Here is a 230,686-nt window from a genome sequence, read left to right on the forward strand (position 1 = left end):
TGGATCACCTCCAGCGCCTTGGCGTCCGGCTGGGTGAAGTCTTCGCCGGCCACGCCCAGGTCGATATGGCCGTCGGTCAGGGCTTGCGCCGCCCACAGGTAGGTGGCCGCCGAAGCGTCCGGCTCGATCCGGTAGTCACAGGCCTGGTAGCCGGTGGCGGCAACGCGCCAGAGAGTCTCGTCCAGCACTTCGACCTGGGCACCGAAGGCCTGCATGCAGGCGATGGTCAGGTCGACGTAACCACGGGCACCGATGTCCTTGCCGGTCAGTGCCACTTCGATCGGGGCCTCGCCACAGGCCGCCAGCATCAGCAAGGCCGATACGTACTGGCTGGACAAGCCGCCATCGATCTCGAAACGCTTGGCCTGCACGCCGCCACGACCGTTCACGATCACCGGCGGGCAACCGGTCTCGCTGGCTACGTCCAGGCCGCCGCGCTGCAGGGCCTCGAGCAATGGGCCGATCGGACGCTTGCGCATATAGTGGTCGCCATCCAACACCACTCGGCCATTCACCGTAGCCACTGCCGCAGTCAGGAAGCGCACCGCGGTCCCGGCATTACCGAGGAACAGGGGTTGCTCCGGCACGTGCAGCTTGCCGTTGCCGGTGACCACGAAGGTGGTCTCGTCCGGCTCGTCGATCTGCACGCCCATCTGCCGCAGGGCGGTGGACATATGGCGGGTGTCATCGCTTTTCAACGCACCGGACAGGCGGCTGGTGCCCTTGGCCAGGGCGGCGAGCAACAGGGCCCGGTTAGTGATCGACTTCGAACCGGGCGGCGTCACCTTTCCGTTCAGGGACGCGTTCGGCGGGATCACGGTGAGGGTTTGCTGCACAGCCATTCATCAACTCTCCAGGCTCGAAAGATAAGCGCACAAGCTCGTGCACCTCGACAGTCCGCCATGATGCCATTAATGCGCCCGCTGGATCATCCGTTTCCGTCGTCGGCGGCAATGGCTTTCAGGTAGTTGTAAACCGTCGCCCGGGAAATCTCGAAGTATTCGGCGAAATAATCGACGAAATTGCGGATATCCAAGAGCCCGCCGGCCTTGGCCTCAATCAGTGCCAGGCGGATTTCGGCGCGGCCGAAATCGCTTCGGCGCACGCATTGGCGGGCCGAGATGGCTTCGACGATATCGTTGAGCTTTTCCCGCCAGTCGGCATTGAACAAGGCTTGTGGGCGTGGTTGTGGCTTGAGGCCGGCGGCAAATCCGCTGAGCAGCTTCTGCACCTGGGACAGGGCCGTGACATCGAAATTCAGGCACAGCAGGGCGACGATCTCGCCGCTGTCGGCGCGCGCGGCGATGCTGATGGAACGCAACTGGCGATTGTTGGCGCCGTTCTTTTCATAGGGGCCGATGACGTCCGCGCCCTGCTCCAGTTCAGCAAGATCGTCGAGCAACGAGGGATCGCCGACCTTGCGCCGGGAGAAACCGTTGGCGATGTGGGTGATCCGTCCGTTGCGGACATCGTGGACCACCGCTTCAAGGTCGGGAAACAGCAGCGCCGCGAAACCATCGGCGGCGGCGTTCATAAAGGCGATATCGACCATAGGGGAGCCGGGCCATTGAAAATAAGCGGGAATTGTACGCAATGCCCCCTGCAGGAGCGAGCTTGGTGGCGAGGCCCCCGGCGCCTAACGCTCCGCGTTGCGCAGCGACTCGATCGCCAGGCTGGCAATGGCAATGTCATGGGCCGCCAGTCCCGTCAGGTCGGCCACGGTCACATCGTCATCGCTGAAGCGCCCCGGGACCTTGCCCGCCAGCACCTGGCCCAGCGAAACATCCGCTCCGGCCTCCACCAACCCCGCCGCCAAGGCATGGGCCAACTCACCCCGCTCGGCGCACTGATGCCGATCATCGGTCATGATCACCCGGGCCCGGGCCAGGATCGCCGGGTCCAGCTCCTGTTTGCCGAGGCTGTCGGCTCCCAGTGCAACAATATGGGTACCGGGCCGTACCGCCGAAGCCGGGACCAGCGCCTCGGTTGAAGGCGTGCAGGTCATCACCACGTTGCAACGCTCGAACAACAGCTCAACGCTCGGCAACGCCTGGGCGATCAGGCCCTGATGGCTGAGACTGGCCGCCAACCGCGCGGCTTTGTCCGGGCTGCGGCCCCAGATAAACACCCGGTCGACCCCCAGCATCTCGGCGGTCCAGCGCGCCTGGTGCTCGGCCTGATGGCCGCTGCCGACAATGCCCAGCGCCGTGACCCGCGACGGCGCACCGGCCTTGGCCGCCAGCGCGCCGGCGGCAGCGGTCCGCCAACTGGTCAGCCAGCCTTCATCATTGAGCACGGCCAGGGTCGCCCCGGTCCGCGCATCGAAGACCAGCATCAGGCCGTTATTGGTCTCAAGGCCCTTGGCGGCGTTCTCATAGAACCCCATCGCCACCTTGACCACAAACACCTCGCCACCACGGAAATGACCAAACTTGATATGACAGTCCCCCGGCGGATCCTGGAACAGCAACTCACCGCCACGGGGCGCGACGACTTCACCTTCGGCATGGCGGATAAAAGCCTCGCGCACCACCCGCAACATGTCCTTGCGCAGCAGCACGTCGCGCAACTCCCCCAGGCCATGGACCGGCAACGCTATCGGGCTCATGGACGGCGACCGCGCAGGTAGTTGGCAAACACCTCCAGCCCCTCCTCCATATGGGCCCGGCCATAACCGATACGAAAGCGATCCCGGGGCACCGGCCCCAGCGCCGACTCGTAGATGCTCGACGGCAACAGCAGCACGCCAGTGCGCTCCACCAGGTCGGTGGCGAAACGCTCGACCCCTTCGGCCCCGAGGTAACGCGGGTAGGCAATGCAGCCGCCATCAGGGCGATACCACTCGAACAACTCTTCAAACTCACGGAAGAATCCATCCAGCAGCGTGAGGTTTTGGCGCATCAACTGGTGGATCCGCGCCAGGATCGGCTCGCGAGCCTTGAGCGCGATCCGTGCCAGCACTTCACTCGGGCCGGCGTTACAGATCGACAGGTAATGCTTCATGCGCTCCATGCGCGACAGCAACCCACGGTCCTGGCAGGCGATCCAGCCGATGCGCAGCCCCGGCAAGCCATAGGGCTTGGACATCACCGCCAGGGACAGACCACGTTCGTAGACATCGGCCACCGCCGGCAGTTGCCCGCCCTCACCCAGGCCCAGCAAGCGATAGGCCTCGTCGCTGAACAGGTAGATACCGTGCTGGCGGCACAGGTCGACCAGAGCGTCGAAACGCTCGCGTTCAAGGATCTTGCCGGTGGGGTTATGGGGAAAGTTGATGGAGATCAGCCGGGTGTTGGGGCGGATCGCCGCCGCCACCGCGTCGATATCCAGCGTCCAGCCCTGCTCCGGGTCCAGGGCCACGCCCGTGACCTCGCAGAGACTCAAGGGGATGGTTTCCGAGGACTGGTAATTGGGCGTTACCACAATAGCGTGGTCGCCTTTATCCAGCAGCGCATGCATGGCCACATAGAGCCCTTCCTCGGCCCCGGCGAAGCAGAGCAGATCGGCCGGAGCCAGACGCTCGTAGGTTGAAGCGATCACCTCCAGCAACTCGGGCGCGCCAAATGTCTGGGTGTAGCCCAGGGACAGCGTCTCGAAGGCTTCGCGGTCCGACGCATCGGCCAACGCCAGCAACTCCTTGATGGTCAGGCTTTGCGCATCGGATGCGGTCATATGGTAGCGCGCGGAAAACTCCCACTTGGAAAAGTAGGTTTCCAGGCGGAAATCCGGAAGTGTGGCCATGTGATTTTTCCCCAGGTCGATTCAAGTCACGGCCCTTGCGTCAGGACATCAGGCCTTGGAACGAGAATACCCAGAACAATACATATTGTATAATTTTTACAAATTATATAAAAACACATTCTCAAGCCATCACGCTCTTGTGTTCGGACCCACTCAATCTGAGAGGCAGAATCACCAGGGGAATGCCATCCAGATGAAGTCGGCGCTGCAGCAGCAAGGGCGTCTGGTTGTGCAGCCACTCGCTGAAACCCCAGCTGTCCTGCAGGATCAGCTTGTTGCTGAAACAGACGCAGCCCGGGTAATGCCGGGTCGCCTCACCAAGCAGCTTCTGCAACTCGGCGACCGGGTCGGTGCCGTAGCCGATTCGCCGTGTCGCGCTGATACCGGCCTGGGCACAGAAGGCCTCCAACTGATCCATGGACTCGTCGAGCCGGGTCTTGCGCCGTTGCACACCGTCGATCCGCCCCCACACATGCCCCTCCACCTTGACGATGCCGACGAACACCACATTGGCGAAACGGTTCGGGAACAGACGCTGCACCCAAAGCAAGGTATGGATCGCCGCGCCCCAATGTTCGGTGGCCAGGATCACCGCCGTCGGCGCGTCTGGCGTGGGCTCGATGCGGGTGACGGTTGCCAGCACCTGCGCCGGCAGGGTGAACTCGGTATCCATCTGCAGGCGCAGGGTTTCCACCTTGGCGTAGTGGTGCCGGACCAGGGCGCAGCCGCCGATCACCAGCAGGGTCAGGCAAAGGGTCGCCCAACCGCCTTCGAAGAACTTTTCCGTCAGGGTCACCAGCAGGATGCCCGAGGCCACGCAAAAGCCCGTGACCGACACCAGCATCCGTCCGAGCCAAGGCCCTTCGCGGCGATGCTGCCACCAGTGGCGGCACAGCCCGGCTTTGGCCAGGGCCAGGCTGAGAAACACATTGATGCTATAGAGCACCACCAGCAGCCCCAGCGATCCCCTTGATAACAGCAGGATCAGCAGCGCGCAGGCCCCCACGAAAACCACCCCGTTCTGCTTGACCAGGCGGTTCGACAGGTTGCAGAAACGGTGCGGCAGCCAGGAGTCGGCGGCCATGCGGCCGAGCAGCGAGGGGGCGAAGATCAGGATCGAATTGGCCGCCACGAAGACAATCGCACCTTCCAGTGCCAGGGTCAGCAGGAGCAGCCCATGACTGGCACCCGGTGCAATCCCGAGTTGTTCGATAACGGCCTTGAACACCACTGCGTTCAGGGTCTGCCCATAGGTCGGTTGCGCCCCCCAGAGGCTGTACAGAAGAATCATGCCGCCGGCCATGAATGCCAGGGAAAAGCCCACCGAGAGCAAGGCGGTGCGACCGGTCTTGATCCGGGGCTCGGCCAGCAGGTTGACGTTGTTGGCAATCGCTTCGGACCCCGCGTAGGTACTGCCCCCCAGGGAATAAGCCCGCAGGAACAGCGCCACCAGCAAAGGCCAGCCGATATCCCCGGACAAGGCCACGGTATCAGCGGAGCTGCGCACCAGCGTGCCCGTCAGGTCACCGGCTTTCGAGGCAACGCCATAGACGATCAGCCCCACATGCACCAACACAAACCCCAGCGTCAGGGGCAGCAGCAAGCGGATCGAGTCGGCGATGCCGCGCAGATTAAACAGGATCAGCAGCAGCACCAGGCCGACCTCCACCACCAGCTTGTGGCTCTGCCACTCAACCGGCAACAGGCTGAACAACGCATCGGTGCCACTGGACAGGCAAACCGCAATGGTCAGCACATAGTCGACCAGCAAGGCGCAACCGGCCACCAGGCCGAGCCTGGGGCCCAGCAGTTTCGAGACGATCTTGTAGTTGCCGCCGCCCGAAGGAAACAGCTCGACCACCTGACGATAGGCCAGCGACAGGACCCAGACGGTCAGCAGCGTCGCCAGGGCCAGGAACACCCCCAGCTCGGGATGGGCCCCCAGCGCCAGATAAGCTCTTTCCGGGCCATAACTGACCGAAGCCAAACCGCTGGCTCCCAGGCCCGCCCAGGCCAGCAGACCGACCAGCAGCGTATGGGCGCGTGTATCGGGGGCCAATGGATCGCGCGCGGGCCCGATAATCCCCTGTGCCAGCCGTTCCAGTTTGAGCATGAGCGCCGCCTTGAATGCGTTGTTAATAGCCTTGATGTCAGTTAGGACCCCAGGTGTCAATTCGCCAAGTTTCTTTACGGAAAATTGATAGCGCCAACGCCTAAAAAGACACAGGCCTTATCAGACCCGGATAATCCGAAACTTATACTGAAACTGTACCCACCGAGATCGGCCAGACCGATTGAAAGTGCCCACTAACGCTACAGGTATCGAGGACTAACATCATGTTACTCAGCGCACTCCTGTTTGCAGCGATCATCGGCTTTTATCTGTTATGCGGGCTGGTCGTCTACTTTGCCGACAACGTCATCACGCCCTCGAAAGCCCCGGATATAAAGCCCGTGCTGCCGAACCGGCACAGCCGCAACTGATCCTGAAGACGGCTCGCCGACCGATTTCAAGTCACGCAGCGGGCGTGCCCCGTCCGCTGCCCCCACTCAAACACGGCAAGAAGGAATACTCGACATGGCCATTGATCTATTACTGGCGCTGGTGGTTGGCGTAGTGATCTATCTGTTCTACGCCGTTATCAATCCGGAAAAGTTCTGACGGCCTGTTTCTGTTTAATAGCGCACGCCAGAACAGTCCGCTGATTCAGGAGTTAACGCAATGTCACACCTCTGGCTACAAATCATTATTACCTTGATCGCCACCCTGGCACTGAGCCTGGTGGCGGGACGTTATCTGGCCAGGGTGGTGACTGATCAGAAAACCGTGCTCGACCGGGCGCTCGATCCACTGGACAACCTGCTCTACCGGCTGATCGGCAAACAGGCCTGCAGCCAGGCGATGAACTGGAAAAGCTACACCCTGCACATGCTGGCGACCAACCTGGTGATGGCCCTGCTCATCTACCTGGTGCTGATCTTCCAGAATGTCCTGCCGCTCAACCCGCAGCATTTCGCCGGCATGGAACCGATGCAGGCGTTCAACACCGCCATCAGCTTTATCACCAACACCAACTGGCAGAGTTATGGCGGCGAAAGCACCCTGTCCAACTTCAGCCAGATGGCCGCCATCACCTTTCCGATGTTCACCTCGGCGGCGACCGGTTTCGTGGTGGCAATTGCCTTTATCCGTGCCTTGCTGGTCACCGACGGCGGCGCCAATCTGGGCAACTTCTACCGCGACCTGATCCGCTTTATCACCCGGGTGCTGCTGCCCGTGGTGCTGGTGCTGAGCCTGTTCCTGATCTGGCAAGGCGTGCCGCAGACCCTGGATGCCAGCCTGGTGACCGATACCCTGCAAGGCAGCCACCAAACCCTGACCCTGGGCCCGATCGCCGCACAGGAAGCGATTGAAAACCTCGGGACCAACGGCGGCGGCTTCTTCAACGTCAACGCCGCGCACCCGTTCCAGAACCCCAACGCCCTGACCAACTTCGTGCTGATCCTGCTGATGGCCAGCCTGCCCGCCGCCCTGGTGGTGATGTTCGGCCATATGATCAAGAACCACCGTCAGAGCGCGGTGATCTATAGCGTCATGGCCCTGATGCTGGTGGGTTTCCTGCTGCTCTGCGTGATTCCGGAGCAGGCCGGTACGCCGCTGCTGAGCCAGCTGGGTATCGATCCCCATGCCAGCGCCCTGCAGGCCGGCGGCAATATGGAAGGCAAGGAAGTGCGTTTCGGCATCGCCGAAAGCGGACTCTACGCCGCCTACACCACGGCATTCACCACCGGCTCGATCAACTCGATGCACGACAGCTTCACCCCACTGGGCGGTCTCTCGACCCTGGTGCAGATGATGCTGCAATGCGTCTTCGGCGGTAAGGGCGTGGGCTTCCTCAATTTCCTGATCTACGGCCTGGTCGGGATCTTCGTCGCCGGCCTGATGGTCGGGCGCACCCCGGAGTTTCTCGGCAAGAAGATCGAGAAGCGCGAAATCATCCTGGTTTCGCTGGCCATGCTGATTCACCCGCTGGTGATCCTCGCGCCCTCGGCCTGGTCGATGGTGATGCCCTACGGCGTGGCCGCGCTGGGCAATGCCGGGGTGCATGGCTATTCGGAAGTGCTCTATGCCTTCACCTCCGCCGCCGCCAACAACGGCTCGGCCTTTGGCGGCCTGAACGCCAATACGCCCTGGTACAACCTCGCCATCGCCTGCGTGATCGTGATCGGTCGCTACCCCTCGATCATCTTCCTGATGGCGGTAGCCGGCTCACTGGCGGCCAAGCCGACCCTGCAGCCCAACATAGGCACCCTGCGTACCGATACCCCGATGTTCGGCATCTGGTGGCTGGCGACGATCGCTATCGTCGGCGCACTGACCTTCCTGCCGGCGCTGGTCCTGGGACCGATCGCCGAGTTTTTCGCCATGAACAAGCACTTGCTGTTCTAAGGGTGAGGAGACTGAGATGAAAGTTGAAAAAGCATTGCCACTGGCCCCGCTGTCGACCCCGGTTGCGGCCCGCAAGGCGCCGCGCGCGGAGAACCGGCAGGAGCGTCTGCGGCTGATCCTGGTCGAACCGCTGAAAAAGTTCGATCCACGGGTGCAGATCAAGAACCCGGTCATGTTCGTGGTCTGGATCGGCACCCTGGTGACCGCCGCGCTGACGCTCAACCCGCAACTGTTCGGGCCATCGAATGCCACGTCGCTGTACAACGGCGTGGTGACCTTCATCCTGTTTATCACGGTGTGGTTCGCCAACCTCGCCGAAGCCATGGCCGAGGGCCGTGGCAAGGCCAAGGCCGCTTCGTTGCGCCACACCACCACGCAGCTCAATGCCACCCGGCTGCTCTCTGACGGTCGCCAGGAATTGGTGTCCGCTGCATCGTTGCGCAAGGACGACCTGGTCAAGGTCAACCGCGGCGAACTGATTCCCATGGACGGTGAAGTGGTCGAAGGCGCGGCCTATGTCGACGAGTCGATGATCACTGGCGAATCCGCACCGGTGATCAAGGAGTCCGGTTCGGACGTCAACTCCACGGTCACCGGCGGGACCAAGGTGATCTCCGACTCGTTGGTGATCCTGGTCACCGCGTCGCCCGGCAACACCTTTCTCGACCGCATGATCAGCCTGGTGGAAGGCGCCAAACGGCAGAAGACCCCGAACGAGATCGCGCTGACGGTGCTGCTCTCGGTGCTGACCCTGATCTTCGTGATCGTGGTCACCGCCATCGCCCCGGTGGCGAGCTACCTCAACGCACAGATCAACGTCGCCGACCTGGTGGCCCTGATCGTCGCGCTGATCCCTACCACCATCGGCGCCCTGCTCTCGGCCATCGGTATTGCCGGGATCGACCGCACGCTGCGCTTCAATATGCTGGCGATGTCGGGCAAGGCCGTGGAAGCCGCCGGCGACGTCAACACCCTGCTGCTGGACAAGACCGGCACCATCACCATCGGCAATCGCCAGGCCACCGAGCTGCTACCGGTCAAGGGCGTCACCCGCCAGGAGCTGCAACAGGGGGCTTACCTCGCCTCGCTGTTCGACAGTACCCCGGAAGGCAAGTCCACCACCGCCTATGCCAAGAGCCTGGGCGTCCATGAAGAAAGCCGACTGGAAGAAGCCGTCGGCATGGACTTCTCGGCGCAAACCCGCATGAGCGGTTCCGATCTGGCCGACGGGCGCGTGGTGCGCAAGGGCGCGGTGGACTCCCTGGTCAACTACGTCAGGGACAGCTACGGCAGCGAGATTCCCGCCGACCTCGAGCGCCTGGCCCTCGGCGTCAGCCAGCAAGGCGCGACACCCCTGGCGGTGGCCATCGACGGGCGGATCCTCGGCATCATCAACCTGTCCGACGTACTCAAGCCGGGAATCCGCGAGCGGGCCGCGCAACTGCGGGCCATGGGCATCCGCACGGTAATGGTCACCGGCGACAACCCGACCACCGCCAGTGTGATCGCCGCCCAGGCCGGCCTCGACGATTTCGTCGCCCAGGCCACCCCCGAGGACAAGCTCAAGCTGATCCGCAGCGAACAGGCGGCCGGGCACCTGGTGGCCATGACCGGCGACGGCACCAACGACGCCCCGGCCCTGGCCCAGGCGGATGTCGGCCTGGCCATGTACACCGGGACCATGCCGGCCAAGGAGGCGGCGAATATCATCGACCTGGACTCCGACCCGACCAAGCTGCTGGACCTGGTCACCATCGGCAAGCGCATGCTGATCACCCGCGGCGCCCTGACGACCTTTTCCATCGCAAACGACGTGGCCAAGTACTTCGCCATCCTGCCGGCGCTGTTCATGGTCGCCCTGCCGGGCCTGGCGGCGTTGAACCTGATGCACCTGGCCACGCCGCAAAGCGCGATCCTCTCGGCGCTGATCTTCAACGCCCTGATCATTCCGGCGCTGATTCCCCTGGCCCTGCGCGGGGTCAACTTCATGCCCAAGAGCGCGGAAACCATGTTCTATCGCAACTTGCTGGTATACGGCGTCGGCGGGCTGATTGCGCCCTTTATCGGCATCAAGCTGATCGACCTGTGCCTGGCGCCCTTCCTGTAGGAGGATCTGATCATGATCAAGTTCTTGTCACCGGCCCTGCGGGTCACTGCGGTCACCTTCGTACTCTGCGGCATGGCCTACCCCTTCGCCGTCACCGGGATCGGGCAGTTGCTGTTTCCCGCCCAGGCCAATGGCAGCCTGCTGAAAAACCCCGAGGGCCAGGTGATCGGTTCGGCATTGATCGGCCAGCAATGGGATGCCCCACAGTGGTTCCATGGGCGGCCATCGGCCACCACCGACACCGATCCCAAGGACCCGCTGAAAACCGTGCCATCGCCCTATAACGCGGCCAGCTCCTCGGGCTCCAACCTGGGGCCGACCAGCCAGGCCCTGAGCGATCGGCTGACCGCCGACCGGCATGCCCTGGAGCAGTCCCAGCCGGAACTGGCCGGCCAGACCCTGCCCGCCGATATGCTGACCACCTCGGCCTCCGGCCTGGACCCGGACATCAGCCCGGCCAATGCCGCCTTGCAGGCCACCCGCGTGGCACAGCAACGCGGCGCACCGCTGGATAACGTGCTGGCGCTGGTCCAGGCCAATACCCAGGCGCCGGCGCTGGGGGTGTTCGGTGAATCGCGGGTCAATGTGCTGGCCCTGAACCTGGCCTTGCAACGGGACTATCCGAGCCATCAATAAGGCGGGACAATAGGCGGGACTTAACCTGCAATAGCGACACTGCCATGAACGTACAAGCTTCACGCAACGCCCCGTCCCTGTTCTGCCTGCTGGTGCTGGCGATCAGTTTTTCAATGATCGCCGGCTGTTCGGGGAGAGGTTCGCAAACCCCGGTCGGCGGTTACGCCTGCTACGCCAAGGCGGTGCCGACACTGGGGGATGGCGGATTGGCCTGGGGGCCGAACGTGAAAAGCGCCAGCGTCAAAGCGATGGGCAACTGCCAGCGCTACGCCGCTGAATCGGGCGGAACGCCGGCGACCTGCAAGGTCACCCTGACCGGCTGCCGCTAAAAGCACACCGCAACACCTGTAGCTGGCTTGCCGGCGATGAGGCCAGTAAGCCTTGCATCGACCTTACTGACGTCATCGCCGGCAAGCCGGCTCCTACAGGAAACGCGTTCAACCTTGATGGACAGGCGTTAGCCGCGGATACCCGGCGCCATGAACTCGGGACCCACAGGGTCCTTGACGGTATTGAGCAGGATCTGGTCGATCTGCTTCAGTTCATCCGCCGACAGGCTCCAGCCAAAGGCGTCTTCGATGCCCTTCAATTGCTCAGGCTTGCGCGCGCCCCACAAGGCGATGGTCGGCCCCTGGTCGAGCACCCAGCGCAAGGCCAGGGCCAGCACCGACTTGTCATGCCGCTCACGGGCGTAGAGGTCCAGCGCCGCCACGGCCGCCAGGTACTGTTCGAAACGCGGGGCGCGGAATTTTGGATCGACACCACGGATATCATCGCTGCCAAACGCCGTCGCCGCGCTCATGGAACCGGTCAGCAGCCCGCGGCACAGCGAACCATAAGCCAGCACCACCAGCGAATGCTGCTTGGCATAAGGCAGGATATCGTTGTCGATGGCCCGTTCGAACAGGTTGTAGGGCGGCTGCACCGTGGCCAGCGCGGTGTATTCACGGAACTCGTCCATCTGCGCCGGCGAATAGTTACTCACGCCCACCGCCAGGATCTTGCCTTCCTGACGCAGCTTTTCCAGCTCCAGCGCGGTTTCCTGCTGTTCGACCAGAGGGTCGGGCCAGTGGATCTGGTACAGATCGATATAGTCAGTCTGCAAGCGCCGCAGGGAGTCTTCAACTTCCCGACGAATCCGCACGGCCGTGGCGTTACGCCGAACCGAACCGTCATCCCACTGCAAGCCGGCCTTGGTGGCGATAACGGCTTGATCGCGTACGCCCTTCAAGGCCTTGCCGATCAGCTCTTCGGAATGCCCCTTGCCGTAGACCGGCGCGGAATCGATCAGGTTGATACCCCGTTCCAGGGCGTGACGCAGGGTCTGGATCGAGACTTCATCGTCCGCGCCTCCCCACATCCAGCCGCCCATGGACCAGGTGCCGAGGGCAATGCGCGAGACCGGTTTGTCGATACCGGCGATGGCGATGTGTTCGATGCTCATGATGATCTCCAATGGAATCGAAGCATAAAAGGACCATGATTTTAGATCATCCATGGTTGAATAAGGCTCAACACCCCGTTCACCTTCTCTCCTCGTAAAGAACCCATGACATGGCAGCTTTCAACCGCTCCGAACTGGCCGATCTCAATGTGTTCATGGCCATCATCCGCCGCCGCAGCTTTCGCCAGGCCGCCCATGAACTGGGGGTCACCACCTCGGCCCTGAGCCACACCCTGCGCAACCTGGAAACCCGCCTGGGGGTCAAGCTGCTCAACCGCAACAGCCGCTCGGTGGAACCCACGGATGCCGGTGCCCTGCTGGCGCAGAAGCTGGCCGTCGGTTTCGCCACCATCCAGGAAGCCCTCGACGAACTCGACCGTTATCGCCATGCGCCGATCGGCCGGCTGCGCCTCAATGTGCCCCGGGATGCCGCCCGCCTGCTGGTCAGTCCGGTGCTCGGCGAGTTCATGGCGGCCTACCCGCAGATCAACCTGGACCTGAAGGTCGAGGACCGTCTGGTGGACATCGTCGCCGAAGGTTTCGATGCCGGTATCCGCTATGGCGCGACGGTGCCCCAGGACATGATTGCCGTGCCCCTGACTGGCGAGTTGCGCTGGATCATGATTGCCTCCCCCGACTATCTCGCCCGCCGTGGCGTCCCGGAAAAACCCGCCGACCTGCTGGAGCATGCGTGCATTCGGATGCGCCTGGGCGACAACACGGCCTACAAGTGGGAACTGGGCAACGGCGCGCAAATGATCCGCCTGGATGTCCCCGGAGCCCTGACCGCCTCGGATACCCAGGCGGTGATCGACGCGGCGCTGGCCAGTGTCGGGATTGCCTATTGCCTGGAAAAACGCGTCACCCGGGAACTCGAGGACGGCAGCTTGCAGGAGGTGATGCCGGACTGGTCGAGCATGGGCGCCCCGTTCTGCCTCTACTACTCCAGCCAGCGCCAGTCGCAGCCGGGGCTGCGGCAGTTGATGGAGATGATCCGTCGGCACAACCTTCCACTGTAGGACTCGCCCTCGCGGCAACCTGAATACTTTCAGGAGGGGCTTGCACAGCCAATATTATGGTATACCATCATACCACATGATCAACGTGCACCCAGGAGCCCCCTTATGAGTTTCGAAATCCGCAAGATCGTCAGTTATTCCGAACAGACCCTGATCGAAGGCGGCAAGGCCGCGGACAAACCGGTGACCATGATCGGCCTCGCCGTGGTGATGAAAAACCCCTGGCTGGGTCGGGGTTTCGTCGAAGACCTGAAACCGGAAATCCGCGCCCACTGCTCCGACCTCGGCGCCATGATGGTCGAGCGCCTGGTGGCCGCCATCGGCGGTGCCGACAAGATCGAGGCTTACGGCAAGGCCGCGGTAGTCGGCGCCGACGGTGAAATCGAACATGCCTCGGCGGTGATCCACACCCTGCGCTTCGGCAACCACTACCGCGAGGCGGTCCAGGCCAAAAGCTACCTGAGCTTCACCAACAAGCGCGGCGGGCCCGGCACCTCGATCCAGATCCCGATGATGCACAAGGACGACGAAGGCCTGCGCTCGCACTACATCACCCTGGAAATGCGCATCGAAGACGCTCCGCGCGCCGACGAGATCGTCGTCGTGCTCGGTTGCGCCGACGGTGGTCGCCTGCACCCGCGCATCGGCAACCGCTATATCGACCTGGAAGAACTGGCCGCCGAGAAAGCGCGGTAATCAATAAGAAAGGCAGGAGCGCTCCATGATTCGGCTCACCGCTGAACGCACCCCGGCTGGCACCAGTTACCTGGCGACCGGCCAAGGCCAGCCTGTGGTCTTGATCCACGGCGTGGGCCTGAATAAAGAAATGTGGGGCGGCCAGATCGTTGGCCTGGCCACGACGTACCGCGTGATCACCTACGACATGCTCGGCCACGGCGCCAGCCCGCGCCCGGCCAGCGGCACCCCGCTGCTCGGCTATGCCGACCAGTTGCTGGAGCTGCTCGACCATCTGCAATTGCCCCAGGCAAGCGTGATCGGCTTTTCCATGGGCGGGCTGGTAGCACGGGCGTTTGCCTTGCACTACCCGCAACGTCTGCAAGCCCTGGTGGTGCTCAATAGCGTGTTCAATCGCAGCGCCGAACAGCGCGCCGGCGTTATCGCCCGCACCGCCCAGGCCGCCGAGCACGGACCGGACGCCAACGCCGAAGCCGCGCTGTCGCGCTGGTTCAGCCGCGAATACCAGGCGGCCAATCCCGCGCAAATCGCCGCCCTGCGCCAGACGTTGGCGGACAATGACCCACAAGGTTACCTGACCACCTATGAACTGTTCGCCACCCAGGACATGTACCGTGCCGAGGATCTGGGCGGCATTCAGGTGCCGACCCTGATCGCCACCGGTGAGCTGGACCCGGGGTCGACCCCGGAAATGGCCCGCCAATTGGCCGAACGTATTCCCGGCGCCACGGTTGCCGTGCTCGCCGAGCAACGGCATATGATGCCCGTGGAGTCGCCGCGCCTGGTCAACCAGGTGCTGCTGGACTTCCTCGCCAACGCCCACGCCCGACAAAACCAGATAAAGGGGATCGTTGCATGACACTCACCCGCTTCCAGATGTGCATCGACGGTGAATGGGTCGATGCCCTGTCCGGCCAGACCTTCGACAGCCTCGACCCGGCCCTGGCCGAACCCTGGGCACAGTTGCCCGACGCCGGCGAAGCCGATGTCGAGCGCGCGGTCCAGGCCGCGCAAAGGGCTTTCGACAACCCGACCTGGCGTGGCCTCAGTGCCACCGCCCGGGGCAAGCTGCTGCGTCGCCTCGGCGATCTGATCGCGGAAAACAAGGAGCGCCTGGCCCAACTGGAAAGCCGCGACAACGGCAAGCTGATCCGCGAAACCCGCGGCCAGGTCAGCTACCTGCCGGAGTTCTTCCATTACACCGCGGGCCTGGCCGACAAGCTCGAAGGCGGCACCCTGCCGCTGGACAAGCCGGACCTGTTCGCCTACACCGTGCACGAACCCATGGGCGTGGTCGCCGCGATCATCCCCTGGAACAGCCCGCTCTACCTGACCGCGATCAAACTGGCACCGGCCCTCGCGGCGGGCAACACCATCGTGCTCAAACCTTCCGAGCACGCCTCGGCCACCGTCCTGGAACTGGCGCGCCTGGCCCTGGAAGCCGGCATTCCGCCCGGCGTGGTCAATGTCATCACCGGTTACGGCGCAAGCACCGGTGCCGCCCTGACCCGCCACCCTTTGGTGCGCAAGATCGCCTTCACCGGCGGCGCGGCCACCGCCCGCCATGTGGTGCGTAGCAGCGCCGAGAACTTCGCCAAGCTGTCCCTGGAACTGGGCGGCAAGTCGCCGAACATCATCTTTGCCGATGCCGACCTGGACAGCGCGATCAACGGTGCCATTGCCGGGATCTACGCGGCGTCCGGCCAGAGTTGCGTCTCAGGTTCACGGCTGCTGGTCCAGGACGACATCTATGACGAATTCGTCGAGCGCCTGGTGGCACGCGCCCAGCGCATTCGCATCGGCAACCCGCAGGACGACGCCAGCGAGATGGGCCCCATGGCCACCGCGCAGCAACTGGCCGTGGTCGAAGGCCTGGTGGCCGACGCCCTGGCCGAGGGCGCGCGCCTGCGCCTGGGCGGCAAGCGCCCGCCGAACCTGGGTAACGGCTGGTTCTACGAGCCGACCCTGTTCGAGTGCGACCGCAACTCGATGAAGATCATGCAGGAAGAAGTCTTCGGTCCGGTGGCTTCGGTGATCCGTTTCAAGGATGAGGCCGAGGCCCTGGCCATCGCCAACGACTCGCAGTTCGGCCTCGCCGCCGGCATCTGGACCCGCGACCTGGGCCGCGCCCATCGCCTGGCCCGGGACATCCGCTCCGGGATCATCTGGGTCAACACCTACCGCGCGGTCTCGGCCATGGCACCCATCGGCGGTTTCAAGAACAGCGGCTACGGTCGCGAGAGCGGCATCGATTCGGTGCTGGCCTATACCGAGCTGAAAACGGTGTGGATCAACCTCTCGTCAGCCCCCATGCCCGACCCCTTCGTGATGCGCTAGGAGACAAACGAGATGATCGAACCCGGTATCTACAAAGAAGTCATGGGCTCCTTCCCGTCGGGCGTCACGGTGGTCACCACCCTGGACGCCGAGGGGGGCATCGTCGGCATCACCGCCAGTGCCTTCAGCGCCCTGTCCATCGACCCGGCGCTGGTGCTGTTCTGCCCCAACTACGCCTCGGACACCTACCCGATCCTGCGGGACAGCAAGCAGTTCGCGATTCACCTGCTGTCCGCCGACCAGACCGCCGAAGCCTACGCATTCGCCGGCAAAGGCAAGGACAAGGCCAAGGGGATCGCCTGGCACCTGAGCGCCCTGGGCAACCCGCTGCTGGACAAGGCCACCGCCATCATCGAGTGCGAACTGTGGCGCGAATACGACGGTGGCGACCACGCCATCATCGTCGGCGCGGTCAAGAACCTGATCCTGCCCGAGCAAGCAGTGACGCCGATGATCTACCACAAGGGCAAGCTCGGCCCGCTGCCCGCGCTGGCCTGAGGTTTTGCCACGGCGCGAGCCGACGCGGATGAACGGCGCATGATAAGCTTGCCGGTGATTTCGGCCCTCGATCGGCCCCACGAACTTTTAGAGCGGATCCCATGAAACGCCTGCCACTCGACGACAGCTTCAAGGTCAATCGCAACCCCGTTACCCTGCGCGAAATCGTGCTGGACAAGCTGCGAAGCGCCATCATGAACTTCCAACTCATGCCGGGGGACCGCCTGGTCGAGCGCGACCTCTGCGAGCGCCTCGGCGTCAGCCGCACCTCCGTGCGCGAAGCCCTGCGCCACCTCGAGTCCGAAGGCCTGGTGGCGTTCGCCGATGCCAAGGGGCCGAGCGTCGCCATCATCACCCTGGACGATGCGGTCGATATCTACGAGCTGCGCTGTGTGCTGGAGGGCCTGATCGTCCAGCTGTTCACCCTGCGGGCCAAGGCCAAGGACATCAAGGCCCTGGAAAAGGCCCTCGAAGTCAATCGCAAGACCCTCAAGGACGGCGAGCTGCAGCAGGTCATCGATTCGGTGCAGGGTTTCTACGACGTCCTGCTCGAAGGCTCGGGCAACCGTGCCGCGGCCACCCAGTTGCGCCAGTTGCAGGCCCGGATCAGCTACCTGCGGGCCACCTCGGTGTCCCAGGAAAACCGGCGCGGCGCCAGCAACCAGGAAATGGAACGCATCGTCGAGGCCATCAAGAGCGGCGACCCGCTGGCCGCCCACCAGGCCTCGGTCGACCACGTGCGCGCGGCGGCCAAGGTGGCGCTGGAATACCTCAAGCGCAAGCAGGACGAAACCGGCCCGGCCCCCGAGATCACCGCGCCCATCGCCCTCAAAGAACCCCGTATGGGCCGCTGACATGCCCAGCCCGCGCTTCTGCCCGCAGTGCGGCGTCGCCGACCTCGCTCGGCAAGTGCCGCCGGGCGATACCCATGAACGCCTGATGTGCGCGGGCTGCGGCTACATCCACTACGTCAACCCGAAGATCATCGCCGGCTGCATCATCGAGCGCGACGGCAAGTACCTGCTGTGCCAACGGGCGATCCCGCCACGGCCCGGCACCTGGACCCTGCCGGCGGGCTTCATGGAAGGTGGCGAGACCACCGAGCAGGCGGCCCTGCGGGAAGTCTGGGAAGAGAGCGGCGTGCGCGCGGAAATCCTCTCGCCCTACTCGATCTTCAGCGTGCCGCAGATCAGCGAGGTGTACATCATCTTCCGCGCCATCGCGCTGGAGATCACCGGCCAGTTCGGGCCGGAAACCCTGGACTACCAATTCTTCGCGCCCGAGGACATCCCCTGGGACAGCATCTACTACCCGGCGATCCGGCAGATCCTCGAACGCTACATCGAGGAACGCCAGGCCGGGGTCTACGGCATCTACATCGGCAACGACGACAGCGGCAAGATTCACTTTATCCGCTGAGCGCCCTCAGGGCGCCATGCCCTCGACAATGATCACTTCGGCCCGGGCCGCGCCTTCGCGGTGCCCGCGCGCCTCCTGATACTCCGCCGAACGATAGCAGGCCAGCGCCTGGTCGTAGGAGTCGAACTCGATCACCACATTACGCTGTGGCGTTTCCCGCCCCTCCAGGGCCTCGGCGCGCCCGCCCCGTGCCAGCATGCGTCCGCCGTAGCGGGCAAATACCGCTGGGGCGCGGCTTGTGTACTCGGTGTATTGCTCGGGGTCCGTGACATCCACATGGGCAATCCAGTAAGCCTTCATCGATGACCTCATTGCTGGTTGATTTTGTATTATGGTATACCATAAATCACACTTTCAGACAGAGCGAGCGCTGGCATGGCCTTTGACAGTATCCAGGACATCATCGACGACTACCGCCAGGGCAAGATGGTCCTGCTGGTGGATGACGAAGATCGCGAAAACGAAGGCGACCTGCTGATCGCCGCCGACCGTTGCAACGCCCAGGCTATCAGCTTCATGGCCCGCGAGGCACGCGGGCTGATCTGCCTGACCCTGACCGACGAGCATTGCCGGCGCCTGGATCTTACACAGATGGTGCCGAGCAACGGCAGCGCGTTCAGCACCGCCTTTACCGTGTCCATCGAAGCCGCCCACGGCGTGACCACCGGCATTTCCGCCGCCGACCGCGCCCGCACCGTCGAAGCCGCGGTGGCCGCCGATGCCCGCGCCGAAGACCTGGTCCAGCCCGGGCATATCTTCCCCCTGCGGGCCCGGGAAGGCGGCGTGCTGACCCGTGCCGGGCACACCGAGGCCGGTTGCGACCTGGCGCGCCTGGCCGGCTTTACCCCCGCCTCGGTGATCGTCGAAGTGATGAACGATGACGGCAGCATGGCCCGGCGCCCGGACCTGGAAGTATTTGCGCGAAAACATGGCATCCGGATCGGCACCATCGCCGACCTGATCCACTACCGCCTCAGCACCGAACACACGGTGCTGCGGATCGGCGAACGGGAACTGCCGACGGTGCACGGCATGTTTCGCCTGATCACCTTCGAGGACCGCATTGAAGGCGGCGTGCATATGGCCATGGTGATGGGCGATATCCGCCGCGATACGCCGACACTGGTGCGAGTCCACGTCATCGATCCGCTGCGTGACCTGGTCGGCGCCGACTACCACGGGCCGAGCAACTGGACGCTCTGGGCGGCGCTGCAACGGGTCGCCGAGGAAGGCTGCGGCGTCGTCGTGGTGCTGGCCAACCACGAATCGTCCCAGGCGCTGCTGGAGCGCGTACCGCAGTTGACCCGGCCAGCGCGCCAGTACAGCCGTTCGCAATCGCGGATCTATTCGCAGATCGGTACCGGGGCACAGATACTGCAGGACATCGGTGTCGGCCAACTGCGCCACCTGGGGCCGCCGCTCAAATATGCCGGGCTGACCGGCTACGATCTGCAGGTGGTGGAAAGCATCCCCTTCACGCAACCCTGATACCCCGTAAAAAAGCGCCAAGGCCGGATCACCGGTAAGGCAAAGTGCTTGCAGAAAGTTTGGAATACCATAATATGATATTCCGTAGACCGGAGATATTTGCCAAGTGCCCCCGACAGGGAAAGCACCCATAAAAGCCCTTGGCGCGGTCGCCTTAAAAGGCCCCGATGGACCTACTGCTCCCGATAGGCGGGCATCAACAACCCGCTCAAAAACACAACAAATGAGGGCGTGAAAATGGTGTTGAACAAAGGTGCAACCGCGACATTGCTCGCGGGTTTCCTGGCAATCGGCAGTTCCTTCGCCATGGCCGCCGACAGCGTCAACTTCGTCAGTTGGGGCGGCAGCACCCAGGACGCGCAGAAACAGGCCTGGGCCGATCCGTTCAGCAAGGCCAGCGGCATCACCGTGGTCCAGGACGGCCCCACCGACTACGGCAAGCTCAAGGCCATGGTCGAAAGCGGTAACGTGCAGTGGGACGTGGTCGACGTCGAAGCCGACTTCGCCCTGCGCGCCGCCGCCGAAGGCCTGCTCGAGCCGCTGGACTTCAGCCAGATCCAGCGCGACAAGATCGACCCGCGCTTCGTCTCGGACCATGGCGTCGGTTCGTTCTACTTCTCCTTTGTCCTCGGCTACAACCAGGGCAAGCTGGGCGCAGGCAAGCCCCAGGACTGGAGCGCCCTGTTCGACACCAAGACCTACCCGGGCAAACGCGCCCTCTACAAATGGCCGAGCCCCGGCGTGCTGGAGTTGGCCCTGCTGGCCGACGGCGTGCCCTCCGACAAGCTCTACCCGCTGGACCTGGATCGCGCCTTCAAGAAACTCGACACCATCAAGAAAGACATCGTCTGGTGGGGCGGCGGCGCGCAGTCCCAGCAGTTGCTGGCCTCCGGTGAAGCGAGCATCGGCCAGTTCTGGAACGGCCGGATCTACGCCTTGCAGCAGGACGGCGCAGCGGTGGGCGTGAGCTGGAAACAGAACCTGGTCATGGCCGACATCCTGGTCGTCCCCAAAGGCACGAAAAACAAGGCGGCGGCCATGAAGTTCCTGGCCAGTGCCAGCAGCGCCAAGGGCCAGGCCGACTTCTCCAACCTGACCGCCTATGCCCCGGTCAACATCGACAGCGTCGCGCGCCTGGACTCGGTACTGGCACCGAACCTGCCGACTGCCTACGCTAAGGATCAGATCACACTCGACTTCGCATACTGGGCCAAGAACGGTCCGGCCATTGCGACACGGTGGAACGAATGGCTGGTCAAATGAAAATGACGGCCACGCTTTCCCCTGACACCCGTCCGACCGGGAGCGCCCCTGGCGCTGCCGGCCTGGCCAGCAGCAAGGCGGCGGTCATGCAGCAGTCTTCCACGTATGCGCAGCGCTGGCGGGGGGCGGGTAACCTGTTACCCGCCCTGCTGTTCCTCGGCCTGTTTTTCCTCGCACCACTGATCGGCCTGTTGCTGCGTGGCGTCCTGGAGCCCACGCCGGGGCTTGAAAACTACCAGCAACTGTTCGCCAACTCGGCCTACGCCCGGGTCCTGCTCAACACCTTTTCGGTGGCCGGGCTGGTCACGCTGTTCAGCCTGCTGCTGGGCTTTCCCCTGGCCTGGGCGATTACCCTGGTGCCCCGTGGCTGGGGCCGTTGGCTGCTGAATATCGTGCTGCTGTCGATGTGGACCAGCCTGCTGGCCCGGACCTATTCGTGGCTGGTGCTGCTACAGGCTTCCGGGGTGATCAACAAGGCATTGATGGCCATGGGCATTATCGACCAGCCGCTGGAGATGGTGCACAACCTGACCGGCGTGGTGATCGGCATGAGCTACATCATGATCCCGTTCATTGTCCTGCCGTTGCAGGCGACCATGCAGGCCATCGATCCGATGATCCTGCAGGCCGGGGCCATCTGCGGGGCCAGCCCGTGGCGCAACTTCATGCGGGTGTTCCTGCCGCTGTGCCGGCCGGGGCTGTTTTCCGGCGGGCTGATGGTCTTCGTCATGTCCCTGGGTTACTACGTCACCCCGGCCCTGCTGGGCGGCGCGCAGAACATGATGTTGCCGGAGTTCATCATTCAACAGGTGCAGTCGTTCCTCAACTGGGGCCTGGCCAGCGCCGGTGCCGCCCTGCTGGTGCTGATCACCCTGGTGTTGTTCTACTTCTACCTGAAGCTCCAGCCGGAATCCCCGGTCGGCGCCAGTAACGCGAGGTAAGCCGTCATGCTCCTGACTCCCAATGCCATGAGCCGGCGCCTGCGCCTGGGCCTCTACCTCACCACCGGACTGATCGCCCTGTTCCTGCTGCTGCCGATCGTGTTCATCGTGCTGCTGTCGTTCGGCTCCTCCCAATGGCTGGTGTTTCCGCCACCGGGCTGGACGCTGAAATGGTACGGCCAGTTCTTTTCCAACCCGGACTGGATGAACGCCGCCCTGGCCAGTTTGAAGGTGGCGATCCTGACCACCTTCTTCGCGGTCGCTCTCGGCCTGCCGACGGCCTTCGCCCTGGTCCGTGGACGCTTTCCCGGCCGCGAACTGCTCTACGGCCTGTTCACCCTGCCGATGATCGTGCCCCTGGTGATCATCGCCGTGGCGGTGTACGCGCTGTTTCTCAAACTCGGCTACACGGGGACGCTGTTCGCCTTCGTGGTCAGCCACGTCATCGTCGCGCTGCCCTTCACCATCATCTCGATCATCAACTCGCTGAAGCTGTTCGACCAGTCGATCGAGGATGCCGCGGTGATCTGCGGTGCCTCGCGCCTGCAGGCGGTGTTCAAGGTGACCTTCCCGGCGATTCGTCCCGGCATGGTCGCCGGGGCGCTGTTCGCCTTCCTGGTGTCGTGGGATGAAGTGGTGCTGAGCGTGATGATGGCCAGCCCGACCCTGCAGACCTTGCCCGTGAAAATGTGGACCACCCTGCGCCAGGACCTGACCCCGGTGATCGCCGTCGCTTCGACGCTGCTGATCGCCCTGTCGGTGCTGGTGATGGTGATCGCCGCCGCCCTGCGCCGGCGCAATGAACTTCGCGCCTGAGCGCCAAGGAGTAGAACATGAGTGCCGTGATCAAAGACCCCGCGCAACAACCCGACCGCCCCCTGGTCAGCCTGCGCAACCTGAACAAGCACTACGGCGACTTCGCCGCCGTGGACAATATTTCCCTGGATATCCGGGAGGGTGAATTCCTCACCTTCCTCGGCTCCAGTGGCTCGGGCAAAAGCACCACCCTGTCGATGCTGGCCGGTTTCGAGACGCCCAGCAGCGGTGAAATCCTGGTGGGTGGACAGTCCCTGGTCAAGGTGCCGCCGCACAAACGCGATATCGGCATGGTGTTCCAGCGTTACTCGCTGTTTCCCCACCTGTCGGTGCGTGACAACATCGCCTTCCCGCTGACCCTGCGCAAGCTCAGCAGCGAGGAGCGCGAGCGCCGGGTCGACGCCATGCTCAAGCTGGTGCAGCTCGAAACCTTTGCCCATCGCCGCCCCTCCCAGCTCTCCGGCGGCCAGCAACAGCGTGTGGCGATTGCCCGGGCGCTGGTCTACGAACCGCGCATCCTGCTGATGGACGAACCCCTCGGCGCCCTGGACAAGAAGCTGCGCGAAGACCTGCAGGACGAGCTGCGCCAACTGCATCGTCGACTGGGCATCACCATCGTCTACGTGACCCATGACCAGGAGGAAGCCATGCGCCTGTCCCAGCGCATCGCGATCTTCAGTCACGGCAAGATCGTCGGCCTGGGCAGCGGCTACGACCTCTACCAGAACCCGCCGAACGCCTTTGTCGCCTCATTCCTCGGCAACTCGAACTTCCTCAAGCTCAAGGCCCGGGGCAATGCCGCGGGGGATTTCGAGGGACAGACCCTGACGATCCGGCCGACCAGCGGGGTTTCCAGCGAGCAGCCGCTGTTGCTGATGGTGCGCCCGGAGAAAGCCCTGGCCCTGAGCCTCGAACAGGCCGCCGCCGAACCCTTGCCGGCAGGCTGGAACGAGGTCTCGGCCAAGGTCGGCGAAATGCTCTTTCTCGGCGAAAGCCAGACCTGCAGCGTGGTCACCGACGGCGGCACGGCGATGACGGTCAAGGCGCTGTCGGCCACCGGCATGCCGCTCAAGGCCGGCGATCCACTGCGGGTACGCTGGGCCAGCGCGGACGCTTGCGTCTATACCCAATGGAGCGAGGGCGATCTGAACAAAGCAGCCGGCGCCCATTGAATAAAACCCGGGCTCAGGTGTTATATCCGGGTAGCCAGGCACTATCGGCCGTGCAACCCGGAGATCCGAATGAACATCCTGTTATCTGCGACAGCGCTGGCCAGTGCTCTTCTCAGCACGACAACACTGGCGGCGCCCCCGGACTGGCAGTTGGCCAAGGACGAAGACGGCATCCAGGTCTACCTCCGCCACGTCCCGGGCTCGCGCTACCAGAGCTTTCGCGGTGAGACGCGGATCAAGGCCGATGTCGGCACCCTGAGCAACCTCCAGGAAAACCTGCGGGTCGCCTGCAAATGGCTGTATGCCTGCGCCGATATGCGCCTGCTGAAAAATGACGGTGACGACACCTGGGTCTATCTGACCACTGCACTGCCGTGGCCGGCGCAAACCCGTGACATGGTGATCCATGTGCACAGCGAGCGCGCCGACGACGGCAGCCTGACCCGTTATCTGGAGGCGGTACCCGGCTTCGTCCCCCTCGTGCCGGGACAGATCCGTGTCAGCCAGATGAAGGGCACCTGGACCATGCACCCCGAAAGCGACACGCAAACCCGCGTGACCTATGAGCTGCAAGCCGAGCCGGCCGGCGATATCCCCTCCTGGCTGGCCAACCAGTTCGTGGTCGACGCACCGATGGTCAGCCTCAGGACCTTGCGCGTGGTGGCCGAACACCAGGGCATACGCGACGCCGAAACGGCACCGTAGTCAGGCCTGGAGCCGGACCTTGAAGTCCTCGATCCAGGCCCGGACCATGGCCGAATAAGGCGCCTCGGGCCGGGCCATGCGCTTCATTTCACTGAGAATCCGGTCCTGGAGGAAGTACAGGCGCTTGGCGATACTGGCGACCGTGGCCGAGGGCGGCGCCTCGGGATCAGGTAAAAGCTCATCCGCCATAGTCCCCACTTCCAGCGCGAGCATTTCCAGGAACTCCAGCTGGCGCAACAGACGCGTGCGCTCCTGCACCAGGCCCAGCCGGTTCAAACCGTAGACATGAATCGAGACGCTGCCCTTGAGGCTCAGCCCGGCGACCAGTGCTTCCTGGAGATTTCCATCCATGGCCGCATCAGTCATGGCCGGAAGGTCCGCCCCCGTGTGCGGCCTGGGCAGTACCAGGCCGATCAGGTTGTCCCGGTCGATATGAAACCTCAGGTGTTCGTCGGGGTTGTCACGACACGGGTCGAGCAGCAGCGGGTATTCGTCGGCAAAGTCCTGCGCAGCGGACATCGCCCGCCGACCGAGAATAGGGAAGCTGTCCTTCTTGCCGGAAAGCAGCAGGCTGCCCTGGTTGAACCCCTGGCGGTCGTCCCGCAGGGTCAGCAGTTTGGCCGACAACCTGGGGGTGACCTGCTTGCGCTTGCGGTTGCAGTCGATGCAACTGGGCAGCAGATTGTCCCAGTCCATGGCCACCCACCAGTAACCGGGATGGCTGGCGTCCTCGGACACCGCGCCCTTGGGCCGATAGTGCTCGACATCCACCGGCGCGGTGGAGGCAAAGAAGCTCTCGCAATAGGCGCATTTGCCGTGGAACAGCTCATCAAGCTGCTTCTTGACGCTATCGGATTTGTACACTGCAAAAGCCGGTGGGTTGCCAGTCGGTGCGGCGAACCAGGCCTTGAGTTTTTGCAGCTCCTTGGCGGCGGGCGAGTCGGCTCCGGACAGGGCATCCGGCGCCTTGGCAATCGTTCGAATGACCGCACGCATGCTTCAGATGCCCTCCAGGACAGCGAGGATCCGCTTTTTGGATTCCTTACGCAGCTCGCCGAGCTTGAGCGCACTGACCTGTCGGCGGTTCTGCAGGTATTCCACCACCGCTTCCTGTACCAGCCGCTGGACTTCGGTGGCGCCCACCGGCAAGGCGTCGCTGATATCCCGTTCGAAGCGGCTCCAGGCGTGCTGCTGGGCGTCGCTCAGGGGCTGGCCCTGCTCGCGGGCGGCCAGCAGATCGGCGAACATCGCCAGCTCGCGCTCGGTATCCGGCTGGTCGGTGGAGGTGAGGCTGAAAAAGTCCGAGGTCAACAGTTGCTCGATGGTCAGTTGGCTGACGTTGGGCAGGCGGACCACCTGCTCCACCATCACCGGCCAATCACTGTCGGGATTGTCCTCGCTGGCGACCCTCTGCATGACGATCACCTCCCCCTCTCGCATGCCGCGCAGGCACAGGGGGTCGTGGGTGGTGGCGATAAAGGTCACGTTCGGCAAGGCGCTACGCAACGCGCCCATGATCTGGATTTTCCAGCGCGGGTGCAGATGGGCCTCGACCTCGTCGATCAGCACCACCGCCTGGGCGGTTTCCAGGCTCTCGAAGTAAGGGTTGATGCGCCGGTTCATCAGGCCCTGGATGATGTCGCAGACCATGGCCAGCACCGAGCGGTAGCCTGAGGACGCCAGGCTCAATGGGGTTCGGCACAGGGTCCGGCTACCGGCCGTGGCCGTGACGATCAGGCAGCGCTGGTTTTCAACATCACGCTCCATGACTTCGAACTCACCCTCGATGGAGAGGATATCCCGCAGGGCCCGCACCACGCTGTCGAACTCGACCGGTTTGAGGCTCAACAGCCATTTTTCCGGGTTGGACAACAGGGCCGTGGCGTCGAAAAGGTTGATGATCGATTTGCCCGGGCTGTAGCGCCGCACCTGTTTCTGGTATTGGCGGAAGGCACCGTAGGCAAAGACCGGTGGCGCGACGGGTGTGCCTTCGAGCCAGTAGTCGCCACCGGCGATGGTCAATTCCCGCTGACTGTCGTCCTCGAAGGTCAAGGCGACGGTAGCCGAGGTGCATCGGGGCATCTGCCCCGCGCCCAGCAGTTCGGGATCGAGGGGCAAAGCCGCAACGTCGACCGGCAATTGTGCCCGCGCCTCTTCGCTGCAAAGCGCCAGGGCCGTAGCTTCGAGGATGGAGCTTTTGCCGGCGGCGTTTTCACCCAGGATCAGCAGCGCTGGTCGAGCGGGCTTGACGTTCGGAATTGGGGTCTCTTGCGCGGGAGGCATCAGAAGCTCGAGTTGCTCGATCCCTTTGAAGTTTTTCAAGAAAATTGACACAAGCGAGGGAGACGCCAAGAGCGAACTCTGCCTCAATCGGAGTGGATAGAGAGTCCACTCCTGAGAGTACTTATCCAGTCTCATCTCGAGCCCTTCACGCCGAGAGTCGTAACCTTCGCTTCGAGCAATCGTGACGAAGTTTGCCAAAATATCCCCACGTGACAGAGATAAACGTTTCGATTTGACGGGCGCCAGTTCCTGAGCAATTCGACGACATAGCTGGTACCAAAGACCGCCGAACTCTAACTCCGCAAAGTTAAATATCGACAAAGATTCAGGGTCGGCGAGACGCATCATCCGAATCGTATGATTGATCAGCTCATCAAAATACGCTCCAAGCACGCTTCTGCGCCGCTCAATCAACTCGCTCCGATTGAGCTTGAAATGATCAATAGTTGCCTGTGTGCGCAGCTTCGACGCAAATAGCCTCCCAGTGAGGTCAGCATAAGGAAAGGCTTCAACGTTACTTTGCTCACAGGGATCCAGTAAGTCGTGCCGCTCTTGCAACGGAAAGTCGCGCCATAAACCTAGGTTTTCTGCCACATAATTCAGAAGTTGGTGTTTCCTAGGCAATGGCGCGCGCCGCCCTAAAACAGGAAAGTAATCCAGGCGTTCAGGCACACAGCCCTGACAAATCGAATAGATATTCTCCCAAGCATTGCTGAGCCAGATGTAATACAAATGGTCATCTGGTGTTTTCTGTGTGGAGATTGCCCCGGTACTTGGGCGAAATCGGTAAGGAAAGTTGCGGGTCATGCTTTCACAGAACGCACACTTGCCTCGGAAAAGCCGTCCAAGGCTGGTATGAACAGACTCATGATCCAGATTGAGATCAAGTCCCGGGGTGCGAGTCTGCGCTCTCTTCACCGGGTCCATAAGAAAGTAATCTGCCAGCGCTTGCCTGCTGGCAACGGCCTCCCGACTTTGCAAAAAACTCGGCGGTGGCACGGAACCACGATCAAAAAGCTGCATGACTCTCTTCCCTAAGCAGTCAGGGGAAAGCCTGTCGCCCTCCCCCAAAAGCACAGACTCTAAACGGCACCTCGGGAAAAGTGGAGCCGTTTCACACCGGCAGACTGTATCGAGCCAATACACCGGCAAAAAAAGCTCTTGCATGCATTGTATTACGGTATACCATAATACTTAAATCCTACAAAAAGCAGCTCCAGCCACCCGAGGACCGCCCCATGATCGATGCCGCCATCTACAAACAAGTCATGGGCTCGTTCCCGTCCGGAGTCACCGTGATCACCACCCTGGATGACGACGGCCAGGTGGTGGGCCTGACCGCCAGCGCCTTCAGTTCCCTGTCCATGGACCCGGCCCTGGTGCTGTTCTGCCCCAACTACAGCTCCGACTCCTATCCGGTGCTGATCAAAAACAAGCGTTTTGCCATTCATGTGCTGTCCGGCGGCCAGCAAAGCGAGGCCTATGCCTTCGCCCGCAAAGGCAAGGACAAGGCCCAGGGCATCCAGTGGACCTTGAGCGAACTGGGCAACCCGCTATTGCCCAATGCCAGCGCCATCATCGAATGCGAACTGTGGCGCGAGTATGAAGGGGGCGACCACGCGATCATGGTCGGCGCGGTGAAGAACCTGATCGTGCCGCGCCAGGACGCCGGGCCGATGATCTACTGCCACGGCAAGATGGGCACCCTGCCCGTTCTCGCCTGAGCCAGTACAACACTGCACAGGCGGTCCTTGCTTAAGGGCAATAAACAGTATTATGGTATACCAATAAATCAGCAGACAGACCTGCCGGCCAACAACAAAAGACCCGAGGTAAGCGTCATGAAGTTTTCCCTCTTCATCCATATGGAGCGTTGGGACGAAAGTGTCAGCCACCGCCAATTGTTCGAAGACCTCAGCGAACTGACCCTGATGGCCGAGGCCGGCGGCTTCAGCACCGTATGGATCGGCGAACACCACGCCATGGAATACACCATTTCGCCGAGCCCGATGCCGCTGCTGGCGTATCTCGCGGCCAAGACCAGCACCATTCACCTGGGCGCCGGCACCATCATCGCGCCGTTCTGGCATCCGTTGCGGGTCGCCGGGGAATGCGCCCTGCTGGACGTGATCAGCAATGGCCGGATGGAAGTCGGCCTGGCCCGTGGCGCCTATCAGGTGGAGTTCGACCGCATGGCCGGCGGCATGCCCGCCTCCTCGGGTGGCCAGGCACTGCGGGAAATGGTTCCGGTGGTGCGCGCCCTGTGGCAAGGCGACTACGCCCATGACGGCGATATCTGGAAATTCCCCACCTCCACCAGCGTGCCCAAGCCGATCCAGAAGCCCAACCCGCCGATGTGGATCGCCGCCCGCGACCCGGACTCCCACAACTTCGCCGTGGCCAATGGCTGCAACGTGATGGTCACGCCATTGATGAAGGGCGACGAGGAAGTGCTGGACCTGAAGAACAAGTTCCAGGCCGCGCTGGACAACAATCCCGAGGTGCCGCGCCCGCAACTGATGGTGCTGCGCCACACCCACGTGCATGCGGTCGACGATCCCGAAGGCTGGAAAGTCGGGGCCACGGCGATCTCGAAGTTCTATCGGACCTTCGACGCCTGGTTCGGCAACAAGCAGGTGCCGGTCAACGGTTTCCTGGCGCCGAGCCCGGAAGAAAAGTTTGCCGAACGGCCGGAATTCGCCCTGGAGAATATCCGCAAGAACACCATGATCGGCACCCCGCAGGAAGTGATCGAGCGGATCCGCTATTACCAGGAACTGGGGGTCGACGAGTTCAGCTTCTGGTGTGACAACAGTCTGCCCCACGCCGAGAAAAAGAAATCGCTGGAGCTGTTTATCCAACAGGTGGTGCCGGCCTTCCGTTGAGCCTCGCCAGACCGCGGGAGCACCGACCGGTTGCTCCCGCATCGCCGTGACCCGCTCGGGATCATGGCACCTTGCGTTCGAAAATCGCCCCCTCGATCCCCAGCACCTCGCGATTGTCCGAATAGATCCCCACGCCCTTCTCCCACACGGCCTTGATCGAATGGTCGGCACAGCGGATCCGGTAGTTGAGTTCGAACGCCTCCTGCCGCGACAAGGCATATTGCACCGCTCGCCAGACGTAATCGGCATCCTGCGGATGAATCAGGCTGTTGTAGGTGAAGTCATGGTTGTCCACCAGGCGCTGGGCCGGATAGCCGGTCAGTTGCAGGCAGCCGGCACTGACAAACTCCATCGTCCAATCCCGATTGTTGCGTCCGCGATAAATCAGTCCGGGCATGCTGTCCAGCAGGCTCAAGGTGCTGCGTTGACTGGCCTGCAAGGCAATTTCCCGACGCTTGTGCGCGGTGACATCACCGACTGCCAGGCAAAAGCCGTCGGCATTGCGCTTGAGATTGACCTCGAACCAGCGCAACTCCCCCGACGGGTGCACAAAACGCAAGCGCTGACTGAACGCGGTCTCGGGGCGGCGGCGCAACTCGTGGAGCGCCTGCCGCCATAACGGACGGTCCTCCTGGTGCACGTAGTCGATCAGCGGGCGCTGGGCCTGCGGCCGGTCCATCAAGGCGACCCAGGCGCTATTGAAGCGGGCGATCCGCGCATCGTCGCCCAGCTCCAGCAGGGCCACCGGGAAGCGGTCCAGTGCCGTTTCGGCCGGCTCGTTCAACAGCGATTCCAACAGTGATCCACGCTTGTCCATGGCTAATGACGCTCCTCTGGTCGCCCGCTACCGACGTTGTGCACCCACGCCGCCAGTTCCAGGCGTGAGTGCAGGCTCAACTTCTGCAGGAGATTCTTCACGTAGATCTTTACCGTTCCGTCGCTGATCCCCAATTCCCGGGCGATCTGCTTGTTGCTCATGCCGGCGGCAATCAGCGCCAGCGTCTGGCCTTCGCGCTCGGTCAGGCCGCCGGGGTCCGCCCGGTGTGGCGCCGGGGTGGACTCACCCTGCCCGGCCAGCAGCGAGACCAGGGTGTCGTCGAGGACAATCGCGCCCTTGTTGCAGTTGCGCATATAGGCCAGCAACGCATCGGGCTCGGTCTCCTTGAGCACATAACCATTGGCGCCCAGGCGCAGCGCGGCGAGCAACTCGCCACGGTCCATCGACGCGGTCAGCACCACGATCTGGCAGCCGAGGCGCAACTGGCGCAACTCGTCGAGTACCTGCAAACCGCTGAGGCCGGGCATGTGCAGATCCAGCAGGACCTGTTGCGGCGCCAGGCTCAACGCCAGGTTGATACCTTCCCGCCCACTGGCCGCCTGGCCCACCACTTCGAAATCCTCACTGGCGGCGAACAACTGCGCCAGCCCCTTGCGGAACAGCGGATGATCATCGATCAACAATAAGGTCGTGCAGTCCATTGAAACTCCCCTGGGGATCGTCTGGGTGGCGGGAAAGGCCAAGGTGCACGCGCACACCGTGGGGCCGGATCGGTTCGATGGAGAGTCGTGCGCCGATGCTGCTGGCCCGCTCACGAATGATTTCCAGGCCGAAATGGTTGTCTTCGCCACAGGCCTGGCTCAGCCCGATGCCGTCATCCTCCACCGCGACCGAGACCTCGCCCTCCTGGGTCTGGCGCAGTTCGATACGCACGTGCCGCGCATGGGAATGGCGCACCGCGTTGGCCAGGGCCTCGCGGATGATCTGCAGGATCTGCAATTCGGTTTCCGGGTTCAGGGCATCGTCGGCCAGGCGGTTGTCCAGTTCGAAGACAATGATGCAACGCCGGGAAAACTCCGCCACCGAGTCCGCCAGGGCCTGGCGCAGCGAACGCCCGTCCATGGTCAGGCGGGCACTGGTGATCAGCTCGCGGACCTGGCGCTGCAACTGGCTCAGGCCGCTGCGCAGCTCCCCCAGCGACGCATCCGCCTGGGCCGGCTCGCCCATGCGCGACTGCATCAGCCGCGCCTGGAATGACAGATAGCCCAACTGCTGGGCCACCGAGTCATGGAGCTCCCGGGCCAGGGCGCCGTGCTGGGAAGTGGCGTGTTTGCGCTGCTGCTCGCGCTTGTGCCGCAGCAGTTGCACCGTGACCCCGACCGCCCGCGCCGCCTCCTCCAGCAACTGGCGCAAGGTACGGCCGACCGGGCCCGGTGCATCGAGCAACAACAGGCCGCGCTGCGCGCTACCCACCTCCGGCAAGGCACAGAGCAGGCGGTGCGTACCGTGCCGGCGACACGCCGTGCAGGGCTGCGGCAACTCGCTCACCACACCGCCGCGCCAGGGGCAGTTGGCTTCGCCGTGGCACAGGCTGGTCAATTGTTTACGGGCCGGGCCCAGGTCCTCGTCACCGAGTATCAGGTTCAGGCGGTAACCGGGCAGCAGTGCTTCGAAACGGTCCAGCAGCCGTGGCCAGGCACCGTCAGCGTGCATCAGGCACAGCGGCAACTCGGCCAGCAGCCCGCGCACCTGGCGGACTTGCCCGGGGCTCACGCGCTGAAACCAGCGGACCCACCACTGTGGTCGTGTTCGCACTGTCGATGACTCCCCGTCCGGTTGCTCCGCCCTGACCACTGCTGAGCAACTTCCATGCCCCGCCGCCCAATAACGACGGGCTATCTCCAAAGAGGTACTGCTTTTTCCAGATTGAGTGGAAATTCCTTCTGGGAAACTATCTTCCCCAGCAAGAAACAAGTCAGCCAGGAAAATCACCATGATGGATAGACCCAGCGCCGCCCCCGACCGGCTTCACAGCCTCCCCGTCTACCGGGAACCGATGCCCCGCGAGGCGGCACGCCGGCACATCGTCGTCATGCAGTCGACGGCAGCCGGCGCGGCCTTTGTCGAAGGGCTCGACCAGCCGCTGCTGCTGAATGCCCAGGGCAGGGATTTTCCCTTGCAGCTCACTGGCGTGCTGGCGGATGCCAGCGTCGGCTGTCACCTGTACATCCTCGGCGACGAAGCCTTTATCTGGCTGGTCCATGGCCAGGCCCGCAACGCCGGGCTGCACGACGACGAAATCGACATGATCCTCTCGGCCCCCGGCAGCCGCCGGGTCTATTGCGTGCATTGCGGACTGACCCAGGCCGCCGGCGTGGCGGACCGTTTCAACTGCATCGGTTGCCAGGTGCAACTGAGTGTCCGTGCGCACTTTTCCAGACGCCTGGGGGCCTACCTCGGGGTCTGCGACGACGCCGACCGCCCCTACGCCGGAGCCCACCCATGAGCACGCCGTTGCAAGTCAGGGTCAGCGCGGCGCGCCTGCTCACGCCCCTGGTCCGTGAATTCACCCTGGAGCCTTGCACCGGCACCTTGCCGGGCTTCTCTTCGGGCAGCCACGTGCAAGTTCACCTGCCCCTGGGCGAACGGACCCTGCGCAACGCCTACTCGCTGACCGGCGACCCGTCCGATCACCGTCACTACCGTATCGCCGTGCGCCTGCAAGAGACATCGCGAGGCGGCTCGCGCTACCTGCACCAACAGGTCGAAGTCGGCGACACCCTGATCCTCTCGCCGCCAGCCAATCTGTTTGCCCCGCACTCGACCGCGCGACTACACATCCTGATTGCCGGCGGCATCGGCATCACCCCGTTCATGGCCTATCTCGACGCCCTGCAACGGCGGCAGGCGGATGTCGAGTTGCACTACCTCTACCGGCCGGGCCTGACCGATGCCTATCTCGACGAGTTGCAGGAACGCCTGGGGCCGCGCCTGCATCGTTACGCCGCCGGCACACCTTGCGACCTGTCGACGATCCTGCGCGGCCGGCCCCTGGGCAGCCATGTCTACACCTGCGGTCCGCAGCGCCTGCTCGATGCGGTACGGGAAACCGCAAGCCGCCTCGGTTGGCCCGCCAGCCGCGTGCACTGGGAAGCCTTCAGCGCCGCGCAGCCCGGCCGGCCCTTCGAACTGGAACTGGCCCGCAGCGGCCGCCGCCTTCAGGTCAGCGCCGGACAGAGCCTGCTCGAAGCCCTGGAAAGCGTCGGTATCGCGCCACCCAGCCTGTGTCGTGGCGGGGTCTGCGGCCAGTGCATGACCCGCCATCTGCACGGCGAAATCGAACACCGCGACAGCTTCCTGAGCCGTGCCGAACAGGCCGAGTTCCTTATGCCCTGCGTGTCCCGCGGTTGCGGCCCGCGGGTTTTGCTAGATCTCTAGGAGTCGACCATGTCCGTTCAATTCAGCCCACTCCAGACCTACCGGGAGCCCTTCAGCTTCCGCAACAGCCCCAAGGCCATCCAGCGCTTTCCGTTCCCCTTCAGCGAGGACAGTTACCTCTATTCGGTGAATATCGAACCGGCGAACTCGAAGGACCCCGGCTCGATCTACGAACACTGGTTCGATATCGACGAGCACTACCGCTCGGAAATGGCCGAACGCGCCCGGGTCCTGGACCAGGACCCACGCCGCTACCTGGTAATGCCGCATATGCAGGAAGCCGCCTGGGACGCCCTGGAAATGCTGATGGAAAAGCTCGCCGCCGATTATCCGCAGTGGTTCGAACTCGACTGCGACGGCTTGAACTGGCACTGGCGCAACAAGGCCCTGGCGATCGACCAGCGCTTTATCTTCGGCGACGCCACGACCTTGCCGTGCGAACCGCTGGAGTTCATCACCCGCCAGGTCCAGGGCGATTTCGCCCTGCTCGACCAGCGCGACGGCGACCTGTTCATGGACGCCGGCATGGTCACCAGCCCGGCGGACTGGTCGCTGGCCTTCGATGCCGGCATGAGCTTCAAGCAATGGCATTCGCCGGTGCCCATGGCCCACCAGATGGGCATCTTCGAGCGGGCCCTGAAATACCTGCTCAATGTCCCGGTGGGCCAGCCGGTGCGGCGCCTGAACTGGACGCTGACTATCAATCCGCGCCTGGACTCCTCGCCGGAAACCTTCCACGAATGGGGCGCCGACCGCGGCAGTGTCACCGCCGAAAACGCCGGTCGCCTGGTGCACCTGCGGGTCGAACTGCAACTGATGGCGCGCCTGCCCCGCAGCAACGGCCTGATGTTCAGCATCCGCACCTACCTGATCAGCCTCGACGAACTGGTCAGCCAGCCCGGCTGGGGCTGCCGCCTGCACCGCGTGCTGCGCGACCTGCCGGAGCCGATCGCCGACTACAAGGGCATGACCCGCTACCGAGAGACCCTGGTCAAGTGGCTGAGCCGCTGCGACCCCGACGCCTGACCCCTTACCCACTCTTTGACCGACAAGGACCTGCATATGGCTCATTCATGGCGCATTTCCGCACTCGCCGAGCGCCACCGCGCACTCGGCTCGAACCTGGAAGACTGGAACGGCATGGGCACCGCCTGGACCTACGCCAGCGACCTCGCCGATCACCACGAAGCGATCCGCACCCGGGCCGGGCTGATGGACGTGTCCGGGCTGAAAAAAGTCCATTACGTCGGCCCTCACGCCGAGAGCCTGCTGCAATGGGCAACCACCCGGGACATCAGCAAGCTGTATCCGGGCAAATCGGTGTACGCCTCGATGCTCGACGAGGAAGGCAAGTTCGTCGACGACTGCATCGTCTACCGCACCGGCCCCAACGCCTTCATGGTGGTCCATGGTGCCGGCAGCGGCCATGAAATGCTGGTGCGTTCGGCCCAGGGCCGGCAGGTCGCGGTGCTGTTCGACGACGATCTCCACGACCTGTCGCTGCAAGGCCCGCTGGCGGTGGATTTTCTTGCCGAGCACGTGCCCGGCATTCGCCAGCTGCCCTACTTCCACCACCTGCAGACCCGGCTGTTCGAGCGCCCGGTGATGATCTCGCGCACCGGCTATACCGGCGAGCGCGGCTACGAAATCTTCTGCAAGGCCGCCGATGCGCCCTTGCTCTGGGACCAGATCCTGGAACAGGGCGCGAGCCTGGGCATCATTCCCTGCGCCTTTACCGCCCTGGACTGGTTGCGGGTGGAAAGTTCGCTGATGTTCTTTCCCTACGACAACTCGCAGATGTATCCCTTCGCCGACGAGAAGCCCGGCGACACCCTCTGGGAAATGGGCCTGGAGTTCACCGTCTCGCCGGAAAAGCGCGACTTCCGCGGCGCCGAGGAACACCGCCGCCTGCAAGGCCGCGAGCGCTTCAAGATCACTGGCCTGCTGCTGGACGGCGTCCGCGCCGCCGAGGCCGGCGACACCCTCTGGCAAGGCGGCCAACAGGTCGGCGTGGTCACCTGCGGCATGTATTCGCGCTTGAGCAAACGCTCCATGGCCATCGCCCGCATGAACGTCGCCTGCTCCGTGCCCGGTATCGCCCTGCAAGTGCGCGGCAGCCTGGAAACCGGCGCCGTCAGCCACGCGCTGCCCTTCGACGATCCGCAGAAAACCAAACGCACCGCCAAGGGCTGAGCCACCCCGGGAGTTTCCATGGACCATCCAGAGCCACACTACATTCTCAAGATCACCTGCCCGGCCACCTCCGGCATCGTCGCGGCGGTCACCTCCTGCCTGGCCGGGCAGAACTGCTACATCAGCGAGCTGGCGCAGTTCGACGATGAGTTCACCGGGCGTTTCTTCATGCGCGCGGTGTTCCGCTTCAACAAAGGTTCGAGCGCCGACGTCGGCGCACTGCGCGAAGGCCTCGGTGGCCTGGCCGGCGGCTTCGACATGCAGTGGGAGCTGTTCAGCGGCGCCGAACCGACGCGAGTGCTGCTGATGGTCAGCAAGTTCGACCATTGCCTGACCGACCTGCTCTATCGCCACCGCAAGGGCGAGATGGACATGACCATCACCGCCGTGGTCTCCAACCACCTGGACCTGCGGCCGATGGCCGAGCGCGAGGGCATCCGCTTCATCTACCTGCCGATCACCAAGGACACCAAGGCCGGGCAGGAAGCCGAGCTGCTGCGCATCGTCGAGGAAACCCGCACCGACCTGGTGGTGCTTGCCCGCTACATGCAGATCCTCTCCGACGACCTGTGCCGCAAGCTGTCAGGCCGGGCGATCAATATCCACCACTCGTTCCTGCCGGGGTTCAAGGGTGCCAAGCCCTATCACCAGGCCTACGACCGTGGCGTGAAGCTGATCGGCGCCACCGCCCACTACGTCACCAGCGACCTGGACGAGGGCCCGATCATCGAGCAGGAGATCCAGCGGGTCGACCACACCCACCGGCCCGATTCCCTGGTCGCCATCGGCCGCGACACCGAAACCGTCGCGCTTTCCAAGGCCCTGAAATATCACCTGGAACACCGGGTCTTCATCAACCAGGACAAGACAGTGATCTTTCGCTGAGCGCCGACCCCATCATTACGAGGCACGATCATGACTTTACGCGTGGCAATCATCGGCGCCGGCCCTTGCGGCATGGCGCAACTGCGAGCCTTCCAGTCGGCCCGTGACAAAGGCGCCGAGATCCCGGAACTGGTCTGCTACGAAAAGCAGAGCGACTGGGGCGGCATGTGGAACTACACCTGGCGCACCGGCCTGGACGAAAACGGCGAACCGGTGCACGGCAGCATGTACCGCTACCTGTGGTCGAACGGCCCCAAGGAGTGCCTGGAGTTCGCCGACTACACCTTCGAAGAGCATTTCGGCCGACCCATCGGTTCCTACCCGCCGCGGGAAGTGCTCTGGGACTACATCAAGGGCCGCGTGGAAAAAGCCGGGGTGCGCCAGTACATTCGCTTCAACAATGTGGTGCGCCAGGTCAGCTTCGACGCCGACAGCGGCCGCTTCACTGTCCAGGCCCATGACTACAACCAGGATCTTCAGACCGAGGAAAGCTTCGACTACGTGATCAATGCCTGCGGCCACTTCTCCACGCCCAAGGTCCCGTACTTCGAGGGTTTCGAGCAGTTCGCCGGACGCATCCTGCACGCCCATGACTTTCGCGAGGCCCTGGAATTCAAGGGCAAGGACCTGCTGATCGTCGGCAGCAGCTATTCGGCCGAGGACATTGGCTCGCAGTGCTACAAATACGGCGCCCGGAGCATCACCAGTTGCTACCGCAGCGCGCCGATGGGCTACCAATGGCCGGTCAACTGGGAGGAAAAACCGCTGCTGCAACGCCTGGAAAACAACCGCGCCTATTTTGCCGACGGCAGCAGCAAGCACATCGACGCGGTGATCCTCTGCACCGGCTACAAGCATCACTTCCCGTTCCTGCCGGACGAACTCTGCCTCAAGACCGACAATCGCCTGTGGCCGATGAACCTGTACAAGGGCGTGTTCTGGGAGCCCAACCCACGGATGATCTACCTCGGCATGCAGGACCAGTGGTACTCCTTCAACATGTTCGACGCCCAGGCCTGGTATGCCCGCGACGTCATCCTCGGGCGCATCGCCTTGCCGTCTCACGCCGAGATGGTCGCCGACAGCCGGCAATGGCACGCACGCGAGCAGACCCTGGAAACCAACCAGCAGATGTTCGAGTACCAGGGCGCCTATATCCAGCAACTGGTGGACGCCACCGACTACCCCGATTTCGACATCGCAGCGGTCAACGACACCTTCCTGCACTGGAAGCACGACAAGGCCGAAAACATCATGGGTTATCGCGACAAGTCCTACCGTTCGCTGATGACCGGCACCCAGTCGCCGCCCCATCACACACCCTGGCTGCACGCGCTGGACGACTCCATGGCCGCCTACCTCGGCGAACCGCCCACCTCGATCCAGTCGGTTGGCTGACAGGGGAGTCGCAGCATGAACGCACCACGTGTTTCGCATCCCCGGGAGCCCGGGCTGTTTGCCCGGGCGCCGGCGCAGGAACGTTATCGGGTGGCCGCCGGCGGCGTCAGCCTGGTGGCCCTGGAGCCCGGCGACACCTTGCAGGTGATCGACGTCGAAGGCCTGCAATCCTGCGAGCTGCTGGCCCTCGCGGCGAACGGCCACAGCGCCCTGGCACAATGGGCACTGGCCGCCACGCCGGGCGGCGAGTTTATCGCCGGGCAATTGGCTGAGCCGAGCCTGCACAGCCGACGCATTCTCCAGGCCTTGCACAAACGCGGTATCGATCTCCGCTCACTGCCCCGCGCCGCCTCACTCTGGGGCGACGACAGCGCAGCCGGGCACAGCCGCCGCTTTGTCGCCAGTGATCCGCTGCTGGTGCTGGTGGCCGCCCCCGCCAGCCCCCACGCCGTCGACCGGCAATACCGGCCCAGCGAACTTCGCCTGGTGGTCGAGCGGGCCAACCCGTCGCCGCTGTGGCTGCCCGAACTGCCGGAACCCTTGGGCGAACTGGTGGACGAGTTCACCGTGCGCGCCGGCAGCGCCCGCGGCTACACCGTCGCCAAGGGCCAATATATCCAGGTGCTGGATGTCGCCGGCCGGCAATGCTCGGACTTTGTCGCCTTCGACCGCCGGGCGCTGGAGCGCGGTCAGGAACTGGACCTCGACCAGACCGTCACCCGCACCTTGAACGGCAGTGCCTACCCGGCGCCCGGGCTGTTCTCGAAGTTCTTCGACCGGCAGTTTCAGCCCATGCTCGAAGTGGTGCGCGACACCGTGGGCCGTCACGACGCTTTCGCCCTCGCCTGCGCCGCCCGTTATTACGAAAGCCAGGGCTATTTCGGGCACGACAACTGCAGCGACAACCTCAGCCGCGCCCTCGCCCCCCATGGCGTAAAAGCGCGCGCCGGCTGGCCGGCGATCAACTTCTTCTTCAACACCGCGATCGACGCCCACCAGCAGATGACCCTCGACGAACCCTGGTCGCGCCCCGGCGACTATGTACTGCTCAAGGCCATGAACGACCTGGTCTGCGGCAGCTCATCGTGCCCCGACGATATCGACCCGGCCAACGGCTGGAACCCGACCGACATCCATATCCGCGTCTACAGCGAACAGGAGCGTTTTTCCATCGCCATGAGCACTCGAACCACGGCGGACGCCGACCCGATCCTGACCCGTGAATCGGGCTTCCACAGCCGCACCAGCGGCCTGACCGGCAGCTTCACCGACTACCGCAACTGGTGGCTGCCCCTGCGCTACGACGGTTTCGGTGCCATCGACGAATACCTCGGCTGCCGCGAGCGCGTGGCGGTGATGGACCTGACGGCCCTGCGCAAGTTCGAGATCCTCGGCCCGGACGCCGAAGCCCTGTTGCAGTACTGCCTGACCCGCGACGTGCGGCGCCTGGCGGTCGGCCAGGTGGTGTATTCGGCGATGTGCCACGAGCACGGCGGCATGCTCGACGACGGCACCCTGCTGCGCCTGGGGCCGGATAATTTCCGTTGGATCTGCGGCGAGGACTATGCCGGCACCTGGCTGCGGGAACAGGCGGCGAAGCTGGGCATGAAGGTCTGGGTCAAGTCCGCCAGCGAGCAGATCCACAACCTGTCGGTCCAGGGTCCGCTGAGCCGCGAACTGCTCAAGCAGATGGTCTGGACCCCACCGACCCAGCCGGACCTGGAAAGCCTCGGCTGGTTCCGCTTCCTGGTGGGGCGCCTGGACGGCTACGACGGTTGCCCGCTGATGATTTCCCGCACCGGCTACACCGGCGAGCTGGGCTATGAGGTCTGGTGCCAGCCCGAGGACGCCGGGCGGGTCTGGGACCGGATCTGGCAGTTGGGCCAGCCCCTGGGCATCGTCCCCCTGGGCTTGGAAGCCCTGGACATGCTGCGCATCGAAGCCGGGCTGATCTTTGCCGGCTACGAGTTCAGCGACCAGACCGATCCATTTGAAGCCGGGATCGGTTTCAGCGTGCCGCTCAAGAGCAAGACCGACGACTTCATCGGTCGCGACGCGCTGCTGCGGCGCAGCGCCCATCCCAGCCACAAGCTGGTGGGCCTGCAACTGAGCGGCAATGAAGGTGCCCACCATGGCGATGCGGTCTATCGCGGTCGGGCCCGGGTAGGAGTCATCACCAGCGCCTGTCGCTCGCCACTGCTGGGCAGCAATATCGCCCTCTGTCGCGTCGATGTGGCCTGCGCCGAGATTGGCATGGAGCTTGAGGTCGGCAAGGTCGATGGCCTGCAGAAGCGCATCAGCGCCACGGTCACGCCCGCAATCTTCTACGACCCGGACAAGAGCCGGGTGCGCAGTTGATAGGAATAACGAACGGTTACGCCAACTGACTTTGACTGCCCAACGCCCCTCCACTCAGACATGGGAATACAAAGATGGAAGCGACGACGTTCGAGACCGTACCGCCGGCCACCGCCGCGGTCGGCAGCCTGCACCGCAAGATCGATTGGCGCGGCGCCTTCTGGGTCGCCAGCGGCGTGCCCGCGCTGGTGCTGTTCTCCATTGGCGCGATTGCCGCCACCGTGGGCAAACCGGCCTGGATCGTCTGGATCGTGTCGATCCTGTTCGGTTTTATCCAGGCCTTCACCTATGCCGAAATCGCCGGGCTGTTTCCGCACAAGTCCGGCGGCGCCTCGGTCTACGGCGCCATCGCCTGGGTCCGCTACAGCAAGCTGATCGCCCCGGTGTCGGTGTGGTGCAACTGGCTGGCCTGGTCGCCGGTGCTGGCCATCGGTTCGGGACTGGCCGCCGGCTATATCCTCACCGCGCTGTTTCCGGCGGACGCACTGATCAACACCTGGCAGTTCACCCTGCTTGACCTGGGCTGGGTCAAGAGCGGCCTGTCGCTGCGCATCAACGCCACCTTCGGTATTGGCCTGCTGATCCTGCTGGGAGTGTTCGCCGTGCAGCACGGCGGCATCCTGCGTTCGGCGCGACTGACCCTGGTGCTGGGCGCCACTTCGCTGATTCCGCTGCTGCTGGTAGGTGTGGTGCCGCTGCTTACCGGCGACGCGGCGCGGGTCAACTTCCTGCCGTTGTTCCCCCTGGCCCACGACGCCGCCGGACAGGTGATCGACGGGCCCTGGGATATTTCCGGCTGGTCGCTGATGGCCGGCGGCCTGTTCATGGCCGCCTGGTCGACCTACGGCTTCGAGACCGCCGTGTGCTATACACGGGAATTCAAGGACCCCAAGCGCGACACCTTCAAGGCGATCTTCTACGCGGGCCTGCTCTGCATCCTGGTGTTCACCCTGGTGCCGCTGGCTTTCCAGGGCAGCCTCGGGCTCGGTCAACTGGTGACGCCGGCGGTGCTCGATGCCAGCGGCACGGTGGTCACTCCCGCCGTCTACAGCGGCCTGCTGTCGCCGGCGATCTACAGCGGCATGGGCGTCGGCCAGGTCATGGCCGACAGCATCGGCGGCGGCAAGCTGGTGGCCAATATCGTGCTGATCATGCTGATACTGGCCACGCTGCTGGCGATCATGACCTCGATGTCCGGCTCTTCGCGCACCCTGTACCAGGCCTCGGTGGACGGCTGGTTGCCCAGGTACCTGGGGCGGACCAACGAACACGGCGCGCCGACGGCGGCGATGTGGACCGACCTGACGTTCAATATGCTGCTGTTGCTGATGTCCGACTATGTGTTCGTCCTCGCGGCGTCGAATGTCAGCTACATCATCTTCAACTTCCTCAACCTCAACGCCGGCTGGATCCACCGCCTGGACCGCCCGGACTGGGCCCGTCCGTACAAGGCACCGACCCTGTTGCTGGCGGCCGGCGGGGTGCTGAGCTTCGTCAATCTGGCTTGCATGGGAATGGGCGCGGATATCTGGGGCGCCGGTACGCTGTTCACCGGCCTGTTACTGGCGCTGCTGATCATTCCGGTGTTTGTCGTGCGCCATTACTGGCAGGACAAGGGCCGTTTCCCGGAAGCGATGCTGACCGACCTGCATATCCAGGCCGATGCCGGACTCAAGCGCGCGGGTATGCTGCCTTATGTCACACTGCTCGCCGGCGTGCTGGTGGTATATTTCTGCCACCGGCTGGTGGCCTGACCGACCTGAAGAACCCCAATGACCTGGCTGGCGCTACCAGCCGTCCAGGCTGAACCCGATCCCTGTAGGAGCCGGCTTGCTGGCGATGGGGCCAGTGAGCCTTGCATCGCCTGATCGGCCGCTATCGCCAGCAAGCTGGCTCCTACAGGTTTGGCGGTGTCTTCAAGTCCCCCATTGGGGCGAAGGCGCCTGGCCCCACTCTTTTTCCTATCCAGACCATGGTGACGCATTCGATGAATTCTTCCCTTGCACCGGCCCGTGACATCGACGGCAAGGCAATCGCCGCCCAGGTGCTCAATGAAGTCCGCGACGAAGTCGCGAACCTGGCCCGGCAAGCCATCTTCCCCGCACTGGCCGTGGTCCTGGTGGGCGACGACCCGGCCAGCCAAGTCTATGTGCGCAATAAATTGCTGCGCGCCGAAGAAGTCGGCATCCGCTCGCTGGAACATCGCCTGCCCGCAAGCACCGGCCAGGCCGAGCTGCTGCAACTGATTGGCGAACTGAATGCCGATCCGACAGTGAACGGCATCCTGGTGCAACTGCCGTTACCCGCGCATATCGAAGAAAATGCCGTGATCCAGGCCATCGACCCGCTCAAGGATGTCGACGGCTTTCACCGGGAAAACGTCGGCGGCCTGGTTCACGGCGCCGAAGTGCTGACACCCTGCACCCCCAGTGGCTGCATGCGCTTGCTGCAGGAAACCTGCGGCGATCTGAGCGGCAAGCACGCGGTGGTGATCGGTCGTTCGAATATCGTCGGCAAGCCGATGGCGACCTTGCTGTTGCAGGCCGATTGTTCGGTCAGCGTGGTGCACTCGCGCAGTGTCGATGCCCCGGCGTTGTGCCGGCTGGCGGATATTGTGGTGGCCGCTGTCGGGCGCCCACAGTTGATCGATGCCAGTTGGCTCAAGCCGGGCGCGGTGGTGATCGATGTGGGTATCAACCGGATTGAAACCGAGACCGGCAGCCGCCTGGTAGGGGATGTCGACTATGCCAGCGCCCGCCTGGTGGCCAGCGCGATCACCCCGGTACCGGGTGGGGTCGGGCCGATGACCATTGCCTATCTGATGAAGAACACCGTGATTGCCACACAGTTGCAGCAATCCCGATAGACGCTGGCGGTTGTGCTGTCCTCGCAGACGCCATCGCCGGCTTGCCGGCGATGCGATGTCAGCCGTTACACCGTTTCACCGGCCGGCACACCGGGTCCAGGCTCAATGGTTGTAAGCGCGCTCATTGTGCTCGGCCAGGTCCAGCCCCATCTCTTCCACCGACTCATCGGCGCGCAAACCGATCAACACCTTGATAACCTTGAGAATCACCCAACTGACGACAAAGCAGTAGGCCGTGGTCAGCGCCACCCCCTTGATCTGCGCCAGGACCTGCCCGCCCAGGGTCACGCCCTCCACCAGGCCGCCCATCGACGGCACGCAGAACACCCCGGTCAGCACCGCGCCGATCATGCCGCCGATGCCATGCAGTCCGAAGACATCGAGGCTGTCGTCATAGCCGAAGCGTCGTTTCAGCACGGTCACACTCAGGTAGCAGAACACCCCGCACAACAAGCCGATGGCCAGGGCACCGCCGACGCCGACATAGGCGCAGGCCGGGGTGATCCCCACCAAACCGGCCAAGGCACCGCTGGCCAGGCCCAGGGCACTGGGTTTGCCGACCTTGAACCACTCGGTGAACATCCAGCCGAGAATACCGGCACAGGCGCCCAACTGGGTATTGAGCATGACGATGCCCGAGAGCCCGTTGAGACCGCCGCCGGAACCGATATTGAAACCGAACCAGCCGACCCAGAGCATCGCCGCGCCGGCCATGGTCAGGCTCAGGTTGTGCGCCGGCATCGGCTCGTTCTGATAACCCTTGCGTTTGCCGAGGATCAGGCACGCGGCCAGGGCGGCGACGCCGGCGTTGATATGCACGGCGGTGCCGCCGGCAAAATCGAGCACGCCCCAGTTGTGCATCAGGGCCCCGGCCCCACCCCAGACCATATGCGCCACCGGCGCGTAGACCAGGGTGAACCAGACCGCCATGAACAGCAGCGCCGCCGAGAACTTCATGCGCTCGGCAAAGGCCCCGGCAATCAGCGCCGGGGTGATGATGGCGAAGGTCATCTGGAAGGTCACGAACACCCCTTCCGGGATATCCCCCACCAGGCTGTCGGGTTTCATTCCGGCCAGGAAGGCCCGGCTCAGGCCACCGACAAAGCTGTTGAAGGTCACCTGGCCGTCGATCATGCCGGTGGTGTCGACCACCATGCTGTAGCCGTAGATCACCCACAACACGCCGACCAGACCAGCGACACCGAAGCACTGGGTGAACAGCGAGAGCATGTTTTTTGCCCGGACCAGGCCGCCGTAGAACAGCGCCAGACCCGGCAGGCACATGAACAGCACCAGCACCGCCGCGGTGATCATCCAGGCGGTGCTGCCGGTATTGAGGGTCGGGGTGTCGGCTGCTTGAGCCACGGGTGCTATCGCACCGAGGGCCAGCAGCAGTAAAAGGGATTTGCCAGGTAGACGATTGACCATTATTGAAGCTCCTGCAAAAAGAATGGGGATGTCTGGCAGCGAGCAATGTGAGAGTGGACGGGCCTCGGGGCCTCTTCGAATGATGAACGTGCAAATACCGCCGTCCCTGTCAGGGCCCGTCACGGCTGAGCACGCTCTCTGCAGGAGCCAGCTTGCTGGCGATGAGGCCGGTGAGCCTTGCATCGTCTGAGCGGCCGCTATCGCCAGCAAGCTGGCTCCTACAGGTTTTTCGGCGTGTTCAAGATTCCATTGGAGTCTTGGTTCAGTAGCCCGAACCCGGAATCCACGACGTGCCGGCCAGCGGCACCCGGGCCATGGCCGCCGATTCCACGGTCAGGGCCACCAGGTCCTCGGGATCGAGGTTATGCAGGTGCGACTTGCCACAGGCCCGCGCCATGGTCTGCGCCTCCAGCACCAGCACCCGCAGGTAGTTGGCCAGGCGCCGGCCGCCTTCCACCGGATCGAGGCGCTTGGACAGCTCCGGGTCCTGGGTGGTGATCCCCGCCGGGTCACGACCGTTCTGCCAGTCATCGTAAAAGCCGGCCGCCGAGCCGATCTTCTTCAATTCCTCGTCCAGGCGCGGGTGGTTGTCACCCAGGGCAATCAATGCCGCCGTGCCGATCGCCACCGCATCGGCCCCCAGCGCCATGGCCTTGGCCACATCGGCACCGTTGCGAATCCCGCCCGAGACGATCAACTGCACCCTGCGATGCATGCCCATCTCCTGCAACGCCTGGACCGCCTGGGGAATCGCCGGCAGGATCGGAATCCCCACATGTTCGATAAACACTTCCTGGGTCGCCGCCGTGCCGCCCTGCATGCCATCGAGCACAATCACATCGGCCCCGGCCTTGACCGCCAGCTTGACGTCGTAATACGGCCGGCTGGCACCGATCTTCACGTAGATCGGTTTTTCCCAATCGGTGATTTCCCGCAACTCGGCAATCTTGATCGCCAGGTCGTCCGGGCCGGTCCAGTCCGGGTGCCGACAGGCGCTGCGCTGGTCGACGCCGATCGGCAGCGTGCGCATGCCCGCTACGCGCTCGGTGACTTTCATCCCCAGCAGCATGCCGCCACCGCCCGGCTTGGCGCCCTGCCCCAGGACGATCTCGATGGCGTCGGCCTTGCGCAGATCATCCGGGTTCATGCCATAACGCGACGGCAGGTATTGATAGACCAGGTGCTGCGATTGCCCGCGCTCTTCCGGGGTCATGCCGCCGTCACCGGTGGTGGTGCTGGTGCCGGCAATGGTCGCGCCACGGCCGAGGGCTTCCTTGGCATTGGCCGACAGCGCGCCGAAGCTCATGCCGGCGATGGTCACCGGAATCTTCAGGTGGATCGGCTTCTTGGCGAAGCGGTTGCCGAGAATCACATCGGTCCCGCACTTCTCCCGGTAGCCTTCCAGCGGGTAGCGCGAGACGCTGGCACCGAGCAGCAGCAAGTCATCGAAGTGCGGCAGCTTGCGCTTGGTGCCACCACCCCGGATGTCATAGATACCGGTCTCGGCGGCACGCTGGATTTCCTGGATGGTCAGGCGGTCGAAGGTGGCGGATTCACGCAGCACCGGAGTAGCGGCTTTTGGGTTAACAGGGTCGCTCATGGCAGTTCTCCTCGCGCGGATCAGTACGCGGACGCGTTATCGACTTTGAAGTTGTACAACTGACGGGCCGAGCCATAGCGCTTGAAGCTGGCGGGGGACTCGTCGAAACCGGCGCGGTTGAGCAGTTCCTGCAACTCTTCCAGGTGCTCGGCGCGCATCTCTTTCTCGACGCAATCCGACCCCAGGGACTGCACGCTGCCTTTGACATAGATACGGGTTTCGTAGAGCGAATCGCCCAGGGCATCGCCGGCATCGCCACACACCACCAGGCGTCCGGCCTGGCCCATGAAGCAGCTCATATGGCCGATGCTGCCGCCGACCACGATATCAATGCCCTTCATCGAGATCCCGCAACGGGCCCCGGCATCACCCTCGATCACCAGCAGACCGCCATGGGCCGTGGCTCCGGCCGCCTGGGAGGCGCTACCCTTGATCCGGACCATGCCGGACATCATGTTTTCCGCCACACCGACACCGGCATTGCCGTGCACGGTGATGCTCGCCTTCTGGTTCATGCCCGCGCAGTAGTAACCGGCATGGCCCTGGATATCGATGGACACCGCCTGGTTCACCCCCACCGCGAGGTTGTGCTTGCCGTTGGAATGGGTCACCACCCATTCACGGTCCTCTAGCTGATGGACCTGGTCATGCAGCGCCTGGTTGAGGTCGCGGACCGAGGCCGTGGAAAGATCGATGGTTTTCATGCAGGCACTCCTTAAGCTGATTCGCGTTCCCAGAGGTACAGGGTCGCCGGCGTCGGCTCCCAGACCTTGGCGTGTTCGATACCCGGCAGGCTCGACAGGGCCTGGTATTCCGAGGCCATGGCCACGTAGTCGTCGGTTTCGGCGATGATCGCCGGCTTGCACGCCACCGGATCGCGGATCACCGCGAAGCCGTTGCGGGTGCCGATGGCGAAGGTGAAGAAGCCATCGAGGTCGCGCAGTGAATGGTCCAGCGCCTGCTTCAGCGAGTCGCCCTGTTGCAGGCGCCAGGTCAGGTAACCGGCGGCCACTTCGGTGTCGTTGTCGGTCTCGAAATGAATGCCTTCGCGCTTGAGTTCCTGGCGCAGACGGAAGTGGTTGGACAGCGAGCCGTTGTGCACCAGGCACAGGTCCGCGCCAGTGGAGAACGGGTGACTGCCTTCCAGGGTCACCGCGCTTTCGGTGGCCATGCGGGTATGCCCGATAATGTGGCTGCCCTGCATGCCGGCCAGGCCGAAACGCCGGGAAATCTCCAGCGGCAGGCCCATGCCCTTGAGGATTTCGATGCTCTGTCCGGCGCTCATGATCCGCAGCGACGGCGCCAGCTCATTGAGCAGCGCCCGTACCGGAGCTTCAGTGGCCTGGATTTTCAGCACCACGGCACTGGCGTTCTGAAACCAGTCCAGGGAACAGCCCAGGCGCCCTTCCAGCTCGGCCATCAGTGGTTGCCAGTCGAAACCCTCAGTGGTCGCCTGCAAGGTCAGTTTGAGCCAGCCGTCGGCCACTTCATCACCGTAGATGGCAAAGCCGGCGCTGTCCGGGCCACGGTCGGTCATGGCCAGCAACATCGGCTCGAACAACTGGCCGAGCCGGGCTTCCAGCTGCGGATTTTTCAGGTAAAGTCCTACGATCCCACACATATCAAGTCTCCCTCGAAGACACAGGACGCCCGGTTTTCCCCCGACCGCCCGAATGGTTGTTGAAGCGGTCGGTCAGAAGAATTCGGTGTAGCGCTGGATTTCCCAGTCGGAGACATGGCGGCTGTATTCCACCCACTCCATGCGCTTGAGCTTGATGAACTCGCCGACGATTTGCGGGCCCATGACCTCGGCGAACAGCGGGTCGGCTTCGAGGGCGTCGGTGGCTTCCTTGAGCGATTGCGGCAAGGTCTTGATGCCCCGGGCGGCGATCTGCTCCAGGCTCAGGCTGTAGAGGTTTTCGTTGCAGACATGCTCGACTTCCAGTTGCCGGTCGATGCCGTCCAGGCCCGCGGCGATGATCGCGGCGCTGACCAGGTAGGGGTTGCAGCCGGCATCCGGCAGGCGGAATTCGAGGCGTCCGTAAGGCACGCGGACCATCGCCGAGCGGTTGTTGGCGCCGAAGGCGATAAAGGCCGGGGCCCAGGTCGCGCCGGACAGGGAGTTACCCACCACCAGGCGCTTGTAGGAGTTCACCGTCGGCGCGGCGAAGGCACACAGCGCCGGGCCATGGGCGAGCAGGCCGGCGGCGAAGTGATAGGCCAGCTTCGACAGGCCCATGCCGCTCGGGTCGCTGGCGTCATGGAACAGGTTCTTGTTCTCGGCGCTGGCGATCGACAGGTGAAAGTGCATGCCGTTGCCGGCCCGCTTCGGGTCGGGCTTGGGCATGAAGGAGCAGATCATGCCCAGGTCGTTGGCGATCTCGCCGGCAGCCATGCGGAAGAAGGTGAAGCGGTCGGCCGAGGTCAGGGCATCGCTGTAGGTGTAGTTGATCTCGAACTGGCCGTTGGCGTCTTCGTGGTCGATCTGGTAGACCTCGAAATCCACCGCTTGCAGCGACTCGGTCATGTGCTCGAGAAACACCCGGGAGCGCGACAGGCCCTTGTAGTCGTAGCAGGGCTTGTCGAGGTTGTCGCTGGCGTCGACCGCTTGCAGCTTGCCCTCGGCGTCACGGCGGAACAGGCTGAATTCCGGCTCCAGGCCAGTGTTGAGGGTCCAACCCTTGTCCTGCAGGCGCTGGACCTGTTGTTGCAGGACATAGCGGCTGTCATAGGGATGCGGTTGGCCGTCGACATACCCGACACAGACCACGCGGCCATACCCCGGCTGCCAGGGCACCGGCGTCAGGGTCGACAGATCGCCACGGGCCATGAAGTCCGGACCGTGGGGCTCCATGCCCATGCCGCAGATGGCGAAACCGGCAAATCCGGCCCCTTCTTCCGCCACCGTCTTGAGTCCGCACACCGGCACCGATTTGGTTTTTGCCGCGCCATGGATATCGACAAATTGCGCAAGCACGTACTTGATCCCGTGCTTGTCGATAAGGCGCTGGGTTTCTGCTGGCAACATGGGGTCTTCACTCCTCGTGAAAAGGCAAAGCGCTAGGGATGGAGTTGACGCTCTCAACCTTCTTTATTCCGCAGAAGAAAGTTAATTTCTCTTCAGGAATGCAAAGCCCTTGCCAAGTCCCGCCATGCCGAAATGCGACATCAGTGACCGCGCATTTGTGCTGTATATATGGGAAAATTGTTTTCCCTGTGGGAATACACCCCATTGGCGAGCCTCGCAGGTGCTCGCCTTGCACTTTCCTAGTGCGAAACTAATATTATTGAACAGAAACCGTGCAGGTCCCGATGAATATGCCGAACGAGCTCGAACCCCGCCTCAAGCTGGAGCAGTACCTGGGCATGCAGATCAAGCGCCAGCGCCTGGCCCAGGACCTGAAGCTGTCCGATGTGGCGAAGATCGCCGGCATCAGCCAGGGCATGTTGAGCAAGATCGAAAACGCCCAGGTGTCCACCAGCCTCGATACCCTGAGCCGCCTGTGCGACGTGCTCGGGCTGCCGATGTCCAAGCTGTTCAGCCAGTACGACCAGCAAGGTGGCAGTGCCCTGCTGGTCAAGGCCGACCAGGGCATGGAGGTGGTGCGCCGGGGCACGGAGAAAGGCCACACCTACCACCTGCTCAACCATACCCGCGGGCCGAAGAAGAGCTTCGAGGCGTATATGGTCAGCATGGATGACGCCAGCGAGGAGTTTCCGACCTTCTCCCATCCCGGCACCGAGTTCCTGCATCTGCTCGAAGGCGAGCTGATCTACCGCCACGGCAATCAGCTGTACCGCATGGAAGCCGGTGACAGCCTGACCTTCGAAGGCGAAGTGCCCCACGGTCCCGAGCAATTGGTGCAGGTGCCGATCCGCCTGCTGTCGATCATGAACTACGGCAACGGCAACGAATAAACCCGCCCCTCGCGCACGACGGCCAGAAACGCTGTCGTGCCGCCTGATATTTCCCACCAGTTAAAAAACTTTCAGAAACCTCTGGACGTCCCCCGCGCACTTCCCCTATAAAGCCGCTATTGGGAATATTTTATTCCCTATAAGAAAATACGCTTCATCCATGAAGCTGGCTTCACCGTTGTTTTTTATCGCCCTGCGATGAGCTGCCGCCACCCTCCCGAGGACGCGTCATGCAACACGACAAAAACCATTTCATCATCAAGATCAGCTGTCCGGCGGTGTCCGGGATCGTCGCCGCCGTCACCACTTACCTGGCGGACAACGGTTGCTACATCGGGGAGATGGCGCAATTCGACGACGAGTTCAGCGGCAAGTTTTTCATGCGTGCGGTGTTCCGCTTCAACGACGGCCTGCCCGCCGATATCGAGACGCTCAAGGCCGGCTTCGCCGACGTGGCCAAGGCCTTCGACATGGCCTGGGAGCTGCACGATACGCGCCAGCCCATGCGCGTGCTGCTGATGGTCAGCAAGTTCGACCATTGCCTGACCGACCTGCTCTACCGCTACCACAAGAGCGAGATGGACATGACCATCACCGCCATCGTCTCCAATCACCTGGACCTGCGGCCCATGGCCGAGCGCGAAGGCATCCGCTTCATCTACCTGCCGGTGACCCAGGACACCAAGGCCCGCCAGGAAGCCGAGCTGATGACCATCATCGACGACACCCGCACCGACCTGGTGGTCCTGGCGCGCTACATGCAGATCCTCTCAGACGACCTGTGCCGGCAGCTCTCGGGCCGGGCGATCAATATCCACCATTCGTTCCTGCCCGGTTTCAAGGGTGCCAAGCCCTATCACCAGGCTTACCAGCGCGGGGTGAAACTGATTGGCGCCACCGCCCACTACGTCACCAGCGACCTGGACGAAGGTCCGATCATCGAGCAGGAAGTGCAACGGGTCGACCACGTGTACCGCCCCGATGACCTGGTGGCGACCGGTCGCGACACAGAAACCGTGGCCCTGTCCAAGGCGGTCAAGTACCACCTGGAGCACCGGGTTTTCCTCAACCAGGACAGAACGGTGATCTTCCGGTGAACACACCCCGACTGATAGATGGCAAGGCCGCTTCGGCGCGGGTCCTGGAACAGGTGCGTCGTGAAGTCGGCGAGCTGCTCGCCCAGGCAGTGCAACCGGCGCTGGCGGTGATCCTGGTGGGCAGCGACCCGGCCAGCCAGGTCTATGTGCGCAACAAGATCCTGCGCGCCGATGAGGTGGGGATTCGCTCCCAGGAGCATCGCCTGCCCGGCGACACCAGCACCGAGCAGTTGCTGAACCTGATCAAGGGCCTCAACGACGATCCCTCGATCAACGGCATCCTCCTGCAACTCCCGCTGCCGGCGCAGATCGACGAACTGCGGGCCCTGGAAGCCATCGACCCGCGCAAGGACGTGGACGGTTTCCACAGTAAAAACGTCGGCGGCCTGAGCCAGGGCCGCGACGTGCTCGCCCCTTGCACTCCCAGCGGCTGCCTGCACCTGCTGGAACAAACCTGCGGCGATCTGCGCGGCAAGCATGCCGTGGTGGTCGGCCGCTCGAATATCGTCGGCAAACCCATGGCGGCTTTGCTGCTCAAGGCCGATTGCTCGGTCACCGTGCTCCACTCCCGCAGCCGTGATGCCCAGGCGCTGTGCCGCCAGGCCGATATCGTGATTGCCGCCGTCGGCCGCGCCGGCCTGATCGACGCCAGCTGGCTGAAACCGGGAGCGGTGGTGATCGATGTGGGGATCAATCGGATTGATACCGGGAATGGCAGCCGCCTGGTCGGCGATGTCGATTTCGCCAACGCCCTGCCCCAGGTCTCGGCGATTACTCCGGTCCCCGGCGGCGTCGGCCCGATGACCATCGCCTTCCTGATGAAAAACACCGTGATCGCCGCCCGGCAGCAACACCAGGCGCAACGCAACCAATCGGAGGCCGTATGCCATTCAATCTATTGAAATACGGACTGAGCGCCGAATACCCGGTGGACGTCGACCTGCCGCCGCCCTGCGAGCTCAAGCCGTCCTATGACGTGGTGATCATCGGCGCCGGCGGCCATGGCCTGGCCACCGCCTACTACCTGTCACGCTACCACGGCATCAACAATATCGCCGTGCTGGAGAAGGCCTACCTGGGCGGCGGCAACACCGCGCGCAATACCGCGGTGATCCGCTCCAACTACCTCACCAGCGAAGGCGTGCGCTTCTATGCCGAGTCGGTGAAGCTGTTCCAGAACCTCTCCAACGAATTCGACTTCAACATCATGTACTCGGAGCGCGGCCAACTGACCCTGGCCCACACCGATGCGACGGTGCGCTCGTTCCGCCAGCGCGCCGAGGTCAACAAGCACTTCGGCGGCCGCACGGAAATGATCGACCGCCAGCAGATTCGCGAGCTGGTGCCCAGCCTCAATCTCGACCCCGGCCATCTGCCGGTGATCGCCGGGCTCTGGCATATCGACGGCGCCACCGCGCGGCATGACGCGGTGGCCTGGGGCTACGCCAAGCAAGCGGCCAAGCGCGGGGTGGAGATTCATCAGCTCACCGAGGTCCAGGACCTGGTGATCGAGAACGGCCGGATCCGCGCGCTGAAAACCAATCGCGGCACCGTGCAGTGTGGCTGCGTGGTCCAGGCCATCGCCGGGCACAGTTCGCTGTTGATGGCCAAGGCCGGGATCCGTTCGCCGATCCAGACCTTTCCCTTGCAGGCCATGGTGACCCAGCCGTTCAAGCCCTTCCTCGATCCGCTGGTGAGCTCCTCGGCGCTGCATTGCTATGTGCAGCAGACCAGTCGCGGCGAAGTGGTGTTCGGGGGGGGCTCGGACCCCTACCCGCTGTTCAACAGCCGTTCGACCCTGGACCTGAAGGAAAGCCTGCTGGCCCATGCCATCGAGATGTTCCCGTTCCTGGCCAACGCCAAGCTGATGCGCCAGTGGGCCGGGATCACCGACATGACCCCGGACTACAGCCCGATCATGGGCCTGTCGCCGGTGGAAAATTACTACCTGGACGCCGGCTGGGGCACCTGGGGCTTCAAGGCCACGCCGATCTGCGGCAAGACCATGGCCGAGCTGGTTGCCAGCGGCGGCCGGGTGCCGGAGCTGATCAAGCCCTTCGGTCTCGAGCGTTTCAGCACCTTCCAGCAAGTCAACGAAATGGGCGCCACGGCGGCCAGCCACTAATGGAGAGCGGACTGTGAAAATCATCAATTGCCCGCTCAACGGGCCGCGCAATATCAGTGAGTTCACCTACGGCGGCGAGTTCAAGCCGATGCCGGACCCGGGCACCTGCAGCGATGCCGAGTGGGCGGACTATGTCTTCAACAGCGAAAACCGCGCCGGGGTGGTCCGCGAGTGGTGGATGCACACGCCTTCCAGCTACTGGTTCCTGGCCGAGCGCCACACCGTCAGCGACGAGATCATCCGCACCTTCGATGCCAGGGAACTGTTCAGTTCACGGCTCGACTTCAATGCCCCTCAGTCCCGGGAGATCGCCGGATGAACAGTTCCAACCGCCTGCCCGCCCCCATGGGTTTGCTGATCGACCGCGACCAGCCGCTGGACTTCAGCTTTGACGGCAAGGCCTACCAGGGTTTCAAGGGCGACAGCATCGCCAGCGCCCTGCTCGCCAATGGCCGTTTCCTGCTCTCGCGCTCCTTCAAGTACCACCGCCCCCGTGGCCCGCTGACCATGGCCGGCCAGGACGCCAACAGCCTGGTGCAGTTGCCTCGCGAGCCGAATGTGCTGGCCGATGCTTATCCACTGGAAGCCGGCCTTGAGGTCCAGGGGCAGAATTTCAACGGTTCCCTGGATAACGACCGCGATGCCTACCTCGGCAAGTTCTCCAAATTCATGCCGGTGGGCTTCTATTACCGCTCGTTCTACAAGCCCAAGGGCATGTGGAAAGTCTGGGAGCCGATCATTCGCAAGAAAGCCGGCCTGGGCGTGCTCGACCTGAAGTTCCAGCCCGAGTACTACGACAAGGCCTACCTGTTCACCGACCTGGCGGTGATCGGCGCCGGGCCCGCCGGGTTACAGGCGGCCTTGACCGCCGCCAACTGCGGGGCCCAGGTGCTGTTGATCGAACAGCAACCGGTGCTCGGCGGCGCCCTCGCTTACGCGCGTTTCGATATCGCCGGCAGCCGTGCCGAGCACCTGCGCCGGGAACTGCTGGAGGCGGTCCTTGGCCACGCCAATATCCGCGTGCTGAGCGACGCCACCTGTAATGCCTGGTTCACCGACAATTACCTGCCGGTGATCCAGGGCAAGCGGATGTACAAGGTCCGCGCCCGCCAGTGCCTGGTGTGCAGCGGCGCGTTCGACCAGCCGGTGATTTTCCGCAACAACGACCTGCCCGGCGTCATGCTGTGCAGCGCCGCGCAACGCCTGATGAAGCTCTACGCGGTCAAGCCGGGCAAACGCGCGGTGGTGTTGACCGGCAACGATGACGGCTACTACACCGCCCTCGACCTGCACGACCAGGGGGTCGAGGTGGCCGCGCTGGTAGACCTGCGCAATAGCGCCGACCCGGCCCTGTCCCGCGCCCTGGAGCAACGCAAGATCCCCCACCTGACCGGTAGCACGGTCTATGAAGCCCTGCACGAAAAGGGCATGCGCCACGTCAACGGTGTGGAGGTGCGCACCATCAGCGGCCAGGGCCAGGTCAGCGACAGCGGCCTGCGCCTGGACTGCGACCTGCTGTGCATGTCCGCCGGCTATATGCCTGTTTACCAGCTGCTTTGCCAGGCCGGCGGCAAGCTGGCCTACGACGACCAGAAGGCCGAATTCAACCTCAGCGGCCTGCCGGCCAACCTCGCTGTCGCCGGTTCCGCCAATGGCCGTCATGGCCTGGACAACGTTCTCGCCGACGGTGCCAATGCAGGGCTCGACGCGGCCAGGGCCCTGGGGCTGAGCGTCGGCGCCGAGCGGGCGAACTACGCCCGGGAAAACCCGGTGAATTTCGACTGGCCGATTTTCCCGCACCCCAAGGGCAAGGACTTCGTCGACTTCGACGAGGACCTGCAGGTGCGCGATATCATCAACGCGACCAAAATCGGCTACCGCGACGTGCAACTGGTCAAACGTTATTCGACCGTGGGCATGGGACCGTCCCAGGGCCGCCATTCGGCCTTGCCCACCGCACGCCTGGTCGCGGCCTCGACCCAGCGCAATATCAGCGAAACCGGCGTCACCACGGCACGACCGCCGTTTGTCGCGGAAAAGCTGGCCCACGTCGCCGGCCGCGCCTTCGATCCTTACCGGCAGACCCCGATGCACCGCCGTCACTTGGAAGCCGGCGCGAAAATGATGCCCGCCGGCATCTGGCAACGCCCGGCGTTCTACGGCAAGGCCGAAGACCGCGAGCGCTGCATGCAGGAAGAAGCCCGCCACGTACGCAGCAAGGTCGGCCTGATCGACGTCTCGACCCTTGGCGGCCTCGATATCCGTGGACCGGATGCGGCCGAGTTGCTGAACCGGATGTACACCTTCGCCTTTCTCAAGCAACCGGTGGGCCGCTCGCGTTATGCGCTGATGACCAACGAACAGGGCGCGGTAATCGACGACGGCGTCTGCGCGCGTTTCGCCGAGGAGCATTTCTACGTCACCGCCACCACCAGCGGCGTCGACCGCATCTACCAGCAGATGCTCAAGTGGAATGCCCAGTGGCGCCTGGACGTGGACATCGCCAACGTCACCGCCGCCCTTTGCGCGGTCAATGTGGCCGGACCCGATTCGCGCAAGGTCCTGGAACAGCTCTGCCCGGACCTCGACCTGAGCGCCGACGGTTTCCCGTACCTGGCGGTGCGCCAGGGCACGGTCGCGGGGATCAAGGCACGGTTGCTGCGGGTCGGTTTCGTCGGCGAGCTGGGCTATGAAATCCACGTGCCGGCCCGCCATGGCCTGGCGCTCTGGGATGCCCTGGTCAGTGCCGGCCAGGCCCACGACATCCGGCCCTTCGGCGTCGAGACCCAGCGTCTGCTGCGCCTGGAAAAAGGCCACGTGATCATCAGCCAGGACACCGACGGCATGACCCATCCGGCGGAGATCGACATGGGCTGGGCGGTCAGTCGCAGCAAACCGTTCTTCGTCGGTCGGCGCTCGCTGGACATCCTCGAAGCCCAGCCGCTCAAGCGCAAACTGGTGGGTTTCACCCTGCCCAAGGGCAGCCCGCAACCGCTGGAGGGCCATCTGGTGCTCGACGGTGCGGACATCAGCGGCAACGTCACCTCCTGCGAGTATTCCGCAAGCCTTGGCCGAATCATCGGCCTGGCCTATGCCGGGGCACGCCAGAGCGAGCCGGGGCAACAGATTCCGATCCGCGTCGAAGGCGCGATCGTGGTCATGGCCACCGTGGTGAAACTGCCTTTCTTCGATCCCGAAAACCTGCGTCAGGGGCTTTGACTCATGTCCATTTTCGCCACGCATGACCCCATCGTGACTGCCTTGCCAAGCCACACACTGAGCGATTTGACCGACCTGCCGCGGGTCGGCTTTCGCGGCCGCGACAGCGCCCAGGCGCTACAGGCCAGCGGTTTCAGCCTGCCGGATCGACCCAACCGTAGCGTCACCCAGGAAGATGGCAGCCAGGTCATCAGCCTGTCGGCCAGCGAGTACCTGCTGCTGGGCAGTCCCCGGGACCATGGCTTGCGAATCGCCGATGAAGAAGCCCGCTGGGAACTCGACCATCAGGCCAACTACTTGCTACCACGCCAGGACAGCCATGCCTGGCTGCAACTGAGTGGCGAACGGGTGCCCGAGGTGATGGCAAAGATCTGCGGGGTCGACCTGCGTCCGCAGGCCTTCGGGCCGGGGTCGGTGGCGCAGACCTCGGCGGCGCGGATCAACGTCATCGTGATCAATCCCCAGGTAGCCGAGGTCGCGACCTTGCATATCCTCTTCGACCGGGCATCACTCAGCTATTTTCGCGGGGCGTTGCTCGATGCCCTGGCGGAATTCGGGGTGCAGGACTAGCAACAGCCTTCGGCAGAAGGCTGGCGTGAACGGCGGGTGACGCGTTTGACAGCCGGTGGTGGGTACGAACCTAGTTCATGCCACCGGCAAAAGCCCTGCGCCCGGCCTTCATCTCGGTGCGCAATTCGCCGATGAAATTGGCAATCGAACGGATGCTGGTGAAGCCGCTGGTGGATACGCCATTGAGCTGCAGATCCACGCGACCCGAAATCGGATCGAAGATCTTGATCATCAAGGCACCGCTGGCATTCACCGTGCAGGTGCAGGACAGCGGAAGAAAGCCGGATTCAATGATCTGGCAGAGCTCTGCTTCTGGAATCATGCTGTTCATCCTTGATGATCAGTCCGGGTAGTGCTTGACGGGTCCAGCATAGACCGTTTTTTTCAAACGCAAGACTCTGCGCGAGCAGATCGCTCAAGGGACTGTGATGCCTGTCACAGACAGGCCCCCATCCTGCCGCGCCATCCGACGAATTGCACTCCCCCGCGACACATGGCCGATATGGCCTCGCGGCAGCACCTCTCAGCGCTGCTGCGAGGCAAAGCGGCCCTTGCCCGCCTGCTTCGCTTCGTACATTCGACTGTCCGCCTCGCGCAACAGCTGTGTCGCGGATCTCGGATCATCGCGTCGGTACACCGCAATCCCGATACTCACCCCCACCTGCACGGTGGCCGCCCCGATCAGCACCGGCTCATTGATCAGTTGGATCAGTTTTTGCGCCAAATGCTCCGCGTCCTGGGTGCCCCCGAACTGGCCCTCCACCACGGCGGTAAATTCATCGCCCGCCAGCCGGAACACCGCATCCGTCTCCCGCAGGCAGGTCTTCAGCTTCTCGGCCACGACCTGCAGCAACAGGTCGCCGATTTCATGGCCAAAGGTATCGTTCACCGCCTTGAAGCCATCCAGGTCAAGAAACAGCACCCCCAGGGGAACGCCGGTCCGGCGTGCCCTGGCCATTGCGTTGGGCAGGTATTCGAGCAAGGAGCGGCGGTTTGGCAATCCGGTCAGGGTATCGGTCAACGCCTCTTTCTCACGGCGCTCGGCCATGGCCTTGCGTTCGGTAATGTCGTGCAGGAAAACACTGAAAAACCGGTGCCCATCGATTGCGACCGGACTGATCCGCACCTCGACGGGAAAGACCGTGCCGTCACGCCGCAACGCCGATATCTCCAGGCGTTGGCGCAGCGCTTCATCATCACCGGTAGCCAGATACTGCCGCCACGCCGTCAGGCGAGCCTCGCGCATGGCCGTGGGGATGACCAGTTTTTCCAGTGACTGGCCCAGCGCTTCATCACGGGACCAGCCGAAGGTCGTCTCGGCCATGCGGTTCCAGGCCCTTATGGCGCCGGCCTCATCGATACTCACGTAGGCATCGCTGGCGTGCTCCAGCACCGCCGACAGCTCCGCCTCACGCTGCCTGAGCTCGCGATCGGCCTGCAGCCGTTGCAGCATCGTATGGGAGAGCATTTCATTGGCCCGCTGCAACTCCGCGGTACGTTCCTCGACACGCTGCTCCAGCCCGTGCCGCAGCGCCTGCAGGGACGCCTCGGTTTCCTTGCGGCGCTGGATGTTCTGGACCGTCGCGATGTAGTACTCCAGGTCACCGTCCACCGACAGCAGCTTGGCCACATGCAGGTCGACCCAGACCGAGGAGCCGTCCTTGTGCCGGTACCTTTTCTCAAGCTGATAACGATCGATTTCGCCACGGTTCAACTGGCGCAACAGATTCAAGTCACTGTCCAGGTCGTCGGGGTGAGTGATGTCCTGGAAGCTCAGGGTCATGAGTTCGTCGGCGTCGTAACCGACGATGGAACAGAACGCACTGTTGAGGCTGAGGAAGCGCCCGTCGCCCGCGACCGCCGCGATGCCCGTGGGCGCCAGGGCAAAGGCGGTTTTCAGGCGCGCCTCACTGGCCGCAAAGGCCGCCGCGGAGTGGGTGATATGGGAACGGGACAGCAACGCGGCTTCGCGCATCTGGAATTCCCGGCTGACCAGCCCGGCAAAGTCCTCCAGGATCTGCTGCGCCTCATCGGTGAAAACCCGGGCCTTGATATCTATCGCGCAGAGCGTACCCAGCGCATAGCCCTCGATGGAGCGGATCGGCGCGCCCGCATAGAAACGAATATGTGGAGCGCTGGTGACCAGCGGATTGGATGAAAACCGCGGATCATTCAGCGCATCCTGGACCACCATCGTATGCTCTTGCTCGATGGCAATGGTGCAGAAGGAAATATCCCTGGGTGTCTGCCGGATGTCCAACCCGACCCTGGACTTGAACCACTGGCGGTCGCTGTCGATCAGCGAAATCAGCGCAATGGGCATCCCGAGCGTGGCGGACAGCAACCGGGTCAGGCGATCAAAAACCGGCTCTGCCTCGGTGTCGAGCACCTCCAGAGCGCGCAACAGCTTTAAACGTCCAGCTTCGGTATGGGGCAAAATAGACGACCTCTCTCAGCTGACCCACCTGCGTTCTCCCTTCCATGTCGAGAATAGTGCAGCGATTCGCTCTGGGCGTGTGTTGGAGCCGCAGGCCACGGTCAGCACGGCTTGATGCTCACAGCATATGCCATTCTGGGTGGGCTTCAAGAAGGGGATGGTATTAGACTGGGCCGGGCGATGAGTGCGGGGCGCTTGTCAAATGATCAAAGGATGAGCGCAGTGAGCCGTACCAGACATATCAGCCTGATGGCAGACTACAACCAGTGGATGAACGCCAAGGTCTATGCGTCGGCCAAGACTTTGCCCGAAGAAGAGCTGGGCGCCGACAGGAACGCCTTTTTCGGCTCGATTCTCGGGACGTTGAACCATCTGGCGGCCGGGGACAGGGTCTGGCTACAGCGATTCGCCCGGCACCCGGCGCAATACCTGGCCCTGGAGCCGATTCGACAACTGCCCACGCCCGAGCGCCTCGACCAGTTGCTGTTTCCCGGTTTCCAGGAGCTTGCGGTGCATCGGGCATGGCTCGATCAAATCATTGTCGAGTGGTCGGGCTCGGTGACAGAGTCGGACCTGGAGCATCCGCTCCACTACAAAAGCATGAAAGGCGTACCGGCTGACAAGAACTTCTATGGCCTGGTCATGCATTTTTTCAACCACCAGACCCATCATCGTGGGCAAGTGACCACCTTGCTGTCGCAGGCAGGTGTCGATGTCGGGAGTACGGATCTGGTGGGGCTTGTTCCGGACGAATTCCCCACATAATTGACGCCCGCTACCGTCCTGCCTTCCACGAAGGCGACGGGGCGTCCGACTCAGCGGTTCTTCGGCACCCTGCTAGGGCAAAGTGTCGCGCTTGGCGAAGATGCTTGCCATTTGCGCCGCGTTCTCGGTTCCCCAGGTACACAGCGGGACGATCGCATCAGCCAGACTGCGACCGAGCGGGGTCAGTGAGTAGTCCACGCGCGGCGGCACCTCCTTGTAGTCGGTCCTCGTTATGACCCGATCGGCTTCCAGATCCTTCAATTGCTGGATCAGCACCTTGTCGCTGACGCCTTGGGTCAAGCGCTTGAGCTCGCCGTAGCGCTTCGGGCCGCCGCGCAGGAAAAACAGGACCAGCGGTTTCCACTTGCCCGAGATGATACGCAGCGTGGCATTGAGCCCACAGCCGGTGTCGCAGATTTCAGAGGGTGTCGTCATTTTTTTGGGTACTTACCTAAAAGTGCATACTTGTCCTTAGGTTATCAGAACTGCATCCTTGGCCTCAAGCAAGCGGTTCCCTGCTTGCATACACAATGCTTAGGAAGGATGCACGTCATGACCAGACTGAATGGAAAGACCGCGGTAATCACCGGCGGCGCTACCGGCATCGGCCTCGCCGCTGCAAAGCGCTTCATCGAGGAAGGAGCCTTCGTCTTCATCTTCGGCCGCCGGCAGGAAGCGCTCGACGCCGCCGTGGCTGAGCTCGGGCCCAATGCCCGGGCGGTGAAGGGCTCGGTCTCGGATGAGGCTGACCTCGACCGACTCTACGCCGCGGTGAAGGCCGAGCGCGGAACCCTCGACATCGTCTTCGCCAATGCCGGGGCGGGAGGCCAGCTTCGGCTCGGCGAGATCACCGCCAAGCACATTGACGAAACCTTCGACACCAATGTGAAGGGTACGATCTTCACGGTCCAGAAGGCGCTGCCACTGATGGGCCAGGGCGGCTCGATCATCCTGACCGGATCGAGCGCCGGCACCACGGGCGCTCCGGCAATGAGCGCCTACAGCGCGAGCAAGGCGGCAGTGCGCAACCTCGCGCGGTCCTGGGCGGAGGATCTGAAGGGCACCGGTATCCGGGTAAACGTGCTGTCGCCCGGGGCGACTGCGACCGATCTCGCGAAGGAAGCGTTGGGCGAGGAAGGTATGAAGGTTTTCGCCTCGATGACGCCGCTTCTGCGCATGGCCGATCCAGCAGAGATCGGAGCGGCGGCCGCCTTTCTCGCCTCGTCGGACAGCAGCTTCATGACCGCCAGCGAGGTCGCCGTCGACGGCGGCCTGGCCCAACTCTGACGCGCCAGGCCCGGCACGTCATTCGACTATTCGAAGCGCCGTCGGGCGTGGTAAATCCAAGGAGAGTATATGAGTTACGCAATTATCGGCTTCGGCAATATCGGCCAGGCCCTGGCCAAGGCGTTTGCCCGCAGCGGCATCGAAGTATCCGTTGCAAGCACCCGCGACCCGAAAAGCTTTGCATCCGCCGCGGCCGCGATCGGACCGCAGATCATTCCCAAAACACTGGCGGAAGCGGTCAAGGCGGACATCGTCTTTTTGGCCGTCCGTTTTGAGTCGCACCCGGATGTCGCGAAGGCGCTGCCCAATTGGAAGGGCAAGACCATCATCGATGTGACCAATGCCTACGGCGTGTCCCCTGAGGAACTGGGAGGCCAGCCTTCTTCCAGGGTCGTCGCGCAGGCCTTCACGGGTGCAGGACTGGTCAGGGGCTTCAACCATTTGGGCGCTGCCGTCCTTGGCCAGGATCCGGCCGTACAGGGTGGCAGGAGAGTCGTGTTCCTGGCGAGCGACGATGACGGCGCCGCCGAGAAGATCGGTGCGCTTGCGCAACAGCTCGGTTTCTCGCCGATCCAACTGGGCGGCCTTTCGGAAGGTGGATTGCTTGTGCAGGCCCGTGGAAATAGCTGGGGTCACTTGATTTTCAAGGACTTGGTCAAGTTCGACTGACGAGTCGGGATCGCACATTCCGAGGCGATCCTGCCTGGTAAACAAAGGGCCGCTACAACGAGCCTCTCATTCCGTACTCCCAGGGAAGATACATCCCCCATTGCGGACCAGCGCCTTCACCTCTTCGCCCACCTCCCGTGGGCTTTGGCTCAACCGAGCAATGAACTCCTTGCGGTGCCGCACATACGACTTCGAATCGTGTTTCGCGCTCCAAAGGACGATGTTAAGCACGATCGGGATGAGGTCCAGGCCCTTCTCGGTCAGCGTGTAGAAGTCCTTGCGCCCGTCGTCGGGGCTGGGCGCCCTCGAGAGAATGCCTTGCTCCTCAAGAAAGGCGAGGCGGGAAGCCAGGACATTGGTCGCAATTCCCTCTTCCGATTTCCGGAACTCGCCATATGTCTTCTTGCCCACAAAAACGATGTCGCGAATGATCAAGAGCGACCATCGGTCGCCGAAAATCTCCACACCGTAGTTCACTGCGCAATGGGACCGAATGTCTTCTTTACAGGTCGTTTTCATGTCCGGATCTTACATTGCTTGCATGAGGCAAGTAAATTCCAGCATATCACTTGCTTTTAGCAAGCAACATGAGCAGCATGATGTGTACTTCGAGCGCAGGCGCCGGATCGCGCCGACAGGCCATGAATGATCAACCTCATATCAGTAAGGAAACGCCAAATGAAAATCGGTTTTATCGGCGCCGGGCCTGTCGCCCAAACGATCGCCAGACACGCTCTATCGGCAGGTCATCAGGTTGTACTGAGTAACTCGCGCGGGCCTGAGTCGCTCGCTGCCCTTGTGACGGAATTGGGTTCCGGCGCTGCAGCCGGAACGGCAAAAGAGGCTGCGGAGCAGGATCTCATCGTGCTTGCCGTTAAATGGTGGGATGTGCAGTCGGCATTGTTTCCAGTCGGCGACTGGAAGAACCGGATTCTCGTGGATACAACCAACCGCGTTGCCAGTATCGAGCCTTTGATGCTAGGCGACACTAGCGGTCGGACGTCGAGCGAGATCGTCGCCGATCTCGCTCCGGGGGCGAGGGTCGTCAAGGCATTCAACACTCTTCCAATGTCTTGGATCTCGGACTTTTCGTCGTCCAAGCGTAAGACCGTGTTCTTTGTGTCCGGGGACGATTGCGTCGCAAAAAAAACGGTAAGCGACCTTATCGAGGAGATCGGTTTCCACAGTCTTGATCTGGGTTCCCTCGCAGAGGGAGGCCGACTTCAGCAAATCGGTGGAGCGCTTGTGGGAGTCAATCTTACGTTCAATGAAAGGTTTGTTCTTCCTACGGTCGACTGACCGAGGGAACGGGGGCACTGTACAATCGCAGGGTGTTCCTGGTCGTCGCAGCGCCTGACTGTACCCCTCGACTGGATTCCAGTAGAGCGGACCGGATCTCTACGGAAATGGGAAGCAAACTCCGGTTCAGTGACGCAACAATTTGCGCAGCGGCACACCGTCCTTGAGCACGGGAGACTTGATGACGATGTAGCTGAAGTACTTGGAGATGCCGATGTTCTTGTCCAGCAGGCTTTCGATCACCTCCTGGTAATGCTGGATACTGCGGGTCATGAAACGCACCAGGTAATCATAGCCACCGCTGATCAAATGGCATTCGAGCACTTCGTCCACCAGCCGGATATTGGACTCGAATTTGGCAAAGTCTTCGCGCTTGTGGTCGCTCAGGGTGACTTCGGTGAAGACCGTGACCGAATCGGTGATCTTCGCCAGGTTCAGGTGCGCCTTGTAGCTGGAAATGTACCCGGCCGACTCCAGCCGCTTGACCCGTTGCAGGCAGGGGCTGGCCGACAACCCCACCGCATCGGCCAGGCTCACGTTGGTCATGCGCCCATCTTTTTGCAGCTCAACCAAGATGCTGATGTCGATCCGGTCCAGTTTTACTAAACCTTCCATTGCCTACCTCTTGACTGCCGTTTGTAAGACAATCTTCTAGCAAAATCAGCGCCGTAAAGACAGCTGATGCTGCGTCACCAGATCCGCCATGCTGTTGATGCAGTAATTGGCCGCGCAGGGCGACGTTTGTTTTGCCCGGCCACGACAGATCAGGCACACGTCAGTGGTCGCCAGCAGACTGGCCGATGGTCGAGTGACCTGCAGAATGTGCGCCCTTTCAAGCTCGTTGACCTTCAACCATTCGGGATCGAGCAAAGGATCGTCCGCCAATGAAATAAAATCATCGGGCATGATCCCCAACCGCTCACAGAGCAGCCCCCGGTCCTCAGTGTCCCGGTCACCCCGTACCAGCAAGCGATAGAACTTGCGCAGGTACAACATCGCCCCGGGGGCGTCTTCGAACAGTGACCAGTTGGCGACCGAACGGGCAAAGCTCATCCCCTCCTCCCAACTGGCTTTCAGCCCCCAGCGCTCTGCCAGCTGGCGATGAACAAAACACAGCAAGCCACTAAAGCCTAGCTCACCGAACCGAGGATAGAGCGTGCGCACGACCTCGGCGTATTCGGCCAGCACCTGTTCCTTGTTCGGATGACCGCCTCGGCTGTCGAGCAACGGTTGCAATGCCGTCCAGACACCCGAATCCCGATCCACCAGAACCTCGTCGCAATCAATGAGCAGCGTCCGATAGTCAGTCAGCCCCATGGTGTGCAAAGCCTCCGGTGATACATTTCATCCATCCGTGCCCCATAAACGCTCACGAGCGATGCCTGGCGGCACCGCTCCGAGCAGCCACGAGCTCAGTTCAAGACCCGTGCCAATGCGCCTTCCAGAATCTGCAGCGCTTCGTCGACCTGTTCTGGCGTGGTCACCAACGGGGCGAGGAAGCGCAGAACGTTGCGGTAGACACCACATTTTATGACCAGCAAACCGCCGCTCCGGGCCTCATCAATCAACCGCTGGTTCAAGTCAGCGTCCGGAGTACGCGCTTCGTCACCCTTGATCAGCTCGAGCGCCAGCATAAAACCGCTGCCGCGCACATCACCGATTTGCCAGTGACGCGCCTGCAAACGCAACAGCCCCTGGCGCAAACGCTCGCCCAGTGCTTCGCCACGGGCCAGCAACTGTTCTTGCTCAAAGGCGTCGATCACCGCCAGGGCCGCGGCGCAGGACAAGGCGTTGCCGCCGTAGGTGCCACCCAGGCCGCCTGGCAACGGGGCATCCATGATCGCCGCCTTGCCGACCACACCCGATAGCGGCAAGCCACCCGCCAGGCTCTTGGCGACCGTCACCAGATCCGGCTGGATCCCGGCATGCTGGAAACCGAACCATTTGCCGGTACGGCCGAAACCGGTCTGGATTTCATCAAGGATCAACACGATGCCGTGCTTTTCAGTCAGGGCACGCAGCGCCTGAAGAAACTCCACCGGTGCCGAGAGGAATCCGCCGTCCCCCTGCACGGGCTCGATGATGATGGCCGCGACCCGTTCCGCTGCCACCTGAGTGGCCAACAACTCGTCGAGTGCCTTGAGCGCCATATCGCTGCTGACACCGCGGTAGGCATTCGGGTACGGGGTATGGAACACCTCCGGCGCGAACGGTCCGAAGTTCTGCTTGTAAGGCTGGCTCATGCCGGTCAGTGTAGTGCCGAGCAAGGTGCGACCGTGGAAGCCCCCGCGAAAGGCGATAACGGCCGAGCGGTTGGTGTGGGCACGGGCGATCTTGATCGCGTTTTCCACGGCTTCGGCACCCGAGGTGAAGAACGCGGCTTTGTACGCCTCCTGGCCACCGATCATTTCGCACAGGCGTTGGGCCAGATCGAGATAAGGCTGATAGGCAACCACCTGGAAACAGGCGTGGGAGACCTTTTGCAATTGTGCCTGCACGGCCGCGACCACCTTGGGATGATTGTGACCGATATTCAGCACACCGATACCGCCGACGAAGTCCAGGTAGCGCTTGCCGTCCACATCCCACAATTCGGCACCCAGGGCGCGATCGATCACCAAGGGGTGAGCGGTAATCAGGCCGCGTGGCACGAATTGATCGCGCTGACGGAGCAAATGAGGGGTTTTGTCGACTTGGCTATTCATGGCATTTCCCATCGTGAGTCCGGCAACCGGGAGATGGTTGCGATGCTGTTCAGGTTAAGCGTTGCGCGAAACGATCTACGCCGAACTTGGCCCCTGAGAAATTCGGATCGACTGTTTTCACCCTGCCAAACGGCAGATTCCTTCAGCACACCGAATCTGCCGGAGCATCGCCAATAGAACGTCGCGCGACCCGTTTAACCCGGCGCTTTCGACAGATCCTGCGCCGGCATTGCGCGATGATGGAGAACACCTTCCCCCGTTCAGGAAATGCCCATGGCCCTGCTGTATAAAGCTGACCCCGTACGCGGCGAACAGTGGAAAGCGCTGTTTGCCGAACATGCCCCGGATATCGAATGGCGCGCCTGGCCGGACATCGGCGACCCCGCGGACATCGAGTACCTGGCCGCCTGGCAGGCGCCCGACGACCTCGAGGCCTTGCTGCCCAATCTCAAAGTGCTGTTCGCCCTGTCCGCCGGAGTCGATCAACTGGACCTCGGTCGCTTGCCCGTCAGTTTGCCGCTGGTGCGCCTGCTGGATCCGGGCATCACCCGGGGCATGTGCGAATACGCCAGTTTCGCCGTGCTGAGCCTGCACCGGGACATGCTCCGTTATCGCCAGCAACAAACGGCTCGCTGCTGGCAGGCGCACGTGCTGCAACCGGCCCACAGGCGTCGGATCGGTGTCATGGGTCTCGGGACCCAGGCCCGGCAGATTCTGGCGACGTTGCAGCCCCTGGGGTTTGCATTATCGGGATGGGCCCGCAGTGTCCATCAGGTTGAGGGTGTGGCGTGCTATGCCGGCAACGAACAGCTGCCGGCGTTCCTGAGCCGGTGCGATATTTTATTGTGCGTACTGCCGCTGACCGAACAGACCGAGGGCATTCTCGATGGCAAACTATTCGAACAGCTGCCCCAGGGCGCGGCGCTGATCAACATGGGCCGTGGTGGTCATCTGGTGGAAGGTGATCTGCTGGCGGCCCTGGACAGCGGGCAACTCAGCGGCGCGGTCATCGACGTGCTGCAGCAAGAGCCGGCACCAGCGGATCATCCGTTCTGGCACCACCCGAAGATTCTGCTGACCCCACATATCGCGGCCATGACCCAACCGGAAAGTGCGTTCGAGGTGTTGCTGGAGAATATTCGGCGACACCAACGTGCAGAGCCGATGGTCGGTGAGATCGATCGTACCCGGGGTTATTGAATACAGCGAGCATCCACTGTGGAAGCGAGCTTGCTCCCCCCACAGTGGATCGTGGCGTGGGTCAAAGTCGCTCGGCAATCGCTCTGCCCACTTCCTGTGTCGAGCCCTTTCCACCCAGGTCCGGTGTGATCGGCCCGTCGGCGATCACATGTTCGATCGCCTGCACAATCCCGTCATGCGCCGCGCGATAGCGCGCGTCACCGTTACCCAGGAAGTCGAGCATCAGCGCACCGGACCAGATCATCGCAATCGGGTTGGCGATATTCTGCCCATAGATGTCCGGCGCCGAGCCGTGCACCGGCTCGAACAGCGACGGAAAGCGCCGCTCGGGATCGAGGTTGGCCGACGGCGCGATACCGATGGTCCCGGCGCAGGCCGGGCCGAGATCGGAAAGAATGTCGCCGAACAGGTTCGACGCCACCACCACATCAAAACGGTCCGGTTGCAGGACAAAACGTGCGCACAGAATGTCGATGTGCTGCTTGTCCCAAGTGATCTGCGGGTACTTCGCCGCCATCAATGCGGTGCGTTCGTCCCAATACGGCATGCTGATGGAAATCCCGTTGGACTTGGTCGCTGCCGTCAGGCGCTTGCGCGGCCGGGTCTGGGCCAGGTCGAAGGCGAATTTGAGAATCCGGTCCACACCGCGCCGGGTGAACACCGACTCCTGCAACACGAACTCATGCTCGGTGCCTTCGAACATCTTGCCGCCGACCGAGGAGTACTCACCCTCGGTGTTCTCGCGGATCACCACAAAATCGATGTCCCCCGGCTTGCGCCCAGCCAGGGGGCACGGAACTCCGGGGAACAGGCGCACCGGACGGATGTTCACGTACTGGTCGAAGTCGCGACGGAACTTGAGCAGCGAGCCCCACAGGGAAATATGGTCCGGCACCTTGTCCGGCCAACCCACGGCACCGAAATAGATCGCGTCAAAGCCCTTGAGCTGTTCGAACCAGTCGTCGGGCATCATCTGCCCGTGCTCCAGATAATAATCGCAGTGGGCCCAGTCGAGTACTTCGATGCTCAAGTCCAGCTGCCATTTCTTCGCGGCCTGCTCCAGCACACGCAACCCTTCCGGCAGGACTTCCTTGCCGATGCCATCGCCGGCAATCGCGGCGATTCTGAATGTCTTGCTCATCAATCTGCCTCGCAAAATGTCTGTGCCATCGTCGGTCGGGTTACAGCCCGCCCATGTGGAAGGCTTTGACTTCCAGGTATTCGTCGAGGCCGTACTTGCTGCCTTCACGGCCCAGGCCCGACTGTTTGATACCGCCGAACGGGGCGACTTCCATAGAAATGATCCCGGTATTGAGACCGACCATGCCGAACTCCAGCGCCTCGCCGAAACGCCAGGAGCGACGCAGGTCCTGGGTAAAATAATAGGCGCCCAGGCCGTAAGGCGTGGCATTGGCCAGCGCGAGGGCTTCGGCCTCGGAGGTAAAACGCATCAGCGGCGCCACCGGACCGAAGGTTTCTTCGTTGGCCAGCAGCATGCCGGCGTGGGCTTCGCCGAGTACGGTGGGCTGGACAAACTGACTGTCGCCCTCGGGAATGGCGCCGCAGAGCAAACGCGCGCCCTGGCTCAAGGCATCATCGATATGTCGGGCAACTTTGCTCACGGCGGCCGCATTGATCAGCGGTCCGATAGTGACGTCGGCCTCCAGGCCGTTGCCGACCTTGAGCTTGCCCACCTCCTCCACCAGCCGCTGGGCAAATCGCTCGTAAATGCCGTCCTGCACCAGAATGCGATTGGCACAGACGCAGGTCTGGCCGGCGTTGCGAAACTTGCTGAGCATGATGCCGGCCACTGCCTGCTCCAGGTCAGCGTCATCGAACACAACGAACGGTGCATTGCCGCCCAGCTCCAGGCTCAGGCGTTTGATGTGTTCGGCGCTCTGGCGCATCAGCAATCGGCCCACGGCCGTGGAGCCGGTGAAGGAAATCTTCCGCACAGTCGGGTTGGCGGTCAGTTCTTCGCCGATCCCCGCGGGCATGCCGGTCAGCACATTGAATACCCCGGCCGGAATCCCGACCCGCTCGGCCAGCACCGCCAGGGCCAGGGCCGACAGCGGTGTCAGGTCCGAGGGTTTGACGATGATCGGGCAACCCGCCGCCAGCGCGGGTGCGCATTTGCGGGTGATCATCGCGTTGGGGAAGTTCCACGGGGTGATCGCGGCGCAAACACCCACGGGTTGCTTGAGGGTCAGCAGCCGGCGATCGCCGCTGGGGGCCGGCATGGTTTCGCCGTAGACCCGTCGGGCTTCCTCGGCGAACCATTTGACGAAACCGGCGCCGTAGCGAATTTCGCCCTTGGCTTCGTTCAAGGGTTTGCCCTGCTCGCAGGTCATGATCAGTGCCAGGTCATCGAGATTGTCGATCATGGCCTGATACCAACACTCCAGCAGCGCCGCACGCTCGGCCGCCGGGCGTGCGCGCCAGGCCGGCCAGGCCCGTTCCGCCGCCTCGATGGCGCGACGGGTTTCCGTGCCTTGCATCGCCGGCACGCGGGCGAGCAACTGACCGCTGGCCGGGTCGATGACGTCCAGGGTCGCGGCGTTGTCAGCGCCGACCCACTGCCCATCGATATAAGCGAGTTCTGCCAAAAGGCTGGGGTCTTTCAAACGATTCTTGAGCATGGTCGAGGTCCTGATCCGAGACACGCTCCAGTCTAGGGAGGTGCCACGGACGAGGATGCTGAAAGCGCCTTGAGGGCAGTGTCGGATGCTGAAATTTGCGCAGCAACGGTAGATTTGTGGTCTATGGGGAAATCACAGTTTCAGGGAGCCCAGCAGTCCCTCCAGAAACCGCTCCCCGGCCTCCATCTGGCTGATCTCGATAAACTCGTCCGGCTTGTGCGCCTGTTCGATCGATCCAGGCCCACACACCACCACCGGGACATCCAGACGCTGCTTGAACAACCCACCTTCGGTGCCGAAAGAAACTTTGGCGGTACCGGTGTCCGGCGCTGCAAAGTTCTTCAGAAAGCGCACCGCTTCGACACTCGGGTGGGTGTCGAGCCCCGGATAGACATTGAGGGTTTCGATTTCGATGTCCGCGACACTGGACAAGCGCTTGGCCTCGCGCACGATCACTTGCGCACGCTCGCGCATCTGCTCGAGGAACTGATCCAGATCGTCCGCCGGCAGGTTGCGCACTTCAAAGTCGAGGGTACAGAGGTTCGGCACGATGTTCAGCGCCCTGCCGCCGACGATCTGCCCGACATGCACCGTGCTGTAAGGCACATCGTAGTCCGCATCCTGGGCGCCCTGCTCCTGCAATTGCTGCTGGCTTTGACGCAGCGCCGCGATAAAGTCACAGGCCACGTGAATCGCATTGACCGAGCGCGGCGCCAGGGATGAATGAGCCTCCAGGCCCCGGCAGTACGTGCGATAGGAACCCTTGCCCTTGTGGCCCAGCACAAACTGCATCTGGGTCGGCTCGCCGATCAGGCACAGGAAGGGACGTACCGGTGCCAGGTGCAACACGTCCAGCAAACGCCGCACGCCGACGCAACCGGTCTCTTCGTCATGGGACAGGGCCAGTTGCAGCGGTCGGCTCAATGGGCTGTCCGCTGCCTCGAGCATGGTGTCGATGGCCAGGGCGATGAAACCCTTCATGTCGCAGCTACCGCGACCGTAAATCTTCCCGTCCTGCACCGTTGCCTGAAACGCCGGAAAGCTCCAGGCCTGGCCCGCCGCCGGGACCACGTCGGTGTGCCCGGACAGCAGAATCCCCGGTAACGCCCGAGGGCCGGTACTGGCGAACAGGTTGGCCTTTTTGCCCGTTTCATCCTTGACGATCAGCGACTCGATGCCCTTGCTCAGCAACAGGTCGCGGACATACTCGATCAAGGCCATGTTCGACTCCGAAGACACGCTGTCGAAGGCCATCAGGCGTTTGAGAATATCCAGTACACGGGGTTTCATGAGGCCTTGCTCCGTTGCTCGGCTGAAAGGGCGAACCGACGGATGGAGAACGGCTCAATCGAAGTGCTGGTGCTGCCGGTGCTGATCAGTTCGGCCATCACGTCACCGACACCCGGGCCGAGCTGAAAACCGTGACCACAGAAGCCGAAGGCATAGAACAAGCCATCGACGGTGCCGCTCGGGCCCATCACTGGCAGGGAATCGGGCAGGTAACCTTCGATACCGCTCCAGACCCGGATAATGTTCAGATTGCCGACACCCGGCAGCAGACGACGCATCTGCCCGAGTTGGTTGAGAATGCTGCGCGGCTCGACCTGGGCCCGACGGGTCAGCATGTCCGGTTTGCTGCGGTAGCCGCCGCCGATGACGATGTTGCCACGGGGGATCTGGCGGAAATAAATCACTTCCTCGGGAATCTTGGTGTACACCCCGATCACCGTCGGCAAGGCGTAGGGCACCGGCTCGGTGACCGCCATCTGCGGGCCATGGGTGTCCAGCGGCACCGGCTCGCCGAATTGCGCCGAGAGTTTCTGCCCCCAGGCACCGGCGGTAATCAGCAGGCGTTCGGCGTTGAACTGGCGACCATCGGTGGTGGTGATGCGGAACTCGCCGCCAACCTTCTGCACCTCGGCCACTTCAGTCTGTTCCTCGATCCGAGCGCCGATACGCCGTGCCGCCCGGGCAAACGCCGGGGCCGCCAGACGAGGGTTGGCATGGCCGTCGTGGGGTGCATAGGAACCGCCCTTCACGTCCGGCCCCAGGAATGGGAAACGCTGGTGCAGGTCTGCACCGCGATAAATCTCCAGGTCCAGTTGCGCGGCCTCGGGGGCCGCGGCATAGGCCTCGAGCTCGGCGATTTCGTCTTCGCGGTAGCACACCCGCATGTGCCCGCTGGCAATGAACTCGAGGTCGTCGTCAATCAGCTCCGGCAAGCGCTTCCACAACGCCCAGGAACGGTTGGCCAATTCCAGCTGCCCAAGGAAACGCCCCTGCCGCCGGACATTGCCGAAGTTCACGCCGCTGGCGTACTGGCCGATCTGGTCACGCTCCAGCAGGATCACCGTCTGCCCGCGCCGGCGCAGGAAAAACGCTGCGGCCGACCCCATCAGGCCGCCACCGACAATCACCACATCGGCTTTCTGTAGCGTCATGGCGACACCTCCTCGGTGAGCATCGACAGCGGTTTGACCGGCGCCTGACCGCGCTGGCGGCCGACCTGTTGCACGGTGACGCCCGCCGCGGCGGCAATCACCTCGGCCCCGGCCTGGGAGCAGTAACGCCCCTGGCAACGCCCCATGCCGACCCGGCTGAAGGCCTTGGCCCGATTGACTTCACAGGCACCTTTCTCGCTGACCGTGCGTCGCAACTCACCGGCGCTGATCATCTCGCAACGGCAGACAATAGCGGTATCCGGCAAGGCTTTGGCTTGCGCCGAGGGCCAGGGAAACGCCTGAGCCAGACCCAGGCGAAACTGCTCCATCACCGCCAGCGCCTGACGCTGTTCGTCGCGTAATCCGGCATTCACCGGTTTGTGCTGATCCTCCAGCAGCGCCATCGCCACCAGGCGTCCGGCATGTTCGGCGGCATCCGCGCCACGGATTCGCGAACCATCACCGGCGGCATACACGCCGCTCACCGAGGTCCGGCCATCGTCATCGGTAGCCAGCAACCATTGGCTGGAGGCCTCATCGAAGCGCAAGCGACAACCGGCCAGATCGGCCAATTGGGTTTCCGGGCGCAGGTGATACCCCAGGGCGACGGCATCGCACGCCACGTTCAAGGTCGCCCCTGCCGCCGTCCGCACTCGCACACCACTGACCCCGCCGGCGGCGTCACCCAGCACCTGCTTGGGTTGGATACCCAGGTGTACGGGAATCTTCGCCCGGTACAACTGCGCCAACAATTTCATCCCGGTGAACAGCAACCCGGGACGCGCCAGCAGTTTCGGCAAGGCGCCGAGGCGCTTGCCCAGCGGCGAAGTGTCGAGCACCGCCGCTACCTTGGCACCGGCCTTGAGGTATTGGCTGGCGACCAGGTACAGCAACGGCCCGCTGCCCATGAACACCACGCTATGACCGATGGACACCGCCTGGGACTTGAGCGCGATCTGCGCGCCACCCAGGCTGTAGGTCCCCGCCAACTGCCAGCCTTCGATTGGCATCAGGCGATCGGTGGCACCGGTACAAAGGATCAGCGCGTCGTAATCCACGGTCGAGTGCCTGCCCTGGCTGACGCAGCACAGTTGCCCCGGCGTGAGGTTCCACACCAGGGTCTCCGGGCGATAATCGATCGACCCGCGCAAGCGCTCGAAACTCATGTGCAGGTCCCGGGCCTTGGCGGCTTCGGTGCCATACAAGGTGGCGTAGTCGCGGGTGAAACCTTCCGGCTGGCGCCGGTAGATCTGCCCGCCATCGCGACGATTTTCATCGATCAGGATCGGCTTGAGACCAGCAGCCAGCAGGGTTTCGGCGCAACGAACACCGGCCGGCCCGGCGCCGACGATGACTATCCGTGCAGTGGCCATATCGCCTCCGGTTGCGTGGTGAGAATATCCAGCCCTTCACGGACTTCGTTGGAACAGGCACGCAGGCGTTCACCACTGCGGGTCCAGACCCAACAATCCTGGCAAGCGCCCATCAGGCAGAAACCGGCACGGCGCCCCGTATCGAACTCCGACTGGCGCAACGCCGTGCCCTGGGTCAACAGCGCGACCATCAGCGTGTCGCCCTGCAAGGCTTCAATCGGTGCGCCGTCCACCTGCAGTTTGACGGTCGGCCGGCCCTGCTCGGCCAGCCTTACAAAACGCCCCTTCATGCATAGGCTCCCTGGGTCAAGAGATTCAAATCCAGCTGCGTCTTGAGCAGCTCGGCGCTGTCGTGGTGGCAGAGGATTTCACTGCCGCCCTCGATGATCCGACGGCTCGGCGCGGTGTGATTGCACAGGCCGTCCACCCGTACCGGGCAGCGGTTGAGGAAGGTGCACAGCTCCGCCACATTGGCCTTCGCGCCGATGGGCGGCAGTTCGCCGCAGGTGGTACCGCAGCTCTCCAGCCAGCCCTGGCGCAGCTCCGGCACCGAATGGATCAACAGATCGGTGTAAGGATGGAACGGGGCCTGGGCAAATGACTGCCGGGTGCCGGCCTGAACCTTGTGGCCGCTGTACATCACCACGATGTCGTCGCACAGCGCGCGTACGGTGGAAATGTCGTGGCTGATAAACAGGTACGAAACCCCCAGCTCCTGACGCAGGTCGCGCAGCAGTTCGAGAATCGCCGCGCCGACCACGGTATCGAGTGCCGAGGTCACCTCGTCGCACAGGATCAGGTCCGGTTTCGCCGCCAGCGCCCGCGCCAGGTTGACCCGTTGCTTTTGCCCGCCGGAGAGTTCATTCGGACGCCGTTCGGCCATGGTCCGCGGCAGCCGCACCAGGTCCAGCAGTTCGCCGATACGCTCGCGCAATGCGGCGCCCTTGAGGCCGAAATACATCTTCAGCGGGCGGCTCAGAATGGTACCGACGCTGTGCATCGGGTTGAGCGCGGTGTCGGCGTTCTGGAAGACCATCTGAATGCGTCGGAACTGCTCGGGGGTGCGCTCGCCAAGACTCCCCCCCAAGGGCTGGCCAGCGAACGTCAGCCCACCCAGCGCCGGAGTCAGCAGCCCGGCCACCACCCGCGCCAGGGTCGACTTGCCGGAACCCGACTCGCCAATCACACCAATGGCCTGCCCCCGGCGGACCGTCAGGTCGATGTCTTCCAGCACGCGGATCGACGGCATGCCTTGCAGGTTCTTGTTGCCATAGCCGGCGGTCAGTCCCTTGATGGTCAACAAGGGTTCGTCTTCGGCGACACCGCTGGGCGGGCGGATCGTCGTATCAGGCCGCGCCGCCGCCAGCAGGCTGCGGGTGTACTCATGGGCCGGGCCCTTGAGCAGCGGCGCGGTGGCGCTCTGCTCGAAGACCTGGCCACCGTTGAGCACCACAATCTGGTCGGCCATCTGCGCCACGACGGCCAGGTCGTGGGAGACATAGACCGCCGTCGCCCCACGTTCCCGGACCACCCGTTTGAAGGCGCGCAGCACGTCGATCTGGGTGGTCACGTCGAGGGCGGTGGTCGGTTCATCGAGTACCACCAGCAACGGATCGCTGATCAACGCCATCGCCGCCATCACCCGCTGCAATTGCCCGCCCGAGACCTGGTGCGGGTAACGCTGGCCGATGTGCTCCGGGTCCGGCAGCGCCAGGTCGCGGAACAACTCGATGGCCTTGGCTTCGAGCACCGCCCGGCTGCCAAGGCCATGAATCAAGGCGCCCTCCACCACCTGGTCGATCAGCTTCTTCGCCGGGTTGAACGCCGCCGCCGCGCTTTGCGCGATATACGACACCCGGTTGCCACGCAAACCTTGCAGTTCGCGTTCACTCAACGCCAGCATGTCGTGCTCGCCGACCTGCACCACACCGCCCGACAGCCGGCAGCCGCGCCGGGCATACCCGAGCAGCGCCAGGGCGATGGTGGTCTTGCCGGAACCGGACTCACCGATCAACGCCAATACTTCACCTTTTTCCAGGGAGAAGCTCACACCCTTGACGATTTCCACCTCGCCCCGTTCGCCACAGGCAACTACGCGCAGGTCTTCAACTCGAATCAGCTCACTCATTTCAATGGCCTCCCGCACGCCGACTACGTCGGGACGACAGCCTGTCGATAAACAGATTCACTCCAATGGTCAGGGTGCCGATGGCCAGGGCCGGAATCACGATGGCCGGCGCGCCCTGGTTGAGGCCGCCGATATTTTCCCGCACCAGGGAGCCGAGGTCGGCATCCGGTGGCTGCACGCCCAGGCCGAGGAAGCTCATGCCGCTGAGCAGCAACACGATAAAACCGAAGCGCAGCCCCAGGTCGGTCAGCACCGGGTTGAGCATGTTCGGCAGGATTTCCACGCAAGCGATGTACAGCCGGCGCTCACCACGGGTACGGGCCACCTGCACGTACTCCAGCGCCTCGATGTTCACCGCCATGCTGCGGGCGATGCGAAAGGCCCCGGGGCAGAAACTCAGCACGGCGGTGCAGATCAGCAACGTGACCGAGGAGCCGAACGCCGAGACCATGATCAACGCCAGCATCTTGCTCGGGATCGAGATAAAGGCGTCCATCAAGCGACTGATCACCTCGTCCAGCCACTTGGGCGACACCACCGACAGCAACGCGCAACCGGTGCCCAGGCCACTGGCCAATACCGCGGCAATCAACGCCAGGCCGACGGTAAAGCGCGCGCCGACCAGGACACGGCTGAGCATGTCGCGGCCCAGGTAGTCGGTGCCGAACGGGTAAACGGCACTGATGCTGTCAAAAACGTTATCGGAGACCACTTCGCCCACCGGGTGCGGCGCCAGCCAGGGGCCGAAAAGCGCCACCAGCAACCAGATAACGCACATCGCGGCGCCAATCAAACCCAGCCAGGCCGGACCATGAGACACCTTGCCGGCCGCCAGATCGGGGGTACCCGGCGTCGATTTAACAATGAAATGGTTCATTGGTTTCTCAGCCTCGGATTGGACAGAATCGCGCACAGGTCGGCAATCAGCACCAGCCCCAGGTACGCCGTACAAAACAGCATGGTGCAGGCCTGGACCAGCGCCATGTCACGGTTGGTCACGGCATCGACCATCAGGCTGGCGATGCCGGGGTAGTTGAAAATCGTCTCGACAATCACCACCCCGCCCAGCAGATAGGACAGGCTCAGGGCGATGGCATTGGCAATCGGCCCGATGGCATTGGGCAAGGCATGCCGCAGCACGATGCGCATCGGGCTCACACCTTTGAGCCGGGCCATTTCCACATAAGGGCTGTCGAGCTGATCGATCACTGCAGCCCGGGTCATGCGCGCCATTTGCGCGACGATCACGCAGCACAGTGTCATCACCGGCAAAGCGTAAGTGCGCAGGAATTGCAGGGGTGAGGTGATGTCACTGGCATAGGACAGCGCCGACAACCAGCCCAGGTTCACCGCAAAAATCAGCACCGCCAGGGTCGCCACCAGAAACTCCGGCACCGCGACCATCGCCAGGGTGACAAAGCTCAGGAAACTGTCGATGCGCCCACCGCGGCCCATGGCCGAACCGATGCCCAGCACCAGGGCCACCGGCACGGACACCAGCGCCGTGGCGGCCGCCAACATCAAGGTGTTGGGCACCCGACCGGCCATCAAATCGCTGACCGGCATGGCGTTGGAAACGGACAGCCCCAGGTCGCCGCCGAGCAGGCTGATCAACCAGTGCAGGTAACGCAGCACACCCGGCTGATCCAGCCCCAGTTTCAGGCGCAAGGCCGCCACCTGTTCCGGCGTGGCGAACTGCCCCAGAGACTGTTGCGCCGCGTCCCCCGGCAGTACCGCCGTGATGGCGAACACCACCATGGAGACGATCAACAAGGTCACGATCGCGGCGCCCAGACGCCGGCCGATCAGCCACAGTGTGTTGCTATTCATCGCCCTCTCCTCCTGCAATGCAACGCGGGCCAAACCCGGGGCAGCCCATCACGCGTCCAGCCAGACCTGCTCGGCGAACATGTAGCCCATGAAACCGCCCAACGGGTTGCTGCCATAGCCCTTGACGCGCTGGTCGACGGCATCGATGTTGCTGATGAACACCGGGATGCCGATACCGCAGTGGTCATGGGCCAGGGTCTGCATGTCCGCGTACATCTTGCTGCGCTTGGCGTCGTCGGTTTCAGCGCGGGCGAGCATCAGCAACTGGTCGAACTGGTCGTTCTTCCAGCCGGATTCGTTCCACGGCGCGCTCGATTGGAAGAACTGCGAAAACATCACGTCGGCGTTCGGCCGCGGGTTGATGTTGCCGAAGCTCAACGGGTGTTTCATCCAGTGGTTGGACCAGTAGCCGTCGCTGGGCAGACGGTTGACGTCGAGCTTGAGCCCGGCCTGTTTCGCCGACTGCTGCAACAGCACGGCGATGTCCACCGAACCGGTCGCTGCCGGCGAGGCCACCAGGGGCATGCTGATGCTGTCCATTCCGGCCTTTTTCAACAAAAATCTGGCTTTTTCCGGGTCGTAGACGGTCTGCGGCAAATCAGCGTTGTAGTAGCGCGAACCGGGGGCAATCGGATGATCGTTACCCACCACCGCAAAGCCGCGGAACACGGCGGACTTGATCTGCTCGCGGTCCATCAGGTACTTCATCGCCTGGGTGAATTCCGGACTTTTACCGGGCATCTGGTCCTGACGGATGATCAAGTCAGTGTAGTTGCCCGACGGCGCATCCACGACGCGGTGAGTGGTACTGGCCTTGATTCGCGTGGTGGAACGCGGATTGACCTCGTTGATCATGTGCACGTCGCCCGACAGCAGCGCGTTGACCCGCGACGGTTCGTCGGCAATGGCAATGAACTCGATCTCGTCCAGGTAAGGCAGGCCCGGTTTCCAGTAGCCGGTATTGCGCGCCGCAATCGAGCGCACGCCCGGTTTGAACTCCTTGACCTTGAACGGCCCGGTCCCAATGCCTTGATTGAAGTCGGTGGTGCCCTCCGGAACGATCAGCAGGTGTGACACCGCCAGGATCGACGGCAACTCGGCGTTGGGCGCGCTCAGACGGATCTGGACTTCATTGGCGCCGGTGGCCTTGATCTCGGCGAACTGCTCCATCAGCGGCATGACCTTGGAGCCGGTCAACGGATCCTTGTGCCGCGACAGCGAGAACACCACGTCGGCGGCGCTCAGGGTCTTGCCGTTGTGGAACGTCACATCCTTGCGCAGGGTGATGGTCCACAGCGTGGCATCGACGTTGTCGATGCGCTCGGCCAGCTCCAGTTGCGGCACCAGATGGCTGTCGAAACGGGTCAGGCCGTTGTAGAACATATAGTGGCGCGCGTAGTCGGTGGACAGCGCCCCCTTGGCCGGGTCCAGGGTATCGGCGGTGGAACTGGACATGCCGGCGACACGAATCCGTCCGCCCGGCTTGCCTTTGCCGGGGCTCGCGGCGTCATCGGCAAACAGCTTGCCGGCGGCGCTGAACAGGCTGCCGGTGCCTGCGGCGGCCACCCCGGCCACCCCGAGCATCTGCAGGGCGCTGCGGCGTGACATGCCGCGATTGAGGCTTTCGAATACCCTCAGGCTTTCCTGGCCGGAGATCAGTGGGGAGTCGATCTTGTTGTCAGTCATATCAGCTGTACCTGTCGATAATGAGAAGGCCCATGCTCGCGGTTGTCCGGAGCGTCTAGAAACGCAAACGACGGTGACACCACCCTTTCAACTCAATGCAAATAGTCCTGGAGCCGGTAATAAGCGCCCACCAGCGGCAGGAACCAGGGTTTGCCGAAATGCCCGGGAATCGCCGGCCAGTCGAGTTCGCGCCAGGGATTGGCCTCGACCTTGCCGGCCATCACCTCGGCCATCACCTGGCCCATGTGCACCGACATCTGCACCCCATGGCCGCTGTAGCCCATGGAGTGATAAACCCCGCCATGCTGGCCGGCACGGGGCAGCCGGTCGGACGTCATGTCCACCAACCCGCCCCAGCAGTAATCGATCTTCACGTTGGCCAACGACGGAAACATCTGCACCATCGCCGCCCGCAGCACCTTGCCGCTCTTGGCGTCGGAGACGCTGTCGGACATCGCAAACCGCGCACGGCCGCCAAACAGCAGGCGGTTGTCCGGGGTCAGGCGGAAGTAGTTACCGATCATGCGGCTGGTGACATAGGCGCGCCGACCGGGCAGCAACTGGTCGATCAGGGCCCGGGGCAGGACCTCGGTGGCGATCACGAAACTGCCCACAGGTACGATCCGCCGCCGATACCAGCCCAGCCCGCCGTGCTGACAGGCGCCGGTCGCCAGCAGCACTTGCCCGGCGTGCAGCGAACCCTTGGCGGTGTTGACCTGGTAGCCGCCAGCCTGGGCTTTCCAGTCCGTCACCGGCGTGTCCTGATAGATCAACGCACCGTGACGTACGGCGGCCTCGGCCAGACCGACACCGAAGCGCCCGACATGCATCTGCACGCCGTTGCGCTGCAGCAGGCCACCGTGGAACTGGGCCGAGTCGACTTCAGCGCGAATCTGCCCGGCAGACAGCAACTCGACATCGGCATCGACTTCCCGGCGAATCAGCTCGCAGGTCCGGGCCAGGCCCTCGTAGTGCATCGGCTTGGCGGCCAACTTGAGCTTGCCGTTACGCTTGAGGTCGCAGGCGATCTGCTCCTGCTCCACCAGCGAAACCACGCTTTGCACGGCACTCTCGTAGGCTTGGTAATAGGCTCGCGCCCGGTCGGCACCGAGGCTGGCGCTCAGGCCGGCGTAATCCTGGGCGACGCCGGTATTGCACTGCCCCCCATTGCGCCCCGAGGCTTCGCCGATCACCCGCCCGGCTTCCAGCACCACCACACTGGCGCCCTGCAAGGCCAACGCCCGAGCCGCCGCCAGGCCGGTGAAACCGCCACCGATGACGGCCACGTCGACCTGCCCGGGCAATGCGCCGAGCTGTGCACCGGTAAACGCCGGCGCGGTGTCGAGCCAGTAGGATTCACTGCCCATGTCTGATCCGCCTATGCCAAAACCGCCTGTGCCAAAAAAAGTGCCGTTACGACTCAGAGACCGACCAGCGCGGCCAGCCCGCCGATGTCGCTGATCTGCTGGTAGCCGTAGAAGGCATTGCCCGGCACTTCGTGGCCACGGGCGACGAAGGCCTTGTTGCGGATCTTCATGTCGTGGGCCGGCATCAGGTCGTAACGGAAGCTCGACGACACATGCAAGATGTCCTCCGGGCCGCAGTTGAGGTTGTCGAGCATGTACTCGAACGCCGCCAGACGCGGCTTGTAGGCCTGTGCCTGTTCGGCGGTAAAGACTTTGTGAAACGGCGCGCCAAGCTTGTCGACGTTGGACATGATCTGGCTGTCGCTGGCGTTGGAGAAAATCACCAGGGGAATCTTGTCGGCGATTTTCGACAGGCCGGCCGGTACGTCCGGGTGTGGACCCCAGGTCGGCACGGCGTCGTAATACAGCTGGCCTTCGTCTCGGTATTCGATACCCCAACGCTTGCAGGTCCGCGCCAGGGCGGTCTTGAGAATTTCGTCATACGGCATCCAGTCACCCATGACCTGGTCCAGGCGATAGGCCGAGAAGTCCTTGACGAATTGATCCATCTGCTCGGGCACGACACGATCGGCGAACAACTCGCGAGTCATCGTTCCCATGTGGAAATTGGTCAGCGTACCGTAGCAGTCGAACGTAATGAATTTGGGACGAAGAAAGCTCATTGAGTGCGGTCCTGAAGTTCGTTGAGGTCATGGCGTGACAAGCATTCGCTCCGTTTCAGGAGCCGTGATGCAACGCTGCAGCACATCGTCATTACAACACCGTGAAATCAGCAGATGGCGTTAAAAGCGACCTCTGCTCAATACAAACCACCGTTTTAGCACCTCCCCTCAGCAGACTTTGCGGACCGCTCCAGCCTTGGGCAAACCCCGTATTCATGCGCTCTTATGGACCTTTATAACCCTGTAGAGGCTCGATACGCACTGCAGCACCGCAGAACCTGCGCCGGGCCGAACGAAAACGGGCGCTTCCCTGAGGAAGCGCCCGTTGAAGGGTCATTCGAGTGTGTTTGAAGGAGGTGGATCAACCGGCGATATCGATCAGCACACTCTTGAAACGCAAATTGGCCTCGAATGCCTCGCGCCCCAGATCCTTGCCGATACCGGAACGTTTGTAGCCACCGGTCGGCAGGATGTAGTCGTTACTGCGTCCGTAACGATTGACCCATACGGTCCCCGCTTCCAGGCGCCGCACCAGGCGCAAGGCGCGATTGAGATCGGCCGTGTGCACCCCCGCCGCCAGGCCGTAGGTCGCATGGGCCGCCAGGCCCAGCGCCTGCTCTTCGTCGTCGAAGGCCTGCACCGTCAACACCGGGCCAAAGATCTCTTCGCAGACCGCCGGATTCTGGTTGTCCAGGCCGGCCAACAAGGTCGGCTGGTAATAGGCCCCGCCCAGGCCTTCGAAGAGCCCGCCGCCGGTGAGCACTTCGGCGCCGGCCTGACGCGAGCGCTGGACGATGCCATCGATGCGGCTGGCTTGCAGCCGGGAAATGATCGGCGACAGCGTACTCTCGGACGACCAGGTCGGGCCGGGGCGCAGTTCCTCGAAATACGCCTGCAGGTGGGCAATGAACGGTTCCATGATCGAGCGCTGGATCAACAACCGGGAACCGGACACGCACACCTGCCCGGCATTTCCGGTAATGGCCAGGGCCACCGTGCGGGCGGTCTTGGCGATATCCGGCACATCGGCGAAGACCAGTTGCGGGCTCTTGCCACCGAGTTCCAGGGTGACCGGTTTCGGACCGACCAGCGCGCAGGTGGACATGATGCTCGAGCCGGTCGCGGTGGAGCCGGTAAAGGTCACCTTGCCCACCCGTGGGTGACGACACAAGGCATCGCCCGTGATGCGGCCATCGCCCTGGATCACATTGAAAATCCCCGCCGGCATGCCCGCCTGCACCGCCAACTCGGCAAAGCGCAGGCTGGAGAACGGCGTCAATTCCGACGGTTTGAGGACCACGGCATTACCGGCCGCCAATGCCGGGGCGACTTTCCAGGAGGCCATGCTCAACGGAAAATTCCACGGCGCAATGGCGGCAATCACGCCGTAAGGTTCGGCGATCTGCATGCCCAACCGGTCGGTCTGGGTGGCGGCAACCTGGCCACCGTGCTTGTCGGCCAACTCGGCAAAAAAGCGAATGCCCTCGGCGACGTAGGGAATATCCCAGGCGATCACATCCTTATGGGGACGGGTCGAGCCCAGCGCCTCCAGCGGTGCCAGGACGGCAGCGTCAGCTTCGATCAAATCGGCCCAGCGGCGCATGACCCGCGCCCGTTCCCGAGGTGGGCGGCTGGCCCAATCACTGCGCTGAAAAGCCTGCCAGGCAGCGTCGACGGCTTCATCCACCATCTCGGCATCGGCGATCGGCAACTGGGCATAGACCTGGCCATCCGACGGTCGCACAACGTCCAGTCCCGGTTGCGCATCGCGGTATTTACCCGCAATGAAATGAGCGCTGCGCACAGCGATAAGGCGAGGATCGAAGCTATCCATGGAGCACTCCAGAAAAGGGTCGGCGAGTCGTGAATCCAGGGCTCCATCGTAGAAAAAAAGCGCAAGCATTTGCTGCCGACCTTGTACTGCAATTAAGTAGTAAGTGTGGTCTGCCGGCCTTGGGCGCGGGGAATCTGCCGAATGTTCCAGCCCCCCTTGCCAGGCCTTCACGCAGATGGGATACAGGCACCCTCGCGGCGCAAAACCGGCCGCTCGTGCACACGGCCCAACGGAGACTCGCCATGTCCGCCCCGCAACCTGTTGCTTATGTCTATCGCCCGATGACAGCCGCCGATCTGCCCTCGGCCCATGCCTTGTCCGTGCAACTGAAATGGCCCCATCGCCTGGACGACTGGGCCATGTTGCAACGGGTCAGCGACGGTTTCGTGGTCCTGGATGGCGAGCGTCTGGTCGGCACCGCATTCACCTGCCCGCAAGGCGAGTTCGCGACCATCGGCCTGGTGATCGTCAGTGACGACTATCAGGGCCAGGGCATCGGCCGTCGCTTGATGGAAAAGGCCCTCGACGCCTGCCAGTCACGCACCCCGATGCTGAACGCCACCTTGGCCGGCGCGCCGCTTTACAGCAGCCAGGGCTTTATCGAGTTCGGCCGGATTCAGCAGCATCAAGGTCAAGCCCATGCGCCCAGCCCAGAGCCGTTGGCCCAGGGTGAAGTGTGTCGCCCGCTGCACGAGGCCGATCGGACTCGTCAGCTGGCGCTGGCCAACGCAGCCAGCGGGCTGGACCGCAAGACCGTGCTCACGGAGCTACAGGATGTGGTGGAGCATTCGGTGGGCATCGAGCGCAACGGCCAGTTGCATGCTTTCGCCCTGCTGCGCCCATTTGGCCGAGGCCGCTGCATCGGTCCGGTGGTCGCGGAAAATCCCGCACAGGCCAAGCACCTGATCGCCGCGTTACTGGCCCAGGTGCCGGACGCATTCGTACGTATCGATATTCCGACGGACAGTGGCTTGGGCGAGTGGCTGGTATCGGCCGGTCTCAAGCAGGTCGATACCGTGGCGCAAATGGCACGGGGCACACCGCCGCAAGCGGTCAACGGCGTCCGACAGTTTGCCCTTGTCACCCAAGCCATAGGTTGACCCGCGCGCACGAAGCAGAACTCGCTATCCCCCTCAACAGCCCATTAACAGGGAGCGTCACCCGCATGCCTCAACCTACCCTTCTGCTCTTGGCTCGCGCCGATGGCAGCCGTGTCAGCACGCCTTTCAACACGATGCCCTTGAGCACTGCCGACCCCTTCGGGGAACATCGTCAGGTCGCCTACACCGGGGCCGACGGTATCTGCGCGGGGATTGTGAGCACAGGCCAGGCACTGGATATCGATGTTTTTCCGCACACTGAAATGATCGTGATCCACGCCGGCAACGTCGTGCTGCAATCCCGAGGCCAGACGCTGAAACTGGGCATCGGCGCAAGCGCCGTGATCGGCTGCGGTACAGCGCTCCGGCTCCTGGCGCAGCCCGATACTCGCTGGGCATTCTGTGCCGTCATCGACCCCACGGCTGAACCGGCACCAGGACTGACAGCGCTGGACCCACAAGCGCTGCTCTCCCCTTCGGCCGCACCGGAACCCCACATACTGATCGGGCCCACCCCACAGTGCCGCTCAGGTAATGTCTTCGAAGACGCCAGTACTGACCTGCGCGTCGGCGTCTGGGACTCGACACCGTACGAACGCCAGGGTCGAGCGCACAAACTCAATGAACTGATGCACCTGATTGAAGGCAGTGTGACCTTGCAGGGCCCCGAAGGTACGAGCCTGACGGTCAACACCGGTGACACGGTGTTCGTACCGCAAGGTACGCCGTGTGCGTGGAAAAGCACTCGCTACGTGCGCAAGTTCTATGCGGTGAAATAGACCCGGGGCGCAATGTACCCTGTCCGAAGTCCGGGCCTCGGACATGCGAATACCGTATACATGAGAAAAATGGCAGAACGCTATAAAGGTTCTGCTGTCTGGATAAGCGAGTTCAACACCAATTTTATTTCAGAAGCCGGATCGTTATGTCCTTGCAGTATCAAACCTTCCGACAGAGCGGTGAAGGTCCGGGCAAGAGCGGCATGGTCAAGAGGAGGTTTCTTGCCGGCATGGTTGAATATAATGGTAATCAGCTTGCCCAGCGCCTCACTGTTTTCCTGATGCAAATCGTAGTAATGCTTCGAGAACGCCTCATCGCGCAAGGCGATCAGTTGCAGTTCGGCATCAAGAATCGCACAATTGGTATTATTCTTAAGCGTGTCAATATACGCATTCAATCCATGGGCCAGCTCTTCCGATGAATAGCCGGCAGCCAGGGTAGCACTCAACCGATCGATTTCAACTCGCTTGAACCGCTGAGTCAATTGCAGAAGCAAATCCGATTTGCTTGCAAAGTTTGAAAAAAAGGCCCCTTTGGAAAAACCGGCCTCCTCGGAAATAGCGTTGACGCTGGCGGCGTGAAAGCCCTTGCTGATCATAAGATCAGTGGCCGTGTCGAACAACTTGTCTCTGGTTACTTGCTGACTTTCCTCTCGCCCCATTCTCTTTTTCATCACGCCTTCGGCTCCTTTGGCCAAACAAAAAACACCTATTTGTAACTAAATGTAAAGATCACCGCTTACCGCAAAAAACAATGTCAACTATCATATATTACACTCACCCTTTCAATCGTTTTAAATTTAATTTTCAAGGTGGCCCATCTACACACCATGTATCGGGGCAACGAAAAGAGGCCGCAAGATGGCCTGTACCCGCGAGTTTTCGCCGCTATCGCAAACATTGGCGACTCATGAAAACGCCTCGACTCCGATAGCTTCAAGATGCCTTGGTATCCACCTGACACGCTCTCCCTGTCCGATCGAGTCGGTGAGGCTGCCTTGTGACTTTCCTGTACAGAACCCCGTGGAGAAATATTTGCGGGACGCCCTCAAGCCCCTCGATCCGGGCGAATAGCCGTGACCGGCGGAGCGCTTGAGCCCTGGATTGCCGTGTTTCACATCAGATTCAGGTGTCGACCTTGCGGAGCCAAGCAAATACCGCTTGATCTTCAGATACCGTATGGTTTTTAATTGCGCCGTTGACGCCCCCAGCACCCGATCGGAGCATCGAGTCCGGTGGCATCAATCTCAATACAGCAGCAGATGACCCTACAGGAGCTGGATTTTAATGGAATATGCCTTTGTCACAGGTGCTACTGGCCTGCTCGGAAATAATCTGGTTCATGCGCTTTTAAAACGAAATATCAAGGTAAAAGCGCTGGTCCGTTCCGTAGAAAAAGCCAAGAAACAATTCGGCAATCTGCCTGTCGAGTTTGTCCAAGGCGACATGCTCAATATCGACGCCTTCAGCCATGCCCTGCGAGGCTGCGACGCCTTGTTTCATACGGCTGCCTATTTCCGCGACAGTTACAAAGGCGGAAAGCACTGGCAAAAACTGCATGACACCAATGTGACCGGAACCGAGCGCTTATTGCAGGCCGCTTATGCCGCCGGTATTCGTCGTGCCGTTCATACCTCCTCCATTGCCGTGCTGAAGGGCGATAGAGATCAAGTGATCGATGAAACCATGTCTCGCAGTGAACAGGAGGCTGACGATTATTACCTGAGTAAAATACTGTCCGAGCAAAAAGTTCAAGCATTCCTGTCGCAACACCCGGACATGTTTGTCGCCATGGTATTACCCGGCTGGATGTTTGGTCCCGGCGATATAGGCCCCACCTCATCAGGACAGTTCCTGCTCGACTTTGTTGGACAGAAATTGCCGGGGGTGCTCCCTGGAAGCTTTTCCGTTGTCGACGCCAGGGATGTGGCGGAACATCAACTCGCAGCCCTCACACATGGCCGATCCGGAGAGCGCTATCTGGCAGCCGGCAATCACATGGACATGAACAGTATTTTCCAGGTGCTGTCCCGTGTCAGCGGCGTAAAAGCGCCGGAGCGCAAAGTTCCATTGTTCATGCTGCGCTTTATTGCCTTGATGTATGAAGGCTATTATCGGATTACAAAAAAACCGGTACTCATCAGCACCTCCACGGTCAAACTCATGGAGCAAGAGCAAGGGCGTACCCATTTCAGCCATCAGAAAAGCTCAGAAGAGCTGGCGTGCAAGTTTCGCCCCGTCGCTGAAACACTGTTCGATACCCTGGACTGGTATCGTAAAAATAACTACATAGATGCCTGACTGAAACAGTTCATCTGTCACCTGCCTCTGCAGTGCTTTTTGTCTAGTTAAAAATTCAAGGATTGAGAGAGGTTGGTCAATGAAAAATCTTTTATGCAAAGAAGGTTTTCTGCATCGGTTCGTCGGTTTTTCAGAGTCTTTTCCCGACCAGATTGCCATCCGTCATCTGGACGCGGAAGAAGATACCGTCACTTACCGTGGCTTGCGAATCAAGGCTGAAGAGTGCAAGGGTGCCCTCAAGGCCCTGGATGTATTGCCGGGCGATAAAGTAGCGCTGGTTCTACCCAATGGCGTGGAATTCATCGCTTATTATCTGGCGATCATCGGCAGTGGGGCAATTCCGGTCATCCTCAACTACAAACTGACGTCATTCGAAATGACCAGCGTCATCAGCAGCGCCAGGCCGACGCTGGTCGTCACCACCGAAACCCTGTTCGAGCAACATCGCGAGCTATTCCAGCCAGCCTACGGCGTTCGTCACTCCTTGGTGTTGAACGCCGGGAGGGAGCCGTCATCGCCCTTGCCCGACAACGCAACGGCCGACTCTCGACTGCCTCGACACGGCGAGCCCTTGTTACTGCCCGAGGGCAATCCGATAGTCTCGGTACAGTTCACTTACCGGGGTATCGGTAGGCCTCTGGCCGTTTCTCACCGCTACCTTGACCTGACGCAATCGAGCGATGGGCTGCATGAGCAGTTTCATCCTCAAGGCATCGGCTCGGTTCATCTGGTGACGCTGCCGCTGTATGCCATCTTCGGACTGTCCGTGATGATGGTTTTCCCATTAAGCGTGGGCGCCACCCTGCTCATGACCAACACCCTGCTCAACAGGGATCTGGCAGAAGTCCTGTCTGAGCATAAGGTCAGCTTTGCCTGCCTGGTGCCCGACGTCATTCGCTACTTCAATACGCGACTGGCCAAACGCAAAGGCGCGCTTTTGCCAATGCACCCTCAACTGATGATTTATTCGGGTGGCAGCCATCTGCCGGCAGACGAAGCCGAGAAACTGGGCAGGCTGCTGGGATGCAATCCGGTACTACAAGGCTATGGATTGACCGAGAGCATGCCGGTGATTGTCCAAAGCTCGATTGGCAAGGTCCACCGCGGCGCCATGGGACAACCGATCAGCGGTGTGGAACTGCGGGTCGTCGATGCCCAGGGCCGGGATGTCGTACCCGGACGTATTGGCGAACTGCTGATACGCGGCTCGATGGTGATCGACGGCTATAACGACGCAGAGGAGGCCAATGCCCGGTTCTTCCGTGAGGGCTGGTTACACACGGGGGATCTGGTCTGGCGGGACGACGATGGACATGTGTTCTTCTATTGCCAACGCCTGCGAATCTCGAAGATCAAAGCGCAAATGGTCGACCTGACGGAAATCGAGTCCGTCGCCCTGAAGCACCCCGGCGTGGTCCGCGCGAAGGCCTTCATCGTCCCTGACAATAAAGAGGTCAACGTATTGCACCTGTGCGTTGAAGGGCACGGCGACCTGACCCAGAACACTGTCTCCACCCTGCTCGCGCGCGACCTCTCGGGCTTCAAGCTGCCCAGAACCATCGAGATTATCTCTCTCAAGGAAGAGACCCATGCAAGCTGATAGCACACAACCGGTACTGGCCGTTTTCGACTTTGACGGCACATTGACCGACAGGCATACCTTCTGGCGCTACATGCGTTTTATCGTTGGAACCCGATCGTTCTGGCTCCGGATCATTCCCCTGCTGCCCAAAATGCTCAGTGTGATCCTGGGAATCACACCGCTGATGCAAGCCCGACTGGCGTTCATTGCCTGTTACCTGGGCGGCTTGTCAGTCGAGCAAGAGCGCGAGCATGCCAAGTATTTCATTACCGAACAGCTACCGCTCTGGCTCAGGCCCGAGGCCCTGCGCCGATTGCAATGGCATCAATCCATGGGGCATGTCACGGCGCTGGTCAGCAATTCGCCGGAGAACTATCTGATTCCCTGGGGCCAGGCGGCGGGTTTCGATCATGTGTGCGGTACCCGCCTGGCGACTGCAAAGAACAAGCTGACCGGTGGGATATCCGGCACCAACTGTGTTGAGAGAGAAAAAGTCACACGGCTGAAAGGCTGTTTGAGCAACCTTGATGACTTTTACATTTATGCCTACGGAGACTCATCAGGTGACGATGCCCTGCTCGGCATTGCCAACTCTCCCTTCTATAGAAACTGGTACTGACAGATGAACACGCTGAGCACTTTGGCCCCCAAGCACTCCAGGCAACCCGATAACACCCCTACCGTCATGATCGTAGGCGCAGGCCCTATCGGTCTGTCCCTGGCTATCATGCTGAAAAAATGGGGTGTCTCTTTTCGCATTATTGAAAAGAATGCCGGCCCTTCGACCGCAACCAAGGCAATGGCCATTCATTCCAGAACCCTGGAAATCTTTCGGGACCTGGGTGTTGCCGATCAAGTCATCGGTGACGGGTTCACGATCAACCAGTTTTCGGTGCAATCGAACAGCAAACGGGTGCTGAACTACAACTTCTCCTACCTGGATGCGACCTATCCCCTGCTCCTCAGCCTGCCACAACCGCAGACAGAGAAGATCCTGCTTGAACGACTGAACGCGTTGGGGGTAGAGGTCGAGTGGAATACCGAACTGGTCGATATAGAAAACCAGCCAGGATCCGTGCGGATGACACTTCATCATGCACAGGGCAGCGATGAAGCCTTTACCTGTCGCTGGGTGGTCGCGTGCGACGGTGCCCGCAGCAACATCAGAAAACGCCTTGACATGACCTTCGAAGGATCGTCCTACGATCGATTCTTCATGCTCGCCGATGCCGATATCGAGTGGTCTGGAAGCAAGGACGAAGGCGCTTTTTTCCTCGGCGCACAGGACGGTTATGTGGCGGTCGCGCCGATCAGCGCACCATCGCGTTATCGACTGTTCATCGAGATGCCCTACAACCTGCCGCCAGAAGGTGAGCGCCCCTCCCTGAGCCTGGAGAGCTTCCAGCGGTTGTGCGAAGGACGCGGGCAAAAAATGACGCTGTCCAATATTTCATCGACCACCATCGCCTCTTTTCAACACCGCCGCGTGCAGTCGCTGCAGCAAGGCTCAGTGTTCCTGGTGGGCGACTCGGCGCATATCGGCAGCCCGATCGGTGGGCAATGGATGAACCTGGGGGTTTCCGAGGCCTATAACCTGGCGTGGAAGATGGCCTATGTCGATCAGGGCCTGGCGGATCCGACATTGCTGGAGAGCTACAACGAAGAGCGCTACCCGGTAGCCCTGGAAGTCGAGAACACGGCACACCGACTGACCGGACTGATTACCGTCAAGCATCGCGCCCTGGTTTGGCTGCGCGACAATGTCCTGCCACTGCTGAGCAACCGGCGCAAGGTTCAGCGCAAGCTGCCCTCGATGATTTCCGGTCATCAGTACCACTATGGCAAAAGTGATTACATTCAAGAAGCGCTGACGAAAAAGCAGCGCAAGAACTGGGACAAAAAAGGGAAAAAACCCGAATTCCAGACATCCGTGCCTCGTGCAGGTCAACTGGCTCCCGATGTTGAGTTATGGCAACTGCAAGGCCGGTCGCCAAAACACTTGATCGACTTGTTCCACGGGACCTTCACGCTGTTGATTTTCAGCGCGGCCGATCAGTTTTCTCCCCTGTTACCGGGCTATTACTCGCTGGCCGAATCGGTGGAAAAAGACTACCCGGGCATCAAGGCTTATTGCGTTATCGATGCCCTCAATAGCGCTGAGCTGCCTGCCTGGCACTCGACGTTGCTGGACCCCGATTGGCGGCTGCACAAGCGTTACCATGCCAAGGCGGGCACGTTGATGCTGATCCGTCCTGATGGCTACATCGCTTTCCAGGGGGTCGATGCAATAACGCTCTTCACGTATCTGAGCGCAAGATCCGGCCTGCTCAAGGGCGCAAAAAAAACAACATCGTCCATGATCGACGCAGTGGAACTCCAACTTTAAGTCTCTCTATGACTACTGTCAGTTTGGTTAATTGATTCACACCAGGCCCAGCCTTGGGTCATGTTTTTTGATTTCTTGCTTATAGAAATATATACCGACTTTGGTTAGGAGAACCTCATGCGCTTGCAACTCAACGATGTTGTGCAGGAATTTATCGTGTCCAATGGAAAAATAGCACACAGCTATTTCTCGCTCTCAGAAAAAATCATTGATTCACTGTGTGAGTCGAACATAGCAAAAGAATCAATATTGATGCGTGTGCTGGAGCAGGCCGAATCCGTCACCGCACATTACTTCAATGCTCATCAACAAGTTCTCGAGGGCGTTTATGCCCATGGGCTTGAAGCCCCTGTCAATAGAAGCCTTCCGGTGCTGGAACCCCTACAGTCGAACTCGGCCATACTGGCCTCGGCGCCCATTGCCGAACATCCCCCGACACTCAGCTACGGGCAATGGTTGCGCGCCGAAATAAGCTCGGTCACTGGTTTCAACAAGGAACACATCGACTTCGATCAGAGTTTCGAAAGCCTGGGCATCGATTCTCTCGGGCTGGTCGATATTTTCGAGTCCCTGGCCCAGCACTTCCCTGAAAAGAAAGACCTCACCTCATTCCTGTTTGATGCCCCGACCCCAACCGCCCTGTTGGCCCGGCTTGAAGCCAATCCGCAGTCCCCTGCCGTGGATGTCGAAGCCTGGGTATTTGAACAACTGGCTCATATCACCGGTTTTGCGGTTGAGCAGATCGACCGGAAACAGAGCTATGAAAGCCTGGGCCTGGACTCCCTGGTGCAGTTGGACTTCCTGGAGTCGATCGTCGCCTTGTGGCCGTCACTCAAGGCCAACAGTACCGAGTTGGCCAACGCCAAGTTTCCACAGGACACAATCGCCCTGATACAAGCCGCCCTCGCCAGCCCCGAGTCGACCTCGGCAATACCTTGTGAAGTGCAATCACCTGCCACAACGGACGCTCAAGGGCAGATGAGCCATCTGCTTATCGACGCCCTGTCCCCCCTGATCCCGAACACGCCAGAGTCGATCGACATCGAGGCCCCCTTTACACAGTTGGGACTCAACGGTTTTGCCCGGGAAGCACTCTGCCAATCAATGGCGCAACAGTGCTCTGCCAGCGAGTTTGCCGGTGAAGCGCTGATGTCGCGTCGTACGCCGCAGGAAGCCTTGTCGCTTCTGGCAAGACTGAGCTGAAGCACTGAGCCGCTGGAAAAAAGGCATGGAGTCCGGGTGATCGAGCAGATCAGCCCGCATTTGGGTAATCAGGAGATAGGGTATGAGTGGCGCGGTAACAACAGGGGGCGACTTTTGCTTCAGCGCAATGGCGGGCGAGTTTCCAGGGGCGCCGTCAACGGATGCCCTTTGGCACTTGCTCTCTGAAGGGCGGATAGCACCTATCGATTCGATGCCGGCACGCTGGGAGCTGAAGAAAGCGTCAATCTATTCAGACAAGCCCGGAGAAAAGGATCGCACCTATCTGGACAGTGCTTTTTGCCTGACCGATGACGTATCAATCCCCTCTCGTCATGAGGGACGTCAGGTCGCCATCGGCAAAAAAGTCCTCCAGACGCTCCTCACTCAGCTTGCCGGACAGGGCTCCACGCTGATCAAGGAGCGCACAGCCTTGGTGGTCGCGACGTCCTGGAGTGATGAGAGTTACTTCGTCACGGGCATGTCCGGAAAAGCCGATACACCAGGGAGTTCTTCGTCCCGGGGCTATACGCCGGGTGAACAAGTGGCTGAACTGGCGGCGACTTTTGCCTTGGGCGGCCCGGCGCTATCGGTCGATACCGCCTGCAGTTCGTTCCCCTATGCAATCGATATGGCTCAAGCCCTGATCAACAGTGGACAGGCGGATAACGCGATTGTCATGGCATTGAACACCGTGCTGCCACCGGCGCTGTTCCTGGGGTTCTCGCAGTTGACCGCCTTTTCCTCCCGGGCCCGGATGCAGGCGTTCGGCCAGGACGCTGACGGCATTGTGCCAGGCGAATGTGCGGTCGCCTTTCTGGTCGAGCCCGTAGCGCAGGCCCTGATTGCACAGCGCCGCCCCCTGGGCGTCTTGCGGGCATTGGGGCTTTCCGCCGACGGCGCCGAAGGCTCAGTGTTTGCGCCGGGCAAACAGGCCCAGTACACGGCTTACCAACGGGCCTATAACGGTCTTGATCCCCGCGACGTGGACTACATCGAGACCCATGGCACCGGCACACCCTTGGGTGACGCGACAGAGTTGGACTCATTGAACCGCTTCTTCGCCCCCCATCGCACAGGCGGCAAGAAAATAACCATCGGTTCGATCAAGTCCGTCATTGGTCATCCGTTGGCCGCCGCCGGAGGCGCTTCGCTCGCCAAGGCCCTGATGATATTGCGCCATAAAGGTATTCCACCTCAGCCCAACTACCGACCCAGCGCAAAAGTCGGCGAAACCTGCCTGCAGTTGGCCAGCGGGCAGGTACAGCCCCTTGCTGATCGTCAGTCGGCGCTCCGGATAGGCATCTCCAGCTTTGGTTTTGGCGGCGCCAATGCGCATCTGGTGGTGGATGAATATATTCCTGGCAACCGCCCTACCGCTCCCCAGGTCGCCTCCGGCGTGCTGATGCTGGACCTGGCGATTGTCGAGGCTGAAGCGGCGATCGGCAATCACGGCTCATTGCAGTCATTCAAGCAACAGCTCGATCGGCCAGCAGCCCCCTCAGTCATTTTCCCTTATGGGCGCTTCGTTGATTACATCACGACGCCAGCCCAGCCTTTACTGGGAAAATTCCTGGCGCAGGATCGCATCATTGATATCGACGGTTTCGGCATGGGCCCCAAACCACTGGCCCATGTCGATCCGTTCAAGCTGTTGATCACCGATCGCGTCAACCATTTGCTGCGACGCCTGCCGGGTGTGGCCGGCTCCCCCGGCACGGCGATGGTCATGTGCTGCAACATGGGTGGCGAACGCTTCAGTAACGCGTACAGCAGCGCCCACAACTTCTACTCCCGGGCTCAAGGCAAGCCACCGGGCGTGGAGGTAACAGACGTGGCAACCATGCTGCCGAATATGTTGTCCGGCTACCCGGCGCAGATTTTCGACTTCAAGGGTTTCCATCAGACACTGGTTGGCACCCCGGGCCTGTTCTGGCAAACCCTGCTGGCATCGCAGCAATGGTTCAAGGAAGGCATCAACACCCTCTTGCTCGGTGCAGGGCGCTTTATCAGTGGTGAAATCGAGGTCGAACGCGCCCGACACTCAGCGACCCTGCAAGGTGAAGGATTGGGGCTGCTTGCCCTGCGTCCTTATCGACCAGGCTCCAGCGACAAACCTTTGCTGGTGATTCGCGCCGCGGTCCTGGCCCATGCCGCGAAGTCGCTGGAAGAAGCTTGCCAACGGCTGGGTAAGGAACGCAGTCAATACCAGAACATTGAAGTCTGCGAGCTGCAGCCTGATGCGACTCACGCCGGCGGATCACTGCAGGAGATGACCGGTTTCCTGGCTGAAGCCAGTGGCATTGAAACCCTGTTGGCAGTGATGTTGAGTGCATCGTCTCACACGGTGATCGAGGTGCGCGAAGCCGGCAAGGCCGTGATGTGGCTATTTACGGAAAAGCTTCGGGAGTGGAGCCCGGCGGCCGAACCCAGCCCGGCCATCAAGTATCCCTTCACGTTGCGCTTTGCTCACTCGGCCGCCCACGAACTGCAGCAGGTCATCCCACCTGCCCGCCCTGTCAACCTTGCCCGCGAACGGCAACACGATGGCGTCGATGTACTGCAACTCAGTGACATGCTGACCAGCACCCTGCTCTCCGGGTTGCGTGTCAGGGTTCGTGCCATGGAGGGCCTGTTCGCCTTGCACCGTGGTGCTGAAGCCCAGCGCCCGACGCACTGGCAACGCGCCCCGGAAAATATTGTGATCGCCAACGTCCGGCGCAGCCCGCAGTCACTGCACGCCCAGCTCGTGGTGAACGAAGCACACCCTTATTTCTTCGATCACCCTCTTGATCACATCCCCGGCATTTTATTGCTTGAGGGTGTGTTGCAACTGATTGAACTGACCATGCCCCCACTGGGTGGGCGAGTCGCCTATGTCAAAACCCTGAATATCAAGTTCCAGCAGTACGTACAAAAAGAGGGTGTGATCGATCTGCATCTGGAACAAGGCAAAGACCCCCACGTATTCAATGCGAAGGTCATGCAAGCCGGAAAACTGATGTGCACCTGCGTACTCGGGATGGCCTACAGCTCGGCGTTCGAGACAGCGCCCGCCGGCGAGTTCACGGCCACCCGCTGCCGCGACAAGGCCTTGCTGCACAAGGCCAGGGAAGAAAACGTCATCGTCAGTGACATCAGCGGCATCGCCCAGGGCTTGAGCGTGGACACGCTCAAGCTGGCGGACGAGCACTTCTTCCAGGAGGGCGACCCCGACCACTATTCGATGGTGTATTTCCTCGAAGTTGCCCGCCAGTGCTACATGCAGATTGCCCACAGCTATCTGCGGATTCCACTCAACACCCCGATGAACCTGCTGGCCTTGAGTTTCACCCTGGATCGGCCAATCCCCAGGAACAGTCCGTTGTCCTTGGCCCCACAAGCCGGCTTTGACGCGCAGGACCAGCCATTCAAGACCAACCGCGTCTATATCGACCTGTTCAACCGCGGCGAAAAAATCGGCCAAGCCAGTATTACCGCTCAAGTGTTGAGTCGATCAGCGCCCGCTGCCTGAGGCATTGAATTGATCTCAATCTCCACCCCCGACAACCAAGGTGTCGCCGTGAACGATGTGAATGTGCAAGTCCGAGTCAAATCGTCGCCCTCGGAAATATGGAAGATCTGGAGCAATTTTCCAGAAGCCCCGTTATGGGATACCGACGTCAGCCATTGTGAGCTCAATGGTCCGTTCCAACCTGGAACGCGAGGCAAATGCATCCTCAAAAATGGCCTGACCATGCCGCTGAAACTGGAAGCGGTGAAGAAGCATGAAAGCTATCGGAACACGGCAAGGCTGCTTTGGATCGACCTTGAGTTCGATCACCGGATGCACAGGCTTTCCCCGGATGAAACCCAGGTCGTCCATAGCGCGAAGATCTCCGGACGCCTGAGTTTTCTATACCGCGGGCTGCTACGCAAGCTGCTGACCGCGGCCATGACCAGCGCACTGGACAACCTGTGCAGGTTGGCTGAACAACGAGCGAAAGCCAGCAGTCCCCCTGGGCTCGAAAAATCTGGAACGCATTTGCACCCTGTATGAAATATCCCGGGAGAGAGCGTGTTGAACGCTTGCTCCCCAACACGCTGCGCTTACTAATCGATAACGGCACACTTCGGACCGAGCATGAACCTACTAAAAAACACTCAGTATCTTGTGATGGGCGTCATTGGCATGGGCTTTATCGCCCCAGCGTCCAGTTCCGCCGACACGCTCGGCCCCTACATCAGTGCCATGGGCGGCTTGAACTGGGTGGCTCCACAGAACCTTAGCCAGAACCACCTCGACTTTGTCGAGATGGAGTTCAACCAACCGTTACACTCCGGCTACGCCACCGGACTGGCACTGGGCTGGCGATTTCCCGTCGGGCTCCGGCCTGAAGTGGAACTCAGCTACCGCAAAAACACCCTGACCCAGTTCAATCACCGGGTCTACGAAGGCGGCGGGAGCATCAACGGCAAAGGCGAAGAGGAAGCCACCAGCCTGATGGCCAACCTCTGGTATGACGTCTTGAACCTGCCGGCCCCCTTCAGCCGATTCACCCCCTATATTGGCGGCGGCCTGGGCTACACCACCCTTTCGGTCAGTGGCCTGGAAGCCGGTGGCGTCCAGTTCGGCAACACTCATCGCGACACCGTATCGGCCTATCAACTCGGTGCCGGGGTAGGTTACGAGCTCACCGATCAATGGTCCATGTCCCTGGACTATCGATACCTCAAGACTCGTGATGCGCACTTCGGTGACATTCAAGGCCTGCCCCAAGGCGATGTGCACACTGACTACAGCGCCCAGTCACTGATGCTTGGCCTGCATTACTGGTTCTAAGCGATGGTTGGACTGCGGCCCGTGCCTCGGGCCGCAGGTGCACTTGAGTCACTGCACCAGCAGACTCGCTTCAGGCTTTTTTGCGAAGACCTTGCGCGGCAGCAACCACCAGGCCAGTGCCGGTAGCAGGATCAAGGCGCCGAGCATATTCACCAGGAACATGAAGGCCAAAAGGATCCCCATGTCGGCCTGGAACTTGATCGGCGAGAAAGCCCAGGTCGACACCGCCACCGCCAGTGTCATACCGGTCAGCAGTACCACCTTGCCGGTGAACAGCAACGCCTGGTAATAGGCCTGGGCCAAGCTGTCACCGGCTCGCATCCGTGCCAGGATCACGCTCAGGACGTAGAGCGCATAGTCGATGCCGATGCCCACGCCGAGCGCGATCACCGGCAGTGTCGCGACCTTCACCCCCATCCCCAGGGCGACCATCAGCGCCTCGCAAAGAATCGAGGTGAGCATCAGCGGCAGCATCGCGCAGAGGGTGGCACGCCAACTGCGAAAGGTCAGCAGGCATAACAGGCTGACCGCGCCATACACCCAGAACAGCATCTCATGCATGGATTTTTTCACCACGATATTGGTCGCGGCCTCGATCCCGGCGCTGCCGGCGGCGAGCATGAACTTGACCTCCGGCACCGGATGCCCGGCGATAAATTGCTCGCTGGCCTCCACCACCCGGCTCAGGGTATCGGCCTTGTGATCGGCCAGGTAAACGTACAGCGACAGCATCGAACAGCCCTGATTGAACAGCTCCCGCGGTGCCCGGGTCTGTACCGCGCCCAGTGCGCCGTCATTGGGGATCAGCTCATACCATTTGAAATTGCCTTCGTTGTAACCGACCGTGGCGATCTTGCTCAACGCCGCCATCGAGGTGGTCGACTCCACGCCGGGCAGTTGCTCCAACCGCCAGGCCAGCGCATCTACGGCGGACAGGCTGGCATAGCGGGTGCACTGATCTTCCGGCGTCTTGATCATGACCACGAAAATATCCGAGCTGGCCGCATAGTTGCCGGTCATGAACTGCGCATCACGGTTGTAGCGCGAGTCGACGCGCAACTCCGGGGCTCCGGGATCGAGATCGCCGATCTTCAGGTGCAGGCTCACGGCAAAACCGAACGCCGCCAGCAACAGGCCACCGAGCATGGCACCAATGGCCCAGCGCCGTCCGGTGAACCGATCGAGAAAGCGCCACAACGGGTGCTTGATCCGGGCCTGTAGCTCGGCGGTTTCCGAACTCAGGCTGCGTTGCGCCGCCGCCGGGCTGACACCGAAATAGCTGAGCAGGATCGGCAGCAGGATCAGGTTGGTGAAGATCAGCACGGCCACGCCGAGGCTGGCGGTGATCGCCAGGTCCTGGATCACCCGGATATTGATCAGCAGCAACACCGCGAACCCCACGGCATCACAGAGCAACGCAGTCATACCGGCGGCGAACAGTCGGCGGAAGGTATAACGCGCGGCCACCACCCGGTGGGTGCCGCGCCCGACATCCTGCATGATGCCGTTCATCTTCTGCGCGCCATGGCTCATGCCGATGGCAAACACCAGAAACGGCACCAGCGCCGAGTAAGGGTCCAGCTCATAACCGAGGATCGCGAGCAGACCCAGTTGCCAGAGCACCGCCACCAGCGAACAGGTCACCACCACCAGGGTGCTGCGCGCGCAACGGGTGTAGCCATAGAGCACCACCACGGTCACCAATACCGCCACCACGAAGAACAGCAGGACCTGGGTCAGCCCCTCGATCAGATCGCCGGCGATTTTGGTGAAACCGGTGATGTGAATCCGCAGGTCATCGGTCTGGTACTTGCTACGCAGGGCTTCCAGTTGCCGGGAAAAATCGCCGTAGTCCAGGGCTTTGCCGGTCTGCGGATTGATTTCGAGCAAGGGCACGAAAATCACGCTGGACTTGAAGTTGCCGGCCACCAACTGACCGACCTCACCGGAGCGGGCGACGTTGGTTCGCACCTGCTCGATACTGGCGACAGACCCGTCGTAATCGTCAGGGATCACCGTACCGCCATCGAGTCCCTCTTCGGTCACCGCGGTCCAGCGCGTGGTCGGGGTCCATAACGACTTCATGTAGGGCCGGTCGACGCCCGGCAGCAGGTAAAGCTCGTCGTTGAGCCTAGCCAGCGTGTCGAGGTAGTCCTTGGTAAAGATGCTGCCCTGCCCGACCTCCACGGCGATCCGCAACGAGTTGCCCAGGCCACTCAGTTCGCTGCGATTGTTCAGGAAATTGGCGACATAGGGGTGCCCGCCGGGAATGGTTTTCTCATAGCTGGCATTGATGCCGATGCGCGTGGCTTGCCAGCCGAGCACCAGGGTCACCAGCAGGCATAGCAGGATCACCCAGGGCCGGTGGTTGAAGATCGCCCGCTCGGCGAAATTGCCCGAAGCCTGGTCGAAGTCCTCCAGGCGACCAATCACGGTTTGAGTTTTGTCGTCTTTCAAGTCTGACTCCTGTTGCACGGGCCATGGCCCGATAGCGCTACACCGTGAAGTTTCAAGGTTTGCCGGAGGCCTGCGGATCCTGGTCGGCGGCCACGCCGCTCAAGCCGACACTGGCCAGACTGCCGTCGGCCGCCTGTTGCACGGCGGCGACCGTCGCGCCGTTGCGGCTCTGACGTTTGTCAAAACTGCGACCCTGGTCATGGCTGAGCAGGAGCTCCCCGCCCTGGCTGGCCAGCAGCAGACTGCCGTCCTGCAGTTCGATGGCACTCGCCAGCGTTGACTCGACACCGGTGTCCAGGCGTCGCCAACGGGTGCCACGGTCATCCGACCACCAGGCGTTGCCGCGCAAGCCATAGGCAATCAAGGCGCCCCCACGGGTGCCGAGCAGACCGAAAAAGCTGCCTTCATAAGGTGACTTCAAAGGCTGGAAGGAATACCCGGCGTCGCTGGAACGCAACAATAGGCCGCGCTCCCCCACCAGCAGCAGATCGTTGCCCGATGCACGAATGCCGTAGAGGTTCAGGCCTTGTGGATTGTCCACATGCCGCATCCAGGGCTGCCAGCTTCGTCCGCCGTCGTCGGTGCGATAGATCTGGTTGTAGGCACCGACGATGTAGCCATGCAGCCGGTCGCTGAAGTACAGGTCGAGAAACGGTTTGTCCGGTCCGTCGCCCAGTAAATGCCGCGCCTGTTCCAGATTGCCGGCACCACCCGGCTGATCGACATCGCGCTGTGCGCTCTGCACTGCCAACGCGGCGGCAGCCTCGCCATCGAGCTGCTTGTGCCAGGTTTCGCCCCCATCCTCGCTGTGCAGTACCACCCCCAGATGCCCTACCGCCCAACCCTGCTCGGCATCGACGAATTGCACCGCCGTCAGGCTGACGCTGACCGGCACCTTGGCCTGACGCCAACTTTTCCCCGCGTCGTCCGAGAGCAGTACGATGCCGCGTTCACCGACCGCCACCAGACGTTCCCCGGCCCGGGCCAAACCGAGCAATACCGCGCGCGGGGCCTTGGCGGTGGGCAGTGCCGGCTGCTGCAGTGCCGCGAACGTCGCGGCCTGCCCAGCGCCAGACGTACTCGCCAACAGGAACAACGCCAGGGCGCAGGCCCCCCATCGCCGGCCAAAACGCGCAAAGATTCTTTCAAGGTTCATATCTTTATCCTGCTTGGGAAATCACTGGCGACCGCGACGAACCTCTCGCCCGCCACGGTCGCCCATGGTTCAACGCATGTTTTCGTTGGCCATGGCATCCGGCGTGAAGAAGGACGCCGAAGGTTTCGCGACTTTCTGGTACTGAACCGCCAGGTCATTGCTCGATGAGTTGAGGAAGTAGGCACCGGTGTCGAGGTTGTAGCTGCCCCACATGACCTGTGCGGTGAGCGCCGGCAGGTCCGGCGCCAGCAGCGTCAGCGAATACATCTGGCGACCCAGCTTGCCCTGGGCGTCATAACCGTCGGCCATCAGGATCTGCCAGGAGTCCTCGTCGATGTAGTAGGTCCGACGCGGCACCACATGACGCTTGCCGGATTTGAGCGTGGCCTCGACCACCCAGACCCGATGCTTCTCCCAACGCACCAGGTCGGGATTGAGGAAGTTCGGTTTGACCAGCTCATCGCTCTTGGCCAGACCGGCACGGTTATTGTTGTAAGCGACGATCAGTTCTTTCTTGCCCATCAGCTTGAGGTCATAACGATCAGTTGGCCCGAACAGCATGAAGGCTTCGTCGAACAGGCCGACACCGGAGGTGACGAAGTCCGGGGTGTCATAGGCAATATTCGGCGCCCGACGCACCCGGCGCTGACCGACCAGGTATTGCCAGGCCGCACGGTTGGCCGGGTCCAGGTCCCAGTGAGTCATCAGGCCTTCGCCGGCCTTGGACGACGGCAGTTCGGTGAACAGTTTGCCAAGCAGGTATTTGCCGGAGAAATTTTCCGGGCTGCCGTTTTCGATGTAATAGGGAAACTGGTAGGTATACAGCGCCCGGGTGGCCTGGACCTTCTTGCCGCCCGCGGTCATCAGCCAGGTGTCGAACGGAGAACTGATGGTGTCGCCACCCTGCCAGGACAACCGGTAGTTCCACAGGACCTGCGCGCCGTTGTCCGGAATCGGGAACGGGATACCGCCATAGGCGCCGCTGACTTTCTCGCTCTCGACGTCCAGCGTGGCGCGGGTGGCATTCCTCGCGGTGTCGTCGTAGACCCATTGCGGGGCCGCGGCCGAGCGGTGGGTCGGGTACACGTCCAGGCGATAGTCCGGGTATTTCTTCAACAGAATCTTGGTGCCTTCGGCCAGTTCAGCGGCGTACTGCTGCATATTCGAAGCTTTGATCGTGTACAGCGGTTTCTCCCCGGCGAAGGGGTCGGGGCGTTTGTCACCCGGCTTGTATCCCGGCGCGACCTGGGTGTAACCGCCATTCCAGGCCGGAATACTGCCATCGGCGTTGCCGGTGCGTTCGCCGCCCAGGGGCGTCAGTTCGGACTTCAAACGGGCGGCCTGTTCGGGCGACACCGCCGCCTGCGCCAGGCTCATGCCGACAAGGGCCAGGGTCAGGACGCAGGTGTTGAAAAAAGCTTGGTTGCGCATGGCAAATCCACCTTATTAGAATGAGGTTTTCACGTAGAGCGAAATGAAGTCGCGGTCGGCCAGGGATTGTCCGTAGCTGAAGTTGCCGTCCTGGCGCAGCCCGGCTTTCGGGGCGCCGAAGAAGTTCACGTAGTTCAGGCCGACATCCCAGCGCTGCAGATAGGTCGCCTTGAGCCCGACACTCCAGTCGCCGGAGTGGGTGTTGCCGAAGCCCGACTTGTTCACCGCCGAAGAGCGCCCGTCGAGCACCACGCCCATGCCGATCGGCACGGTCAGGTCGATCCCGTCGACAATCTGGAAATACGCCGGCTCCACCAGCACCCGTAGCGCCGTGGCGTCACGGGTCGTATTGGCGTCCAGGGCCGCGGCGTTCTCGGTGATGCTCAGGGTGCGGTTCCAGGCCAGTTCAGCCAGTGCCGAACCGCCGTCCCAGAAGGCCGTCGGCGACAACAGATAGATCGCTGAGAGGTTGGCGTGGGCGGTTTTGCCTCGGGCAAACAACGAGTGGTCACCGCCGTCCGCCAACATGCCTGGGGTGACCACTTGCAGATTGCTCACCAGCGGCGCATTCCAGCGAATCGAGGTTTCACCGGCGAAGTTGAAGGGGCCCTGGGCGGTGGAAAAGCTCATGCCGGCAGTGCGAATATCTTCGGCATAGACCTGACGATAAGTGCTCAGGATCGGCAACCCGGTGGCTGCCGCGGCCGGGCCGTCGAGGTAGGCGTACAGGCCGATCGGGGTTTTGTCGTGATACTGCGCAGCGTAAAAACCCAGCTCCAGCTCGGTCCCGGCCGGTTTGAAGCGGATCTGCATACCACCCTGCCCCGAGTTTTTCGGTTTCAGATCACCTGCGTTCACCGTGTCATTGCCGAACACCTCATGCAGCGAACCGCTGCCGTAGCCGATGGCGTCGGTATCACTCAGGTAGCTACCGGCGCCAGGCAGGTTGGAGCGTTCCCACTCGAACTGGTAGTAGGCCCCCACCGACAGTTGCGGGTTGATCTGCAACTGCCCGGAGATCTGGTTGACCGGACGCAGGATCTCCTTGAACTGGGTCCCCGGCACACTGAGCAACTTGACCACATCGGTCGGGCCCTGGGCATTGGCGATGCCATTGCCGCCGTAGAACAGGCTTTCACCGTAGACCAGGCTGTGCCGCCCCAGGCGCACCACACCCTGGGAGTCTTCACCCAGGTCCCCCCGCAGGAACACGAAGGCGTCGAGGATTTCGGCGTCGCGGCCATTGAGCTTGCGGGTATCGCTGAGGAAATGCGGTTGCTCGCTGCTGTCGGTTTCCTTGTTGTAGACATCGTCGTACCAGGCCGCGCCGCTCACTCGCAGCCCGTAGTTCTTCCGGCTGAGGTCCATTTCGGAAAACAGGTCCAGGCGATTGGAGACCAGGCCCGTGCCGAAGTTTTTATCGCCCTGGCCCTGGATCGAGGGATACAGACCGTTGGCGGTCGGTGCATTGGTCAGGCGGCTGTCCTGCCCCTGCAGGCGCCAGGCCTGGCTGTACTTGATGGTGTTGTCCCAGCGCAGTTTCCAGTCGGAATCACCGAGGTCCAATTGCATGGCCTGCGCCCTTTCAACCATCGCGCCTGTGCTGCATAACGCCAGAAACAGGGCGCAATGCTTAAAACGAAAGCCACCTATTACGTTGTCCATGGACGCTCCTCATTATTTTTATTTTCGGCATGGCTTTGCACGCATGGCGCCAGCCAACACGCTCGGGTAGCGGCTTGCGCCGCTGCTTACAGGTTTGCGTTTCAGATATAGGTGGAGGCCAATCCGCCATCGACCGCCAGGTTGACGCCGTTGATCCAGCGCGACTCGTCGGCACACAGGAAGGCGATCACCGCCGCCACCTCATCGGCATAACCGGGACGCTTCATGCGATGGGCATCGGCCTGGGTCCTGGCCTCGCCGAGCATGCTCACGAAGTCGCCGAGGATGGGGGTGAACACCGGGCCCGGCGCCACGCTGTTCATGCGCACCGAATGTTCGAGAAACCAGGGCTGGGCCTGCAGATAATTCCAGACGATCAAGGCTTCCTTGAAATACTGGTAGCAGGTCTGGTCCGGTACCGGGTGCCCGGCCAGCCAGGCTTGCGCGGCGGCAAAACCCTCGATGCGCGCCAGCTCCTTGTGCAGTTCCAGGCGCAGCGGCCACTCGGCGCCAAGGATCGAGGCGATATTGACGATGCTGCCCCCCGCCGTGATGCGCGGCAGCAGCACGCGGCTCAGGTGGCGCAGGCCGAGGTAGTTGACCCGCGCCAGCAGTTGCGGGTCGGCGGTACCCGGGACTCCGGCGATATTGCACAGGCTATCTATTCGCGCGGGTAGCTGCGGCAACAGCCGGTCGATGCTCTCGGCGCTGCCCAGGTCGCCCTGGACAAAGCCGTCCAGGGTCATGTGCGGAGCCTTCAGATCCACGCCGATCACCTGGGCGCCATGGCTGCGCAGCAGGCTTGCGGTGGCGGCGCCGATACCCGAGGAGACCCCGGTCACTAGCACAATCTTGTTGTCGAGCTTCATGTTGTGTCCTCTTATTGTTTTTGTGTATTCATCTGGCCGACCGCTCGCGTCGACCTGTCTTGCTCAGAACGGGTAGCGCGGCGCGGTGTCCTTGACCGTCACCCATTGCCATTGGGTGTATTCGTCCCAATCGGCCGGACCACCAACGCTGCCGGCATTTCCCGAACTGCCACGCCCGCCGAATGGATTGATGCACTCATCGGCTACCGTCTGGTCGTTGATATGCAGCAGGCCGCAATTGAGTCGCTCGCCCATCGCCATCGCACGCCCGAGCGAAGGCGAGATGATTCCCGCGGACAAGCCGTACTCGGTGCGATTGGCCAATTCGATGGCCTCCTCGTCGTTGGCGAAACTCACCACCGTGGCCACCGGTCCGAAGATCTCCTCGTCGAACGCACGCATGCCCGGACGCACGCCGGTAAGTACCGTGGGTTGGTAGAAAAGCTGGTCAAACTCGCCGCCTGCCTCCAGCCTTGCCCCCGCCGTCAAACTGTCCGTGACGATTTCATGCACCCGTTGCAACTGGCGCTTGTTGATCAAGGGCCCCAGCACCGCCTCGCCACGAGCCGCGTTGCCGACCGTGATCGTCCGGGCTTTCTCGGCCAATCGACGGACCAGTTCTTCAGCGATCGATTCATGAACCAGGATGCGTCCGGTGGCCATGCAGATTTGCCCCTGATGCAACCAGGCGCCCCAGGCGGCATTGCTGGCCGCCAGGTCGAGATCGGCGTCTTCGAGCACGATCAGCGAGTTCTTGCCGCCCAACTCCAGGGCGACTTTCTTCAGATGACGTCCCGCCACCTCCGCGACCTTGCGACCCGCGGCGGTGGAACCGGTGAACGCAATCATCCGCACATGCGGGTCGCGGCACAGCGCCTCACCGGCAACGGCTGTGCCCGGCAACACCTGCAACAGGCCTTTGGGCAGACCGGCTGCCTCGAACAGCCGGGCAATGATGAAGCCACCACTGACCGGAGTCTGCGGATCAGGCTTGAGCACCACGGCGTTGCCGGCCGCCAACGCTGGCGCCACCGAGCGCAGTGAGAGCACCAGGGGGAAGTTGAACGGGGAAATCACCCCGACCACACCGTGGGGCAAGCGGCGGGCATAGGACAAGCGCCCCGCCTCGCTGGGAAGCACCAGGCCATGGGGTTGAGACAGCAGACCCGCCGCCTGATGCAGCAAGACGATCGCCTCCCTGACCTCATGTTCGCCCTTGAACAGACTGCCGCCGCTTTCCCGGGCGATGTACAGCGCCAACTCGGCAAAATGTTGCTGGGCCAGTGCGGCGGCCTTACGAAAGATCTCCGCACGTTCCCGTGGCCCCAATGCCGCCCAGGCCGGCTGCACGCGGGCAGCGCTGAGGCTGGCAAAGGCGATGTCCGCCGCATCCGCCAGCCCGGTCACCGTCAGCACCTCACCGGTGGCCGGCTCATATACGCTATTGCTGCCGCCCAACGGGCGTATCCAGTCGCCGATGAAAATACGCTCACACCACAACTCGTCCTGCAGGAAATCAGAGGGTTCACTTACCGCCATTTCGGCCTCCCGGCTCTTGTGTTTGTCATCGCCCGACACCGCCTTGCTGAAGCGCTGAAGTCGTCTGCGTGGTGAAAGCACTAGAGCAAGGGCCATGCCGATTTCCGCCAGGGCGCCGCTCTTCAAGCCGCGAAGGCTCTGGCTTACGGGTTCGCGCGAAATACCCGCGGACAGGGCGATAGATCCGGCGAGCGCCCGATTCTGCGGCACTTGTCCAAATGATAAAGTTATGTTTAATAACTATTATTGCAGTTGATCATTTCGATCAGTCGACTCGCCCAGGGGCATAACAATGAAAAATCCCCATTCGCTGTTCCCGGATCTCGCGCTGTCGGAGGAACATTTCTCGCCAAGGGGCGACAGTACCCAACTGGCGGAGGGCAACTCACCGACCCTGGCCGAGCTGACCGAATGCCTGTTCTTCTCCCCGGTCGACGGACGCATCTGGCTCAATGATCAGCGCATGCTGCTCTTGCACAGCTCATCCTTCGGCGCACTGCGTCGGGAGATCATCGATCGCCAGGGACTGGAACAGACCCGTGGCCTGTTTACCCGCACCGGCTACCTGTCCGGCGCACGGGATGCCCGACTGATCCGCGAGCGCTGGCCGGACGCCGATGCCGCGGCGATCTTCTCCGCTGGCACACGCCTGCATACCCTTGAAGGCATGACCAAGGTCGAACCCCTGCACTTCAAGTTCGATGCCGACTCCGGTTTCTACGAAGGCGAGTTCCTCTGGCATCATTCCTGCGAAGCCGACGAACATATCGCCGCCTACGGGATCGGCCAGGACCCGGTGTGCTGGACCGAACTGGGCTATGCCATCGGTTATGTCAGTGGGCTGTTCGGGCGCCTGGTGATTTTCCGGGAAATCGAATGCCGGGGCATGGGCCACGAGACCTGCCGCGTGGTCGGCAAGACCGCCGAGCAATGGGGCGATGTCGAACAGGACCTGAGTTATCTCACCGCATCACCGACCCACGCCCCCCTCAGGCAGCACCAGGCCCCGGCACCCGCGCCCCAGGATGACAACGAGCTGTCCGGCGGCCCCAAACCCATTGGCGCCAGCGCGGCCTTCAATGCCGCCACCCTCGCCCTGCAACGCGTGGCGCCAACACCCGCAACGGTGCTGTTCAGTGGTGAGTCAGGGGTTGGCAAGGAGCTGTTTGCCCGTCAGTTGCACCAGTACAGCCCACGCCATCAGGCCGCTTTCGTAGCCCTCAACTGCGCCGCGATCCCGGACAATCTGATCGAGGCGGAGCTGTTCGGCGTCGAACGCGGCGCCTATACCGGCGCAACCCATTCGCGTCCCGGACGCTTCGAACGGGCCCACGGCGGCACCCTGTTCCTCGATGAAATCACCAGCCTCAGCCTGCCCGGGCAAGGCAAGCTACTGCGTGCCTTGCAGGAGCGTGAGATCGAACGCATCGGTGGCGGTCAGCCGATCAAGGTTGATGTGCGAGTGGTGGCGGCGACCAACGTCGACCTGCGCAAAGCGGTAGCGGCTGGCGACTTTCGCGAAGACCTGTTCTACCGCCTGAACGTCTTCCCCATCACCCTGCCGCCGCTGCGTGAGCGACGCGACGATATCCCGTTGCTGATCAATGCGTTCCTGCGGCGCTTCTGCCAGGACTACGGACGCAAGCCTGCCGGGCTGACCATGCGCGCGCTCAAGGCGCTGCTGCGCTACGATTTCCCCGGCAACGTGCGGGAACTGCAGAACCTGGTGGAGCGCGGCCTGATCGCCAGCGAAGATGGCCAAGCCATCGACCTGGTCCACCTGTTTCGCAACGAGCCCATCCCCCAGGAGCTCTACTCCCTGGACAACAATGGCAGCCTGGCGGCCAGCAACCAGAATCCCACCGGCACACAGCCGCGTGCGGCCTTGCTGGAAACCTTGAGCCGGCTGGAGCAGGGTTTCTCCATCGAAGGACTGGAGTCACGCCTGATCGACGAAGCGCTGCAACACAGCGCGGGCAATCTGGCGGCGGCGGCGCGCCTGCTGGGGTTGAGTCGGGCGCAGTTTGCCTATCGCCTGAAGAAGTACCAACAGGCATCGGTCTGACCCAGGCCGCGCCTCTATATTCCACCACCCGAAGTGGCCCCGGTTCGCGCCGGAACCGGCTCATTGAAAACCCCGTGCCAGGCCTGGAGGGCATGTGCGGTTAAGCTTTATTTAATAAAGTATTTTTGCGACAAAGATAATCGATTATCCTGCTGGCTTTCGTACCCGCCTAATTAAAAGGACCTCCCGTGACTGGACTGCGTGAACGCCAGAAAGTCCTACGCCGCCAGGCCATCAGCAAAGCCGCAGTGGAGCTGTTCGAGCGCCAGGGTTTCCAGAACACCACCATCGAACAGATCGCCAACCAGGCCGGGGTCTCGGCGCCCACGGTGTTCAAGTATTTCGGCAACAAGCAGGAAATCATCCTGGAAATCCTGCACGACGCCGACCAGCGCGCCCTCAAGGACACCCGCAGCCAGATCCCCGAAATGGACGATCCGGTCGACACCTTGTGCTACCTGGAACAGCTCTTGACCCGCTACGCCCTGGAAGTGATGCACCCCAGTCTCTGGCGCGAACTGCTGCCGCTGATCCTGTTTGGTGGCGACAATGAACTGCCCGAAGGCTACCGTGCCATGAACGATGCGTTGCGCTCGGAAATCAGTGGCCTGCTCAGGGACCTGCAACAGGCCGGCAAGCTGCGCGGCGACCTCAACGTCGAGACCGCCGCCTTCCTGCTCAATGACTATGCGCACCTTCAACTGCTGCGGCTGGTCAATCAGGAGCCGCCAGACATGGCGTCTCATTCCAGCCAGGTCCGGCGCATCACCGCCCTGCTCTTCCAGGGCATGCACGCCTGAGCCGAGACCCGGCAGCCAGGCTGTTCAGCGATTGGTCTTGATGCTCGTCCAGGTGCGGGTGCGGATCCGCTCCATGGCTGCCGGCATGGGTTGCAGGGCGAACAGCGTTTTACGCGCCTCGTCCGGCACATACATATTGGGGTTGTTACGGATATCGGCATTCACCAAGGCGGTGGCGTCCTTGTTCGGGTTGGGGTAGCCGATCTTGTTGCTGATCCGGGCGATCACATCCGGTCGCAGGATGTAGTTGATGAACGCGTGGGCCTCCTTGGCATCCGGCGCATTGACCGGTACCACCATCACATCCGACCACATGGGCGCACCTTCCTTGGGCAATGCCATCTCGACCTTGACCCCCTTGCCAGCGGCATCGGCCAGTTGCTTGGCCAGCGCTACGCCACCCGACCAGCCCACTGCGACGCAAATATCACCATTGGCCAGATCCATGCCGTAGCGCGACGAGTTGAAGTAGGTGATGTAAGGGCGAATTTTCATCATCGCCGCCTGGGCCTGAGGGTAGTCCTCACGCTTCTGGCTGTTGGGATCGAGGCCCTTGTAGTGCAAGGCGATGGGCACGATCTCGTTGGCCGCATCGAGAAAGCCGACGCCGCAACCGGCCAGTTTGGCGAGGTTCTCTTCCTTGAAGATCATGTCCCAGCTGTTCATCTGCACATTGGCGCCCAGGACCTGCCGCACCTTGTCGACGTTGTAGCCGATCAACGTGGTGCCCCACAGGTAAGGAACCGCGTAGCGATTGCCCGAGTCGCCCACGGCCTCCAGGGATTTCATGAACTCCGGGTCCAGGTGCTGCCAGTTCGGCAGTTGGCTGCGCTCCAGGGGTTCTATGGCACCCGCGGCGATCAGGTGACTCAGGTTGGAACTACTCGGGAAGACCACGTCGTACCCGGAGTTGCCGGTCAGTAGCTTGGACTCCAGGGTCTCGACACTGTCGAACACATCGTAAATCGGGCGGATGCCCGTTTCCTCCTGAAAACTCTTCAGGATCTCAGGCGGCAGGTACTCGATCCAGTTGTAGATCCGGACAGTCCGCTCTTCAGCCAGGCACAAACCACTGGCCGACAACGAAACGACAGCACCCAGCAAGGTGTTACGCAAAAGACGGTTCATGATGAAACACTCCAGCGCGGCCGCAAAGGCTCGCGGCACTTAGTAGCGGTAGGTGAAATACAGTTCCAGCGCGCTGAACTTCTGATCGTCGCCGAACACCTGCCTGGCTGCCGCCAGCGGCTTGACCCAGTTATAGGACAGCGAGGTGGACAGCGATTTCGACGCAGCCCAATCGAGGAAGACGACGCTCTCGTCGGCAAAGCGTCGATCACTGACCGCCGCGCCCATGTAGTTTTTTTCATCCAGCCAGAACTGGTAGTGGATCGCGCCGAGGGTCAGGGCTTCGTTGAGGTGGGTCTTGAGCGAGAACTGTTGAACGTTTTCGTTACTGTTGAACAGCAGGTAGTTGCCGACCACGTCGCCAATCAGCCAGGTGCTCCAATCGACAAAGCCCTTGCTCAAAGGGTCCCAGGCTTTCTGACGGTTATCGGAAAGGTTGTTGTCGCCGGAAAAGCTCGCATAGCGATAGCCGATCACCGGGGTCAGTGGCAAGGTGTTGAAGGCATAATCCGCCTGGCCATACCAGGCATTGGCATCGTAATCCACTCCTTCGCCACTGCCCCGCTCCAGGGCGTATTCGCCATTCAGGGTCAGGTTCGCCACACCCGGGACTTTCGCATTGAGCGCCCTGAGGTTATACACCAGCATCCCGTCACGGCGTCGCGGCAGGGTACTGCCCCTGGGCCCCAGCGCATTGACCCTCATCGCCATGGCCCCCAACGTCACCTGATCGTCGAGGTTGTAATCCAGGTTGACGCCGGTCATGCGGAAGTCCCCCAGATCGTCATCGGTGCGCAAGGTGAAAGCCTGGGCTTTCAGGGAGGCATGGTCCCAGGCCAGGATCGCCGAATCCCTGAAGGCCGTCCTGGGACCCAGCCAGTAGGCGCCGTCCTTTTTCTGGTCGAGGTTACCGTCCATGACGATGAAGCCGGTGCCGATCAGGTAATTCTGGCGACCGGCAGTGAACGTCCACTCGCCACGGCGAAAACCGCCATAGAGTTCTTCTGTCGCCACCTTACCGTCGGAACTGCGGGTGAAACCACCAGCGTCACCATCACCCAAGGTCTTCGCCGCTACCAGAGAGCCGCCGGCCAGCAGGCTGAAATCCGGCTGCACCGCATACTCCAGCTTGACCCCGGGTTTCACGTAGAACTCCTGCCAGTCAATGCTGCTACCGCCGTTCCGGCCGTTACGCATATCAATCCGGCCGCTACCGAAATTGACATTGCGAGTGAAAAGCGTCGCTACGCCGGCGGTGAGATTGACCTCCCCCTTGAGGTCGCCATCCTCGAAGGTGTAGCCCGCCATCGCCGCCTGGGTAGCCAGGGGTAGCCCGACCGCCAATAGCGCGCGTGAAAAACGCATCGTGGGAAACATAGTGAAGCTCCTGTGTGATTTATTGTTGTTACAGGGCAGTTGAGCGGCGGCGCAGTACGCCGCCAAGACCCCTTCGGGTCGGGTGAATCGATTCGCAACGTTGTTGTTTTAAAGCGGTGCTCAACGACTCAGATGGCCGGCGATGGCGCGCAGCATGCGCACGCTGTCGGCATCGAATGGGCCGACGGCATCGGGCAGTGATGACTGCTTGACGATCACCACGCCGGATGGCTTGTCGATGAACAGGTATTGGCCATGAATACCACCGGCCATGAGCGCCTGACTGTGGTCGTTGAAGACGTACCACTGGCTGCGATAGGACGCGCCGGGTGTCCATCTGGAGAACTCGGGGTTCGCGGCGTAGATCGCCGGATCGGAACCGTCGACGATGCACGCGATGGCCTCGCTCGAGAGCAACTGCCGGCCGTCCTGCCGCCCCTCATTGGCCAAAAGGCGGCCGAAACGTGCCATGTCCCGCAGGGTGGCGCTGAAACCGGCCCCCGCCACACCACGGCCCCAGGGGTCGGCCATGAAGTAGCCGTCGCGCTCACAACCCAACTGGCTCCAGATGCCTTGCAGCAACTGGTCGCAGGACTTGCCCGAGGCGCGCTCCATCACCCAGGCCAGGGCTTCGGTGGTGGCGGTCACATAGTGGAAAAAACCACCATGCTCACCGCGCTTTCGCAGGGACGGCAGGTACTGGTAAAGCGACTCGAACTGAGCGTACTGCGGCGGGGTCGGCTGGAAACCGCAGGCGTAGCCATACTGTGAACTCTCGGAATTGGGGTCGTCATAGACCTCGCTGTATTCGATGCCCACGGCCATGTCGAACAGCTGCCGCACGCTGGCATCGGCAAACGCGCCGCCCAGCAGCTCCGGCACGTAATGCACCGCGGGCAATGCCGGGTCGAGGGTGCCCTCGCAGACCAGTTGCTCCCCCAGGGTGCCGATCAGCGACTTGGTAACCGAGAACATGACGTGCCGATCCCGGCGCTGCTGGCCGTTGAAGTACCGCTCGAAGAGCACCGTGTCGCCTTGCATCACCAGGAATGCGTCGGTGTGACTGGCCACAAGGTGATCGATGACGCTGATGCCCAGGCCGCATTCACTGACGAAACTCAGCTCATCCAGCGCCAGTGGCGCCTCCTTCAAGACACCGGTCGTACCTGGGTTGGCCTGCACATCGATGGACGGACGCAGGCGTGCCAGGTTGCGAAACCCCCACTGGTTGAACGGCGGGCTCATCCAGTTGGACCAGGTGACGCGATGTTCCGGTTCGGCCGGAAAACCTTGCATGAGTGACGACGCGACAGGTCCGTCGGCTGAAGACTCATTGGCCTCGACATAAAGACTGGCCAGCAAAGGCAGGTGGTTCTGACTCATGGGGTTGCCCCTGGAAATGACTCTGCGTGAGAGCAGATGCAGGAGAATAATTAACCAAGACTATTTATTTAGTCAATAAAATAATTAATAAGGTTAATTAATGCCTTGGCGCTGTGCGGTTCAGGCGTGCGTCAAACGATCCAGTGGATCCATTGAAAAGTAAAAAGCATTTTTTGTTTGACTTTAATCGCACAAAACAATCCTAATGGATCCACTAAATACAAAAAAAGCTGGGAGAATCGCCATGTATCTCAAGAACACCTGGTACGTCGCCTGTACGCCTGATGAACTCGACAAGCCCCTGGGCCGTCAGATCTGTGGTGAGAAGATGGTTTTTTACCGTGGCCATGAAGGCCAGGTGTCGGCCGTCGAGGACTTCTGCCCCCATCGCGGCGCTCCGCTGTCACTGGGATACGTCGAGAACGGCCAACTGGTGTGCGGTTATCACGGCCTGGTGATGGGTTGCGATGGCAAGACCGTGGAAATGCCGGGGCAGCGGGTCCGGGGATTCCCCTGCAACAAGACCTTCGCCGTGGTCGAGCGCTACGGATTTGTCTGGGTCTGGCCCGGCGATCAGGAGCAGGCCGACGCCGCGCTGATCCCTCATCTGGAATGGGCGATCAGCGACCAGTGGGCCTATGGCGGAGGCCTGTTTCATATCCAGTGCGACTACCGCCTGATGATCGACAACCTGATGGACCTGACCCACGAAACCTACGTGCATGCATCCAGCATCGGCCAGAAGGAAATCGATGAGGTCGCGCCGATCACCACGGTCGAGGGCGACGAGGTGATCACCGCCCGCCACATGGAAAACATCCTGGCACCGCCCTTCTGGCGCATGGCCCTGCGCGGCAACAACCTGGCCGATGATGTGCCGGTTGACCGCTGGCAGATCTGCCGCTTCAGCCCCCCCAGTCATGTGCTGATCGAAGTCGGCGTGGCCCACGCCGGCAAAGGCGGTTATCACGCCGATCCGCAGTTCAAGGCGTCGAGCATCGTCGTCGACTTCATCACCCCGCAAACCGAGACCTCGATCTGGTACTTCTGGGGTATGGCACGCAACTTCAACCCCCGGGACGAAGCCCTGACCGCGAGCATCCGCGAGGGTCAGGGCAAGATTTTCAGCGAAGATCTGGAGATGCTCGAACGCCAGCAACAGAACCTGCTCGACCATCCCCTGCGTAACCTGCTAAAGCTCAATATCGACGCCGGCGGCGTGCAGTCGCGCCGAGTCCTGGAGCGTCTGATCGCCCGGGAACGAGCCCCACAGGAGTCACTGACATGATCGAAGTGCGAGTGGTTTCGCGCCACGACGAAGCCCAGGACATCTGCAGCTACGAGTTGGCCAGTGTCGACGACCAACCACTGCCGGCCTTCAGCGCCGGCGCCCATATCGATGTGCATCTGCCTGGCGGCCTGATCCGACAATACTCCCTGTGCAACCACCCCGAAGAGCGCCATCGTTACCTGATCGGCGTACTCAAGGACCCGGGTTCCCGAGGCGGTTCACGGGCCATGCACGAGCAGATCCGGCCTGGTACGCGCCTGTCGATCAGCGCGCCGCGCAATCTGTTTCCACTGGTCCATGAGGCCAGGCGCAGCCTGCTGTTCGCCGGTGGAATCGGCATTACCCCGCTCCTCTGCATGGCCGAACGCCTGGCACACAGCGGTGCGGATTTCGAACTGCACTACTGCGCCCGTGCGCGGGACCGCGCGGCCTTTATCGAACGGTTGCAACACTCGCCGTTTGCCCACCGGGTGTTCCTGCATTTCGATCAGGAACCCGAGACGGCGCTGGACGCCGCCAAGGTCCTGGCCGCGCCCGAAGACGACGTTCATGTGTATGTGTGTGGCCCCGGTGGCTTTATGCAGCACGTGTTGGATACGGCCAAGGCCTCGGGCTGGCAGGAGCCCTGCCTGCATCGCGAGTACTTCGCCGCCGCGCCCATCGACACTGGCGCCGACGGCAGCTTCTCGATCAGGATCGCCAGCAGCGGCCAAACCTTCGAGGTGCCTGCCGACAAGAGCGTGGTGCAGGTGCTGCAAGACAACGGTATCGAGATCGCCATTTCATGCGAACAAGGTATTTGTGGCACCTGCCTGACTCGGGTTCTGGAGGGCGTGCCGGAACATCGCGACCTGTTCCTCACCGAAGGTGAACAAGCCGCCAACGACCAGTTCACCCCTTGCTGCTCGCGTTCGAAAACGCCACTGCTGGTGCTCGATCTCTAGTTATCAGTCAATCAATCCATTTGCGTCATAAAACGGATACGGCCCGGGATACTCACCAAACACGCCGTTGTGAGTCACCAACGCCTGCTCATGCCAGTGATGCAACAGATACCCCGGCGGTTCCAGGTTGAAATGCGCCGGGGCGGTGGGCTGCAGATCCAGCACGATTTGATGTGAGGTACCGGGGCACACACAAATCAGGCTGCCGCCGAAACGCCGCTGCATCGGCCGATGCAGGTGTCCGCACAACAACCGCTCGACCTGCGGGTGACGGGCAATGAGCCCCTCCAGGGCCATCGCGTTGATGAACGGCTCGCGGTCCATATGGCCAATGCCACTGATAAACGGCGGATGATGCAGAACCAATAGCGTCGGCGCCTCGGGGCGACGGGCCAGTTGTTCATCGAGCCAATGCAACTGACGGTCCTGCAACTGGCCGCCATGGGCGCCGGGTATGCTCGTGTCCAGACCGATAAGGCGTAGCGGATGCTCCTCGACCACCCAATCCAGTGGTTCACCGGCCACTCTCGGCCAGTAGGTGTGATCGGCGAATGCCGCCAACAAATGCTCCCGATTGTCGTGGTTACCGGGCACCAAGTAGAAAGGCATGTGCAGGCGCGCGAGCTCAGGGTGCAGCACGGCATATTCGTCGGGGCGACCGAAGTCCACCAGGTCGCCACTGATTACCACAATATCCGGGCGCGGCCGGCTGGCGTTCAGATGATCGACAGCACGATGCAATGCACCGAGGGTATCGACGACGCCATAGGTCAGTTTCTGACCGGCTTTAAGATGCAGATCGCTGATCTGCGCAACGAGAAATGGACGGTTCAAAAGACTGATCTCTGATCACTGATGCAGGGTGAACAACACTTGTGGTTCGATGGCCAAGGCAAGCATGGCGCCGGCCCCGTAAATCACGCCATCGGTGCTGTCCACCAACAACGGCTGGGGGGCGCCGACATCCACCAGCAGACGGCTTTGCGCCCCCTGGAAAAACTGGCCGACAAGACGTCCACGTAGATGCCCCTGGCAGTCCATCACCCGCAGATGTTCGGGGCGGCAATACACGGTGGCGGGCAGACGGGTGCCGCTCCATGGCAATTCACCGCCACTGACTTTCAAGCCATCGGTCGTGCGCTCGATCACCGAAAAAGCATTGAGGTTGCCCACGAAGCTGGCGACGAAAGCATTGGCTGGCTGCTGGTAGATTTCCCGCGGACTGGCCAATTGCGCGACGCGGCCCTGCTCCATCACCAAAATGCGATTCCCCAACGCCATGGCTTCGCCCTGGTCGTGGGTGACGAACACGGCGGTGATTCCCAGGCTGCGCAACAGCTGATCCAACTCGCTGCGCAAGCGCTCACGCAACTGCGCATCCAGCGCCGCCAAGGGTTCGTCGAGCAGCAACACCCGAGGTCGCGGTGCCAGGGCACGGGCCAGAGCGACCCGCTGGCGCTGACCGCCGGACAGCTCGTGAATACTGCGTTTACCATGCTCATCCAGGCCGACCAGCTCCAGCAGTTCCGCGCAACGCTTGTTGCGTTCGGCGGGCGACATACCGCGAATTTTCAGGCCGTAGCTGATGTTGCCGGCCACATCCAAATTCGGAAACAAGGCGTAGTTCTGGAACACCATGCCCACATTGCGGCGCTCGATGGGCAGGTGCGTGACATCATCGTCGCCCAAAAAAATCCGCCCTGCATCTGGACGTTCCAGACCGGCGATCAGGCGCAGGGTAGTGGTTTTACCGCAGCCGGACGGGCCAAGAACCGCCAGGGTTTCCCCCGCCTCGATGCTCAGGTCCAGGTCATGCACGGCAACGGTGCCATCAGCGAACGCCTTGCGACAACCCTCAAGGCGAATGGTGGTTCCGGTCATCGTTTTTCTCCACGGGAAAGACGGCTGCTGATGGCCTGCAGCGCGATAAGCAGCGGCACGATCATCATCAGAAATATAAGGGTGTAGGCGCTGGCGACTTCCAGCCGGGCCGAGGCATAACTGTCGGCCAAGCCCACCGGCAATGTCTTGGTCATCGGCGTGTGGAGCATCCAGGTCAGGTTGAACTCACCCAACGACAGGGTGACCACCATCAACACCCCGGCGAGAATCCCCGCCCGGCAGTTGGGCAGCACCACACTGAAGAAACGCCGGATCGGCCCCGCGCCCAGGCTCGCCGCCGCCTCTTCCAGGACCGGTAGATGCTGGCGTTGCATCACCGCCATCACCGGACGCACCAGAAACGGCAGGGTGAACAGCACATGACCGACGAGAATGAATAACCAACTGCCGCGAAACCCGCCAAACTGACCATAGGTGAGCAGCAGTGCCAAAGCGCTGGCCAAACCGGGCATCGCCACGGGCAGCACCATCAGCTCCTCGAACGCGCGACTGAAGCGATTGTCCATCCGTACCAGCGCATAAGCCGCCGGCACGCCAACCACACAGACACACAGCGCACAAGCCACGGCCAGTTCCAGGGACAGCCAGACGGTCGGCGAATAAGCCTGCCAGACTTGCACCAGCCAGGCGAATGTGAGGCCGCTGGATATCCCCTGGAAATAATTACGCGTCAACCCGGCCAGCAGTGACATCAGCACCGGGACCAGCATGAAAGCGCAAACCAGCAAGGTAAACAGCAGTTGCCCGACAAACAGCGTTGAGCGCTTCACAAGACCGTCCTCGAAGGTTTGACCAACGTGCGGGCCAGCAACAAAACGATCCAGGTCAGCACGCCCAACACCACCGACAGCGCGGCGGCCAGCGCAAAATTGGCGTAGTTGGTGAACACGTTGTAAATCGCTACCGGCGTTACATTCAGCCGCGTGCCTAGCGTAAACGCCGTGCCGAAGGCGCCCATGGACGTGGCAAAGCAGATCGCCCCGCATGAGACCAGCGCCGGCGCCAAACCAGGCACGATGACATCACAGACCACTCGCCAATGACCCGCGCCCAGTGAATGAGCGGCTTCTTCCAGGCTGCGATCCAGGCTCTCACACGCCGCCATCACGGTGAGAATCACTCGCGGAATCGAGAAGTACAGGTAGCCGACGAACAGCCCTGTCAGCGAATAGGCAAAAATCCAGCGCTCACCCGCCAGCTCAAGACCAAGGCTGGCGAACAGCCCTTGGCGGCCGGCCAGCAGGATGACCAGAAAGCCGACCACCACGCCGGGAAACGCCAGTGGAAAGGTCAACAAGGCGACCAGGGCCGAACGGCCGAAGAAGCGCTGGCGCGAGAGAAACACCCCGCTGACGCCGCCCACCAGCAGCGCCGCGAGGGTCACCACCAGGGCCAGCATGCAGGTCTGCGCCAGACTGCCCAGGTATTGTGCACTGCTCAGCACCTGCCAATAGCCGCTGTCACTGCCATCGCGACTTTGCCCACCCAGCATAATCAGATGCGCCAGTGGCAGTAACCAGAACGCGAACAGCACGGCGGCCGCCGGCGCCAGCGCCCAGGCAGCGGTCGGCCGCAAGCGTGGCACCAAGGTCCAGGCCGAGCGGCCTTCCCGGGCTTTGACTTGCGAAGCCATCACTTACTTGACCTCACTCAGATAACGTGCGGAAAAGACTTCCTGCACCGCCGCCATATGTTCGTAATCGACCACGCCAGCCCGGGCATAATCGCTGTCCGGCAGGAACTGTGCGGCGACATCCGCAGGCATCTTTATCGCTCGCACGGGCCGCAGGTAGGCCTTGGCCCACAACGCCTGGCCTTGATCGGACAGGACGAAATCCAAGACCTTCTCGGCATTGGCCCGATGCGGGGCATTGCCGACCATGCTCATGACGTAAGGCACGCTGATGCTGCCTTCCTTGGGAATCACAAACGCAACGTTGGCATTGTCCTTGTAGCGCGCTCGATAAGCGTTGAAGTCGTAATCGACCAGAATCGGCAACTCACCGGACAACACCCGGGCGTAGGCCGTCTGCTTGGGCACGATGGGTGCGTTTTTCGCCAGTTTCTGGAAGTAATCGATGGCTGGAGCGAAGTTATCCAGGTTGCCGCCCATGGCTTGGTTGATGGCCACCGCCGTCACGTAACCGACGAACGCACTGGATGGATCGAGGTAGCCCACCATGCCTTTGTATTCCGGTTTAAGCAGGTCGTTCCAGCTTTGTGGCACGGGTAGGCCACCCAGCGCATCGACATTGACCATGATGCCCAACGTGCCGGAATGAATCGCAAACCAGTGGCCTTCCGGGTCTTTCAGGCCGGAGGGAATCTCCTCCCAGCCCTTGGGTTTATACATGCCAACCACCCCGGCCTTTTGCGCCTGCAAGCCGAAGGTGACGCCGTAATACACCACGTCAGCCACCGGGGCGGCCTGTTCGGCGACCAATTGCGCCAGTGACTGACCGGAGTTTTTGTTGTCTTGCGGAACCTGCACGCCAGTCGTATCGGCAATCGCCTTCAGTTGGGTGCCCCAGTCCGCCCACTCCGGCGGGCAGTTGTAGCAGATGGCCGTTTGCGCGGCTTGCGCCAGGTTGACCACGCCGCACAGCAGCAAAGCGGCCAGGGTTTTACTGATGCGGATCATCAAATGTCTCCTCGTAGGGCTGAGTACTTTCGCCTGGCCGGATATGACAAGGCAGGCAATGGGAAGCCGGTGCGGCGCCGGCGATCTGCGCCAGCAACTGATCGATCACGGTATAAGCCAGCGTCGCGATGGGTTGAACGACACTGCACAATGTCGGGTGTATCTGGGTGCCCAGGGCGATGCCGTCAAAGCCGATGACCGAGAGCTGCCGAGGTACGTTCCAGCCGTTACGTCGCAGTTGCGCAATCAGGCTGATTGCCAGCAAATCGTTGGAACAGACCAGCGCACTGAGCGCTTGCGGGCCATGTAGGAACGGCTCGATAGCGGCAAAGTCAGCCTGGGTGTGGGCGGGCATTTCGATCACTGGCAAGCGGTCGAGACCGGCCTCACGCATCGCATCGCAATAACCGGCGTAACGCAGGCGAGCGCGGTCGGACTGCAAGGCGGGCCCCGCGACCATGCCGATCCGCCAATGCCCCGCTTCCAGCAGATAACGGGTCGCCAGCGCCATGCCCGCGCGGTTATCCACGGACACGCTGCTGTGGTCAGGATTGCCGGGTTGGTGGTAGGCCAGTACAAAGGGCGTGTCTTCCCTGGCAAGGCTTTGCAGTACCCGGCTCCGATCGGCATCCGTGACCGTCAGGACCAGACCATCGACGCGCTGACGCAACAATTCCTCGACCACCGCGCTTTCACGTTCGCTGCTGTAGTCGGTGGTTGCCAGCAACAGGTTGTAACCGCGTAAGCGCGCAGCGCGCTCCATCGCCTGGAATTGCTCGGCGAACACCGGGTTGAGCAGATTGGGAACCACAACGCCAATCAGTTTGGTGGTTTGCAGACGGAGTTGGCGGCCGAGACGATTGGGCCGAAAACCCAGTTCACGCGCTGCGGCGAATACTTGTTCTCGAGTCGCTGGACGCACCACTTCAGGGGAGGCAAAGGCTCGCGCCGCGGTCGCCCGCGAAACACCGGCCAGTTGTGCAACCTCTTTCAAATCAGTCATTTTTGCTCGCTTGAGATCGATCTCATTGAGAGCGACATTACTCAAGGGACATGGCGTTTTCGCGATCAAAAAATGACAATTGGATGTCAGGCTCCCCTCGCCCACCTCGACTCCGTCCGAGGTCAGTGCTCAGGTGTCCATCAGTGCAGCCGGCAAGGCTGGAATCAGGAGCGGAGAATAACCTTCATCCGCTCTTCGGCCGCCGCCGAGCCGAAGATCTCGGCATAGCGCAACGTGGCGTTGGCGTGCTCGCGCATGATGGCTTCGGCACGCGCGCCCTGGCGGTTGACCAGCGCATCGAACACCGAATGGTGCTGCATGTGCGCATAGTTGAAACGCCGGTACTCGCGAACCATGTCGTCACGGTCAACCGCCAGGGCGGTCACCGAGGCGAAAGGCAAATGGTCGTTGCGCGCCAGGGCGTCGGCGATGGCCGGGTTGTGGCTGCCTTCGACGATCACCTGGTGAAAACGCATGTTGAGATCGTGATAGAGCTCAAGGTCCTCGATGGTCACGAACCCTTTGTCGAACAGTTGATCACCTTGCGACAGGCACTGTTCAAGGCTCGCCCGGGCTTCGTCCGAAAGCCCCCGCTCGGCGGTCTGGCGCGCCGCCAGGCCTTCGAGCACGCCCCGCACTTCGACCGCACCGGCAATATCATCGGGATTGACGGAGCGCACCTGAAACCCGCGCCCGCCAAAACGCACCAACAGGCCTTCCTGCTCCAGCGTGCGGAACGCCATGCGCACCGGCATCCGCGAGACACCGAAAAGCTCCGCCGTGGGGTTTTCCATCAGCCGTTCGCCAGCCGCCAATTCGCCGGAGGCGATCATCTTGCGCAGCGCGACCAGCACCGTTTGACCGGGCTTACTCATCCAGGCAACTTCCAGAAAGGTGGGTTGCCATAGTAACGCAAGGTCTGGGCTGACTGCAGGGCGCTGTTTACGGATCGGGCTGCATACCGGCAAAGGCAGCGATGCCTTGCTTCAGCCTTGATACTCGGGATTTTCGATCAGCAAAGCCATGCCCTGCCCGCCGCCGACACACGCCGCCGCGATGCCATAACGCAGATTGCCCTCGCGCAACTGCCTGGCCAGGCTCAGCACCAGGCGCAAACCACTGGCGGCCAAGGGGTGGCCCAAGGCGATCGAGCCACCCCGTCGGTTGAGTCGGTCGCCATCCAGCCCCAGCAACTGGGCCACGGCCAGTACCTGGGCCGCCTGCGCCTCGTTGATTTCCAGCAAGTCGATATCGGCCAGGGCCAGCCCGCTGCGCTGCAGCAGCAACTGGATCGCCGGCGCTGGCCCTATGCCCATGAATTCCGGCGCCACACCTACCACGGTACTGGCCAGCAAATGGGCCAGCACCGGACGAAAAGCCCAAGACGCTCGCCCCACCAGCGCCGCCGCCGCGCCATCGACCAGCGCGCAACTGTTGCCGGCCGTTTGCACACCGCCGTCATGCACCGAGCGCAAGCGGCTCAAGGCCGTCAGATCGGTAGGCCGCGGATGACTGTCCCGCGTCACCCGCTCCACGCCCCGTGGCAACTGGATACCCCGTGCCTGATAGCCGGCCAGCTCAAAGCGTTCATTGCCCAGCGCCACCAGCTCAGGTGTAAACCAGCCGTCCGCCTGAGCCTGCAGCGCCAGTTGATGACTATCCAGCGCATAACGATCCACCACCTCACGACTCAGGCCATAGCGCTGGGCCAGGTTATCGGCGGTGGCAATCATATCCAGACCCGGCGCCGGGTCATAGAGCGCTTCCCAGAGAAAGTCCTTGAACTCCACGGCGGCACCGAGGCGGAAACCGTCGCGGTGGACATAGGCGGCAATCGGATTGCGCGACATGGATTCAGCCGCCACGCACAGGGCCAACTGCACACCGTCGTCCAACTGCCTGGCGGCCTGGTGCAAGAGCTCGAAGCCGGTGGCGCAGATGCGCTGCACCGCCAGCGCCGGGATCCCTTGCGGCACGCCACTGTAAAGGCCGATATGGCGGGGCAGCAGGTAGGCATCGAAACTGGCCTGGGCCATGGAACCGGCGAGTACGCTGTCCACCGCTGTCGGATCGATAGCGGCGCGGGCCAGCACCTCGCGCCCGACCTTGATCCCCAGGTCGATCGGCGAGACCTGGGCCAAGGCCCCGCCGAGATCGACCCAGGGCGTGCGCAGGGCTTCGAAAATCGCCACATCGCGAAAACTCGAATACTGCCCCACGCTGTTCACGGTTGAGACCCGGCACGCAGGATCGAAGGCTCTTCGCCGCGATACAGCGCTTCGACCTTGGCGGCGCGCCACTGCAACACCGCACGCTGATTGATCGAGCCCTTGTCGGTGATTTCACCGCGATCGATGGAGGCCGGTTCATCGAGCAGCACGATCCATTCCAGGCGGCTGGCATTACCGGTGGCATCGCGGTTGAGCCGTTGCAGCCAGTCGCTGAACCACAGGCGCACAGGCACGCTGGCCAGGACCTCGACATCGCTGGCCTGCGGACTCAAGGCGGCCAGACGTCGACACTCATACAAGCGTGGAAAGACCAGCGCCCCCAGGCACTCGCGATCCGGCGCGGCCACCACCAGGTCCTGGACATAGGGCGAACCTTCGAGCACCGCGCGATTGCGCAAGGGGCCGACACTGACAAAGACCCCGGAAGACAACTTGAAGTCCTCGGCAATCCGCCCGTCGAACATCAGGCCCAGTTCCGGGTCTCGCGGATCCGCGAGCTTGAGGGCATCGCCGGAACAGTAGAAGCCCTGCTCATCGAAGACTTCGGCGGTCTGCTGCGGCGCGCGCCAGTAACCCGGCATGATGTGCGGCCCGCGAAAACGCCCCTCCAACTTGCCATCCACCGGCACCAGGCGCACCTCACAACCAGGCGCCGGCAAGCCGATGTACCCGGCCATGGACAATGGCCCGGTGGTGAAGGTGCAGGACGGCGCCGCCTCGGTCATGCCAAGCCCGGCCATCATGCGAATACGTTCACCACAATGCGCTTCGGCAACCCGGTCCAGGCGGTCCCAGATCCGCTGGGACAATCCGGCGGCGGCGAAAAAGAACAGTTTCATGCGCGAGAAGAAACATTCGCGCAACTCAGCGTCCTGCTCCAGGGCGCTGACCAGTTCCTCCCAGCCCTTGGGCACGGTCAGGTAGGCGGTGGGCGACACGTCCTTGAGGTTGCGCAGTGTTTCGGCAAAGCCCTGGACGGTGGGCTTGCCGTCGTCCAGGTAAAAGGTCCCGCCGTTGTACAGCACGATACCGACATTGTGGCTGCCGCCGAAGGTGTGATTCCACGGCAGCCAGTCCACCAGCACCGGCGGTTCTTCGCCAAACACCGGGAAGGTCTGCAACAGCATCTGCTGGTTGGCGCAGAGCATGCGCTGGGTCGTGACCACCGCCTTGGGCAGCTTGGTGGAACCCGAGGTAAACAGAAACTTGGCGATGCTGTCGGGCCCGGTGGCGGCGAACGCCGCTTCGGCTTCGGCCGCGCCGGGTTGTTGCAGCAAGCTGGCAAAGCGGCTCTGTCGGCGCCCCGGCATCTCGCCACGGACGCTGATCAGTGGCGTCTCGACCGGTAACACGGCGTCTATCGCGCGCTGGAAGGCGGCGACATCACTGACGAACACCAACCCCGGCTGCAACAGATCGCAGACATGCCGCAGCTTGGCGAAATCCTGCGACAACAACGAATAGGCCGGAGAGATCGGGCAATAGGGAATACCGGCGTACATGGCCCCCAGCGCAATCTGCAGATGCTCGATGTCGTTACCCGAAAGGATCGCCAGCGGCCGCTCGGCCGAAAGACCATAACCCAGCAGGCCCTGGGCAATGGCGCGGACGCTGTCGAGCATCTCGGCGTAACTCACCCGCCGCCAGCCACCGCCATCCTGACGCGCCGCGATAAAGGTCTGTTGCGGACGTACCTCGGCCCAATGCACCAGGCGATCGAGCAAACGCCTGGGCAACTCGGCCAGGGGTTCGAGGGAGCGCATGGACAGGATGCCCTGCTCTTCGCTGACCTCGACCGCTGGATGGCCGATGGACACTTGGCGATAACGCGGCGTACTGGCCTCGGTCCGGGGCGCTGGTCTGAATTCTGAACTCATGGGTTTGTCCTCCTCAGATCGGGTAGTGCCGAGGTCCGTTCTGCAACGTCACCCAGCGCAACTGGGTGAAATGCTCGATGGCCGCCCTGCCGCCAAAACTGCCGTAGCCGCTGGACTTGACCCCGCCGAAGGGCATCTGCGCCTCATCGTGCACGGTCGGGCCGTTGATATGACAGATACCCGATTCGACCCGCTGGGCCAAGGCCAGGGCGCGACCGGTGTCACGGCTGAAGATCGCCGCCGACAGGCCGAACTCGGAATCGTTGGCCAGGCGCAGCAGTTCTTCATCGCCATCACCACGCAGCACCACGGCCACCGGACCAAAAGACTCTTCGCGGTACAGGCGCATGGCATCGGTGACACCGTCAAGCAAGGTCGGCTGCAAGATGCTGCCCTCCAATTGACCGCCGGCGAGCAGCGTGGCGCCCTTGTCGAGGGCATCGTCGATCAACAACTTGATGCGCTCGCCGGCACTGGCGTCCACCAGGGAACCGAGTACGCAATCCCCGGCGTCGGGGTTGCCCGCCGGCAAGGTGGCGATCTTCGCCACCAACCGGGCGACAAAGGCATCGGCGACTTTGACATCGACGACCAGGCGCTCGGTGGACATGCAGATCTGCCCCTGGTTGAAGAAGGCGCCGAAGGCCGCGGCCTCCACCGCCGCGTCCAGGTCGGCATCCGCCAGCACCAGAAATGGCGCCTTGCCACCCAGCTCCAGCAACGCCGGCTTGAGATGACGCGCCGACAGTTCGCCGACGATGCACCCGACATGGGTCGATCCGGTGAAATTGACTCGCCGTACCGCCGGGTTGGCGATCAGCCGCTCGACAATCGCGGCGGCATCCCGCGGCGCGTTGCTGATGACGTTGACCACCCCATCACCGAGGCCGGCGTCCTGTAACACCTGGCCAATCAACCGATGCACCGCCGGGCTCAGTTCCGACGCCTTGAGCACCACCGTGTTGCCACAGGCCAATGGCATGGCAATGGCCCGGGTGGCGAGGATCACCGGGGCATTCCAGGGGGCGATGCCCAGTACCACGCCGCACGGTTGGCGCAGGGCCATGGCGAAGCTGCCGGGGACATCGGAGGGAATGACTTCGCCATTGATCTGGGTGGTCATGGACGCGGCTTCACGCAGCATATTGGCCGCCAGATGCACATTGAAGCCATACCAGTTGGCCATGGCGCCGGTCTCGCCGGCCGCCGCGATGAATTCCGCGCTGCGGGCCTGCAACTGCTCCGCCGCTCGTAACAGGCGGGTACGTCGTTCATTGGGAGCCAGGGCCGCCCAGCTCGGGAAGGCCGCCTTGGCCGCAGCCACGGCAGCGTCGGCATCTTCCAGGGTGGCGGCGGCAACCCGCGACACCACCTCACCGGTCACCGGATGACGCCGTTCGAAGGTTCGACCGTCTCGGGCGGGGCACGACTGGCCGCCGATCAGCAGGGGCACGTCCAGCATGGTGATTCCTCTTTATTGTCATTATCGGGAATACGTTCAAGCGGCATGGGCGCGGCGCACAACCGGATGCGCCGGCTGCGCGCCACGTGTTTCAGCGCTTATACGCCTGCAAGCCGGGCTTGATGCTCTTGTCGTCGAGAAACTGCTTCATGCCCTGCTCGCGGCCGCCCTCGGTATCCAGCAGGCGCGACTGATCGAGCTTGGCGTACAGGTAATCCTCGTTCTGCTCCCAGGTCAGTTCGCGGCAGCGCTTGAAACCGTGCTTGGCGGCCCGCAGGACCACCGGGTTTTTCTCCAGCAGGTTGCGCGCCAGCGCCACGGTGACTTCACGCAACTGCGCCAGCGGCACACTTTCGTTGACCAGCCCCATCTCGGCGGCTTTCTGCCCGCCAAAGGTCTTGCCGGTCATGATGTAGTACAACGACTGGCGATGCCCCACCGTATCGGCCATGGCTTTGCTCACCAGGTTGCCCGGCGGGATGCCCCAGTTGATTTCCGAGAGACCGAAGGTCGCCTCGTCGGCGCAGATCGCCAGGTCGCAGGCCACCAGCGGGCTGAAGCCACCACCGAAGCACCAGCCGTTGACCATCGCGATGGTCGGTTTGGTGTACATGCGCAGCAGCTTCCATTGCCATTGTGAGGCTTCGCGGCGGATTTTTTCCTGGAGGATCTCCGGGCCGGCATCCACTTCGCGAAAGTACTCCTTGAGATCCATGCCGGCGGTCCAGGCTTCACCGGCCCCCGTCAGCACCAGCACCCCGGCGGCAGGATCCTGCTCCAGGGTCTCCAGCACATCGACCATTTCCCGGTTCAGGGTCGGGCTCATGGCATTGCGTTTTTCTGGACGATTGAGAATCACCCAGGCAATGCCTTCCTCGATTTCGACCTTGACGGTAGTCCAGCGACCTTCGTAATTGCTCATGGCGGGCTCTCTTGTTCTGGGCTTGAAGATGAGTAAAAACTAAACCTGAAAATTAGTTATGTCAATTAACCATTAACAAAATTAACTTGATTGCTTTTAACCCTGAACATTGTGTGGTGCCTGGACATCTGCAAGAGATCATGGCTATCCCCGAGCAACCACGGCAAACTAGATAGTCTTCTTAACCTCCTGCCTGAGGATCCATCCCGCAATGGCCAAGTCTTCCAAGATTGCCGCCGCCCCCGAGCCCCCTGCCGAGAACGCCGAAACCCAAGCGCCACTGGACTCCGCCCTGGACGACCTGATCGGTTATGCCATGCGTCGGGCGCAGTTGAAGCTGTTCCAGAACCTGATCGAGCGACTCTCGGCCCACGATTTGCGGCCGGCGCAGTTCTCGGCCCTGGCGATCATCGACCAGACGCCCGGGCTGATGCAGGCCGACCTGGCCAAGGCACTGGCCATCGAACCGCCCCAGGTGGTGCCGCTGCTGAACAAACTGGAAAGCCGGGCGCTGGCGGTGCGGGTGCGCTGCAAGCCGGACAAGCGTTCCTACGGGATTTTTCTCAGCAAGGCCGGCGAGACCCTGCTCAAGGAGCTGAAACAGATCGCCACCGAGAGCGATCTGGATTCCACCTCCGCCCTCGACAGTCAGGAGCGCGAAGAACTGCTCAGGCTGCTGAAGAAGGTCTATCAGCAGTAGCCGCTGACGCCGGCACACCTGAGGCACACCCTGGAAACCGCGCCCTACGTCGACTCCAGCGGTTTACCGGCTTAGCGCAGGCAGGCATTCACCGGCGGCACCCGCTGGCGCCAGGGCCGGGCCTGCTCCAGCTGCGCGGCCAGGGCCAGCAAGGTCGCCTCCTCGCCAAAGCGCCCGGCGAAGTGCGCTCCCATGGGCAAGCCTTGCGCACTCCAATGCAATGGCACCGACATTGCCGGCTGCCCGCTGGCATTGAACAGCGCGGTAAACGGTGAGTAGCTGTGGAAGTGCTCGATCAATTCATCAAGGCTCAAGCTGGCGTCCCGCAGATCCAACTCACCAATCGGTACCGGCTCACGGGTCAGGGTCGGGCTGAGGATCAGATCGTAATCTTGCATGAACAGCGCCAATTGCCGGCCAAGGGCATGGATCCACTCGACCGCCGCCGCGTATTGCGCGCCGCTGACCCCACCCTTGTCGCGCAAAATGATGCGCGTACGGATCTCCAGCTCTTCAGGCTGTACAGGGGCACCACGCATCCTCCCCAACAAATCGACGTAGTTTTGCGTGCTGGCACCGATGATAGTGAACACCTGGTCGAGAAACTCGGGCAGCACCACCGGCAACCGAGCTGGCTCCACCCGGTGCCCCAGGGACTCACACAGGCTCGCGGCCTGATGCACCGCCGCCAGACTCTCCATGGAGGTCGGCCAGGGCCCGAGCTGATCCACCAGGGCGATGCGCAATGGCCGTGGCGCCTGCTCGAGGGCCGTCACATAAGGCCGTGCCTGCAACGGCGCGGCATAGGGCGCCCCCTGATCGATTCCGGCCGTGGCATCGAGCAACCCCGCGCTGTCACGCACCGACAAGGTGATGCAGTGGTTGGTCCCCATGCCCGCCCAGCCCTCGCCGATCAGCGGTCCGGAGGGCAGCAAGCCACGGCTGGGCTTGAGCCCGAAGACCCCGCAACAGGACGCCGGCACGCGCAACGAGCCGCCGCCGTCATTGCCATGGGCAAAAGGCACCACCCGTGCCGCCACCAACGCCGCCGCCCCGCCGCTGGAGCCGCCGGCGCTGTGTCGGGTACTCCACGGGTTGCGAGTCGCGCCGAAGCGCGTCGACTCGGTGGAATAGGAGGTACCGAACTCCGGTGCCGTGCTGGTGCCGACAATCAGGCAACCGGCGTGGCGCAGGCGGGTCACCACCTCAGACTCGAAATCGGCACGCGCCGCGCCCAGGGCCAGCGAACCATTGGTCATCGCCGCTCCCCGTACCGGTGCGAACAGGTCCTTGATCAAGGTTGGTACACCGGCAAACAGCCCCTCCCGCCCCCCGGGCTCGAGCGCCGCTTCGCGGGCCTGCTCGTAGAGCCGCTCTGCCACCGCATTGAGCTGGGGCTCGACCCTCTCCAGACGTTCGATCACCGCATCGAGCAGTTCCACCGGCTGCACGTCGCCGCACCTGACCAACGCGGCCAGGCCGCTGGCGTCTTCTTTGTCCAACAGTTGCTGGATATCTTGCATGCTTGATACTCCGACTCTATTTCAAGGACGATGGGGTGGATACGGCGGCGGCATTCGAGCGCTGACACGCCCACGCGGCAATCCCCCAAAGGAACGCGGCAGAGACACTGGCAAGCGCCAGCCATGCGATGGAATGGCGCAAGTCACCGGTAAACACACCCAGGGCAGCCACCACCAGGGGGCTGACGAACTGACCGAAATACAGACAGGCGGTGAAGCCACCCAGCCCCCGGCCACGGGTGCGAGCGCTCAGGGCCTCCATCACCGGCGCCATGACATTGGGCACCAGTAGCCCTGCGCCCAAGCCATGGATCAACACCGCCAACAGCACCTGCTCATAGCTTTGCCCGCGCATCAGCAGCCACAATCCGATCCCCAGCAACAGCAGCAATAACCCGTTGGTACCCGCGATCCCCAGACGCCGACGCAACAGTGGCCACGCCACAGAGCCGACCAGGGTCGCCAGCAGGCTCAGACCGGCGGACAAACCAATCAGGGTGCTCGACGTTACGCCGAGACCGACCAGCAAAATGGGGGTTTGTACCGGCACCACAAAGCACAAAACCATACCGCCGAGGATCAGCAGATAACCCACAACCAGCGGCAGGACCGCCACCCGTTCCGCTCCTTGTGCCTCAACGGACGGCTGAGCATGAACCGGTTCCCAGAGCACCTTGAGCATGGCGGGTACCAAGAGCAGCGGCAGTAGATAAAGAAGGAACGGCAAGCGCCAGGAATGCTCGCCCAAAGCGCCACCCAGGACGTAGAACAGCGCGCCGACCAGGCCGATGGTGACCACCTGGCGATTGATGTAGAGCAGGCGCTCCTCCCCCTGCCAATAGTCGGCGATCAGGGCCGCGCAACAGGTCATCACCGCGGCCTCGGCCACCCCAAACAGCAGGCGTACAGCAACAATCGAGAGCAGATCCCCGAGCAACGCCGGCAGCGCGCCGAGCAAGGCGTAGAGCACGGTGGCGAACACCAGCAGCGCCTTGCGCCCGACCCGATCGGCGAGCCAGCCGGCCAGGGGCGCGCACACGGCAATCGCCAGCGCCGGCCCGGTCACCGCCAACGGCAGCACCACACCGGCCTGGGGATTGAGCGGAGCGAACTCGGCCCCCAGTTTGGGCAGGATCGGCGCGACCATCGCCGCGCCCATGATGGTCAGGCTACTGCCCAGCATCAGCACCAGCCCTTCACGGCCCCCCTTGGCCCGACGCGTGACAGGCGTCGGCAGAGTCGAAGCAGAATGCACATCGGTCATGATCCGGCCCTCAGAAGCTTTGGGAAACGCGCAAGGCGACGGTGTAGCCTTCGGCGCGGTTGCTCGCGCCCTGCTCTTTGTAAACGTGCAGCCAGAACGGCGGCAGTCCCGGCTTGAAGTAACTGAGCGCCGGCCCCACTGCCAGCACCCGGGCACGATTGCCGCGGGTCAAGCCCGGGGCATCGTCATCGGTGAACTGGCGGTAGTAATACCCGCCGATGCCGACTGTCCAGGGGCCGAAGTGTTGACCCACGGCGAACTCATGACGGTACTCCACGCCGTTCTTGTAGTGGGTGGCCGGGTTGCGCGTGTTGACGTCCAGCTCAAAGCTCGACGACACCTCGAAGCCGCTGTCGCTGATGTAGGTGCCGTTGACGATGGGGGAAAACGTCCAGTGATTGAGCCCTGGAGAAACCAGTCGGTTCTTGTCGTAGTCGCCAGTGGGAGTCTGGATCTGCAGCTGAGTGTTGATGAACAGGTTGGGCGACAGGTTCCATTGCAGAATCAGAGGCAGCAACTGCACATCGGCCATACGGAACGGATCGGCCGCCAGCTTCAATGGGCCGCCCGGTGTTGGCACCTCCAGAGAGGCATCCATCTTGAAGAAAGGCACCACCGCGCCAAAGCCGTATTTGGCACCCAACACGCTATAGTCCGTCATGCGCATATAGGCCAGGCCGAGGGACAGCACGTCGAGGGAGAACTTGTTGTCCACCGAGCGCCCCTGGCTGTCTTTCTGCACATGGGCCGAATAAAAGGCGGTGCGCAGGCCCAGGGTACCGAACGGCGTGGCCGGCGGCATCATCCCCGCCCCGAAGTCATAGACCCCCACGGCGGTGGTCGGTGCACCGTTTTCAGTCGCCTGCGCGGTGGCGCACAAACCGAACAGCGCCGAAGTGAGCAAGGTGACGCGGCGAATGCTTGAATTATTCTTGTGGTGATTCATCGAATGCCCCTCCCAATCAAATGGTGTGGGCCATCCTAGTAACGGTCCCGGGAAGCGGGTTATCCGTTTTCAGCACAGTTGATGGCGACGCAAGGTCTGCGATGGCGTCTCGCCGAACAGCGTCCGGTAATCGCTGGCAAAGCGACTCAGGTGCCAGAAGCCCCAACGTGCCGCCACCTCTTGCACCCCGTGCTCATAGGGGCGGTCACCCAGCTCGCGGCGCACCGCGTTGAGGCGCAGTGCCCGCAAGTAGGCCACGGGATTGATACCCAGGGTTTCCTGGAAACAGTACTGGAGTTTGCGCCGGCTGGCGCCGATGTGATTGCACAGGTCGAGGATCGACAGGGGCGCGTCCAGATGTCCCAGCGCATATTCCCGGGCACGATCGACCATGCGCTTGCGCGCCGTCGGATTGAGGGGTGGCGCCTGGTCCGGGGCCACCAGTTCCAGCAACCGCACCATCACCGCGTCGCGGATCCCATGACGAATCGCCTCATAACCCAGCAGGTTGTCGCGCCCCTGATCAGCACACGCCAACTCATCGAACAGCAGCGTCAGCTCGGCTTGCACCGAGGAAGTGCCCAAACGGTAACAACTGGGAAGATCGGTAATTCGAAACCTGCTGTCCTGGCGCTCCAGGACATGCTCCAGGGCCTGGATTTCAACCGCCACGCCCAACAGGTCCAGATGTTCGGGGATGCGCAGGTCAGGCAAATGCTCACCATGAGCCACCAGCAAGCTCTGCTCATGGATCGGATGCCCAGCACAAAACACCGGACCCTGTGAGCTCAGTGGCACGCTGAAGGTGATGGCCCCCGCCCAGGCGCTACCACTCTTGAGCATGGACTGATTGGTGCGGTCGCGCACCAGCTGCATCCAGCCGGCGCGGAATTCGATCAACTCGCCCTCGAAGCGCCCTGGCGTCATTTGGTCGTAACGCACCTGCCAGCCACCCATGTTACGCGCATGCTGATCGATATCATGGGTGTGATATCGCTGAATCGCTGAAGGCATGCTCGAAGTTGCCGTGGTGATTTCCACGGCTGAATTATTATTGTTCATGGACGGTTCCCGTTGAGCACACAAGGCTTACAGGCAGTTGCTCAGGCAAGTTCCATTCCGCGACATCGACCACTGGCGCTATTGTGCCGAAAATGGCTAATGACGACGCTGCAGTACCACTACCTCACGCCTGGGCATCCATCTCCGCCCAAACCGCCTCAGCCAGATGGAAGGTGGCGTTGGCCGCGGGAATGCCGCAATAGATCGCGCTCTGCATCAACACCTCCTTGATCTCGTCGCGGCTCACGCCGTTGTTTTTCGCCGCGCGCAAGTGCAGGCGCAGCTCCCCTTCGCGGTTCATGCCGATCAGCATGGCGATGGTGATCAGGCTGCGGGTGTGCCGTGGCAACCCGGGGCGGGTCCAGATATCGCCCCAGGCATGTCGGGTAATCATCTCCTGGAACTCGCCATTGAACGGCGTCAGATGTTCCAGACTACGATCCACATGGGCATCGCCGAGCACTTCGCGGCGCACTTTCATGCCGGCTTCATAACGTTGCTGTTCGTCCATTGCAGGATCCTTTTCTAAGGTTTGAAAGCGCGATGTTCGGCCAGCGCGCGTTGGACCCAGCGCTGTGACTGCCCCAGGTAATGAGCCGGGTCCAGCAGGCGGTCCAGCGCCTCGGCGGACAGTTGCGCGGTCACTTGCGGTTCGGCGCCGAGCACCTGGCGCAAGTGCTCGCTCTGCTCCACCGCACGGCGGCAGCATTGTTCGATCAGATGATGCGCCGCATCGCGGCCGATACGCTGGGACAAGGCAATGCTCACGGCTTCCGCCAGCACCAGCCCTTTGGTCAACTCCAGATTCTGCAGCATGCGCCCGGCGTCGACTTCCAACCCTGGCACCACCTGCAAGGCCTGTTGCAGCGAGCCGGACACCAGGCAACAGAGCTCCGGCAGGGTTTCCCATTCGGCATGCCACAGGCCGAGGCTGCGCTCATGTTCCTGCGGCATTGCGCTGAACATCGTCGCCACCAGCCCGGGGGCCCGGGTCGCCGCACCGATCATGACTGCCGCGGCGACCGGATTGCGCTTGTGCGGCATGGTCGAGGAGCCGCCCTTGCCCGGCGCGGCCGGCTCGAACACCTCACCCGCCTCAGTCTGCATCAGCAAACTGAGATCGCGTCCGACTTTGCCCAGGCTGCCGGCGATCAGCCCCAGCAGGCTGGCGAATTCCACCAGGCGATCACGCTGGGTATGCCAAGGCTGCTCAGGCAGGTGCAGACTCAACTCATCGGCCAGGGCTTCGGCCACCGTAAAAGCCTGGTCGCCCAAGGCCGCCAGGCTGCCGGAAGCCCCACCGAATTGCAGGCACAGAAAACGCGGTTTGACTTCAGCGAGACGCTGGCGATGGCGAGTGATAGCGCCCAGCCAACCGGCGATCTTCATGCCCAGGGTCACGGGTGTCGCCTGTTGCAGCCAGGTACGCCCGGCCAGCGGGGTGTTCGCGTGGCGCGCGGCCTGCTCGGCGAGCGCATCGGCCAAACGCCCCAGATCACCTTCCAACAGCGCGATGGCTGAACGCAGTTGCAGCACCAGGCCACTGTCCATCACATCCTGACTGGTGGCCCCCATATGCACGTAACGCTCAGCGGTCGGGTTGGCCACGGCAATCTTCCTGCCCAACGCCTTGACCAGCGGAATCGCCGAATTGCCGGCATTACCGATGGCCACGGCCAACGCGTCGACATCGAACAGCTGCGCGCTACAGGCCGCTTCGATATCACCAACGACCTCCTGGGGTATCAACCCTATGCTGGCTTGCGCGCGCGCCAGGGCGGCTTCGAAATCGAGCATGCCTTGCAACCGGCCTTGATCGGAAAAAATCGCCCGCATCGCCGGCTGGGTGAAATAGGCATCGAAAAGTTGATTCGTCGGTCTGTTCAAACCACAGCTCCAGGATTCATGAAAAACAATGAGGCGCTCTCAGGTCGCGTCTGCATGGCTGACCAGCCCCTTGATCACCACCGCGAGGGTCGCCAAGGCCGCCGGCACTACCAGCGCGGTCAGCACCTGTTCGAAGTTCCAACCCAGGCCCAATAACGTCGCCCCGGCCCAGGCCCCGAGGATCGCACCAAAACGACCGATACCGAGCATCCACGACACGCCGGTGGCGCGACCCTGGGTGGGGTAAAAACGCGCGGCCAGCGATGGCATCGCCGATTGCGCGCCGTTGATGCACATGCCGGCCAACAGCACCAAGGCGGCCAATACACTGACATGGCCCAGGCTCTGCCCCACCAGCCAGGCGAAGACGCCGGCCAACAAGTAAGCAATGCCAATGACCTTGTGCGGGTTGAATTTATCCATCGCCCAGCCCACACCCACCGCACTGAGCACACCGCCGAATTGGAACAGCGCGCCGATAAAGGCCGACTGCTCCATGCTCGCGCCGCTGTCACGCATCAGGGTCGGCAACCAACTGGTCAACAGGTAGACGATCACCAAACCCATGAAATAGGTCAGCCACAGCAGCAAGGTACCGGCGCTATAAGCCCCGGAGAAAATCACCTTCAGCACGTTGCGGCTCTGCACCACCGTCTGTTCCGGCACGCTGAAGCCGGTGGCCGCCGCGACCTCCAGCGGCGCAATCGGCGCCAGCACCTGGCGAATCCGCTCCACGCCACGATTGCGCACCACCAGGAAGCGTGCCGACTCCGGTAACCGGAACAACAGCACCACGGCCAGCACCAGGGGCAGGATCCCGCCGAGCATCAGCAGGCTGTGCCAACCCAGCAGCGGAATCAGCTTCGCCGAGACGAACCCACCACAGGCCATGCCCAGATTGAAACCGCAGAACATGCTGGTCACCAGCAACGACTTGAGCCGCTCGGGGGTGTATTCGGAGAGCAGCGTGGTGGCATTGGGCATTGCCGCCCCCAGGCCCAGGCCGGTCAACAGACGCAGGGCCAGGAGTTGGTCGATATTGCTGCTGTAGGCCGACAGTAGACTGAACACGCCAAACAGAAACACCGCCACCACCAGCACCCCCTTGCGCCCGAAACGGTCGGCCAGGGGGCCGGAACCCAGGGCACCGAAGACCATGCCGATCAGCGCGGCACTCATCACCGGCCCCAGGCTGGCGCGATCGATGCCCCAGTCCTGGCTCAAGGCCGGGGCGATAAAGCCCATGGCCGCGGTGTCCAGGCCGTCGAGAAAGACGATCAGGAAACACAGGAGCACCACCCGCCATTGATAGCTGGACAGTGGCTTGGTGTTGATCAACAACTGAACATCAAGCGTGCCCGCCACAGGCACAGGGGCTAATAACGACATACAGACATTTCCTTCTTCTTATTATTATCGGGTCGCTTGCATCGGCAAGCGCCCTGCAACTGCACGCAAGCCACAACCTTAGAAGTCGAAGAACACCGTTTCCGCCTCGCCTTGGACATGAATGTCGAAACGATAGGCCAGCTTGCCGTCGACCGTGCAACGCCTGGCAATCAAGGTTTCACGGCGTTGCGGCTGTTCGATCAGATTCAATACCGGATCGAGCGCATTGGCCTGGGCCTCGTCGTCGAAGTACAGGCGGGTCTGCAAGTGGATATTGATGCCCCGGGCAAACAGCGAAACGTTGATATGGGCCGCCATGGGTACCCCCGCGGCGTTGTTCAACGTGCCGGGCTTGATGGTGTTCAGCGTCCACTCGCCGACATCCGTGGTCGCGGTGCGGCCAAAGCTGTTGAAGGGCTTTTCCAGGTTGTAATCGCTGTCATAGACGCCTTCGTGGTTGGCCTGCCAGAACTCCAGGAACGAATCGCGAATCAGATGGCCATTGCCGTCGTAGACGTGCCCCATCAGCAGAATATGCTCGCCCGGCGCACCGGGTTTGGCCATCTCGTTCCAGATTTCCTGCTCGCGGGGCGGGTTGCCGGCAGCCTCCAGCGCCAGGCCGATATGCACATAAGGCCCGGCGGTTTGCGAAGGGGTTTCAGGCAGAAGTTGAACGGGCATGTGCGTGCCTCCTCAGCGGTTTTCGAAGTGGGTCTTGCGCTGGCCGCGCAGAACGATATCAAAGCGATAAGCCAGGCAATCCATGGGATTGGCCAGGCTCATATCGAGCCTGGCGATCAGGCTCTGCACCGCTTCCGGATTGGCGATCGACTTGACGATCGGGCACATGGGGATAAGCGGATCGCCTTCGAAATACAGCTGGGTGATCAAGCGCGTGGCAATCGACGGGCCGCTGATGGAGAAGTGGATATGCGCCGGACGCCAGTCGTTGGGACCGTTGCGCCACGGGTACGGACCGGGTTTGACCGTGCGGAAACTGTAATGACCGTCACGGTCGGTCAGGGCCCGGCCAACGCCACCGAAATTCGGGTCGATGGGCGCCAGGTAGCTGTCTTTCTTGTGTCGGTAGCGACCACCGGCATTGGCTTGCCACATCTCCACCAGGGTATGCGGGACCGGCTTGCCGTATTGGTCACAGACGCGACCGGCGACGATGATGCGCTCGCCGATGGGCAGGCCGCCCTGGTTGAAGTTCAACAGCAGATCATTATCGTGCACGCCCATCTTCAAATGGGAAAAATCCGGGCCGCTGGTTTCCGACAGGGACTGGGGAATGCTCACCAGGGCCTGGCGCGGGGAACGCAGGATCGAGGTCTTGTAGTCAGGCGTCAGGGCTTTGGGGTGCCAATTGCGGTCACGAATGACGAAGCGGCTGTTGTCCGCATCAGACATGTCGGGCTCCTTATTGTTAGAGGTAAGAGCTGCTTGGATAGCAGTCTGTCCCTCAGTCTCCTTTGATAGTGCCCCCGCCAAAACTGAAAAAACCAACTTCATCCATATCCAAATGGTTATGGATAATGATCCTCGCGATATTCCAGCCCTACTTCGCGCAACACCTCCACACGCCGCCTTCGAGATCTGGCATCCGCTAACGCTGGATGCGGAATTGTTTCGGTGACTGCCCCGTGCCGCGCTTGAAAAAGCGCGAGAAGTAGGCCGGTTCGGAAAAGCCCAGGCTGTCCGACACCTGGTTTATGGTCATGGCGGTGTAGACCAGATCGCGCTTGGCTTCCAGCAGCAGCCGCTGGTTGATCATCTGCAAGGCCGATTGCCCGCAGAGGCGTCGGCACAAGGCATTGAGGTGAGCCGTGCTGATCCCCAGCGTCGCCGCATAGTGTTCGATGGGTAGATGCTCGCGAAAGCGCAGTTCCAGTGTCCGGGTGAACATCTGCAAATGCTCGCGGCCCCGTTCAAGCGGCAAGGCGTCCGGCGGCGTGCGCTCCAGACTGCGGCGACTGAGCCAGATGGACAGCACCGTGATCAACGATTGCAGCATGGGATCACGGCCGGGCTGGTGTTCACCGTATTCCCGGGTGATGGCTGAAAACAGCGTGTCCAGATACGAATGCGCGGAGCCGATCGGGTAACAGGCCGCCGTGGTCAATACCGGACTGTTGAGCGAAGCGCCGAGCTGTTCGGCCAGGGGCTGTGCCAGGCTGAGTACGTGGCCTTGGATATCCTCGGAGAACTTGAAGGTGTGCACGCACAGCGCCGGCACGACTTGCAGCGCAGCGGAATCGATGTGGTGGATCTCGTCTTCGACCTTCAGTGTCGCCTGCCCTGCCTGCACGTAGAGCAACTGCACCAGGTCGCTGTGCCGGTGGGGTTTGATTTCCCAGCCATGCAGTTTGCTGCGCTCGGGGATCGACTCGCAATGGATCAAGTCAGGGGTCGGCCAGGCGCCGGTCTCGCCGTAGAGCTTGAACACCGGAACAGGCACAGCGGATGATTTCGACATCTACCTCCCCTCCGCAACGATCCACGAAAAGTCCATGGAATGCATCGGATATTGCCTTCATATCCGCACTTTAGCCACTAAAAATACAGGAGACAAAAACAACAGTGCCCGACAAGGCCCAACGCCTTCAGCGGTACCAGACAGGACTACCCTCCATGAAAACCCAAGTCGCTATCATCGGCTGCGGCCCCTCCGGCCTTTTGCTCGGTCAACTGCTGCATCGTGCCGGCATCGACAACGTCATCGTCGAACGCAAGAATCCCGAATACATCCTCTCGCGAATTCGCGCCGGCGTGCTGGAACAAGGCATGGTCGATCTGTTGCGCGAAGCCGGTGTCAGCGCGCGCATGGATGCCGAAGGCCTGGTGCATGACGGCTTCGAACTGGCCTTCGACGGACGCTGTGAACGCATCGACCTCAAGGCACTGACCGAGGGCAGAACGGTCATGGTCTACGGTCAGACCGAAGTCACCCGTGACTTGATGGACGCACGCGCCGCCGTGGGCGCAACGACTCTTTACGAGGCCGAGAATGTGCAGCCCCACGGCATGCAGAGCGACAATCCTTACGTGACCTTCGAACATCACGGCGAGACCGTGCGCCTGGACTGCGATTACATTGCCGGCTGCGACGGCTTTCACGGTGTATCCCGACAATCGATACCGGCAGAGACGCTGAAGATTTTTGAACGGGTCTACCCCTTTGGCTGGTTGGGAATCCTGGCCGACACCCCGCCGGTCAGCCATGAACTGATCTACTCCAACCATGAGCGAGGCTTCGCCTTGTGCAGCATGCGCTCGCCGATGCGCACCCGTTATTACGTGCAAGTGGGCGCCGAGGAAAAGGTCGAGGACTGGTCGGACGAACGTTTCTGGGAAGAGCTCAAGCGCCGTTTGCCAAGCGCTATCGCCGAGCAATTGGTCACGGGCCCCTCGATTGAAAAGAGCATCGCGCCGTTGCGCAGCTTTGTCGTCGAGCCCATGCAATATGGTCGACTGTTCCTGCTCGGCGATGCGGCCCATATCGTTCCGCCCACCGGCGCCAAAGGCTTGAACCTGGCGGCGAGCGATGTCAGCACGCTGTACCGGATCCTGCTCAAGGTTTATCGCGAGGGTCGCACCGACTTGCTGGAGAAATACTCGCAAATCTGCCTACGTCGGGTCTGGAAAGCCGAACGCTTCTCCTGGTGGATGACCTCGATCCTCCACCGTTTTCCTGATACCGATACCTTCAGCCAGCGTATCCAGAAGAGCGAACTCGATTACTTCACAGGCTCGGCCGCCGGACGCAAGACGATTGCGGAAAACTATGTCGGGCTGCCCTATGAAGCCATCGAGTAGCGCCAGCGCCTGGGCACCCGGATCAACAGCCCGCTGCGGATTGAGCCACTCCAGGTGCTGCTGACTCGGGTTCTGGCGTAATCGCACGAGCGACATTCCAAACCACGATGGCAGCAACAATGTCAAAAATGGCCAGTACCACGAACAATGGGCTGTAGCCGATTCTTGTCACTAAAACGCCGAACACCAGTGTGAAGGCCGCGGCGCCCAGGTATCCGAACATACCGCCCATGCCCGTCGCCGTGGCCACCTCGTTTTTGCCGAAAGAGTCCGAAGTAATGGCATACAGCGCCCCCGACAAGGTCTGGTGGGCGAAGCCGCCTACACACAGCAACGCAATGGCCGTGTAAGGGCTGTCTACCAGGCCAATGCAGGCCGGACCGATCATGCAGGTACAGCCAAACAGCAACACCAGCTTGCGCGACGTAAACAGCGACACCTTGCAGTAGCGATGAAACAACGGGCTCAGGTAGCCCCCCAGCACACAGCCAATATCGGCTGCCAGGAAGGGCAGCCAGGCGAACATGGCGATCTCCTTGATGTTCATGTGCCGCTCGGTCATCAAGTACAAGGGGATCCAGGCATTGAACGTCTGCCAGGCGGGTTCCGAGAGAATTCGGGCCGAGGCAATCGCGTAGAAATTACGACTGGTGATGATCTTCTTCCAACTGCCTTTTTCCGGGGCGGCATCTTTGAAGTGAGATTCCTGGCCGGCCAGAATGTAATCACGCTCGGCGTCGTTCATATGGAGCTGATCACGCGGGTGCTTGTACAACAAAAGCCAGAGCCCGCTCCAGACGATACCCAGCCCACCGACGATCAGAAATGCCAATTGCCAGCCGCTTTGCAAAATGGCCCACACCACCAGCGGCGGCGCGAGCAGAGCCCCCACGGATGAGCCGATATTGAACCAGCCAATGGCGACCGAGCGTTCTTTGGCTGGAAACCATTCGGTGGTGGCCTTCACCCCGGCAGGCAGACCCGCAGCCTCGGTCAGTCCAAGCACGCCGCGTACAAATGCCAGACTTTGCCAGCCCGTAGCCAGTGCCGCCGAGGCACAGGCCGCCGACCAGGCTATGGCGAAAATGGCAAAGCCCATTTTGGTGCCAATGGCATCGATGATGTACCCGGCCACGGGCTGCATCAGCGCATAGCTGATTTGCCACGCGACCACGATGTGCGAGTACTGCTCGGTGGAAATACTCAACTCGCTCATCAGCGTTGGCGCGGCCACTGACAAGGTGTTGCGGGCTAGATAGTTGACGATCAGACCTGCTGTCACCAGCCCGACCATCCACCAACGGATGCCTTTGATTTTCATCCCTTCACCTTAATTATTTTTAGATTGGAGGTGTACATGCTCCGCGCCTGGCGGCAGGAGTTGTCCTTACTCTTAGGAAGCAAAATCGTCATACGTCATCGTACAACAAATCATTTTATAGCCAGTTCATCTCCGTGCTGTCAATCGGAAAAACAACCGCCTCCATTACAGACCTTACCCGTCCCTATTCAGGCTCCTTAAATACGGCTCTACCCGGTATCGCCATCGCTTGCTTTTCGGTCTATTGACAATAGCGCAGGGATATTTTAATAATCGAAATATGTTGTACGACAACGTATGTCAAAGATAAAAATAAAAAAGGAGATATTGATGACGCTTCCCTCCCCTTACGCCCCTTTCCTCTCGCTGGCATCCAAAGGGCCGTTCGCTCCAAATCACGCGCACCTCCTTGAAAGCGATTTCATGAACCACCTAGCACGCTAGTCAGACACGACTCGACTCCCGTTCAAGTCGCCATGGTGGCCCCATACCGTTTTCCGCTCACAGAAGGCCATTCATGGCGCATGCGGAATGCGTTCGCTTAACAAGGAGCACAACAATAATGACAATCCGTCCTACTCGACTCACCACTACGCTCGCGGCGACAGGCTTGATCCTTGCCCTCCCGCAGACGTGTAGCGCAGAAGGCTTTCTCGACGATTCCCAAGCCGGCCTGAATCTGCGCAACGCTTACTTCAACCGAAACTTCACCAATCCGGCTCATAAGCAGAGCACCGCCGCAGAATGGACACAGAGCTTCATTCTTGATGCGCGCTCAGGCTTCACGCCCGGGACGGTCGGTTTCGGGATGGACGTTCTGGGCCTGTATTCGGTCAAGCTGGACGGGGGAAGAGGTACCGGCGGTACACAGTTGTTGCCACTGGACAACGACGGTGAGCCTGCCAGTAACTTCGGTCGACTGGGCGTGGCCGCGAAGGCGAAGATTTCCAGGACGGAGCTGAAGATCGGCGAATGGATGCCGGTGTTGCCGATCCTGCGCTCGGACGACGGTCGTTCGCTGCCGCAGACCTTTCGCGGCGGCCAGATCACCTCGAAGGAAATCGATGGCCTGACCCTTTACGGGGGGCAGTTCCAGGACAACAGCCCACGCAACGACTCGAGCATGACCGCCATGTCCATGAACGGTAAGCCGGGCATCACCTCCGACCGCTTCAACTTCCAGGGTGGCGAATACAGCTTCAACGACCAGCGCACCCTGATCGGCGTGTGGAATGCCCAGCTCAAGGACATCTACAGCCAGCAGTACATCAATCTGGTGCACAGCCAACTGCTGGGCGACTGGACCCTGGGCGCCAACCTCGGTTTCTTCTACGGCAAGGACGACGGCAGCGCCCGGGCCGGCGAACTGGAGAACAAGACCTGGTCCGGGATGTTCTCGGCCCGGTACGGCGGCAACACCTTCTATCTCGGCTTGCAGAAGCTCACCGGTGACAGCGCCTGGATGCGGGTCAACGGTACCAGCGGCGGTACCCTGGCCAACGACAGCTACAACAACAGTTACGACAACGCCCGGGAGAAATCCTGGCAGTTGCGCCATGACTACAACTTCGTCGCGCTCGGGATACCCGGCCTGACACTGATGAACCGCTATATCAGCGGGGACAATGTCCACGCCGGAGGCCGGGACGATGGCAAAGAGTGGGGACGGGAATCGGAGCTGGCCTACACCATACAAAGCGGAACACTCAAGAATCTCAACGTGAGATGGCGTAACTCGAGCATTCGCAGCAACTTTAATATCAATGGTTTCGATGAAAATCGCCTTTTCATCAGCTACCCGATCTCCCTGCTCTAAAACCGCAGATGCTGAAGCCTTGGCCGCGGACCTGGTGCGGCCGAGGCCATCTTGCCTGCAACCCGCGTTGACAGCCTTGAAAGTGGCTGCCGACAATCAAACACTTTGTACGACAACCCACAATGCAACCATGAATACCTGAGAGTGACCCACCAATGACGACCGAAACGACGGCGCATCAACCCTTTAATCGCCTTCTGTTGACAGGTGCCGCAGGCGGACTCGGCAAGGTACTTCGCCAGCGCCTGCGCCCGTTCACCAGGATTCTGCGCCTCTCCGACATTACTGAAATGGCACCCGCGCTGGACAAGAGTGAAGAGCTTCAGCTCTGTGACCTTGCCGACAAACACGCCGTTGACCAATTGGTCGAAGGCGTGGATGCCATCCTGCATTTTGGCGGCGTTTCGGTGGAGCGCCCCTTCGAAGACATACTCGGCGCCAACATCTGCGGCGTATTCCACATCTATGAAGCAGCACGTCGCCACAATGTAAAACGAGTGATTTTCGCCAGCTCCAATCATGTGATCGGTTTCCACAAACAGGGCCATCGACTGGATGCACACTCCCCGCGTCGCCCCGACAGCTACTACGGTTTGTCCAAGTCGTACGGCGAAGACATGGCCAGCTTCTATTTCGATCGCTACGGCATTGAGACCGTCAGCATCCGTATCGGCTCTTCGTTCAGCGAACCGCAAAACCGCAGAATGATGAGCACCTGGTTAAGTTACGGTGACCTGACCCAATTGATCGAGTGCGCGCTGTATGCACCGAACGTAGGTCATACAGTGGTCTATGGCGTCTCGGACAACCAGAACCTGTGGTGGGACAATTGCCATGCCGCGCATCTGAATTTCAAAGCCCGGGACAGCTCCGAGCCATTCCGCAGCCAGGTCGAGGCTCAACCGATGCCGCCGGCAGATGACCCCAGCCTGGTCTACCAGGGTGGTGCCTTTGTGACGTCAGGCCCCTTCGGCGATGACTGAGGCCGTTTTTTTCCGAAGAGGCCTTGAACAAAAAACGACAGGTGCTACGTCAAAGGATGGTTGGAAAATGTGATTTAACCACTGCCAATTCACTCTTTGCTCGATTTGGGTATCGCTATACGGCTACTGGTCTTGACCTCGCGTAAAGCCAGACTGGACTGGATGGACGCAATACCCACCTGACGCCTGAGCACCTGCTCGATGAAGTCACTGTAGCTATCAAGATCCTCCGCCAACACTTGCAACACATAATCGGCATCGCCGGTGATCTTGTGACAGGACAACACCTCAGGCAATTGCGCAATCACCGCCTCGAAGGCGTCCGGTGCATGATCGGCATGGGTGGAAAAACGAATGTGCACGAACGCCATGATATCCAGCCCGAGCATTCGCCGATCAAGGTTGGCCTGATACCCCTTGATGACCCCGGCCTCCTCCATTCTCTTGCGCCGCCGCCAGCAAGGCGTAAGGCTCAATGACAGCCGCTCACTGAGTTCAGAGTTGGAAATACTGGCGTCCTCCTGCAACAACTCAAGAATCGCCAGGTCGGTCTCATCGAGACTGATGCGCTTGGATATTTTTTTCTGCATGACGCCATTCCTGAGTAGAAACGCCCGAAAAATCTAGAAAACCACGAAAACAAAGCAAAGAAATCGCATCCCAGCCGGAACAGAATATTTGCACTGGCTTAGATTAACGGATGCGCAGAATGTTTACAGTTTTCAGTGATTCCCACCGTTTGCACCACGGCACCGAATTGAAAGACGGCGTGCTCAAGCCGTCGTTCGAACAGCCCCGTCGGGCCGATACCGTCCATAACCGCGTCAAGCAGGTAGGCCTTGGGCAGATCATCGAACCGCGTGCATTTGACCGCACGTGCTACGTCAACGCGCACAGCGAGCGCTATGTCAGCTTTCTGGAAAGTGCCTGGACAGAATGGTGTGCGACCGGACGTACCCACGATGCCCTGCCGCTGGTATGGCCGGTGCGCGACCTGGCCAACGAGCAAGTGCCGAGCTTTATCGACGGCAAGCTTGGTTTCTATGCCATGGACGCTGGCTCCCCCATCACCGCCACCACATGGCAAGCGGTAAAAACCAGCGCTGATATCGCGTTGACCGGACTGGCGCTGATTGATGAAGGCCACGACAGTGCCTTTGCCCTTTGCCGCCCGCCGGGCCATCACGCAGCGCGCGAATACATGGGCGGCTACTGCTATCTGAACAACGCGGCCATTGCCGCACAGCAGGCCATTACCCAAGGCGCCAAACGTGTCGCCGTACTGGACGTCGACTTTCATCATGGCAACGGTACCCAGAACATTTTCTACGGGCGCAGTGATGTCATGTTTGTCTCGCTGCACGGCGAGCCAGCGGTGTCCTATCCGTACTACTCAGGCTTCAGCCACGAAGTCGGCGCGGGTGTGGGCGAGGGTTACAACTTCAACTATCCACTGCCGAAAAACACCACGTGGGAAAGCTACCGCAACGCCCTGCTCCACGCCTGCAAAAAGCTCCAGCAGTTCGCGCCTGAAGTGCTGGTGATTTCACTGGGTGTCGACACGTTCAAGGACGACCCCATCAGCCACTTCCTGCTGGAGAGCGAGGATTTCATCGGTATCGGAGCGCTGATCGCGAGCGTCGGCAGCCCCACCCTGTTCGTGATGGAAGGCGGCTACATGGTCGATGAAATCGGCATCAATGCGGTCAACGTGCTGCACGGTTTCGAGAGCAAACGCAGCTGAGCCATCCCCCGTTCTACAGCCTTTCAATTACTGGATCGGAGAATAAGAGCATGACACTTTTTATAGATGTCGATGATGCTGCACGCCTGTTCACCCAGGTCGGCATCCGCCGGGCCATCCGCGAAATGGCGGGCTACATCGAAGCGGACTACGCACGCTGGGCGCAATTTGATAAATCGCCGCGCACGGCCAACCACTCGGCAGACGGTGTGATCGAACTGATGCCCACCGACGATGGCCAGCAGTATTCGTTCAAATACGTGAATGGCCACCCGGACAACGGCCAAAGGAACTTGCTGACGGTCATGGCCTTCGGTCTTCTGGCTGATGTGCAGAGTGGCTATCCAACCCTGCTCAGCGAACTGACATTGACCACCGCCGTGCGTACCGCGGCAACCTCCGCGCTCGTTGCACAGTCGCTTGCTCGCCCGGGTGCAACCTCGATGGCCATCATCGGCAATGGTGCCCAGAGTGAATTCCAGGCGCTCGCGTTTCATGAAATGTTGGGCATCAACGAAATCCGCATTTTCGATATCGATCGCGACGCTTCACTCAAGTTGAAGTACAACCTGGCGGCGTACCCGGAGATCAAAGTGATTCTGGCCAGCTCTGTGAAGGAAGCGGTCAAGAATGCGGATATCGTCACCACGGTCACCGCCGACAAAGCCTACGCAACGATTCTGACACCCGAGATGATCGAGCCCGGCATGCACATCAATGCTGTCGGCGGTGACTGCCCGGGTAAAACCGAACTGCACGCCGACATCCTGCGCAACGCCCGGGTCATCGTGGAGTTCGAGCCGCAAACACGCATTGAGGGCGACATTCAGCAATTGGAAGCCGACTCCCCAGTGGTCGAGTTTTTCCGGATTGTGCAGGGCGAAGTTCCCGGACGCGAGAACGATACGCAGGTCACTATCTTCGATTCGGTAGGTTTTGCCCTGGAAGACTTTTCATCACTGCGCTACGTGCACGACCTGGCGCGGGAGCATGCCATCGGTGAGCGCATCCATCTGGTACCGACGCCTGCCAACATCAAAAACCTTTACCAACTGCTGGATCCGCAACCGGCAAAAGCCTCGTGTCTGCGCACAGTCAGTTGATCTGTAATGGCCGCCTCCAAGCGACTTTGCGAGGGGGACATTCCCCCTCCAGCCACAGCTGTCATTCGCCTGCATCTCTAACAAGAACGCTCGACACCTACTTTCTGCCAAAACTCAAAAACATAAAATCAAGAGGTTTTGAAATGAAATCGACCCCCTCCGGGCTGCTTGAACAGCCCGCGCTGCAGCGTACGCTCAGTAATCGTCACATCCAGTTAATGGCCATGGGCGGTGCCATCGGTACAGGTCTGTTCATGGGCTCCGGGAAGATCATCGCCCTCTCCGGGACGTCGATCATCCTCATCTACATGATCATCGGTCTGTTCGTTTTTTTCGTCATGCGTGCCATGGGCGAAATGCTCCTTTCCAACTTGAACTTCAAAACCTTTGCGGACTTTGCCGGTGCCTACCTGGGCCCGCGCGCGGCATTCTTCCTCGGCTGGTCGTACTGGCTGAGCTGGAGCGTGGCGGTGATAGGCGATGCCGTTGTGGTCGGTGGATTTTTCCAATATTGGTTCCCCGGGGTACCTGCGTGGATACCCGCCGTGGGGATGCTGGCGACACTGTTCGCGCTAAACGTGCTGACGGTCAGGCTTTTCGGTGAGGTGGAGTTCTGGTTCGCGATCATCAAGATCATTGCCGTCGTGACCTTGATCTGCGTCAGCACCGTGCTGATTGCCACCTCCTTCGTGTCCCCCAGTGGTGTAACCGCTTCCCTGAGTCACCTGGTGGATAAACAGGCGGCCTTCCCCAACGGCTTGTTCGGTTTTTTTGCCGGATTTCAGATGGCCATTTTCTCATTCGCCGGCACCGAGTTGATCGGCACCGCAGCCGCCGAAACCCGATCTCCGGAGCAGACCCTGCCCAAGGCAATCAACTCCATTCCGCTGCGGATCATCCTGTTCTACGTACTGGCACTGACCTGCATTATTGCCGTGACGTCGTGGCAGCAGGTTTCTCCCATCAAGAGCCCTTTTGTCGAACTGTTCCTGGTTGCAGGTTTTCCCGCAGCAGCCGGTATCGTCAACTTTGTGGTACTGACGTCTGCGGCATCATCGGCCAACAGCGGCGTATTCTCATCGAGCCGCATGCTGTTCGGGCTGGCCAACCAGGACAACGCTCCGGGGATTTTCCGGCAACTGTCGAGTAACAGCGTGCCGCTGCTGAGCCTGGCGTTCACCACGCTATTGATGCTGGTGGGGGTGCTGGTGCTGTTCATCGTTCCGGAAGTCATGACCGCCTTCACCATCGTCTCCACCGTGTCGGCGATTCTGGTAATTTTCACGTGGTCGACCATCCTCGCGTCTTATATTGCCTATCGTAAAACTCGTCCTGAACTGCATGCGAAATCGATCTACAAAATGCCTGGCGGCGTGCCTATGGCCTGGCTCTCCCTGGCCTTCCTGAGCTTTGTTCTTTGTCTGCTGGCATTGAGACCAGATACCCGAATTGCCTTGATGGTCATGCCGGGGTGGTTCATATGGTTGGCAATTGCATACCAGTTGACCTGCTCCAGAAAACCCAAACTCGCTGACGGTTCGGCAAATCAATACAGCTGATGTTCAAAACAGACTGAAGGCCAGCCCAACAGCGCCCCGACTTGTTCGGGGCGTTTGTTTTTGTGCGAGTAGCAGAACTCTTCGTCACTGCACTGGGCGCAGTAGTCCGCGGCCAGGGTCATGATGAAAGCCGGCACCTCGCCGAACCAGTCACGCATCTGCGGCTCCATTCGGGCCGTCTGCCAGCCACCGGCGCGGAACGCTACCTGCTCGGCCTGGCCCAGTACCGTGCGGCCCTGTTTCTCGAACTGGGAAGACGCCTACATGACCCGGATGTCTGCATCCAGCAGGTGGGCATGGTCCTCGTTGTGGATGCTGCCGGTGTCGACCAGGATCTCAGCTTGGAGCCACCCCCATACCTCTGGGGCCGGCGCCAGGCGGATGCCGAAGTCGGGGAGCTCGGACAGCTCAAGCAGCGACAATGGAGGGCATGGCCTATCCATGGATCACCTTGAGCTTGAAATAGCGGCGCGTTGCCGGTATTGGTTGGAGTCATTTGGTGCAAGGAGCAGGACAGTGATCACAATTCGAGAGGCAACGATTGAAGACCTTCAAACGCTCCGAGATATCGGCATAGAGACTTACAAAGAGCACTTTTCTGATATCTGGACCGCCGCAGGAATACAGAACTTCCTAAGCGAGGACTTCTCCGTTTGTGAACTGCAGAAATCTATCGGATCACCTGCCAAGCATTGCTGGCTCATTGCACTCAACGAGGAAGACCAGGCCGTAGGCTTTTCGAAGGTCAACTGGTCCAGACCAATCCCAATATCTGATCAGGTTGGAGCCGAGCTTCAGAAAATTTACTTCCTCAAGTCTCAGGCTGGCAAGGGCTACGGAAAGCAGCTTCTCCAGTTCATTCATGACTCTGCACAAAACCACAATGAAGGATTCATATGGCTGGACGTGCTGAAAACCAATTCAAATGCACAGCGCTTCTATGAACACTTCGGATTCAGAGCGCTAGGAGAAATACCTTTCAGTACTGATATGGCCGAAATCGGAATGCTTGTGATGTGTTGTGATTTGACCCGGTAGGCTCGCATCGTTCGCATCCTAAGAAGGTTGCCAGGTTGCCATGGGATTGCTTATTCACCTGGCGGCTCCAACAGCACATCAATCAGTTTTTGCTCTCCTAGCCTAAAGCATTCGCTGCACTTCCATATCAAGGGTGAGCGCGAAACTGGCGACCGGTTCCGTCCGAAAGAACAGTTCGGCGAAGTGATGAGCGCCAAGCTCGACGAAAACAAGGTGGCAGTCAACATGCGAATCCGAACGAAGTGGGAACGCATGCTGGCTTCCCTGTACTTCGGTAACGCCATTCTTGTGATCGACTGCGATCCGGATGAATTCTCCTGCGGGCTCGACGACTGATCAGTCAGCGCCACGTCGGCCTAACAAAAACTTGATGCTGCAAACCCAGGTCGCAGCCGAGTGGTCTTGGATTAGGTCACGACCTGAATGCCCGGCTGGAAATGCTGACGTTGCCCTGGTCCGGAACAGTTGTGCGCGACATAAGGGTATGTCTCCTCGCTCGAACCGGAGGCTACCCCTGACTTTATCCTTAAACCGACTGGGTTCCAGCAGAACTGACCAGAACCAGACGAAACGCCAAAACGAAAAAACCCGCCAGAAGGCAGGTTTTTCAGGGGTTCCAGAGAATTCGTAAGCGCTCTATGGAATGCAAGATGGTGCCCGAAGCCGGAATCGAACCGGCACGCCCTTACGAGCGGGGGATTTTAAGTCCCATGCGTCTACCAGTTTCGCCATTCGGGCGGTAGCGCGGTGAAGCGGTCTACGCAGTGGCTTATTTTCCGAGCCAAAGCCCTTCAAAACCTGCCAGCCAACCTGGTGCCTGCGCGACAAGGGGACGAATATATACATCCCCATCCGGCGAAGCAAGTTTGCCGACGTCAATTCCCCACGCCACACACATTTCGCAACCATCTGATTTTCAAAGAATTGCCCGGCACCTGGCATGCCTCGAACCAGGACGCCCCCTCAAGGCCCCTCCCACCTGGCCAAGTCATTGGATTTCCAAAGGTTATGCATCAAATTGATATCGGGCTGTAATTATTTCATCACAAACGGCCGCCATAATCGGGCACTGCCAAAGGATCTGGCCCCATCCCAAGAAGCCCGCACATGCGGGCTTTTTGCTGTCTGGCGCGAAAGCGCTGGGCCTCCAAGCCCACAAACAAGGCTAAAGCACCCGCCCATCCCAACCAACCGTCACGTTACCCGGCAATTCCTGACGATGCGGCAGCAACCAGGCATCCAGCGTATGCCCGACGTGGGTCAACACGCCCTGCCCTGGCTTTAATTCTTCGATGCACTGCAATGCCAGCGTCAAATCATTGTGATTACGCGGTGCCTGGGGCTGCGGCGGCATCGAACAATCAAGCACCAGCACGTCGAGCGCTTCGCTTTGCAGCCAGGCCGTCGTCGCCGGCGGCAAGCCGACAGTGTCGGTGAGGTAGGCGATGCGCCGCCCCTGCCCTTCGAACAGATAACCCAGGGTCGGTTTTGAGTGTTGCAGTGGCAGCGCCGTAACACTGAGCAAACCGAAATGCCGGGTTTCGAATTCAGCGAAAGGCTGACCGAAATCGAGGATGCCAGGGTGTTTGTAGAGATCGGACAAACCCTCCGGATCCACCGGACCGTGCACAGGAATCATCAACCCATGACCCCAACGCAGATGCAGCAGCCCCTGGGCGTGATCCGCGTGGTAATGGGTCTGGAAAATGCCGTTGAAGCTTCTCGGTGGAAAGCGTTCGGTGAGGTCGGGCAAGCCGCTGTCGATCAGCCAGCGCTGGTCGCCACACTCGATCAGCGCGCTACAGGGCAGACGCCGCAGGCTTGCATCACCGAGGGCCAACTCGCAAGCGACACATTCGCAACCGTAGACCGGCACTTGCCGGGCATCACCGGTGCCGAGCAGGGTCAAGCGCATAGAGTTTCTCCATTAAGGCACGCCAGCAAGCACTCGACTGTGCGCTCCAGCGCTCCAGAGTTGTCGATCAGGCACAACCCTGGCACGGCCTCGGCGATCAGGTCCTCACTGAAGCAGACATTACGCGCCAACCGTTGGTCAATTTCCGCCAGCGATTCACGTCCGCGTGCCAGCAAGCGTTGACGTAACACCGCCTGATCCACGCTCAGCAGCAACACCCACAACTGCGGATAGCGCAAACGCGTTTGCGCCAGATGGCCACGGGAACCATTGACCAGCACGTCCTCCCCCGCCGCCAGCCAATCATCGATATCCCGAGGAATGCCATAGGACAACCCATTGGCGTGCCAGCTCAGGGCAAACTCGCCCTGAGCCTCCAGCACAGCGAACTGCTCCGGGCTCACGCCCTCGGCCGCCTCGCCCCCCGCCTGCGCCGAACGGGTGATCACCCGCCGCGCGATACGGCATCCCTGTTCGGCCAGGCGCACTCGCGCGGCATCCAGCAGGCTGTCCTTGCCCGAACCGGAAGGCCCGATGAGATAGATCAACCTGCCTGCCATCAAAACACCCTGTTCGCTTGTCGCCAGACCTGTTGCACCACCGGCAGTCCATCCCGGCACCTGGCCTGCACCAGATCAGCCCGCAGGCCGATGGCAATTTCGCCGCGATCGCTCAAACCGGCCGCGCGCGCCGGCGCCAGACTGATCATCTTGACCGCTTCGGGCAGATCGCAGTGATTGTCCAGCGCCGCCAGCGAGAACGCGGCTTGCAGCAGGCTCGCCGGGTAGTAGTCGCTGGACAATATATCCAGCAATCCCTTGGCGGCCAGGTCGGCGGCGGCCACATTACCCGAATGGGACCCGCCACGGACCACGTTCGGTGCCCCCATCAACACGCTCATGCCCAGCCGCTGGCAGCCCCGGGCCGCTTCCAGGGTGGTGGGGAATTCGGCGATGGTCATGCCGTAGCGCGCCGACTCCTCGACATGGGCCACGGTCGCATCGTCATGGCTGGCCACCGACAGGCCACGGGCCAGGCAGTGTTCGACGATGGCGGCGCGATAACGATCGCTGTACTCCTTCGAGTTGGCCATTTGCAGGACGATAAAGGCATCCATCGTCTCGTCGTTCAAATGGTACTTGCCCATGTAGTACTCGCGGTACTTGGACTCCAGCACGAACTGACGCTGGCCCGGCGAGTGGTCCATCACCGACACCAGCTGCACCAGCGGGTTTTCCACCAGGTCGCGGAATACGCTCAGGGTGTCCGGGTGGCAGAGTTCACAACGCAGGTGCAGGCGGTGTTCGGCGCGGGTCAGCCCAGCGCCCTCGGCTGAAGCGATAGCCTCCAGCATCGCCGGCAGTTTCTGCATGCGATTGCCCTTGGGATTGACGTCGCCGATGGACACCGCGTCGAACACCGTGGTGATCCCGGCGGCGATGATCTGCGCATCATGGCTGAGCACCGCCGACGTCGACGGCCAGTCCACGCCGGGGCGCGGGGTCATGTGTTTTTCCAGGTTGTCGGTGTGCAACTCCACCAGGCCGGGCAACAGGAAATCACCGTTCAGGTCCTGGGCCTGGGGCAACTGGCTGCGGCCTTCGGCGATATCGACGATCACCCCGTCACGCAGCACCACGGAGCCCTCGATCACACGGTCGGCCAGGACCAGACGGGCATTGCTGAGGATCTGTTCAGCGGGCATGGGCGTATTCCTCTTCGGCAACGGCGGTTGGGGTCATGTCGAGATGACGGTCGGCCACCGCTTCACGGGCGGCATGGTCGTGGAAAATGCCGATCAGCGCGGTACCGCAGGCCTTGGCTTCGTTCATCAGTTCCAACACCACCTGGCGATTGTTGTCGTCCAGGGACGCGGTGGGTTCATCCAGCAACATCAGCGGCCAGGCGACCATAAAGCCCCGGGCGATATTGACCCGCTGCTGCTCGCCACCGGAGAAAGTGCCCGGCGCCAACTGCCAGAGACGCTCGGGGATATTCAGGCGACCGAGCAAGAGTTCGGCACGGGAACGCGCCAGGGCCTTGGACCAGCCACGGGCCAGGGCCGGCTCCATCACCACGTCCAGACAGGCAACACGGGGGATCACCCGCAGGAACTGGCTGACATAGCCGAGGGTCTGCTGGCGTACCTGGAGAATGTCCCGCGGCGCGGCGCCCACCAGCTCCAGCCACTCACCGGCATGCCTCACCCGAATGCTGCCGCCCGCCGGCAGATAGTTACCGTACAAGGTGCGCAACAAGGTACTTTTCCCGGCGCCGGACTGGCCATGCAGCACCAGGCATTCGCCGGCCCGCACACTGAAATCCACCCCGCGCAGCACATTCAGCACCACGCCATTGTGCTGGTGCAGGGTGAAGGTTTTCGAGAGGCCACGGACCTCGATCAAGTTAGTCATCGCACTGGATTCCACTTCACGAACAAGGCTCATGGCTGCAACACCGAAGACACCAGCAGTTGCGAGTAAGGGTGTTGCGGATCGTCGAGGATCTGGTCGGTCAGCCCGGTTTCCACCACATGTGAGCGGCGCATCACCATCAGGCGGTCGGCCAGCAGACGCGCCACCGCCAGGTCGTGGGTGACGATCACCACCGCCAGGTCCAGCTCCCGGACCAGGCCACGCAGCAGGTCGAGCAAACGTGCTTGCACCGAGACGTCGAGGCCGCCAGTGGGTTCGTCCATGAAGACCAGGCGCGGGCTCGATACCAGGTTGCGGGCGATCTGCAGGCGTTGCTGCATGCCGCCGGAAAAGGTCCGGGGCAAATCGTCGATACGCTGCGGGTCGATTTCCACCTGGCTCAGCCAGTCGAGGCCAGCGCTACGCAGCTGCTGATAGTTGCGTACGCCCTGGGCCATCAGCCGCTCACCGATGTTGGCACCGGCCGATACGCCCATGCGCAAACCATCCCGTGGGTTCTGTTCGACAAAGCCCCATTCGGTGCGCAACAAGGTCCGGCGCTCGGCCTCGCTGGCGCTGTACAAGTCCAGCCATTCACCGCCCTTGCCGCGATAACCGATGCTGCCACGCTGGGGCGGCAGGCGCCCGCTCAACAACGAAAGCAAAGTGGATTTTCCCGAGCCGGACTCACCGACAATCCCCAGCACTTCACCGGGATACAGGTCGAAGCTGACACCCTGGCAGCCCTTTTCCAGGCCGTACAACAACGTCAGGTCACGCACTTGCAACAGCGGTTCGGCGGATAGGCTGACCGACTGCTCTTCCATCAGGGACAGGTTCATTGCTTGCTCTCCTGCTGCTCGACCCGTTGGGCGCAGTACCAGGTGTCGGAACAGACAAAACGCTGGGTGCCGGCGTCGTCGATGATCAGTTCGTCGAGGAAGGAGTCGTGGCTGCCGCAGATAGCGCAGCACTCTTCCCACTTCTGCACTTCGAAGGGATGGTCTTCAAAGTCCAGGCTGGTGACGCGGGTGAACGGCGGCACCGCGTACAAACGCTTTTCCCGTCCAGCACCAAACAGCATCAACGCCGGGCTCATATCGAGTTTCGGGTTATCGAATTTGGGAATCGGCGACGGGTCCATCACGTAGCGCTCGTCGACCATCACCGGGTAGGCGTAGCTGGTGGCGATATGGCCGAAGGTGGCGATGTCCTCGTACAACTTCACATGCATGACCCCGTAATCGTTGAGGGCGTGCATGGTCCGGGTCTCGGTTTCCGAAGGCTCGATAAAACGCAACGGCTCGGGGATCGGCACCTGGTAGACCATGATCTGATCGGCTTGCAACGGCGTTTCCGGGATGCGATGACGGGTCTGGATCACCGTGGCGTCAGGGGTGCTTTCAGTGGTGGCAACACCCGCCGTGCGGGCAAAAAATCGCCGAATGGAGACCGCGTTGGTGGTGTCGTCGGCGCCCTGGTCGATCACCTTGAGCACATCCTCGGCCCCCAGGATCGCCGCGGTCAGTTGCATGCCGCCGGTGCCCCAGCCATAGGGCAACGGCATCTCGCGACCACCAAAGGGCACCTGGTAACCGGGAATCGCCACGGCCTTGAGCAAGGCGCGGCGGATCATGCGCTTGGTCTGCTCGTCGAGGTAGGCGAAGTTGTACGCCGGGTCGCGCGCAGGCGCTTGGCTCAGGTCATTCATGGCGTTTCCCCTCGGCCGGTTGGCGCAGTTTGCGGATCAGTTCCAGTTCGGACTGGAAGTCCACGTAGTGAGGCAATTTGAGGTGCGAGACAAAGCCCGCCGCTTCGACGTTGTCGCAATGCATCAGCACGAACTCTTCCTGCTGCGCCGGCGACTGGATCTCTTCGTTGAACTCTTCAGCGCGCAGTGCACGATCCACCAGGGCCATGCCCATGGCCTTGCGCTCGGCATGCCCGAACGCCAGGCCGTAGCCGCGGGTGAACTGCGCCAACTCCGTGGCCGAACCGACGAACTGGTTGACCATCTCGCACTCGGTCACTTCGATACTGCCCAGGCAGATGGGGAAACCCAATTCTTCCGGGTCGATCCACACCTCCACGTCACCGATCCGGATTTCCCCGGCGAACGGGTGGTTGCGGCCGTAACCACGCTGGGTCGAGTACCCCAGGGCCAGCAGGAAACCCTCATCGCCACGGGCCAGGGCCTGCAAGCGCTGGGCACGGCTGGCCGGAAACTCCAGGGGATCACGGGTGATGTCGGCGACGCTTTCGCTGTTGTCGGCCTCGTTCTTGATCAAGCCTTCCTTGGCCAGCAAACCCAGTACCCGTGGGCACGGTTCAAGACGAGCATCAGGCGTGACCCGGGGCCCCGGGTATTCGCCCTCGGCCAATAATGCAAAGTCCAGCAGGCGATGGGTGTAGTCGAAGGTCGGCCCCAGCAGTTGGCCGCCGGGCACATCCTTGAAGGTCGCGGACAAACGCCGGCTGAGGAGCATCTGCGAGGTGTCGATCGGCAGGCTCGGACTGAAGCGCGGCAACGTGGTGCGGTAGGCCCGCAACAGGAAGATCGCTTCCACCAGGTCCCCCGCCGCCTGCTTGATCGCCAGTGCGGCCAGCTCTTCGTCGTACAGCGAGCCTTCGCTCATGACCCGGGCCACGGCCAGGGGCAGTTGCTGGCGGATCTGCTCGACACTCAGCTCAGTGACGGAGGTGTCGCCCCGGCGCTTTTTCGCCAGCAGACGGTGGGCATTGTCGATGGCCTGTTCGCCACCCTTGACGGCTACGTACATCAGGCAAGCTCCTCTGCGATATGGGCGACCCGGGTGCTACGGGGCAAACCGATCAACTGCGGGCCGGCGGCAAACAGCACGTCCAGGCCACGGGGAAAAACCTCACGGCGTTGGCGTTCCAGCCAGAAGCCTGGAGGCAACGGCAGACTGACCCGACGTGTGCTCTCGATGCCCGGGCCGCGCCAGCTCAACTCGCGGCCGGACTCCAGAGCGGGCAACTGGATCAGCAAGGTGCAGGACTGGTCCGGGTAACGATCATTGCCGTGGTCGAAACCGCCCAGGTCCAGCAGATCCGCTTCGCCGAGCAAGGCGAACGCGGCCTCCTCCCGGCGGAGGGTCAACGGACAGCCGCAGTGGAACGCCAGGTTGGCGCGGATCAACGGCGTATCGAAGGCCGGCGCCACCCACAACGGCGTATCCACATCCAGCAGCGCCAGGCACAGCGCATAGGTGGCGGGCGCCAGGCCTTCCAGGCTTGGCGCGGTGGCCAGGGACTGGACCAGACCAGGCTCGGCCAGCGCCTTGAGGGCGGCGCGAAAGCCGCGCTGGGCATCCAGTACCGGGTCGACAAACGCCGGTTGCAACAACTGTGGATTCATCAGTTTTCTCCTCGAACCAGGGTGAAGAACTCCACCTTGGTGGCGGCGGTGTCCGCCTCTTTTTCCGCGCGGCGGGCGGCCTGGGCATCAGCCAGGGGGGTGATCAAGTCGCTAAGCCACAGGCTCCCTTGCGCCCCCTGCAAATGCGCGTCGGCCAAGGCCGCCAGCTCGGCGTGCACCTTGTCGCGACCGGCCAGATAGCTGTAACCGGTACGGCCATCGGCCAGGCGCACCACGCAACGGGTCACGCTCATTTCGCCGACGTTGAACGGCGCACCGTTGCCGCCCATACGGCCACGGACCAGGGTCATGCCGATCTCCGGGGCGCGGATCAACTGGTAATCAACGTCGCGCAAGGCGGCTTCATGGGGGAGCAATTCACTGCGTCGGGCACGGGCAAGCACACCGATCCAGTGCTGACGTTGGGACGGGTTCATCAACGGGTTCTCCATCAGGTGACGACCTGGTACTGAAAGCGATCCGAACGACTGGTGGACTGGGCCAGCTCCACCGGGCGGCCGTCGCGATCGCGGGAAAGGGTAAACACGGTCAGGGCCGGCAAATGCCGGGGCATCATCAACAGCGCGGCTTCGTCGCGGTTGGGCAGACGGGCACCGATCAAGCTCTGGGTCCGCGTCAAAGGCAGGTCCCGCTCACGCAGGTACTGGCGCAGGGAACCGCCGTTGTAGTCCGCCAGCAGCGGCGCATGGCTGGCGCAGTAGCGATGGCGGATCAGGCTCACGGGCTGGTGGTCGAGTTTGCGCAGGGTCTGCAATTCGATCATCGGCGCCATCTCGGCAATGCCCAGTTGTTGCGCTTCGTCGCGACTGGCGTAGCAGTAGCGGCGTTTGAGCAGTATCGCCTCCACCCCGACACCCTGGGCCGACAATGACTGGCTGTAAGAGGTCTCGGCGCCCATCGGGTAGATCAGCGGTCGCTCCAACACCTGGGTGCCCTTGCCCTGCAAGCGCAGCAGGCTGCCTTCGAACACCAGCTCATCGATGGCCCGGCGCAGGGTGTGGCGGTTGACACCGAAGCGTTCGGCCAACTGCACTTCGCCCGGCAGGAAGTCGCCGGCCTGATAACTGCTCAGTTCGCGGCGCAGGATATCGGCCAGTTCGCGGTACACCGGCTCATCTTGTCTAGACAACTGCATCGTTAAAAAAAGCGCCCAGGGGCACCCCTCCGAAATCAGATGAACTGCTTGCGCAGGCGTTGGGAAAAGACATCGATCAGGCTGACAACGACGATGATCACCAGCAGCACCGCGCAGGTCTGGACGAACATGAAGGCACGGATGTTTTCCCAGAGGATCACTCCGATCCCGCCCGCCCCGACCATCCCCACCACCGTCGCCGAGCGCACGTTGGCTTCGAAGCGGTAAAGCGCGTAGGAGACCCACAGCGGCATCACTTGCGGGATCACGCCGTAGATCACTTCCTGCAAGGCGCTGGCACCGGTGGCGCGAACGCCCTCCACCGTGCCCGGATCGATGGCTTCGACCGCTTCGGCGAACAGCTTGGCGAGTACGCCGGTGGTGCTGATCCACAGGGCCAGGACCCCGGCAAACGGACCCAGGCCGACCGCCACCACGAACAACATGGCGAAGACCATTTCGTTGATCGAACGGAACGCATCCATCACCCGGCGCAGCGGCTGGTGGACCCACCACGGCGTGATGTTGTCGGCGCAGAGAATCCCCAGCGGCACCGAACAGACAATCGCCAGCACCGTGCCCCAGAGGGCGATCTGCACGGTGACGATCATCTCCTTGAGGTAGGAGCGCCAGTCATGGAAATCCGGCGGGAAAAAGTCGGCGGCGAAAGTCGCCATGTTTCCCGAATCGCGGTACAGCGCCAGCGGGTTCATCTCGGCGCCGCGCCAGGCCCAGGCCAGCAGGACCAGGAACAAGCCCCAACCGACGTATTGCGGCCAGGTGTGCTTGCCGACAGCTTCAGCGTGCAGCGTGGTCATGATCGACTCTCATCAAGGCAGCTCAGAAAAGGCGCGGCGTGCTAGCGCCGCGCCGAGGATCAACCGGCGTTGGCCGCGGTCTTCTTGTCCAGCTCGGTGAGGCGCTGTTGCAACTTGGCCAGGTCGGCGTCGATAGCCGCCAGTTTCCTGGCCTTGTCGGCCGCCTCCAGGTGGTCGTCGGCGCTGACGATGGTGCGTTGCTTGAACAGTTCCAGTTGGCGGATCGGCAGCAATTGGTCATCGCTGGACACAAGGAACTTGCCCAGTTGCATGCCCTTGAGCACGGCCTTCTCTTCATCGGTGTTGCCGTAGCCGAGGATAAAGTCGCGAATCCTGGCCTTCTCGCTGTCACCCAGGTTCTTGCTCCAGACCATCGGGTCGGCGGGAATCAGCGGCGACTTCCAGATCACCTTGAGCATGGCGGCCTTGTCCGGCTGGGTGACTTCCAGGCGCTCCCAGCTTTCAGTGTTGAAGGTGGCGACATCCAACTGCCCCTTGGCCACGCTCAAGGCATTGACCTCATGGCTGGAGTTGAGCGTGCGCTTGAAGGCGGTGGCCGCGTCGACATGGTTCTTGGCGAACACGTAGTAGCCCGGCACCAGGTAGCCCGAGGTGGAGTTCGGATCACCGTTGCCGAAGGTCAGGTTCTTGGCGTTCTTGAGCATGTCCTCCACGGAATTGATCGGGCTGTTCTTGTTCACGATCAGCACGCTCCAGTAACCGGCCGCGCCGTTGGCGGCGGAGGTCTGGGCGAAGATTTCACCGTTGGAACGGTCCACCGCCTCCATGGCCGCCTTGTTGCCCAGCCAGGCCACGTCGACCTTGTTGAAGCGCATGCCCTGGATCAGGCCGGCATAGTCGGAGGCAAAGGTGGCGTTGATGGTCAGGCCGGTTTTCTTGTGCATGTCATCCAGGAACGGCTGCCAGATGCTCCGCAAGTTTTGCGAAGACTCGGTGGACATGATGCCGAAGTTGATCGCCTTGTCAGCGGCCTGGGCATTGCCCAGCACACCGGCGGCCAACAAGACGGCGGACAGACACACGTGACGGATACGGTTCAACATTGAAGGATTCCTGTGGGTGGAATACTGCCGGGGGAACAAGGGTATTCAGAGGCTCGCCAACACCAGTCGGGGCGTGACTTCGGGGCGGCGGCTCTGGTCGGAAAACATCAGGCTGGTGTCGAGGTCGGCACCGTACAAATCGTTGAGGAACTGGCTGCTGAGATCACTGCCGCGCCCGTCGTAATGAATCCGCCCGCCTTTCAGCGCCACCGCACGGGGGCAATAACGCATGGCGTAATCGACTTGATGCAGGGTGACGACTACGGTCTTGCCGTCGCGGCGGTTGATATCGGCGAGGATTTCCATGACCTTGCGCGCCGACTCCGGATCGAGGGAGGCGATGGGTTCGTCGGCCAGAATCACCTCGGCGCGCTGGGTCAGGGCCCGGGCAATCGCTACACGCTGCTGCTGACCACCGGACAAGGTCGAGGCGCGCTGCGCCGCGAGATCGGCAAGACCGACACGGGCCAGGGACTCCATGGCGAATTGCTTTTCCTCGGCATTGAACAGGCCGAGGCTACCGCGCCAGCGTGGCATGCGGCCCAGACAACCGAGCAGCACGTTGTCGAGCACGCTGAGGCGATTGACCAGGTTGAACTGCTGGAAGATATAACCGATGTCGGCGCGCAAACGCCGTACCTTGCCGTTCAAACGCCCGGACACCTGCACATCCCGCCCGAGCACCTTGACGCTGCCGCCGTTGCTTTTGTCGCAACAGGCCAGGCCCGTGAGGTGACGCAACAAGGTCGACTTGCCGGAGCCGGAAGCACCAATCAGCGCGACCATTTCACCGACCGCGATGGTGAGGTCGAGATCGACCAAGGCGCTCTTTCGCGCAAAGGTCTTGTTCAGATGTTCGACACGGATCGCTGGATGCATGGGCCGCTCTGTCTGGTTGAGCAGCCATCCCTGGCCACGTTTGAGTTCAAACGACTCTAGGCAGGCGGGGTGTCAGGTAGATGACCTGAACAAAACGTGGGAATAAACGTTTGATGAAGGTTTGATGAAAGGTTGAGCGGGGACGCCCGAAGGGCACACGCCAGCTTTAGACGAACGGCCAAGCCGAATGCCCACAGCTCCTTGCACTTGGGCAAACGCGATCTATTGTCTCCCAATATCACTCAAGAAAAACTGAGCCCCCTATTCTGGTCGGCAGTACCGTCCAGTGACAACGACACCTCGGAGTCCGAGTCGATGGAAGAAACCCTCATTCTGGTGGATGAGGATGATTGCGAAACCGGCAGTGCGCACAAACTGTTCATCCATCAACAGGGCCTGCGCCATCGGGCTTTCTCGATCTTCATTTTCGACGAGCAAGGCCGCTTGCTGCTGCAGCAGCGCGCCCTCGGCAAATACCATTCGCAAGGCCTATGGACGAATAGTTGCTGCGGCCATCCACGCCTGGGTGAACAGACCCTCGCCGCCGCGCAACGGCGTTTACTCGAAGAAATGGGCTTGACCTGCCCCCTGAAGAACGTTGCCTCCCTGCTCTATCGGGAGCAGGTTTCGAACGACCTGATCGAGCATGAATTCGATCACCTGTTCGTTGGTACCAGCGACACCCCACCCGTCGCCAATCCCGATGAAGCCCTGGCCTGGGCCTGGTTGCCGCTGTCCGACATTCCGCGGCGCATTGCCGCCGAGCCGGAAAAGTACACGGTCTGGTTTCAAAAGATCTTCGACACCTACACCCTCGCGGGTCTGCGCGCCTGGCAAAAAATCGCTCTCGCGGCATCCTCGACCGGCCACGCCAGGGCCACGCAGTTGTCAGGCCTGCCACCAACGCGGCAATAGCTGCCGGACCTTGGCTTCGGCAAAACGATCGTCGATCAGCATCACCACGCCGCGATCCTGCTCGCTGCGAATCACCCGGCCCGCCGCCTGCACGACTTTCTGCACGCCCGGGTACAGGTAGGTGTAGTCGTACCCCGCGCCGAACAGTACGGCCATACGCTGCTTGATCTGCTCATTGACCGGGTTCAATTGCGGCAACCCAAGGGTCGCGATAAACGCGCCGATCAGTCGCTGACCAGGCAGGTCGATGCCCTCGCCAAAGGCCCCGCCGAGGACCGCGAAGCCAATGCCCTGGCTGTGCTCGGTGAACTGCCCGAGAAAGGCCTGGCGCTGGCTTTCCTCCATGCGTCGCGATTGCAGCCATAGCGGGATCTGTGGATGAGTCTCGGCCAACAGCCGCGCCACCTGCTGCAGATAGTCGAAGCTGCTGAAGAACGCCAGGTAGTTGCCGGGACGCCCGGTGAACTGTTCGGCCAGCAACTCGACAATAGGCGCCAACGAGGCCTGGCGATGGACGTAGCGGGTGGAAATCTGGCTGATGATCCGCAGGTCCAGCTGCTCGCGCTTGAAGGGCGACTCGACATCGATCCACGCGGTGTCCGCCGGCAGGCCCAGCAGGTCGGTGTAGTAGCGCCGGGGACTCAGGGTCGCGGAAAACAGCACGCTGCTGCGGGACGCCGTCAGTCGTGGACGGAGGAAGCCGGCCGGCACCACATTGCGCAGGCACAATTGCGAACTGCGGCGCTGGCCGTTCTCGCGCAGGCTGATGTCGAACAGGTAATGCTCGTCGAACAACTCCCCTACCCGTGAGAACTGCAGCAGCTCGAAATAGAAGCCCTGGAGTTCGCCATCGACACCTTGCGGGTGTTCATTGAGGTAGTCGCCGATGGCCGACACGCACAAGCCAATGGCGTTCAGCAGCTTGGCGGGCGCCTGCCCATAGGCCTGATAAGGGCCGGCCTGCTCCTTGTGCAGGGCGTTCCACTCACGGTTCAAACGCTGGAACGACTTTTTCAAAGCCTCGGGGATGTTGCGTCGGACGCTGCTCAGCACCTGCTGGTCGAGGCTGGCGCTGTACATCTGCCGTCCGCGCTCCACCAGGTTGTGGGCTTCATCCACCAGCGTCGCCACCCGCCACTGGTTGGCCTGGGCCAGGCCGAACAGCAGCGCGCTGAAGTCGAAGTAGTAGTTGTAGTCGGCAACCACCCAATCGCTCCAGCGGGCCATTTCCTGGCTCAGGTAATAGGGGCAGATATCATGGGCCAGGGCGACGCTTCGCAGCGCCTGCTGGTTGAGCAAGGGCACGCCGACCGCGGCCTGTCTCGCTGCGGGCAGCCGGTCGTAAAAGCCTCGGGCCAAGGGGCAGGACTCGCCGTGACAGGCCTTGTCCAGGTGTTCGCAGGCCTTGTCCCGGGCCACCAGCTCCAGCACCCGCAGCGGCAACTCGGGTGAGCGCCCATAGAGGACCTGCGCCGCATCCAGGGCCAACTGACGACCCGGGGTCTTGGCCGTCAGGAAAAACACCTTGTCCAGTTGCTGCGGCGCCAGGGCCTTGAGCATCGGGAACAGCGTGCCGAGGGTCTTGCCGATCCCGGTCGGCGCCTGGGCCATCAGGCAGCGACCGGTGCTGACGGCCTTGTACACCGTCTCGGCCAGGGTTCGTTGGCCGGGGCGAAAAGCGTCGTGGGGAAAGGCCAGGTCCCGGGCTGCCTGGTCGCGGGCCTGGCGATGGCCGGCCTCCTGCTCGGCCCAATGCAGGAAACGTTCGCACTGCTGCACGAAGAACGCCTCAAGCTGCGCGGCGCTCCAGGTTTCCCGCAGCACGGTTTCCTTTTCGCTGACGATATCGAAGTAGACCAATGCCAGGTTCATTTCCGGCAGTTGCAACTGCCGGCAGAGCAGCCAGGCGTAGATCCGAGCCTGGGCCCAGTGCAGTTGGCGATGATTGGCCGGCTGGGCGGCAAGGTCGCCGCGATAGGTCTTGATTTCCTCCAGCAGGTTTTGCCCTGGGTCATAGCCATCCGCCCGGCCCTGGACCTTGAGGTGACGGTAATGCCCTTCCACCGCCAGTTCCGCCTGGTAACCCTCGGCGCGCCGCGAAGCCACGGTGCGATGGCCGAGCATGCCCTCCTGGGCCGTCGGCGACGGCGTGAAGCGCAGGTCCAGGTCGCCGACCTTGGCGGTGAACTCGCACAAGGCGCGCACGGCAACGCGGTAGGTCAAGGTTCCTCCACTGTCCATTGCACATAGCAGACGGCAATCGGCATCTGGTGCTGGCGGCAGAACTCCAGCCAACGCAGCTGGTTGTCCTGCAAGCGGTCACCCGGGCCTTTGACTTCGATCATCCGGTAGCGCTTATCCGCCGGCCAGAACTGGATCAGGTCGGGCATGCCGGCGCGGTTGGCGCGGATATCCAGCAGCAGGCGCTCGAACCAGTGTTGCAGATGTTCGGCGGGCAGGCAGTCGAGGGCCTGCTCCAACAACTCCGGGGTGAGGATATTCCAGAACACAAAGGGTGATTGCAGGCCCCATTTGGCGTTGAAGGTAGAGCGGATGCTGTCCCGGTAGCGACCGTCCTCCAGTTGTCCCAGGCACTCGGCGAACAGCCCGGCACGACGGGCGTGGAAGTCTTCGTCATGCAGGTCCGCCGGACCGCTCTGGAACGGGTGGAAAAAAGCCCCCGGCAGCGGCGCGAAGATCGCCGGCCAGCACAACAGGCCGAACAGCGAATTGACCAGGGTGTTTTCCACGTAGTGCACCGGGGCCTGCGGTTCGTGCAGGTGCCGGGCGACGCCTTCCTCGACGGACAGGGCCGGGTCATTGACCAGTACCAGGTCCAGCCGGGTAATCGCCACCGGCGCTATCGGGGCAATCGCCGGCAGGCCGAGCTTGCGCCGCAGCCGTGGCAGGATACGCAGCAGATGCTGTTGCTCTTCGGCGCTGCGGGGCGCGTCCTGTGCCTGCGACGCCAGGTCCATGGCCGACTGGAACTCGCCCAGGCGTTCGAGCACGCGGATCCGCCGCAAACGTGCCGGCGGGTGGCTGCAGCCGCTATAGATCGCCAGTGCGCCGGGCCAGTCCTGCAAGCGCTCGCTCTGCTGCCCGAGCTGGAACAGCAGTTTGCCCCGACGCCGTTCCAGCCAGGGGTTGTCGGTGTCCAACCGGTTGACGTGCTGGTGTATCAGGCCTGGCTCCTCGCCGGCCTCCAGGGCCTCGCGGGCTGCATGCAGATGCAGGTAGCCATCGAGGTCGGCGCGGCTGCGCAGGCCGCGGGACGACGCTTGGAGTTCGACCTTTTCATAGGTAAAGATGCCCAGGTCCGCCAATACGAATTCGGACCAGTCCTGGTACAGGTTGCCAAAAAACATCAGCCGCAGGCGGTCGCACAGGGGCATCACCTGCAGGCTGTAAAGCGGTTCGGGAATGCTCGGGCACCATCGGGCAAACGACCGGTTCTCGTCGAAGCGCAGGGCCAGTTGCCCATAAAGCTCCGGTTTGTTGGCCCTGGGCTGGGTGATATCGGCCTTGAAACTGCTCAGCACCTCGGCCTTTTGCAGGACCGCGAACAACTGCGCCAGGCTTAGGGGCGCGTCATCACGTACCCAGCCCAGGACCAGCAACGGCCGCGCCGCCTGCTCGGGGTCGCCGATTTCGGCATAGTTCAGCTTGCCGGCGCGAAAGTGCTCGCCCTTGCGCATCACCATTCTTACCAGCAAGGCCCGGGAGGCCTTGGGCAAGCCGGCAAAATCGCGGATAAAGGCCTGCTCCCGAGCGTCCAACAGGTCGGCATAACGCGCGGCCAGCCAGTCGAGCACTTGCTGGAAGTTGTTCAGGTAGTAGAACGGATCGTCGAGGGGCTGGGTTGTCACAGGCGGGAAGGACCACGGTTATCGAATGCTGGTTATGCATACAGATAACAGGCCCTCCCGCCCCTGGCAAATACAAACGGACAAAGGGCGCCTCAGTCGAGCTGTTCCAGGCGCAAGGCATCGGCCAGCACGCCCAGGGCCTGGTCCAGATGACGGTGGGCATTGGCGGTGCTGCACAGACGCAGGTGCTGCTGATGCAAGCCATGCAGGCTGAAGAGTTCGCCGGGGGCGATGACGATCTTCTGCTCCAGCAGTCGCTCGAACACCTTGCGCATGTCCACTGGCCGGGTCGCCTGCGCCCATACCGTCGCGCCCCCCTCTGGCGGCACGAACGCCAGGCTGTCGGCCAGACGTTCGCGTAGCAGACCGCCCATATGCGCCATGCGCTCCTGCAACAAACGACGCAAGGTCGCCAGGTGCTGATCAATCCGACCGCTGCTGTAGAGCCGGGCAATCGCCTTCTGCCGGGTCGGCGACATGCGGAACGAACGCAACAGGAAATGCCGCTGCAACTCCGCCCCCAGGTGCCGGGACAGCAGGTAGCCGAAAGGCGCCTCGGCGCCCATGATCCGCTCGAAGCTGGCGAACACCAGCAGGCGATCAGGGTCCACCAGGTCGCGCATCCGCGGTCCGCCTGGCTCGAAGGCGAACTCGCCATGGCTGTCGTTTTCCAGTAACCAGACGCCGAAATGCTCCAGCAACCGTGCCAGGTGCTCGCGCTGTACCAGGGGCATCAGGCTGCCACGGGGCACACTGAGCCCGGAAGACATCAGCAACAGCTTGACCGGCTGGGTCTGCAGCAAATGCTCCAGGGCCATCAGGTCAAAGCCACCGTCGTCCAGTAGCGGCAACTCGACGATATTGACTCCGCCGGCCTGCAACAGCCGTAGAATCACCCAATCGCAGGGCGACTCCACCAGCACCGTGGCCTGTTTCAGGCTCATAGCGGCCATCAGGGTTTCCAGCACGCTGCGCAGGTCCGCGCCGATATAGACATCGTCGGCATGCCAGTAACGCTGGGCCGAGGTGGTGTAGCGCACGGCCAGGGCGGTGCGCAGCTCCAACTCGCCAAACGGCTGGAACTGTGGCGCCTGCTGGCGCGGGTACTGGCGCACCAGCTCGCGTTCGAGCAACAGCAACGGATTGTCCAGCGACAACAGCAGCGCCGGCTCATCGCTGCTCAGCACCAGGGTACCGGGCCGCCGCGAATGCACATACAGGCGCTCCAGCACATCGGCGCTGCCACTGACAAACGACACCCCGGAGACCGGTAGCGCGTAGTAACCCGACTTGGCGAGCGAGTACACCCGCCCCTCCTTTTCCAGCAGGGAATAGGCGTACTGGATGGTCGAAATCGAAACATTCAGGCGCTCGGCCAACTGACGCAGGGACGGCAACTTGACCCGGGCATCGGTCTCGACTTCGCTGATCAGGCTGACCAGATAACGGTAGACCGCCTGGTAGGCGAAGTCCGAGTGTTTACGCCCCTTGTCAGGTAAGGGTTGAGTCATGTCCTGGGGTACGGACGAATCCGCACCCGGCTTGGGAGTGTCTGAAACTATCAATACCAATCCTTTTTAACGTCCCGACAAGACTTCTTTGAATACTTCACCGTTGTCGGGATTGACGATGTCGATGCGGTACTTGTCCGGGTCGCTGGCGCGAACCCGGGCAATCAGCGAACTGACGCCGGAAAAGTCCACCTGGGCCTTGGTGTAGAGATCACCAAGCAAGGTCGGGGTCAGGCCGCTGACTTCGCTCAGCCATTGCCAGATCTGCTCGGCCCCCCCCTGCCCCGACAGCGCCTTGTGCAAGTCCGGCAGCGCCACCAGCATGCCGGGGTGGCAACTGCGCAGGAACAGCTCGAGCCCATGGCCACGGTTGACGAAGGGCGCGAACAACAAACAGGTCAGTTGCACTTCGCTCAGGCCGAAGGCCTCTTGTGCGTAGGCACAGGCCAGCGCCCGTCGATCGAGGATCTTCTCGTCGCTGTCATAGGCCCCCATGGCCTGCTCCACCAACCGCGCCGGCATGCGCTTGCGGCGCATCATGGCGGCGGCCAGTTGCAGGTACTCGCCGATGCCACCCTCGTAGCTCAAACCCCGCACGTACTGCGCCTGCAGACCACGCATATGGGCCATCAGCAAGGGATTGGCGCAATCGGATTCGCTGAAGTGGAACGCCAGGTCATCGAACTGGAAACCGAGAAACTCGGTCAGCAACGGCCAGCGCTCCTCAAGGTCGCGACCGACCAGGTCATAGACGCTGACCAGCATCGGCGCCGAGGCCCGACTGGAACGACTGATGGCCGGGCCTTCGGGCTCCACCAGGGCCTCGCCATACAGCTCGCGGTAATAATCCAGGCCGAGGTCGTGACAGGTTTTGACCGCCTCGTCGAACTCCAGCGCCCGCCCTCCGGCCCAGGTTCGCTCCGGCGTCTCGGTCGCCCGCAGCAACCAGGTCATGTACTGCTTCTGCTCCCGGGGCGACTCGCCGCTGACCAGGGCATCGACGCCTTTGTCCCAAGCACTGGAGCGCTCGTAGAAATCGGCCATGGACAGATAACAGCCATTGCAGAAGGTCGCGCGCCCGTCACCCGCGGTCAGGTGGCCGCTCATCAGCAGATTGCGACGGTTGATATCGCGATTGAGTTCCGACATCGGCAGGCGATGATTGAACGGCCGGACATGTTTGTTATCCACCATCAACAACTCGACCCGGGGGTCGTCATAGACAAACAAGGCACTGTAACTGCGGTGGATATTGTGCATGACCGTAGCCGTCACACCGGCATGGCGCAACGTGGCGACCCGCAGGTTGAAGGTGGCCGGCGAACGTCCGGCAATACTCAACTGCGCCGCCCGCAAGAACGCCAGCGTATAACTGCTGTCCTTGCCGCCGCCGTGGGCCACCATGACCTTGAATTCGCCAATACGCTCAATACCGCCCGCCGCTACGATCAGACGTTGAATCAACAACTGCAGTGCAATACGTTCAGCGCGCGTAAAGTAACTCATCAGACGCTGCAACACCTGCTGATAAACATAATTCATTGCCTGCTCATGAATGGAGCTCATAGCCTTTATACACCTGGTTTGAGTTCAGTGTCGGGCAAACAGCGCTCGCATTACCGGCAGCGGCCGGATCAGACGGAAGATTGCCTGCCCCATATAATCCTGAATGCGGACAAGCAACACCCGAAGTATTGCACAGGCCTGAAACACCCACGGCAAGAGCTTTCGAGCATGACCGACGTCACGGATTGCCAGTTAGCGTTGGGAGTCTGCGTGCCAATAAAAATATCTTAGGAATATTCTTACAATGACCTACAACTATTAACTACCCGCAAGAATTTAACGACATAAGGAAACCATCTTCGCCCGAGACCCTGAAGACGAGACATCCCACACGTTGCATTCAAAAGAGTTCGACCTGAAACTTCGAAAAACAACGAGACTCCGATACGGCGGCTGGTAGTGAACCATAACTCATTCCTTGAGCTGTAAGTGACGCTTCAATTATCAGCACTTAACCGGCGATTAACAGATACAGAATCCGGCAAAAAACCGGTTCAGTTGATGGTATTTTTCGGCGCGAGTAAACGCCTGGAAAGTTGTTAGTAAATATTTCAAGGCATTAATAAAAAACCCCGTATCGCAGAACGATACGGGGTTATGTCAAACCGCTTCAGTCAGCTCAACTGGGCTCAACTTGCAGCGCGACCCGACCGCGGCACGGGCAACCATCCATGAAACGGTGCGCCTCGACAAACTCGTCGAACGGGAAAGTCCGGATTTCCAGCGGCGGCAACACCCGGTCGGCCGTCAACTGATTGATATCGCGCAAGGCCCTTTGCAGCGCCGCCTGATCCTGGACGATGCCCAGTTCCGGCTTGCCGGTGAAGTTGCCGATGCAGTGGACGAAGAACTGGATATTCTTCTGGAACGCCGCACACGCCGGGAACGGGGTCTGGTTGCCGCCCTGCAGGCCGTAGAGCACCAGGCTGCCACGGGGCGCCAGGACATCGCCGAGCATCGACATCTGTGGGCCACCAAGGCCGTCGAAGACCATGTCGACGCCACGTCCATCGGTGTATTTGTTGACCTGCATCAGCAGGTCCTGCTCTTCGGTGACAATCACCTTGTCGGCACCCAGGGACAACAGGTACTCGCGCTCTTCCGGGATCTTGGTCGCGGCAATCACCTTGGCACCCAGGGCCTTGCCCAGTTGCACGAAGGACGGCCCGGCACAGTGGCTGGCATCGGTGACCAGGGCGAACTGCCCCGGCTTGACCCGCGCCAGGTCCACATAAGCGAAATAGGCGATCAATAGCGGCGTGTAGTGCACGCTGGCCTGGACCGGGGTCAACACATCCGGGTAACGGGTCAGGGCCGAGCGTGGCAGGACGATCTGCTCGCCATAGACCGGGTAATCGTTGGGGCTCTGGGCCGGGAAGCTGGCGACCTTGTCGCCGACGGCCAGGTCATCGACGCCATCGCCGATGGCGGTGACCACACCGGCCATCTCATGACCGATACCGGCCGGCAGGCGGGCCTGGGACGACGCCAGGTTCTGCCGCCAGAGAACGTCATACCAACTGATGCCAATGGCCTCGACACGCACCTGCACTTCGCCCGGCGCAGGCAGAGTGGCCGTATGCTCTTCGCATTTGAGCACCTCGGCCGGGCCAAACTTGTGAAAACGGATCGTGCGGGACATCGCAAACCTCGTCAAATGAACCTCTAATGCCACGAACTCTATCCGGGCTTTTCGTGCAAGACCATCAGTGGCTATTAATAGTCGACATGCCTGTCATTGATTGGCGACCATTGTACACAGTTCAAATTTCCGTGCGAATCAACCACTTTTGCCCGTAAGATTGACCTTCCCCGCCAGTGAATATCCTGTGAAGCGAGCCCGATGAACCGTAACGACTTGCGTCGCGTCGATCTGAACCTGCTGATCGTATTCGAAACCCTGATGCACGAGCGGAGCGTGACCCGGGCCGCCGAAAAGCTGTTCCTCGGCCAGCCGGCCATCAGCGCGGCGTTGTCGCGCCTGCGCAGCCTGTTCGATGACCCGCTGTTCGTGCGCACCGGCCGCAGCATGGAGCCGTCGGCCCGTGCCGTGGAGATCTTCGCCCTGCTCTCCCCGGCCCTGGACTCGATTTCCACCGCGGTCAGCCGCGCCTCGGAGTTCGACCCGGCCACCAGCACCTCGGTGTTTCGCATCGGCCTGTCCGATGACGTCGAGTTCGCCTTGCTGCCGCAGTTGCTCAAGCGCCTGCGCGCCGAGGCGCCCGGCATCGTCCTGGTGATCCGCCGCGTCAACTATCTGCTGATTCCGGCCAAGCTGGGCTCCGGCGAGATTTCCATCGGCGTGTGCTACACCACCGACCTGCCGGCCAACGCCAAGCGCAAGGTGCTACGCCGCAGTTCGCCGAAATTGCTGCGGGCCGACACCATGCCCGGCCCGATGTCGCTGGATGACTTCTGCGCGCGGCCCCATGCCCTGGTGTCGTTCGCCGGCGACTTGAGTGGCTTTATCGATACCGAGCTGGAAAAACTCGGGCGCAAGCGCCACGTGGTGCTCGCGGTGCCGCAGTTCAACGGCCTGAGCACCCTGATCTCCGGCACCGACATCATTGCCACCGTGCCGGACTACACCGCCGATGCGCTGACGGCAGCCGGTGGCGTGCGGGCCGAGAACCCGCCGCTGGACACCCAGACCTTCGAACTGCACATGGCCTGGCGCGGTTCCCAGGACAACGACCCGGGCGAACGCTGGCTGCGCTCGCGGATCCAGATGTTCTGCGGGGATCCGGACAGCCTCTGACGATTGCCCGGATCCCCCGACAACGGGCCGAAGCGCCAATCCAGCACCCTGTCCATCCATCAGGTCATGTTGCCTACAAATGGCAACGCCAGATAAAGCTTGATCACAATGGCATTGGCGATATCGATAAAAAACGCCCCCACCATGGGGACCACCAGAAACGCGATCCGCGACGGGCCGTAACGCTGGGTCACCGCCTGCATGTTGGCAATCGCCGTGGGCGTTGCGCCCAGACCAAAACCGCAATGCCCGGCGGCCATGGCCACGGCATCATAGCTGCGGCCCATCGCCCGGAAGGTGACGAAGATCGCGAACAGCGCCATCAGCACTGCCTGGGCCGTCAGCAGGATAAAGATCGGCAAGGCCAGCGCCGCCAGATCCCACAGTTTCAGCGACATCAGCGCAATGGCCAGGAACAGCGACAGGCTGACATTGCCCAGCACCGATACCTCTCGTTCGAACACCTCGTGCCAACCCAGCACCGACAGGCTATTGCGTAGCAGCACGCCGACAAACAGCACACAGACGAAGGTCGGCAGCTCAAGGGCCGTGCCCTTGATCAGCTCGCTCAGGAAGGTACCGGCCAACAGGCTGATGGCAATCAACGCCAATGTCTCGATAAACGAACCCGGTGTGATCATCCGCTCGCGATTGGGCTGCTCGAAGCCCTTCGGCATGCTCGGTACTTCACCGATCAGTTCCTGGGTCTTTACACGCTTCAGCAGAAACCTGGCCACCGGCCCGCCGATCAGGCCTCCCAGCACCAGGCCGAAAGTCGCCGAGGCCATGGCCAGCTCTGAAGCCGACGCCACGCGATACTGCTCGGTGAACACCGAGCTCCACGCGGCGCCGGTACCGTGACCGCCCGATAAGGTGATGGAACCGGCCAGCAACCCCATCAGCGGATCCAGGCCCAACGCGGCGGCCAGTGACACACCGAGGGCGTTTTGCACCACCAGCAAGCCCACGACCACCAGCAGGAAAATACCCAGTACCCGTCCGCCTTTCTTCAGGCTGCTGAAGTCGGCGCTCAAGCCAATTGTAGCGAAGAAGGCCAGCATCAACGGGACTTGCAGAGAGGTGTCGAAGCTCACTTTAAAATCGGCGAATACCCGCAGGAGCAACAGCACCAGAGCCACCACCAGGCCGCCGGCAACGGGTTCGGGAATGTTGTAGGTGCGCAGGAAACCAACGCGGCGACAGAGTCCGCGACCAAGCAGCAGCACCAGCGAAGCGGCCACCAGTGTGCCGTAGAAGTCGAGTTGAACCATATGGATAATCCTCGGTAATTATTTTTGTCTGACCCTGTTCTGGACAAAGTCGAGCCGCCCCGACAACTCGAATGTCGAGGTTTGAATAGGCGTGTTCGTGTCGTTGATTAACGGAGTCGATAATCAAAGGAGGCGAATGAATGGGTGTCCGAAACGTGGTCCCTGTCTGAAATTGCGATCCTGCAAAGGCTCACGGTATGTTTACCGATCCTGTAGGACAACACCCTGCTAACGTACCGACCCGTCGGTCGGACTTGCCATTTTACTGAACCTTTTTGTAGGCGATGTAGGCATTATTCCCATCAATGATCGGATAATTCTGAATATCCAGATCGATCGCCGCGTAACAGTCCTCCGTTGCAAGGGCCTTTCAAGACGGTAGCGACATTCCCGACATTACCCTGCGCGACAGCGCTGCGCGGGATGACGCCAGAGGGGCTTTTGCATTCCCAGCAACAGTGATTTGTCATTTCCGGAATAGATAGCAACCTAACGGAAAGCGCATGCTAGAGGGCTCGAGTCGGATTGATATCATTCCGAATGATAGTTACCTTCGCTTCATTCGATTCGTGCGCAACCACCCCGCCACAGCATGATCCGCCCATCTCAATAGATTGGCGGACTCCCCCCATGGAACAGTCACTTAAACTTTTGCGCTTCCCTCTGGCTGCCCTGGCGGTCGTGGTGATAAGCGCCTGCGGTAAAGCGCCCGTGGCGGCAGGTGGCGCGATGCCGGCAGCCAAGGTCAGCGTGGCCAAGGTCATCGAGCAGCCCGTCAATGAATGGGACGAGTTCACCGGTCGCCTCGAAGCCCCGGAAACCGTCGAGATCCGTCCGCGCGTCTCTGGGCAGATCGACTCGGTCGCCTTCACCGAAGGCGCCCTGGTGAAGAAAGGCGATCTGCTGTTCCAGATCGACCCACGTCCTTACCAGGCTGAAGTCCATCGCCTCGAAGCCCAATTGCAACAAGCCCGCGCCAGCGCCAGCCGCAGCGCCAACGAGGCCGAGCGCGGCAAGCGCCTGCTGACCAGCAACGCGATTTCCGCCGAACTGGCCGACACCCGCAGCAGCTCCGCCCAGGAATCCAAGGCCGCGGTCGACGCCACCCAGGCGCAGTTGGACCTGGCGAAACTGAACCTGAGTTTCACCCGCGTCACCGCCCCGATCAGCGGCCGCGTCAGCCGTGCCGAAATCACCGCCGGCAACATCGTCACCGCCGATGTCACCCCGCTGACCAGCGTGGTTTCCACCGACAAGGTCTACGCCTACTTCGACGCCGACGAGCGGGTCTACCTCAAGTACACCCAACTCGCGCGCCAGGGCAAACGTGGCCAGACCACCCCGGTCTACCTCGGCCTGTCCAATGAAACCGGCAACCCGCACCAGGGCGTGATGAACTTCGTCGACAACCAGGTCAACCCCAAGACCGGCACCATTCGCGGTCGCGCGGTGTTCGACAACGCCGACGGCGCCTTCACCCCGGGCCTGTATGCACGCCTGAAGCTGGTCGGCAGCGGCACCTACGCCGCCGTGCTGATCAACGACGAAGCCGTGGGTACCGACCTTGGCAAAAAGTTCGTGCTGGTCATGGACGCCGACAAGAAGACCGTTTACCGCTCGGTCGAGCTGGGTCCGAAAATCGAAGGGTTGCGCATCGTGCGCAATGGCCTGAACAAGGACGACACCATCATCGTCAAGGGCCTGCAACGCGTTCGCCCTGGCTCGCCCGTGGATCCGGAAGTGATCCCGATGGCGTCCAAGGAAACCCTCGCGGCCCTGGCCCTACAAAAACAAGCCCTGGAAGCCAGCAACCTGCCCCAGGTCACGCCCGCCAAGAGCGCACCGGCACCGGCTACCAAGCTGGCCGTAGCGACTCCACGCGGTTAAGGGATACACACGATGAATTTTTCCCAGTTCTTCATATCAAGACCGATCTTCGCGGCGGTGCTTTCGCTGCTGATCCTGATCGCGGGTGCCATCTCGCTGTTCCAGTTGCCTATCAGTGAATACCCGGGAGTGGTACCGCCGACCGTGGTCGTGCGTGCCAACTTCCCTGGCGCCAACCCCAAGGTCATCGGTGAAACCGTGGCCGCGCCGCTGGAACAGGCGATCACCGGCGTCGAGAACATGCTCTACATGTCCTCGCAATCCACCGCCGACGGCAAGCTGACCCTGACCATCACCTTCGCCCTGGGTACCGACCTGGACAACGCGCAGGTACAGGTGCAGAACCGTGTGACCCGTACAGAGCCGAAACTTCCGGTGGAAGTGACGCGGATCGGTATCACTGTCGACAAGGCCTCGCCCGACCTGACCATGGTTGTGCACTTGACCTCGCCGGACAAACGCTACGACATGCTCTACCTGTCCAACTACGCCTTGCTCAATATCAAGGACGAGTTGGCGCGCCTCGGCGGCGTGGGTGACGTGCAGTTGTTCGGCATGGGCGACTATTCCCTGCGGGTCTGGCTCGACCCGAACAAGACTGCTTCGCGCAACCTGACCGCCACCGATGTGGTCAACGCCATTCGCGAGCAGAACCGCCAGGTCGCGGCCGGCCAGTTGGGTGCGCCCCCCGCCCCCAACGCCACCAGCTTCCAGCTGTCGGTCAATGCCCAGGGGCGCCTGGTCTCCGAGGAAGAATTCGAGAACATCGTGATTCGAGCCGGCGACGACGGCGAGATCACCCGCCTGAAAGATATCGCCCGGGTCGAGCTCGGCTCCAGCCAGTACGCGCTGCGCTCGTTGCTGGACAACCAGCCGGCGGTGGCGATCCCGATCTTCCAGCGTCCGGGCTCCAACGCCATCGATATCTCCAACGAAGTCCGCGCCAAGATGACCGAGTTGAAGAAGGACTTCCCCGAAGGCATGGACTTCAGCATCGTCTATGACCCGACGATCTTCGTCCGCGGTTCCATCGAAGCGGTGGTTCACACCCTGTTCGAAGCCCTGATCCTCGTGGTCCTGGTGGTGATCCTGTTCCTGCAGACCTGGCGTGCCTCGATCATCCCGCTGGTAGCAGTACCGGTGTCGCTGATCGGTACCTTCGCGGTCATGCACCTGTTCGGCTTCTCGCTCAACGCCCTGTCGCTGTTCGGCCTGGTACTGGCCATCGGTATCGTGGTGGACGACGCCATCGTGGTGGTGGAGAACGTCGAACGAAATATCGGCCTGGGCCTCAACCCGGTGGAAGCCACCAAGCGCGCCATGCGTGAAGTGACCGGTCCGATCGTGGCCACGGCGCTGGTGCTGTGTGCGGTGTTTATCCCGGCGGCCTTCATCTCCGGGCTTACCGGTCAGTTCTACAAGCAGTTCGCCCTGACCATCGCCATCTCCACCGTGATCTCGGCATTCAACTCGCTGACCCTGTCGCCGGCACTGGCTGCCGTGCTGCTCAAAAGTCACGACGCACCGAAGGATGGTTTCTCCAAGGTCCTCGACAAACTGCTGGGCGGCTGGCTGTTCCGTCCGTTCAACCGCTTCTTCGACCGCGCCAGCCATGGTTATGTCGGCACCGTGACCCGCGTGATCCGTGCCAGCGGCATCGCCCTGGTGCTGTACGCCGGCCTGATGGTCCTGACCTGGTTCGGTTTCGCCAGCACCCCGACCGGTTTCGTCCCGGCCCAGGACAAGCAATACCTGGTGGCCTTCGCCCAACTGCCGGACGCGGCGAGCCTGGACCGTACCGAAGACGTGATCAAGCGCATGTCCGACCTGGCCCTGAAACAGCCTGGCGTGGAAAGCGCGGTGGCCTTCCCTGGCCTGTCGATCAACGGTTTCACCAACAGCCCGAACGCCGGTATCGTGTTCGTGACCCTGAAGCCTTTCGACCAGCGCAAGGACCCGAGCCAGTCCGCCGGTGCCATTGCCGGTGCCCTGAACGGCAAGTTCGCCGGGATCCAGGAAGCCTACATGGCGATCTTCCCGCCTCCGCCGGTACAAGGCCTGGGCACCATCGGCGGCTTCCGCCTGCAGATCGAAGACCGTGGCAACCTGGGTTACGACGAGCTGTACAAGGAAACCATGAACATCATCGGCAAGAGCCGAAGCGTGCCGGAACTGGCCGGATTGTTCACCAGCTACACGGTCAACGTGCCGCAGGTCGATGCCGCTATCGATCGGGAAAAGGCCAAGACCCACGGCGTGGCCGTCAGCGACATCTTCGACACCCTGCAGATCTACCTGGGTTCGCTGTATGCCAACGACTTCAACCGCTTCGGTCGCACCTATCAGGTCAACGTCCAGGCCGAACAGCAGTTCCGCCTCGAGTCCGACCAGATCGGCCAGCTGAAAGTGCGTAACAACAAAGGCGAGATGATCCCCCTGGCGACCTTTATCAAGGTCAGCGACACCTCGGGTCCGGACCGCGTCATGCACTACAACGGCTTTATCACCGCGGAAATCAACGGCGCCGCCGCACCGGGCTACAGCTCCGGCCAGGCCCAGCTGGCGGTCGAGAAACTGCTCAAGGACGAACTGCCCAACGGCATGACCTACGAGTGGACCGACCTGACCTACCAGCAGATCCTCTCGGGCAATACCGCGCTGTTCGTGTTCCCGCTCTGCGTACTGCTGGCGTTCCTGGTACTGGCCGCCCAATACGAAAGCTGGAGCCTGCCGCTGGCGGTGATCCTGATCGTACCGATGACCCTGCTGTCGGCGATTACCGGGGTGATTGCTTCCGGTGGCGACAACAACATCTTCACCCAGATCGGCCTGATCGTACTGGTGGGCCTGGCGTGCAAGAACGCGATTCTGATCGTCGAGTTTGCCAAGGATAAACAGCAGGAAGGCCTCGATCCGCTGAGCGCGGTACTGGAAGCCTGCCGCCTGCGTCTGCGGCCGATCCTGATGACTTCCTTCGCCTTCATCATGGGTGTGGTGCCCCTGGTGTTCTCCAGCGGTGCCGGTGCCGAGATGCGTCATGCCATGGGTGTGGCGGTGTTCTCCGGGATGCTCGGGGTGACCTTCTTCGGTCTGCTGCTGACGCCAGTGTTCTACGTATTGATTCGCCGCTTTGTCGAGCGCAGCGATGCTCGCAAAGCCGCCCGGGCCCTCAAGCTGGAGGCGCAACAATGAGCAGTCTGAAGGCCTTTCTACCGAGCCTGCTGGTGCTGGCGCTGGGCGCCTGCACCGTCGGCCCGGACTACAAGACCCCGGCCACGGAGAAGGCGAACATCACCGCCGCCACCGATGGCAGCGCCGGTCAGAAGAACTATGACCGTGCGCACTTCCAGGGTATCTGGTGGCAGCAGTTCGACGATCCGACCCTGAACCAGCTGGTGACCCAGTCACTGGCCGGCAACCGTGAATTGCGCGTGGCCTTCGCCCGCCTGAAAGCGTCGCGGGCGATCCGCGACGATGTCAGCACCGAAACCATGCCGACCATCACCAGCCGTGCCAGCGCCGACCTCGGCAAGGGCCAGGTGCCGGGCACCACCGAGCAGCGGGTCAATAGCGAACGCTATGACCTGGGCCTGGACATGGCCTGGGAAGTCGACCTGTTCGGCCGTATCCGCCGCAACCTGGAAGCCGCCGATGCCGACCAGCAGGTGGCCGAAGCCGACCTCTACCAACTGCAAGTCACCATGATTGCCGAACTGGTGGATGCCTACGGTCAACTGCGTGGCGCGCAACTGCGGGAAAAGATCGCCCTGGCCAACCTGAAGAACCAACAGGAATCCAAGGGCATCACCGAAAGCCTGCGTGACGCCGGTGTCGGCGATCAGCTCGACGTGGTCCGTGCCGACGCCCGCCTCGCGGCGGTCGAAGCCACGGTGCCGCAATTGCAGGCCGAACAGACCCGTGAGCGCAACCGTATCGCGACCTTGCTCGGCGAGCGTCCGGACACTTTGACAGTGGACCTGGGTCCGAAAGACCTGCCGGCGATTTCCAAGGCCCTGGCCATTGGCAATCCGGGCGACCTGCTGCAACGCCGTCCGGATATCGTCAGCGCCGAACGCAAGCTGGCCGCCGCCACCGCGCGGATCGGCGTGGCCAAGGCCGACCTGTTCCCCCGGGTCAGCCTCAGCGGCTTCCTCGGCTTTACCGCCGGGCGCGGTTCGCAGATCGGCTCGCCGGCCGCCAATGCCTGGGCCCTCGGCCCAAGTATTACCTGGCCGGCGTTCAACCTCGGTAGCGTCAGGGCCCGTTTGCGCGGTGCCAACGCCGAGGCCGAAGGCGCCCTGGCCAGCTACGAGCAGCAAGTGTTGCTGGCCCTGGAAGAAACCCAGAACGCCTTCAGCGATTACGGCAAGCGCCAGCAACGGCTGATCTCGCTGATCCGCCAGAGCGAATCGAGCCGTGCCGCCGCCGATCTGGCTGCGATTCGCTACCGCGAAGGCACTGCCGACTTCCTGGTCCTGCTCGATGCCCAGCGCGAACGCCTGGCCGCCGAAGACAGCCAGGCCCAGGCCGAGACCGATCTGTATCGCGGCATCGTGGCGATCTACAAGTCCCTCGGTGGCGGCTACGAGCCACAGACGGTCGCCAGCAGCAACTGATTCAAGACCTCCCGGGGTTGGATGCCCTCCGACCCTTTTTCAGCCCCGCGCCACCTTGGTCGCGGGGCTTTTTTTCGTCCGTGAATAAGCCCTGGCAATAGCGTTGCTGGATATTTCAGCAGCTTCGAATTGCTCTAACGAACTGTCATTTCTGACAGTTACTGGTGGAGTGGGCCCAGGGGTACGGTAAGTGCGCGCACAGATCGTGCGTTCACACTCATCGCAAGGAGAAGCGTTATGAAACGCCCCTCTCGTCTTGTTACTTCACTTGGATTGGTTATCGCGGGTGTCAACCTGGCCACGACGGCCCAGGCTGTCACCTGGACCGACAACATGTACAACGTCACAGTTATGCCGTGGGTGTCACTAACAATCATCTGACGATTGCCAACTCCATTGGAAAGGACTTCGTCCACTACGCCGTTTCAGATCTCAATTCAGGCGGGGCCACTATCCTGCCGTCGTTGTTCACCTCCAGCGCCGGAGTCGCAGGGGCCTGCGCCGCGGGCGAGGTCACGCCGGTAGTCTGGACCGCCACCGGGACAGCGAACAGCCTGCTCCCGCCACTGCTCGGCTCGGTCACCAACTGCAATCCGGCGGACATCAGTGACGCCGCCATTTTTCGCCCGCACACCCATCGACCGGCCCCGAGTGCCTTTGGCCTCGGGGCTTTTTCAAGCAGCGACTTGGCCTTTTCGGGCCATCTCGGGATATGCTCGTCGCCAGGGGCCGAACTGATAGCTATTTGCCCCGAAAGGACTGAAGGTCTAAAGGGGTTGGGCAATGTCACAGTCAGTCTTCCAGTTGTTCCTGACCCAGCGCCTGGCCGCGCTGGCCGGGGCCGATTCGCTGCGGGCCATCCGCGAAGGCCTGCTGTGGCTGCTGCCCTGCCTGCTGGTGTCGACGGCATTCCTGATCCTGTCGGCCTGCGCCCGCCTGGCCGGGCTGCCCGACGACTGGGTGAATTTCCTCGCCGGATTGCACGAGAAGATCAGCGGCATCCTGCCCTTGCTGGTGGCCGCCTCCATCGGCTATATGCTTGCCATCCGCTATCGCCTGCCCCAGGTGCCGGTGGCCTTCCTGTGCCTGGCCCATGTGGAAATCGCCATTTACCTGCTCAGCGACTTTCCCCGGGCCGCGGCCACCCTGGTGCTGTTTATCGCCATCGCCTCGCCGCTGATCAACGTACCGATCATGGCCTGGCTGTACCGACAATCCTGGACACGGCTGGTACGGGAAAACGTGGTCGGCTTCAATGTCCGCGACAGCATCAACGTGGTGCTCCCCGGCCTGATCGCCACCGCCCTGCTGGTCACCGTGCTATCACTGCTGCTGGAGATTCCCCTGGTCGCCCAGATGCAGGTGCCCTTCGACCGCGGGGCACTGGAGCATCCCTACCGCTACGGCGCGCTGATCAGCGCCAGCAACTCGGTCCTGTGGTTCTTCGGCATCCACGGCCTGCACGCCATGCAGCCGGTGTTCAGCGTCCTCGACGAGGCGGTGACTATCAATCAGATCAACCTCGCCGCCGGGGAACCGCACCGCTATATCCTCAACAGCGGCCTGCTGGGCTGTTTCGCCTTTATCGGCGGCTCCGGCGCCTCGCTGTCACTGATCGTCGCCGTGCTGCTGTTTACCCGTGACCGCTCCCTGCGCCTGCTGGCCCTGGCCGCGGTGCCGCTGTCGTTGTTCAACGTCAATGAGATCCTGCTGTTCGGCCTGCCGATCATTCTCAACCCGCGCCTGTTCATCCCCTTTCTGATCACCCCGCTGCTCAACGCGCTGATCGCGGTGGCGGTGACCCAGGCCGGCTGGGTGGCACCGATGGTCACCGGCATGCCGCTGAACTCGCCGGTGCTCCTCAACGCCTACCTGAGCACCAACGGCGACTGGGCCGCGGTGGTCCTGCAATTGGTGCTGCTGGGTATCGGCAGCCTGATCTACGCCCCCTATGTGATTGGCCTGCACCGTCACCAGGACGCCGACAACGGCATCTATATCAAGTCCTTCGACACCACCTTCCGCAGCCTCGAGGAAAAGGGCCGGCTGTTCGAACTCGACCCGGTGGCGGCCTCGTACAAGAACGACGCCCGTCGTGCCCGGGAAGTGGACCGCATCCGCCAGATCAGCGAATACGAGTTTTACCTGGAGTTCCAGCCGCAAATCTCCAAGACCACCGGCCTGTGCACCGGTTGCGAGGCCCTGATGCGCGCCCGCGACAAGGATGGTAACGCCCAGCAGCCCTGGGAGTTCCTCAAGTGGCTAGGCCAGGCCAACCTGATGCCGGATGTCGACCTGTGGGTGGCCTCCCAGGCGTTGGAGCAATATCGGCGTTGGCACAAGGCCGGCTTTGAACTGCCGATGACCATCAACGTGACCGGCGCCACCTTGTGCATGCCGGAGTACGGCGAGCGCCTGCTGGAGATACTCGCCCAGGCCCAGGGCATGATTTCCGTCGAACTGACCGAGGACGCCCTGGTCGGCGATGTCCAGGTGATCAACCGCCTGATCGAGCGCCTGCACGGTTTCGGCGCCAAGCTGTATATCGATGACTTCGGCACCGGTTATTCGGCGTTGAGTTACCTGCACCAGTTCAAGATCGACTGCATCAAGATCGACCGCAGCTTTGTCGTCGCCCACTGCCATCCCGAGGGCGCGCGGGTCTTGAATGGCATGCTGCGGCTGTGTGAAGCCCTGAACCTGGGGATCATTGTCGAAGGCGTGGAAACCCAGGAGCAGTACGATGCCCTGCACTCGTCGACGGAACTGGTGATCCAGGGTTGGTACTTCAGCAAGGCGATCCCCGGCGAGCGCATGGCGGAATTCGTCCACCAGCGCCAGTCATTGACGCGGGAGACCAGCGGCTTGATGCTGCCCGGCTAATGCCGTCATAGAGCCCTTCGATCATCTTGTCGGCCAGGGTGATTGGACAACGGCGGGCAGCGGCGCTTAAGGTGGAGTACCGTCATTTTTCCCAAGCCCCAAGACCCTCGCCATGATCGTCCGCTCCAAGCCGAACCTGATCGCCATCCTGTTTTCCCTCAAGGGCTCGATTGCCAAGCGCATTGCCCTGCGCTGCCTGCTGGTGACCGTGCTGGCCTCGGTCATCGTGCTGGTGGAGACCTGGCATCCGGCCTATTTCTCCAAGGTCAATGCCACGCCCTTCACCTTGCTCGGCTTGTCCTTGTCGATCTTCATGAGCTTTCGCAACAACGCCTGCTATGACCGCTGGTGGGAAGGTCGCAAGCAGCTGGGGCAATTGATCATCGACGTGCGCTCGTTGATTCGCGAAAGCCAGGTGCTCGGCGATGGGCCGCAACGGACCGCGCTGCTGCGCGAGCTCTGCGGTTTTGCCCACGGCCTGATTGCCCGTCTGCGCCTGGAGGACGAACGCCAGGCCATCGAACCCTGGCAACAGGAAACGCCCGCCGCCGGCCATCCGAATGCCACCGACCAGTTGCTGCAACGGATCGGCGCACGTTGCTCCGGGTTCGCGGCACAAGGGCTGATCAGCGAGTACCGCTATACAATCTTCTCGGCGCTGCTGCTCAGCCTCAGCCAGGTCCAGGCCAGTTGCGAGCGGATCAAGCACACGCCACTGCCCTTCCCCTACAACCTGCTGCTGCACCGCACCATCTACCTGTTCTGCATTCTCCTGCCCTTCGCCATGGCCGAACCGCTGGGCTGGCTGACGCCGGTGTTCACCGCCATCGTCAGCTACACCTTCCTCGGCCTGGACGAGATCGGCGACGACCTGGAGGACCCGTTCGGCTTCGATGAAAACGATCTGCCGTGCAATGCGATCCTGCGCAGCGTGGAACGCGAAGTCCTCGCCAGCCTCGGGCACAGCGAACTGCCACCGGTGCTGGAACCGGTGGACTATGTGCTGACCTGAGGCGGGCTGATCGGTGGCGCGGGTTTGACTCCTGAGCGCGGCTGACCGAAGCTGGTACATTCAACGCTCGCCAGCTCACGGACCCTGCATGACGAAGCCTCGCCGCTACCTGCTTACCAGCCTGTCGCTCCTGCTTGCCCTCGGCCTTGTCTGGCACTGGCTGCCCGGCAAGCCGGCGGCGCCCCAGGCCCCGCATATCAATTACGGCCAGGCGCTGAAGCAAGCGCATAACGGCCTGCCCGGCGCGGCGCGGGTGCTCTACCAGCAGCTGGCGCGCAAAGACCTGACGGATGCCCGCCGCGCCGCCCTGCATGCCGAACTGCCCAACTACCCCAGCCCCCAGGCCCTGAAACTGGCCGATGCGGACCTGCAGAACTCCTCGCCGGTGGTTCGCGAAGCGGCGATCCAGAGCATTGTCGGCCTGGTACCCGGGGCCCAGCGCAGCCTGTTGCTCGGTCCGGTGCTGGAAGACCACGAGCAAGCCGTGCGCTTCGCCGCCGCCAACGCCATGCTCGGTTTGTCACCGGACGACCAGGGCTTGTATTACGGCCCGCTGCAACAGGTGGTGGACGAGTACGAACGGACCCTCGCGGCCCAGCCGGAAAGCGCCGAGGCGCAGTTCCAGCTGGCGCGCCTGTATTTGCATGAGGGAGAGCTGGACAAGGCGCAGGCAGCGCTGGAGCATGTCTCGCGGCTGGAACCGGACAACCTCAAGGCGCTGGTGGCCCAGGTCGAATTGCTGGACAAGCGCAACCAGCCGGACCAGGCCCGGCAACTGCTGGCCAAGCAGCTGCAGGTGCAGCCGCAATCGGCCTATCTGCAACATGCCCTGGGGGTCTGGCTATTGCGTCACGGCCAGACCGAACTCGCGGTGCTGGGGTTGGCCAAGGCGGTGGAACTGCAACCGGAGAACGCCGAGTACCGCTACAAGCTGGCCACCACCCTGCATGACCTGCAGCAGGTCGAGGCGGCCCAGCGGCAGTTGGAGGAAATCGTCCAGCGCCAACCGTCGAACCGCAAGGCGCGGGTGCTGCTGATCAGTTACTGGAAGGAAACCGGGCAATTGCAGAACGTGCAGATCCTGCTGGCCCAGTTGGAGCAGCAGAACCCGGATGATCCGGCGTTGCAGCAGGGGTTGTAAGTGCTCGTCCGCGAGACTTTGGCGGGTTCGAGGGCCTCTTCGCGGGCAAGCCCTGCTCCTACAGTATGGCGTCGTTCACCGATTGTGTGTACGGCGCAACGTTGTAGGAGCAGGGCTTGCCCGCGAAGCTTCTGGCTATCTTGCAGCCCCCATCGCCGGCAAGCCGACACCCACAGGGAGAGATCGCGTTCATCCGGCTGAGTCGCGCAATAATTTTGAACCCCGATAAATGCCCAAGGTCCAGTACAAGACCCCTCCTAGGTAACAAGAGGTCTGGACTTGACTACATCACTTGCCCCCATCACTCCCAAGGCAGCGACCGGCATTGAAGGGCTGGACGATATCCTCTGCGGCGGCTTGTCCCGCGGCCATGTCTTTCTCCTCGAAGGAGAACCCGGCACCGGCAAGACCACCGTGGCGCTGCACTTCCTGCTCGCCGGTGCCCAGGCCGGCGAACGCTCGCTGTATATCACGCTCTCGGAAACCGAACGCGAACTGCGCCAGGGCGCCGCGTCCCACGGCTGGGAACTGGACGAGAACATCAGCCTGTTCGAGCTGACCCCGCCGGAAAGCCTCCTCAACGCCGACCATCAGCAAAGCCTGCTGTACTCCTCGGACCTGGAACTGGGCGAAGCCACCAAGCAGATTTTCGAAGTGGTGGAACGGGTCCAGCCGACCCGCGTGGTCCTCGACAGCCTGTCGGAGATTCGCCTGCTGGCCCAGAGCTCGCTGCGCTATCGCCGGCAGATCCTGGCGATCAAGCACTACTTCGTGCGTTATGACGCCACCGTCCTGCTGCTCGACGACCTGACCACCGAATCCCTCGACAAGACCGTGCACAGTGTCGCCCATGGCGTGATCCGCCTGGAGGAACTGACCCCCAACTACGGCGCCGAACGACGCCGCGTGCGGGTGGTGAAGTACCGTGGGCAGAAATACCGTGGCGGTTTCCATGACTTCACCATCATGGGCGACGGCCTGCATGTCTTCCCCCGGCTGGTGGCGGCCGAACACCGTGGCCGTTATGTGCGCCAGCAACTCACCAGCGGCATCGTCGAGATGGACGCACTGCTCGGCGGCGGCATCGAAACCGGCTCCAGCACCCTGATCCTCGGCCCGGCCGGCACCGGTAAATCGCTGATCGCGATGGTCTTCGCCGCCGCGGCGGTGGCCCGCGGCGAGAAAGCCGCGTTATTTATTTTCGATGAAGAGCTCGGCTTGCTGTTCGAACGCATGCGCAATATCGGCATTGATCTCCAGGCCCTGCAAGACACTGGCAACCTGTTGATCGAGCAGGTCGACGCCGCCGAACTGTCGCCCGGTGAGTTCTCCCATCGGGTGCGCCGCTGCGTGGATCAGGGCGGGATCAAGACCGTGGTGATCGACAGCATCAACGGTTACCAGGCCGCGATGCCGGAAGAAAATGCGCTGATCCTGCATATGCACGAGTTGCTGCTCTACCTCAATCGCCAGGGCGCGGCGACCTTTATGACCGTCGCCCAGCACGGGCTGGTGGGCGACATGCAGGCCCCGGTGGACATCACCTACCTGGCGGACACCGTGATCCTGCTGCGTTACTTCGAAGCACTGGGCAAGGTCCGCCGGGCCATCTCCATCATCAAGAAACGCACCGGCGCCCACGAGTCGACGATCCGCGAATACCGCATCAATGCGCGGGGCATCACCATCGGTGCGCCGCTGGAGGCGTTCCAGGGAGTCTTGCGTGGCGTACCGACCTACCTCGGTGAAGGCCCGCCCCTGCTCAAGGAAGAAGGTTTGTGACTACCCCCGACGTGGTCTCCGAACGGGCCATCATCCTCGCTCCGCTGGGGCGCGACAGCCAGATTGCCCTGAGGATTCTCGCCGAGGCCGGTTTTCCCGCGGTAATCGCCCGGGACCTGGCGGCACTCGGCGCCGAGTTGGAACAAGGCGTGGGTTTGATCATCATCGCCGCCGAGGCCCTGCGCGAAGCGGACCTGGGCGCCCTGCAGGCGTACCTGCAACAGCAGCCGGCCTGGTCCGACCTGCCGATCGTGCTGCTGACCCATCACGGCGGCCCGGACCAACCGCCCTCTTCCCGGCTCGGCGCGCTGCTGGGCAATGTGACCTTTCTCGAGCGCCCGTTCCACCCGGTAACCCTGATCAGCCTGGTGACCGCCGCCATTCGCGGACGCCGCCGCCAGTATGAAGCCCGCGACCGGCTGTTCGACCTCAGCCAAAGCGAACTGCGCCTCAAGGACACCCTCGAAACCCTCGAACAACAGGTTGAAGAGCGCACCGCGCAACTGCGTCACAACGAGGAAGCCTTGCGCCAGTCGCAGAAAATGGAAGCCGTCGGCCAACTCACCGGCGGCATCGCCCATGACTTCAACAATATGCTCACCGGCATTATCGGCAGCCTCGAGTTGCTCAAGCGGCGGCTGGCCCGTGGTCGCCTCGAGGACCTCGACAGCCTGATCGACCTCGGCGTGACCTCGGCCAACCGCGCCGCCGGCCTGACCCACCGCCTGCTGGCCTTTTCCCGGCGCCAGTCGCTGGACTCCAAGCCCGTCAATATGAACGAGCTGGTGACCTCCATGGGCGAGCTGCTGAACCGCAGTCTCAATGAAAGCATTCGCCTGGAAATGGCCCTCGGTGAAAACCTGTGGACCGCCGAAGCCGACCCCAACCAGTTGGAAAGCGCCCTGCTCAACCTGGTGCTGAATGCCCGCGACGCCATGCCGGACGGCGGCAACCTGCTGGTCAGGACCTTCAACCAATCGCTGGACCTGGCGTTTACCGAAGCCCAGGCCAACCTCGAGCCCGGCGACTATGTGGTGCTGCAGGTGCGCGACAGCGGCAGCGGCGTACCGCAAAGCATCATCAACCGGGTCTTCGATCCGTTTTTCACCACCAAACCCATCGGCCAGGGCACGGGCCTGGGCCTGTCGATGATCTATGGTTTCAGCAAACAGTCCCGCGGCCATGTGGCCATCGACAGCACCGTCGGCCAGGGCACCACGGTCAGTCTGTACCTGCCGCGCTACCAGGGTGCCCCGGTGGTCCAGGACGAAGCGCTGCACTCCGGCCATGCGCCCCATGCCGAAGACGGTGAAACCGTACTGATCGTCGAGGATGATCCGGCGGTGCGGGTGCTGGTCAGCGAAGTGCTCGGTGAGCTGGGTTACCGTTTTGTCGAGGCCTGCGATGCCAATGGCGCGATACCGATTCTTGACTCCGGCCAGCGCATCGACCTGTTGATCAGTGACGTCGGGCTGCCAGGGATGAACGGCCGGCAACTGGCGGAAATCGGCCGGCAACTGCGGCCCGGACTGAGGATCCTGTTTATCACCGGTTACGCCGAACACGCGGCGGTGCGCGGCGGCTTCCTCGACCCGGGCATGCAAATGATCACCAAGCCCTTCACCTTCGAGCTGCTGACGGCCAAGGTTCGCGAGATGATCAGTGTGTGACGGGGGTCAGGCCAACAGCTTGCGGATCTGCTCCTGGAGGACATCCAGGTCGAACGGCTTGGCCAGGATCGGCGCGCTATGGGCAATGGGACTGTGGGACTCGCGGATTTCCGCCGGGTAACCACTGATGAAGATCACCTTGAGGTCCGGGCGCAGCTTGACCGCGGGCTCGGCGATCTCTACCCCGGAAACACCACCAGGCAAACGAAAATCGGTGATCATCAGGTCCAGGTTGGGTTTGCTCGCCAGGATCGCGAACGCCTGCTCGCCGTTTTCCGCTTGCAGTACCCGATAGCCCTCGCTGGAAAGGTAGGCCGAAAGGACCATCAGGATCGAGGCATCGTCCTCGACGATCAATACGACGTCTTGTGCATCTTCACTCATGGGAAGCCTTTATTCCTGAAATTGCTGCCAATACGACCATCGGCTCAGCCAGAGGTTGCGTCTGATGTCGGCTTTTCCTACAAGGGCAGGCAAACGCAGAACAAGGCCCCCTCGCCAAGGGTACTCTCGACGGTGATGCGACCACCATGGGCCGCGACAATCTGCTCGGAAATAAACAGGCCCAGACCCAAGCCGGCGGCGACATGACTGCCGGACACCCGCTCGAACTGCTGAAAGATCCGCGCCTGGTCATCTTCGCCGATGCCGATGCCGCGGTCACGCACTTCAACCCGGGCCTCGTTCGCCTGGCGGTACACACGCACCTCGATCGGGCTTTTGGCGCCATAGCGCAAGGCGTTGGTCAGCAGGTTGGAGATCACCTGTTCGATGCGGAACTCATCCCACTCGCCCACCAGTGACGCCTCGCCCGAATAGCTGATCGTCGACCCGGCCGCGTCCACCTGCGCAGCGAAGCTCTCCAGCAATTTGCTCACCAGTTGCACCAGGTCCAGGCGTACGGGGCGGATCGACAGCTTGCCAGTGCGAATGCGCGAGACATCGAGCATGTCTTCGATCAGGCGAATCAGGCTCTGGATCTGCCGCTCGTCCCGCGCGACCATGCTGCGCATCTTGTCCAGGCTGAAGGCGTCGGCATTGTCCCGGGCCAGGTGCATCTTGCGCAGTTGGGTCTCCAGGATCAGCCCGTTGAGCGGCGTGCGCACCTCATGGGAGACGATCGACATGAAGTCATCGCGCATGCGCACGGCGTGCTGCAACTCTTCCTGGGTTAGCTGCAGTTGCTGCAACAACAGCCCCTGCTCGCGGCGACTTTGCTCCAGGGCCTCGACTTGCAGCTTCATCGCCTTGCTCTGTCGATAGAGCTCGACAAAGATGCTGACCTTGCTCTTCACCGCATGGGTGTCGAGGGGTTTGTGCAGAAAGTCCACCGCGCCGCTCTCGTAGCCCTTGAAGGCGTAGTTGCGCTCGCGGCCAGCGGCGCTGACAAAGACGATGGGAATATTCTTGGTCTTCTCGGTGCCGCGCATCAACTCGGCCAGTTCGAAACCATTCATGCCCGGCATCTGCACATCGAGAATGGCCATGGCGAATTCGTGCTGAAGCAGCAGCGACAGCGCCTCATCCGCCGAGAGCGCCTTGTAGACAATGCGGTCCTCGCGCCTGATCAGCGCTTCCAGCGCCAGCAGATTCTCCGGCAGATCGTCGACGATCAGCAGTTTGGCCTGGATAGTACTCAGCATGTGATTCGTTCCAGCTCGACAAGCAGGCGGCCGATGCCCTGCAAAGAAAGAAGGTAGTCCGGCTGGTGCAACGCCAACGCGGCTTCGGGCATGGTCGCGACCCGAGCGTCATTCGGGTCTTGCACCACGGTCAAGCCACCCTGGCGTTGGATCTGTACCAGACCCGCGGCGCCATCCTGATTGGCGCCAGTCAAGAGTATGCCCATCAGCCGCGAACCATAAGCGTCCGCCGCCGAAGCAAAGAGATAATCGATCGAGGGCCGGGAGTAATGCACCCGCTCTTCGCGACTGAACGAAAAGCTGCGGTCCTGCTCGATGGACAGGTGGTACCCGGGAGCGGCGAAATACAAAGTACCCGGCACAATGCTTTCCTTGTCGTCCGCCTCTTTCACCGGCAGCGCCAGGCGCCGCCCGAACACTTCGGCCAACTGGCTACGGTGCCCGTCCGGCATGTGCAGGACGGTCACGATCGGCAGGCTGAAACGCGTGGTCAGCGAGCCGAGCACGGTCATCAGGGCCTCGACGCCACCCGCCGAGGCCCCCACCACGACCGCTTCGACCCGCTGGCGGTCGATGCTTTGCAGTAACGGGTCGTTCATGATTTACGGTAGATCCGTTCTTGTTTGACCAACGCCTCGAACCGCTTGCCATAGGCTGAAAAGTCCAGCGTCTCCTTGCTGCCCAGCACCAGGAAGCCCCGATGACACAACGACTCATGGAACAGCCCAAAGGCTCGATCCTGGAGTTTTTTATTGAAATAAATCAATACGTTACGACACGAAATCAGCTGTGTTTCAGAGAATACACTATCCGTCGCCAGGCTGTGGTCGGCAAAGGTCACGTTTTCCCGTAGGGTCTTGTCGAATATCGCGTAGCCGTAGGCCGAGTTGTAGTACTCGGCAAAGTCGCGCTCGCCGCCGGACGCCCGGTAGTTATCGGCGTAGGTGCGCACGTTGTCCAGGGTAAAGATGCCCTGCTTGGCCTTTTCCAGCGAATGGGGGTTGATGTCGGTGGCGTAGATGATCGTGCGTTCGAGCAAACCTTCTTCACGCAGCAGGATCGCCATGGAGTACACCTCCTCACCGGTGCTGCACCCGGCGATCCAGATCTTGATCGATGGATAGGTCTTGAGCAGCGGCACCACCTCCTGGCGAATCGCCAGGAAATGCCCGGGATCGCGAAACATCTCGCTGACCGGAATGGTCAGGTACTGCAGCAACTGCATGAACGCCGCCGGATCGTGCAGCACCCGCTCCTGCAGCGCCGAGATGGTTGCGCAATCGAGCTGGAGCAAGGCATGGTGAACCCGGCGCTTGATCGACGCGCCGGAGTAATCGCGAAAATCGTAGCTGTACTTGAGGTAGATCGCCTCGATCAACAACCGCAACTCGATGTCGGTACTTCGATCCACTAGATCCGTTCCATCTTCGGTAGCCAGACACGGATCAACGAGAACAGTCGATCCAGGTCTATCGGTTTAGCCAGGTAGTCATTGGAGCCGGCCTGCAGGCAGCGCTCCTGGTCATCCTTCATCGCCTTGGCCGTGACCGCAATGATCGGCAGCTTGCGCCAGCGCGGATCCTTGCGGATCTCCAGCGTGGCCTCGTAACCATCCATCTCCGGCATCATCACGTCCATCAACACCAGGTCGATGTCCTCCACTTCGTTGAGTCGCTGAATCGCTTCGCGGCCATTACGGCCGATTTCGACAATCGCGCCCTTGTGTTCCAGCGCGCTGGTCAAGGCGAAGATATTGCGCACATCGTCGTCCACCAGCAGGATCTTGCGCCCTTCGAAGACCTTGTCGCGGCTGCGGGCGGTCTTGAGCATGCGCTGTCTTTCATGGGACAGCTGGGATTCGACTTTGTGCAGAAAGAGTGTCACTTCATCGAGCAGGCGCTCCGGCGAGCGCGCGCCCTTGATGATGATCGAGCGCGAGTACTTGTGCAGCTCGGCCTCTTCGTCGCGGGTCAGGTTGCGCCCGGTATAGACGATCACCGGCGGAAAAGCGCGGATGTCTTCGCTGGCCATGCGCTTGAGCAACTCGTTGCCGAGCATGTCCGGCAGCTTGAGGTCGATAATCATGCAGTCGAAGACCGTATCGCGCAGCAGATCGAGGGCCTCCTGGGCAAACCCCACGGCGGTGATCTCGATATCGTCGTCGCCGATCAGGCGGGCGATGCTGTCGCGTTGCAGGTCATCGTCTTCCACCAGCAGTACGCGCTTGAGCTTCTGGGTCAGCTTGGCTTCCAGGCGCGTGAAGATCTCCTTGAGTTCGTCGCGGGTGGTCGGCTTGAGCGCGTAGCCCATGGCGCCCATGTGCATGGCGGCCTCGACGCGGTCCTCCACGGAAATCACATGCACCGGGATATGCCGGGTCGGTGCCTGTTCCTTGAGGCGCTGCAGCACCGTCAGGCCGGAATGATCCGGCAGGCGCATGTCCAGCAGGATCGCGTCGGGGATGAACTGCGCGGCGAGCTCGAAGCCCTCGTCCGCGCCATGGGCCACCAGGCACTGGTAACCCAGCTCATGGGCCAGGTCGTAGAGAATCTGGGCAAACTTCTGTTCATCTTCGATCACCAGGATACAGCGGCTGCTGAACGGGCCTTTTTCACGGTCATCGGCAAAACGCTGGATCGGCGTTTCCATCACCACCACCGGCGCCAGCTTGCGCGGCGGATCCAGGGACTCCAGCGGTGCCGGCGGCGCTACCACCGGCGCGGGCCCCACGCCATCGTGGCGCTCCACATACCGCTCCGGCATCACCAGGGTAAACACACTGCCCTGGCCGGGCTGGCTGGCCACATTGATGGAGCCGCCGAGCAGCGCCGCCAGGTCGCGGGAAATCGACAGGCCGAGGCCGGTGCCGCCATAACGGCGGTTGGTGGTGCCGTCCGCCTGGCGGAACGCCTCGAAAATGCTCTCATGCTGTTCGGCGGCGATTCCGATGCCGGAGTCGCGGACGGTAAAGGCAATCCCGACACCCGGCTGGCGCGACACGCTCAGGCTGACCCGACCGGTCTCGGTGAACTTGATGGCGTTGGACAGCAGGTTCTTCAACACCTGTTCCAAACGTTGGCGGTCGGTGAACAGCGTCGTCGGCAGATCGCCGCGCAACTCGACCTCGAACCCCAGCTGCTTGTCGCTGGCCAGTGGCTGGAACATGTTGCGCAACCCCTCCACCAGACGTTCGATACTGGTGTTTTCCGGGCGCACCTCCAACTTGCCGGCCTCGACCTTGGAGATATCGAGGATGTCGTTGATCAGATTGAGCAGATCGTTACCGGCGCTGTAGATCGATTCGGCGAACTTGACCTGTTCCGCCGTAAGGTTGTCCTCGGGGTTCTCCGCCAGCAGCTTGGACAGGATCAGCGAACTGTTGAGCGGCGTGCGCAGCTCGTGGGACATGTTGGCGAGGAATTCGGACTTGTACTTGCTCGAGCGTTGCAGCTCCTCGGCGCGTTCCTCGAGTTGGACCTGGGCCAGGTTCAACTGATTGTTCTTGAGGTCCATCGCATCACGCTGCTCGGCCAGGGCCAGGGCCTGCTCGGCCAACTGCTCGTTGGTCTGTTCGAGTTCGCTCTGCTGGCTTTCCAGATGAACCTGGGACTCCTTGAGCACCTGGGACTGTTCTTCCAACTCTTCGTTGGCGGTCTTGAGCTCTTCCTGCTGGACTTGCAACTCTTCGTTGAGTTGTTGGGTCTCGGCCAGCACCTCCTGCAAGCGCTGGCGGTAACGCGCGGCTTCGATGGAGGTGCCGATATTGTCGGCAATCAGTTCCAGCAGCTCGATATCACGGTCGTTCAAGGGCCGCAGGAAACCCAGCTCGATCACCCCGTTGATCCGCTCATCGTTGGTGGTCGGCACCACCAGCACACTGCGCGGCGAGCCGTTGCCCAGGCCCGAACTGACCCTGAAGTAATCCACCGGCACTTCGTCCAGGCGGATCAGGCGGCCCTGGCCCGCGGCCTGGCCAACCAGGCCTTCATCGCTGAAGATCGCCTGCTCCTGCTGCTCCTGCTCACGGGAAAAGCCATAGCTGGCGACACGGGTCAGGCCACCATGCTCTTCGCGCACATACAACGCCGCGACCGCACTGCCCATGTACTGGGCGCAGAATTGCAGGATATTGCGCCCCAGCAATTGGAGAGTCAGTTGGCCGAGCACCTGCTCGGCCAGTTCGGTCTGGCCGCTGCGCAGCCAGGCTTGCTGCTCCAGGCGCTCCGCACTCTTGAGTTGTGACGCGAGGTTTTTTGCATAACTAGCTGAAAGTGCTAATAAATCTCGTCGACCAATAAAGGCCAACAAGGCGCTCAGACCCAGCACAAAAATGAGATAGAGGACGATGCTCCAGATCGTGGTGCGGCTTACGGCATCATTGCGCGCGAGCCGCAGTTGCTGCTCCATGTCGATGGCGTTTTCAAACTCGCTACGGATCTCGTCAACCAGGCGCTTGCCGCGCCCCGACAGGATCGCCCCCTGATAGTCGCCGCCGGAACGCCGCAGTCCGATCATCGCCTGAGCGTATTCGCTCCAGGAGCTCTGCAAGGCTTCGATACGCTTGAAGCGGTCGACCTGCTGCGGATTGTCCGCGACCAGTTCCTGCAAGCCACGCAGGTCGGCAATGATTTTCGGCTTGGCGACTTCATAGGGGTCGAGGAAATGCTCGTCACCGGTGATCAGGAAACCGCGCATGCCGGTTTCCAGATCCACCGAGAGCTTCATCGCCTCGTTGCTGTTATTGATCACCCGGTCAGTATGCTCGACCCACTGGATCACCGACAGCAGGTAGGTGATCAGCGAAACGAAAAAGATCGCGCTGAGAACCCCGACAGCCAAGGGCAGGCTGATGTTGCGGCTCAATAACTTGCGAAAGCTTTGTTCATCCACCGAAGACGACGAATTCATTTCAGGGCCCGGATTAAAGTTATTGATTATCAAGGAGTCTGCCGTATATACGAATAAAAGACCGACTTTTTTCTCACAGCTTAGAATGCAATTTCCCAGGCCGCACTGCCGTGACGTGATGACTCACCTTAGCCTATCATCTTGTACACTTTGTTTTTTTTGTACAAGTGTGGGAACTTGTCCGACCTGGTGGCTTACTGATGCAGAAGGCAGAGCATTTCAGCGGCCTTGATCCACCCTTCACTTTTGGGATACCCCCTTATGCCAGCAGCCACCTCCACCATCCTTGTTGTCGAAGACGATGCCATTGTGCGCATGCTGATCGTCGACGTCCTGGAGGAACTGGAGTTCCATGTCCTGGAGGCCGACGGCAGCGACAAGGCCCTGGATATTCTCAGACAGGCCGATACCCGTATCGACCTGCTGATGACCGATGTCGGACTGCCCGAGATGGATGGCCGCGAGTTGGCCAAGGCCGCCTGCCAGATGCGCCCCGGGCTGCCGGTGCTGTTTGCCAGCGGCTACGCCGAAAGCATCGAGCTGGCGCCCGGCGTGCAGGTGATCGGCAAGCCCTTCTCCATCGATCAGCTGAGACTCAAGATCAAAAGCATTCTATAACTCACTCCAGCCCCGCCATCCCCCCGAGCCTCACCCATGACACAAACCCAGACAACGCCGGTCCTTGCGATTGGCCTCGGCTGCCGCCAGGGCTGCAGCGCTTCGACCCTGCAGGCGTTGCTGGAGCAGTCGTTACAGGCCCATGGAATCGACCTCAAGGCGATCAAGGGGCTGGCGAGCATTGACGGAAAAAAGGCTGAGCCGGGCCTGCTCGAACTCGCGCAGCGCCTGAACCTGCCGCTGGTGTTCTTCAGCGCGACCGAGCTGGCGCCTTACGAACCACGCCTCAGCCATCGTTCCCGCCTGGCCTTCGAGCAGACCGGCTGCCATGGCGTGGCCGAAAGTGCCGCGCTGGCCCTGGCCGAACAGTTGGGGCAAACACGGGCGAACCTGCTGGTTTCACGGCAGAAGAACCCCATGGCGACCTTTGCGCTGGCCTGGACCGGGCAAAACCCTAGATAATCCCCTCCTCCTGCATGAACATCGTTCATGTGAGGCCCTGTGCAGTCCGTCCAGAGAGTGTCATGACCGTCTATTTCATCGGCGCCGGCCCCGGCGACCCGGAACTCATTACCGTCAAGGGCCAACGCCTGATCCGTAGTTGCCCGGTGATCATCTACGCCGGCTCCCTGGTGCCCGAAGCCGTCCTGCAAGGCCACTGCGCCAGCCAGGTGGTCAACAGCGCCGAACTGCACCTGGAACAGATCATCGACCTGATCAAGGCGGCCGATGCCCTGGGCCAGGACGTGGCGCGGGTGCATTCCGGGGATCCGTCGCTCTACGGCGCCATCGGCGAGCAGATCCGTCCCCTGCGCGAACTGGGCATCGCCTATGAAATCGTCCCCGGCGTGACCGCGACCGCCGCCTGCGCGGCCCTGCTCGGTGCCGAGCTGACGCTGCCGGATATTTCCCAAAGCGTGATCCTGACCCGTTATGCCGACAAGACCGCGATGCCGACCGGAGAAGAGTTGGCCAGCCTGGCCCAGCACCGGGCGACCATGGCGATTCACCTGGGGGTCAAGCATCTGGCTAAAATCATCGAGGAGCTGCTGCCGCATTACGGCGCGGACTGCCCGATCGCGGTGATCCATCGCGCCACCTGGCCCGATCAGGACTGGGTTGTGGGGACGCTCGCGGATATTCAGGCCCAGGTCGAGGCCAAGGGCTTTCGTCGCACGGCCCTGATCCTGGTGGGGCGCGTGCTGGGCAGCGACCACTTCAGCGAGTCTTCGCTGTATCGGGCCGGCCATGCCCACCTTTATCGACCGTGATCATTTGGGGGATAACACCATGTCCGAACCGCTGTTCTCCGGCGCCAAGCTGGCCCTGCTCTGCGGCGACGAGCTGCTGACCTATCTGCGTGACATGAAGGACAGCATCCCCTATCCCGGGCATTGGGACTTTGCCGGCGGCGGTCGTGAAGGTGAGGAAACACCGAGCGAATGCGCGCTGCGGGAGCTGGACGAGGAGTTTTCCCTGCGTATCGGGGCTGAGCGCATCGAATGGGCACGGCGTTATCCCAGTGTCACCCAGCCCAATACCCATTCGTGGTTCCTGGTGGGACAACTGAGCCGCAAGGAAATCGAGGCGATCCGGTTTGGCGACGAAGGCCAGTATTGGCGAATGATGTCGATTGTCGAGTATCTGGAGCACCCGTTGGGTGTGCCCTATCTGCAGGAGCGGTTGCGTGATTACCTGGAGAACCGGGTTTCTGGGTCGTAATCATGTGCTGCTCTTGAAGGCCTTTTCGCGGGCAAGCCCTGCTCCTACAGTACATCGTCGTTCACCGATGTTGTGTACGACACAATACTGTAGGAGCAGGGCTTGTCGGATCGCCGCACCGCCGCGAAAAGGCCGGAACAGCCACCACCCATCCCCCATAAAAAAACGATGCTCACGGGCACCGTTTTTTTATCCAACCGAACGCAGCGAACGCCCTGCTACCGAACTCAGTAGTAGGCGTTTTCTTTCTGCGTATGGTCAGTCACATCACGTACGCCCTTGAGCTCGGGAATCCGCTCGAGCAAGGTGCGCTCGATGCCTTCGCGCAAGGTCACGTCGGCCTGGCCGCAGCCCTGGCAACCACCACCGAACTGCAGCACGGCGATGCCGTCTTCAACCACCTCGATCAGGCTGACCTGACCGCCGTGGCTGGCCAGCCCCGGGTTGATTTCGGTTTGCAGGTAGTAGTTGATACGCTCGTTGACCGGGCTGTCGGCATTGACCATCGGCACCTTGGCGTTTGGCGCCTTGATGGTCAACTGGCCGCCCATACGGTCGGTGGCGTAATCGACCACGGCATCATCGAGGAAGGCTTCGCTGAAGGAATCGATCCACGCGGTGAAGCTTTTCAGCCCCAGCGCGGTGTCTTCAGGTTTTTCTTCACCCGGCTTGCAGTAGGCAATGCAGGTTTCGGCGTACTGGGTACCCGGCTGGGTAATGAAAACGCGGATGCCGATCCCCGGGGTGTTCTGCTTCGACAGCAGATCAGCCAGATAATCGTGGGCGGCATCGGTAATGGTTATGGCGCTCATGGAATCTCCTCACAGACTTGCCGCCAGTTTACGCCAATCGAGCCGCCGGACAAAGTCCTAGTATTTTTGTCGGGAAAGCAGGGGTCGCCAACGGATACCCCCCACCAGCAACGCCGAGAAAATCAGCGCGCTGGCGATCCAGCCCGCCGGGCTTGGCCAGGTGCCGAGCAACAGCATCGAACCGACTATGGCAAATACCGGAATCAGCAGAGACAGCGGTGCTACCCGCGACAGCGGATATTCGCGCAACAACAGGTTCCAGCCCCAGTAACACAGGTGCGTGGCGCCATAGACCTGGAACGCCAGGGAGAACAGCAGGCCCGGCCCGACCTGATCCGGCAGCGCGACAAAGGGCGCCGCGCCGTGCTTGAGCCAGGTGAGCAGGAACAGCGGCAGCGGCGCGAACAGACTGGCCCAGACCACGAAGGCGAACACCTCCTTGACCCGGGACAGCTTGATCAGCACATTGCCCAGGCTCCAGGCGACGGCGCTGAGCACGATCAACAGCAACCCGGCGCGGCTCTCGCCCGCCGGGCTGTCGCACAGCACGCAGGCCAGGCCCAGGGCCGCCAGCAGCGCGCCGAGCAGTTGGGCCCCACTCAACGACTCGCGAAACAGCAACACGCCCCAGCCCAGGGTGAAGAAGGCGCTGGTCTGGATCAGCAGCGCCGCCGTTCCGGGGGGAACCCCCAGGCTGATACCAAAGTTGATGAGTCCCCACATGGCGACCCCGAAAATCATCCCGTACGCGGCGATCCACGACATCGCCACCTGTGGCCGGCGAATGAAAAACACCCATGGCAGAGCCGCCAGGGTAAAGCGCAGCGCCGTCAGCAGCAGTGGATCGATGTGGATCAGGCCCAGCTTGGTGATGGGGAAGTTCAAGCCCCATACGGCCGTGACCAGCACGGCGAGCAACAGGTGTTTTTTCTGCATGGCAAACCATCCGGATAGTCAGGAACGGCGATATGACTCGCCGCTACCCGACTACTTTGCCGATGCCCGTACCTGGCCCGCTTGCAATGCAAGGTCAACTTCAATTAAAAATGGGCCATGCCTATTCTCACCACCGACTTTTATCCCAGCACCTCACGCGAGGTGGTCGTCACCCGCCACGACTATGCCGACAACCAGGGATTCGACCACCATAACCACGAACGCGGCCAGTTCGCCTATGCCGCCTGTGGGGTGATCACGGTATTTACCGACCAGGGCGACTGGGTCGTGCCGCCGGGGCGCGCCATCTGGGTTCCGGCCGGACTCCCTCACGCCATGTGCATGCGCGGCCCGGTGACCATGCTCAACGCTTATATTCTGCCGGCCTCCCAGCAACGTCTGGCGCTGGCCGAAGACTGCCAGGTACTGGGGGTTTCCGAGCTGCTGCGGCAGTTGCTCGAGCAGGCGGCGCAGGTCCCGGCCCCGCTCAGCGAGCGCGACGAGTACCTGCTGGGCCTGTTGCTCCACGAAATCGCCAGGATGCCGAAGCTGGCACTGAACGCCCCGCTCCCCAGGGAACCGCGCCTGGCCAGGATCTGCCGCCGCTTGCTCGACCAGCCATCCCTGGAAATCGCTATCGACGAGATGGCTCAAGGCGCTGGCATGAGCCGGCGTACCTTCACCCGGCTGTTCCGCCAGCACACCGGCGTCAGCTTCGTCGAATGGCGCCAACAGGCATGCCTGCTGGCGGCGATCGTCCGCCTGGGCAATGGCGAAGCGGTGACGCGAGTAGCCATGGAACTGGGCTACAGCAGCCCGAGCGCCTTTGCCACGGTATTCCGCCGGGCGCTGGGCGAATCGCCCAGTCGCTATTTCCAGTGACCCCTGCCCTCAAAGGTTCTCGTAGCGGTTCATATCCAGCACCCCGGCATTGACCGGGTCGGTTTCCTGCAGGTAAGTCGTCAAATCATGGAAATACTGCCAGAACTGCGGATGACTGCGACGAATCCCCCAGCGCTGGACGATCTTTTCGAAGCTCGCGGCGTCCTTGGACTGCTCCATGGCATCGACAAACTCAGGCACCTGATCGGCGGGAATATTGAACATGAAATTCGGATAGCTGCTGAGGATCCCGGGATAAATGGTCACGGTGTCCAACCCCGGCTGATAGCGAGAAGCCTCGCCAAGCATAAAGGCCACGTTGCTGTGGGCACGGTTGCGCAACAGGCTGTAGATCTCACGCTTGCCGCTACGGCTTTCAATGCGCAGCATGGTGGCCTCCGGCAGCTGTTCGACGACCTTGAGCCCGGCCGCCGGCCGCGAGGTCAGGCGACTCAGTGACTGCTCGGCCTCCTGCAGCGCCGGGTCGATGTTCGGGCGCGAACAGTACGCGCCGTCACATCGGTTGATCGGGTCCGGATGCGCATTCAGATCGCCGTAACGCACCAGCAGTTGCCTGACGAAGTCGCCCTTCGGATCCTTTTCATCCAGCTTCAGGGCACTCGGCTTGCTGTCGTCGATACGCTCGTAGTCCAGCCACATCTTCAGCTTGCCGCCGTTCTGGTACCAGTCGTCGAGGTACCCATCGCGGGAATTAGCCGGCATCAGGCGCAGGAAATTCTGTTCGGCACCGTTGCGGATCAGATCGAAGTACAGCCGGGTCTGCGCCTGATGGGACACATTGCCAAACACGTCGAAGTTCACCACCAACTGGTAATAGGTCCGCTCCAGCAGCGGGTAGTCGAACAGCCACAGGGTTTGCGGCACCTCGCCGATCAGGCCCTTGCTCACCGTGGCGCTGTCAAAATGGCGGAAAATGCTCAGCAAGGCATTGTCGTTACCGGCCCACAGGCTCGACCAACTCGGGGCCCGGACAGTGGCGTAGGCATCCCTGCGCAAGGCTTCATACTCATTGCGCTTGTCGCGATAGGCCAGCCACAGGCTCAACACACTGCCGACATCGTCATTCTGCCCCGGCGTCGCCAGCAGCGGCGTCGCGGCCCCGCGATAAACCGCATCGGTGATGTACAGATCATGTTCCGGGGCCTGGAAAAACACCCAGAAGTTGTCACGAATCACGTCGGTAGCAATCTGCCCGCGACAGACCGGCCCACGGATAAAGGTGTCGACGAAGTATTCGGCGTTATCGAGCATGAACTGATAACGCGCCGCCACCGGGATCGCCTCGAAGGTTTCGAAGGGGTTGGCCCGCCGCTGCGGGCCGTAGCCCGGCGATGCCGTGACCTGCCAGTTGCCGCTGTAGAACAGGGTCTTGATCCGCGCCATCTTCGCCGCGCTCAGGGCATAGGTGATATGGGTCTTGTACACGATCACGCCCTGCACCGGCCATAACCGGTAATACACCTGGATGCCCGGGTCATCGTTCGGCTGGCGGGTGTTGATCAGTTCGATCGGCTGGCCGCTCGGCGTGCGCGAACGCACCCACTGGAAAAAGTGTCCCGGCTCGCCCCCTTCGAAATAGATGTGCGCCAGGAACCAGTGTTCATAGAGCCAGCGCCCCACCAGGCTTTCCCGGGCTCCCGGAGCGTTGAGCAGGTTTTCCCATTGGGTAATCTGCAACGACTCCCTGGCACTCGGTGCCAGGGCCTGTTCATCCATCGGCGCGCCGGAGGCCAGCCAACGTTGCAAGGTCTGGTACTGCTGATCGGTCAGCCCGGTCACGGCCAGCGGCATGCCCTCTTTCGGGTGGGCATCGGCATAGACCGCGAACTCGCCGGGCATCGGGCACATATTCTCGCGGTTCAGGCCCAGTACGATGTCTTCCGGCAACTTGGCATTGGGCTGCAAGGGCGTACGATGACCCAATTCCAACATGCGCGACATCAGGGCGGCCTGGCTGCCCTGGGCATCCAGCACGGAGTAAAACTGCTTCTGTTGCCATTGGCGCGGGGTATGGGCGTCGATATACAGGCGCGTGGGCTGGGAGGCCTCGCTGCGGTTGCCGTTATATACCGGGATCTTCGACGCGCCGCGCGCCGCGCCCTCGGCGCTGCCCAGGTTGAGTTGGCACGCCGCGTCGTAGCACGCATGGCAAGCCACGCACTTCTCGGCGAAGATCGGTTGAATGTCGCGGGTATAGGAAATCGCCGGAGCCGAGTCTTGCGCCTGGGTGATACTGCTAAGCATCAGCAGTAGGAAAGCGCTGAAAAAACGGTACGGCATGGCTCTGATCCTTGAAGTAAAAACGCGACGATTCTACAGCCTCATTGCGTCTTAAACATGAGTGATATTCATGCAAAACCTTGGAATGCTCTAAAAGCGCACAGGTTTGCTATCATCGCGGCTCTTCTGTATCCGTCCTTTCCAGGTAGTTTCCATGTCCGATCGCAGCGTTCGCCTTCAAGCTCTCCAGAAAGCTCTCAAAGAGCGCATCCTGATTCTCGACGGCGGCATGGGCACCATGATCCAGAGCTACAAGCTCGAGGAGCAGGACTATCGCGGCAAACGTTTCGCCGACTGGCCCAGCGATGTAAAGGGCAACAACGACCTGCTGGTCATCACCCGCCCGGATGTGATCGGCTCGATCGAGAAGGCCTACCTGGATGCCGGCGCGGATATCCTGGAAACCAACACCTTCAACGCCACCCAGGTGTCCCAGGCCGACTATGGCATGGAAGCGCTGGTCTACGAACTGAACGTGGAAGGCGCGCGCCTGGCCCGCAAGGTGGCCGACGCGAAAACCCTGGAGACCCCGGACAAGCCACGTTTCGTCGCCGGCGTGCTCGGCCCGACCAGCCGTACCTGCTCGCTGTCGCCGGACGTGAACAACCCCGGCTACCGCAACGTGACCTTCGATGAACTGGTGGAAAACTACACCGAGGCCACCAAGGGCCTGATCGAAGGCGGCGCCGACCTGATCCTGATCGAGACCATCTTCGACACCCTCAACGCCAAGGCGGCGATCTTCGCCGTGCAAGGCGTGTATGAAGAGCTGGGCTTCGAACTGCCGATCATGATCTCCGGGACCATCACCGATGCCTCCGGCCGCACCCTGTCCGGCCAGACCACCGAAGCCTTCTGGAACTCCGTGGCCCACGCCAAGCCGATCTCGGTGGGCCTGAACTGCGCCCTCGGCGCCAGCGAGTTGCGCCCTTACCTGGAAGAGCTGTCGAACAAGGCCAGCACCCACGTGTCCGCGCACCCCAACGCCGGCCTGCCAAACGAATTCGGCGAGTACGACGAACTGCCGGAAGAGACCGCCAAGGTCATCGAGGAATTCGCCCAGAGCGGTTTCCTGAACATCGTCGGCGGTTGCTGCGGGACCACTCCCGGCCATATCGGCGCCATCGCCAAGGCGGTGGCCGGTTACGCGCCACGCCCCATTCCGGACATCCCAAAGGCCTGCCGCCTGTCCGGCCTGGAGCCGTTCACCATCGATCGCCAGTCGTTGTTCGTCAACGTCGGCGAACGGACCAATATCACCGGTTCCGCCAAGTTCGCCCGGCTGATCCGCGAGGACAACTACACCGAAGCCCTTGAAGTCGCCCTGCAGCAGGTGGAAGCCGGTGCCCAGGTGATCGACATCAACATGGACGAGGGCATGCTCGACTCGAAGAAGGCCATGGTCACCTTCCTCAACCTGATCGCCGGTGAGCCGGATATCTCCCGCGTACCGATCATGATCGACTCCTCCAAGTGGGAAGTGATCGAAGCCGGCCTCAAGTGCATCCAGGGCAAGGGCATCGTCAACTCCATCAGCATGAAGGAAGGGGTCGAGCAGTTCATTCATCACGCCAAACTGTGCAAGCGCTACGGCGCCGCCGTGGTGGTGATGGCCTTCGACGAAGCCGGCCAGGCCGACACCGAAGCGCGCAAGAAGGAAATCTGCAAACGCTCCTACGACATCCTGGTGAATGAAGTCGGCTTCCCACCGGAAGACATCATCTTCGACCCGAACATCTTTGCCGTCGCCACCGGCATCGAGGAACACAACAACTACGCCGTCGATTTCATCAATGCCTGCGCCTATATCCGCGACGAGCTGCCCCACGCACTGACCAGCGGCGGCGTGTCCAACGTATCGTTCTCGTTCCGCGGCAACAACCCGGTACGCGAGGCGATTCACTCGGTGTTCCTGCTGTACGCGATCCGCAACGGCCTGACCATGGGTATCGTCAACGCCGGCCAGCTGGAGATCTACGACCAGATCCCGGCGGAACTGCGTGACGCCGTCGAGGACGTGATCCTCAACCGCACCCCGGAAGGCACCGACGCCCTCCTCGCCATCGCCGACAAGTACAAGGGCGACGGCAGCGTCAAGGAAGCCGAGACCGAAGAGTGGCGTGGCTGGCCCGTCAACAAGCGCCTGGAACATGCGCTGGTCAAGGGCATCACCACCCACATCGTTGAAGACACCGAAGAGTCGCGCCAGTCCTTCAAGCGCCCGATCGAAGTGATCGAAGGCCCGCTGATGTCCGGCATGAACATCGTCGGCGACCTGTTCGGCGCCGGGAAGATGTTCCTGCCCCAGGTAGTGAAGTCCGCCCGGGTGATGAAGCAGGCGGTGGCCCACCTGATCCCGTTCATCGAGCTGGAAAAAGGCGACAAGCCGGAAGCCAAGGGCAAGATCCTCATGGCCACGGTCAAGGGCGACGTCCACGACATCGGCAAGAACATCGTCGGCGTGGTCCTCGGTTGCAACGGCTACGATATCGTCGACCTCGGCGTAATGGTCCCGGCGGAGAAAATCCTCCAGGTGGCCAAGGAGCAGAAGTGCGACATCATCGGCCTGTCCGGGCTGATCACCCCGTCGCTGGATGAAATGGTCCATGTCGCCCGGGAAATGCAGCGCCAGGACTTCCACCTGCCGCTGATGATCGGCGGCGCGACCACCTCCAAGGCCCACACCGCGGTGAAGATCGAACCGCGCTACAGCAACGATGCGGTGGTCTATGTCACCGACGCCTCCCGCGCCGTCGGCGTCGCGACCCAGTTGCTGTCCAAGGAACTCAAGCCCGGCTTCGTCCAGAGGACCCGCGAGGAGTACGTCGAGGTCCGCGAGCGCACCGCCAACCGCAGCGCCCGTACCGAGCGCCTGAGCTACCCGGTGGCCGTCGCCAAGAAGCCGCAGTTCGACTGGAGCACCTACCAGCCGGTCAAACCGACCTTCACCGGCACCAAGGTGCTGGACAATATCGATCTCAGGGTCCTCGCCGAATACATCGACTGGACCCCGTTCTTTATCTCCTGGGACCTGGCCGGCAAATTCCCGCGCATTCTCGAGGATGAAGTGGTCGGCGAAGCCGCAACCGCGCTCTATGCCGATGCCCGGGAAATGCTCGACAAGCTGATCAACGAGAAACTGATCAGCGCCCGCGCGGTGTTCGGCTTCTGGCCGGCCAACCAGGTGCAGGACGATGACCTGGAAGTCTACGGCGCCGATGGCCAGCCACTGGCCAAGCTGCATCACCTGCGCCAGCAGATCATCAAGACCGACGGCAAGCCGAACTTCTCCCTGGCCGACTTCGTCGCGCCGAAAGACAGCGGCCTGACCGACTACGTGGGCGGCTTTATCACCACCGCAGGGATCGGCGCCGAAGAAGTCGCCAAGGCCTATCAGGACAAGGGCGACGACTACAACTCGATCATGGTCAAGGCCCTCGCCGACCGCCTGGCCGAGGCCTGTGCCGAGTGGCTGCACCAACAGGTGCGGAAAAACTACTGGGGTTATGCCAAGGACGAGCAACTGGACAACGACGCGCTGATCAAGGAGCAGTACAGCGGTATTCGTCCGGCGCCCGGCTACCCGGCCTGCCCCGACCACACCGAGAAAGGCACCCTGTTCGCCCTGCTCGACCCGGCGGCCAGCGAAGGCAAGGCCGGCGACAGCGGCGTGTTCCTCACCGAGCACTACGCGATGTTCCCGGCGGCGGCGGTCAGCGGCTGGTATTTCGCCCATCCGCAGGCGCAGTACTTCGCCGTCGGCAAGGTCGACAAGGACCAGGTCGAAAGCTACACCGCGCGCAAGGGCCAGGAGCTGAGTGTCAGTGAGCGCTGGCTGGCACCGAACCTGGGCTACGACAACTAACGGGAGAATTGTCTATGCTCTCCACACACAACCTTGTGTGTGGAGGACTCCATGGACGATCCGCTCGACAACAAGCCGCCGACCTTCTGGCAAATGCTCCATAGCGTCATGGCGGCGGCCTTTGGCGTACAAAGCGGGAAAAACCGTGCCCGTGACTTTACCCATGGCAAACCGAGCCACTTCGTGATGATTGGCATCCTGTTCACCGCGATCTTCGGTCTGACGCTCTACGGGGTGGTCAAGCTGGTGCTGCACTTCGCCGGCGTATGACACCGGCAGGCGCGGCCGAACTCAGGGCAGTACGGTTTTCAGGGTGAACGGATAACGGTAGCTGCCCGACTTGCCGCGGGCACTCAGAGCCCTGAAATCCACGCGGTAATCCTCGTTGGTGCTGAAGCGCAACAGTTTCTCGGCCTGGGCCTTGTCGATCAGTTCAAGTGCCTGGACCTGCCGATCACGGCCACCATAGTGGGTAAAGTCGACTCCGTCGGCATGATCACGCAGCAGCACCATCGCCCAGCCACCCAGGGTGAAGTGCCCGGCCACCAGCACGCTCAGGCGCCCGTCGATACGCGCCCGGAGAATATCCGCAGAACTGTTGACGGCACTGAACAGGACATCCCGTCCAGGCCGGCGACCCGCCTTTTCGAAGGCAGCCATGGCGCCCAGGGCCATTTCATCGTTGGCCGCCCAGACCAGTGACGTCTGCGGATAGCGCCGAATCATCTGCTCGGCTTGATCAAAGGCGCGGGCGCGACTCCACTCGCCGTAGACCAACTGCCGCAGATGCACCTGCGGGAACTCCGCCAGCGCCCGACGCAGGCCTTGCTCGCGCAGTTGCGAGGCCGGAGTGAGCTTCATCCCGGCAAAGGCCAGCAAATCAATGGGCTGGCCGGGCGCCTGCAACGAGCGTTGCCGGACCAGCTCCTTGAGCATCAGGTAGCCGCCCTGTTCGTCGTTCTGCACCATGCTGCCCAGCAGCTCCGGTACGTCACCGAGCCGCTCGCTCTGCTCCGCGGTCAAGCGGTTGTTGACAATGAACAGCTTGACCCCGCGGCCCTGGGCCATCCGCAGGATTTGCGGGGCCACGGACTGCTCATTGACGAATATCAGGTAATCGGGAGGGTGCGTGGCCTGCAGGGTTTCGTAAGCCTGGGCGAGACTGGTTTGCGGGTCGCGCTCGCCATAACGCACCGTCAGGTCCATGCCGAGATTGCTCGCGGCCGCCTGCATGAAATGGGCATAGCTGACCCAGAACGGCTCCGTGGAATAACCAGGATTGAGAAACACCACCGTGGTGGCCTGGGCCACCATCCAGAACGGCAGGCTCAGGATCAGCAAGCCTTTGCAGAGAGTCTTCAGCATGTCACCGCGCCCCGGAAAATAGCGGCGTATCATACAGGCAAATTGCCTGTACCTTGCGGCAGACCATCGGAATTGTCCGACAACTCTCACCATAAAAACGCTATGGAATGTAGGAGCGAGCTTGCTCGCGATGGACGTCAACGATAACGCGGGGCCTCGGATAAGCGCAGTGCCCTTGCGTTCATCGCGAGCAAGCTCGCTCCTACAGTTACGGCAGATTGTGCATCCGTGTGACGGCAGGTGCCGCCTTATTTGTGACTGACCCAGAATACAGCGGTGGCCACCACCAGGATGATCAGGAACAGGATCGCCCAGGCATCAACCGTGCTGTCGCTTTTCCTTGCTTTGACTGGATTGCTCATCGCATCGCCTCTTGTCGGTTTTATCGGTGATTGCTGCAAACTCGCTGATAGTTAAGTAGAGAATTGCCCATACCACAAACAGGGTTATGGTTCGTCGACGAACGTTAGTCGTTTTGGTTCTGTGCATATACTCAAACATCACTTTTACGCATAACTGCAAACTGCTATCGTGCGCCGGCTCCGTCAATGGAGTGCGCGGCCGTGCGCGCAGAATTGTTGAGATACCCCGGGGGCCTGGAGCGCCGGGGGTATTTATGAAGCCTGAGAACAGGATCTATATGTACGTATACGACGAGTACGATCAGCGGATCATCGAGGACCGCGTCAAGCAGTTCCGTGATCAGACCCGACGCTATCTGGCAGGTGAGCTGAGCGAAGAAGAGTTCCGCCCGCTGCGTCTGCAAAATGGCCTGTATGTCCAGCGTTTCGCCCCGATGCTGCGGGTTGCCGTGCCTTATGGTCAGCTGACGTCGCGCCAGGCGCGAATGATGGCGCGGATCGCCCGCGACTACGACAAGGGCTACGCCCACGTCAGTACCCGGCAGAACGTGCAGTTCAACTGGCCGGCGCTGGAAGACGTGCCGGAGATTCTCGCCGAGCTGGCCACCGTGCAGATGCACGCGATCCAGACCAGCGGCAACTGCCTGCGCAACGTCACCACCGATCAGTTTGCCGGTGTCGCCGCCGACGAGTTGATCGACCCGCGCCCTTGGTGCGAGATTGTCCGCCAGTGGACCACCTTCCACCCGGAGTTCGCCTACCTGCCGCGCAAGTTCAAGATAGCCATCAACGGCTCGACCTCGGACCGCGCGGCCATCGAAGTCCACGACATCGGCCTGGAGCCGGTGCATAACGCCGCCGGCGAACTGGGCTTCCGGGTCCTGGTCGGTGGTGGCCTGGGCCGTACCCCGGTGGTCGGTGCCTTTATCAACGAGTTCCTGCCGTGGCAGGACCTGTTGAGCTATCTCGATGCCATCCTGCGGGTCTACAACCGCTACGGCCGTCGCGACAACAAGTACAAGGCGCGGATCAAGATCCTGGTCAAGGCCTTGACCCCGGAAGTCTTCGCCGAGAAAGTCGACGCCGAGATGGTCCACCTGCGCGGCGGCCAGACCACCCTCACCGAGGCAGAAGTCCATCGCGTCGCCAAGCACTTCGTCGACCCGGACTACAAGGTCCTGGACAACCAGGTCGCTGAACTGGCCGAACTGGACCAGCAGCACCCGGGTTTCGCCCGCTGGCGCACTCGTAACACCCTGGCCCATAAAAAGCCCGGCTATGTGGCCGTGACCTTGTCCCTCAAGCCCACCGGCGTAGCCCCGGGCGACGTGACCGACAAGCAATTCGATGCCATCGCCGACCTGGCCGACCGCTACAGCTTCGGCCAACTGCGCACCTCCCACGAGCAGAACATCATTCTCGCCGACGTGGAACAGAGCCAGTTGTTCACCCTCTGGGGCGAACTGCGCGAAAACGGTTTCGCCACGCCGAACATCGGCCTGCTGACCGATATCATCTGCTGCCCGGGCGGCGACTTCTGCTCCCTGGCCAACGCCAAGTCGATCCCGATCGCCGAGTCGATCCAGCGCCGCTTCGACGATCTGGACTACCTGTTCGATATCGGCGAACTGGACCTGAACATTTCCGGTTGCATGAACGCCTGCGGCCACCACCACGTCGGCCATATCGGCATTCTCGGGGTGGACAAGAAAGGCGAAGAGTTCTACCAGGTGTCCCTCGGCGGCAGCGCCAGCCGTGACGCCAGCCTGGGCAAGATCCTCGGCCCGTCCTTCGCCCAGGAGGCCATGCCCGACGTGATCGAGAAACTGATCGACGTCTACGTGGAAAAACGTACCGAAGACGAACGCTTCATCGACACTTACCAGCGAATCGGTATCGACCCCTTCAAGGAGCGCGTCTATGCAGCGAATCATTAAGAACAACGCCGTTATCGACGAGACCTGGCACCTGCTGCCCAAGGACGCGTCCTTCGACGGCATCTCCAACTGCGACGACCTGATCGTGCCGCTGGCCCTGTGGCGCGAGCACGCCCACGCCCTCAAGGCCCGCGACGGCGGCCTGGGCGTGTGGCTGGACGCCGATGAAGAAGCCGAGGAAATCGGCGATGACGTGCAACACTTCCAGGTCATCGCGCTGAACTTCCCGGCCTTCACCGACGGCCGCAACTACTCCAATGCCCGCCTGCTGCGTGACCGTTACGGTTACAAGGGCGAGCTGCGGGCGATTGGCGATGTGCTGCGCGACCAGTTGTTCTACCTGCACCGTTGCGGTTTCGACGCCTACGCCCTGCGTGCGGACAAGGACCCCTACGAAGCCCTGGAAAGCCTCAAGGACTTCTCGGTGACCTACCAGGCCGCCACCGACGAACCGCTGCCGCTGTTCCGTCGCCGCTGAAGCTTGTCCGGCCGGGTGCCTCCAGGCACCCGCGCCGGGCTTCAAGCATCCAGCTCCTGCGCTGGGATTCTCTCGAGCACCTCTTCGGTCAACGCCAGCGTCTCCCTGGCCTGGGCTTCCCGCCAAGCCCTGAGTTGATCCCCCATCTGGGCCTCCAGTTCGATATCGATGAACTCATGCCAATGGGGATCACTTCTGCTCGTACGCCGGGCATCCAGCGCGGACACAGCAGCCTGGTGCTGCGCATCAATCCCCTTGAATCGCGAAGGGTTATGCTCCTTCAGGTAGCTGGCCCAGAACTCGCGATCGGCCAAGGCCCGCGCATACGCCGGGGTCCGCTCCCGGGCCAGGACCTTGGCATAAGCCGCGTCCAGATGCTGCTCCGTCACCCGGGCCAACTCAGTAAACGTCATGTGTTTGGGCTGTCCCGGCAAGCGAAGTCGCTCCGTCAGACCGATGCGGTAGGCCAGCCTCACCTCCACCGGGTCGACCCCTGACGCATCGGGCAACTTCAACCGCGCCTCGATATCCGTCTGAGCCAGGCTCTCGACTTCATCCAGGCGCCACAATCCCCGGGACAGCTTCAACAGATTCAGTTCGGTAGTAGCCGGGGTGCCCACGACCATGGCCCTCGCCTGATTCACCAGGACCCGGATCTCCATGTCGCTGAAGATCAGTTCCGCACCATCGGAGCAGGTCTGCGGATGGGACGCCGAGACAAACAGCTCCTCGCGCAGTTCACTGTATTGACTGACCGCCTCCACGACCTGCCAGACCCGCAGGCTCAAATCCTCGCGCGCCTCGCGATATTCGGCGGTGACACTCAGGTCCGCCAGCAGCTTGAAAAAGTCCGCGGAACCTTGCTGCCGATGCAGCAACTGCCATTGCTGTTCTTTCAGAACCTTCTGCTCGGCGGATATGGCCCCCAGCCAGTTGTCGCACTCGCGAAGCGACGTGGTTCGACGCAGGGCATGGGGGTGCCGCCGGCCCGGCATATCGATGCCGAAATTGATGCCGGTTTCGCGTTCGTAACGCTGCAACCGCAGCATGCCCTCGACCGAAAGCGCCGGGTTGTCATGAAGGTGGGTAATCCGGTTGATGGAGACCGGCCCGGAGTAAACCGCCTCGGGGATGGTCGAAATCCGATTGCCCCGCAGATCCACACGCTGCAGGTTGCTCAACCCCGGCAGCCCGACAGGCCAGCGATCCAGCTCGGTATGACGCAACAACAGGGTCTCCAGCTGGCTCATCTGGCTGATATCGGGGGGCTGGACCAGAGGGTTATCCGAAAGATTCAGGAATTTCAGCCGGGTCAGCCGGGTCAACACCTCCGCGCTCTGGCGGTTCAGCACAATCTGGTTGCCTGGCAGGTGCAGATGGATCAGTTCGGACATCTGCCCCAACTCCACCGGCAGGCTACCCAGATGGTTGAAGCCCATGGACAACCAGCGCAACTGCCTGAAGCAGGATAAAAATGAGACTTCGGTGCTGGCGACGGCCATATCATTCATGAACAGAAAGCCCACATGACTGAAGTCGGCGCTGATCGCCGGCAAGTCTCCGACCCGCATGCCCAACAGGTCCAGTTCGTAGAAGTACTGTCCACCCAACCGATTGCGGTTGGACTGTTTTCTCCAGCAGGCCAGGATCGCATCGGCCACCCGCTGCTTGTTGTCGAGGGCCACGGGAGCGACTTGCAAGGTGCCCCGCACACGCCTCCAGGTCTGGCGCTGCACCCATTTATCCAGTGTGGTGAACAACACCTCATACTCCCCCCGCAGGCGCTCGAGCTCCACCAGGCAGGCAGACTCGGGCAGGTGGAGTGAAGTGAGAAAACGACCCACCTCTTCCGAGGAGAACCCCGGATACAAGTCACGCACACGCCCTATCAATCGCTCGGAATACCCCAGGACCCTGCCGACATCGCTCATCGGGTAACCGATGCGCCCGGAGGCCAGGCGCATCGGTGGCCTGAACCTGCGACTGAAAGGCGACAGGCCCAGCGTATCCTGGGCGGCATAAGGATCTCGGGCAACCTGGGCGACAATCTGTTCTTTCAGCCAGGCGCCTCGCTCCGCACCGCGGAATCCGAGGGCAACGCGATCAGGCTCCGGCAAGGCACGCACCATCGCGTCGAATATGTTATCGGCCCTGCCCAGGAGCGTCCCCGAGTGATCGAAGGCGTTGTACTGTCGACCGACCTTGAGAATCACCCGGGGCGTGGTGATATCCGGATCCCCCGCCGTTTCCAGCGCCTCACTGGTAAAGCGCTGTTCTCGCAACTCAATCCGCAACCCCTTGGCCGGCCAGCCGGGTAATCGCCCAAGCGTATGCAGTGCAAGACGGTCTGCCAGGGCGTATTGCGGGGCCAGCAAATACCAGCTCTCGCACACCCGGTTAAGCCGCAACTGCTTGAGGTACCAGCTAATTTCCTCCGAGAACCGTAGCGGCACCCGCTCGCTCAAGAGATCGAGTTCGGCGCTGTTGGCATGGGCGATCAATTCCCGGGCGACACTTCCCGGTAAGCCGGGGAACACCCCGAGAATACGATTGACCCTGTCGTCGTCGGTTTTCTCGCTCGCCGCGTACAACTCGTCGAACAACCATTGCCTTCGCTGCCCGGCCCATTGCCTGAGGCGTTGGCTCAGTACCCGGACACGCCGCCCGTTGTCCGTCAGCTCCGCACCGAACAGCGTTTGACGCTCAGGCTCGCTCAACATGTTCAGCGTCGACTGGAGCAGGTTGCCATTCTTGAGCTGCGACTCGATGATCTGCAACGAGGAGAACTGCTCGCCCGTGCGCCGACCGTACTCCTGCATGACTTCACCCAACCCATTGAACACCTGGACGACCCGGTTTTCCGGCCAGTCGGGCAACGATGTCAGTACCCGCAAGCGCAGATCGCCCTGCTCCAGCGTTCGCGATAGCGCGTCGGGTACCTCGCCGATAAAATCGCTGATGGCCTGGTCGATCCTGAAGCGCTTGATCGTATCGAGCAGCAGCGCGGGCACCGGCTGATTGTCCGCCAGGGCTTTGCGCAAGACATTCTCCTGAGCGGAACAGAACTGGCGGATCTTCAAACGCAGCTGGTTGCCGAGTCCGACCATGGGCTCGCCGAGGCGGCGGAACAATTGCTCCACGGGCCAGTCAGCGACGCGCTCGTAAATCGTTTGCCAGACACCCGTACGGTTGAACCTGAGCGGCACGGCGTGAAACGCTTCGCCTTCCGGGTGCTCAATCTGCCATTGCAGGCGAGCCCGGTCATACCTCACGGCATATACTTTCCCTTCCAGCGGCAAATAGAGATTGTCCTGGAACGGATAAAGCCCCATCGCGTCGGCCTCGAGATCCTCAGGCAAACGGATATCACGCTCATAGGGGGCAAGATCGGCTCTCCACAAGCGGCGCCGACCTCCCGGCGCTTCAACGGGAATCAAGGCATCGACTGAAGACGGGGACAGCGTCTTGAACAGGGCCTTGCCGCCCTTCACCACCACCGCCCCGGCCGCCAACAGGGCGAGGTCTTCGACCACACCCAGCAGATAGCCGAGGGCCTCGCGTTTTTCCCCGAGTTGCCAAGCCGCGAATCCGTCATAGACCTCCACGACCATCTTCACCGCCGCCGCCGCCAGGATGATCTGACCGATTACCGGCACGAACGATAAAGCCAGCGCCAACAGGCTCAGACCGGCTTCGCGGTAGGCGTCCAGACGCGCCTGGCGCACCCGGGCGTCGACGTCGGCCGTGGGCACCGCCAGCAGCCGCGCATGCGCCTTGATCTGACGGTAGCGTTGCTGCTGGAAACTTTCGAACAGATCGCCTTCGATGGGTACTTCGGTCAGCGGGATATATTGGAAAATCGCCGGCACGGGCGGCCAGGTTCGATCCTGGGAAAGCAATCTGGCATTGAGGGTTCGCAGGAACCGCAGCCGGTGCTCCTCGGGGACGAAACGGGCGAAAAACTGCCGATAAGACGGGTCCCGAAGTTTCAGCGTCAAATCATGCTCAAGGAGGAGAAAGTGCCGGTAGTACTTCAGTGGACCACGCGGGTCATCCGGAATATAGGCAATACAGGGTAAGGTCGAGTCCTCCGCCAGTTTCGCGCCGATGACCACCCATCCGCTCAACTCGATATCGAACATTTTCATCCGACTGTAATGCAGGAGTTCGCCACCCAACCTCAAACCTGCCTGCCCCTTGACCAACTCCAGCAGTAAAGCGTAGGTGGTCGCGGTGATCTCCCCCTTCATGTAGGCGATATCGGCGGTCACCGCCAAGGTCTGCTTGTCATACTCGGCAAAGTGCTGTTTTACCGACAAAGCTCCGTTGGCCGACGGCTGACCGGGAGGATTGAAAACACTGTCGATATGCGCCTGGTACAAGGCCCCCAGGTTCAGCGTTCGACAAGCCCAGGCAAAGTCTTCCGGTGCAAGTGAGGTGTTAACACCCCCAGCATCAGCGGGAAACTGGATAACCGCCTTGCCTGACAACACTCCCGACAAGGTCTCGCCAGCCTCGAAGTTCTGCAAGGCCGCCTCCAGCAGCGTCTGGCTGTGGGAGAAGGTATAGAATTTATCTTCGAAGATACTGGACAGGTAAGTAGCATCGACCCTGACAAAGCGGGCACTTTGCAAGTCCTGGTCGCTGTTGATCTGTCTTTCCAGCGCCTGGACCAGAAGTGGCGTACAGAACACATCAATCTTCTGCAACTGCGCCATGATCCGCCGGACTTCATGTCTCGACGTTTCCAGGGCCAGCAGATGTTCGCGAAATAACAGGCGTATTTCCGGAGCGGCTCGGTAGAGCCAACTGGGAATCTTCTCTTTGATCCTATCGAAATGAATACCTGCCTCGGCAGGTATCCGGCTGTACTCAACGACGTTTGTTTCTTCCATGGCAATCAACCTGGATATCCATTAGAGATTCCAGCTTATTGAGTGTTTGCCATGGAAAGGGGGTACTTATTTGAGGGTCGGATGGTTTCTGTCCGAGACGATTGACAGAAACCATCGAGGTAGCGGTCTACCAGAAACGTTGCTGGGTCAAACGACTCCACCCATTGACCAGCACACGCTCCAGCGAGCTGCTGGCCGCCAGCCCGACGCGCTCTTGCAGGCTCTTGCGTTCGGCATAGTGCAGATGGAACAACTCGGCATGTTTTGCGCGGTCGGACAGGTATTCATCGCTGGTCTTCAGTTCGTCCACCAACTGCTTGTCCAGGGCCGCGACACCCAGCCAGATTTCGCCGGTGGCCACTTCATCGATGGCCAGTTGCGGGCGGTACTGCGAGACAAAGTTCTTGAACAGGCGATGGGTGATATCCAGGTCCTGCTGAAACTTCTCACGGCCTTTTTCAGTGTTTTCGCCAAACACGGTCAAGGTACGCTTGTACTCGCCGGCGGTCAGCACTTCGAAATCGATATCGTGCTTCTTCAGCAGCTTGTTGACGTTGGGCAACTGCGCCACCACGCCGATGGAGCCGAGAATGGCAAAGGGCGCGCTGATGATCTTGTCGCCGATGCAGGCCATCATGTAGCCGCCGCTGGCCGCGACCTTGTCGATGCAGATGGTCAGCGGTACGCCGGCCTCGCGGATACGCGCCAGTTGCGAGGAGGCCAGGCCATAACTGTGGACCATGCCGCCGCCGCTCTCCAGGCGCAACACCACTTCATCCCTGGGCGTGGCCAGGCTGAGCAATGCGGTGATCTCATGACGCAGGCTTTCAGTGGCCGAAGCCTTGATGTCGCCGTCGAAATCCAGCACGAATACCCGTGGCTTGGACTCCGGCTGCTTCTTGTGTTTTTTCTCGCTCTTGGCCTGCTGCTTGCGCAGGACCTTGAGCTGGTCCTTGTCGAGCAGGCTCTGCTCCAGGCGCTCGCGCAGACCCTTGTAGAAATCGTTGAGCTTGCTGACCTGCAACTGCCCCGCCGACCGGCGCCGACCTTTGCTGCGTAGCGTGGCCGCGGTCACCAGGACCACGACGATCGCAATAACCAGGGTAACGGTTTTAGCCAGAAAACTTGCGTACTCGGCGACAAACTCCACGGTGACTCCTTACAAAACCAGGCGGCCCCCGGCTGTGGGAGCTCACGACCAATCCAGCATACCGTCGAGGCGGCCTTGCGGCCAGTTGTGGCACCGCCTGAATTGTGTCTCTAACAAACATTTCAAACGAGCGTATGTTTTTTTATTGACAGGCTTCCGCCATCCTCATAACCTCGCCAGACCTTCAACGTACCGGGACGACGCGGACGTGGGCAGCATTTATCTGATTCGACATGGCCAGGCCTCCTTCGGTGCGGATGACTACGACGTGCTCTCGCCGATCGGTATTCGCCAGGCCGAGGTCCTCGGTAAGCACCTGGCCGACCTGGGCCTGAGCTTCGACCGTTGCCTGGCCGGCGACCTGCGCCGCCAGCAGGATACCGCGCTCACCGCCCTGGCGCAGTGCGACGGCGCCGGCCTGTTGGTCCCGCCCCTGGAAACCGATACAGCCTTCAACGAGTTCGACGCCGACGCGGTGATCCGCGCGCTGTTGCCCGGCTTGCTGCCGGATGAACCCGAAGCCCTGCACATCCTGCGCAACGCCGCGCAAAACCGTGGCGAGTTCCAGCGCCTGTTCGCCCTGATCATCGAGCGCTGGCTCAGTGGCCAGCATGACACCCCGGAGCTGGAAAGCTGGCTGGGGTTTGTCGCCCGGGTCGAGGGCGGGCTGCGGCGGATTCTCGAACAGGCCGACAACAGCCAGAAAATCGCCGTGTTCACCTCCGGCGGAACCATCACCGCCCTGCTCCACCTGATCACCCGAATTCCAGCCAGGGAAGCCTTTGAGCTGAACTGGCAGATCGTCAACACCTCGCTCAACCAGCTCAAGTTTCGCGGTCGCGAGGTGGCCCTGGCGTCCTTCAACAGTCAAGCGCACCTGCAACTGCTGAAGGCCCCGGAGCTGATCACCTTCCGATAAGCTCCGGCCCACCGTGACCCTTGGGGTCGTTGCCGTATTTACCCATAAAAGGATCGAACCATGACCTCTGTAGCCCACGCCGTAGAAGCAATGCAACACAAGTTCAACCCAGCCGCCGCCGCCGGCCTGGACGTTGTCTTCGGCTTCCGTATCGACAATGACCAGCACTTCTCGCTGATCGTCAAGGACGGCACCTGCAAACTGCTGGAAGGCGAAAACCCGGATGCCAACGTGACCCTGGTAACTGACGGCGAGACCATGAAAGGCATCGTCAGCGGCGAGACCGACGGCATGCAAGCATTCATGGGCGGCAAGCTGCGCGTCGAAGGCGACATGATGCTGTCGATGAAGCTGAGCGAGCTGTTCCCGACCTGATCCACGCCCGTAGAACAGTCGAAACCCGATAGCCCGCGATGCCCACCCTGGCGTCACGGGCATCGGGTTTCGTGCGTTATATCGCCCCCCCCCCCGAGCAAGCCTGCTCCGGCAATGGGCACTCTTGCCAAGCACCGCTTTCCCTCTACGCTGGCCTATCAGGCACGCTGATCATCCTGCAACACCCCGGCCTATAACAGCGGAGCGCGCTTGTAGGCAGACAGGGCGAGCATTAGATTAGTCAATAATCTCTGGCCTCCAGAATAAGCAGAAGGGATAAGCATGACGCTTACTGACCAGTCCACCCGTATCCGCGCCGGCGAAGAGCTGGATGCCGGCTTGATCGATCCGTATCTCAAGGCTCATATTCCGGGCCTGCACGGCCTGCCGACGATCAGCCAGTTCCCCGGCGGCGCCTCGAACCTGACCTACCTGATCCGCTACCCGGAACAGGAATTTGTCCTGCGTCGGCCGCCGTTCGGTCACAAGGCCAAGTCCGCCCACGACATGGGTCGCGAGTTCCGCATCCTCAACCAGCTCAAGGACGGTTTCCCGTACTGCCCCAAGGCTTATGTGCACTGCACCGACGAGTCGGTGATCGGCGCCGAGTTCTATGTGATGCAGCGGGTCGAGGGCATCATCCTGCGCTCCGACCTGCCACCGGAGCTGGGCCTGGATGCCGCGCAGACCGAAACCCTGTGCAAGAGCTTTATCGACCGTCTGGTCGAACTGCACCAGGTCGACTACACGGCCTGCGGCCTGGCTGACCTGGGCAAACCCGAGGGTTACGTCGAGCGGCAGATCCGTGGCTGGAGCGAGCGTTACGAAAAAGCCCTGACCCCTGACGCCCCGAGCTGGGAAGCGGTACGGACCTGGCTCAAGGACAAGATGCCCGCCGACCATCCGACCTCGAGCATCGTGCACAACGACTATCGCTTCGACAACGTGATCCTCGATCCCCACAACCCGATGCAGATCATCGGCGTGCTCGACTGGGAACTGACCACTATCGGCAACCCGCTGATGGACCTGGGCAACACCCTGGCCTACTGGATCGAGGCGGGCGACCCGGCCCCGGTGCAATTGATGCGCCGCCAGCCCAGCCACGCCCCCGGCATGCTGACCCGCCGCCAGTTCGTCGACTACTACGCCGAACGTTCGGGGATCGCCATCGACAACTTCGATTTCTACTACACCTACGGCCTGTTCCGCCTGGCCGGCATCGTGCAGCAGATCTACTACCGCTTCTTCCACGGCCAGACCCAGGACAACCGCTTTGCGCAGTTCATTCACATGAACAAGCTGCTGGAGCAGATGAGCCTGAAAGTCATCCAGTCGTCCAGCCTCTGACCGCGCCTACAACCAGGAAAATCACCATGTCCAAGACCCAGTTGTTCGACCTCGATGGCAAGATCGCCTTTGTTTCCGGCGCCAGCCGTGGTATCGGCGAGGCCATTGCCAAGCTGCTGGCCCAGCAAGGCGCCCATGTGATTGTCTCGAGCCGCAAGCTCGAAGGCTGCCAGCACGTGGCCGATGCGATCATCGCCGACGGCGGCAAGGCCACCGCCATCGCCTGCCATATCGGTGAAATGGAACAGATCAGCCAGGTCTTCGCCGGTATCCGCGAGCAGTTCGGGCGTCTGGACATCCTGGTCAACAACGCCGCTACCAACCCGCAGTTCTGCAATGTGCTGGACACCGATCTCAGCGCGTTCCAGAAAACCGTCGACGTGAATATCCGCGGCTACTTCTTCATGTCGGTGGAAGCCGGCAAGCTGATGCGCGAGCACGGCGGTGGCAGCATCATCAACGTGGCCTCGATCAACGGCATTTCCCCGGGCATCTTCCAGGGCATCTACTCGGTGACCAAGGCCGCCGTGATCAACATGACCAAGGTCTTCGCCAAGGAGTGCGCGCAGTTCGGTATTCGTTGCAACGCCCTGCTCCCGGGCCTGACCGACACCAAGTTCGCCTCGGCCCTGGTCAGCAACGAAGCGATCCTCAAGACCGCCCTGCAACAGATCCCCCTCAAGCGCGTCGCCGCGCCGAGCGAAATGGCCGGGGCCGTGCTGTACCTGGCCAGCGATGCCTCCAGCTACACCACCGGGGTAGCGCTGAACGTGGACGGTGGTTTCCTGTCCTGATCATGAAATAAAAATTCCATCAGTTGAATTTATTGAATTTAAATTCTATAAATAGCCCTTCCTGAAAATAATAATCAGAGGGCGTGGTGATGGACGAGTTGGGAATAGGCTTGATCGGCACGGGCTTTATGGGCCGTGCCCACGCGCTGGCATTTCACAATGCCAGCGCCGTATTCGAACTGCCGCTGAAGCTGCGCCTGGTGGCACTGGCGGATGCCGACGCCCGGCGTGCCGAATCCTGCGCCCAGGCCTGGGGTTTCGAGCAGGCCTACGGCGACTGGCAACAACTGATTGACGATCCCCGGGTCGGGGTGGTGGCGATCACCACGCCCAATCACCTGCATTTCCCCATGGCCATGGCCGCCCTTGCGGCGGGCAAGGCGGTGTACTGCGAAAAACCCCTGGCGGTCGACCTGGATCAGGCAACGCAAATGCGTGACGCTGCCCGACAGGCCGGCGTGGTCACCCGCGTGGGCTACAACTACCAGCACAATCCGATGATCGACCTGGCCCGGGAGCTGATCCAGAGCGGCGAACTGGGGGAAATCGTCGGTTTCCAGGGCGAATTCAGCGAAGACTTCATGGCCGACCCCGCCTCGCCCTGGTCCTGGCGTTGCGAAGCCCAGCATGCCGGCGGCGCCCTGGCCGACCTGGGCAGCCATCTGCTGGCCATGGCTCGTTATCTGCTCGGCGATATCAGCGCCGTGTGTGCCGACACCCGCACCGTCCATGCACAGCGCCCGGCCAGTGCCGGCAGCCTGGAGACCCGTGGGATTGCCGTCGACGACCAGGTCCACGCCCTGCTGCGCTTCGCCAATGGCGCCCGGGGCACCTTCAGCAGCAGCTGGCTCAAGCACGGCTACAAGAACCACCTGAGCTTCGAGATCAGCGGCACCCGGGGCACCCTGGCCTTCGACCAGGAGCGCCTGAACGAACTGCAACTCTGCCGCGCCGGCCAGAACGGTTTCCAGCGCCTGCTGGCCGGGCCGCATCTACCGCGTTACGCAGCCTTCAGCCCGGCCGCCGGCCATCAGTTGGGTTACAACGAACTCAAGGCCCTGGAGGTCCAGGCATTGATCGAGGCCCTGGCCGGTCGAAGCCAGACGGGGACCGACTTCGAAGAGGCCTGGCAAGTGGAGCGCCTGGCGACAACAATTCGCCGGGCGGCCAGGGAGCGGCGCTGGGTCGACGTCAGCGAACTGTAGAACCTGTGGGCTGCATTATTTGAGGCTGGCGGCAACCTTGTTGGCCACATCCACGGGCAACCAGGCCTTCCAGACCTCCGGATGCCCCTTGAGGAAAGCCTCCGTCACCTGGCGTGGCGGCAGGCGCTCCTCGCTCATTTTCGCCAGCGCCTGGTTCAACACATCAATCGGCAGGTCGACCTTGGCGAAAAACGCCAGTATCTGCGGGTATTGCGTCTTGAACGGCGTAGACACGCCAATGCTCAGCTTCGAAGCCAAAGAACGGCTCGGCTTGGGATCGGGATTCTCCGGGTCGGTCAGGGTCTTCCAGGCCTCGGCATCAAAGGCCGGCTCCTGCAACTGGACCAGCTTGAACTTGCCCAACAGCGGCGTCGGCGACCAGTAATAGAACAGGATCGGTTTGCCACGCCGGATCGATGAGGTGATCTCCGCATCCAGCGCCGCTCCGGAGCCACTGCGAAAGTTCACATAACTGTCAGTCAGGCCGTAGGCCTTGAGTTTCTGCTGGTTGACGATTTCCGATGTCCAGCCGATCGGGCTGTTGAGAAAACGACCCTTATCCGGGGACTCAGGGTCGCGGAACACATCCTTGTAGCGGGCCAGGTCCGCGACCCCGTGCAGATCCGGTGCCAGGGGCTTGATGCCACGCTCCGGATCGCCCTTGATCACGTACTCCGGCACCCACCAGCCCTCGGTGGCACCCTTGACGGTATCGCCAACGGCTGCAACCTCACCCGCCGCTTCAGCCTTGACCCACACCGGACTGCGTCCGGCCCACTCTTCGCCAATCACCTGGATATCATTCTTGGCCAGGGCCGTTTCCAGGGTCACCGTGGTGCCGGGCAGCATATCGGTCGGCAGGCCGTAACCTTTTTCGACGATATACCGCAGGATGTCGGTGATCAGGCTGCCACTTTCCCAGTTCAGGTCGGCAAAGTGGATCGGCTGGGGCGCGGCTCGAACCGCCAGCGGCATGGCGCCGATACAGAAAACAGCCAGGGCGCTGGCGAACAGCGCGCGAAATCCTTTCATGGAATCACCTCAATCGCAGATCGTTTTTCGGCGAAAAGTCCGAAAGCCCGGAAATATTCAGTCAGCAGAACTGTAGTCGAGGTTCCCGGAATGATGCGCCAGCGATCAATGAGTATCTGGCGACTGAAGTTGCTGCAACTCACGTCGGACCATGCTGACATACTCGGCAGGCCCCAGGGCATACAATTGCGCCGCGACCCAGTTGAGCCAGGCGCCCTGCAGTTCGGCCTTGCGTTCGAACAACCGGCGGGCCTCGGCACTGGCCTGCCGCACATGCTGTTGATGGAACTCGGCCCGGGTCAAACCCATTACTCGCTGGCCTTGAAGGTCAGTTCGCCCTTGCGCCAGCGCGCGGCCTTCTTGGTCACATCCTTGAGGGTCTTGCTCAAGGTGCCCTGCAACTGTTCATGGGCGGCAAACACCATCACCACGGTATGCCCTTCCTTGAACACAATACCGTGGCCTTCAGGCACGGTGATATAGGCATAGTCACCCAGGCCATAGACCGTCAGTTTGATCTCGCGAAACTTGATGTCGAACTTGCCGCCTTCGCGGCTGGGCAATACCGCAGCCCGAAAATGATCGCCGACTTTCAGCTCCAGGTGCTGCTTGTCATCGACCACCAGGGAGGTTTCGGTGTCGATCTCGGCGATGTAGATGCCTTCGGCGGTTTGTTCGGTGATATAGACGAAACGCGATTGAAACTGCTTGACCAGCTTGGCCCGAAGATCACCCAGTACAAACAGTGCATGCATATCCAGATTACTGACTGCCAACGAAAAGTCCTCAAACTCGAAAAATGAAGCCGCCCGGCAAGTGTCAGGCAACACAAAACGATCGGTCACCGCCGTCGGTTACTGAATAGAAAGCCCTGATGTTTGCCCGCGCGGCCTGGCGATGCTCACCGGTGCGCAGCAAGCCTAATGGATGCAAGGTCCCATGACTTCTGCGAAGTGTCATCAGCGCTTGAAGGAAAACACCGCATTGCACCGATCACGGGAAACCGGCAACTGAATTTGCGAGGGAAGGCCTTCCTGAAAAAAAGTAATTTCCGACATGCAGGTTGCAAAAAAATGCCGTGGATGAAATCAGCCCCTGGGCACTGGAAGTGATTCTAGAACACGTCAGGCCATTCGGGCCAATCAAACTACCCGTGAGCAGCATCTTACAAGACAAAAAGTACTCAATTGTGTCCAGTCTGTCGCAAATACCCTGTAGAAGCGCTCGTCGAGACTACAGAATGCCATCCCGCGGTCGATAATCTGGCAAGCGTCATTCCCGGAGCATCGCCGATGATCAACTTGAATGTTTCCTTGATCCCATCCGCCTTCCTCATGTCGTCCCCCGAAGAGAGCGGCAGCGCCGCCAGCCGTCTTTCGTCCGATCCTTTGCTGGATGGCGACAGTGGCTTGAATCTGCTGGGCGACAGCCTGGCGGCCAATGCAAAGGCGGCGCAGGATCGGGTCAAGAAACTCCGGGCACAGATCGAGCAGTTGCAGCAAAAACTGCGCCGGGCCAACGCGCGCCTGGCGGCGACCAAAAGCGGTCATCATCCCGACGCCGCCGCGCGCGAAGCTGCGGTCCAGCCGGCCAAGGCCCAGGTCGCCGCCCTCGGCGCCGCGCTGAACGGTACCAGCACCGCGCTGTTCATGGCGGAAAAGCTGATGGCCGGGATGGTTGATACCACGGCCTGAGCCAACCCCGCAATTTTGTGGCGCTTGAACCGACGTCTTCGCGGGCAAGCCCTGCTCCTACAGTACTGTGGCGGACACGAAGTCGGCGAACAACAGAGAACTGTAGGAGCAGGGCTTGTCGGGACGCCGCACCGCCGCGAAGAGGCCCTTGAGGACAGCCTCAACCTTTCCTGGGTGCACTTTCCGGCTTGTAGCCCAGGCGCAGTCCGCCCCAATGGCGGCCCTTGACCATGATCGGCACCGACAGGTCATGCATCAGCTCACCCGTGTCGCGGGTATAGGTCTGCAACAACAGCGGCTGCTGGTGGCTGCCACAACGAATCCCCGTACGGTCATCAAACTTGCGCTTGGTCCGGTTGTGCAGCGTGTCCTGCTGCGGGTTACCCGTCAGGGGCTGGCAAAACGCCTGGTTATGGGTCGGCACATAGCCCTGGGGCGTACAGGCGATGGCGAACACCAACCCTTCATGGCGCGCCAGCAACGGCTCCTGGATCGCCGGCAGGACCTGATCGGTGTAACGGTCGAAACGTGTCTGGTATTTGGCCGGCGAGGTATTGGCGATCGGCTGGTACGTCCGGTCGAACAGGTCATCAAGACTGATGCGGTTCTGTTCGATATCCGCCTCGAAACGCGCGGCAATCTGTCCGGCCCCTTCACGGGCGAGGTCGTAGACCCGCTGGTGGTAATCGTCCAGGCCGACCTCGGCCAGGCGCTGGCTGATGGTCTCGGCCTGCCCTTCCATCTGGGTCGCCGCCTGGGTCAGGTGGCGGGTCTGCTGGTCGCTGACGGCCAGGTCGCCGCGCATCTGCTCCACCGCCGTGAACAGGCTGTCCAGTTGCTCGCGGTTGCTCTGTGCACCGCGGGCGATCTCGCCCACCTGCGCTTCGACACTGGCCGCCAGGCCGGCGATATTCGCCAGGTGCCGGCCGGTATCCTCGACCTGCTCCACACCGCCGTCCAGGTCCTGGGCCAGTTGACGGATCTGCTCGACGACCTGGGTGGTGCGCTGCTGGATATCGGCCACCATGACCCCGACCTCATCGGTCGCCGTGGCCGTGCGCCCGGCCAGCCCGCGTACTTCGTCGGCGACCACGGCAAAACCGCGACCATGCTCGCCGGCGCGGGCCGCCTCGATCGCGGCGTTAAGGGCCAGCAGGTTGGTCTGGCTGGCGATCGCCTGGATCACCAGGGTCACCCGCTGGATTTCTTCGCTGCGCTGACTCAGGGCCTCGATTGTCTGGCGACTGGCATTGGCCTGCTGGCTGAGCCGGTGCATGCGGCCGATGGACTCCGCCAGCACCGTATGCCCTTCGGCGCTGCTGCTGCGGGCCTGACTGGCCGAGCCGAGGGCCTGCTGGCTCAAGTGCGAGGTGGTCTGCTCGGTACTGATCACCTGTTCGGCACTGGCGACAATCTGCGCGGCGGCACTGAGCTGCGACTGCACCTTGCCAGCCAGCTGCTTGACCGCAAAGGCCACGCCGGCGGCGGACAGGGCGTTATGGCTGGTGGTATGGGAAAGGTCGCGGGTCAATTGCGCCAGGGTATCGCCGCCACTCTGCACGGCTGACGCCGGGGCCTGGCGCATCCGCAGGCGCGGCAGCCAGATCAACAACAGCGCCAGGGGCAGGCAAACGCCCAGAGACCAGCCGGCAAAGGCCATGGCCGACAACAACAACGCCAGCCCCACGCTCTGTATCAGGGGTGTCAGCCAGCGCAGCGCCGGTTTCGATGGCACGTCCACGTGCGACCCGACCCCAGGCAGAATTCCTTCTCCAGACATGTACTTACCCACCGTGAGCTTCTAGTTGTTTTTTTGCATTAAACGCCACTATCGGGCCATTAGCCATGGTCCGTTAGTTGTAGGGCGTGTGCATCAACGATAGCTGCTATGGGGCGGGTGTGGAGGCGGGTTTATCGACGATGAACGATGACGCGGCGTGACAGAAACACCGCGTCGTCCGGATCGCCGGCAAGCCGGCACCTGCAGGGGGCAGCGATCAGGCCTGGCGCTGATGCTTGTCGATCTGCTCGTGACGTTCCTGAGCTTCGATGCAGTACTTGGTGGTCGGGCTGATCAGCAGGCGCTTGAGGCCGATCGCCTCGCCGCTGTCGTCGCACCAGCCGAAGGAGTCGTCGTTGATGCGCAGCAGCGCCTGTTCCAACTGCGGCAGCATGCGCTGGTCGCGGTCGATGGCGTTCACCAGCCAGGTACGTTCTTCTTCAACGGAAGCGGCGTCAGCCGGGTCAGCCGGGGTATCGAGACTCTCGATGGCAATACGGTTCTGCTCGATACGCTCGTGGGTTTCGACTTTCATCGCTTGCAACAGCTCGGTAAAGAAAGCCAGTTGCTCGGCGTTCATGTAGTCGTCCGCCGGCATGGCCAGCAACTTTTCCTTTGTCATTGATTTCTCTATAGAAAATACGTGCATTAAGGCGAATTAGGGAGCGTTCTGCGCACCTGAGGGGATGCACAGAAAGGCGCCGTCCATTCCAAGCGCCACCCGGCACTCAATTTACGAGGGGCGGCAGTCTAAGGCCGAGTTATCGAGTCAGCAACTGAAATGACAGCAAAAACGTCCGATGCGCCCACACAGGCGCTCTGGCGCCGGTCCCGCGGAGACGTATCGGAGTGTGTTTATAACAAGAAATTCACTGCAAAGCGCCTATCAAGGAGACAAATGGTCACGCAGCGCACGACGTAGCACTTTGCCCACCGTGGTCTTGGGCAGTTCTTCAGTGCGAAACTCGACAATCCGCGGCACCTTGTACCCTGTCAGGTACTCCCGGCAATGCGCCAGCAACTGGGCCTCGGTCAAGGCCGGGTCCTTGCGCACCACGAAGATCTTCACCCGCTCCCCGGTGACCTGATCGGCAACGCCGATGGCCGCCACTTCGGCGACGCCGGGGTGCAGGGCGACCACATCCTCGATTTCGTTGGGGTACACATTGAAGCCCGACACCAGGATCATGTCCTTCTTGCGATCCACCAGGCGGATAAAGCCCCGCTCGTTCATTACCCCGATATCGCCGGTCGACAGCCAGCCGTGCCGGTCCAGCACCAGGGCGGTTTCCTCCGGCCGCTGCCAGTAGCCTTTCATCACCTGCGGGCCGCGGACCTGCAACTCGCCCTCCTCGCCCAGTTGCGCCAGCTCGCCGTCTTCGCGCATGAAACGCACCCAGGTCGAGGGCAAGGGCACGCCGATGGTCCCGCTGAAATCCCCCTCGCGCATCCGCGCAATATCGATGGGGCTGATGCTGACCACCGGCGAACACTCGGTCAGCCCGTAGCCTTCGATGATCGGCACCCCGGTCACCTCTTTCCAGCGCCGGGCCACGGCGGTGTGGGTGGCCATGCCACCGGCAATCGCCAGCTTCAGATCGGAAAAATCGCGGCCGCGAAAGGCTTCGTTTTCCAGCAGCCCGTTGAACAGGGTATTGACCCCGACAATGCCGCTGAACTTCTCCTTGCGCAGGATCATCTGGACCCGCTTCACGTCACGGGGGTTGGCGATCAGGATATTGCGCCCGCCCAGGCACATGAACATCAGGCAGTTCACCGTCAGCGACAGCACGTGATACAGCGGCAACAGGGTGACGTTGGTTTCCTGCTGGTTCTCATCCAGTTGGTTGCCGACCCAGGCCTTGGCCTGCATCAGGTTGGCGAGGATATTACGGTGGGTGAGCATCGCCCCCTTGGCATCGCCCGTGGTACCGCCGGTGTATTGCAGGAAGGCAATGTCATCGTGGGCCAGCTTGACCTTCCTGACCCGCAGCGTTGCGGCCTGCTTCATCATCCGTGGAAAACGGATCGCCCCCGGCAGATGGAAACGCGGCACCTGTTTCTGGACATGCCGCAGCACAAAGTTCAGGGCCGCGCCCTTGAGCGTCCCCACCAGGTCGCCGATGGCCGCCACCACGATATTTTTCAGCGCGCTGCCGGGTAGCGCCTGTTCCAGGGTATGGGCGAAGTTCTCGAAGATCACCACGGTCTCGGCGCCGCTGTCCTTGAGCAGGTGCCGGAGTTCATGGGCGGTATACAACGGGTTGACGTTGACCACCACCGCGCCCACCAGCAAGGTGCCGAACAGACAGATCGGATATTGCAGGCAGTTGGGCATCATCAGCGCCACGCGATCGCCCTTCTTCACCCCCCGGGACTGCAGCCAGGCCGCGAAGGCAAAGGCGCGCTGCTCCCATTCGACATACCCCATCTCAGTGCCGATGCTGACGTAGGCGACGCGTTCACGGTACTTCTCCATATGCTCGAGAAACACCTCGCGCAGTGACGGATAACGGTCGATCTCGCTTTCGATATCGGCGGGAACCCCCGGCAGGTAGGCGTTCAACCAGATGCGCTGGTCAATGCTGTGCAGGCTTGCGACGCTCATGGCACTTTCCTTGTTGTTGTTTTATTTTTCGACGATGGCGGTCACACCCAGCCCGCCGGCGGCACATACGGAGATCAGTCCACGGCCCTGGCCGCGCTCGTCAATCGCCTTGGCCAGGGTCGCCAGCAAGCGCCCACCAGTGGCGGCAAACGGATGCCCGCAGGCCAGGGAACCGCCGTTGACGTTGAGTTTGCTACGGTCGATCGAACCCAACGCCGCATCCAGGCCAAGGCGCTCACGGCAATAGTCGGGGTCTTCCCAGGCCTTCAGGGTGCAGAGCACCTGGGCGGCAAAGGCTTCGTGGATCTCGTAGAAGTCAAAGTCCTGCAAACCCAGGCCTTCGCGGGCGAGCATCCGTGGCACGGCGTAGGCCGGCGCCATCAGCAGGCCCTCGGTGCCGTCGACAAAATTCACCGCCGCGGTTTCGCCGGTACGCAGGTAAGCCAGCACCCGCTGGTTGTTCGCCTGCGCCCATTCCTCGCTTGCCAGCAGGACCACCGAGGCGCCATCGGTCAATGGCGTCGAGTTGCCGGCGGTCAGGGTGCCGCTGCGTTGGTCGTAGACCGGCCCCAGGCCGGCCAGTCTCTCCAGGCTGGCATCGGCGCGCAGGTTGTTATCGCGTTTCAGCCCGCGATAGGGGCTGATCAGATCATCGAAGAAACCGCGTTTGTAGGCGGCATCGAGGCGTTGGTGACTGGTCAGCGCCAGTTCGTCCTGGGCCAGTCGGCGGATCTGCCAACGCTTGGCCATCTCCTCGCAATGCTCGCCCATGGACAACCCGGTGCGCGGTTCGCCGTTGCGCGGCAGCAGGGGTTTGAAGAACATCCCCGGACGTACCCCGAGCAGGCTGCGCAGCTTGTCGCCCAGGCTTTTGGAGCGATTGGCCCGCAGGAGGATCTGGCGCAAGGCTTCGTTGATCGCGATGGGCGCGTCCGAGGTGGTATCGGCGCCACCGGCAATCCCCACGTCGATCTGCCCCAGGGCAATCTTGTTGGCCACCAGCAACGCCGCCTCAAGGCCGGTGCCACAGGCTTGCTGCACATCGTAGGCCGGGGTCTCTGGCGACAAGGTGGTGGACAGCAGGGACTCGCGGGCCAGGTTGAAGTCCCGCGAATGCTTGATCACCGCCCCGGCGGCGAATTCCCCCAGGCGCTTGCCCTCAAGGCCGTGGCGATCGATCAGGCCCTGCAAGGCCGCCACCAGCAGGTCCTGGTTGCTGTCCTGGGCGTACACCGTATTGGAGCGGGCAAATGGAATGCGATTGCCACCGAGGATGGCGACCCGACGCACCGGCGCCGGGTTGAAAGCGTAGGTACTCATGACTGATCTCCCCGGATAAAGAGTCCACGCATATGCGGTTTGTCACCTGCCGCGTTGCGCACTTCGAATTCATGACGCGAGCCTGTCGGCGGCACATTCCACAGCGTGGCGCTGCCGGGCAGGAAGATTGGCAGCTTGAACTCGCAGGTCAGCTCCGCGGCGGCCAACGGCTGTGGCGGTTGTTGCGCCGCCAGTGCGCGGCCCAGGGTCCACATGCCATGGGCAATAGGCCGCCGGAACCCGAACAGGCGCGCCCCCAGCCAGGAGATATGGATCGGGTTGTAATCGCCGCAGATCCGGGCAAAACGCCGCCCCAGGTCCGCTGGCAAGGACCAGCGCTGAGTGCGCACCAGGGCAGCTTCATCCAGGTCCAATACGCCCTGCCAGGGCTCACCCTGGGGAGCGGCCACCCCACGGCGCAGATACAGGCTTTCGCCTTCCCACACCAGGCCGCCGCCACCTTTGGCCCGCGTCACGATCAGCACCGCCTGGCCCTTGGGGTGCGCCACCCAGCGCTCGCAATGCACTTCCAGACGCAGGGCCTGCCCGGCCTCCAGGCGTTGGTACTGGCGAATGCGATTGGCCAGATGGACCATGCCGCTGGCCG

197 protein-coding genes, 1 tRNA gene and 1 pseudogene (2 of these 199 running past the window's edge) are annotated in these 230,686 nt (G+C 61.9%); 89 read left to right on the plus strand and 110 right to left on the minus strand.

Annotation, left to right across the window (positions count from 1 at the left end; translation table 11 throughout):
- The 5 genes from M5C71_RS04785 to M5C71_RS04805 form a co-directional block, all read right to left on the minus strand.
- On the minus strand, positions 1–842 hold the 5' portion of the coding sequence (locus M5C71_RS04785; protein WP_248746114.1) for a 3-phosphoshikimate 1-carboxyvinyltransferase. 412 nt of this gene lie to the left of the window's left edge; only the first 842 of its 1,254 coding nucleotides appear in the window; its start codon is at positions 840–842; its stop codon lies off the left edge, out of view.
- Between the two features lie 86 nt (positions 843–928).
- Positions 929–1,552, minus strand: coding sequence for a PAS domain-containing protein (locus tag M5C71_RS04790; RefSeq protein WP_103494633.1), 624 nt, complete (start codon positions 1,550–1,552; stop codon positions 929–931).
- An 84-nt stretch (positions 1,553–1,636) separates the two neighbouring features.
- The gene (locus tag M5C71_RS04795; protein ID WP_248767346.1) at positions 1,637–2,608 is read right to left on the minus strand and encodes an ornithine cyclodeaminase; all 972 of its coding nucleotides are present in this window, start codon (positions 2,606–2,608) and stop codon (positions 1,637–1,639) included.
- The gene (locus M5C71_RS04800; protein WP_248767347.1) at positions 2,605–3,741 is read right to left on the minus strand and encodes an aminotransferase class I/II-fold pyridoxal phosphate-dependent enzyme; all 1,137 of its coding nucleotides are present in this window, start codon (positions 3,739–3,741) and stop codon (positions 2,605–2,607) included. Before M5C71_RS04800 ends, M5C71_RS04795 begins: the two co-directional genes overlap by 4 nt.
- A 121-nt stretch (positions 3,742–3,862) precedes the next feature.
- Positions 3,863–5,854 carry an amino acid permease gene (locus M5C71_RS04805; protein WP_103494630.1) on the minus strand — a complete coding sequence of 664 codons (1,992 nt, stop codon included), beginning with the start codon at positions 5,852–5,854 and terminating at the stop codon, positions 3,863–3,865.
- 224 nt (positions 5,855–6,078) lie between these two features.
- Between M5C71_RS04805 and M5C71_RS04810 the strand changes: the two genes are divergently transcribed.
- From M5C71_RS04810 to M5C71_RS04830, 5 genes are all read left to right on the plus strand, one after another.
- Positions 6,079–6,225, plus strand: coding sequence for a hypothetical protein (locus M5C71_RS04810; protein WP_164886179.1), 147 nt, complete (start codon positions 6,079–6,081; stop codon positions 6,223–6,225).
- Positions 6,226–6,463: 238 nt separating this feature from the next.
- Positions 6,464–8,191, plus strand: coding sequence for a potassium-transporting ATPase subunit KdpA (gene kdpA / locus M5C71_RS04815; RefSeq protein WP_177098726.1), 1,728 nt, complete (start codon positions 6,464–6,466; stop codon positions 8,189–8,191).
- A 16-nt stretch (positions 8,192–8,207) separates the two neighbouring features.
- On the plus strand, positions 8,208–10,298 hold the full coding sequence (kdpB, locus tag M5C71_RS04820) for a potassium-transporting ATPase subunit KdpB (RefSeq protein WP_248767348.1): 2,091 nt from the start codon (positions 8,208–8,210) through the stop codon (positions 10,296–10,298).
- Positions 10,299–10,310: 12 nt separating this feature from the next.
- A complete protein-coding gene (gene kdpC, locus M5C71_RS04825) occupies positions 10,311–10,934 on the plus strand; it encodes a potassium-transporting ATPase subunit KdpC (RefSeq protein WP_248746120.1) in 624 nt (207 codons plus the stop codon).
- 44 nt (positions 10,935–10,978) lie between these two features.
- Positions 10,979–11,263: a hypothetical protein gene (locus tag M5C71_RS04830; protein WP_177098729.1), complete on the plus strand. Its 285-nt coding sequence runs from the start codon at positions 10,979–10,981 to the stop codon at positions 11,261–11,263.
- Positions 11,264–11,391: 128 nt separating this feature from the next.
- On the opposite strand, the gene M5C71_RS04835 is transcribed toward M5C71_RS04830, so the two are convergent.
- Positions 11,392–12,378, minus strand: coding sequence for an aldo/keto reductase (locus M5C71_RS04835; protein ID WP_248767349.1), 987 nt, complete (start codon positions 12,376–12,378; stop codon positions 11,392–11,394).
- Positions 12,379–12,488: 110 nt separating this feature from the next.
- Here M5C71_RS04835 and M5C71_RS04840 point away from each other — a divergent pair, with 110 nt between their 5' ends.
- From M5C71_RS04840 to M5C71_RS04870, 7 genes are all read left to right on the plus strand, one after another.
- Positions 12,489–13,397 carry a LysR family transcriptional regulator gene (locus M5C71_RS04840; protein ID WP_152739449.1) on the plus strand — a complete coding sequence of 303 codons (909 nt, stop codon included), beginning with the start codon at positions 12,489–12,491 and terminating at the stop codon, positions 13,395–13,397.
- A gap of 105 nt (positions 13,398–13,502) precedes the next feature.
- A complete protein-coding gene (locus M5C71_RS04845) occupies positions 13,503–14,093 on the plus strand; it encodes an amino acid synthesis family protein (protein ID WP_103494624.1) in 591 nt (196 codons plus the stop codon).
- Positions 14,094–14,118: 25 nt separating this feature from the next.
- Positions 14,119–14,952, plus strand: coding sequence for an alpha/beta fold hydrolase (locus M5C71_RS04850; protein WP_103494623.1), 834 nt, complete (start codon positions 14,119–14,121; stop codon positions 14,950–14,952).
- On the plus strand, positions 14,949–16,430 hold the full coding sequence (locus M5C71_RS04855) for an aldehyde dehydrogenase (protein ID WP_248767350.1): 1,482 nt from the start codon (positions 14,949–14,951) through the stop codon (positions 16,428–16,430). Before M5C71_RS04850 ends, M5C71_RS04855 begins: the two co-directional genes overlap by 4 nt.
- A 12-nt stretch (positions 16,431–16,442) precedes the next feature.
- Positions 16,443–16,928, plus strand: a complete 486-nt coding sequence (locus tag M5C71_RS04860; protein ID WP_103494621.1) for a flavin reductase family protein — start codon at positions 16,443–16,445, stop codon at positions 16,926–16,928.
- Positions 16,929–17,029: 101 nt separating this feature from the next.
- Positions 17,030–17,782 (plus strand): GntR family transcriptional regulator, encoded by a 753-nt coding sequence (locus tag M5C71_RS04865; RefSeq protein WP_100943754.1) that lies wholly within the window; start codon positions 17,030–17,032, stop codon positions 17,780–17,782.
- Position 17,783: 1 nt separating this feature from the next.
- A complete protein-coding gene (locus tag M5C71_RS04870; RefSeq protein WP_103494620.1) occupies positions 17,784–18,347 on the plus strand; it encodes an NUDIX hydrolase in 564 nt (187 codons plus the stop codon).
- 6 nt (positions 18,348–18,353) lie between these two features.
- On the opposite strand, the gene M5C71_RS04875 is transcribed toward M5C71_RS04870, so the two are convergent.
- On the minus strand, positions 18,354–18,647 hold the full coding sequence (locus M5C71_RS04875; RefSeq protein ID WP_152739451.1) for a DUF1330 domain-containing protein: 294 nt from the start codon (positions 18,645–18,647) through the stop codon (positions 18,354–18,356).
- Between the two features lie 75 nt (positions 18,648–18,722).
- Here M5C71_RS04875 and ribBA point away from each other — a divergent pair, with 75 nt between their 5' ends.
- The 6 genes from ribBA to M5C71_RS04905 all read left to right on the plus strand — a co-directional run bounded on the left by ribBA (position 18,723) and on the right by M5C71_RS04905 (position 24,732).
- The gene (gene ribBA, locus M5C71_RS04880) at positions 18,723–19,835 is read left to right on the plus strand and encodes a bifunctional 3,4-dihydroxy-2-butanone-4-phosphate synthase/GTP cyclohydrolase II (RefSeq protein WP_248767351.1); all 1,113 of its coding nucleotides are present in this window, start codon (positions 18,723–18,725) and stop codon (positions 19,833–19,835) included.
- Positions 19,836–20,072: 237 nt separating this feature from the next.
- Positions 20,073–21,098, plus strand: coding sequence for an ABC transporter substrate-binding protein (locus M5C71_RS04885; RefSeq protein WP_103494617.1), 1,026 nt, complete (start codon positions 20,073–20,075; stop codon positions 21,096–21,098).
- Positions 21,095–22,039, plus strand: coding sequence for an ABC transporter permease (locus M5C71_RS04890; RefSeq protein ID WP_178129840.1), 945 nt, complete (start codon positions 21,095–21,097; stop codon positions 22,037–22,039). The genes M5C71_RS04885 and M5C71_RS04890 overlap by 4 nt, the downstream gene beginning before the upstream one ends.
- A gap of 6 nt (positions 22,040–22,045) precedes the next feature.
- A complete protein-coding gene (locus M5C71_RS04895) occupies positions 22,046–22,855 on the plus strand; it encodes an ABC transporter permease (protein ID WP_103494615.1) in 810 nt (269 codons plus the stop codon).
- Positions 22,856–22,872: 17 nt separating this feature from the next.
- Positions 22,873–24,027 carry an ABC transporter ATP-binding protein gene (locus M5C71_RS04900; RefSeq protein ID WP_152739454.1) on the plus strand — a complete coding sequence of 385 codons (1,155 nt, stop codon included), beginning with the start codon at positions 22,873–22,875 and terminating at the stop codon, positions 24,025–24,027.
- A 69-nt stretch (positions 24,028–24,096) separates the two neighbouring features.
- A complete protein-coding gene (locus M5C71_RS04905) occupies positions 24,097–24,732 on the plus strand; it encodes an START domain-containing protein (protein WP_103494613.1) in 636 nt (211 codons plus the stop codon).
- Here the strand turns inward: M5C71_RS04905 and M5C71_RS04910 are convergent, their stop codons facing one another.
- Both M5C71_RS04910 and M5C71_RS04915 read right to left on the minus strand, forming a co-directional pair.
- Entirely contained in the window at positions 24,733–25,728 is a 996-nt protein-coding gene (locus M5C71_RS04910) for an endonuclease (protein ID WP_248767352.1), read from the minus strand.
- Between the two features lie 3 nt (positions 25,729–25,731).
- On the minus strand, positions 25,732–27,015 hold the full coding sequence (locus M5C71_RS04915) for an AAA family ATPase (RefSeq protein WP_248767353.1): 1,284 nt from the start codon (positions 27,013–27,015) through the stop codon (positions 25,732–25,734).
- A 1,238-nt stretch (positions 27,016–28,253) separates the two neighbouring features.
- Between M5C71_RS04915 and M5C71_RS04920 the strand changes: the two genes are divergently transcribed.
- The gene (locus M5C71_RS04920; protein ID WP_248767354.1) at positions 28,254–28,739 is read left to right on the plus strand and encodes a flavin reductase family protein; all 486 of its coding nucleotides are present in this window, start codon (positions 28,254–28,256) and stop codon (positions 28,737–28,739) included.
- Positions 28,740–28,856: 117 nt separating this feature from the next.
- A complete protein-coding gene (locus M5C71_RS04925; RefSeq protein WP_248746130.1) occupies positions 28,857–29,900 on the plus strand; it encodes an LLM class flavin-dependent oxidoreductase in 1,044 nt (347 codons plus the stop codon).
- Positions 29,901–29,961: 61 nt separating this feature from the next.
- Here M5C71_RS04925 and M5C71_RS04930 read toward each other — a convergent pair whose 3' ends face one another.
- From M5C71_RS04930 to M5C71_RS04940, 3 genes are read right to left on the minus strand one after another with little or no spacing between them, the layout of a single operon-like run.
- Positions 29,962–30,717, minus strand: coding sequence for a PAS domain-containing protein (locus M5C71_RS04930; RefSeq protein WP_103499795.1), 756 nt, complete (start codon positions 30,715–30,717; stop codon positions 29,962–29,964).
- 2 nt (positions 30,718–30,719) lie between these two features.
- A complete protein-coding gene (locus M5C71_RS04935; protein ID WP_177098734.1) occupies positions 30,720–31,379 on the minus strand; it encodes a response regulator in 660 nt (219 codons plus the stop codon).
- Positions 31,348–32,451 carry an ATP-binding protein gene (locus M5C71_RS04940; protein WP_247263226.1) on the minus strand — a complete coding sequence of 368 codons (1,104 nt, stop codon included), beginning with the start codon at positions 32,449–32,451 and terminating at the stop codon, positions 31,348–31,350. Before M5C71_RS04940 ends, M5C71_RS04935 begins: the two co-directional genes overlap by 32 nt.
- A 220-nt stretch (positions 32,452–32,671) precedes the next feature.
- Here M5C71_RS04940 and M5C71_RS04945 point away from each other — a divergent pair, with 220 nt between their 5' ends.
- The 9 genes from M5C71_RS04945 to folD (M5C71_RS04985) all read left to right on the plus strand — a co-directional run bounded on the left by M5C71_RS04945 (position 32,672) and on the right by folD (M5C71_RS04985) (position 43,816).
- Positions 32,672–33,184 carry a dimethylamine monooxygenase subunit DmmA family protein gene (locus M5C71_RS04945; protein ID WP_248767355.1) on the plus strand — a complete coding sequence of 171 codons (513 nt, stop codon included), beginning with the start codon at positions 32,672–32,674 and terminating at the stop codon, positions 33,182–33,184.
- Positions 33,181–34,116, plus strand: coding sequence for a PDR/VanB family oxidoreductase (locus tag M5C71_RS04950; protein ID WP_248767356.1), 936 nt, complete (start codon positions 33,181–33,183; stop codon positions 34,114–34,116). Before M5C71_RS04945 ends, M5C71_RS04950 begins: the two co-directional genes overlap by 4 nt.
- Positions 34,117–34,125: 9 nt before the next feature.
- Positions 34,126–35,142 (plus strand): DUF3445 domain-containing protein, encoded by a 1,017-nt coding sequence (locus M5C71_RS04955; RefSeq protein WP_248767357.1) that lies wholly within the window; start codon positions 34,126–34,128, stop codon positions 35,140–35,142.
- Between the two features lie 36 nt (positions 35,143–35,178).
- Positions 35,179–36,309, plus strand: coding sequence for an aminomethyltransferase family protein (locus M5C71_RS04960; protein ID WP_103499801.1), 1,131 nt, complete (start codon positions 35,179–35,181; stop codon positions 36,307–36,309).
- Positions 36,310–36,327: 18 nt separating this feature from the next.
- Positions 36,328–37,194: a formyltetrahydrofolate deformylase gene (gene purU / locus M5C71_RS04965; RefSeq protein WP_177098740.1), complete on the plus strand. Its 867-nt coding sequence runs from the start codon at positions 36,328–36,330 to the stop codon at positions 37,192–37,194.
- Between the two features lie 30 nt (positions 37,195–37,224).
- Positions 37,225–38,592, plus strand: coding sequence for an NAD(P)/FAD-dependent oxidoreductase (locus tag M5C71_RS04970; protein ID WP_248767358.1), 1,368 nt, complete (start codon positions 37,225–37,227; stop codon positions 38,590–38,592).
- Positions 38,593–38,607: 15 nt separating this feature from the next.
- Positions 38,608–40,950 (plus strand): aminomethyltransferase family protein, encoded by a 2,343-nt coding sequence (locus M5C71_RS04975; RefSeq protein ID WP_248767359.1) that lies wholly within the window; start codon positions 38,608–38,610, stop codon positions 40,948–40,950.
- A 74-nt stretch (positions 40,951–41,024) separates the two neighbouring features.
- Positions 41,025–42,704 (plus strand): APC family permease, encoded by a 1,680-nt coding sequence (locus M5C71_RS04980; RefSeq protein ID WP_248767360.1) that lies wholly within the window; start codon positions 41,025–41,027, stop codon positions 42,702–42,704.
- Positions 42,705–42,937: 233 nt separating this feature from the next.
- Positions 42,938–43,816, plus strand: coding sequence for a bifunctional methylenetetrahydrofolate dehydrogenase/methenyltetrahydrofolate cyclohydrolase FolD (gene folD, locus M5C71_RS04985; RefSeq protein WP_103495376.1), 879 nt, complete (start codon positions 42,938–42,940; stop codon positions 43,814–43,816).
- A gap of 102 nt (positions 43,817–43,918) precedes the next feature.
- Here the strand turns inward: folD (M5C71_RS04985) and M5C71_RS04990 are convergent, their stop codons facing one another.
- The 5 genes from M5C71_RS04990 to glnT all read right to left on the minus strand — a co-directional run bounded on the left by M5C71_RS04990 (position 43,919) and on the right by glnT (position 49,872).
- The gene (locus M5C71_RS04990; protein WP_248767361.1) at positions 43,919–45,244 is read right to left on the minus strand and encodes an ammonium transporter; all 1,326 of its coding nucleotides are present in this window, start codon (positions 45,242–45,244) and stop codon (positions 43,919–43,921) included.
- Positions 45,245–45,506: 262 nt separating this feature from the next.
- Complete coding sequence (locus M5C71_RS04995; protein WP_248767362.1) at positions 45,507–46,844, minus strand: FMN-binding glutamate synthase family protein; 1,338 nt, start codon at positions 46,842–46,844, stop codon at positions 45,507–45,509.
- Between the two features lie 20 nt (positions 46,845–46,864).
- Positions 46,865–47,548 (minus strand): protein glxC, encoded by a 684-nt coding sequence (locus tag M5C71_RS05000; protein WP_103495373.1) that lies wholly within the window; start codon positions 47,546–47,548, stop codon positions 46,865–46,867.
- An 11-nt stretch (positions 47,549–47,559) separates the two neighbouring features.
- A complete protein-coding gene (locus tag M5C71_RS05005; protein WP_248767363.1) occupies positions 47,560–48,465 on the minus strand; it encodes a glutamine amidotransferase family protein in 906 nt (301 codons plus the stop codon).
- Between the two features lie 72 nt (positions 48,466–48,537).
- Complete coding sequence (gene glnT, locus M5C71_RS05010; protein WP_248767364.1) at positions 48,538–49,872, minus strand: type III glutamate--ammonia ligase; 1,335 nt, start codon at positions 49,870–49,872, stop codon at positions 48,538–48,540.
- A 290-nt stretch (positions 49,873–50,162) separates the two neighbouring features.
- Here glnT and M5C71_RS05015 point away from each other — a divergent pair, with 290 nt between their 5' ends.
- The 7 genes from M5C71_RS05015 to M5C71_RS05045 all read left to right on the plus strand — a co-directional run bounded on the left by M5C71_RS05015 (position 50,163) and on the right by M5C71_RS05045 (position 57,773).
- Positions 50,163–50,762 (plus strand): helix-turn-helix domain-containing protein, encoded by a 600-nt coding sequence (locus M5C71_RS05015; RefSeq protein ID WP_177098893.1) that lies wholly within the window; start codon positions 50,163–50,165, stop codon positions 50,760–50,762.
- A 230-nt stretch (positions 50,763–50,992) separates the two neighbouring features.
- The gene (gene purU / locus M5C71_RS05020; RefSeq protein ID WP_247263225.1) at positions 50,993–51,859 is read left to right on the plus strand and encodes a formyltetrahydrofolate deformylase; all 867 of its coding nucleotides are present in this window, start codon (positions 50,993–50,995) and stop codon (positions 51,857–51,859) included.
- Positions 51,856–52,761 carry a bifunctional methylenetetrahydrofolate dehydrogenase/methenyltetrahydrofolate cyclohydrolase FolD gene (gene folD, locus M5C71_RS05025; protein ID WP_248767365.1) on the plus strand — a complete coding sequence of 302 codons (906 nt, stop codon included), beginning with the start codon at positions 51,856–51,858 and terminating at the stop codon, positions 52,759–52,761. Before purU (M5C71_RS05020) ends, folD (M5C71_RS05025) begins: the two co-directional genes overlap by 4 nt.
- Positions 52,743–53,984, plus strand: coding sequence for an FAD-dependent oxidoreductase (locus M5C71_RS05030; RefSeq protein WP_248767366.1), 1,242 nt, complete (start codon positions 52,743–52,745; stop codon positions 53,982–53,984). The genes folD (M5C71_RS05025) and M5C71_RS05030 overlap by 19 nt, the downstream gene beginning before the upstream one ends.
- A gap of 13 nt (positions 53,985–53,997) precedes the next feature.
- Positions 53,998–54,303, plus strand: a complete 306-nt coding sequence (locus M5C71_RS05035) for a sarcosine oxidase subunit delta (RefSeq protein WP_103497285.1) — start codon at positions 53,998–54,000, stop codon at positions 54,301–54,303.
- Positions 54,300–57,203: a 2Fe-2S iron-sulfur cluster-binding protein gene (locus tag M5C71_RS05040; protein ID WP_248767367.1), complete on the plus strand. Its 2,904-nt coding sequence runs from the start codon at positions 54,300–54,302 to the stop codon at positions 57,201–57,203. Before M5C71_RS05035 ends, M5C71_RS05040 begins: the two co-directional genes overlap by 4 nt.
- Before the next feature lie 3 nt (positions 57,204–57,206).
- Entirely contained in the window at positions 57,207–57,773 is a 567-nt protein-coding gene (locus tag M5C71_RS05045; protein ID WP_103497283.1) for a sarcosine oxidase, read from the plus strand.
- Positions 57,774–57,843: 70 nt separating this feature from the next.
- Here the strand turns inward: M5C71_RS05045 and M5C71_RS05050 are convergent, their stop codons facing one another.
- Together M5C71_RS05050 and M5C71_RS05055 are read right to left on the minus strand one after the other, a co-directional pair.
- Positions 57,844–58,095, minus strand: a complete 252-nt coding sequence (locus M5C71_RS05050; RefSeq protein WP_103497282.1) for a DUF1652 domain-containing protein — start codon at positions 58,093–58,095, stop codon at positions 57,844–57,846.
- Between the two features lie 201 nt (positions 58,096–58,296).
- The gene (locus M5C71_RS05055; protein ID WP_248767368.1) at positions 58,297–60,210 is read right to left on the minus strand and encodes a PAS domain S-box protein; all 1,914 of its coding nucleotides are present in this window, start codon (positions 60,208–60,210) and stop codon (positions 58,297–58,299) included.
- A 222-nt stretch (positions 60,211–60,432) separates the two neighbouring features.
- Between M5C71_RS05055 and M5C71_RS05060 the strand changes: the two genes are divergently transcribed.
- On the plus strand, positions 60,433–60,975 hold the full coding sequence (locus M5C71_RS05060) for a DinB family protein (protein WP_248767369.1): 543 nt from the start codon (positions 60,433–60,435) through the stop codon (positions 60,973–60,975).
- Positions 60,976–61,047: 72 nt separating this feature from the next.
- On the opposite strand, the gene M5C71_RS05065 is transcribed toward M5C71_RS05060, so the two are convergent.
- Entirely contained in the window at positions 61,048–61,410 is a 363-nt protein-coding gene (locus tag M5C71_RS05065) for a helix-turn-helix domain-containing protein (protein WP_103497432.1), read from the minus strand.
- A gap of 117 nt (positions 61,411–61,527) precedes the next feature.
- Here M5C71_RS05065 and M5C71_RS05070 point away from each other — a divergent pair, with 117 nt between their 5' ends.
- The gene (locus tag M5C71_RS05070) at positions 61,528–62,262 is read left to right on the plus strand and encodes an SDR family oxidoreductase (RefSeq protein WP_103497431.1); all 735 of its coding nucleotides are present in this window, start codon (positions 61,528–61,530) and stop codon (positions 62,260–62,262) included.
- Positions 62,263–62,331: 69 nt separating this feature from the next.
- On the plus strand, positions 62,332–62,931 hold the full coding sequence (locus M5C71_RS05075; protein WP_103497430.1) for an NADPH-dependent F420 reductase: 600 nt from the start codon (positions 62,332–62,334) through the stop codon (positions 62,929–62,931).
- A 66-nt stretch (positions 62,932–62,997) separates the two neighbouring features.
- Here the strand turns inward: M5C71_RS05075 and M5C71_RS05080 are convergent, their stop codons facing one another.
- Positions 62,998–63,450: a helix-turn-helix domain-containing protein gene (locus M5C71_RS05080; RefSeq protein WP_103497429.1), complete on the minus strand. Its 453-nt coding sequence runs from the start codon at positions 63,448–63,450 to the stop codon at positions 62,998–63,000.
- A 159-nt stretch (positions 63,451–63,609) separates the two neighbouring features.
- Between M5C71_RS05080 and M5C71_RS05085 the strand changes: the two genes are divergently transcribed.
- A complete protein-coding gene (locus M5C71_RS05085) occupies positions 63,610–64,230 on the plus strand; it encodes an NAD(P)-binding domain-containing protein (RefSeq protein ID WP_248767370.1) in 621 nt (206 codons plus the stop codon).
- Positions 64,231–64,356: 126 nt separating this feature from the next.
- Here the strand turns inward: M5C71_RS05085 and M5C71_RS05090 are convergent, their stop codons facing one another.
- From M5C71_RS05090 to gabT, 3 genes are all read right to left on the minus strand, one after another.
- Positions 64,357–64,845, minus strand: coding sequence for an Lrp/AsnC family transcriptional regulator (locus M5C71_RS05090; RefSeq protein ID WP_100943735.1), 489 nt, complete (start codon positions 64,843–64,845; stop codon positions 64,357–64,359).
- Positions 64,846–64,890: 45 nt separating this feature from the next.
- Positions 64,891–65,547, minus strand: a complete 657-nt coding sequence (locus M5C71_RS05095) for a 2-haloalkanoic acid dehalogenase (protein ID WP_103497427.1) — start codon at positions 65,545–65,547, stop codon at positions 64,891–64,893.
- Positions 65,548–65,642: 95 nt separating this feature from the next.
- Positions 65,643–66,935 carry a 4-aminobutyrate--2-oxoglutarate transaminase gene (gene gabT / locus M5C71_RS05100; RefSeq protein ID WP_248767371.1) on the minus strand — a complete coding sequence of 431 codons (1,293 nt, stop codon included), beginning with the start codon at positions 66,933–66,935 and terminating at the stop codon, positions 65,643–65,645.
- Between the two features lie 273 nt (positions 66,936–67,208).
- Here gabT and M5C71_RS05105 point away from each other — a divergent pair, with 273 nt between their 5' ends.
- Positions 67,209–68,135 (plus strand): glyoxylate/hydroxypyruvate reductase A, encoded by a 927-nt coding sequence (locus M5C71_RS05105; RefSeq protein ID WP_248767372.1) that lies wholly within the window; start codon positions 67,209–67,211, stop codon positions 68,133–68,135.
- Positions 68,136–68,196: 61 nt separating this feature from the next.
- Here M5C71_RS05105 and M5C71_RS05110 read toward each other — a convergent pair whose 3' ends face one another.
- The 13 genes from M5C71_RS05110 to M5C71_RS05170 form a co-directional block, all read right to left on the minus strand.
- The gene (locus M5C71_RS05110; protein ID WP_248767373.1) at positions 68,197–69,276 is read right to left on the minus strand and encodes a tartrate dehydrogenase; all 1,080 of its coding nucleotides are present in this window, start codon (positions 69,274–69,276) and stop codon (positions 68,197–68,199) included.
- Positions 69,277–69,316: 40 nt separating this feature from the next.
- Positions 69,317–70,774, minus strand: coding sequence for an NAD-dependent succinate-semialdehyde dehydrogenase (locus M5C71_RS05115; RefSeq protein WP_248746152.1), 1,458 nt, complete (start codon positions 70,772–70,774; stop codon positions 69,317–69,319).
- A gap of 132 nt (positions 70,775–70,906) precedes the next feature.
- Positions 70,907–72,064 (minus strand): acetylornithine deacetylase, encoded by a 1,158-nt coding sequence (gene argE, locus M5C71_RS05120; protein ID WP_248767374.1) that lies wholly within the window; start codon positions 72,062–72,064, stop codon positions 70,907–70,909.
- Positions 72,061–73,215, minus strand: a complete 1,155-nt coding sequence (locus M5C71_RS05125; protein ID WP_248767375.1) for an FAD-binding oxidoreductase — start codon at positions 73,213–73,215, stop codon at positions 72,061–72,063. Before M5C71_RS05125 ends, argE begins: the two co-directional genes overlap by 4 nt.
- A complete protein-coding gene (locus M5C71_RS05130; RefSeq protein WP_247263224.1) occupies positions 73,212–74,588 on the minus strand; it encodes an FAD/NAD(P)-binding oxidoreductase in 1,377 nt (458 codons plus the stop codon). The genes M5C71_RS05125 and M5C71_RS05130 overlap by 4 nt, the downstream gene beginning before the upstream one ends.
- Positions 74,570–74,878: a (2Fe-2S)-binding protein gene (locus M5C71_RS05135; protein WP_103496042.1), complete on the minus strand. Its 309-nt coding sequence runs from the start codon at positions 74,876–74,878 to the stop codon at positions 74,570–74,572. The genes M5C71_RS05130 and M5C71_RS05135 overlap by 19 nt, the downstream gene beginning before the upstream one ends.
- The gene (locus tag M5C71_RS05140; RefSeq protein ID WP_248767376.1) at positions 74,875–76,716 is read right to left on the minus strand and encodes an ABC transporter ATP-binding protein; all 1,842 of its coding nucleotides are present in this window, start codon (positions 76,714–76,716) and stop codon (positions 74,875–74,877) included. The genes M5C71_RS05135 and M5C71_RS05140 overlap by 4 nt, the downstream gene beginning before the upstream one ends.
- A gap of 1 nt (position 76,717) precedes the next feature.
- The gene (locus M5C71_RS05145; RefSeq protein WP_248746156.1) at positions 76,718–77,593 is read right to left on the minus strand and encodes an ABC transporter permease; all 876 of its coding nucleotides are present in this window, start codon (positions 77,591–77,593) and stop codon (positions 76,718–76,720) included.
- Positions 77,590–78,546 carry an ABC transporter permease gene (locus tag M5C71_RS05150; protein WP_103496045.1) on the minus strand — a complete coding sequence of 319 codons (957 nt, stop codon included), beginning with the start codon at positions 78,544–78,546 and terminating at the stop codon, positions 77,590–77,592. The genes M5C71_RS05145 and M5C71_RS05150 overlap by 4 nt, the downstream gene beginning before the upstream one ends.
- Positions 78,547–78,594: 48 nt before the next feature.
- Entirely contained in the window at positions 78,595–80,232 is a 1,638-nt protein-coding gene (locus M5C71_RS05155; RefSeq protein ID WP_248767377.1) for an ABC transporter substrate-binding protein, read from the minus strand.
- Between the two features lie 92 nt (positions 80,233–80,324).
- Entirely contained in the window at positions 80,325–81,599 is a 1,275-nt protein-coding gene (locus M5C71_RS05160) for an FAD-binding oxidoreductase (protein ID WP_103496047.1), read from the minus strand.
- Between the two features lie 53 nt (positions 81,600–81,652).
- On the minus strand, positions 81,653–82,321 hold the full coding sequence (locus tag M5C71_RS05165) for a haloacid dehalogenase type II (RefSeq protein WP_103496048.1): 669 nt from the start codon (positions 82,319–82,321) through the stop codon (positions 81,653–81,655).
- 361 nt (positions 82,322–82,682) lie between these two features.
- The gene (locus M5C71_RS05170) at positions 82,683–84,155 is read right to left on the minus strand and encodes an aldehyde dehydrogenase family protein (protein ID WP_103496049.1); all 1,473 of its coding nucleotides are present in this window, start codon (positions 84,153–84,155) and stop codon (positions 82,683–82,685) included.
- A 242-nt stretch (positions 84,156–84,397) separates the two neighbouring features.
- Here M5C71_RS05170 and M5C71_RS05175 point away from each other — a divergent pair, with 242 nt between their 5' ends.
- Positions 84,398–85,255 (plus strand): GNAT family N-acetyltransferase, encoded by an 858-nt coding sequence (locus M5C71_RS05175; protein WP_248767378.1) that lies wholly within the window; start codon positions 84,398–84,400, stop codon positions 85,253–85,255.
- A gap of 65 nt (positions 85,256–85,320) precedes the next feature.
- A complete protein-coding gene (locus tag M5C71_RS05180) occupies positions 85,321–86,034 on the plus strand; it encodes a cupin domain-containing protein (protein ID WP_103496051.1) in 714 nt (237 codons plus the stop codon).
- An 80-nt stretch (positions 86,035–86,114) separates the two neighbouring features.
- Here the strand turns inward: M5C71_RS05180 and M5C71_RS05185 are convergent, their stop codons facing one another.
- Complete coding sequence (locus tag M5C71_RS05185) at positions 86,115–86,711, minus strand: TetR/AcrR family transcriptional regulator (protein WP_103496052.1); 597 nt, start codon at positions 86,709–86,711, stop codon at positions 86,115–86,117.
- Positions 86,712–87,321: 610 nt separating this feature from the next.
- On the opposite strand from M5C71_RS05185, the gene M5C71_RS05190 reads away from it, so the two are divergent.
- The 8 genes from M5C71_RS05190 to M5C71_RS05225 all read left to right on the plus strand — a co-directional run bounded on the left by M5C71_RS05190 (position 87,322) and on the right by M5C71_RS05225 (position 98,325).
- Positions 87,322–88,335 (plus strand): SDR family oxidoreductase, encoded by a 1,014-nt coding sequence (locus M5C71_RS05190; protein WP_248767379.1) that lies wholly within the window; start codon positions 87,322–87,324, stop codon positions 88,333–88,335.
- A gap of 79 nt (positions 88,336–88,414) precedes the next feature.
- Positions 88,415–89,935 carry a class I adenylate-forming enzyme family protein gene (locus M5C71_RS05195; RefSeq protein ID WP_103496054.1) on the plus strand — a complete coding sequence of 507 codons (1,521 nt, stop codon included), beginning with the start codon at positions 88,415–88,417 and terminating at the stop codon, positions 89,933–89,935.
- Positions 89,925–90,536: an HAD-IB family hydrolase gene (locus M5C71_RS05200; RefSeq protein WP_103496055.1), complete on the plus strand. Its 612-nt coding sequence runs from the start codon at positions 89,925–89,927 to the stop codon at positions 90,534–90,536. Before M5C71_RS05195 ends, M5C71_RS05200 begins: the two co-directional genes overlap by 11 nt.
- A 3-nt stretch (positions 90,537–90,539) precedes the next feature.
- Entirely contained in the window at positions 90,540–92,303 is a 1,764-nt protein-coding gene (locus tag M5C71_RS05205; protein WP_103496056.1) for an FAD-dependent monooxygenase, read from the plus strand.
- A gap of 117 nt (positions 92,304–92,420) precedes the next feature.
- A complete protein-coding gene (locus M5C71_RS05210) occupies positions 92,421–93,506 on the plus strand; it encodes an acyl carrier protein (protein WP_248767380.1) in 1,086 nt (361 codons plus the stop codon).
- 82 nt (positions 93,507–93,588) lie between these two features.
- Positions 93,589–97,017 carry a beta-ketoacyl synthase N-terminal-like domain-containing protein gene (locus M5C71_RS05215; RefSeq protein ID WP_248767381.1) on the plus strand — a complete coding sequence of 1,143 codons (3,429 nt, stop codon included), beginning with the start codon at positions 93,589–93,591 and terminating at the stop codon, positions 97,015–97,017.
- Between the two features lie 48 nt (positions 97,018–97,065).
- Positions 97,066–97,542: an SRPBCC family protein gene (locus M5C71_RS05220; protein ID WP_178129842.1), complete on the plus strand. Its 477-nt coding sequence runs from the start codon at positions 97,066–97,068 to the stop codon at positions 97,540–97,542.
- Positions 97,543–97,626: 84 nt separating this feature from the next.
- On the plus strand, positions 97,627–98,325 hold the full coding sequence (locus tag M5C71_RS05225; RefSeq protein WP_103496059.1) for an outer membrane beta-barrel protein: 699 nt from the start codon (positions 97,627–97,629) through the stop codon (positions 98,323–98,325).
- 48 nt (positions 98,326–98,373) lie between these two features.
- Here the strand turns inward: M5C71_RS05225 and M5C71_RS05230 are convergent, their stop codons facing one another.
- The 6 genes from M5C71_RS05230 to M5C71_RS05255 all read right to left on the minus strand — a co-directional run bounded on the left by M5C71_RS05230 (position 98,374) and on the right by M5C71_RS05255 (position 107,442).
- Entirely contained in the window at positions 98,374–100,782 is a 2,409-nt protein-coding gene (locus M5C71_RS05230) for an MMPL family transporter (RefSeq protein WP_177098756.1), read from the minus strand.
- Between the two features lie 52 nt (positions 100,783–100,834).
- Positions 100,835–101,938: a YCF48-related protein gene (locus tag M5C71_RS05235; RefSeq protein ID WP_248767382.1), complete on the minus strand. Its 1,104-nt coding sequence runs from the start codon at positions 101,936–101,938 to the stop codon at positions 100,835–100,837.
- A 69-nt stretch (positions 101,939–102,007) separates the two neighbouring features.
- Positions 102,008–103,369, minus strand: coding sequence for a DUF1329 domain-containing protein (locus M5C71_RS05240; protein ID WP_248767383.1), 1,362 nt, complete (start codon positions 103,367–103,369; stop codon positions 102,008–102,010).
- A gap of 15 nt (positions 103,370–103,384) precedes the next feature.
- The gene (locus tag M5C71_RS05245; RefSeq protein WP_248767384.1) at positions 103,385–105,034 is read right to left on the minus strand and encodes a DUF1302 domain-containing protein; all 1,650 of its coding nucleotides are present in this window, start codon (positions 105,032–105,034) and stop codon (positions 103,385–103,387) included.
- Positions 105,035–105,135: 101 nt separating this feature from the next.
- Positions 105,136–105,903 carry a coniferyl-alcohol dehydrogenase gene (locus M5C71_RS05250; RefSeq protein ID WP_100941882.1) on the minus strand — a complete coding sequence of 256 codons (768 nt, stop codon included), beginning with the start codon at positions 105,901–105,903 and terminating at the stop codon, positions 105,136–105,138.
- Positions 105,904–105,966: 63 nt separating this feature from the next.
- Positions 105,967–107,442, minus strand: coding sequence for a benzaldehyde dehydrogenase (locus tag M5C71_RS05255; RefSeq protein WP_248767385.1), 1,476 nt, complete (start codon positions 107,440–107,442; stop codon positions 105,967–105,969).
- A gap of 292 nt (positions 107,443–107,734) precedes the next feature.
- Between M5C71_RS05255 and M5C71_RS05260 the strand changes: the two genes are divergently transcribed.
- Positions 107,735–109,507 (plus strand): sigma-54-dependent Fis family transcriptional regulator, encoded by a 1,773-nt coding sequence (locus M5C71_RS05260; protein ID WP_248767386.1) that lies wholly within the window; start codon positions 107,735–107,737, stop codon positions 109,505–109,507.
- A 188-nt stretch (positions 109,508–109,695) separates the two neighbouring features.
- Complete coding sequence (locus tag M5C71_RS05265; RefSeq protein ID WP_103496940.1) at positions 109,696–110,307, plus strand: TetR/AcrR family transcriptional regulator; 612 nt, start codon at positions 109,696–109,698, stop codon at positions 110,305–110,307.
- Positions 110,308–110,331: 24 nt separating this feature from the next.
- Here the strand turns inward: M5C71_RS05265 and M5C71_RS05270 are convergent, their stop codons facing one another.
- From M5C71_RS05270 to M5C71_RS05280, 3 genes are all read right to left on the minus strand, one after another.
- Positions 110,332–111,435: a polyamine ABC transporter substrate-binding protein gene (locus M5C71_RS05270; RefSeq protein WP_103496941.1), complete on the minus strand. Its 1,104-nt coding sequence runs from the start codon at positions 111,433–111,435 to the stop codon at positions 110,332–110,334.
- Positions 111,436–111,474: 39 nt separating this feature from the next.
- The gene (locus M5C71_RS05275) at positions 111,475–112,812 is read right to left on the minus strand and encodes an alginate export family protein (RefSeq protein ID WP_248767387.1); all 1,338 of its coding nucleotides are present in this window, start codon (positions 112,810–112,812) and stop codon (positions 111,475–111,477) included.
- Between the two features lie 120 nt (positions 112,813–112,932).
- The gene (locus M5C71_RS05280; RefSeq protein ID WP_248767388.1) at positions 112,933–114,195 is read right to left on the minus strand and encodes a serine hydrolase; all 1,263 of its coding nucleotides are present in this window, start codon (positions 114,193–114,195) and stop codon (positions 112,933–112,935) included.
- 244 nt (positions 114,196–114,439) lie between these two features.
- Here M5C71_RS05280 and M5C71_RS05285 point away from each other — a divergent pair, with 244 nt between their 5' ends.
- Complete coding sequence (locus M5C71_RS05285; RefSeq protein ID WP_177098764.1) at positions 114,440–115,483, plus strand: aromatic ring-hydroxylating dioxygenase subunit alpha; 1,044 nt, start codon at positions 114,440–114,442, stop codon at positions 115,481–115,483.
- A complete protein-coding gene (locus tag M5C71_RS05290) occupies positions 115,480–116,430 on the plus strand; it encodes a PDR/VanB family oxidoreductase (RefSeq protein ID WP_248746175.1) in 951 nt (316 codons plus the stop codon). The genes M5C71_RS05285 and M5C71_RS05290 overlap by 4 nt, the downstream gene beginning before the upstream one ends.
- Positions 116,431–116,433: 3 nt before the next feature.
- Here the strand turns inward: M5C71_RS05290 and M5C71_RS05295 are convergent, their stop codons facing one another.
- The 11 genes from M5C71_RS05295 to M5C71_RS05345 form a co-directional block, all read right to left on the minus strand.
- On the minus strand, positions 116,434–117,264 hold the full coding sequence (locus M5C71_RS05295) for a phosphodiesterase (protein ID WP_248767389.1): 831 nt from the start codon (positions 117,262–117,264) through the stop codon (positions 116,434–116,436).
- A gap of 15 nt (positions 117,265–117,279) precedes the next feature.
- A complete protein-coding gene (locus M5C71_RS05300) occupies positions 117,280–118,311 on the minus strand; it encodes an ABC transporter ATP-binding protein (RefSeq protein WP_177098767.1) in 1,032 nt (343 codons plus the stop codon).
- Positions 118,308–119,102, minus strand: coding sequence for an ABC transporter permease subunit (locus tag M5C71_RS05305; RefSeq protein ID WP_248767390.1), 795 nt, complete (start codon positions 119,100–119,102; stop codon positions 118,308–118,310). The genes M5C71_RS05300 and M5C71_RS05305 overlap by 4 nt, the downstream gene beginning before the upstream one ends.
- Positions 119,099–119,965: an ABC transporter permease gene (locus M5C71_RS05310; RefSeq protein WP_177098769.1), complete on the minus strand. Its 867-nt coding sequence runs from the start codon at positions 119,963–119,965 to the stop codon at positions 119,099–119,101. The genes M5C71_RS05305 and M5C71_RS05310 overlap by 4 nt, the downstream gene beginning before the upstream one ends.
- Before the next feature lie 3 nt (positions 119,966–119,968).
- Complete coding sequence (locus M5C71_RS05315) at positions 119,969–120,973, minus strand: ABC transporter substrate-binding protein (RefSeq protein WP_177098770.1); 1,005 nt, start codon at positions 120,971–120,973, stop codon at positions 119,969–119,971.
- Positions 120,957–121,976: a LacI family DNA-binding transcriptional regulator gene (locus M5C71_RS05320; protein ID WP_177098771.1), complete on the minus strand. Its 1,020-nt coding sequence runs from the start codon at positions 121,974–121,976 to the stop codon at positions 120,957–120,959. Before M5C71_RS05320 ends, M5C71_RS05315 begins: the two co-directional genes overlap by 17 nt.
- A 164-nt stretch (positions 121,977–122,140) precedes the next feature.
- Complete coding sequence (locus M5C71_RS05325; RefSeq protein WP_103496951.1) at positions 122,141–122,851, minus strand: GntR family transcriptional regulator; 711 nt, start codon at positions 122,849–122,851, stop codon at positions 122,141–122,143.
- A 111-nt stretch (positions 122,852–122,962) separates the two neighbouring features.
- On the minus strand, positions 122,963–124,204 hold the full coding sequence (locus M5C71_RS05330) for a thiolase family protein (RefSeq protein WP_248767391.1): 1,242 nt from the start codon (positions 124,202–124,204) through the stop codon (positions 122,963–122,965).
- A complete protein-coding gene (locus tag M5C71_RS05335) occupies positions 124,201–126,084 on the minus strand; it encodes a feruloyl-CoA synthase (RefSeq protein ID WP_248767392.1) in 1,884 nt (627 codons plus the stop codon). The genes M5C71_RS05330 and M5C71_RS05335 overlap by 4 nt, the downstream gene beginning before the upstream one ends.
- Positions 126,085–126,097: 13 nt before the next feature.
- Positions 126,098–127,546: an aldehyde dehydrogenase gene (locus tag M5C71_RS05340; RefSeq protein WP_103496954.1), complete on the minus strand. Its 1,449-nt coding sequence runs from the start codon at positions 127,544–127,546 to the stop codon at positions 126,098–126,100.
- 91 nt (positions 127,547–127,637) lie between these two features.
- Positions 127,638–128,468 (minus strand): p-hydroxycinnamoyl CoA hydratase/lyase, encoded by an 831-nt coding sequence (locus M5C71_RS05345; RefSeq protein WP_177098776.1) that lies wholly within the window; start codon positions 128,466–128,468, stop codon positions 127,638–127,640.
- Positions 128,469–128,679: 211 nt separating this feature from the next.
- Between M5C71_RS05345 and M5C71_RS05350 the strand changes: the two genes are divergently transcribed.
- Positions 128,680–129,168, plus strand: coding sequence for a MarR family transcriptional regulator (locus M5C71_RS05350; RefSeq protein ID WP_103496956.1), 489 nt, complete (start codon positions 128,680–128,682; stop codon positions 129,166–129,168).
- Positions 129,169–129,239: 71 nt separating this feature from the next.
- On the opposite strand, the gene M5C71_RS05355 is transcribed toward M5C71_RS05350, so the two are convergent.
- The 10 genes from M5C71_RS05355 to M5C71_RS05400 all read right to left on the minus strand — a co-directional run bounded on the left by M5C71_RS05355 (position 129,240) and on the right by M5C71_RS05400 (position 139,718).
- Positions 129,240–130,691 (minus strand): amidase family protein, encoded by a 1,452-nt coding sequence (locus tag M5C71_RS05355; RefSeq protein WP_103496957.1) that lies wholly within the window; start codon positions 130,689–130,691, stop codon positions 129,240–129,242.
- Between the two features lie 16 nt (positions 130,692–130,707).
- Positions 130,708–131,955 (minus strand): MFS transporter, encoded by a 1,248-nt coding sequence (locus tag M5C71_RS05360; RefSeq protein ID WP_248767393.1) that lies wholly within the window; start codon positions 131,953–131,955, stop codon positions 130,708–130,710.
- A gap of 10 nt (positions 131,956–131,965) precedes the next feature.
- Positions 131,966–132,901 (minus strand): transporter, encoded by a 936-nt coding sequence (locus tag M5C71_RS05365; RefSeq protein WP_103496959.1) that lies wholly within the window; start codon positions 132,899–132,901, stop codon positions 131,966–131,968.
- Positions 132,902–132,970: 69 nt separating this feature from the next.
- Positions 132,971–133,963, minus strand: coding sequence for a helix-turn-helix domain-containing protein (locus M5C71_RS05370; RefSeq protein ID WP_103496960.1), 993 nt, complete (start codon positions 133,961–133,963; stop codon positions 132,971–132,973).
- A gap of 124 nt (positions 133,964–134,087) precedes the next feature.
- Complete coding sequence (gene pcaC, locus M5C71_RS05375; RefSeq protein ID WP_103496961.1) at positions 134,088–134,474, minus strand: 4-carboxymuconolactone decarboxylase; 387 nt, start codon at positions 134,472–134,474, stop codon at positions 134,088–134,090.
- A gap of 14 nt (positions 134,475–134,488) precedes the next feature.
- On the minus strand, positions 134,489–135,850 hold the full coding sequence (locus M5C71_RS05380; RefSeq protein ID WP_283093914.1) for a 3-carboxy-cis,cis-muconate cycloisomerase: 1,362 nt from the start codon (positions 135,848–135,850) through the stop codon (positions 134,489–134,491).
- A gap of 39 nt (positions 135,851–135,889) precedes the next feature.
- Positions 135,890–137,239, minus strand: coding sequence for an MFS transporter (locus M5C71_RS05385; RefSeq protein WP_103496963.1), 1,350 nt, complete (start codon positions 137,237–137,239; stop codon positions 135,890–135,892).
- Between the two features lie 78 nt (positions 137,240–137,317).
- The gene (pcaG, locus tag M5C71_RS05390) at positions 137,318–137,920 is read right to left on the minus strand and encodes a protocatechuate 3,4-dioxygenase subunit alpha (RefSeq protein WP_103496964.1); all 603 of its coding nucleotides are present in this window, start codon (positions 137,918–137,920) and stop codon (positions 137,318–137,320) included.
- A gap of 12 nt (positions 137,921–137,932) precedes the next feature.
- Positions 137,933–138,652 carry a protocatechuate 3,4-dioxygenase subunit beta gene (gene pcaH, locus M5C71_RS05395; RefSeq protein WP_103496965.1) on the minus strand — a complete coding sequence of 240 codons (720 nt, stop codon included), beginning with the start codon at positions 138,650–138,652 and terminating at the stop codon, positions 137,933–137,935.
- Between the two features lie 196 nt (positions 138,653–138,848).
- Positions 138,849–139,718, minus strand: a complete 870-nt coding sequence (locus M5C71_RS05400) for a helix-turn-helix domain-containing protein (protein ID WP_177098782.1) — start codon at positions 139,716–139,718, stop codon at positions 138,849–138,851.
- Positions 139,719–139,873: 155 nt separating this feature from the next.
- Here M5C71_RS05400 and pobA point away from each other — a divergent pair, with 155 nt between their 5' ends.
- Positions 139,874–141,058, plus strand: coding sequence for a 4-hydroxybenzoate 3-monooxygenase (gene pobA / locus M5C71_RS05405; protein ID WP_103496967.1), 1,185 nt, complete (start codon positions 139,874–139,876; stop codon positions 141,056–141,058).
- Between the two features lie 22 nt (positions 141,059–141,080).
- On the opposite strand, the gene M5C71_RS05410 is transcribed toward pobA, so the two are convergent.
- Complete coding sequence (locus M5C71_RS05410) at positions 141,081–142,379, minus strand: MFS transporter (RefSeq protein ID WP_103496968.1); 1,299 nt, start codon at positions 142,377–142,379, stop codon at positions 141,081–141,083.
- A gap of 562 nt (positions 142,380–142,941) precedes the next feature.
- On the opposite strand from M5C71_RS05410, the gene M5C71_RS05415 reads away from it, so the two are divergent.
- Positions 142,942–144,195 (plus strand): OprD family porin, encoded by a 1,254-nt coding sequence (locus M5C71_RS05415; protein ID WP_248767394.1) that lies wholly within the window; start codon positions 142,942–142,944, stop codon positions 144,193–144,195.
- A gap of 155 nt (positions 144,196–144,350) precedes the next feature.
- The gene (locus M5C71_RS05420; protein WP_103496970.1) at positions 144,351–145,178 is read left to right on the plus strand and encodes an NAD(P)-dependent oxidoreductase; all 828 of its coding nucleotides are present in this window, start codon (positions 144,351–144,353) and stop codon (positions 145,176–145,178) included.
- 89 nt (positions 145,179–145,267) lie between these two features.
- On the opposite strand, the gene M5C71_RS05425 is transcribed toward M5C71_RS05420, so the two are convergent.
- Positions 145,268–145,768 (minus strand): Lrp/AsnC family transcriptional regulator, encoded by a 501-nt coding sequence (locus tag M5C71_RS05425; protein WP_103496971.1) that lies wholly within the window; start codon positions 145,766–145,768, stop codon positions 145,268–145,270.
- 119 nt (positions 145,769–145,887) lie between these two features.
- Here M5C71_RS05425 and M5C71_RS05430 point away from each other — a divergent pair, with 119 nt between their 5' ends.
- The 3 genes from M5C71_RS05430 (at position 145,888) to M5C71_RS05440 (ending at position 149,584) form a co-directional block, all read left to right on the plus strand.
- The gene (locus M5C71_RS05430; protein ID WP_248767395.1) at positions 145,888–146,922 is read left to right on the plus strand and encodes a histone deacetylase family protein; all 1,035 of its coding nucleotides are present in this window, start codon (positions 145,888–145,890) and stop codon (positions 146,920–146,922) included.
- 50 nt (positions 146,923–146,972) lie between these two features.
- Positions 146,973–148,025, plus strand: coding sequence for an ornithine cyclodeaminase (locus M5C71_RS05435; RefSeq protein WP_248767396.1), 1,053 nt, complete (start codon positions 146,973–146,975; stop codon positions 148,023–148,025).
- Between the two features lie 143 nt (positions 148,026–148,168).
- A complete protein-coding gene (locus M5C71_RS05440) occupies positions 148,169–149,584 on the plus strand; it encodes an amino acid permease (protein WP_248767397.1) in 1,416 nt (471 codons plus the stop codon).
- A gap of 71 nt (positions 149,585–149,655) precedes the next feature.
- Here the strand turns inward: M5C71_RS05440 and M5C71_RS05445 are convergent.
- Positions 149,656–150,027 (minus strand): annotated as a pseudogene (locus M5C71_RS05445) (putative metallopeptidase); the annotation flags it as partial.
- Positions 150,028–150,100: 73 nt separating this feature from the next.
- On the opposite strand from M5C71_RS05445, the gene M5C71_RS05450 reads away from it, so the two are divergent.
- The gene (locus M5C71_RS05450) at positions 150,101–150,622 is read left to right on the plus strand and encodes an N-acetyltransferase (protein WP_248767398.1); all 522 of its coding nucleotides are present in this window, start codon (positions 150,101–150,103) and stop codon (positions 150,620–150,622) included.
- Between the two features lie 651 nt (positions 150,623–151,273).
- Here the strand turns inward: M5C71_RS05450 and M5C71_RS05455 are convergent.
- From M5C71_RS05455 to phnC, 14 genes are all read right to left on the minus strand, one after another.
- A tRNA-Leu gene (locus M5C71_RS05455) sits at positions 151,274–151,360 on the minus strand.
- 427 nt (positions 151,361–151,787) lie between these two features.
- The gene (gene phnP / locus M5C71_RS05460) at positions 151,788–152,537 is read right to left on the minus strand and encodes a phosphonate metabolism protein PhnP (RefSeq protein ID WP_248767399.1); all 750 of its coding nucleotides are present in this window, start codon (positions 152,535–152,537) and stop codon (positions 151,788–151,790) included.
- Positions 152,528–153,097, minus strand: a complete 570-nt coding sequence (gene phnN, locus M5C71_RS05465) for a phosphonate metabolism protein/1,5-bisphosphokinase (PRPP-forming) PhnN (RefSeq protein ID WP_248767400.1) — start codon at positions 153,095–153,097, stop codon at positions 152,528–152,530. The genes phnP and phnN overlap by 10 nt, the downstream gene beginning before the upstream one ends.
- Positions 153,097–154,242 (minus strand): alpha-D-ribose 1-methylphosphonate 5-triphosphate diphosphatase, encoded by a 1,146-nt coding sequence (locus tag M5C71_RS05470; protein WP_248767401.1) that lies wholly within the window; start codon positions 154,240–154,242, stop codon positions 153,097–153,099. Before M5C71_RS05470 ends, phnN begins: the two co-directional genes overlap by 1 nt.
- Complete coding sequence (phnL, locus tag M5C71_RS05475; protein WP_248767402.1) at positions 154,232–154,951, minus strand: phosphonate C-P lyase system protein PhnL; 720 nt, start codon at positions 154,949–154,951, stop codon at positions 154,232–154,234. Before phnL ends, M5C71_RS05470 begins: the two co-directional genes overlap by 11 nt.
- Before the next feature lie 29 nt (positions 154,952–154,980).
- The gene (gene phnK / locus M5C71_RS05480) at positions 154,981–155,793 is read right to left on the minus strand and encodes a phosphonate C-P lyase system protein PhnK (protein ID WP_248747360.1); all 813 of its coding nucleotides are present in this window, start codon (positions 155,791–155,793) and stop codon (positions 154,981–154,983) included.
- Positions 155,790–156,662 (minus strand): alpha-D-ribose 1-methylphosphonate 5-phosphate C-P-lyase PhnJ, encoded by an 873-nt coding sequence (locus tag M5C71_RS05485; protein ID WP_248767403.1) that lies wholly within the window; start codon positions 156,660–156,662, stop codon positions 155,790–155,792. Before M5C71_RS05485 ends, phnK begins: the two co-directional genes overlap by 4 nt.
- Positions 156,655–157,731, minus strand: coding sequence for a carbon-phosphorus lyase complex subunit PhnI (locus tag M5C71_RS05490; RefSeq protein ID WP_248767404.1), 1,077 nt, complete (start codon positions 157,729–157,731; stop codon positions 156,655–156,657). Before M5C71_RS05490 ends, M5C71_RS05485 begins: the two co-directional genes overlap by 8 nt.
- Positions 157,731–158,330 carry a phosphonate C-P lyase system protein PhnH gene (gene phnH, locus M5C71_RS05495; RefSeq protein ID WP_248767405.1) on the minus strand — a complete coding sequence of 200 codons (600 nt, stop codon included), beginning with the start codon at positions 158,328–158,330 and terminating at the stop codon, positions 157,731–157,733. Before phnH ends, M5C71_RS05490 begins: the two co-directional genes overlap by 1 nt.
- Positions 158,330–158,767: a phosphonate C-P lyase system protein PhnG gene (phnG, locus tag M5C71_RS05500; protein WP_248747364.1), complete on the minus strand. Its 438-nt coding sequence runs from the start codon at positions 158,765–158,767 to the stop codon at positions 158,330–158,332. The genes phnH and phnG overlap by 1 nt, the downstream gene beginning before the upstream one ends.
- Before the next feature lie 14 nt (positions 158,768–158,781).
- Positions 158,782–159,486, minus strand: coding sequence for a phosphonate metabolism transcriptional regulator PhnF (gene phnF, locus M5C71_RS05505; protein WP_177098796.1), 705 nt, complete (start codon positions 159,484–159,486; stop codon positions 158,782–158,784).
- A gap of 35 nt (positions 159,487–159,521) precedes the next feature.
- Positions 159,522–160,304, minus strand: a complete 783-nt coding sequence (gene phnE, locus M5C71_RS05510) for a phosphonate ABC transporter, permease protein PhnE (protein WP_248767406.1) — start codon at positions 160,302–160,304, stop codon at positions 159,522–159,524.
- Between the two features lie 59 nt (positions 160,305–160,363).
- Positions 160,364–161,368, minus strand: coding sequence for a phosphonate ABC transporter substrate-binding protein (gene phnD / locus M5C71_RS05515; RefSeq protein WP_248767407.1), 1,005 nt, complete (start codon positions 161,366–161,368; stop codon positions 160,364–160,366).
- 45 nt (positions 161,369–161,413) lie between these two features.
- A complete protein-coding gene (phnC, locus tag M5C71_RS05520) occupies positions 161,414–162,247 on the minus strand; it encodes a phosphonate ABC transporter ATP-binding protein (protein WP_248767408.1) in 834 nt (277 codons plus the stop codon).
- A 315-nt stretch (positions 162,248–162,562) separates the two neighbouring features.
- Between phnC and idi the strand changes: the two genes are divergently transcribed.
- Positions 162,563–163,162: an isopentenyl-diphosphate Delta-isomerase gene (gene idi / locus M5C71_RS05525; protein WP_248767409.1), complete on the plus strand. Its 600-nt coding sequence runs from the start codon at positions 162,563–162,565 to the stop codon at positions 163,160–163,162.
- Here the strand turns inward: idi and M5C71_RS05530 are convergent.
- From M5C71_RS05530 to M5C71_RS05550, 5 genes are all read right to left on the minus strand, one after another.
- Complete coding sequence (locus M5C71_RS05530; protein ID WP_248767410.1) at positions 163,136–165,385, minus strand: ATP-dependent DNA helicase; 2,250 nt, start codon at positions 165,383–165,385, stop codon at positions 163,136–163,138. The genes idi and M5C71_RS05530 overlap by 27 nt on opposite strands.
- The gene (locus M5C71_RS05535) at positions 165,382–167,031 is read right to left on the minus strand and encodes a VRR-NUC domain-containing protein (protein WP_248767411.1); all 1,650 of its coding nucleotides are present in this window, start codon (positions 167,029–167,031) and stop codon (positions 165,382–165,384) included. The genes M5C71_RS05530 and M5C71_RS05535 overlap by 4 nt, the downstream gene beginning before the upstream one ends.
- A gap of 92 nt (positions 167,032–167,123) precedes the next feature.
- Positions 167,124–168,542 carry a PLP-dependent aminotransferase family protein gene (locus M5C71_RS05540; protein WP_103494854.1) on the minus strand — a complete coding sequence of 473 codons (1,419 nt, stop codon included), beginning with the start codon at positions 168,540–168,542 and terminating at the stop codon, positions 167,124–167,126.
- A gap of 66 nt (positions 168,543–168,608) precedes the next feature.
- Positions 168,609–170,108 (minus strand): hypothetical protein, encoded by a 1,500-nt coding sequence (locus M5C71_RS05545; protein WP_248767412.1) that lies wholly within the window; start codon positions 170,106–170,108, stop codon positions 168,609–168,611.
- 619 nt (positions 170,109–170,727) lie between these two features.
- Positions 170,728–171,750, minus strand: a complete 1,023-nt coding sequence (locus M5C71_RS05550) for a zinc-dependent alcohol dehydrogenase family protein (protein ID WP_103494852.1) — start codon at positions 171,748–171,750, stop codon at positions 170,728–170,730.
- Positions 171,751–171,951: 201 nt separating this feature from the next.
- On the opposite strand from M5C71_RS05550, the gene M5C71_RS05555 reads away from it, so the two are divergent.
- Entirely contained in the window at positions 171,952–172,866 is a 915-nt protein-coding gene (locus M5C71_RS05555; protein ID WP_103494851.1) for a LysR family transcriptional regulator, read from the plus strand.
- 59 nt (positions 172,867–172,925) lie between these two features.
- Here the strand turns inward: M5C71_RS05555 and gltS are convergent, their stop codons facing one another.
- Positions 172,926–174,137: a sodium/glutamate symporter gene (gltS, locus tag M5C71_RS05560; protein ID WP_248767413.1), complete on the minus strand. Its 1,212-nt coding sequence runs from the start codon at positions 174,135–174,137 to the stop codon at positions 172,926–172,928.
- Positions 174,138–174,767: 630 nt separating this feature from the next.
- Between gltS and mexE the strand changes: the two genes are divergently transcribed.
- From mexE to M5C71_RS05605, 9 genes are all read left to right on the plus strand, one after another.
- Positions 174,768–176,024: a multidrug efflux RND transporter periplasmic adaptor subunit MexE gene (gene mexE / locus M5C71_RS05565; protein ID WP_248767414.1), complete on the plus strand. Its 1,257-nt coding sequence runs from the start codon at positions 174,768–174,770 to the stop codon at positions 176,022–176,024.
- 12 nt (positions 176,025–176,036) lie between these two features.
- The gene (locus M5C71_RS05570) at positions 176,037–179,216 is read left to right on the plus strand and encodes an efflux RND transporter permease subunit (RefSeq protein WP_177098806.1); all 3,180 of its coding nucleotides are present in this window, start codon (positions 176,037–176,039) and stop codon (positions 179,214–179,216) included.
- Entirely contained in the window at positions 179,213–180,640 is a 1,428-nt protein-coding gene (locus tag M5C71_RS05575) for a TolC family protein (RefSeq protein ID WP_248767415.1), read from the plus strand. Before M5C71_RS05570 ends, M5C71_RS05575 begins: the two co-directional genes overlap by 4 nt.
- A gap of 237 nt (positions 180,641–180,877) precedes the next feature.
- Positions 180,878–181,021, plus strand: coding sequence for a hypothetical protein (locus tag M5C71_RS05580; RefSeq protein ID WP_248767416.1), 144 nt, complete (start codon positions 180,878–180,880; stop codon positions 181,019–181,021).
- A gap of 402 nt (positions 181,022–181,423) precedes the next feature.
- Positions 181,424–183,523: an EAL domain-containing protein gene (locus M5C71_RS05585; protein ID WP_248767417.1), complete on the plus strand. Its 2,100-nt coding sequence runs from the start codon at positions 181,424–181,426 to the stop codon at positions 183,521–183,523.
- Positions 183,524–183,635: 112 nt separating this feature from the next.
- On the plus strand, positions 183,636–184,535 hold the full coding sequence (locus M5C71_RS05590) for a bestrophin family protein (RefSeq protein WP_152739526.1): 900 nt from the start codon (positions 183,636–183,638) through the stop codon (positions 184,533–184,535).
- 88 nt (positions 184,536–184,623) lie between these two features.
- The gene (locus M5C71_RS05595) at positions 184,624–185,676 is read left to right on the plus strand and encodes a tetratricopeptide repeat protein (RefSeq protein ID WP_248767418.1); all 1,053 of its coding nucleotides are present in this window, start codon (positions 184,624–184,626) and stop codon (positions 185,674–185,676) included.
- A 279-nt stretch (positions 185,677–185,955) separates the two neighbouring features.
- On the plus strand, positions 185,956–187,458 hold the full coding sequence (locus M5C71_RS05600) for an ATPase domain-containing protein (protein WP_103494842.1): 1,503 nt from the start codon (positions 185,956–185,958) through the stop codon (positions 187,456–187,458).
- Entirely contained in the window at positions 187,455–189,128 is a 1,674-nt protein-coding gene (locus tag M5C71_RS05605) for an ATP-binding protein (protein ID WP_103494841.1), read from the plus strand. The genes M5C71_RS05600 and M5C71_RS05605 overlap by 4 nt, the downstream gene beginning before the upstream one ends.
- A 6-nt stretch (positions 189,129–189,134) precedes the next feature.
- On the opposite strand, the gene M5C71_RS05610 is transcribed toward M5C71_RS05605, so the two are convergent.
- The 5 genes from M5C71_RS05610 to M5C71_RS05630 all read right to left on the minus strand — a co-directional run bounded on the left by M5C71_RS05610 (position 189,135) and on the right by M5C71_RS05630 (position 195,679).
- Positions 189,135–189,512 carry a response regulator gene (locus M5C71_RS05610; protein WP_103494840.1) on the minus strand — a complete coding sequence of 126 codons (378 nt, stop codon included), beginning with the start codon at positions 189,510–189,512 and terminating at the stop codon, positions 189,135–189,137.
- A gap of 77 nt (positions 189,513–189,589) precedes the next feature.
- Positions 189,590–190,771 (minus strand): hybrid sensor histidine kinase/response regulator, encoded by a 1,182-nt coding sequence (locus tag M5C71_RS05615; RefSeq protein WP_103494839.1) that lies wholly within the window; start codon positions 190,769–190,771, stop codon positions 189,590–189,592.
- Positions 190,765–191,370 (minus strand): chemotaxis protein CheB, encoded by a 606-nt coding sequence (locus tag M5C71_RS05620; protein WP_103494838.1) that lies wholly within the window; start codon positions 191,368–191,370, stop codon positions 190,765–190,767. The genes M5C71_RS05615 and M5C71_RS05620 overlap by 7 nt, the downstream gene beginning before the upstream one ends.
- Positions 191,367–192,182: a protein-glutamate O-methyltransferase CheR gene (locus M5C71_RS05625; protein ID WP_177098811.1), complete on the minus strand. Its 816-nt coding sequence runs from the start codon at positions 192,180–192,182 to the stop codon at positions 191,367–191,369. Before M5C71_RS05625 ends, M5C71_RS05620 begins: the two co-directional genes overlap by 4 nt.
- Positions 192,182–195,679, minus strand: a complete 3,498-nt coding sequence (locus tag M5C71_RS05630; protein WP_248747381.1) for a response regulator — start codon at positions 195,677–195,679, stop codon at positions 192,182–192,184. The genes M5C71_RS05625 and M5C71_RS05630 overlap by 1 nt, the downstream gene beginning before the upstream one ends.
- Before the next feature lie 261 nt (positions 195,680–195,940).
- Between M5C71_RS05630 and M5C71_RS05635 the strand changes: the two genes are divergently transcribed.
- From M5C71_RS05635 to M5C71_RS05650, 4 genes are all read left to right on the plus strand, one after another.
- The gene (locus M5C71_RS05635; RefSeq protein WP_103494835.1) at positions 195,941–196,297 is read left to right on the plus strand and encodes a response regulator; all 357 of its coding nucleotides are present in this window, start codon (positions 195,941–195,943) and stop codon (positions 196,295–196,297) included.
- A gap of 36 nt (positions 196,298–196,333) precedes the next feature.
- Positions 196,334–196,759, plus strand: a complete 426-nt coding sequence (locus M5C71_RS05640) for a cobalamin biosynthesis protein (RefSeq protein WP_103494834.1) — start codon at positions 196,334–196,336, stop codon at positions 196,757–196,759.
- Between the two features lie 62 nt (positions 196,760–196,821).
- Entirely contained in the window at positions 196,822–197,568 is a 747-nt protein-coding gene (gene cobM / locus M5C71_RS05645) for a precorrin-4 C(11)-methyltransferase (RefSeq protein ID WP_103494833.1), read from the plus strand.
- 19 nt (positions 197,569–197,587) lie between these two features.
- On the plus strand, positions 197,588–198,019 hold the full coding sequence (locus tag M5C71_RS05650) for an NUDIX hydrolase (protein WP_248767419.1): 432 nt from the start codon (positions 197,588–197,590) through the stop codon (positions 198,017–198,019).
- Between the two features lie 227 nt (positions 198,020–198,246).
- Here M5C71_RS05650 and nfuA read toward each other — a convergent pair whose 3' ends face one another.
- Positions 198,247–198,831, minus strand: a complete 585-nt coding sequence (gene nfuA / locus M5C71_RS05655; RefSeq protein ID WP_100943656.1) for a Fe-S biogenesis protein NfuA — start codon at positions 198,829–198,831, stop codon at positions 198,247–198,249.
- Between the two features lie 57 nt (positions 198,832–198,888).
- Positions 198,889–199,767: an EamA family transporter gene (locus M5C71_RS05660; protein WP_248767420.1), complete on the minus strand. Its 879-nt coding sequence runs from the start codon at positions 199,765–199,767 to the stop codon at positions 198,889–198,891.
- A gap of 117 nt (positions 199,768–199,884) precedes the next feature.
- On the opposite strand from M5C71_RS05660, the gene M5C71_RS05665 reads away from it, so the two are divergent.
- Positions 199,885–200,649 carry a helix-turn-helix transcriptional regulator gene (locus tag M5C71_RS05665; RefSeq protein ID WP_248767421.1) on the plus strand — a complete coding sequence of 255 codons (765 nt, stop codon included), beginning with the start codon at positions 199,885–199,887 and terminating at the stop codon, positions 200,647–200,649.
- A gap of 9 nt (positions 200,650–200,658) precedes the next feature.
- Here the strand turns inward: M5C71_RS05665 and M5C71_RS05670 are convergent, their stop codons facing one another.
- On the minus strand, positions 200,659–202,950 hold the full coding sequence (locus M5C71_RS05670) for a fatty acid cis/trans isomerase (protein ID WP_248767422.1): 2,292 nt from the start codon (positions 202,948–202,950) through the stop codon (positions 200,659–200,661).
- A gap of 154 nt (positions 202,951–203,104) precedes the next feature.
- On the opposite strand from M5C71_RS05670, the gene metH reads away from it, so the two are divergent.
- Positions 203,105–206,815, plus strand: a complete 3,711-nt coding sequence (metH, locus tag M5C71_RS05675) for a methionine synthase (RefSeq protein WP_103494828.1) — start codon at positions 203,105–203,107, stop codon at positions 206,813–206,815.
- A gap of 51 nt (positions 206,816–206,866) precedes the next feature.
- A complete protein-coding gene (locus M5C71_RS05680) occupies positions 206,867–207,085 on the plus strand; it encodes a DUF2970 domain-containing protein (RefSeq protein ID WP_103494827.1) in 219 nt (72 codons plus the stop codon).
- Between the two features lie 21 nt (positions 207,086–207,106).
- Here the strand turns inward: M5C71_RS05680 and M5C71_RS05685 are convergent, their stop codons facing one another.
- A complete protein-coding gene (locus tag M5C71_RS05685; protein ID WP_103494856.1) occupies positions 207,107–208,180 on the minus strand; it encodes an ABC transporter substrate-binding protein in 1,074 nt (357 codons plus the stop codon).
- Between the two features lie 640 nt (positions 208,181–208,820).
- On the opposite strand from M5C71_RS05685, the gene M5C71_RS05690 reads away from it, so the two are divergent.
- Together M5C71_RS05690 and M5C71_RS05695 are read left to right on the plus strand one after the other, a co-directional pair.
- A complete protein-coding gene (locus tag M5C71_RS05690) occupies positions 208,821–210,479 on the plus strand; it encodes a nitrite/sulfite reductase (protein WP_103498877.1) in 1,659 nt (552 codons plus the stop codon).
- The gene (locus M5C71_RS05695; RefSeq protein ID WP_100943648.1) at positions 210,463–210,957 is read left to right on the plus strand and encodes a DUF934 domain-containing protein; all 495 of its coding nucleotides are present in this window, start codon (positions 210,463–210,465) and stop codon (positions 210,955–210,957) included. The genes M5C71_RS05690 and M5C71_RS05695 overlap by 17 nt, the downstream gene beginning before the upstream one ends.
- 41 nt (positions 210,958–210,998) lie before the next feature.
- Here the strand turns inward: M5C71_RS05695 and M5C71_RS05700 are convergent, their stop codons facing one another.
- The gene (locus M5C71_RS05700) at positions 210,999–215,852 is read right to left on the minus strand and encodes an NEL-type E3 ubiquitin ligase domain-containing protein (protein WP_247263370.1); all 4,854 of its coding nucleotides are present in this window, start codon (positions 215,850–215,852) and stop codon (positions 210,999–211,001) included.
- A 127-nt stretch (positions 215,853–215,979) separates the two neighbouring features.
- The gene (gene sohB, locus M5C71_RS05705) at positions 215,980–217,002 is read right to left on the minus strand and encodes a protease SohB (RefSeq protein ID WP_103498879.1); all 1,023 of its coding nucleotides are present in this window, start codon (positions 217,000–217,002) and stop codon (positions 215,980–215,982) included.
- A 208-nt stretch (positions 217,003–217,210) separates the two neighbouring features.
- Here sohB and M5C71_RS05710 point away from each other — a divergent pair, with 208 nt between their 5' ends.
- The 5 genes from M5C71_RS05710 to M5C71_RS05730 all read left to right on the plus strand — a co-directional run bounded on the left by M5C71_RS05710 (position 217,211) and on the right by M5C71_RS05730 (position 221,645).
- Positions 217,211–217,921, plus strand: a complete 711-nt coding sequence (locus M5C71_RS05710; RefSeq protein WP_103498880.1) for a histidine phosphatase family protein — start codon at positions 217,211–217,213, stop codon at positions 217,919–217,921.
- 60 nt (positions 217,922–217,981) lie between these two features.
- On the plus strand, positions 217,982–218,296 hold the full coding sequence (locus tag M5C71_RS05715) for an SCP2 sterol-binding domain-containing protein (RefSeq protein ID WP_103498881.1): 315 nt from the start codon (positions 217,982–217,984) through the stop codon (positions 218,294–218,296).
- Between the two features lie 282 nt (positions 218,297–218,578).
- Positions 218,579–219,646, plus strand: coding sequence for a phosphotransferase family protein (locus M5C71_RS05720; RefSeq protein ID WP_103498882.1), 1,068 nt, complete (start codon positions 218,579–218,581; stop codon positions 219,644–219,646).
- A 26-nt stretch (positions 219,647–219,672) separates the two neighbouring features.
- Positions 219,673–220,440 (plus strand): SDR family oxidoreductase, encoded by a 768-nt coding sequence (locus tag M5C71_RS05725; RefSeq protein WP_103498883.1) that lies wholly within the window; start codon positions 219,673–219,675, stop codon positions 220,438–220,440.
- 89 nt (positions 220,441–220,529) lie between these two features.
- Positions 220,530–221,645 carry a Gfo/Idh/MocA family oxidoreductase gene (locus tag M5C71_RS05730; RefSeq protein WP_103498884.1) on the plus strand — a complete coding sequence of 372 codons (1,116 nt, stop codon included), beginning with the start codon at positions 220,530–220,532 and terminating at the stop codon, positions 221,643–221,645.
- A 15-nt stretch (positions 221,646–221,660) separates the two neighbouring features.
- Here the strand turns inward: M5C71_RS05730 and M5C71_RS05735 are convergent, their stop codons facing one another.
- From M5C71_RS05735 to M5C71_RS05745, 3 genes are all read right to left on the minus strand, one after another.
- Positions 221,661–222,677 carry an ABC transporter substrate-binding protein gene (locus tag M5C71_RS05735; RefSeq protein WP_103498885.1) on the minus strand — a complete coding sequence of 339 codons (1,017 nt, stop codon included), beginning with the start codon at positions 222,675–222,677 and terminating at the stop codon, positions 221,661–221,663.
- Positions 222,678–222,782: 105 nt separating this feature from the next.
- Positions 222,783–222,986: a hypothetical protein gene (locus M5C71_RS05740; RefSeq protein ID WP_103498886.1), complete on the minus strand. Its 204-nt coding sequence runs from the start codon at positions 222,984–222,986 to the stop codon at positions 222,783–222,785.
- On the minus strand, positions 222,986–223,453 hold the full coding sequence (locus tag M5C71_RS05745; protein WP_100943867.1) for a hypothetical protein: 468 nt from the start codon (positions 223,451–223,453) through the stop codon (positions 222,986–222,988). The genes M5C71_RS05740 and M5C71_RS05745 overlap by 1 nt, the downstream gene beginning before the upstream one ends.
- 516 nt (positions 223,454–223,969) lie before the next feature.
- Here M5C71_RS05745 and M5C71_RS05750 point away from each other — a divergent pair.
- Positions 223,970–224,371, plus strand: coding sequence for a hypothetical protein (locus tag M5C71_RS05750; RefSeq protein WP_248767423.1), 402 nt, complete (start codon positions 223,970–223,972; stop codon positions 224,369–224,371).
- Positions 224,372–224,531: 160 nt separating this feature from the next.
- On the opposite strand, the gene M5C71_RS05755 is transcribed toward M5C71_RS05750, so the two are convergent.
- The 5 genes from M5C71_RS05755 to M5C71_RS05775 all read right to left on the minus strand — a co-directional run.
- The gene (locus M5C71_RS05755) at positions 224,532–226,031 is read right to left on the minus strand and encodes a methyl-accepting chemotaxis protein (RefSeq protein ID WP_248764350.1); all 1,500 of its coding nucleotides are present in this window, start codon (positions 226,029–226,031) and stop codon (positions 224,532–224,534) included.
- Between the two features lie 337 nt (positions 226,032–226,368).
- Positions 226,369–226,773: a TraR/DksA family transcriptional regulator gene (locus M5C71_RS05760; RefSeq protein WP_100943636.1), complete on the minus strand. Its 405-nt coding sequence runs from the start codon at positions 226,771–226,773 to the stop codon at positions 226,369–226,371.
- Positions 226,774–227,037: 264 nt separating this feature from the next.
- Positions 227,038–228,759 (minus strand): AMP-binding protein, encoded by a 1,722-nt coding sequence (locus M5C71_RS05765; protein ID WP_248767424.1) that lies wholly within the window; start codon positions 228,757–228,759, stop codon positions 227,038–227,040.
- A 21-nt stretch (positions 228,760–228,780) separates the two neighbouring features.
- The gene (locus M5C71_RS05770) at positions 228,781–230,079 is read right to left on the minus strand and encodes an acetyl-CoA C-acetyltransferase (RefSeq protein ID WP_103497229.1); all 1,299 of its coding nucleotides are present in this window, start codon (positions 230,077–230,079) and stop codon (positions 228,781–228,783) included.
- Positions 230,076–230,686, minus strand: partial view of a MaoC/PaaZ C-terminal domain-containing protein gene (locus tag M5C71_RS05775; RefSeq protein WP_248767490.1) — the 3' portion only. It continues 283 nt past the right edge of the window; the window shows 611 of its 894 coding nt (coding positions 284–894); its start codon lies off the right edge, out of view; the stop codon is at positions 230,076–230,078. The genes M5C71_RS05770 and M5C71_RS05775 overlap by 4 nt, the downstream gene beginning before the upstream one ends.

This window comes from Pseudomonas sp. MWU12-2345 (assembly GCF_023242385.1).
Classification (GTDB): Bacteria; Pseudomonadota; Gammaproteobacteria; order Pseudomonadales; family Pseudomonadaceae; genus Aquipseudomonas; species Aquipseudomonas gingeri_D.

Coding starts and splice junctions, on each gene's coding strand:
- phnH (WP_248767405.1), bottom strand. CDS start 158,330: ATGAATCCACAGTTGTTGCAACCGGCGTTTGTCGACCCGGTACTGGAT.
- M5C71_RS04955 (WP_248767357.1), top strand. CDS start 34,126: ATGTCCGTTCAATTCAGCCCACTCCAGACCTACCGGGAGCCCTTCAGC.
- M5C71_RS04970 (WP_248767358.1), top strand. CDS start 37,225: ATGACTTTACGCGTGGCAATCATCGGCGCCGGCCCTTGCGGCATGGCG.
- M5C71_RS05255 (WP_248767385.1), bottom strand. CDS start 107,442: ATGGCGGTAAGTGAACCCTCTGATTTCCTGCAGGACGAGTTGTGGTGT.
- M5C71_RS05080 (WP_103497429.1), bottom strand. CDS start 63,450: ATGAAAACGACCTGTAAAGAAGACATTCGGTCCCATTGCGCAGTGAAC.
- M5C71_RS05680 (WP_103494827.1), top strand. CDS start 206,867: ATGGACGATCCGCTCGACAACAAGCCGCCGACCTTCTGGCAAATGCTC.
- M5C71_RS05355 (WP_103496957.1), bottom strand. CDS start 130,691: ATGCAAGATATCCAGCAACTGTTGGACAAAGAAGACGCCAGCGGCCTG.
- M5C71_RS05765 (WP_248767424.1), bottom strand. CDS start 228,759: ATGAGCGTCGCAAGCCTGCACAGCATTGACCAGCGCATCTGGTTGAAC.
- M5C71_RS04900 (WP_152739454.1), top strand. CDS start 22,873: ATGAGTGCCGTGATCAAAGACCCCGCGCAACAACCCGACCGCCCCCTG.
- M5C71_RS05370 (WP_103496960.1), bottom strand. CDS start 133,963: ATGAACAATAATAATTCAGCCGTGGAAATCACCACGGCAACTTCGAGC.
- M5C71_RS05345 (WP_177098776.1), bottom strand. CDS start 128,468: ATGAGCAATTACGAAGGTCGCTGGACTACCGTCAAGGTCGAAATCGAG.
- M5C71_RS05290 (WP_248746175.1), top strand. CDS start 115,480: ATGATCGAAGTGCGAGTGGTTTCGCGCCACGACGAAGCCCAGGACATC.
- M5C71_RS05145 (WP_248746156.1), bottom strand. CDS start 77,593: ATGAACCATTTCATTGTTAAATCGACGCCGGGTACCCCCGATCTGGCG.
- M5C71_RS05090 (WP_100943735.1), bottom strand. CDS start 64,845: ATGGAAGGTTTAGTAAAACTGGACCGGATCGACATCAGCATCTTGGTT.
- M5C71_RS05030 (WP_248767366.1), top strand. CDS start 52,743: ATGCCATTCAATCTATTGAAATACGGACTGAGCGCCGAATACCCGGTG.
- metH (WP_103494828.1), top strand. CDS start 203,105: ATGTCCGATCGCAGCGTTCGCCTTCAAGCTCTCCAGAAAGCTCTCAAA.
- M5C71_RS05490 (WP_248767404.1), bottom strand. CDS start 157,731: ATGTACGTAGCCGTCAAGGGTGGCGAACAGGCCATCGACAATGCCCAC.
- M5C71_RS04790 (WP_103494633.1), bottom strand. CDS start 1,552: ATGGTCGATATCGCCTTTATGAACGCCGCCGCCGATGGTTTCGCGGCG.
- M5C71_RS05335 (WP_248767392.1), bottom strand. CDS start 126,084: ATGAGTTCAGAATTCAGACCAGCGCCCCGGACCGAGGCCAGTACGCCG.
- M5C71_RS04935 (WP_177098734.1), bottom strand. CDS start 31,379: ATGGACTGCACGACCTTATTGTTGATCGATGATCATCCGCTGTTCCGC.
- glnT (WP_248767364.1), bottom strand. CDS start 49,872: ATGTTGCCAGCAGAAACCCAGCGCCTTATCGACAAGCACGGGATCAAG.
- M5C71_RS05180 (WP_103496051.1), top strand. CDS start 85,321: ATGCCTCAACCTACCCTTCTGCTCTTGGCTCGCGCCGATGGCAGCCGT.
- phnK (WP_248747360.1), bottom strand. CDS start 155,793: ATGAACCTGTCCCTGATGGAAGAGCAGTCGGTCAGCCTATCCGCCGAA.
- M5C71_RS04860 (WP_103494621.1), top strand. CDS start 16,443: ATGATCGAACCCGGTATCTACAAAGAAGTCATGGGCTCCTTCCCGTCG.
- M5C71_RS05215 (WP_248767381.1), top strand. CDS start 93,589: ATGAGTGGCGCGGTAACAACAGGGGGCGACTTTTGCTTCAGCGCAATG.
- M5C71_RS05440 (WP_248767397.1), top strand. CDS start 148,169: ATGAAATCGACCCCCTCCGGGCTGCTTGAACAGCCCGCGCTGCAGCGT.
- M5C71_RS05245 (WP_248767384.1), bottom strand. CDS start 105,034: ATGGACAACGTAATAGGTGGCTTTCGTTTTAAGCATTGCGCCCTGTTT.
- phnN (WP_248767400.1), bottom strand. CDS start 153,097: ATGGCAGGCAGGTTGATCTATCTCATCGGGCCTTCCGGTTCGGGCAAG.
- folD (WP_103495376.1), top strand. CDS start 42,938: ATGAATTCTTCCCTTGCACCGGCCCGTGACATCGACGGCAAGGCAATC.
- idi (WP_248767409.1), top strand. CDS start 162,563: ATGGAAGAAACCCTCATTCTGGTGGATGAGGATGATTGCGAAACCGGC.
- M5C71_RS04850 (WP_103494623.1), top strand. CDS start 14,119: ATGATTCGGCTCACCGCTGAACGCACCCCGGCTGGCACCAGTTACCTG.
- M5C71_RS04795 (WP_248767346.1), bottom strand. CDS start 2,608: ATGAGCCCGATAGCGTTGCCGGTCCATGGCCTGGGGGAGTTGCGCGAC.
- M5C71_RS05435 (WP_248767396.1), top strand. CDS start 146,973: ATGACACTTTTTATAGATGTCGATGATGCTGCACGCCTGTTCACCCAG.
- M5C71_RS04915 (WP_248767353.1), bottom strand. CDS start 27,015: ATGCCTCCCGCGCAAGAGACCCCAATTCCGAACGTCAAGCCCGCTCGA.
- M5C71_RS05730 (WP_103498884.1), top strand. CDS start 220,530: ATGGACGAGTTGGGAATAGGCTTGATCGGCACGGGCTTTATGGGCCGT.
- M5C71_RS05260 (WP_248767386.1), top strand. CDS start 107,735: ATGAAAAATCCCCATTCGCTGTTCCCGGATCTCGCGCTGTCGGAGGAA.
- M5C71_RS05555 (WP_103494851.1), top strand. CDS start 171,952: ATGAACCGTAACGACTTGCGTCGCGTCGATCTGAACCTGCTGATCGTA.
- M5C71_RS05485 (WP_248767403.1), bottom strand. CDS start 156,662: ATGAATGACCTGAGCCAAGCGCCTGCGCGCGACCCGGCGTACAACTTC.
- M5C71_RS05115 (WP_248746152.1), bottom strand. CDS start 70,774: ATGCTCAAGAATCGTTTGAAAGACCCCAGCCTTTTGGCAGAACTCGCT.
- M5C71_RS04945 (WP_248767355.1), top strand. CDS start 32,672: ATGATGGATAGACCCAGCGCCGCCCCCGACCGGCTTCACAGCCTCCCC.
- M5C71_RS04840 (WP_152739449.1), top strand. CDS start 12,489: ATGGCAGCTTTCAACCGCTCCGAACTGGCCGATCTCAATGTGTTCATG.
- pobA (WP_103496967.1), top strand. CDS start 139,874: ATGAAAACCCAAGTCGCTATCATCGGCTGCGGCCCCTCCGGCCTTTTG.
- M5C71_RS05540 (WP_103494854.1), bottom strand. CDS start 168,542: ATGACTCAACCCTTACCTGACAAGGGGCGTAAACACTCGGACTTCGCC.
- M5C71_RS04835 (WP_248767349.1), bottom strand. CDS start 12,378: ATGAGCATCGAACACATCGCCATCGCCGGTATCGACAAACCGGTCTCG.
- M5C71_RS05200 (WP_103496055.1), top strand. CDS start 89,925: ATGCAAGCTGATAGCACACAACCGGTACTGGCCGTTTTCGACTTTGAC.
- M5C71_RS05735 (WP_103498885.1), bottom strand. CDS start 222,677: ATGAAAGGATTTCGCGCGCTGTTCGCCAGCGCCCTGGCTGTTTTCTGT.
- M5C71_RS05630 (WP_248747381.1), bottom strand. CDS start 195,679: ATGAATTCGTCGTCTTCGGTGGATGAACAAAGCTTTCGCAAGTTATTG.
- M5C71_RS05550 (WP_103494852.1), bottom strand. CDS start 171,750: ATGTCCCGCACGATCCGTTTTCACAAGTTTGGCCCGGCCGAGGTGCTC.
- M5C71_RS05620 (WP_103494838.1), bottom strand. CDS start 191,370: ATGAACGACCCGTTACTGCAAAGCATCGACCGCCAGCGGGTCGAAGCG.
- M5C71_RS05275 (WP_248767387.1), bottom strand. CDS start 112,812: ATGTTTCCCACGATGCGTTTTTCACGCGCGCTATTGGCGGTCGGGCTA.
- M5C71_RS05575 (WP_248767415.1), top strand. CDS start 179,213: ATGAGCAGTCTGAAGGCCTTTCTACCGAGCCTGCTGGTGCTGGCGCTG.
- M5C71_RS05590 (WP_152739526.1), top strand. CDS start 183,636: ATGATCGTCCGCTCCAAGCCGAACCTGATCGCCATCCTGTTTTCCCTC.
- M5C71_RS05410 (WP_103496968.1), bottom strand. CDS start 142,379: ATGAAAATCAAAGGCATCCGTTGGTGGATGGTCGGGCTGGTGACAGCA.
- M5C71_RS05725 (WP_103498883.1), top strand. CDS start 219,673: ATGTCCAAGACCCAGTTGTTCGACCTCGATGGCAAGATCGCCTTTGTT.
- M5C71_RS05420 (WP_103496970.1), top strand. CDS start 144,351: ATGACGACCGAAACGACGGCGCATCAACCCTTTAATCGCCTTCTGTTG.
- M5C71_RS05650 (WP_248767419.1), top strand. CDS start 197,588: ATGTCCGAACCGCTGTTCTCCGGCGCCAAGCTGGCCCTGCTCTGCGGC.
- M5C71_RS05470 (WP_248767401.1), bottom strand. CDS start 154,242: ATGCCCGCTGAACAGATCCTCAGCAATGCCCGTCTGGTCCTGGCCGAC.
- M5C71_RS05595 (WP_248767418.1), top strand. CDS start 184,624: ATGACGAAGCCTCGCCGCTACCTGCTTACCAGCCTGTCGCTCCTGCTT.
- M5C71_RS05760 (WP_100943636.1), bottom strand. CDS start 226,773: ATGACAAAGGAAAAGTTGCTGGCCATGCCGGCGGACGACTACATGAAC.
- M5C71_RS05325 (WP_103496951.1), bottom strand. CDS start 122,851: ATGAGTAAGCCCGGTCAAACGGTGCTGGTCGCGCTGCGCAAGATGATC.
- M5C71_RS05235 (WP_248767382.1), bottom strand. CDS start 101,938: ATGAACCTTGAAAGAATCTTTGCGCGTTTTGGCCGGCGATGGGGGGCC.
- M5C71_RS04930 (WP_103499795.1), bottom strand. CDS start 30,717: ATGGACAAGCGTGGATCACTGTTGGAATCGCTGTTGAACGAGCCGGCC.
- M5C71_RS05040 (WP_248767367.1), top strand. CDS start 54,300: ATGAACAGTTCCAACCGCCTGCCCGCCCCCATGGGTTTGCTGATCGAC.
- M5C71_RS05015 (WP_177098893.1), top strand. CDS start 50,163: ATGCCGAACGAGCTCGAACCCCGCCTCAAGCTGGAGCAGTACCTGGGC.
- pcaC (WP_103496961.1), bottom strand. CDS start 134,474: ATGGACGAACAGCAACGTTATGAAGCCGGCATGAAAGTGCGCCGCGAA.
- M5C71_RS04885 (WP_103494617.1), top strand. CDS start 20,073: ATGGTGTTGAACAAAGGTGCAACCGCGACATTGCTCGCGGGTTTCCTG.
- argE (WP_248767374.1), bottom strand. CDS start 72,064: ATGAAACCCCGTGTACTGGATATTCTCAAACGCCTGATGGCCTTCGAC.
- M5C71_RS05165 (WP_103496048.1), bottom strand. CDS start 82,321: ATGAGCTTTCTTCGTCCCAAATTCATTACGTTCGACTGCTACGGTACG.
- M5C71_RS05400 (WP_177098782.1), bottom strand. CDS start 139,718: ATGTCGAAATCATCCGCTGTGCCTGTTCCGGTGTTCAAGCTCTACGGC.
- mexE (WP_248767414.1), top strand. CDS start 174,768: ATGGAACAGTCACTTAAACTTTTGCGCTTCCCTCTGGCTGCCCTGGCG.
- gltS (WP_248767413.1), bottom strand. CDS start 174,137: ATGGTTCAACTCGACTTCTACGGCACACTGGTGGCCGCTTCGCTGGTG.
- M5C71_RS04810 (WP_164886179.1), top strand. CDS start 6,079: ATGTTACTCAGCGCACTCCTGTTTGCAGCGATCATCGGCTTTTATCTG.
- M5C71_RS05580 (WP_248767416.1), top strand. CDS start 180,878: ATGAAACGCCCCTCTCGTCTTGTTACTTCACTTGGATTGGTTATCGCG.
- M5C71_RS05640 (WP_103494834.1), top strand. CDS start 196,334: ATGACACAAACCCAGACAACGCCGGTCCTTGCGATTGGCCTCGGCTGC.
- M5C71_RS05250 (WP_100941882.1), bottom strand. CDS start 105,903: ATGAAGCTCGACAACAAGATTGTGCTAGTGACCGGGGTCTCCTCGGGT.
- M5C71_RS05105 (WP_248767372.1), top strand. CDS start 67,209: ATGGCCCTGCTGTATAAAGCTGACCCCGTACGCGGCGAACAGTGGAAA.
- M5C71_RS04875 (WP_152739451.1), bottom strand. CDS start 18,647: ATGAAGGCTTACTGGATTGCCCATGTGGATGTCACGGACCCCGAGCAA.
- M5C71_RS05110 (WP_248767373.1), bottom strand. CDS start 69,276: ATGAGCAAGACATTCAGAATCGCCGCGATTGCCGGCGATGGCATCGGC.
- M5C71_RS05045 (WP_103497283.1), top strand. CDS start 57,207: ATGTCCATTTTCGCCACGCATGACCCCATCGTGACTGCCTTGCCAAGC.
- phnP (WP_248767399.1), bottom strand. CDS start 152,537: ATGCGCTTGACCCTGCTCGGCACCGGTGATGCCCGGCAAGTGCCGGTC.
- M5C71_RS05770 (WP_103497229.1), bottom strand. CDS start 230,079: ATGAGTACCTACGCTTTCAACCCGGCGCCGGTGCGTCGGGTCGCCATC.
- M5C71_RS05190 (WP_248767379.1), top strand. CDS start 87,322: ATGGAATATGCCTTTGTCACAGGTGCTACTGGCCTGCTCGGAAATAAT.
- M5C71_RS04845 (WP_103494624.1), top strand. CDS start 13,503: ATGAGTTTCGAAATCCGCAAGATCGTCAGTTATTCCGAACAGACCCTG.
- kdpB (WP_248767348.1), top strand. CDS start 8,208: ATGAAAGTTGAAAAAGCATTGCCACTGGCCCCGCTGTCGACCCCGGTT.
- M5C71_RS05085 (WP_248767370.1), top strand. CDS start 63,610: ATGAAAATCGGTTTTATCGGCGCCGGGCCTGTCGCCCAAACGATCGCC.
- M5C71_RS04950 (WP_248767356.1), top strand. CDS start 33,181: ATGAGCACGCCGTTGCAAGTCAGGGTCAGCGCGGCGCGCCTGCTCACG.
- M5C71_RS05720 (WP_103498882.1), top strand. CDS start 218,579: ATGACGCTTACTGACCAGTCCACCCGTATCCGCGCCGGCGAAGAGCTG.
- M5C71_RS05615 (WP_103494839.1), bottom strand. CDS start 190,771: ATGCTGAGTACTATCCAGGCCAAACTGCTGATCGTCGACGATCTGCCG.
- phnD (WP_248767407.1), bottom strand. CDS start 161,368: ATGTTGAACCGTATCCGTCACGTGTGTCTGTCCGCCGTCTTGTTGGCC.
- M5C71_RS05280 (WP_248767388.1), bottom strand. CDS start 114,195: ATGAGTCAGAACCACCTGCCTTTGCTGGCCAGTCTTTATGTCGAGGCC.
- M5C71_RS05695 (WP_100943648.1), top strand. CDS start 210,463: ATGCAGCGAATCATTAAGAACAACGCCGTTATCGACGAGACCTGGCAC.
- M5C71_RS05660 (WP_248767420.1), bottom strand. CDS start 199,767: ATGCAGAAAAAACACCTGTTGCTCGCCGTGCTGGTCACGGCCGTATGG.
- M5C71_RS05285 (WP_177098764.1), top strand. CDS start 114,440: ATGTATCTCAAGAACACCTGGTACGTCGCCTGTACGCCTGATGAACTC.
- M5C71_RS05635 (WP_103494835.1), top strand. CDS start 195,941: ATGCCAGCAGCCACCTCCACCATCCTTGTTGTCGAAGACGATGCCATT.
- M5C71_RS05310 (WP_177098769.1), bottom strand. CDS start 119,965: ATGGCTTCGCAAGTCAAAGCCCGGGAAGGCCGCTCGGCCTGGACCTTG.
- kdpA (WP_177098726.1), top strand. CDS start 6,464: ATGTCACACCTCTGGCTACAAATCATTATTACCTTGATCGCCACCCTG.
- M5C71_RS04960 (WP_103499801.1), top strand. CDS start 35,179: ATGGCTCATTCATGGCGCATTTCCGCACTCGCCGAGCGCCACCGCGCA.
- M5C71_RS04830 (WP_177098729.1), top strand. CDS start 10,979: ATGAACGTACAAGCTTCACGCAACGCCCCGTCCCTGTTCTGCCTGCTG.
- M5C71_RS05610 (WP_103494840.1), bottom strand. CDS start 189,512: ATGAGTGAAGATGCACAAGACGTCGTATTGATCGTCGAGGACGATGCC.
- M5C71_RS04990 (WP_248767361.1), bottom strand. CDS start 45,244: ATGGTCAATCGTCTACCTGGCAAATCCCTTTTACTGCTGCTGGCCCTC.
- M5C71_RS05130 (WP_247263224.1), bottom strand. CDS start 74,588: ATGGCCACTGCACGGATAGTCATCGTCGGCGCCGGGCCGGCCGGTGTT.
- M5C71_RS05415 (WP_248767394.1), top strand. CDS start 142,942: ATGACAATCCGTCCTACTCGACTCACCACTACGCTCGCGGCGACAGGC.
- M5C71_RS05700 (WP_247263370.1), bottom strand. CDS start 215,852: ATGGAAGAAACAAACGTCGTTGAGTACAGCCGGATACCTGCCGAGGCA.
- cobM (WP_103494833.1), top strand. CDS start 196,822: ATGACCGTCTATTTCATCGGCGCCGGCCCCGGCGACCCGGAACTCATT.
- M5C71_RS05430 (WP_248767395.1), top strand. CDS start 145,888: ATGTTTACAGTTTTCAGTGATTCCCACCGTTTGCACCACGGCACCGAA.
- M5C71_RS04980 (WP_248767360.1), top strand. CDS start 41,025: ATGGAAGCGACGACGTTCGAGACCGTACCGCCGGCCACCGCCGCGGTC.
- phnL (WP_248767402.1), bottom strand. CDS start 154,951: ATGACTAACTTGATCGAGGTCCGTGGCCTCTCGAAAACCTTCACCCTG.
- M5C71_RS05050 (WP_103497282.1), bottom strand. CDS start 58,095: ATGATTCCAGAAGCAGAGCTCTGCCAGATCATTGAATCCGGCTTTCTT.
- M5C71_RS05690 (WP_103498877.1), top strand. CDS start 208,821: ATGTACGTATACGACGAGTACGATCAGCGGATCATCGAGGACCGCGTC.
- M5C71_RS04975 (WP_248767359.1), top strand. CDS start 38,608: ATGAACGCACCACGTGTTTCGCATCCCCGGGAGCCCGGGCTGTTTGCC.
- gabT (WP_248767371.1), bottom strand. CDS start 66,935: ATGAATAGCCAAGTCGACAAAACCCCTCATTTGCTCCGTCAGCGCGAT.
- M5C71_RS05315 (WP_177098770.1), bottom strand. CDS start 120,973: ATGATCCGCATCAGTAAAACCCTGGCCGCTTTGCTGCTGTGCGGCGTG.
- phnG (WP_248747364.1), bottom strand. CDS start 158,767: ATGAACCCGTCCCAACGTCAGCACTGGATCGGTGTGCTTGCCCGTGCC.
- pcaG (WP_103496964.1), bottom strand. CDS start 137,920: ATGCCCGTTCAACTTCTGCCTGAAACCCCTTCGCAAACCGCCGGGCCT.
- M5C71_RS05160 (WP_103496047.1), bottom strand. CDS start 81,599: ATGGGCAGTGAATCCTACTGGCTCGACACCGCGCCGGCGTTTACCGGT.
- phnE (WP_248767406.1), bottom strand. CDS start 160,304: ATGACCACGCTGCACGCTGAAGCTGTCGGCAAGCACACCTGGCCGCAA.
- M5C71_RS04925 (WP_248746130.1), top strand. CDS start 28,857: ATGAAGTTTTCCCTCTTCATCCATATGGAGCGTTGGGACGAAAGTGTC.
- M5C71_RS05005 (WP_248767363.1), bottom strand. CDS start 48,465: ATGTGTGGGATCGTAGGACTTTACCTGAAAAATCCGCAGCTGGAAGCC.
- purU (WP_247263225.1), top strand. CDS start 50,993: ATGCAACACGACAAAAACCATTTCATCATCAAGATCAGCTGTCCGGCG.
- M5C71_RS05175 (WP_248767378.1), top strand. CDS start 84,398: ATGTCCGCCCCGCAACCTGTTGCTTATGTCTATCGCCCGATGACAGCC.
- M5C71_RS04910 (WP_248767352.1), bottom strand. CDS start 25,728: ATGCGTGCGGTCATTCGAACGATTGCCAAGGCGCCGGATGCCCTGTCC.
- M5C71_RS04995 (WP_248767362.1), bottom strand. CDS start 46,844: ATGAGCGACCCTGTTAACCCAAAAGCCGCTACTCCGGTGCTGCGTGAA.
- M5C71_RS05300 (WP_177098767.1), bottom strand. CDS start 118,311: ATGACCGGAACCACCATTCGCCTTGAGGGTTGTCGCAAGGCGTTCGCT.
- M5C71_RS05365 (WP_103496959.1), bottom strand. CDS start 132,901: ATGAATCACCACAAGAATAATTCAAGCATTCGCCGCGTCACCTTGCTC.
- M5C71_RS05385 (WP_103496963.1), bottom strand. CDS start 137,239: ATGTCGTTATTAGCCCCTGTGCCTGTGGCGGGCACGCTTGATGTTCAG.
- M5C71_RS05065 (WP_103497432.1), bottom strand. CDS start 61,410: ATGACGACACCCTCTGAAATCTGCGACACCGGCTGTGGGCTCAATGCC.
- M5C71_RS05545 (WP_248767412.1), bottom strand. CDS start 170,108: ATGAGCTCCATTCATGAGCAGGCAATGAATTATGTTTATCAGCAGGTG.
- M5C71_RS05135 (WP_103496042.1), bottom strand. CDS start 74,878: ATGAAGGGGCGTTTTGTAAGGCTGGCCGAGCAGGGCCGGCCGACCGTC.
- M5C71_RS05210 (WP_248767380.1), top strand. CDS start 92,421: ATGCGCTTGCAACTCAACGATGTTGTGCAGGAATTTATCGTGTCCAAT.
- M5C71_RS05150 (WP_103496045.1), bottom strand. CDS start 78,546: ATGAATAGCAACACACTGTGGCTGATCGGCCGGCGTCTGGGCGCCGCG.
- M5C71_RS05070 (WP_103497431.1), top strand. CDS start 61,528: ATGACCAGACTGAATGGAAAGACCGCGGTAATCACCGGCGGCGCTACC.
- M5C71_RS05125 (WP_248767375.1), bottom strand. CDS start 73,215: ATGACGCTACAGAAAGCCGATGTGGTGATTGTCGGTGGCGGCCTGATG.
- M5C71_RS04905 (WP_103494613.1), top strand. CDS start 24,097: ATGAACATCCTGTTATCTGCGACAGCGCTGGCCAGTGCTCTTCTCAGC.
- M5C71_RS05155 (WP_248767377.1), bottom strand. CDS start 80,232: ATGACTGACAACAAGATCGACTCCCCACTGATCTCCGGCCAGGAAAGC.
- M5C71_RS05000 (WP_103495373.1), bottom strand. CDS start 47,548: ATGAAAACCATCGATCTTTCCACGGCCTCGGTCCGCGACCTCAACCAG.
- M5C71_RS04870 (WP_103494620.1), top strand. CDS start 17,784: ATGCCCAGCCCGCGCTTCTGCCCGCAGTGCGGCGTCGCCGACCTCGCT.
- phnC (WP_248767408.1), bottom strand. CDS start 162,247: ATGCATCCAGCGATCCGTGTCGAACATCTGAACAAGACCTTTGCGCGA.
- M5C71_RS04890 (WP_178129840.1), top strand. CDS start 21,095: ATGAAAATGACGGCCACGCTTTCCCCTGACACCCGTCCGACCGGGAGC.
- pcaH (WP_103496965.1), bottom strand. CDS start 138,652: ATGTCTGATGCGGACAACAGCCGCTTCGTCATTCGTGACCGCAATTGG.
- M5C71_RS05240 (WP_248767383.1), bottom strand. CDS start 103,369: ATGCGCAACCAAGCTTTTTTCAACACCTGCGTCCTGACCCTGGCCCTT.
- M5C71_RS05755 (WP_248764350.1), bottom strand. CDS start 226,031: ATGGCCTTTGCCGGCTGGTCTCTGGGCGTTTGCCTGCCCCTGGCGCTG.
- M5C71_RS05270 (WP_103496941.1), bottom strand. CDS start 111,435: ATGAACCGTCTTTTGCGTAACACCTTGCTGGGTGCTGTCGTTTCGTTG.
- M5C71_RS05740 (WP_103498886.1), bottom strand. CDS start 222,986: ATGGGTTTGACCCGGGCCGAGTTCCATCAACAGCATGTGCGGCAGGCC.
- M5C71_RS05225 (WP_103496059.1), top strand. CDS start 97,627: ATGAACCTACTAAAAAACACTCAGTATCTTGTGATGGGCGTCATTGGC.
- M5C71_RS05670 (WP_248767422.1), bottom strand. CDS start 202,950: ATGCCGTACCGTTTTTTCAGCGCTTTCCTACTGCTGATGCTTAGCAGT.
- M5C71_RS05685 (WP_103494856.1), bottom strand. CDS start 208,180: ATGCTGAAGACTCTCTGCAAAGGCTTGCTGATCCTGAGCCTGCCGTTC.
- purU (WP_177098740.1), top strand. CDS start 36,328: ATGGACCATCCAGAGCCACACTACATTCTCAAGATCACCTGCCCGGCC.
- M5C71_RS04920 (WP_248767354.1), top strand. CDS start 28,254: ATGATCGATGCCGCCATCTACAAACAAGTCATGGGCTCGTTCCCGTCC.
- M5C71_RS04855 (WP_248767350.1), top strand. CDS start 14,949: ATGACACTCACCCGCTTCCAGATGTGCATCGACGGTGAATGGGTCGAT.
- M5C71_RS05425 (WP_103496971.1), bottom strand. CDS start 145,768: ATGCAGAAAAAAATATCCAAGCGCATCAGTCTCGATGAGACCGACCTG.
- M5C71_RS04805 (WP_103494630.1), bottom strand. CDS start 5,854: ATGCTCAAACTGGAACGGCTGGCACAGGGGATTATCGGGCCCGCGCGC.
- M5C71_RS04800 (WP_248767347.1), bottom strand. CDS start 3,741: ATGGCCACACTTCCGGATTTCCGCCTGGAAACCTACTTTTCCAAGTGG.
- M5C71_RS05360 (WP_248767393.1), bottom strand. CDS start 131,955: ATGACCGATGTGCATTCTGCTTCGACTCTGCCGACGCCTGTCACGCGT.
- M5C71_RS05320 (WP_177098771.1), bottom strand. CDS start 121,976: ATGACTGATTTGAAAGAGGTTGCACAACTGGCCGGTGTTTCGCGGGCG.
- M5C71_RS05205 (WP_103496056.1), top strand. CDS start 90,540: ATGAACACGCTGAGCACTTTGGCCCCCAAGCACTCCAGGCAACCCGAT.
- ribBA (WP_248767351.1), top strand. CDS start 18,723: ATGGCCTTTGACAGTATCCAGGACATCATCGACGACTACCGCCAGGGC.
- M5C71_RS05340 (WP_103496954.1), bottom strand. CDS start 127,546: ATGCTGGACGTGCCCCTGCTGATCGGCGGCCAGTCGTGCCCCGCCCGA.
- M5C71_RS05665 (WP_248767421.1), top strand. CDS start 199,885: ATGCCTATTCTCACCACCGACTTTTATCCCAGCACCTCACGCGAGGTG.
- M5C71_RS05715 (WP_103498881.1), top strand. CDS start 217,982: ATGACCTCTGTAGCCCACGCCGTAGAAGCAATGCAACACAAGTTCAAC.
- nfuA (WP_100943656.1), bottom strand. CDS start 198,831: ATGAGCGCCATAACCATTACCGATGCCGCCCACGATTATCTGGCTGAT.
- M5C71_RS05075 (WP_103497430.1), top strand. CDS start 62,332: ATGAGTTACGCAATTATCGGCTTCGGCAATATCGGCCAGGCCCTGGCC.
- M5C71_RS05570 (WP_177098806.1), top strand. CDS start 176,037: ATGAATTTTTCCCAGTTCTTCATATCAAGACCGATCTTCGCGGCGGTG.
- phnF (WP_177098796.1), bottom strand. CDS start 159,486: ATGCAGTTGTCTAGACAAGATGAGCCGGTGTACCGCGAACTGGCCGAT.
- M5C71_RS05170 (WP_103496049.1), bottom strand. CDS start 84,155: ATGGATAGCTTCGATCCTCGCCTTATCGCTGTGCGCAGCGCTCATTTC.
- M5C71_RS04865 (WP_100943754.1), top strand. CDS start 17,030: ATGAAACGCCTGCCACTCGACGACAGCTTCAAGGTCAATCGCAACCCC.
- M5C71_RS05095 (WP_103497427.1), bottom strand. CDS start 65,547: ATGGGGCTGACTGACTATCGGACGCTGCTCATTGATTGCGACGAGGTT.
- M5C71_RS05140 (WP_248767376.1), bottom strand. CDS start 76,716: ATGAGTGAGCTGATTCGAGTTGAAGACCTGCGCGTAGTTGCCTGTGGC.
- kdpC (WP_248746120.1), top strand. CDS start 10,311: ATGATCAAGTTCTTGTCACCGGCCCTGCGGGTCACTGCGGTCACCTTC.
- M5C71_RS05195 (WP_103496054.1), top strand. CDS start 88,415: ATGAAAAATCTTTTATGCAAAGAAGGTTTTCTGCATCGGTTCGTCGGT.
- M5C71_RS05750 (WP_248767423.1), top strand. CDS start 223,970: ATGATCAACTTGAATGTTTCCTTGATCCCATCCGCCTTCCTCATGTCG.
- M5C71_RS04895 (WP_103494615.1), top strand. CDS start 22,046: ATGCTCCTGACTCCCAATGCCATGAGCCGGCGCCTGCGCCTGGGCCTC.
- M5C71_RS05585 (WP_248767417.1), top strand. CDS start 181,424: ATGTCACAGTCAGTCTTCCAGTTGTTCCTGACCCAGCGCCTGGCCGCG.
- M5C71_RS05350 (WP_103496956.1), top strand. CDS start 128,680: ATGGCCAAGTCTTCCAAGATTGCCGCCGCCCCCGAGCCCCCTGCCGAG.